Source organism: Rhodanobacter hydrolyticus (genome assembly GCF_044904645.1).
The window spans coordinates 4,063,842-4,291,566 of record NZ_JADIKK010000008.1; the positions used below are offsets into that span (position 1 = coordinate 4,063,842).

The following is a 227,725-nucleotide window of genomic DNA, read 5'->3' on the forward strand; positions in this document are numbered from 1 at the left end:
GGCATGTATTCGGCGATCTGGTGGGCGAGGCGCGAAATAGGCAGGGTCTGCAGCCATATCGTGCCGGGGCCGGTGAGCGCTGCCAGGAAGATGCCGTCGCCGCCGAAGATGGCATTGCGGATGCCGGGCACGGTGGTGATCTGGAAGTTCACCGAGGCCTGGAAGGCGCCGACGTGTCCGGGATGCACGCGCAGCGTTTCGCCGGGGGCCAGGTCCTTCTGGATGAGTTCGCCGGACAGTTCCAGCCAGGCCGTACCGGTACCGCTGATCCGCTGCAGCAGCAGGCCGGAGCCACCGAAGATGCCCGCCCCCAGCGACTGCTGGAAACCAACGCCGATGCTGACCTGCGACGTGGCGCAGAGGAAGCCATGGCGATGCACCATGTATTCGCTGTTCGGCGCCACCGGCACGGGCACGATATGGCCGGGCACCTTGGTGGCGAACGCCACCACGCCAGGGGATTGCACGGCGCGGTAGTCCGTCATGAACAGGCTGCCGCCACCAGCCACGCGCTTGAACATGCCGAGCAGGCCACCGCCGCCGCCCATCTGGGTGTGCGTGGTCATCTGCACCGAGGCGCTCATCCACGATAACTCGCCGCTTTCGGCAAACACGCTTTCGCCGGGATCGAGCTGCACTTCGAGCACCGGCATGGTGGTGCCCTGGATATGTGTCTGCATGGCGGGTTCTCCTGGTGAGGATGGGGTAGGCGGACTTGTCCACGACGAGCAGATGCCGGCGTGCGATCCGCTGAAGATACGCTTTCGAAAAGCAGGTCGTAAGCCCTCCCATCATGCAAAAGGCCGCCTTGCGGCAGCCTTTTGCATCAGCATGTTGACCAACTCGCTCAGCCGCGCGAAGCCCGCTTGCGATCGTTCTCGGTGAGGTGCTTCTTGCGCATGCGGATTTCCTTCGGCGTGACTTCGACCAGTTCGTCGTCGTCGATGAAGTCCAGCGCCTGCTCCAGCGAGAACTTGGTCGCCGGGGTCAGCTGGATCGCATCGTCCTTGCCGGAAGCGCGCATATTGGTCAGCGGCTTGGGCTTGATCGCATTGACGGTGAGGTCGTTGTCCTTGGCGTGGATGCCGACCAGCTGGCCTTCATAGACCGAGTCGCCTTCCGCCGCGAACAGCTTGCCGCGTTCCTGCAGCGGCCCCAGCGAGTAGGCGGGAGTGGTGCCGGCGGCGTTGGCGATCATCACGCCGTTGAGGCGCTTGGCGATCGCGACCGGCGTGTACGGGCCGTAATGGTCGAACACGTGGAACAGCAGGCCGGAGCCCTGGGTGAGGGTCTTGAACTGGTTCTGGAAGCCGATCAGGCCGCGCGCCGGGATCAGGTACTCAAGGCGCACGCGGCCCTTGCCGTCCGACACCATGTTCTTCAGGTCGCCCTTGCGGATGCCCAGGCGCTCCATCACGCCACCCTGGTGCTGCTCTTCGATGTCGACCACCAACTGCTCGATCGGCTCCATCTTCTGGCCGTCGATCTCCTTGATGATCACTTCCGGACGCGACACGGCCAGCTCGTAGCCTTCGCGGCGCATGTTTTCAATCAGCACCGAGAGATGCAGCTCGCCACGGCCCGAGACCAGGAACTTGTCGGCGTCGGAACCGTCTTCCACGCGCAATGCCACGTTGTGGACCTTCTCGCGATCCAGGCGCTCACGCAGCTGGCGGCTGGTGAGGAACTTGCCGCCCGACAGATCCTTGTTGCCGACGAACGGCGAGTTGTTGACCTGGAAGGTCATGCTGATCATCGGCTCGTCGACGCTCAGCGCCGGCAGCGCTTCGGGCACGTCCAGCGAGGTGACGGTGTCGGAAATGGTCAGCTCGGGGATGCCCGAGATGGCAACGATGTCGCCGGCTTCGGCGGAATCCTGCTCGATGCGCTCGAGACCAAGGAAACCCAGCACCTGGCCGATCTTGCCCTGGCGCTTCTTGCCATGGCGATCGATCACGGCGACCGGCATGCCCTTCTTCAGGGTGCCGCGCTGGATGCGGCCGATGCCGATGACGCCGACGAAGTTGTTGTGGTCCAGCTGGCTGATGCGCATCTGGAACGGACCTTCCGGATCGACGTCCGGCTTGGGCGCGTGCTGCATGATCGCTTCGTACAGCGGGGTCATGTCGCCTTCGCGGGCGTTCTCGTCCAGTGAGGCGTAACCGTTCAGCGCCGACGCGTAGACGATCGGGAATTCCATCTGCTCGTCGTTGGCGCCGAGCTTCTCGAACAGATCCCACACCTGTTCGACCACCCACTCCGGACGGGCGCCAGGACGGTCGACCTTGTTGACGACGACGATCGGCCTGAAGCCCATCGCGAACGCCTTCTGCGTCACGAAGCGCGTCTGCGGCATCGGGCCGTCCATCGCATCGACCAGGATCAGCACCGTGTCCACCATCGACAGCACGCGCTCCACCTCGCCGCCGAAGTCGGCGTGTCCGGGGGTGTCGACGATGTTGATGCGGTTCTTGGTGCCGGTCTTCTTGTTTTCCCAGGTGATGGCGGTGTTCTTCGCCAGGATGGTGATACCGCGCTCCTTTTCCTGGTCGTTGCTGTCCATCACGCGTTCGGCCAGCACGGTGCGCTCGTTGAGCGTGCCGGACTGCTTGAGCAGCTGGTCGACGAGAGTGGTCTTGCCATGGTCGACGTGGGCGACGATGGCGATGTTGCGCAGGTTTTCGATGGACATGGGCGGGGCTCGGGCGACGCGGGGTCGTCACGCAGGTTTCGGTAAGGGGAACTGGCGGATTATACGCGCTTGGGCCGCATTCCGCTCGCGCTTCCGACCTGCGCTATTCTTCGCGACCCACGTGCCGCGCGGCGGCACATCGATTCCGAAACCCAGCCGAGGAACGCCATGGCCATCCAAGTCACCCTGCACACCAACCGCGGCCCGATCCGCCTGAACCTGCACGACGACAAGGCGCCGCTGACCGTGGCGAACTTCGTGAACCTGGCAAAGCGCGGCTACTACGACGGCCTGTCGTTCCACCGCGTGATCGCCGACTTCATGGTCCAGGGCGGTTGCCCGGAGGGCAGCGGCCGCGGCGGCCCGGGCTACCGTTTCGAGGATGAGTTCCACCCCTCGCTGCGCCACGACAAGCCGGGAGTGCTGTCCATGGCCAACGCCGGCCCGCGCACCAATGGCAGCCAGTTCTTCATCACCCATGGCCCCACGCCGTGGCTCGACGGCAAGCACAGCGTATTCGGTGAAGTGGTGGATGCGAACGACCAGCAGGTGGTCGATGCGATCCGCCAGAACGACACCATCGAAAAGGTCACGGTGGAAGGCGACGTGGACACGCTGCTCGCTGCCAAGGCCGACCGTGTGCAGGAATGGAACGAGACGCTGGACGCGCGCGGCTGATCCCCACGCGCGGGCCCCCGCCGGGTGCCCGCGTTCTTGCTCCACGCCGGCACGGCGTCTTTGTCCGGCTCCTCATCAAACCTCAACGAAAGGAGATCAGCGGTGTCCCTACTCGACAATTTGAGCAGCTTGCTTGGCGGTGGTCAGGGTGAGGCAGGCGGTGCATCGTCGCTGGTCAACGTGGCCGGCCAGTTGATCCAGCAGGCCGGTGGCGTGCAGGGTCTGGCCAACACCTTGCAGCAGCATGGTCTTGGCGAAGCAGTGCAGTCGTGGATCGGCAACGGCGCGAACCAGCCGGTGTCGGCCGAGCAGCTGGGGCAGGCGCTGCAGAACGGTGGCCTGGGCTCGGTGGTGCAGGACGCGGCCGGCAAGCTGGGCGTGGACCCGGGCCAGTTGATCGGCCAGCTGGCGCAGGTGTTGCCGCATGCGGTGGACCACGTCACTCCCGACGGCCAGGCCCCGGCAGGCGGCGGCTTCGATCTCTCAGCGCTGGGCGGCCTGGCCGAGCGGCTGCTCGCGGCACACGGTGGGTGATCTTTGCGATCGTCCCTGATCGCATGGATCACACGGGCGGCCATCCGTGGCGATGTTGCTTTTGCGATCATCCCTGATTGCGTGGATCACACGGGCGGCCATCCATGGCCGCACTCCTCATAAAAGGATGGAAATGAAAAAGCGCGGCAGGGCAGCCTGCCGCGCTTTTCCTTTGTGGCGTGCTCAGACGCTGACGAAGCGCAGCAGGTAGACCAGGATGCACGCGCCGACGATCGACATGAGGAACCCGGCGGTGTGGAACTTCGAGCCAGGCTCCGGCTTGCTGAACAGCGTGGCAATGAAGCCGCCGATGAGCGAGCCCACGATGCCCACCACGGTGGTCATGATGAACCCGTAGTGCTCGGCACCGGGCACGATCCAGCGTGCGATCACGCCAACGATGAAGCCGACGATGATGGACCATATGATATGGAACATGCGCATTACCCCTCAGGCAGTCTGAATCTTCGAGTGGAAAGGCCGGATGCTGTCCACCGCCGGTTGGTCTGGCGGCGCCGGCATCATGCCAGCAGGATCAGACGAGGGCGATAGGACGAATTCCTGCCGCAAGCGATTGATGCGGCGCCGCATGCTAAAATCGCAGGGTTCGCTGCATCGAAATCCGACGATCCCCTCCCCACGATCCAGAGGAAGCCATGCCCCAGCTTGCCAAGCGTGTCGGCCGCGCCAAACCCAGCGCGATCATGGTCATCGCCACCAAGGCGAAGCAGCTCAAGGCCGCCGGCCGCGACATCATCAGCTTCTCCATCGGCGTGCCGAACTTCCTGCCCGGCGAACACGTGTATGCCGCCGCGCGCGAGGCGCTCAAGCACGACAGCGGCCAGTACGGCAGCAACCGCGGCGCGGATGCGCTGCTGGATGCCTTCCTCAGGCACATCGAAGCCCTGGGTTTCAGCGGATACAGTCATGCCAACCTTTCGGTGGGCATCGGCGCCAAGCAGGTGCTGTACAACCTGGCCGAGGCGATGCTGGACGAGGGCGACGAAATCGCCTTCGCCGCGCCGTACTGGACCACCTACCACGACATCGCCGACATCGTGGGCGCGAAGGTCAACGTGCTGCATTGCGGCCCGGCGCAGAACTACAAGCTCACGCCGTCGCAGCTTGACGCCGCGCTGGCGCGCAAGCCCAAGGTGTTCCTGTTCAACAACCCGTCCAACCCCACGGGCATGGTCTATACGCGCGAGGAAATCGCCGCGCTGGCCGACGTGCTGGCGAAGCATCCCGATACGTGGATCATCACGGACGACATCTACAACACGATGGTGTTCGACGGCATCGGCTACCACAACTTCGTGTTCGCGAAGCCGGAGCTGAAGGACCGCCTGGTCTTTGTCGATTCCGTTTCCAAGACCTATGGCATGCCGGGCTGGCGCGTGGGCCTGATCGCCGGCCCCGAAAGCGTGGCCAAGGCCATCACCACGCTCAATTCCAACCACATCACCAGCGTGCCGGAAGTGATCACCGCCGCCGCCGTGGCCGCGCTCAGCGGTCCGCAGGATATCCCGCACGAGAAGTGCGTCGAGTTCGCCAGGCGGCGCGACATCGTGATGGACGGGCTCAACGCGATCCCGGGCGTCAGCTGCCCGCGACCGCAGGGCGCGTTCTACGCGTTCCCGGATATTTCCGTGGCATTCGGCAAGAGCCATTCCGGCACGAAGATCACCAACGACGTGGAATTCTGCGCCGCGCTGCTGGACGCCAAGGGCGTGGCCTGCGTGCCGGGTTCGGCCTTCGGCGAACCGCGCGCGCTGCGCATTTCCTACACCTGTCCGTTCGAGCAGCTGCAACCCGGCATCGAACGCATCCAGGAGTTCTTCGCCGAACTCGCCTGACCAAACCCTGTGGAAGCGCGCCATTTGCGCGACCAGCCGTGAGCTACCGCGCATGGGGCGCTTCCGCGAAAGATGTACTGCAAGTCCCACCTGAGGAGTCATCGTCCATGAAAGCCCCCGTTCGAGTTGCCGTTACCGGCGCCGCTGGCCAGATCGGCTACGCCTTGCTGTTCCGTATTGCCGCCGGCGACATGCTGGGCCCCGACCAGCCGGTGATCCTGCACCTGCTGGAAATCACCCCGGCGCTGCCCGCATTGCAGGGCGTGGTGATGGAACTCAACGACTGCGCGTTCCCGACCCTGGCCGGCGTCGTCGCCACCGATGACGTCAACGTGGCCTTCAAGGACGTCGACTACGCGCTGCTGGTCGGCGCCCGTCCGCGCGGCCCGGGCATGGAGCGCAAGGACCTGCTGGAAGCCAACGGCGCGATCTTCGCTCCGCAGGGCAAGGCGCTGAACGATCACGCCAAGCGCGACGTGAAGGTGCTGGTGGTGGGCAATCCGGCCAACACCAATGCGCTGATCGCCCAGCAGAACGCCCCGAGCCTGGATCCGAAGTGCTTCACCGCGATGGTGCGCCTGGACCACAACCGCGCCATGAGCCAGCTGGCCGAGAAGACCGGCAAGCACAACACCGACGTCAAGAAGATGACGATCTGGGGCAACCACAGCTCCACCCAGTACCCGGACCTGCACCACGCCACCGTGGACGGCAAGCCGGCGCTGTCGCTGGTCGACCAGGCCTGGTACGAAAGCGACTTCATCCCCACCGTGCAGCAGCGCGGCGCGGCCATCATCAAGGCGCGCGGTGCCTCGTCGGCGGCTTCCGCCGCCTCCGCCGCGATCGACCACATGCGCACCTGGGCGCTGGGCACGGCCGAGGGCGACTGGGTGTCGATGGGCATCCCGTCCGACGGCTCCTACGGCATCGAGCCCGGCGTGATCTTCGGCTACCCGGTAACGGTGAAGGACGGCAAGTACGCCATCGTGCAGGGGCTGGCGATCAACGCGTTCTCGCAGGCGCGCATCGACGCCACCAACAAGGAACTGCGCGAGGAGCGCGCGGGCGTGGAACATCTGTTCGCGAAGAAGTGAGTGACCTACGCACATCGGGACCGCGATGTGCGTGTTTACCAAGCTGCTCCCCTCAAGGGGAGCAGCTTTCTTTTTGCTCATGGGGCTTGGATTGGCGGTGGCAGACGAAGCGCCACGCAGTTTCGATCCCATCCGCATGTTTCTTGGCCCTGAGTTGCATCGTCAGATGCAGCAACCCGAAGTCCTGGCGTCGGATGGCAGAGGGGAGCATTACAGGATGTTCCTGCTACCGAATCTTCAAAAGAGTGAATTGACCACGCCGGATGTCCTGCCGGACGGCTCCGGCGATGTCCATTACCGCGTCAGTCCGTGTAGTCCAGAGCTGTCGTGTGGTGGTGTTGCCTTGGACCAGCACATTCATGTCACCCGAATTCAGGTAGATGCATTCCGCCAGGAACTTGCCGTTATCGGCTTCTGGCATCGGCTGCGTGTCATCCATGACGACGTCGCTGACGGTGCGGAAATACTCGTCGATGGTGTGAGATCCGGGGAGCGTGTCCAGTTCATGCGTAGCAGTATTTGCCCTGGCCGTGGCAAGTCGATGAGCACCTATGAAGAGGTGATGCATGCGTTCGGTCGGCTACGGGGCATTTCTCCGAAGCCGACGTGCATTTATCTATAGCAGACGGTTTTGTCTGTGACGTGCAGCGCGTTGGTCTTTCGTATGCGCGCATTGCTGACGTGAGTTAATAGAGCGTCATTGGACGAGGCTATGGCGTCTGCGTCAATGGTTCGACGATGCCAGCGCCGGGACACCTGCGACCATGGTCGCGATGTCGTAGTGACCTTGCCGGTCTAGGCTTGAGTGAAGCAGGCTTGGGAGGGGACATGAATTACGAGTCGTTCTACCGGCAATCGGTCGAGCAACCGGAATTGTTCTGGGCCGAGCAGGCGCGGCGCATCCACTGGGAGGTTCCGCCGCAGCGGATCCTTGATCATTCCAACCCGCCGTTCCGCCGCTGGTTCGTGGGCGGCACCACCAACCTCTGCTACAACGCGGTGGACCGGCATCTTGCCGAGCGCGCCGACCAACTGGCGCTGGTAGCCGTATCCGGCGAGACAGGCATCACGCACGAGTACAGCTATCGCGAGCTGCATCGCGAGGTGAATGTTTTTGCAGCGACACTGCAAGCGCTGAATGTGCGGCGTGGCGACCGCGTGGTGATCTATCTGCCGAACATCGCCGAGGCGGTATTCGCGATGCTGGCCTGCGCACGCATCGGCGCGATCCATTCGGTGGTATTTGGTGGCTTCGCGGCGCACAACCTCGCATTGCGCATCGACGATGCGCAGCCGAAGCTGCTGGTCTGCGCCGATGCCGGCATGCGCGCGGGCAAGATGATTCCCTACAAGCCGCTGGTGGACGCCGCGCTGAACGAGGCCTCGGCGCCACCGCCCAGCGTGCTGGTGGTAGATCGTGGGCTCGATACACAGATGAACCTGACGCCAGGTCGCGATGTGGATTACGCCGAACTGCGTGTGCGGCACGAGGGTGCAGAGGTGCCGGTGGCATGGCTGGAATCGAACGAGCCGAGCTACCTGCTCTACACCTCGGGCACTACCGGCAAGCCCAAGGGTGTGCAGCGCGATACAGGTGGCTATGCGGTGGCGATGGCGATGTCGATCCGCTGCATTTTCGACATCGCGCCGGGGCAGGTGATGTTCTCGACCTCCGATGTGGGTTGGGCGGTGGGGCATTCCTACAACGTCTACGGCCCGCTGATCGGCGGCGCCACGTCGCTGCTCTATGAAGGCCTGCCTACCCGGCCCGACCCTGGCGTGTGGTGGGGGCTGTGCGAAAAATATGGCGTGCGCAGCATGTTCTCCTCGCCCACCGCGATCCGGGTGCTGAAGAAACAGGATGCGGGCTGGCTGCAATCGCACGATCTGTCGACGCTGAAGTGGCTGTTCCTCGCCGGCGAGCCGCTGGACGAACCCACCTCGCAATGGATCAACGCCGAACTTGGTGTGCCGGTGATCGACAACTACTGGCAGACCGAAACCGGCTGGCCGGCGATCACCCTGATGCCGGGCCTGGACCTAAAGCCCACGAAGCCGGGTTCGCCCGGCCTGCCTGCGCCCGGATACCGCATGAAGGTGGTCGATGAGAACAGCGGCAGGGAAGTACCGGCAGGCAGCAAGGGCGTATTGGTGCTCGAACCGCCGCTGCCACCGGGCTGCCTCAGCACCGTCTGGCGTGACGACGATCGCTATGTGCACAGCTACTTCAGCCATTTCCGCGAGTTGCTGTACAGCTCGCTGGATTGGGCGATCCGTGATGCGGACGGCTACACCTTCATCCTCGGTCGCACCGATGACGTGATCAACGTGGCGGGACACCGGCTGGGTACGCGCGAGATCGAGGAGTCCGTCGCTGGCCACCCCGCCGTGGCCGAGACGGCGGTGATCGGCGTACGCGACGAATTGAAAGGCCAGGTGCCGGTAGTGTTCGCCACGTTGAAGCAGGAGACAGGTGCGAGCGTCGCCGAAGTGGCGCGCGGCATGCAGCAGCGCGTGGTGGACCAGCTCGGCAGCGTGGCGAAGCCGGCGCGGGTGTACGTGGTCAATGCGCTGCCCAAGACGCGCTCAGGCAAACTGTTGCGGCGTTCGCTGCAGGCACTGGCCGAACAGCGCGACCCGGGCGATCTCTCCACGCTGGACGATCCGGCGGCACTGGAGGAAATCCGCAAGGCGCTGGAGCGCGGGCCGGACCAGGGAAGTTGAGGCGGTACCGTTCAGATAATCGTTGGTGTACATGAGGGAATCCCTCTCCCTTCGGGAGAGGGTGCCGACCTGCAGGCGCTGAAGCGCCTGCGCAACGTCGACGCTGGCCCCGCAGGGGAGGGCGTCAAGGATGGCGCGAATCTAGGCGGGTGAGGGGGCGGGCGGAGCACAACGCTTTGCTCTGCCCAAACCCGCACCCCAACTCATCTCCCGTAGGGAGAGGGGCTCAATCAAGAGCCGTCAGGCTGCAGCAGTCTCAGCCGCCGGTGCCGACGAGCGGATCAGGTGGTCGAATGCACCCAGCGCGGCGGTGGAGCCCGTCCCCATCGCGATCACGATCTGCTTGTACGGCACCGTGGTGGCGTCGCCGGCGGCGAACACGCCGGGCAGCGAGGTCTGGCCGCGCGCGTCGATCACGATCTCGCCGCGAGGGCTGAGTTCCAGCGTGTCCTTCAGCCATTCCGTGTTCGGCAGCAGGCCAATCTGCACGAAGATGCCTTCCAGCGAAAGGCTGTGCATGCTGCCGTCGCTGCGGTCCTTGTAGACCAGACCGCTGACTCTCTGACCGTCGCCCAGCACTTCGGTGCTTTGCGCGCTGACGATCACGTCCACGTTCGGCAGGCTGCGCAACTTGCGCTGCAACACCTCGTCGGCGCGCAGCTTGCCGTCGAACTCGACCAGGGTGACGTGGGCCACGATGCCGGCCAGGTCGATGGCTGCCTCCACGCCGGAGTTGCCGCCGCCGATCACCGCCACGCGCTTGCCCTTGAACAGCGGGCCGTCGCAGTGCGGGCAGTAGGCCACGCCCTTGTTGCGGTATTCGTTCTCGCCGGGCACGCCCATCTGCCGCCAGCGCGCGCCGGTGGAGAGCACCACCGATTTCGCCTTCAAGCTGGCGCCGTTTTCCAGAGCGATCTCGATCAGGCCACTGGCCGATTCGTTGGCCGGCACGAGCCTGCTCGCGCGCTGCAGATTCATGATGTCGACGTCGTAGTTGCGGACGTGCTGTTCGAGGGCGGCGCCCAGTTTGGGGCCTTCGGTGTAGTCGACCGAGATGAAGTTCTCGATGGCCATGGTGTCCAGCACCTGGCCGCCGAAACGCTCGGCGGCGATGCCGGTGCGTATGCCCTTGCGCGCGGCATAGATCGCCGCCGCTGCGCCGGCCGGGCCGCCGCCGACCACCAGTACGTCGAAGGCATCCTTGGTCTTGATCGTTTCGGCAGCGCGCGCGGCGGCGCCGGTATCCAGCCTGGCCACGATCTGTTCCAGGCTCATGCGGCCCTGGTCGAACACTTCGCCGTTCAAATACACGGTGGGCACCGACATGATCTGACGACGATCCACTTCGTCCTGGTACAGCGCACCGTCGATGGCGACGTGCTTGATGTTGGGATTCAGCACGCTCATCAGGTTGAGCGCCTGCACGACGTCGGGACAGTTCTGGCAGGAGAGCGAGAAGTAGGTTTCGAAGCGGAACTCGCCTTCCAGATTCTGCACCTGCGCGATGGTTTCCTCGGCGGCCTTGGACGGATGACCACCCACCTGCAGAAGTGCCAGCACCAGCGAGGTGAATTCGTGGCCCAACGGGATGCCGGCGAAGCGCACGCCGATGTCGGTACCCAGGCGATTGATTGCGAACGAGGGCTTGCGCGGCTCGCTGTCGTCGCGACGCAGGGCGATCTTGTCGCTCATCGCGGCGATCTCCGCCAGCAGCTCGTCCAGCTCGCGCGACTTCGCGCCTTCGTCCAGCGCCGCGACCAGTTCGATCGGGTGGGTGAGCCTCTCCAGGTAGCCCTTCAGCTGGGCCTTGATGGCTTCGTCGAGCATGGCGAACACTCCTGCGTGGATGCGGGAAATCGAATCGGAAAGGAACGCTTGTGAAAGCGGCCTGCGTCAGCGGGGAGGGGACGGCAGGCGGGGAGCGATGCCGGGCGCAAGCCGCTGGCACAAGCATCCTGGGGAGGGTGGAACCGGGCGGCCTGCGCCCGGTTCCGGTACGGCGTGTGGCGGTATCGCGATCAGATCTTGCCGACCAGGTCCAACGAGGGGGCCAGGGTCTTTTCGCCTTCCTTCCACTTGGCCGGGCATACCTCGCCCGGGTGGCTGGCGACGTACTGCGCAGCCTTCACCTTGCGCAGCAGTTCCTTGGCGTCGCGGCCGATGCCGCCGGCGGTGATCTCTACGATCTGGATCTTGCCGTCCGGATCGACCACGAAGGTGCCGCGATCAGCCAGGCCGGCTTCCTCGATCAGCACCTCGAAGTTGCGGCTGATCACGTGGGTGGGATCGCCAACCATGGTGTAACCGATCTTCTTCACGGCGTCGGAGGTGTCGTGCCATGCCTTGTGCGAGAAGTGCGTATCGGTCGAGACGCTGTAGATCTCCACGCCCAGCTTCTGGAACTCGGCGTAGTTGTCGGCGAGATCTTCCAGCTCGGTCGGGCAGACAAAGGTGAAGTCGGCAGGGTAGAAGAACACCACGGACCACTTGCCCTTGAGGCTCGCGTCGCTCACTTCGATGAACTTGCCGGCCTTGAGCGCCTGCGCCTTGAACGGCTTCACTTCGGTATTGATCAAAGACATTTCGTGGTCTCCGTTGCGGGTGGTTGAGTGAGTCGATGGGATCCATTCTAGGCTGCTGATACGATTCGTCCAATTGATTGTTGGCATGGACATCATCGTTCGTGACTATGGCTGGCAGGCGGATCGCTGTGCTGCAGCAAGAGCTGCAGGGGAGGCGTGGGCTAAAATGAGCGTTTTGACGGAGGCCATATGACTCAATCAGCCACCGCAGGCGCCCGCTTCCGCGCCGCGCTCGCCGCCGACTCCCCGCTGCAGGTCATGGGCGCCATCACCGCCTATGCCGGCCTGATGGCCAAGCGTGTCGGCTACAAGGCGTTGTACCTCTCCGGTGGCGGCGTGGCCGCCAACTCGCTGGGCATGCCCGACCTCGGCATCTCCACCATGGAAGACGTGCTTACCGACGCGCGCCGCATCGTGGACGCCACCGGATTGCCGTTGCTGGTGGACATCGACACCGGCTGGGGGGGCGCCTTCAACATCGCGCGCACCGTCCGCAACTTCGAGCGCATCGGCGTGGCCGCAGTGCATATGGAGGATCAGGTTGGCCAGAAGCGTTGTGGCCATCGTCCCGGCAAGGAAGTGGTATCGAAGGGCGAGATGGTCGATCGCGTGAAGGCTGCGGTGGATGCGAAGACCGATGCGGGTTTCGTGCTGATGGCACGTACGGACGCCGCGGCAGTGGAGGGCATCGATGCCGCCATCGACCGCGCCTGCGCCTACGTCGAGGCTGGCGCCGACATGATCTTTCCCGAAGCGATGAAGACGCTGGACGATTACCGGAAGTTCAAGGCCGCGGTAAAGGTGCCCATCCTCGCCAACCTTACCGAGTTCGGCTCCACGCCGTTCTTCACCACCGCGGAACTCAAAGATGCCAACGTGGACATCGCGCTGTACTGCTGCGGCGCCTACCGCGCCATGAACAAGGCCGCGCTGAATTTCTACGAGACGGTGCGCCGCGAGGGCACCCAGAAGAACATCATCGACACCTTGCAGACGCGCGAGGAGTTGTACGACTTCCTGGGCTACCACACCTACGAAGACAAGCTCGACGCGCTGTTCGCCCAGAAGGGCTGACGCCAACCATGTAGGAGCGCACCCTGTGCGCGACTGTCTTTTGCCTTGATCGAAGCGTGAGGCAATCGCGCACAGGGTGCGCTTCTACAGAAATTTCGTTTCACCGTTCGAATTTCCCTGCATCACAGGAGACACCCGATGAGCGAGCAAGTCCTTCCCAAGGCCAAGAAGTCCGTGGCGCTGTCCGGCGTGGCCGCCGGCAATACCGCGCTGTGCACGGTGGGCCGCAGCGGCAACGACCTGCACTACCGCGGCTACGACATCCACGACCTGGCCACCAAGGGCTGCTTCGAGGAAGTGGCCTATCTGCTGGTGCACGGCGTGCTGCCGAACTGGACGGAGCTGCAGAACTACAGGGCCAAGCTCAAGCGCCTGCGCGGCCTGCCGGCGCCGGTGAAGGCCGCACTGGAACTGTTGCCCGCCGCCACCCATCCGATGGACGTGATGCGCACCGGCTGCTCGGCACTGGGCACGGTGCTGCCCGAGAAGGACGACCACAACGTCACCGGCGCGCGCGACATCGCCGATCGCCTGATGGCCAGCTTCGGCTCCATGCTGCTGTACTGGTACCACTTCAGCCACAACGGCAAGCGGGTAGAGACCCAGACCGACGACGAGACGATCGCCGCGCACTTCCTGCACGTGCTGCACGGCAAGGCGCCCAGCGAACTGCATGCGAACGCGCTGGACAAGTCGCTGGTGCTTTACGCGGAGCATGAATTCAACGCCAGCACCTTCACCGCCCGCGTGATCGCAGGTACCGGTTCGGACATGTATTCCGCCATCACCGGCGCCATCGGCGCGCTGCGCGGCCCCAAGCACGGCGGCGCCAACGAAGTGGCGATGGAGATCATCGCGCGCTATCGCAACGCCAGCGATGCGGAGGCCGACATCCGCGCCCGCGTCGAGCGCAAGGAAATCGTGATCGGCTTCGGCCATCCGGTGTATACGGTGTCCGATCCACGCAACGTGATCATCAAGGAAATCTCGCGCAAGCTCTGCACCGAAGGCGGCAATCCGACCTTGTTCGACGTGTCCGAGCGCATCGAGAAGGTGATGTGGGAAATCAAGAAGATGTTCCCCAACCTCGACTGGTACTCGGCCAGCGCCTACCACATGATGGGCGTGCCCACGGCGATGTTCACGCCGTTGTTCGTGATCGCACGCACCTCCGGCTGGAGTGCACACGTGATCGAGCAACGCGAGGACGGCAAGATCATCCGCCCCAGCGCCAATTACACCGGCCCGGAAGACCTGGCCTACACGCCAATCGACAAGCGCTGATGCGCCGGTAGACCAACGCAAATAATAAGGAAAGGGGCCGCAAGGCCCCTTTCCTTTGGGAGATGCGAAAGCCGGCCTTTAGCGGGTGTTTCGCAGCCGTGGTGGTTGTAACAGCAACGATACAGTCTTGAATGATTGATCGATTTTCGTGTAACTAATTGATATTTAATTGCAATTAGCCTGTGATGGCCGACTCGAATCGGGGGCGGCCGAGAAAGGTGTATCAGAAATGCATCACCCGGAATCCTTTACGCACCCATTATGCGGGGGCGAGGCGTAAAGCCTTTCTCCAATTGATTGATTGATAGGGCTTTGTTTTCGGACTGCTGGGTGCCTGGCGGCTGGCATGCAGTTTGCCAGTCATGAAAGCTTGCTGAACAAGCAATGCAAAAAAGCAGGGGGTCAATTCGGCATTCCGGGAGAAATCCATATGCGCAAGACACTTCTTTTCACGGCACTGGCGCTTGGCTTGGGACTAGCCCTCCCGGCCATGGCTAACAACAATTCCAACCAGCACAACAACAACTCGTCGAACGAGCACAACAACAGCTCGGTCAATCATTCGGGCAATACCAACACCAACTCGAGCACCAACACCAAGACCGTCACCAAGAACCTGAGCCTGAGCGATGTCCAAAGTTCCGGTTTCGGAACGGCGGCGGCGGACAACGGTGGAATGGCCAGCGCTTCGGTCAGCGATGCATTCAACAAGAGCATCGCGGTTGCCAACACCGATCTTGAAGGAGCCGTGAGCAACGTCAAGGTATTCGGTATCGGCAACAGCGCCGATAACCTCGGCAACGCGAATGGTGCACGTGGCGGCAATGGTGGCAGCGGCAGTGGCGGTCGTGGCGGCAATGCCAACGGCGGATCGGGCGGCGACGGTGGGAATTCCTCCGCGCACAGCGGCTTCGCAGGCGGCTCAGGCTCGAGCAGCGGCGATTCCGCAGCCGGTAGTGGTGCGTTCGGCGCCAACGGCTGGGGCGCTGGCGGCAATGCCACGGCCAATGCCGACAATCACGCCGGGACAGACGGTGCCAAAGGCGGTGCCGGTAGTGCGGATGGCGGCAGCAACAAGGCCGGCGCGGCGACTTCGACCAGCGGCGACAGCTCGTCGATGGGCGGCTCCAGCGGCTACGCCGCGAGTGCTGGCGGCCACGGTGGCGCCGGTGGCGCCGGTGGCATGAGCACGGGCGGCAACGGCAGTGGCGGTGCGGCCGGCAATGGTGGCAATGGCGGTACGGCTGCCGCGGATGCTGGCTCCTTCGACATGGCCAACAGCATGAACAACGCCGCAGAGGGCGCGGCGGGAATCACGACGATCGCCCAGAACAGCGGTGCGGCGTCGTTGATCCAGCAAGGCGTGACTGTCCAGGCCAACCTGAGCGTAGGTCACTGAGCGACGATCACCCGACACGATGGGGCGCGCATCGCTCCATCGTGTCGCTGGTGTTGGCCGATCGCCGTGGGCGATCGGCACTTGCGTCGTTTTCGACGCGCAGAGCGCTTGAGGAGCGGTGTCATGCCTTTGATGAGAGCTTCGCTTGGAGCGTTGCTGCTGGGGCTTGCGGGAACGCCCGCGTGGACGGTGGCTGCGACCGCGCCGAATCACGCCGGCCAGCAACCGCAAACAGCCGCGACGTCGCCTCCCGTCTATGTCGGCGGATTGGGGCAGGCAGTGAGTGCCGAGACGCTGGATCGCTACAGCGGCGGTACCAGCGTTCGCAACAACCAGAACCTCAGCGGCACGGTGTCGAACAACAGCGCGACGAAGGTGAACACCGGATCGAATGTGATCAGCGCCAATTCGTTCAGCGGCGCAACGGGTTTGCCGACGGTCATCCAGAACACTGGCAACAACGTGCTGATCCAGAACGGCGTCATCGTCAACGTGCAGTTCAAGCCATGAAGAGGTGGCTGCCAGTGCTGGCGATCCTGGCTGCCGTGGCGAATCCCGTCAGCCTGCAGGCCGCATCGGCACTGATCAACAACGGTCCGCAACAGGCCGTTGTGCTGCATCTGACCACGCTGAAGGAAGCCAAATTCAGGAACACCATCCGGCAGAAATACGATTTCAGCTGCGGCTCCGCGGCCGTGGCGACCTTGCTGACCTATCAGTACGGCTATCCGGTCAGTGAGCAGACCGCCTTCGAGCAGATGTACGTACATGGCGACCGCGCCAAGATCAACAAGGAAGGGTTCTCGCTGCTGGACATCAAGCGTTTTCTGGCAGCCAACGGTTTCCAGGCCGACGGCTTCCACGCGTCGCTGGAAAAGCTGCAGGAGGAGCACCTCCCGGCAATCGTGCTGATCGAAGAGAAGAAGTACCACCACTTCGTGGTGATCAAGGGGCTGGCCTACGGACGCGTGCTGATCGGCGATCCCGCCTTGGGCACGCGCACGATTCCACGCGATCGCTTCGACCAGCTGTGGAAGAACAAATTGCTGTTCGTCATCTACAACCGGCGCGATTTCGCCCAGTTCAACACGGTCGACGATTGGAAGGCCGCACCGTACGCGCCGCTGACGGCAGGCGTCGATCGACGCCCGCTGTACTACCTCACCATGCCCAAGTTCGGGCCTGGCCAGTATTGAGGTGATCGAAATGAAAAAGCTCTTGCGCGCAATACGCATCACATTGCCGCTGTGCCTGTTCGGTGGCACAGGGATCGTGCATGCGATGACAGGGACGGCGATCGCGGATCCGGATGCCAGGGCGTCGCTTCCGGCCGACGCGAATGCGAGCCAGAGCGTGGCACCTGCCGACCGGCGGGAGGGCGGCTCCGACTTCGGCGCGCCGGTGGACGACGCGGGGCTCGACTCGGTACGCGGTGGTTTCGATCTAGGCAACGACCTGCAGGCGTCACTCGGTATCGAACAGGTCACCTACATCAACGGCAAGCTGGTGACCTCCACCGACATCAATATCCCGGACATCGCCCAGATCACCCAGCAGCAGGCAGTGGCCTTGGCAACCGCGCTCAGCAACCTCAATTTGGTGGTCCAGAACGGGCCGGGCAACAGTGCCGATTCGTCCGCGGCGGTGCGCGACGATGTCGCGACGATGCTGGGCCAGGGTGCATCAGGCAGCTCGCCGGCTTCGACGGGACAGGGTGCTGTTGCAACGGGACAGGGGGCTGTTGCGACCACCTCGGTTCAAGGTGCATCGGGTGCCACCACCCCGGCTCAAGGTGCATCGGGTAACACGAACACTCCGGTTTCGGTGACGCAGGCGTCTTCGGTGCCGCTGGCCAGCATATCGTCAACGAACGCGGGCGCATCGAATGGCGTGGCGACAGTCTCCCTGCCTGGATTGAACGGCGGCCTGGCGACGGTCATCCAGAATTCGTTGAACAACCAGTCCATCCGCACGCTCACCACGCTCAACATTTCGCTGAATACCTTGCAGATCCTGCGCAACATGAATCTGCAGAGCACCCTGCAGTCGGCACAGATGCTGTCGCTCGGGCATTGAGCGCCCGCTCAGATGCCAACTCCTGCGGTGGGCGCCAATCTCCTACATCTCGGTTTCGCAAGGAGCTGACATGGATCGCAAAAGGTCGCGGTGGGTGTGTTCGGCGGGTTGTGCCGGATTCCTTTTCCTCGGCGGCTGGGCTGGGGCGCAAGAGGCGCCGGCACCAGCCGCTCCGGCATCCGGCGACGCATCGGCATCTTCCGCGGCGATACGCAAGCAGTTGCAGGAGCAGGACGAACGCATCAATGCGCTGCGCCAGCAGATCGATGCGCAGTTGGTGCAACTGGGGGCGATGCGCAAGGAGCTCGCGCAGCAGCAGTCCGATTACCGAGCCTTGCGTCATGCAGTAGGCGTGCAGGAGCTGGAGCAGCAGCGTGGCGGCAACCTGGGTGCCTCTGGCACCAGTGCATCGACCGAGCCGATGCCGGCGCCTGATGCCATGCAGTCGGTCGCTGCCGCACAGCAGCCGGTCGGGGTGGCGCCGCCGAAGGACGCCCGTCCGCCGGAAGTCGCGCCGATCTCCAATCAGCCGGGCGTGCTGACTCCCAAGGGCAAGCTTGTCATCGAGCCCTCCTACCAGTTTGGCTATTCCTCCGCCAGCCAGGTCGATCTGGTCGGTTACACCGTCATTCCAGCCATCCTGATCGGTCTCATCGACGTACGTACCGTGCGGACCACCACCCAGACGACCACGCTCACCGCACGCTATGGCATCACCAATCGCCTCGAGCTGGAATTGCGCGTGCCTTACGTGTGGACGGGCAGCAACATCGTCAGTCGTGAGATCTTCACAGGGACGGCGACCAACAACGTGCTGAGTTCGAGTGGCAGCGGTCTGGGCGATATCGAGGCCACCGCGCGCTACCAGTTCAACGACGGCGGCGCGGACAAGCCGTATTTCATCGGGTGGTTTCGCTTCAAGTCGCGCACCGGCACGGATCCGTTCGACGTGACCACAGACTGCGTGACGCGTTGCGTGGAGAACGTCACCGGTACCGGACTTCCGCTGCAACTGCCCACCGGTTCCGGCTTCTATTCCGCACAGCCCGGCATGACCTGGCTGCTGCCCTCCGACCCGGTGGTGTTCTTCGGCAACCTGAGCTACCTGTACAACTTCGAGCGGCACGGCGTGTGGGAAGACCTGGTGCTAGGCAGGCAATACCTGGGCACTGTGAGAGTCGGCAATGTCGGCGACGCGAGCCTTGGCATGGGTTTCGCCCTGAACGACAAGGCCACGCTCAGCATCGGTTACGACCAGAGCATCATCGGTGTCACCAAGGAGATGGGCCAGACGGTGCCCGGCTCGACCAAGGTCTGGCTGGGGCAGTTGCTGATCGGCGGCGCTTATCGACTGAGTCCGACCCGCACGGTCAACTTCACGCTGGCCGCTGGCGTCACCCACGACACGCCCGACGTGCTGGTGACGGTGCGTGTGCCGATGACATTCTGATGTATGACCCGAAGTCACCCGACCCGCCATGACCGTCTGTGCCTAAGGCCGTTGGACGAGGAGGGCGATTGTCGTGCGTCGGACATGGCGGTCTCAGTCGACCGGCGGTCGCCGGTGTCGCCGCCACCATCCGATGGCGCAGAGGCACACGGCCGCCAGCAACCCAAGCGCGTGCGTCAGGCCGTGGTGCGCATCGAAGAGCTCATGCAGCAGATGGTCGTGCGCGATCATGCGGACAGCCGTCCAGGTGATCGTGCCGGCGCCTAGGTAGACGATGACTGGGAAGCGCTCGATCAGCCTGAGGATCAGGGTCGAGCCCCATACCACCAGGGGCACGCTGATCAGCAGGCCCAGCGTGAGCAGAGGCAGGTTGCCGTGCGATGCGCCGGCGATCGCCAGCACATTGTCCACGCCCATTAGCGCGTCGGCGACGATGATGGTACGCAGCGCCGACCAGAAACCGTCAGCGGCGGAAACTTCATGCGCAGCGTCGTTCTGCTTCAGCAATTTCCAGGCGATCGGCAACAGCAGTACGCCGCCCAGCAGCATCAAGCCAGGCAGTCTCAGCAGCCAGATCAGCAAGGCGCTGAGCACGATGCGCACCGCCACGGCACCGACCGTACCCCAGAGCACCGCACGCTTCCGCAGCGTTCCTGGCAGGTTGCGTGCGGCCAGTGCGATCACGATGGCGTTGTCGCCGGCTAGAACCAGGTCGAGCAGGACGATGGCCATCAGGCCGGAGAGGAAGCTGGTGGGTGCCATGTGTCGGTTCCTGCGCGTAGGACAAATGCAGTGACGACGGACACGCGCGGTCCGTCATGACTGCAAAAGTCTCGTTCGCGGCAGAGCCGCTGCAGCGACCGGAGCGGTGCTCCGCTCGTGATGACGACCGCTGCAAGGACACCCGAAGAAACGGTGTCCGGAACTACTCCCTTTTGGGATCAGTACGCATCCATTGTCGATGCCGTCATGCATGGCCGTCAAACCATGACCTTTGGAGCCTGCTCACGATCTCCCCATGGCCTGCGCCGGGAGCTGTTTGCGCGCACGCCAAGGAGGAACGAAGAAGTGGACGCCTGTCCATGACGGAGCGATGACGCCATGCAGGCAAACAGACCCGACCCTTCGGGTGCGTTGCCATGGCTGCCATGCGGCAGCGCGCGGCTTGATCTGTCTATCAGGCGGGTGCTGCGCCACGTACTACCGTCTGACAGCCACGGCGAAGCAACGCTGGCTGCGGGGAGATCGTGGGCAGGCTCTTAAGGAAGAGGCCTTCACCCGCTAAAATGTACGGTGAACACGTCAGTCGGGCGTTTCTCCCCAGGGTTCCTGAATTCCTATGAATACTGTCTACCGTCAATCCCTTCCCGGCACGTCGCTGGATTACTTCGATGCGCGCGCCGCCGTGGAGGCGATCCAGCCGGGCGCCTACGACACCCTGCCGTATACCTCGCGCGTGCTCGCCGAAAACTTGGTGCGCCGTTGCGATCCGACGATCCTCGCCGATTCGCTCAAGCAGATCATCGAGCGCAGGCGCGAGCGCGATTTTCCGTGGTTCCCGGCGCGCGTTGTGTGCCACGACATCCTCGGCCAGACGGCCCTGGTCGACCTGGCCGGCCTGCGCGATGCGATCGCCGATCGCGGCGGCGACCCGGCCAAGGTGAACCCGGTGGTGCCGGTGCAGCTGATCGTCGACCACTCGCTGGCTGTGGAATGCGGCGGCTTCGATCCGGACGCGTTCGCGAAGAACCGCGCGATCGAGGATCGCCGCAACGAGGATCGCTTCCACTTCATCGAGTGGACCAAGAAGGCGTTCGAGAACGTCGACGTGATCCCGCCGGGCAACGGCATCATGCATCAGATCAACCTGGAGAAGATGTCGCCGGTGATCCAGGTGCAGGATGGTGTCGCATATCCGGATACCTGCGTGGGCACCGATAGCCACACGCCGCACGTGGACGCGCTCGGTGTGATTGCCATCGGCGTCGGTGGCCTGGAAGCCGAGAACGTGATGCTCGGCCGCGCGTCGTGGATGCGCCTGCCGGACATCGTCGGTGTCGAACTCAGCGGCAGGCGCCAGCCCGGCATCATCGCCACCGACATCGTGCTGGCGCTCACCGAATTTCTGCGCAAGGAAAAGGTGGTCGGCGCTTACCTGGAATTCCGCGGTGAAGGTGCGGCGAGCCTCACGCTCGGCGATCGCGCAACGATCTCGAACATGGCGCCCGAATACGGCGCAACGGCTGCGATGTTCTTCATCGACGGCCAGACGACCGACTACCTGCGCCTCACGGGCCGCAGCGACGAGCAGGTGAAACTGGTCGAGACCTACGCGAAGGCGGCCGGCCTCTGGGCCGATACGCTGAGCAATGCGCAATACGAGCGCACGCTGACGTTCGACCTGTCGAGCGTCGTGCGCAACATGGCTGGCCCATCGAACCCACACAAGCGGCTGCCGACGTCCGATCTCGCCGCGCGGGGGATCGCCGGCCAGTGGGAAGAGAAGGCGGGTGAGATGCCCGACGGCGCGGTGATCATCGCGGCGATCACCAGCTGCACGAACACCAGCAACCCGCGCAACGTGATCGCGGCTGGCCTGCTCGCGCGCAACGCGAATGCGAAGGGCCTCGTGCGCAAGCCGTGGGTGAAGAGCTCGCTCGCGCCGGGCTCGAAGGCGGTCCGGCTATATCTGGAAGAAGCGAACCTGCTGCCCGAACTCGAGAAGCTCGGCTTCGGCATCGTCGCGTTCGCGTGCACGACCTGCAACGGGATGTCGGGTGCGCTAGACCCGAAGATTCAACAGGAGATCGTCGAGCGCGACCTGTACGCGACAGCCGTGCTGTCCGGCAACCGCAACTTCGATGGCCGCATCCATCCGTATGCGAAGCAGGCGTTTCTCGCATCGCCGCCGCTCGTCGTCGCGTATGCGATCGCCGGCACGATCCGCTTCGACATCGAGAAGGACGTGCTCGGTCACGACCAGGACGGCAAGCCGGTCACGCTGAAGGACATCTGGCCGACCGACGAGGAGATCGATGCGATCGTCGCGGCTAGCGTGAAGCCCGAACAGTTCCGCAGGGTCTACGAACCGATGTTCGCGCGCCCCGCCGGCGCGGGCGAGCGCGCGGCGCCGCTGTACGACTGGCGGGCGCAGAGCACATACATCCGTCGTCCGCCGTACTGGGAGGGTGTGCTGGCCGGTGAGCGCACGCTGAAGGGCATGCGTCCGCTGGCGGTGCTCGGCGACAACATCACGACCGATCACCTGTCGCCGTCGAACGCGATCCTCGCGAACAGCGCGGCCGGCGAATACCTGACGAAGATGGGCTTGCCGGAAGAAGACTTCAACTCGTATGCGACACACCGGGGAGACCACCTGACCGCGCAGCGCGCGACTTTCGCGAACCCGACGCTCATCAACGAGATGGCGGTCGTCGACGGCGCGGTGAAGAAGGGCTCGCTCGCGCGTGTCGAGCCGGAGGGCAAGGTCATGCGGATGTGGGAGGCGATCGAGACGTACATGGATCGCAAGCAGCCGCTGATCGTGATCGCCGGCGCCGACTACGGCCAGGGCTCGTCGCGCGACTGGGCGGCGAAGGGCGTGCGGCTTGCGGGCGTCGAGGCGATCGTCGCCGAAGGGTTCGAGCGGATCCACCGCACCAACCTGATCGGGATGGGCGTGCTGCCGCTCGAGTTCAAGCCGGGCACGAACCGCGCGACGCTGGGCATCGACGGCACCGAGATCTTCGACGTCGTTGGCGAACCGACGCCGGGCGGCGTGCTCAGCCTCGTCGTGCATCGGCGCAACGGTGAGACTTTCGAGGTCCCGGTGCGCTGCCGGCTCGACTCCGACGAGGAAGTCTCGATCTATGAGGCCGGCGGCGTGCTGCAACGCTTCGCGCAAGACTTTCTCGCATCGAACGCGGCGGCATGAGTCGGATTGCGGGGCCGCGTTTGTTCTTCTTGGCCATGCCTCCGCCAGCATGGGTGGATGACACGCTCGTTCGGCTGGCGCGGCTTGGGGTGGACAAACATCTGCGAAGCGCCCTGTTTGCACCGGCGAATTGGCATCAGTCGTTTTCCGAGCGCATTTTTTCGCCGACCGAGGAAGAACGCGCTGCGCTGCTGCAGGTTGGCTCGGCCGTTTCCGCATCCGCGTGCACGCTGCATTTCAACCGCATCGATGGATCGGGCGACATGCCAGGCCGGATCCATTGGACAATGCGCGCGCGTGGCGTGCCGAAAGCGTTTGCCGCCTTGTTGCAGGAGGTTCGTGGCCGCCTTGGCGACGCTGGATTCGATCGCATCGCCACCGGCGTGACGCCGCACATGACCTTGAGCTATTGCGCGCGCGATACGCTGGACAAGATCGTGCTCGAACCGCCCGTCGCGTGGACCATCGACGCGTTGTGCCTCGCCATCGGTGGCGGCGATCCATACCGCTACGACATCATCGGCCGCTGGCCATTGCTGCCTGAAATTGATCCACTCGCCACGCAACCCGGCTTGTTTTGAGGCGGCGGCGAACACTTCCGGAGATTCCCATGTCGCATGCTGCACAAATCCGCATTCCCGCCACCTATATGCGCGGCGGTACCAGCAAGGGCGTGTTCTTCCGCCTTGAGGACTTGCCCGAAGCGGCACGGGCGCCGAGCGCCGCGCGCGATGCGCTTCTGCTGCGGGTGATCGGCAGCCCCGATCCCTACGGCAAGCAGATCGACGGCATGGGCGGCGCCACCTCCAGCACCAGCAAGACGGTGATCGTGTCCAAAAGCAGTCGACCGGACCACGACGTGGATTACCTGTTCGGCCAGGTGGCGATCGATAAGGCCTTCGTCGACTGGAGCGGCAACTGCGGCAACCTGTCGGCGGCGGTCGGCCCGTTCGCCATCGCCGGCGGCCTGGTCGATCCCGCATGTGTGCCGCACGACGGCGTCGCCATCGTGCGCATCTGGCAGGCGAACATCGGCAAGACCATCATCGCGCACGTGCCGATGACCAACGGCGAGGTGCAGGAAACCGGTGATTTCGAGCTGGACGGCGTGACGTTCCCCGCCGCCGAAATGCAGCTGGAATTCATGGACCCGGCCGCCGAGGAGGATGGCGCGGGCGGGGCGATGTTCCCGACCGGCAAGCTGATGGACGACCTGGAGGTGCCGGGCGTCGGCACGCTCAAGGCGACCATGATCAACGCCGGCATTCCCACGATCTTCGTCGAGGCCGCCGCGATCGGCTACACCGGCACGGAACTGCAGGACGCCATCAACGGTGATGCGAAGGCGCTGGCGATGTTCGAGACCATCCGCGCACATGGTGCGCTGCGCATGGGCCTGATCGCATCGCTGGACGAGATCGCCACGCGCCAGCACACGCCCAAGGTGGCTTTCGTCGCCGCGCCGGTCGACTACGTCGCTTCAAGCGGCAAGCCCGTGAAGGCCGGTGACGTCGACCTGCTCGTGCGCGCCATGTCGATGGGCAAGCTCCATCACGCCATGATGGGTACGGCGGCAGTGGCCATCGGCACTGCGGCGGCGATTCCGGGCACGCTGGTGAACCTCGCGGCTGGCGGTGGTGAGCGCCAGGCAGTGCGTTTCGGCCATCCGTCGGGGACGTTGCGGGTAGGTGCCGAGGCGGCGCTCATTGACGGCACATGGACTGTGACCAAGGCGATCATGAGCCGAAGCGCGCGCGTGTTGATGGAAGGCTGGGTGCGCGTGCCCGCGGGTTGAGTCATTGGCAGGGGCTGGCCTCCATTCATCCTGGCGGCACCGGAAGGCAGCTTCGAGAAGGTCTTGCGTCAGGCTGCAGGGTGGAACCTCATTGCGCGGCGGCAGGTTCCCCGTTGCTCTGGAGGTGACACCCATGAGTGTGCATGACATCCGCTCCGCTGTTCGCCCAGATCCTGATCAGCCGATGGTTGATATCGCCAATTACGTGGCTGACTACCGGATCGAGTCGGAGGAGGCCTATGACACCGCGCGCTACATGCTGCTGGATTCGCTGGCCACCGCGATGATGGCGATGAAATTCCCCGATTGCGTCAAGCACCTGGGGCCGCTGGTGCCAGGTGCCACGCTGCCCGGCGGTGCGCGCGTGCCCGGCACCAGCTACGAGCTGGATCCGGCGCAGGCAGCGTTCGCGATCGGCACGCAGATCCGCTGGCTGGATTTCAACGACACCTGGCTGGCTGCCGAATGGGGCCATCCGTCGGACAACCTCGGTGCGATTCTGGCCGCGGCCGACTGGCTGGGTCGCAAGGCGGAGCGCGAAGGCGGTCATGCGCTGACGGTGCGCGACGTGCTGGGTTATGCCATCAAGGCGCACGAGATCCAGGGCTGTTACGCGCTGAAGAACAGCTTCAACCGCGTGGGTCAGGACCACGTGATCCTGGTGCGTCTGGCGTCCACTGCCGTAGCCACGCATATGCTGGGTGGCGACAAGGAACAAATCGTCACCGCCATCTCGCACAGCTGGATCGACAACGGCTCGCTGCGGACCTACCGCCACGCCCCCAACACCGGTCCGCGCAAAAGCTGGGCGGCAGGAGATGCGTGCCGTCGCGCCATGATCCACGCCATCAACGCCGTGTACCGTGGCGTGCTCGGCTACCCGTCGGCACTGAGCGCCAAGACCTGGGGCTATTACGACGTCGCCTTCGGGGGCAAGGCATTCCAGTTCGAGCGCCCGTTCGGCAGCTATGTGATGGAGAACGTGCTGTTCAAGATCAGCTTCCCGGCCGAGTTCCACGCACAGACCGCGGTGGAGTGCGCAATGAAGCTGCATGGCGAGGTCGCCGGCAGGATCGAGCAGATCGAGAAGGTGGTGATCGAGACCCAGGAAGCGGGCATGCGCATCATCGACAAAACCGGCCCGCTGGCAAACTACGCCGACCGTGACCACTGCATCCAGTACATGGTCGCGGTGCCGCTGATCTTCGGTCGCCTTACCGCTGCCGACTACAGCGATGACATCGCTTCCGACCCACGCATCGACATGCTGCGCGAGACGATGGTGGTCAGCGAGAACCTGCAGTTCACCAGGGACTATTTCGACCCGGAGAAGCGCTACATCGGCAATTCCGTGCAAGTGTTCTTCAAGGGCGGTGGCAGTACGGAGAAAATATCCATCGATTGTCCGATCGGCCACCGCACGCGTCGCGCGGAAGGTATCCCCATATTGCTGAAGAAGTTCGAGGCAGCCATGCGCGGCCATCTGCCGGCAAACAAGGTCAAGGTCATTCTTGAGGCCACAGGCAATCCCGCGGAGCTTGAGGGGATGCCGATCCAGCAGTTCCTGGACATGTTCACGCTTTGAATGCGCCGTGGCGGCAAGTCTAGTCGCCATGCTCGTGATGGCCTGGGGAGTCTGGTGTTGCAAATTGTCACGATGGATCGGATATGTTAGTTTTGCGTAAATCCGCGTCATCGGCTGGGTTCGTGCAAGCGCTGCCGCATCCGAAAAGCGGTGCGATTTCAAATACCGAAAAGGGAGAGACTGGATGAAGCACAAGGGCCTTTATTTCATGGTTGCGCTGGCGTTGGGCGGCGTAGGTGCCGTTCATGCGCAGGACAACGCAGCAACCACGGGCAGCAGTGACAGCACCGCGGCTCCGGCGTGGCCGAATGGCTTCGATGACCGCTGGTACATCGCGCCGACCGTCGGTGGCTACTACAACGACAGCGATCGCAACACCAACAGCCGCCAGATCTATTACGGTCTGGGCGTTGGCAAGTTCTTCACGCCTGACCTGTCGATCGACCTGTTCGCCGACCGTACCCAGCGTGACATCGACCGCGGTGCCATGAACGGTGGCGGCCATAGCGGCGTCCATTGGGCGAACAACACGGTGGGCGTGGCAGCGCGCTGGTACTTCACCAACGGCGCTTGGCGTCCGTACCTGTTGGGTGGCGTGATGGGCAGCCATCACAAGAACCCGATGGACAGCGACTGGGCCCCGGCGGCTGAGTTGGGCCTGGGTATCTCCAAGTCGATCACCGACAGCGCGGACATCCGCGTAGAAGGCGGCTACCGCTACGATTGGGACGACCAGAGCCAGCCGAACCACAGCGGTTACGGTGACTGGTTCCTGGGTCTGAGCATCGTGTCGCGCATCGGTGCGGTTCCGGCGGCTCCGGCCCCGGCTGCTGCCCCGCCGCCGCCGCCGCCGCCGGCTCCGGTTGAAGCGCCGGCGCCGCAGAAGGTGGTGATCGACCTGCGTGGTGTGAACTTCAAGTTCGACTTCCCGAAGAAGGGCCATGTGCACGCGTCGGAAATCGACAAGGCGCTGGCCGTGCCGACGTCGGACTCGGTGGCGATCCTGGACCAGGCGGTGGACACGCTGAAGCGCTATCCGGACGTGCACGTGACGGTAGCGGGTTACACGGACAGCAAGGGCAAGCCGGACTACAACCAGTCGCTGTCGGAGCGTCGTGCGCAGATCGTGTACGACTACCTGACCAGCCACGGGATCGACGCGAGCCGTCTGGAAGGCCCGATTGGTCACGGCGAAGACAACCCGATCGGCGACAACGCCACCGATGCGGGCCGTGCGCAGAACCGTCGTGTGGAATTGCAGGTCCAGCAGTAATCGGACTTGTTGCAGTGTCACGAAAAAGCCCGGCGCATGCCGGGCTTTTTCGTGGGCGGCAGGGCAGGCAACCGGGAGCCGGCCATGTCTCTATATATATGTGTGCACGCGAACGGACACGGGGGTATTATTCGTCGACCCTGAACGTTAGTGTACCGAGTAGTGCAAAAGTTGTTGCCACCCGATGCGGTAGGTTTAACGATTTTGCTACACTCGCTCCCGCTTGCAGAGTACGAGCGCCAGGCAATGGTGCATTACAAGCTGTAGAAGGTTCTAATCAGCGCCACGCATTCCCCCGTTTGGCGTGTAGCGGACGCGAAGATCAATTGACGAGGAGAGACCTGATGAAGCACAAGGGCCTTTATTTCATGGTTGCGCTGGCGTTGGGCGGCGTAGGTGCCGTTCATGCGCAGGACAACGCAGCAACCACGGGCAGCAGTGACAGCACCGCGGCTCCGGCGTGGCCGAATGGCTTCGATGACCGCTGGTACATCGCGCCGACCGTCGGTGGCTACTACAACGACAGCGATCGCAACACCAACAGCCGCCAGATCTATTACGGTCTGGGCGTTGGCAAGTTCTTCACGCCTGACCTGTCGATCGACCTGTTCGCCGACCGTACCCAGCGTGACATCGACCGCGGTGCCATGAACGGTGGCGGCCATAGCGGCGTCCATTGGGCGAACAACACGGTGGGCGTGGCAGCGCGCTGGTACTTCACCAACGGCGCTTGGCGTCCGTACCTGTTGGGTGGCGTGATGGGCAGCCATCACAAGAACCCGATGGACAGCGACTGGGCCCCGGCGGCTGAGTTGGGCCTGGGTATCTCCAAGTCGATCACCGACAGCGCGGACATCCGCGTAGAAGGCGGCTACCGCTACGATTGGGACGACCAGAGCCAGCCGAACCACAGCGGTTACGGTGACTGGTTCCTGGGTCTGAGCATCGTGTCGCGCATCGGTGCGGTTCCGGCGGCTCCGGCCCCGGCTGCTGCCCCGCCGCCGCCGCCGCCGCCGGCTCCGGTTGAAGCGCCGGCGCCGCAGAAGGTGGTGATCGACCTGCGTGGTGTGAACTTCAAGTTCGACTTCCCGAAGAAGGGCCATGTGCACGCGTCGGAAATCGACAAGGCGCTGGCCGTGCCGACGTCGGACTCGGTGGCGATCCTGGACCAGGCGGTGGACACGCTGAAGCGCTATCCGGACGTGCACGTGACGGTAGCGGGTTACACGGACAGCAAGGGCAAGCCGGACTACAACCAGTCGCTGTCGGAGCGTCGTGCGCAGATCGTGTACGACTACCTGACCAGCCACGGGATCGACGCGAGCCGTCTGGAAGGCCCGATTGGTCACGGCGAAGACAACCCGATCGGCGACAACGCGACCGACGCGGGCCGTGCGCAGAACCGTCGCGTGGAATTGCAGGTCCAGCAGTAATCGGACTTGTTGCAGTGTCACGAAAAAGCCCGGCGCATGCCGGGCTTTTTTTGTGGGTACTGCGGCCACGGATGACCGTCCGTTTGGTTCTCGTGATCATGGATGATTGCAATGGGGTGTTCCGACGCCATTTGAGCTTGCCGATGACTCGTGTACGACAATCCGAACCGCTAGGCGGCAAACGACACGGTGTTGCCCGCGCACTGAGCAAGCTGGGTGTGTGTTCGCGCAGCCAGGCCGAGGCGGCGGTGCGGGCAGGGCGTGTTGGCGTGGATGGCCGGCCGGTGCACGATCCCGAGCATCCGGTGGATGCGGCTCGCCAGAAAATCAGTCTGGATGGCGTAACCGTGGTGGCGACCCAGCGCGTCTATCTCGCCCTCAACAAGCCGCGCGGCATCGTGGTGAGCGCAGCGGACGAACGCGGTCGCGATACCGTATATGACCTGTTGCGTGACGCCGGTTTGCCATGGTGCGGGCCGGTCGGCCGGCTGGACAGGGCCAGCGAAGGCCTGCTGCTGCTCAGCAATGACAGCGTATGGGCGGCCGGCATCACCGAACCGAGTACGCATCTCGACAAGACCTACCACGTGCAAGTGGTGGGGCGGCCAGACGCCGATGCTCTGGCGGCGATGCTGGCCGGTGTTCGCGATGGTGCGGATTTGCTCAAGGCGCGCAGGGTCGCGTTGCTGCGTGCGGGCGAGAAGAACGCCTGGCTGGAAGTGCTGTTGGACGAAGGCCGCAATCGGCACATCCGCCGCCTGCTGGCGGCGCTGGGCTTCGAGGTGCTGCGGTTGGTGCGCGTTGCCATCGGGCCCCTGCAGCTTGGCGAGCTTGCCAAGGGGCAATGGCGCCACTTGAGTGCCGCCGAAGTGGCGGCACTCAGGACGCGTTGAGCATCAGATCACGCCAAGCTGTTTACCCACCTTGGTGAATGCCGCGATGGCGCGATCCAGGTGTTCGCGCGTATGCGCCGCGCTCATCTGCGTGCGTATGCGGGCCTGCCCTTGGGGCACCACTGGGTAAAAGAAGCCAGTGACGTAGATGCCTTCGTCTAGCAGGGCAGTGGCCATCGCCTGTGCCTTGGGTGCGTCGTAGATCATCACGGGTACGATGGGATGCACGCCAGGCTTGATGTCGAAGCCGGCCTTGGTCATCTGCTCGCGGAAGTAGCGGGTGTTTTCCTGCACCTTGGCGCGCAGATCCCCCGCGGAGGCAAGCATGTCGAATACCTTGATCGCCGCAGCCACCACATGCGGCGGCAGCGAGTTGGAGAACAGGTACGGCCGCGAGCGTTGGCGCAGCATCTCGATCATTTCGGCGCGGCCGGTAGTGAAGCCGCCCAGTGCACCGCCCAGCGCCTTGCCCAGCGTGCCGGTGAAGAGGTCGATCTTGTCCATCACGCCGTTGACTTCGGCCGAGCCACGGCCGGTTTCGCCGAGAAAGCCGGTGCAGTGGCATTCGTCGATGTGTACCAACGCGTTGTACTTCGCGGCCAGCGCGGTGATCTGGTCGAGCTTGGCGATGAAGCCGTCCATCGAGAACGCGCCGTCGGTGGAGATCAGCTTGGTGCGCGCGCCGGCTGCGTCGGCGGCCTGCAACTGCTTCTCCAGGTCGGCCATGTCGCTGTTGGCATAACGGAAGCGCTTGGCCTTGCACAGGCGGATGCCGTCGATGATCGAGGCGTGGTTGAGCGCGTCGGAGATCACCGCGTCTTCCTCGCCCAGCAGCGGCTCGTACAGGCCGCCGTTGGCGTCGAAGCAGGCGGCGTAGAGGATGGTGTCCTCGGTACCGAAGAAGCCGGCGATCTGCTTTTCCAATTGCTTGTGCAGGTCCTGCGTGCCGCAGATGAAGCGCACGCTGGCCATGCCGAAGCCGTGCGTGTCCAATGCATCCTTCGCGGCCTGGATCACGTCGGGATGGTCGGCCAGGCCGAGGTAATTGTTGGCGCAGAAATTCAGCACCTTGCGGCCGCCTTCCAGCTCGATTTCCGCGGACTGCGGCGAGACGATTACGCGCTCGGCCTTGAACAGGCCCTGCTCGCGGATGGATTTCAGTTCGCTGGCGTAGCGCGCTTGGCCGGGGTAGCTCATGGTGGAGTTCCGCTCATAGGGAAAGCGCCTATTGTCGGCCTTTTTGCGAGCGCCATCCATGGCGGCCGTACGCGTGGCCGATGCGGATGTGATGCAGAGACCACATCCGGCGATTTTCCCCGTGACGGAGGCCTCTGGTTTTCAGTGTAGGCCGAAGTCGACACGCGTGGTCTTGCCCGCGTCATCGATGCCCTTGGCATCGACCTTTGGCGCCAGCACGAACACGCGATTGTCGGCGAGCTTGCCGCGCAACGCGGCGCGCACCGCATCGGCCCTGCGTTCGGCAAGGTGGCGCAACGCGTCTTCGTCCACCGGCATGTTGGTTTCCAGCAACTTGCGCATCACGTCCGAGGGCTGCGATTTGGTGAGGCCGATGGCGTCGCGCGGCTTGGGGAACTTGGCGTGCTTGTAGGCCTTCTTCAGGTATTTGTCGTACTGGTCCGGTGTGAGCTTGGCAAGGTCGGCGCCTTCGCCAGCCTCCTGTTGCACCAGGTCGTCCACCATCACCTTGCGCAGGCCGCTTTCGTCGAACTTCGGATCGACACGGCCAGTGACGTCCAGCTTCAGAGCGGTTTTCTGCTGGAGGATCTTCACAATCTGGTCCAGCTTTTCCTGCGCCTTGGCGTCCAGCACGGCCGAGCCGGGGGCGAATTCCACATAGCCCAGATCCTGCTGCTTGCCGCCGCCACCCATGGCCGAGGCGATCAGCCGGAACGGGGAGGTCACCGCACGGCCGATCAGGTTGACGAAGGCATGCCAGATCAGTCCGCCCACGCTGAACTGCGGGTCGTCCAGCGAGCCGGATACCGGCACGTCCACGTCGATGTTGCCGTCGGCATCCTTCAGCAGCGCCACCGCCAGCTTCACCGGCAGGTGGCTGATGCCGGGGCCCTGGATGGCGTCGCCGAAGGTGAGCTGGGTAATGAAGATATGGTTGTCGGCGTTGAGCTTGCCGTTGTCGAGCTGGTAGTGCACGTCCATCGTCAGCCGGCCCTTGGTGATCGGATAGCCGGTGTACTTGCCCGAGTACGGCGACAGGTGGGTGAGCTCCACGCCATCGGCCTTGCCCTTCACGTCGAGGGACGCCGTCGGTGCCAGCGGGTTGATCGTGCCGGTGATGTTTACCGGCGCGTTATCGTCGAGCTGGCCCTGCAGGTCCATGTCGGCGGGCGGGCCGCCCGCAGTGCCGAACGCGCCAACCTTGCCGGCTAGGTCGGTGATGTTGGCCGTGTAGTTCGGCTTGATGAAGTTGTCGGTGTAGTTGAGGTAGCCGCGTGCCAGCGTGATGCCGCCGATCTGGATGTCGGCGGCGGGTGCCGCGGCGGTGCCGGCGGGGGTAGGCGAGGCTGTGGTAGCGGCAACCTGCGGTTTCGCCGCGGGTGCCGCGGGGTTCTGTCGCGTCTGGGTCACCGAGACGGGAGCGGCGGCCGGGTTGGCTACCACGTCCTGCATATTGGTGCGGCCATTCGTATTGATGATGACGCGGGCATAGAAATCGTCCAATGCCAGACCGGCTACCGACACATGCGGCACGTCTTCGCCCATGTGCACCGTCAGGCCGCTGGCGTCCAAGGAGTTCCAGCGCAGGAAGTCGTCGCCGGTGAGCTTGTCCTGCACGCGCACGTTGCCCAGCGTGACGCGGCCGCGCCAGTCCATCAGCGCCTGTGGCTGGTGGTCGCGGTAACGCAAGCGACCATCCGCGCTGAGCGTGGCGCTGGTGAGTGTCACGTTGAGCGGCACCGTGGCCAGCGATTGCAGCGGGGCGATATCGAGCCGCGTGGTGCGTACGCGCAGGTTGGCATCCAGCGGTTGCGGGCGCAGCGTGCCGTCCACGCGCAGGCTGCCGCGGCCGATGCCACCTTCCAGTGCCAGCTTCAACGGCTTGCGCATGTCGCTGGAAAGATCATCGAAGTTGGCGTGTGCCAGCTTGAGCGCGGTGCGGTTGTTCTTGCCGGCAATGTGCGGATCAGTGAGCGCCAGCGTGCCGTCGATGCCGACGTGGGCGATGCTCCAGTGCCAACTCGGCGAGGGTGGCGATGGTTTGCGCGAGCCATGCGTCGGCTCGGACTTCATCAGGTCGGTCAGGTCGATGTTGCCGTTCTGCAGGCGCCGCGCCTCGACCTGCAGGCCGTGCAGGGTTACGTGATCGAGTTGCGCTGTGCTGCTGGCGAGATCGAGCTGCGTGATGCCGGCTTCCAGCGATTGCCATGCGAGCGGCGTGCGCTTGCCCTGCTGCAGGGCGAGGTCGTTGATCGTTGCAGTGGTGGTTTGCAGCGTGAGGTTGAAGACCTTGCCCCAGTTGGCTTGCAACTGGCCGTCCGCATTCAGCGTGCCCTTGGTCAGCTCGGCGTCGAGCATCGACGGGGCCAGCGACAGCAAGGGCGGCAGGCCTATGCCTTTCATGCCCAGCTTGCCGTCGTAGTGGCCATTAGCCACATCGAGTTTGCCGCTTGTGGAGAGGTTGCCGCCGTTGAGCGAGGCGGCAGCAATATCGAGTATTGCAGGTGGCGCGGCGACCGTGGATAGCCCGCGCAATGTGCCGTAGATATTGTTCAGCGCTAGCGAGGCTGGTTTGCGGCCACTGGCGTCGGTGTAGTCGAGGTGACTGACTCCCAATGTCAGCGCGGCGATGCTCACCTCAGTGGTCGGTGCGGCGGGTTTGGTAGGTGGTGTGGGTTTCGCGGCATCGCCCCCGGTCAGCGCATCAAAGTTGCTGTGGCCTTCGGACGTGCGGGTGTAGTGCAAGGCGAGGCCGTACAGTTGCACCACACCGAGGCGATAGCGCGACAGCAGTGGCTCCACGTCATCCAGTGTGGCCTTGGCGAGAGCTAGTTCGAACAGCGGCGCACCTGCCGGCGTGGTCAGTGCGAAGCCGTTCAATTGCAACTGGCCGCCAAGACGAATCTGCGGGCCGGACTTTGCCTGCACGAACTGCAGATCGAGCTTGCCGGACAACTGGCCGCTGGGTATCGCCACCGGCAGCTTCGCCGGCACGTAGCCGAGGTAGCGCGGCAGATCGAGGTGATCCAGCGAGAAATTGATGTCCGACTCGAGGCTGTCCGAGAACGGCTTGGTCTGGCCGGCGACGCGCAGCGGGCTGCCGTCTACGTTCATAGCCAGCAGCGGCTGCACGAATACGTCGGTGTCGCGCGGCAGGTTGGCGATGAAAGGGATGCCGACCTGCAGGTGGTCGATGCGGTGCGTGGCGTTGGACACCGCGTCGGCGAACGTGATGTCACCGTCGGTCACGCTGATGTTGGACAGCGCGAAGCGCGCGGGTTGGCTGTCCGGCTTCGGCGGTCCGCCGGAGAACTTGGCGATCAGGTCGGAGAAGTTGAACTGCTGCGGCGCGGTACGCGCAATGTGCAGCTGCGGATGCTGCAGCGAGAGTTCGTCGAGGATTGGCGCCATGCGGAACAGCGAAGTCCACGAGGCATTGACCACGGCGCGGTCGATGTCCACGAACGGCGAATGACCGTCGCGGTCGCCGATGTGCAGCTTGTCCAGTTCCAGCCGCAGGGTGAACGGATCCAGGTGCACCGCGTCCACGCTGACCGGGCGGTCGAGCAGGGCGGTGAGCCGGGTCTGCAGCTGGCTCTTGATGATCGGCGGCGCGACCAGGAAACCGAGCAGGCCGAACACGACCAGCACGATGGCAATCACCAGCGCGGTCTTGCGCGTGCGCCGCGAGCGATACAGCCGTTCGGCGCGGTCGCGCGCCATCGCCAGAGGGGAAGCTGCTGGGCGAGGATCGTTCATGATCGCGGTATCCCGTTGCGCGTCGACCGTGAAAGTTTACGTGAAAGGAAAATCGGCGGCGTGGCCCACCTCCTTCGCGCTTCGCTGCGGCTTGCATGGTCTGTTGCAGGGAGTGGAAACCCACGCCAAACGCAAAGACATGCACCAATTGACCGCTTCAATCCCCGGGAGTAGAAGTCCGGATAGCCACGACAACGCGGCATTTGCAGGAGCGAAGCCATGAAACGTGCAAATGGTGTATTGCTTGGTCTTGCCGTGTCGATGTTGTTCGGAGCGAGTGTCGCCGCCCACGATGCTTCGCCGGCAAGCCTTCCCCAATCGGCAGCCAGTGGCGCCACCCAGGCGCAGTCCAGCGCGGTCACGAATATTCCCCTGCTGGTGATCGTGACCAACAAGGGGCAGGTTCGCGACATCCAGCATGCGCAGCGCCTGCCCACGCAGGTGAACCGGTTGCTCTGGAGCAGCGTGCAGGACTGGACCAGGTCACCCGCACGCGTCAACGGCAAGCGTGTCACGGCGCAGGTTTACATGGATGTGACCTTGCACGCGGAGCCGCGGGCCGACGGCAGCTCCAGCGTCTATTTCACCTTGGCCTCCGTCGGCCCGGTCATGCGCGGCTACTGGAAAATGCGCGGCGACCGCATCAACGGTCCGTGCGAGAAGGTGACGGGCAACATGACCGCTGGCGTCGGCGGTGCTGGCGCCTGGTGCACGTTCAAGCTCACAGCGGGAATTCCGTCGACGGCGACCGAGGCACCTTCCGCCAAATGACGACCATGAAAAACGGGCCGGCTTCAGGAGCCGGCCCGTTTCGCTTGCGTCAATGCATCAGTTCCAGGAACAAACGACCTTGCCGCAGGTGCCGGCGTCCATCAGGTCGAAGCCCTTCTGGAAATCGTCAATGTGGATCTGGTGGGTCAGCACCTTCTGCAGCGGGAAGCCGGTGAGCACCATCTGGGTCATCTTGTACCAGGTCTCATACATCCTGCGGCCGTAGATGCCCTGCAGGGTGAGGCCCTTGAAGATCACCCTGTCCCAATCGATGCCGGCGCCCTTGGGCAGGATGCCGAGCAGGGCGACTTTGCCGCCGTGGTACATGCAGTCGAGCATGTCGTTGAAGGCGCGCGGGTTGCCGCTCATTTCCAGGCCCACGTCGAAGCCTTCCATGTGCAGATCCTTCATCACGTCCTTCAGCGAGGTGTTAGCCACGTTCACCACACGGGTGGCGCCCATGTCCGCCGCCAGCTTCAGGCGGTAGTCGTTGACGTCGGTGACCACCACGTTGCGCGCGCCCACGTGCTTGGCGATGCCGGCGGCGATGATGCCGATCGGGCCGGCGCCGGTGATCAGCACGTCCTCGCCGATCAGGTCGAATTCCAACGCGCAGTGCGCGGCGTTGCCGTAGGGGTCGAAGAACGCGGCCAGCTCGGACGGGATCTGGTCCGGGATCGGCCACAGGTTTGAGGCCGGCATGGTCATGTATTCGGCGAACGCGCCGTTGCGGTTCACGCCGATGCCGATGGTGTTCGGGCACAAGTGCTGGCGGCCTGCGCGGCAGTTGCGGCAGTGGCCGCACACGATGTGTCCCTCGGCCGAGACACGGTCGCCCACCTTGTAGCCGGTGACGCCGGGACCGATTTCCACGATGCGGCCGACGAACTCGTGACCGATGGTGAGGCCGGGCTTGATGACGCGCTGGCTCCACTCATCCCATTTGTAGATGTGCAGGTCGGTGCCGCAGATCGCGGTTTTTTCCAGCTTGATCAGCACTTCGTTGGGGCCGACCTCGGGCACCGGCACCTCTTCCATCCAGATGCCTTTCTCGGCGTGGCGCTTGACCAGGGCTTTCATCGTCTGCGGCATGGGGGATCCAATGGCTGGCCCGAACGGGCGGGGAAGACCACGATTATAAATCCATGGCCGGCATCGCCGCCCACAGGCCGGTTACTGGTCGACGCGCACGTAGTTGCGATGGAACACCACCGGCCGCTGCAGGAAGCCGGGTTGCCATTGTTCGGTGACTTGCAGCGTGTGGCCGTCGGCGGAACGCGACCAGATTTCGTTGAGATGACTGCCGTCGTTGAATTGCAGGGTGAACTGCAGGCCCTGGCCGGCGTCCAGCCGGTGGGCGATCGCATTGCCGTCAAGCGTGTGCTGATCATGGCCGTTCAGCGGCATGGCCAATTGTTCGCCATTCTCCAGTCGTGTCTGCAGAGCATTGGCATCCTGCTGGACGATCAGCACGGAGTCGTTGGCCAGCGTGGGCGGCAGCTTGAGCAGGTCGGCATCGTCGGACGAGTTGCTCGATGATGCGCTGTCCGTCTTGTTGCCGCCGCGACCGTGGCCACCACCCATGTGGCCGCCGCCCATGCCTCCACGGCCGCCACCATGGCCCCCATGGCTGCTCGGCTGGGATGTGCTGGCGCTGGACGATGCACCGGCCGGCGCCACGGTAGGCGACTGTTCGCGCCGCAATTCGCTGCGCAGCATGGCAGTGACCTGGTCCGGGCCATCGCTGCCCTGGTCGCTGAGGCGCCACAGGCCATTGAAGTCGGGCAACGTGGTGATCTGCTGCGAGATGGCCCAGGTGCTTGCGGCAAGCAGGGCAACGGCGGGGAGTGCGGATGTGAGGGCATTGGGCTTGGGCATGCAGAGGCAAACGCGCGAGTCGATATGCCGATTACCTGCGAGCTGCGGTTCTATCCACAGCGGATGTGGATACGCGCGGGACAAGCATGTGGACAACTCCGGTTCGCGCCGCTGCGACAGACACTTGCCTCGCATTGATGAAGTTTTGCGCAGGTGCGTTCGGCTACGCTTGCGCATCCTTTGCCGCATCGCCACGCATGAGCCTCGACGCACGTCCCCTCGCGGTCTTTCTGATGGGCCCTACGGCCTCTGGCAAGACCGCGCTTGCCTGTGAGCTGGCGGATCGCTTTCCGCTGGGGCTGGTCAGCGTGGATTCGGCGCTGGTGTATCGCGGCCTCGACATCGGTGCGGCCAAGCCGGATGCGGCCACGCTGGCGCGTTATCCGCATGCCCTGATCGACATCCGCGATCCGGCCCAGCCTTATTCGGCGGCGGAATTCTGCGACGACGCGCTGGCGGTCATGCGCGAAATCACGGCACGGGGCAGGGTGCCGCTGTTGGTGGGGGGCACCGGGCTGTATTTCCGAGCCTTGCAGCACGGACTTTCCGAATTGCCCGAAGCCGATCCGGTGATCCGTGCGCGATTGACGGACGAAGCCGCGCGTATCGGTTGGCCGGCCATGCATGCGCGACTGGAGCGGCTCGATCCTGCCGCCGCAGCGCGCATCGGCCCCAACGACGCCCAGCGTCTGCAGCGCGCCCTTGAAGTGATCGAGTTGAGCGGACGGCCGTTGTCCGAATTGCAGCGTGGCGGTCATGGCGAGGTGTTTCCCTGGCGCGTACTCAAGCTGGCACTGTTGCCGACGGATCGTCGGCCGCTGCATGCGCGCATCGCGCGGCGCTTCGATGCCATGCTTGCCGACGGCTTTCTCGACGAGGTGCGCGTTCTGCGCGAACGCGGCGACCTGCATGCCGACCTGCCCGCGATCCGTGCGGTGGGCTACCGGCAGGGCTGGGAATATCTGGCCGGCCAAGGCAATGCCGTCGACTTCCGCGATCGCGCCATCTTCGCCACCCGCCAGTTGGCCAAGCGGCAGATCACCTGGCTGCGTGCCGAGCTGGATGCGCGCGTGTTCGATCCGGAGCTTGCGCCGCCGCTCGTGCAGGCTACCGAAGCGGCGCGCCTGTTTCTCGGGACAGCGCACTGAAGCGGTGACCATTCCGTGCGCCGCGACCCGGAAAACCCCCTTCCTTCAAGCCCTTGAACCCGGTTAACATCGATTCCGTTGAACCGGGGCGCCTTTGGCGTTTTTTCCCCGGTTCGGGTGCCGCTTAGGGGAGAACAAGAAATGTCCAAGGGACAATCGCTGCAGGATCCTTTTCTCAACGCCTTGCGTCGCGAGCGCGTGCCGGTGGCCATTTATCTGGTGAACGGCATCAAGCTGCAGGGCACCGTCGAGTCCTTCGACCAGTTCGTGGTGCTGCTGCGCAACCAGGTCAGCCAGATGGTGTACAAGCATGCCATCTCCACCGTGGTGCCCAGCCGCAATGTGCGCATCGGCACCGGCCATGAAGGCCACGAGGCGCATGTCGATGCCGCTCCTGCGGGCGACGCCACGGATGCTTGATTGACGGCCGGCTGGCCCACATGAAGGTGGGGTCGTCCCGACTCCGCCCAATCGCAAAGGCCACCATCCCACGTGTTTGATCGTCAGAAGAAAGGCGAACGCGCCGTACTCGTGCTGCCGCACGCGCGTGGCGGCGGCGATGCCGAACGCCGCGCGGACGAGTTCGCGGAACTGGCCAGGTCGGCCGGTGCCGAGGTACTGGGCAGTGTCTCCGCGCGTGTCGAGGCGCCCAATCCGCGTTTCTACGTCGGCAGCGGCAAGGCCGACGAAGTGGCCGAGATGGTGCGCGCGCTGGGTGCCGACCTCGTGCTGGTCGACCACCTGCTCAGCCCGGTGCAGGAGCGCAACCTCGAAAAACACCTCAGTGCGCGCGTGGTCGACCGTGCCGGCCTGATCCTCGACATCTTTGCACAGCGTGCGCGCTCGCACGAGGGCAAGCTGGAGGTCGAGCTGGCCCAGCTCAAACACGTCGCCACCCGGCTGGTGCGCGGCTGGACGCATCTGGATGCCCAGCGCGGCGGTGCGATCGGCAACCGCGGCCCCGGCGAGACCCAGCTGGAAACCGACCGTCGCCTGCTCGCCGAACGGGTGAAGCAGCTCACCAAGCGCCTCGAAAAAGTGCAGACCCAACGCGGCCAGCAGCGCCGCGCGCGCCTGCGCAACACGGTGCCGCGGGTGGCGTTGGTGGGCTACACCAACGCCGGCAAGTCCACCCTCTTCAACGCGCTCACCGCTGGCGGGGTGTATGCCGCCGACCAGTTGTTCGCCACGCTCGATCCCACCGTGCGCCGGCTTGAGGAGCTGACCTGTGGCCCGGCAGTGATCGCCGACACCGTAGGCTTTGTCCGCGAATTGCCGCATGACCTGGTCGCCGCGTTCCGCGGCACCTTGGCCGAGGCGCGCGACGCCGATCTGTTGCTGCACGTCAGTGACGCCGCCGACGAGGAGCGCGAAGCGCTGCGTCGCGTGGTCGACCAGGTGCTGGAGGAAATCGGCGCGGGCGAGGTGCCGCAGCTGCGCGTCTTCAACAAGATCGATTTGATGGGAAGGGACGACGGTGCCAGTACCGCCACTCCTCAGGAAGGGGCGGTTTCGGATGCGATGGCCCGCGAAAAGGCCATGGAGCCCCGCATCGATCGCGATGCTTCCGGCAAGCCGCAGGCTGTATGGCTGTCTGCCGCCACCGGCGCAGGCATCGAACTGTTGCGCCAGGCGCTGGGCGAACTGCTCGGCGGCGAACGGGTGCAGTCCGAGTTGCGCCTGCCGCTGACGGCTGGGCGGCTGCACGCGCGGCTCAAGGCCATCGGCGCGATCGCCGGCGAACAGGTGGACGAGCATGGCTGGTGCCTGCGCATCGACGCCCCACGCAGCGTGATCGCGCCGCTCAACGGTGGCAGCACGGCGGAAAACGAGCTGCTGCGCGGCTTGCTGGGTAGCGCGACATCCTGATTTCGCGCGGCTCTGCTAGAATGCCAGCCGTTTGTGCGACCGAAAAAGTCTGGTCGCCACATCGACGGCAATCCCTTTACGCCTCATGCGATTTCCTTTACCCACGATGCGTTCCGGTGCAGCTTGCCGGCCTCCCAAGCGCCCCCCAGGAGACTGACAATGGCTTGGAATGAACCCGGCGGCGGGCAGCGCGACCCTTGGAACCGGCAGCGTCCCAACGATGCCGGCCTTTCGCCGAACCGGTGGCTGAAGAACTTCGGCAAGCATTTCGGCAAGCTGGGTCGCGGCCCCGGCGGCATCCTCATCGCGATCGTCGTGATTGCCGCAGTGTTCCTGCTGATGAGCAGCTACACCATCATCGACGCGCGCCAGGTCGGCGTGGTGCTGCGTTTCGGCGAATACTCGCGAACGCTGCCGCCGGGCTTCCACCTCAAGCTGCCCAGCCCCGTCGAGACAGTGGACAAGGTCGAGGCCACGGGCATCCGTTCGGTCAACGACCGTGTTTCCATGCTCACCCGCGACGAGAACATCATCACCATCGACTTCACCGTGCAGTACCAGGTGGACGATGCGTACAGGTACCTGTTCTCGGTGAGCGACCCGGACGGCAGCGTGAGCGCGGCCGCCGAGGCTGCGGTGCGCTCGGTGGTCGGCGGCAGCGACATGGACCAGGTCCTCTCCGCCGATGGTTCGACCCTGGTGACCGAGGCGCAACAGGCGCTGCAGAAAACGCTGGACGGCTACAACAGCGGCCTGCGCGTCACCGAGGTGAGCTTCCAGAACGTGGCGCCGCCGGCCGAGGTGAAAGATGCCTTTGATGACGTGAACAACGCACGCGAAGACAAGCAGAGCATCGAGAACGCCGCGCTGGCCTACGCCAACAAGGTGGTGCCGGTGGCGCGCGGCGACGCGGCGCGCATCGCCCAGGAGGCCGAAGGCTACAAGGCCGAGCGCATCGCACGCGCGCAGGGCGATACCGCGCGCTTCGACCTGCTGCTCAAGGAATACAAGGCCGCACCTGCAGTGACGCGCAAGCGCCTGTGGCTGGAGACGATGGAAGAGGTGGCAGCCGACAACACCAAGGTGGTCGATGGCTCCGGGGGTCGCAACATCATCAACCTGCCGGCCACCCATCGTGCGCACGCCGCTTCGGACGACGGCAGCAAGGCCGCCGCGGTAGCGGCACCCGCAGCGGCGGCCTCCGCCAGCGATGCCGCCTCGGACAAGGGAGCCCAGCCATGAAGAGCGTCGTTGCGATCCTCGTCGTCGCCCTGCTGGCGTTGCTCGGTTTCAACAGCGTGTTCGTGGTCGACGAAGGGCAGAGCGCGTTGCTGCTGCAGTTCGGCCGCATCGTGCACGCCGACTACCAGCCCGGCCTGCACGTCAAGCTGCCGGTGATCCAGCAGGTGCTGCACTTCGACAAGCGCATCCTGTCGCTGGATGCGCAGCCGGAGCGCTATTTCACTTCCGAGAAGAAAAGCGTCAATGTCGATTTCTACGTGAAGTGGCGCATCGCCGACAATGCGCTCTACTACCGCGCCACCGGTGGCGACCAGTTGCAGGCCACGCAGCGACTCACCCCCGTCGTCAAGGATGCGCTGCGCTTCGAGTTCAACGCGCGCACCTTGCAGGAGCTGATCTCCGGCGGCCGCAAGGACATCACTGAGCGCGTGCGCCAGCAGACCGATGCCTCGGCGCGCAAGAACCTCGGCATTGCCGTGGTCGACGTGCGCATCAAGCGCATCGACCTGCCGGACGAAGTGAGTGAGTCGGTGTACAAGCGGATGAAGGCTGAACGCCTGCAGCTCGCCAACGAGTTGCGCTACACCGGCCAGGAAGCGGCGGAGAAGATCAATGCCGACGCCGATCGCCAGGGCAAGGTGCTGCGCGCCGACGCCGAGCGCGATGCCGCCAAGGTGCGTGGCGAAGGCGATGCCGAGGCAGCCGCGATTTATGCGCAGTCGTACAACCAGGATCCCGAATTCTTCGCGTTCTACCGCAGCCTCGCCGCCTATACGAAGGCGTTCAAGGACGGCAACAGCGTGCTGATCCTGAAGCCCGATTCCGAATTCCTGCATTATTTCGGCAACCCAGACGCGGCCAAGCATTGACGCCATCGCGGCCATCGGCGAGCTATTTCAACTTTGCAAATTGAGTGAGAACACCATGGGCAAGTCAGTCGTAATCCTCGGCGCGCAGTGGGGCGACGAAGGCAAGGGCAAGATCGTCGACCTGTTGACCGAACGGGTAGGCGCGGTGGCACGCTTCCAGGGCGGCCACAACGCTGGCCATACCCTGGTCATCAAGGGCAAGAAGACCGTGCTGCACCTGATCCCGTCGGGCATCCTGCGCGATGACGCGCTGTGCCTGATCGGCAATGGCGTGGTGCTGTCGCCACAGGCGCTCAAGCAAGAGATCGAGGAGCTGGAAGCGCAGGGCGTGGAAGTGCGCTCGCGCCTCAAGATCAGCCCGGCGACCCCGCTGATCATGCCGTACCACATTGCCGTCGATAAGGCGCGCGAAGCCGCCGCAGGCAAGAGCGCCATCGGCACCACCGGCCGCGGCATCGGCCCGGCCTACGAAGACAAGGTGGCACGCCGCAGCGTGCGCGTGGCCGACCTGATGTATCCGCACGAACTGCCGGAGAAGATCAAGGCGGCGGTGGAGTACCACAACTTCATCCTCACCCAGTGGCTGAAGGCCGAGCCGGTCGATTACCAGACCGTGCTGGACGACGCGCTGGCCTATGGCGAATTCATCCGCCCGATGGTCGACGACGTCGCCACCATCCTGCACGACGTGCGCAAGGAAGGCGGCCATATCCTGTACGAAGGTGCGCAGGGCGCGCTGCTCGACATCGACCACGGCACCTATCCCTACGTCACCTCGTCCAACACCACCGTGGGCGGCGCACTCGCCGGCACCGGCGTGGGCGCGGGCGACATCGACTACGTGCTGGGCATTTGCAAGGCCTACGCCACGCGCGTGGGTGGCGGCCCGTTCCCGACCGAACTGCACGACGAGATGGGCGAGCGCCTGCGCAAGGTCGGCAACGAATACGGCGCCAGCACCGGCCGGCCGCGCCGCTGCGGCTGGATCGACCTCGTCGCGCTCAAGCGAGCGGTGAAGATCAACGGCATCAACGGCCTTGCCATCACCAAGCTCGACGTGCTCGATGGCCTGGAAACCATCAAGGTCTGCATTGCTTACGAATACCGCGGCAAGCGTCGCGAACTGGCTCCGCTCGATGCGGATGGCTGGGATGAGTGCAAGCCGGTGTACCTGGAGTTCCCGGGTTGGGAAGAGTCCACCGCCGGTATCCGCGAGTGGGACAAGTTGCCGCCCGCCGCCCGTGCCTACCTGCGTTCGGTGGAGGAACTTTCCGGCTGCAAGCTCTCCATCGTCGCCACCGGCGCCGACCGTGACGACACCATCGTGCTGGACGATCCGTTCGCTTGATCGACGCGTGCAAGGTGTGAAGCAAAAGCCCCGCCTTGCGGGGCTTTTGCTTGGGTACACTCGCTTGGATCGGCTCCACGCGCCCCCATTTTGGTTTGCGTCGATCCCGAGTGGAGACTTGCCATGTCCGTGTATCGCAAGACACCCGATGCCCTGGCGCGCCTGACGCCCGAGCAATATCGCGTCACGCAGGAGAACGCCACCGAGTATCCCGGTACGGGCGAATACCTGCACCACACCGCAGCAGGCATCTATGTGGATGTGGTGTCGGGCGAGCCGTTGTTTGCTTCCACCGACAAGTTTGAATCGCATTGCGGCTGGCCCAGTTTCACCAAACCGCTGGAGCCGGCGAGCGTCCGCGAATTGCACGATACCTCGCACGGTATGGCTCGCACCGAGGTGCGCTCGTCGCAGGGCGACAGCCATCTGGGGCATGTCTTTCCGGATGGCCCTGTCGAGCGTGGCGGTTTGCGTTACTGCATCAATTCCGCCTCGTTGCGTTTCGTCGCGCGCGCCGAGATGGAAGCCGAGGGCTACGGCGCTTGGCTGGACCAGGTGGAGGGCGAATGATGGCCTCCGAACGCGCCGTACTCGCCGGAGGATGCTTCTGGGGCGTGCAGGAACTGCTGCGCAAACAGCCGGGCGTGCTGTCCACCCGCACGGGTTATGCCGGCGGCGACGTGCCCAACGCCACCTACCGTCACCACGGCACGCATGCCGAGGCGGTGGAGATCGTGTTCGATCCCGCGCGTATCGGTTACCGCGAGCTGCTGGAATTTTTCTTCCAGATCCACGATCCGAGCACACCGAACCGGCAGGGCAACGATCGCGGCAGCTCGTATCGGTCGATGATCCTGTATGCCGACGAGACGCAGAAGCGCGTCGCCGAGGACACGATTGCCGACGTGAATGCCTCCGGCCTGTGGCCGGATCGCGTGGTCACCGAGGTCCAGCCGCTTGGCGATTTCTGGATGGCCGAGCCGGAGCATCAGGACTATCTGCAGCATTACCCCACCGGCTACACCTGTCATTTCGTGCGCCCGGGCTGGCGCCTGCCGCGCCGGACGGACGGTATCGGAAGCTGATCGCATCAAGACTGCTGACGCCGGCAGTCGCCCTGATCGACAGCACGATGTGGCGCTGGCTGTTCCGTCCAACGAAGAAGGCCCCGCAGGCGGGGCCTTCTTCGTTTTGTCAGCAGCGGAGGCTCAATGCCCCTGGGCGCCGGCCTGCGCGTTGCCGCTGGCCTGTGCCGAGGCGGAGATGCCGCCGCCGAGCGAACCGTTGGCGCTGGCCTGCCCACTGGCGCCAGTCGTGCCGTTCGCGCCGAAGCCGGAACGGGTGTTGGCGCGGGTATTGCCGCTGACGTTACCCGTGGCCGACGTACTGGCCGTCGTGTTGCCGACGGCGCCGGCAGTCTGCGTGCCCAGCGCGCGGACCGAGGACATGCCGTTGACAGCGGCCTGCCGGGCCGAGCCGATGCCCGACTGGGCGGCACCCTCGGCTTCCGTGCGCGCATTGCCGGCTGCAGTCCGCGCGCGATCCACGGTGCTCATGGCGTCCTGATTGGCCGTCGAAGCAGCCGAACGTGCCTGGTTCGCAGCCGCGCCTGCGTCCTTGCTCGCAGCGGAGCCATCGATGCTCCCGGAGGCGGATGCCCCCAACCCGGCCACGCCGTTCAATGTAGCCTGACCCGCACTCGCGCCAGTGGCGCCGGCGAGTTGGCCGGAGCCGTTGGCGGCCGCCTGGCCGCTCGACCGGTTGGCGGTCTGCGTCACGGCATGCGTGGCGGTCGACGCGGTGTGCTGATGCAGGTGCTCGGCACGCAGCTCAGCCGTGCTCGGATTGATGCCTGGCATGCCGAGGTTGCCTGCGCCTTGCGCGGAGCCGCCGAGCTGGCCGCTTCCCATCGCTCCGTGGAGTTGACCGGTGGCACTGCCGACGAGGCCGCCGCCCAGATGCTGGGCATAGGCGTTGGTCATCGAGGCCAGGGCAAGCGCGCCGGTGCACAGGGCGACGCCGAGGGTCTTCTTGCTGAAGGTCGTGTTGCGCATGGTGGAGCCTCCTGCCAGCGGCGAATCCGCGGCTTCCAGAGACCACTACGAGTGCCGGCGGAGCATCCTTCCATGTCGCGCGGCTGTGGTTGTTTCGTGTTCAGTTTCAGGGCAGGAGCAGGCCGTGGCCGCAACGCGAGCCGCTGTCATGGGTATCGGGAGCGCGGGCTTCGCCGATCAGGTTCAGCAATACCTGGGCCGCCGCGCCGGGCCGAGGAGCATTCAGCGCGTGGGCGGCCTTGCGCGCCACGATGGGTGCCGCGAACGACGTACCGCGCAGCATGCCGCGGCCGCTGCCGACCACGCCCGGCGCGCAGAAGGCTACCTGCTTGCCGCTGGCGGACTCGGGCAGCACGCGACCGTCCGCATCGACGGCGCCGACGCCGATCACGGCGGGGTAGGCCGCCGGAAACAAGGGCGGTGCGGCGGGGCCGTCGTTGCCGGCCGCAGCGACCAGCACGTGGCCGCGCGCGATCATCGCCTGCACCGCGCGCGCGAGCACCGGGTTGTCGGGGCCGACCAGGCTGATATTGATCACCGCCACTTGTTCGCGATCCATCCATGCAAGGGCATCCACCAACCCGGCGGTGGCGCCGCCGACCTCGTCACCGCACCACAGGTCAGCGGCATGCAAGGTGTCCGTGTCGCCGGCGACCAGACGAACGGCGACGGCCGTGCCGTGTCGCGAGGCGGTCGGCGTGCTGCAGCCATGCGTTTCGACGCGCGCGTGTGCCAGCGCGGGATCGGCGGGGTCGATCCCGCCGTCGATCATCCCGATGTCGCGTACCGGCGTGGCAGGCATGGGCGAGGACGAGCTCGTGGCAGGGGCCGTGTCGCTGCCGCCCGCCGGGAGGTAGAGATGCTGGTACGCCAACGTCGCATCCGGCGCAGCCCGTTGCAGGATGCGCATGGCTTTTCGCGTACTGCGGTCACGGCTGTCGTGCAGCACGACAAGGTCCAGCCCGAGCGTCGCATCCGTGGTCGTCTGGCGATCCACGGTGAAGCCCTGCGCCTGCACGGCATCGAGTTGGGGGCCTGACATGCCCATGGCCAGAAACTCGCCGCGCAGGATAGGCGCGCCTTGGGGATCCACGGTGACGCGCTGCGGCTCCCGGCGCAGCAGCGCCTCGACCTGCGTCTTCAGGCCAAGGGTCTGCGACCGCCGCAGCAGGTCATCGGCATTTTGCAGGTCCACGCCGGGCACGGTGCCGGGCAGGGGCGTGGCCGGAAGCGGCAGGTTAGGCAGTCTCTGCTGCACCGGGCCCAGCAGTTGCGCATGCACGGGGGGGCTGCCGCCCAGCGCGAGCACGAGGGCCAGCACCGGAATGGACAACGCGGAAGCACGAGGCAAGTGCATCGCCGGACACCTCGGGAGCGACGGGGCCGGATGCTAGCATGCGTTTTCTTTACGCCCTCGAACCGCCCGGTGCGCGCGAGGGAAGGAATCCGTCCCTCCAGGCGTAGTGGAAGGTGATGCGTGCATTCGAGCGATGCCGTGCGCGAAGGGCTGATTGAACTGCTGCCGCGCCTGCGACGCCTGGCGCGGGCGCTGGCAGGGCAGGCGGCCGATGCCGACGACCTGGTGCAGGTGGTGCTGGAGCGCGCGCTCGCGCGATCCGTGCAATGGCGGCCGGATGCTGCGCTGGACAGGTGGGTGTTCGCGATCGCGCGCAATGCCTGGCGGGACGAGTTGCGTGCGCGTGGCAGAGAGCAGCATCTGTTCGCGCCGGAGGAGGCCGGCGACACGGTAGCCGATGGCAGCGAGGCGCGGCACGCGCAGCAGATGGAACTGGCGCAGGCACTGGCGACGCTGCCGCCGGACCATCGCGAAGTGGTGGCGCTGGTGCTGGTCGAGGGCTTGTCCTACGACGAGGCTGCCGTGTTGCTGGAGGTGCCGGTGGGAACCGTCACCAGCCGCCTGGCTCGCGCCCGTGCCACCTTGCAGGCCCATCTCGGGAACGACGCATGACACCGATAGACGACGAGATCTTGCAGGCTTACGTGGACGGCGCGCTCGATGCGGCGGATACCGCGCGCGTCGATGCGGCGCTGGCGCAGGACGATGCGCTGGCCTGCCGCGTGCGACAGTTGCGTGCCCTGGATGCGCAACTGCGGGCTGCGTTCGATCCGGTGCTGGACGAGCCGATACCCGGGCGCCTGTCTGCCCTGCTGCAGCCAACGGCTGCACGGGCCACGCCGTTCACCGTGCTGGAGGGTGGGCGCGATGCGGGTGCCGTTCGTCGTCGTGCGACCCGCCGTTGGTTGGTGCCGGGCGCCGCGCTGGCGACATCGGTGGCTCTGCTCGCCGCAGGCCTGTGGTGGCAGGCAGACAGCGGTTGGGTGCGCACGCAAGACGGACGGCAGTTTGCGGCAGGCGCGCTGACCCGCGCGCTCGACAACCAACTGGCGAGCGAGCCGGATGCACACGCCTCGGTCGCGATCGGCCTCAGCTTCCGCAGCAAGGACGGACAGGTCTGCCGTAGCTTCACCGTCCGCACGCCACCGGTGCGTGCCGGACTGGCCTGCCACACAACAGCGGGTTGGGAATTGCCCGTGCTGGGGCCGGCGGTTCCGTCCGAAGGCGGTGAACTGCGGCAGGCCGCGAGCGATCTGCCGCCCGCCGTGCAGGCTGCGATCGATGCCCGCCTGAGCGGCGAGGTCTTCGACGCGCAGCAGGAACGGGCGGCGCGCGCAGAGGGGTGGCGCTGAAGCACCGGGCATCGCGGCGAGAGCGCCTAACGCTCCTTCGCGAAATTCGCCGTACGCATGCAGAGATCGAAGGCGACGTTGCGCAGGCCGATGCCGGTGCTGTCTACGGCGTAGGCCGGAGCCACGGCTGCACGTACCCTGCAGTCGCGCACGGCATGCCAGTGCAGCGCGTCGTGATCGATGGGGGGCGTGGCGCAGGCGGCAAGGCAAAGGCAGGCCAAGCCGGCAATCGTCAGCTTCTGCATGATGAATTTTCCGAAGTGGCTGGGGTTTGGACGCGCGGCACGTGTGTGACGAGCCGTGCGCGATGGATCACATGTTGCGGAACAGCACCATGAAGGGCTGGCTCACGGTGAGGGTCTCGGGGCGTTGCTTGAGGCGCACGGTGCCTTTGCCGCTGTCGTCGCGGACGATGGAGGCGATGGCTTTCAGGTTGACGATGGTGGAACGGTGGATCTGTTTGAACACGGCTGGGTCGAGTTGCTCCAGCAGTTCGCGGATCGGCTTGCGCAGCAACGCCTCGCCGTCGGCGGTCATCGCCACGGTGTACTTGTGGTCGGCACGGAAGTAGGCGACATCGTCCACCATGATCAGCCGCGTCTCGCGGCCGGTGCCGGCGGTGATCCAGGTGAGCGGCGGCGCAGCACCGGCTTGCGCGGCGCCTTGCGCCAGCTCACGCAGCAGCAGGACGAGGTCGCCGCGCGCGGCCTGGCCGGCGGTGGCGCGACGCTTCAGCCGTTCTATGGTGGCGGCCAGGCGTTCGACCGTGATGGGCTTGAGCAGGTAATCGATCGCGCCACGCTCGAAGGCATCGATGGCGTACTGGTCGTAGGCGGTGGTGAACACCACCTGCGTGGCGGGGCTGGCTTCGGCGGCTGCGGCAGCCACTTCGAGGCCGCTGAGACCGGGCATGCGGATGTCGAGGAAAGCCACGTCCGGCTGCTGCGCGGCGATGGCGTCCAGTGCGTCAGCGCCGTTCTCGCACTCGGCAATCACATCGAGCTCCGGCCACGCCTCGCCGAGCAGGCGGCTCAATGCTTCGCGCAGCAGCGGTTCGTCCTCGGCGATCACGGCGCGGGTCATGGCCGTGATTCCGTCGGGCTCGCTGCGGCCTGTTGCGCCGGCACGGTGAGCGTGGCGGCGACGCCCTCGGGTACGTTGGCCACCACCGCCAGCGAGGCGCGCGGGCCATACACGAGCTGCAGCCGCTCGCGCACGTTTTTCAGGCCGATGCCGGTGCCGCCGCTCGCTGCGCCGAAGCCCTGGCCGTCGTCGGCCACGGTGATCGCCACGCTGCCGTCGTCGCGGCGCGCGAGGATCCATACGCTGCCGCCACCGGGCTTGGGCTCCAGGCCATGCTTGATCGCGTTCTCCACCAGCGTCTGCAGCATCATCGGCGGCAGGGTGATGCCGCGCAGCGCGTCGGGCACTTCGATCTTCATTTCCAGCCGCGCCCCCATACGGATCTTCAGGATTTCGAGATAGGCGCGGGCGCGTTCCAGCTCTTCGCCCAGCGTGGAAAGCGTTTCCTCCGCGCTGGGCAGCGAGTGGCGCAGGTACTGGATGAGATGGCCGAGCATGCGGTCGGCCTGCGCCGGTTCGGTGCGCGTGAGGTATTGCGCGCTGGTCAGCGTGTTGTAGAGGAAATGCGGTTCCACCTGCGCGTGCAGCAGGCTGAGCCTGGCCTGCGCCAGTTCCTTGTCCGTGGCGGTCTGCGCGGCGGCCTGCTGTTCGCGGCGGCGGCGTTCGGCCACCCGGCGGGCGAGGGCGCGGGAGATCGCTTCGGCATTGACCAGGTTGGCGCCGTCGTCCACGCGGAACCAGTCGGTCCACGCGCCGCTTTCCGGTTCGCACACCAGGGTGACGCTGCCGATGCCGTTGCCCGGCGTCACCGTGGCGAAGATCTGGTTGCGTCGGCTGCCCAGCCAGCTGAAGGGATTGAGCCAGCCGACGATGGCGCGGCCATACGGATTGGGACGACGCACCTTGGCGCGCACCTGCAGGCTGTCGCGGGCGCTTTCGATTTCCTCGGTGTAGGGCAGTTCGCGGATCGTCGCATCCAGCATGTCGAATGCCTCGCCGGCCTCGAACGGCAATTCGATCTGGCGGCGCTGGCGGTTGCCCAGCGTGTCCAGGTTCGCGTGGCCGGCGATCAATCGCACGCGGCGCAGGTGGGAGAATGCGCCGGTCACCACCAGCACCAGCACCACGACGATAATGATCTGCGGCAACGGTTCCGTGCCGCGAAGCGGGCCAGTGTTGACCATCAGGATCACGACGAAGAACAGGGCCAGCAACCAGGCCACGACTAGGCGCGCTATGAAGAAAAGACCCTTGATCACGACGGTGTCCCCAGTGATTGATCGGGAACGAGCATAGCGGCCGATTTCGCGGGTTTTCCCACGCATCCGACCAAGTCGGGTTCGGCGGGTGCGGAACGCGCGAAAGGCGGCGCGAAGCATGGACGGCAGGCATGACTTCCGGCCGTTCCTGGCTGTCGCCGCCAGCGCCACCATGGGCGGCAATTCATTCCCGATGCCCTCCAAGGAGAGGTTCCATGCGCAAGTCCCTGGTTTCCGCGATCGCTATGGCGCTCGCCGTGTCCGCCGGCAGCACGTTGGCGATGCCGGCGCAGCCGGCAGCTGCCGTGTCGTCACAGACTCCCACGCAGTTGCCGCGCAATGTGCGCCCCACGCACTACGCGGTGGCCATCACCCCGCATGCGGAGAAGATGAACTTCGACGGCCAGGTGACCGTGGATGTGCAGGTGCTCAAGTCCAGCACCAGCATCACCCTCAATGCCGAGGGCATGACGTTCTCGTCGGTGACACTGGAGCCGGCGTCGGGCAAGGGCACCGCCGTGACGGCCAAGGTCGCGGTGGACGAAAAGACGCAGACCGCCACCTTCAGCTTCGACAAGCCGGTTGCGCCGGGTAGCTACAAGCTGGCGATGAACTACGTCGGCACCATCGGCACCCAGGCCAACGGCCTGTTCGCCATCGACTACCCCACGGCGTCGGGCAACAAGCGCGCGCTGTTCACGCAGTTCGAGAACTCCGACGCGCGCCGCTTCATCCCGTCGTGGGACGAGCCGAACTACAAGGCCACGTTCGACCTCAGCGTCACCGTGCCGGGCAACGAGATGGCGGTGAGCAACATGCCGGTGGCCTCCAAGGCCGACGCCGGCAACGGCCTGCAGAAGGTGACCTTCCAGACCTCGCCGAAGATGTCCACCTACCTGCTGTTCTTCGGGCTGGGCGAATTCGACCGCGTCACCACCACCTCGGACGGCACCGAGATCGGCGTGGTGATGCAGAAGGGCAAGGGCGCGCAGGCGGCCTTCACGCTGGATTCGGCCAAGGCCGTGCTGCACGACTACAACGACTACTTCGGCATCAAGTACCCGCTGCCCAAGCTGGACAACATCGCAGCGCCAGGCAGCAGCCAGTTCTTCTCGGCGATGGAGAACTGGGGCGCGATCTTCACCTTCGAGTACGCCATGCTGCTCGACCCGTCGTTCTCCACGCAGGGCGACAAGATGGAGGTGTTCAACACCGCCGCGCACGAAATGGCGCACCAGTGGTTCGGCGACCTGGTGACCATGAACTGGTGGGACAACCTGTGGCTCAACGAAGGCTTCGCCTCGTGGATGGCCGAGCGCGAAACCGAGAAGGTGCATCCCGAGTGGAACACCGTGCTCGATACCGTGGGCACACGCGAAGGCGCGATGTCGGTCGACGCGGTGGCCACCACGCATCCCATCGTGCAGAAGATCGACACCGTGGAGCAGGCCAGCCAGGCCTTCGACACCATCACCTATTCCAAGGGCGAGGCGGTGATCCGCATGCTCGAGGCCTATGTGGGCCCGGAGAACTGGCGCCAGGGCGTGCACAATTACCTCAAGGCCCACTCCTACGGCAACACGGTGTCCGACGACCTGTGGCATGCGGTGGACGGCGCGGCTCCCGGCAAGCACATCACCCAGGTGGCGCACGACTTCACCCTGCAGCCGGGCGTGCCGCTGATGAAAGTGGACTCGGCCATGTGCAGCAATGGCGAGACCACCATCAAGCTCACCCAGGGCGAATTCACCAAGGATCGCCCGAACAAGCAGCCGTTGCGCTGGCACGTGCCGGTCATCGCGCAGGTGGTGGGCAACCCCGCCGCCAGCACGCTGGTGGACGGTTCCGCCACGCTGAAGCTGAAGGGCTGCGGTCCGGTGCTGGTGAACGCGGGGCAGAGCGGTTACTACCGCACGCTCTACGCGCCGGCACAGCTCGCCGCGCTGAAGCAGGACTTCACCAAGCTCGCGCCAATCGACCAGCTCGGCCTGATGAGCGACACCTGGGCGGAAAGCATGGCCGGCCTCGAGCCGGTGTCGGACTTCCTCGACATGGCCAAGGCCACGCCGGCCAATGCCGATCCGGAAATCTGGGCGGAAGTAGCCGGCAGCCTCGTGGGGCTGGACCAGTACTACCGCGGCGACCAAGCACGTCAGGATCGCTTCCGCGCCTATGCCGTGGCGCAGCTCAAGCCGGTGTTCGCGCGCGTGGGCTGGGACGCCAAGCCGGACGAGAGCACCTCGACCACGCTGCTGCGCACGCAGCTGATCGGCGCGCTGGCCGCGCTGGGCGACCAGGAAATGCTGAAGGAAGTGCGTCGCCGCTTCGACGCACAGGCCACGGATCCGAAGGCGGTGCCGGCAGCCTTGCGCAAGACCATCTTCGCCATCGTGGCGCAGCATGCCGACGCGGCCACCTGGGACAAGCTGCATGCCCAAGCCAAGGCCGAGAAGTCGCCGATGATCAAGGATCGCCTGTACGGCCTGCTCTCCGTCGCCGAGGACAAGGCGCTGGCGCAGCGTGCGCTCGACCTCGCACTCACCGATGAACCGGGTGCCACCAACAGCGCCGGCATGATCGGCGGTGTGGCCTGGCGGCACCCGGAAATGGCCTACGACTTCGCCATGGCGCATCGCGCGCAGGTGGACAAGCTGGTCGATTCCACCTCCAGCAGCCGCTACTACCCGATGCTGGGCGGCAGCTCGTTCGACCCGTCGATGATCGAGAAGATCAAGGCCTACGAGACCACCATCGATCCGTCCGCGCGTCGCCCGGCGGACAGCGTGATCGCCAACATCCAGTACCGCATGATGATCCGCAAGGATCGCCTGCCGGCGGTGGATGCGTGGCTGGCGAAGAACGGGGGGTGAGCGTTCTCACAAGTGACACGACAAGGCCCCGCATGCGGGGCCTTGTTTTTGGTTGCTGGGGCGATGCGATTCGGTGTTGCTCGAGCGAGCTTTTGGTAATTGCCGACTAACCAGCCTGGTTACCTTCATTTCGCTAGTATCGACCAGTCATCGAATACAGGAACCGCACGTCCGTTTTCGGCCAGAAGCGGACAGTCAACGCCTGAGTTAAGCGGCGCGCGGTACGCGCGTCCGATTGGACGACTTGTTAGGCATACGCGCTACGAACCGACTCTATTTTCGCTGCCACCTCTTTAGGCGAAAGCTCAAGCCCCGACACTAGGACCCTTATGGGGTGCCGAGAAAGTGCGATATTTGCGCGCATATACCTGCCTAGATATTTCTTTGGATCTACGACCTTTATAGCCAAAATGGCTCCGCGCCGACCCCCATAAGAAATCTTAGTATCTTCAATTTCTGGCCATGGTATTTCAATTTCACGAAGCCACCCACCTTTGATACCGAGTCCTTTGGCCGTGATCACTAGCGCAACTTTGGGCCTTTCAATGAAAGACATAAGCCTGCTGAAAAGCATTGCGCCGGCGCACAACAGGGCTACTACTACAGACGCACCTAAGTCGACTGAGATAGAGAATGAGACAAAAATAAGAACCATTGCTGGAACAGCAATCGCCCAAAATTGTTCACTCTTTGCACGGTGCACTATCAGCTCTTCCATCGCACTGACCTAATCCCTTTTTGCCTAACTATCGAGTATACGGACACGCCCGTCCGTTTATACATCCCCGGTGGCGCAACGGGATTCTTGCGCAACTCATTAGTTCTTGCAGCGGCTTATCTTTGCCACGCCCGGCAAACAACTGAACGCAAAGCCGGACAGAGGCGCCCGGCCCTAGAACGGCAGCTTTGGGTCGAAAGCCGCCAATGGCTTTGGCGAGCAGCATCATGTCGTTGCCGCCTCGATGGCGTTCAGCGCCGCCTCGACATTACACCGCGGCGTGCCGATGTTCATGCGCACGAAGCCGCCGCCGCCGGGGCCGAAGTCGGTGCCGGGGTTCAGGCCGAGCTTGCAGCGTTGGATGAAGAAGTCGCGCAGCACATCGTCGTCCATGCCCAGCCCGCGGCAATCCAGCCACAGCAGGTAGCCGGCTTCGGGCGAATGCAAGCGGATTGAAGGGACGCGCGTGCGCAGGCGGTCGGCGACGAGGTCGCGTGTGTCGCCCAGGTAGGGCTTGAGCGCATCAAGCCACGCATCGCCTTCGCGCCACGCGGCTTCCGCCGCGGCGATGGCGAAGGGGCTGGCGTCGCCCAGATGCATGGCGGCAACCGTCTTGCGCAATGCGGTGCGCAGGTCATCGCGCCTGGCTACCAGCATAGATAGCGCCAGCCCCGAGAGGTTGAACGTCTTGCCGGGCGAGAGCAGGGCAATGACGCGGTCGTCCACCTGCGCCAGACTGCCCAGCGGGCAATAGCCGGCACCGGGCAACGCGAGGTCGCCGTGCACCTCGTCGGCAATCACGGTGATGCCGTGGCGGCGTGCGATGCGCAGTACTTCGCCGAGCTCGTCCGGCGACCAGGCACGGCCGCCCGGGTTGTGCGGGTTGCACAGCAGCAGGGCGCGCGCGCCGTCGCGGGCCTGCTGTTCGAGTTGCGCGAGGTCCATCGCGTAGCGGCCGCCGGTTTCGCGCAGCGGGTTGTGCAGTAATCGTCGGCCGGCATCCTCCACGGCACGGAAGAAACCGGGGTAGACCGGCGGTTGCACAATCACCGCATCGCCCGCGTTGGTGCATGCCTGCATGGCGGCGGACAACGCGGCCAGCACGCCGGAAGCCGGCACCAGCCAGTCGCGCTCGACGTGCCAGCGATGGCGGCGCATGCACCAGCCGACCAGTGCCTGCTGCAGGCTTTCGGGGTATTGCGTGTAACCGTAGATCGGGTGTCGGGCGCGTTCCTGCAATGCCTCGACCACGCACGGCGGTGCGGCGAAATCCATGTCGGCCACCCACAACGGGCTGACCTCGTCGCTGCCGAATTTCTGCCGGCGTCCGTCGAACTTCAGCGCATGGCTGCCGCGGCGGTCGATGGGCTGGTCGAAGTCGAAAGTCATGGGCGGCCTGCTGGTGCGTGGCTCGTCACCCCGGCGAAAGCCGAGGTCCAGTGCCTTTGCCTCATGCGGGAAAGGCACTGGATGACTCGCTGCGCTCGCCCCTTTGGGGCCGCCCTACGGGCCTTCTGCGCGCTGCGCGCTTGTCCTGCTTGCGCAGGAATGGCGGTGAGGTAGTCCCTGTGCCAGGGAGGCACGTCACGCGCGCCGCCGCCACAGGGTCACCTCGGACAAGGTGTGCTGGAACTTGCGCCGCGTCTCGCGTATCACGAAGGGTACTTCGCGTGGCTCGCCCAGCCGCTCGAAGTGCTGGCCGAGGATCGCGTCCAGCCCGTCCAGCGTGGTGAAGCTTTCGCCGTCCCTCTTGAAGCCGCCCACCCATTCCGCGCGCGGCGTGTGCTCGGCCAGCCACGTGTAGGGCGAGGCGATCATCAAGATGCCGCCAGGGTTCAGCCGTTCGTGGATGGCTTCGAGGAATTGCGCCGGGTTGTACAGGCGGTCGATCAGGTTGGCGGCGAGCACGAAGTCGTAGCCGCTGAATTGCGGCTTGAGGTTGCAGGCGTCGCCCTGGAAGAACTCCACCTTGGCCGCGGTGTCCGCCAGGCCCAGTTCGGCGAGGTTGCGCGACTTGTATTCGACCAGCTCGCCTTCGTCCTGCAGCAGGTAGCGCAGGCTGTCGCCGCCTGCCAGCGCTACGCCCTGGCCGATGAAGCGCGCGGAGAAATCCACGCCGGTCACGTGGCCGAAGTGGCGCGCTAGCTCGAAGCTGGCGCGGCCCGAGGCGCAGCCGAGATCGAGTGCCTTGCGCTTCGGCGAGCCGTCGAGCATACCCATCGCCAGGTCGACCAGTGCCTTGGAGAAATTCGGCACGCCGAAGTAGCTGTCGCCGTAATGGAACTCGGCGTATTCGCTGAGCAGTTTGTCGGTTTCGTAGTGCGAGGCGGGGGCGGGTTTCATGTTTTTGGACACCACGTAACGGAAGCCTGCGTGCTGGAAGAAATGGCGGCGGAAGGCGTAGCGCGAAGCGGCCTCGGCCTCGTTGCCGGTGGCGATCCACGAGCCGCCCTTCATCAGGTTGTGACGTCCGTCGAAGGTGGGGGTGGTGAAGTCGTCGTAGATCGGGTGCACCGCGAAACCTTCGAACGGATAGATCGGCGTTTCCGTCCATTGCCAGGCATTCCCGGCCACGTCGAAGAACTCGCCCTGCGCGAAGCGGTTCACCGCGCAGGACGAGGCCCAGTGTGCGAGGTTGAGGTTCGCGCCCGGCGTTTCCCCATGCGGTGCGCCGCGACGGCTTTCGGCGTACAGGCGGTACCACTCGTCTTCGGTGGGCAGGCGCACCGGCTGGCCGCTATGTGCGGATTTCCAGCGGCAGAACGCCCTGGCTTCGTGGTAGTTCGTTTCCACCGGCCAGTCCCATGGCATGGCCACTTCCTCGGTCATCAGGCGCAGCTTCCAGCCGTCCGCCGAGCTGCGCCAGAACGTGGGATGGTTGGCCTTGGCGAATTCGCGCCAGCCGTTGCCTTCCTCGTCCCACCAGCCGGCCTGGGCATAGCCGCCGTCTTCCACGAAGGCGCGGAATTCACCGTTGCTCACGAGGAAGCGGCTGGCCTCGAAGGCCGCCACCTCGGCTTCGTGCCGACCGTATTCGTTGTCCCAGCCGTAGGTCGCGCTATCGATGGAACGGCCCAGCACGACACTGCCTGCCGGTACTTTCACCAGCGTGTTTTCCGGCGCTGCGCCGCTCTCCGTGCATGGCCGCCATGCGGGATGCGGCTTCACGTAGGCGAGCTTGTGCTGGCGGACCAGCACCGACGAGGTTTCCAGGTGGATGCGTTCGTGCTCGATGCCCATCACGATGGTCCACCATGGATGGTCCCAGCCGATGGGCATGGTCAGCGGCGCTTCGTCGATCAGGCGCAGCACCAGCGCGCGCACCTTGTCGCGGTAGGCCTTCACCTCGGGCACGCCGGGCCAGTCGTAGTGGGTGTCGTCGAGGTCGTCCCAGCTCATCTCGTCCACGCCCACCGCGAACACGGACTCGAGGTGCGGGTCGATGCGCTGCTCGATCATGCGTGCAAGCAGCAGCTTGTTGACGAAGAAGGTGGCGGTGTGGCCGTAGTAGAAGATCAGCGGGTGGCGCAGGGTGATCGAAGGTTCGTACCAGGCTGCGTCGACGGCGAGCGTCTCGAACAGCGACTCGTAGCGGTCGAAGGTGCTGGTGAAGTAGTCGCGCAGCACCTGGCGCATGCGCACGGGATTGGCTTCATGCAGGTTCGGCGTGCGCGGCAGCGGCGCGGTCGCGGCGGAGCGCTGGCTGGGTTCGGCGAGCGTGGAAGCGTTCATGGCGATGACCTCTCGATCCCGGGGAATGGATGGGCGTCAGGCACAGCGGAGTTCGCATTCTGGCACGTGGCAACCGGTGTGATCCGGTCTTGCACCAGGCGGACCCATCCCGGCTACATGCGGGGAGCCGTCGGCGATTCAATGCCGCACCAATAAAAAGCCGCGCACGGGGCGGGGCCGGATACCGTAGGAGCGCATCCTGTGCGCGATCGGGTTCTTCGCGAAGAGCGTTTCGCGCACAGGGTGCGCTCCTACGCGTTGTCGCCAGGCGCTTGCGCCTCGACTTCTTTCTTGTAGGCATCCACCGGGATGCAGGCGCACATGATGTTCTTGTCGCCGTAGACGTTGGCGACGCGGGTCACCGGCGACCAGCACTTCTGCAGTCTCAGCGAGGGCAGCGGGAAGGCGGCCAGCTCGCGCGGGTAGGTGTGGTCCACTCGCTGGCGCTCACCGCGAACGCGGTGAGCGGGGCGTAGCGCAGCGGGTTATCGTCGCGGTCCAGCTTGCCTTCCTCCACCGCGCGGACCTCGTCGCAGATCCGGATCGGTGCAATGCCACCTGGGTGGCATCGCGCAGGCCTGCTGTGCTCATCAGCGTGATGTACATCCACACGATCGGAGGGATCGATGCGCTGCCGAAGAGCGTCTGCCTTGTGCTACTTTCCGGCCAGCATGATGCGGAGGCGAGGCGTCCTTGGCATGGGACGCCGAGCGAACAGCAAGAGTCCATGACAGGGGAAAGCCATGCGGATGCTGTTTGGAATGGTGACGCTGATGGCGGCGATGCTGCTGAGCGCAAGTCATGCCCTTGCAGCGGATACCCAGCCGTTGGCGGTGACGACGCAGCTGCCCACGGATGTGCGTCCGACCCATTACGATCTCGCCATTACGCCTCACGCGCGAGCCATGCGTTTCGACGGCAAAGCGGTGATCGCGCTCGATGTACTGCGTCCCACCGCACACATCACGCTCAATGCGCTGGACCTGGATCTGACCCGAGCGGTGCTGAGCGGCGGCCCTGATCGCGCACACTTCGATCCACCGCGCATCATGCAGGACAAAAAAGCGCAGACGGCTACGTTTGCCTTTCCCGCCAGCCTGCCGGTGGGCCATTACCAGCTGAGCATCGACTATGCCGGCGTCGTCAACACGCAGGCGTTCGGCTTGTTCGCGGTGAATTACCAGGGCAAGCAGGGCCCGCAGCGCGTGTTGTACACCCAGTTCGAGAATGCTGATGCGCGGCGTTTCTTTCCATGCTGGGACGAGCCGGCCTACAAGGCCACGATTGCATTGACCGCGATCGTGCCGAAGGGCGAAATGGCAGTCAGCAATATGCCAGTTGCTGCGCAGGACGATGTCGGCAGCGATCTGCAGCGGGTGCGTTTTGCCGTCACACCGCCGATGTCTACGTATCTGCTGTTCTTCGCCCTGGGCGATTTCGAGCGCATCAGCACCCGGGTGGACGGCACGGATATCGGCCTGGTGGCCCCGCGCAGCGCGGTGGCGCAGGGCCAATTCGCGCTCGCATCCGCACGTGCCATCCTGCCCGAATACAACGCCTATTTCGGTGTGCGCTATCCCTTGCCGAAGCTGGATATCGTGCTTGCGCCAGGCAGCAGTAGCAGTACTGCGGCGATGGAAAACTGGGGCGCAATCCTCTCGTTCGAAGACTACATGCTGCTCGATCCGGCCATTTCCAGCGAGATGAACAAGAGCACGGTATTCAACACGCTGGCGCACGAGATGGCGCATATGTGGTTCGGCGACCTGGTCACCATGCGCTGGTGGGACAATTTGTGGCTGAACGAAGGCTTCGCCAACTGGATGGCCCTGCGCGCCACCAGCAAGCTGCATCCGGAGTGGGAGCAGGACGTCTACAACGTGTGGTTCAGCGAAGGTGTCATGGGCATCGATGCGCAAAAGACCACGCATCCGATCATTGAACCGGTCACTTCGCCCGAGCAAGGCCAGCAGGCCTTCGATTCGATCACCTATGCCAAGGGCGAGGCGCTGATCGGGATGCTGGAGCGCTACATCGGCGAAGATGCCTGGCGCCGCGGCCTGCAGCGGTATATCGCGCGGCATGCCTACGGCAATACCGTATCCGAAGACCTGTGGCAGGCCATGGCGGGCGAGACGACCGAGCCGGTCGCCGCTATCGCGCATGATTTCACTACCCAGCCGGGTGTGCCGCTGCTGCGTGTGGCCGATGCGACATGCCAGGACGGCCAGACCACGGTGCAGTTGAGCCAGGGCGAGTTCTCGGTGGACCAGCCGGACAAAGCACCGTTGCACTGGCGGGTGCCGGTGATCGCCCAGGTGATCGGGCAGCCGCGGGTTCGGCAACTGGTGGTGGGCGGTGCGACGCTGAAACTGCCGGGCTGTGGCGCATTGCTGGTGAACGCGGGACAGAGCGGTTACTACCATTCCCTGTACTCGCCGCCACTGCTGGCGGCGATCAATGCGAATTTCCAGAAGCTTTCGCGCACGGATCAGATGGGCGAGTTCGACAACGCCTGGGCTTTGTCGATGGCCGGCATACAACCGGTATCCGAGCCGTTCGAGCTGGTGAAGGCGGCGTCGCCTGCCAGCAACCCCATGTTCTGGTGGGATGTCGCCCGGCACCTGTCCGAATTCGATGCGAATTTTCGTACCGATCCGGCCGCGCGTGAGCGCTATCGCCGGTTTGCCACGGCACGGCTGGAGGCGGTGTTTGAGCACGTGGGCTGGCTGCCCAAGCCGGGCGAGCGGGCGTCGTACAAGGTGCTGCGTACGCAGCTGATCGCCGCCCTGGCTACCTTGGGCGATGCGCGGATCACCGCCGAAGCACGGCAGCGCTTTCTCAACCTGCCGAAAGCATCCTCCGGCGATTTGCGCCAGAACGTGCTCTACGTGGTTGCGCGCCAGGCCGATGCGGATACGTGGAATCGGCTTCTGGCCATGGCCAGAAATGAGGGAGCACTGCTGGTACGGCAGAAGCTCTATGAGATGCTCGCCCTGCCCGAAGACGAGGGACTGGCGACACGCGCGCTTAATCTGGCACTGACCCCGGAGATCGGCACCAACGGCAGCGCGATGTTCACCAGCGTGAGCTTTCTGCATCCGGAGCTGGCTTTCGATTTTGCGGTGGCGCATCGCGTGCAGGTGGATGCGATGGTCGGACCCAATGACCGTGCAGAGTTTTACCCTGATCTGGCCTGGGGATCGAACGATCCGAAGATCATCGACCGCATCCAGGCGTTCGCCGCGGCGCACATCGCGCCCGATGCGCGCAGCAGTGCCGATACAGTGATAAACATCATTCGCCACGGTGCCGAAGTACGGAAACGGCAGACGCCGCAGATCGATGCCTGGTTGAAGCAGAACGGATGGTGAGGCTGACGCAGCGAACGGCTGCGACGGTCTTCAAGTTTGCATCATCGTGTGTTCCCCGCGCCTGAGCCGTCGTTCCCGCTTTCGCGGGAACGACGGCCTATACCGACGCCGCGCAACAAGAATGCAGTTCCCCAAAAGCAAAACCCCGCCGGGAGCGGGGTCTTGCTTTACTTTGCGCCGCGATGTGCAGACTTACGCCTCGATCTCTTCCTTGTACGCATCCACCGGGATGCAGGCGCACATGATGTTCTTGTCGCCGTAGACGTTGTCGACGCGGGCCACCGGCGACCAGTACTTCTGCAATTTCAGCGAAGGCAGCGGGAAGGCGGCCAGCTCGCGCGGATAGGCGTGCGTCCACTCGCTGGCGCTCACCGCGAACGCGGTGTGCGGGGCGTGGCGCAGCGGGTTGTCGTCGCGGTCCAGCTTGCCTTCCTCCACGGCGCGGATCTCGTCGCGGATCTGGATCATCGCGTCGATGAAGCGGTCCAGCTCGTGCTGCGATTCGCTCTCGGTCGGCTCCACCATCAGCGTGCCGGCCACCGGGAAACTCAGCGTGGGCGCGTGGAAGCCGAAATCGATCAGGCGCTTCGCCACGTCTTCCGCGCTGATGCCGGTGGCGTCCTTGATCGGGCGCAGGTCGAGGATGCACTCGTGCGCCACCAGGCCGTTGCGGCCGGTGTACAGGGTGGGGTAGTGCGCGGCGAGGCGCTTGGCGATGTAGTTGGCGTTGAGCAGCGCCACCTGGGTGGCCTTGCGCAGGCCCGCCGTGCCCATCAGCGTGATGTACATCCACGAGATCGGCAGGATCGAGGCGCTGCCGAAGGTGGCGGCGCTGACCGCCGGGCCGTTGCCGGTGCCCTGCGTGCGCGCGCCGTCGTTGCCCAGCGCGCCCGGCAGGAACGGTGCGAGGTGCGAGCGCACCGCACACGGGCCCACGCCCGGGCCGCCGCCGCCGTGCGGGATGCAGAAGGTCTTGTGCAGGTTGAGATGGCTGACGTCCGAGCCCCACTTGCCGGGCTTGGCCACGCCCACCAGCGCGTTCATGTTGGCGCCGTCGGTGTACACCTGGCCGCCGTGCTGGTGGACGATGTCGCAGATCGCCACCACGTCTTCCTCGAACACGCCGTGGGTGGACGGGTAGGTGAGCATGATCGCTGCGAGGTTGGCCGAATGCTTCTCGGCCTGCACGCGGATGTCTTCCAGGTCGACGTTGCCGTTGGCGTCGCACTTGGTCACCACCACGCGCATGCCGCACATCTGCGCGGAGGCCGGGTTGGTGCCGTGAGCGGATTCGGGGATCAGGCAGATGTCGCGATGGCCTTCGCCGCGCGACTGGTGGTACGCGCGGATCGCCAGCAGTCCTGCGTATTCGCCTTGAGCGCCCGAGTTCGGCTGCAGGCTCACCGCGTCGTAGCCGGTGATCTCCACCAGCTGCGCTTCCAGCCCGGCGATCAGTTCTTCGTAGCCCTGCGTCTGCGCGGCGGGCGCGAACGGATGGATGTTGCCGAATTCCGGCCACGTCACCGGGATCATCTCGGCGGTGGCGTTGAGCTTCATCGTGCACGAGCCCAACGGGATCATCGTGCGGTCCATGGCCAGGTCCTTGTCGGCCAGCGCACGCAGATAGCGCAGCAGTTCGTGCTCGCTGTGGTGGGTGTTGAACACCGGGTGCGTGAGGAAGGCCGAGGTGCGCCGCAGCGCCTGCGGGATCAGCGAAGGCGCACTGGTGTCCAGCGCGTCGATGCTGGGCAGCGTGGCGTCGTCGCCGCCGAAGATGCGCCACAGCAGCTCGATGTCGGTGCGGGTGGTGGTCTCGTCCAGCGAGATGCACAGGTACTCGCCCCAGGCCTTGCGCAGGTTGGCGCCCAGCGCCACCGCGCGCGCTGCGATGGCGTCGGTGCGCTCGCCGGTCTTCAGGCTGATCGTGTCGAACGCGGTCTCGTGGTGGCTGGCGGTGAAGCCGAGCTGCTGCAGGCCGGCCCTGAGGATGGCGGCGAGGCGCGCCACGCGCGTGGCGATGCGGGTGAGTCCTTCCGGGCCGTGGTAGACGGCGTACATCGAGGCCATCACGGCGAGCAGCACCTGCGCGGTGCAGATGTTGCTGGTGGCCTTCTCGCGACGGATGTGCTGCTCGCGCGTCTGCAGGGTGAGGCGGTAGGCCTTGTTGCCTTCGGCGTCGATGGAGACGCCGATCAGGCGACCCGGCATCGAACGCTTGTATGCATCGCGGCAGGCCATGAAGGCGGCGTGCGGGCCGCCGAAGCCGAACGGCACGCCGAAGCGCTGCGAGTTGCCGATCACGATGTCCGCGCCCATCTCGCCCGGCGGCTTGAGCAGGGTCAGTGCCAGCAGATCGCTTGCGAAGATGGCCAGTGCGCCCTTGGCATGGACCTTCGCTACATCTTCGCTCCAGTCCATCAACCAGCCGCTGCTGGCCGGGTATTGGATCAGCGCGGCGAAATAGTCGTCCGCGGCGATCGCGGCGTCCCATTCCTCGGCGGAGTTGACCAGTTTGACCGTCAAGCCCAGCGGCTCCGCGCGCGTCTGCATCACCGAGATGGTCTGCGGATGTGCATCGCCGGACACCACGATCACGTTGCCCTTGGCCTTGGCCGAGCGCTTGGCCAGCGTCATCGCCTCGGCCGCCGCGGTGGCTTCGTCCAGCAGCGAGGCGTTGGCGATCTCCATGCCGGTGAGGTCGGCGCACATGGTCTGGAAGTTGATCAGCGCTTCCATGCGGCCCTGCGAGATCTCCGCCTGGTACGGCGTATAGGCCGTGTACCACGCCGGGTTCTCCAGGATGTTGCGCAGGATGACGTTGGGCGTGTGCGTGCCGTAATAGCCCTGGCCGATGAAGCTCCTGAACACCTTGTTCTTGTCCGCGATGGCACGGATCTTCGCCAGCGCCTCCACCTCGCTCATCGCGACGGGCAACGCCAGAGGCGCGGCGGACTTGATCTTCGCGGGCACGATCGCGTCGGTCATAGCCTCCAGCGAGTCATGGCCGACGGTGCGCAGCATGTGCGCGATCTCGGCGTCGTTGGGGCCGATGTGGCGCGCGATGAAGGCGTCGTGGTTTTCCAGCTCGCGCAGGGAGGGAGTGTTCTGGCTCATGAAGGGCGTCCGAAGTCTGCGTGCATGCCGCACGCGGGCGCCCCTCTGTCCTTTTGCCTGAGAGTTTGGAGGCGTGAACCTCGTGCCCCTTCGGCGGCGGATCGAACCGCTCTCTCCAGAGTGCTGTTGCGCAGGATGGTATGGGGCCTGAGCGATTACGGGCGTTGCGCCTTCGGCAGCGGTGCGCTCTCGTGGAGCGGCCGCTTCTCCCACCATGCGTTTCGCCGGCAATTATACAGGGGAGGGCCAAGCGTAGCGCTATGCTCCGGGTTCCCCATTTCCCGGAGCCGCCATGATCCGCATTGGCGAAATCGACCATGTCGTGCTGCGCGCCATCGACGTCGAGGCGATGCGGCATTTCTATTGCGATGTCCTGGGTTGCCGCGAAGAGCGCCGGCAGGACGAGATCGGCCTGCTGCAGCTGCGCGCCGGTGCGTCGTTGATCGACCTGGTCGGGGTGGAGGGCAAGCTGGGTCGCCATGGCGGCGCGGCGCCGGGCAGGGAGGGCCACAACATGGATCACCTTTGCCTGCGCGTTGAGAAGTACGACGAAGCGGCGATCCTCGCGCATCTCGAGGCACATGGCGTGCGTATCGGCGAGCTGGGTATGCGCTACGGCGCGCGTGGCGAAGGGCCTTCGATCTATTGCTACGACCCGCAGGGGAACATGATCGAGCTCAAGGGGCCGGCATCGGATATCTAGCCGGCCGTGGCACCCAGTGCCGCAGCCAGGTCGCCGCAATCGACGAAATGCCAGTCGGCCAGATCAGGCCATGGGTTCAGCGGCAAGTTCACCAGCACGGCCTGTGCGCCGGCAGCGCGGGCACAAGCCAGGTCGTAGGCATAGTCGCCAACCATGGTCAGCAGGGCAGGATCGATTGCCCAATGTTCGGCCAGGCGGTGCAGCCCGGCGGGGTCGGGCTTCGGTGGTGCGTCTTCGCGGCCCAGCACGTCGGCCGGGTCGAAGCAGTCGGCCAGGCCAATCGCCTCCAGCGAAAGCAGGGCCAGTTCGCGCAGGTTGCGGGTGAGGATGCCGAGCCGGCAGCCGCGCGCCGCGAGCGAGCGGACCAGTGCGATCGCGCCCATGGCAGGGCGCGAAGCCACCGCAAGCCCGCGCTCGTGCTCAAGCAGCCACACGCGCTTCGCATCGGCTTCGTGCGCAGGCAGTGCGGCGATGTGAGCAAGGATGTCTTCGTGGTCGCGAACGCCCAGAGCCTGGCGGATCGCGGCGAAGTCGTGCACGGCGACGGTCAGCGTGCCATCGAGATCGAAAACCCAATGACGCCGGGAGGCAAGGACATGCGGCGAGGACGTCATCGGCAGCTCACCCATTGCGGCGCGTGCGAATCGCAAAAACGACGAAGCCCGCATCGCTGCGGGCTTCGTCTACAATTGGTGCCCAGGAGAGGACTCGAACCTCCACGGTTTTACCCGCTAGTACCTGAAACTAGTGCGTCTACCAATTCCGCCACCTGGGCAGGTGTCGCGCGTGCCTTTCGGGCTGCGTGAGCCGCGTAGATTAGGCATCTGCCCAGCTCCTGTCAACACTTTGTTGACGCTTTCCATTTTTCGGTTGTGCCGCTCGTGGCGCAGCCATCCATACAAGGTAATTTCGTGACCAAGAAGAACAACAAGAACATGCAAGACAAGCGCGCGAGCGCGAAACCGCCGGCCGGCAAGCGCAAGGGCGCCACGCGCGACCCGCAGGCCGAGCGCGAGGCGCAGCGCTACGAGCGCCCCATCCCCAGCCGCGAGGCCATCCTCGCCCTGCTGGAGGAGCGCGGCGAACTGCTCACCGAGGCGCGCATCGCCGAGGTGCTGGCGCTGCACGAATCCGACGACCTGTTCGCGCTGCACAAGCGCCTCGGCGCGATGGTGCGCGATGGCCAGTTGCTGCTGGGGCGCCGCGGCGGCTATGCGCCGGCGAAGAAGCTCGACCTGATTCCCGGCGTGGTGCTGGCCAATGCCGAGGGTTACGGCTTTCTGCGCCCCGACGAGGGTGGCGATGATCTTTACCTCTCGCCGCAGCAGATGCGCGGCGTGCTGCATGGCGATCGCGTGCTGGCCAGCGTGGTCGGCGTGGATCGGCGCGGACGTCGCCAGGGCGCGATTGCCGAAGTGCTGCAGCGGCGCTCGCCGCGGCTGGTGGGCCGCGTGGTGGTGGAGAACGGCGTGACCCTGGTGGCGCCGGACGACCGCCGCCTGCACCAGGACGTGATGATCCCGCCCGGCGAGACGCAGGGCGCGCGCGCCGGCCAGATCGTGGTGGCCGAAATCACCGATCCGCCCACGCCGCATCGCGGCCCGTTGGGCGTGATTCGCACCGTGCTGGGCGAACGCCTGCAACCTTCGCTGCTGATCGAGATGGCCATCGCCAGCCACGACCTGCCGCATGAGTGGCCGGCCGAGGTATTGCGCGATGCAGCCGAGGTGGAGCCCGAGGTCACCGCCGCCGAGCGCGAAGGCCGTGTCGACCTGCGCAAGCTGCCGCTGGTGACCATCGACGGTGCGGATGCGCGCGACTTCGACGATGCCGTATACGCCGAACCCAAGCGTGGCGGCGGCTGGCGGCTGGTCGTCGCCATCGCCGACGTGTCGCACTACGTGCCGGTGGGTACTGCGCTGGATCGCGAGGCGTACGAGCGCAGCACCTCCACCTATTTCCCCGGCTTCGTGGTGCCCATGCTGCCGGAGACGCTGTCCAACGGCATCTGCTCGCTCAATCCCAAGGTGGAGCGGCTGTGCATGGTCTGCGACATGGTCGTCGACGCCGACGGCGAAGTAGCGAAGTCGAAGTTCTATCCGGCGGTGATGCGTTCGCACGCGCGGCTCACCTACGACCAGGTGTGGCAGGCCGTGGGTCTGCGCGAGCCCGGCGCCCTCGACGCGGTGTCCGACGTGCTGCCGCAGCTGGAAAACCTGCATGTGCTGTACAAGGCGATGGCCGCCCAACGCAAGCAGCGCGGCGCCATCGACTTCGAGACTCCGGAAGTGAAGTTCCGCCTCGACCAGCGCGGCGAGGTGGAGTCGGCCGGCGCCACCGAGCGCAACGACGCGCACAAGCTGATCGAGGAATGCATGATCGCCGCCAATGTGCAGGCGGCGCTTTTCCTGGAAAAGAAGAAGATTCCCGCACTGTTCCGTGCCCACGAGCCGCCGCCGGCGGAGAAGTACGAAGACCTGCAGCAGTTCCTGCGCGAGTTCAAGCTGCGCATGCCGCCCGTGGAAGAGGTGACGCCGGCCGATTTCGCCGATGTGCTGCGCCTGGTGGCCGAGCGCCCCGAGCGCGAGCTGATCCAGAGCGTGCTGCTGCGCGCGCAGAGCATGGCGGCCTACCAGCCCGACAACCGCGGCCACTTCGGCCTGGCGCTTTCGGCCTACGCGCATTTCACCTCGCCGATCCGCCGTTACCCGGACCTGCTGGTGCATCGTGCGATCCGCTACGCGCTCACCGGCGGCAAACCGGCCAGCTACGAATACACGCCCGCGCAGATGGCCACGATGGCGGTGCATTGCTCGCAGCGCGAGCGCCGTGCCGAGGAAGCCGAGCGCGACGTGGACGAACGCTACAAATGCGCATGGATGGCCAAGCACGTGGGCGAGGAGTTCGCGGGCGTGGTCACCGGCGTTACCTCGTTCGGCCTGTTCGTGGAACTGGACGAATCCAAGGTGTCCGGCCTCGTCCACATCAGTCAGCTCAGCAACGACTATTACCACTTCGACCCGCAGCGCCACATGCTGAAGGGCGAACGCAGCGGCGCGCAGTACCGGCTGGGTGATCACGTGCGGGTGCAGGTGCTGCGCGCCAGCCTGGAAGACCGCAAGATCGACTTCCGGCTGGCCGCACCGCGCGCTTCCGTCACGCCGCCCACGCGCGTGGCTCGGGCCTACGATTATGCTGCGTCGGGCGAGCGCTATTCGCTGCCCGGCAGCAAGGCGCCGGGCATGGTCGGCAAGGCGGCGAAGGCGATTGGCCGCATGTTCGGCCGGCGCGAGCAACCGGTGTCCCCCACCGTGCCGCCGCCGCGCGATAATCCGCCGCCCGCTGCCGCGCGTTCGCGCAAGCCGGCAGGGCAGGTTGCCGCGGCGAAGGCCGACGGCAAGCCGCACAAGAGCACACAGAAAGCGCCGCGTGCCACGAAGAAATCGGCCGCGCGGCCACCGAAACCGAAAGGCAGGAAATGAACGAACACTGGATCGTCGGCATCAACCCGGTCGATGGCGCACTGAACAACGATGCCGCGCGCGTGTGCGAGCTGCTGGTCGAAAACGGCCAGCGCAACCCGCGCGTGCACGAACTGGCCGAACGCGCCAAGGCACTGAAGATCCCGGTGCATCATCGCCCGCGCGAGCAGCTCGACAAGCTTGCCGGCGAAGCGCGCCATCAGGGCGTGGCGGCGTTGTACGAAGCGCCCGCGATGGCGACGGAAGGCGACCTGCCGGAATTGCTGGAGCAGGCGGGTGGCTCGGCGCTGGTGCTGGTGCTGGACGGCGTCACCGATCCGCATAATCTCGGCGCCTGTCTGCGCAGTGCGGCGGCGGCCAATGTCACCGCCGTGATCGTGCCGAAGGATCGCGCCGTGGGCCTCACGCCGGTGGTGCGTCGCGCCTCGGCGGGCGGCGCGGATCGCGTGCCGTTGATCGCGGTGACCAACCTCGCGCGCACGCTGCGCGTCCTCAAGGATGCCGGCGTGTGGATCACTGGACTGGCTGGCGATACTGACCAGTCGATCTACGGCATCGACCTCAAGGGGCCGGTGGCGCTGGTGATGGGCAGCGAAGGCGAAGGCCTGCGCCGGCTCACGCGCGAGACCTGCGATTTCACGGCGAAGATCCCGATGCCGGGCGCGATGGAAAGCCTCAACGTTTCCGTGGCTACCGGTGTCGTATTGTTCGAAGCCCTGCGGCAACGGAGCGCATCGCGATGACCTTCCACTGGTACGACTGGACCGGCTACCTCGGCGTGCTGCTGGTGCTGCTGGCGTACTTCCTGCTGCAGGCCCGCAAGCTGCATGGCAACAAGCTGGGCTACCAGCTCATGAATATCTTCGGTGCGTTCGGCGTGCTGCTGTCGCTGACGTTCGGCAGCTTCAACTGGTCGGCGTTCCTGCTCGAGGTGGCATGGATCGCCATTGGCATCTACGGCATTGCGCGTGGGGTGAAGCTGAGGCGCCTCGAGCGCTGAAATGCGTCGCACGCATTGCTTGTCATGCCGACGCAGGCCGGCATCCAGCAGCGATCAGCTTGTACGAGCCGCACAATCCCTGGATGCCGGCCCGCACCGGCATGACGATTCCGGTAGTCGGCTGTGGAACCTGCCTCAGTCCCCGCGATCGCCCAGCTTCGGCATTTCCGGGTTCGCCGTGAGGTCGCGCTTGTTGCGCTGGGCGGTGAGCGGCTCGCCGGTGACCTGGTACCACACGTTCTCGGCGATATTGGTGGCGTGGTCGCCGATGCGCTCGATGTTCTTGGCCATGAACAGCAGATGCGTGCACGGCGTGATGTTGCGCGGATCTTCCATCATGTACGTGAGCAACTGGCGGAAGTAGCCGGTATAGGCGTCGTCCAGCTCCACGTCGTCCTTCCACACCTGATAGGCACGCTCGGCGTCGCGGTCGCGGTGGGCGCGCAGCACTTCGCGCACTTCGGCGGCAGCCAGTTCAGCGAGGTGGGCCAGGCCGCTGGTGGGGTTGATCGGGGCGGCCATCGACAGCGGGATGGAGCGCTTGGCCACGTTCGCGGCGTAGTCGCCGATGCGCTCGATGTCGGCGGCGATGCGCAGCGCGGCGAACACGTTGCGCAGGTCGCCCGCCATCGGTGCGCGCAGCGCCAGCAGGCGCACCACGTCGTGGCTGATTTCCTGTTCGAGCTGGTCGATGGCGTCGTCGTTGCCCACCACGTGCTGGGCGGCGCGTTCGTCGCGGCGTTCCACCACGTCGATCGCTGCTTCCAGCTGGCTCACCGCCAGCTCGCCCATGCGCACCAGCTCGCCGGTGAGGCGCGCCAGCTCGTCGTCGTAGCTCTTGATGATGTGTTCTTTGCCAGTGCTCATGGTGTACCTCGTGGTTGTTCCCTTCTCCCTCCGGGAGAAGGTGCCCGAAGGGCGGATGAGGTTCGGGCGGAGTGCTGTGCCAAGGGTTCCCGAACCCTCTCCCGGAGGGAGAGGGCTTCGATGGATCAGCCGAACCGCCCGGTGATGTAATCCTCGGTCTGCTTCTTCGAGGGCTTGGTAAAGATCTTCTCGGTGACATCGAACTCGATGAGGTCGCCCATGTACATGAAGGCGGTGCGGTCGGAGACGCGTGCAGCCTGCTGCATATTGTGGGTGACGATGACGATGGTGTAGTCGCGCTTGAGTTCCTCCACCAGCTGCTCGATGCGGCCGGTGGCGATGGGGTCGAGTGCCGAAGTGGGTTCGTCCAGCAGCAGTACCTCGGGCTTCAGCGCGATGCCGCGCGCGATGCACAGGCGTTGCTGCTGGCCGCCGGAGAGGCCGAGCGCGCTCTTGCCGAGCTTGTCCTTCACCTCGTCCCACAGTGCGGCGCGGCGCAACGCCTGCTCCACGCGTTCGGCCATCTCGGCCTTGCCGAGTTTTTCGTGGTGGCGGATGCCGTAGGCCACGTTCTCGAAGATGGTCATCGGGAACGGCACCGGCTTCTGGAACACCATGCCGACCTTGCTGCGCAGGCGGTTCATCGAATACTTCGGGTCGAGGATGTTCTCGCCGTCCAGCAGCACTTCGCCCTTGGCTTCCAGCTTCGGGTAGATCGCGTAGATGCGGTTGAAGATGCGCAGCAGGGTGGACTTGCCGCAGCCGGAAGGACCGATGATCGCGGTGACCTGCTTTTCCGGGATATCCATGGCGACGCCCTTCAGCGCATGGGCACCGTTGTAGTAGAAGTGCAGGTCGCGCACCGCGATCTTGGTACGCGTGGCGGAAGCCGCGGCGGTGTTCGCCGTGGCGTTCGCGGCACTCGCGGCGAGGTCAGTCATAACGCACCTTGTGGCGGGAGAACAGCATTCGGGTCAGCAGGCTGAGCGCAAGCACGAACAGCGTGATCAGCAGGGCGCCGGCCCAGGCGATGGCATGCAGGTCGGGGCTGGGGTCGTTGGTGTACTGGTAGATCGCCACCGGCAGGCTTTCCATCTTGTCCAGCGGATGCACGGTCATGAAGTTGTTGCCGAAGGCGGTGAACAGCAGCGGTGCGGTTTCGCCCGCCAGGCGCGCCAGCGCCAGCAGAACGCCGGTGACGATGCCGGAAGTGGCTGCGCGCATCAGCACCTGTATGGTCATCTTCCACTGCGGGATGCCCAGCGACAGCGTGGCCTCGCGCAGTGTGCCCGGCACCAGCTGCAGCATTTCGTCGGTGGTGCGCACGATCACCGGCAGGCCGATCAGCGCCAGCGCCACCGAACCGGCGAGGCCGGAGAACGACACCGAACCATGCGTGAGGCTGGACATCGGCAGCACCACGATCACGTAAACGAACAGGCCCAGCACGATGGACGGTGCCGACAGCAGGATGTCGTTGAGGAAGCGGATGGTGGCGCCGAGCCGGGTGCGGTTGGCGTATTCGGCGAGGAAGGTGCCGGCGAGCACGCCGATCGGCGCGCAGATCAGCAGCGCCATGACATCCATGATCAGGCTGCCCACGATGGCGTTGGACAGGCCGCCCTGGTCGGCGTAGGCGGTGATCCGGGTGAACAGGTGCGGAGTGATCGCGCCGAGGCCGCTCTTCAGTGTGGTCCACAGGATCCACGCCAGGAACAGCAGGCCCAGCAGGGTGGCGCAAGCGCTCAACACCAGCGCCACCACGTTGACGATGCGACGGCGCAGGTAGACGGAGGCGGCCATCAGTTGCCCTCCTTGCGCGACAGCCGGCGCAGCATCAGGCGCGCGATCAGCAGCACGATGAAGGTCACCACGAACAGCAGGAAGCCCAGCGCGACCAGCGCCGAGCGGTGCGTGCCCACCGCCTCGTTGAACTCGTTGGCGATGGAGGAGGAGATCGAGGTGCCGGGCATCAGCAGCGAGCCGCTGAGGTCGTAGGCGTTGCCGAGCACGAAGGTCACCGCCATCGTTTCGCCCAGCGCGCGGCCGAGGCCGAGGAAGACGCCGCCGATCACCGCCGAGCGCGTGTAGGGCAGCACGATGTCCCACACCACTTCCCAGGTGGTCGAGCCCAGCGCGTAGGAGGATTCTTTGAGGCGCACCGGTACCGTCTGGAACACCTCGCGCATCACCGAGCAGATGAAGGGCAGGATCATCACCGCCAGCACGATGCCCGCGGTGAGCAGGCCCAAGCCCAGCGGCGGGCCTTGGAACAGCTTGCCGACCAGCGGCAGCTTGCCCAGCGTGTCGGAAAGCGCCGGCTCGATGTTCGCCATGAACGGCACGAACACGAACAGGCCCCACATGCCGTAGATGATCGACGGGATGCTGGCCAGCAGTTCGATGGCAGTGGCTACCGGGCCGCGCAACCAGTTGGGAGCGATCTCGGTAAGGAACAGGGCGATGCCGAAGCTCACCGGCACCGCCAGCACCAGCGCGATCAACGAGGTGACCAGGGTGCCGTAGATCGGCGCCAGTGCGCCGTAGTCGTCGGTGACCGGATTCCAGGTGTCGCTGGTGAGGAAATGGAAGCCGCCCTTGAACAACACCTCGCGCCCGCCCCACAGCGTGGACAGCGCGGCGCCGAGCAGGGTCGCCAGTACCAGCAGCGCACAGCACTTCAGCAGCGTGCGGAACCATGCGTCGTGGCGCGCGTCGCGGCGGCTGCGTTGGTCGACGTCGGTGGCTGGGATCGATGACATGCGATGTTCGCGATGAGGTTTCTCCTTCTCCCTTGGGGAGAAGGTGGCCCGAAGGGCCGGATGAGGGTTCGGGCATGGCGATACGTATCGCCATGCCCGAATCTTCTTCCCAACCCCTCCCCCGGAGGAGGAGGGGTTTCGAGGCTTGCGCTTACTGCTTGATCTCGGTCTTCCAGTAGTTCTCGATCTGGCCGACCAGGTTGGTGGGCAGCGGCACGTAGTCCAGCGAGCGGGCGGCGTCCTGGCCGTTCTCGTAGGACCACTTGAAGAAGTCGAGGATGACCTTGCCGTTGGCGGCGTTCTTCGGCTGCTTGTACACGATCACCCACGAGGTGGCGGTGATCGGCCACGCACCGGCGCCCGGGGCGTTGGTCATCAGCAGGTTGAAGTTCTTCGCGCTCGCCCAGTCGGCGGTGGCGGCGGCGGCCTGGAAGCTGGCCGTGTTCGGCTGCACCACCTTGCCGGCGGCATTCTTCATCACCGCGTAACCGATGTTGTTCTTCAGCGCGTAGGCATATTCCACGTAGCCAATGGAATTCGGGATCTGGCGGATGTACGCCGACACGCCCTCGTTGCCCTTGCCGCCGATGCCGGTCGGCCAGTTCACCGCCGTGCCTTCGCCCACCTTGGCCTTCCAGGTGGCGTCGACCTTGGAGAGGTAGTCGCTGAAGTTGAAGGTGGTGCCCGAGCCGTCCGAGCGATGCACCACGGTGATCTTCGCGTCGGGCAGCTTCACGCCCGGGTTCAGCGCGGCGATGGCCGGGTCGTTCCACTTGGCGACGGTGCCGAGGAAGATGCCCGCGAGCGTCTTGCCGTCCAGCACCAGCTTGCCCGGGGCGACGCCGGTGACGTTGAACGCCGGCACGATGCCGCCGATCACGTCGGGGAACTGGGCCAGGCCGAACTGGCCGAGTGTGGTTTCGTCCAGCGGCATGTCGCTGGCGCCGAAATCCACCGTGCCGGCCTTGATCTGGGCGATGCCGCCGCCCGAGCCGATGGACTGGTAGTTGACGCGGTTGCCGGTCTTCTCCGCGTAGGCGGCCGACCACTTGGAGATCACCGGATAGACGAAGCTGGAGCCCGCGCCGGTGATGTCGGTGGCTTGCGCGGACAGGCTGCCCAGCGCACAGGCGGCGGCAAAGGCGATGGCGCCGAGGCGGAACATGGAACGGGAAGAGGTGAACACGTGGTGGCTCCTTGGTGTGCACGGGGCGTGCGCCCGGTTGCCCGCCATTGCAGCGTCGGCGTGTTGCAATGAAATGAGATGAATGTTTCAGGCAGATGACAATCCGGCAGGCGAGGGCCTCCGGAGGCAGGGCAGGCTCTCAGCCCGCGTCCAAGTCGACCCGGTTGCGTTCCAGCGTTTCCAGTTGCCGCCAGCGATTGACGATGTCACAGAACAGCATGGCGGTGATCTCGGCATCGTAGATCGCCGAATGCGCCTCGCGGGTGTCGAAGTTGCGGCCCGAGGCCTGCACCGCCTTGCCCAGTACGGTCTGCCCGTAGGCCAGGCCACCCAGCGTAGCCGTGTCGAAGCAGCTGAAAGGGTGGAAGGGGTTGCGCTTGTTGCCGGTGCGGCGCACCGCGGCGTTGACGAAACCCAGATCGAACGCGGCATTGTGGCCGACCAGGATCGCGCGCTGGCAGCCGTTGTCGCGTACCGCGACGCGAACCGCCTTGAAGATGTGTTCCAGCGCCAGTTGTTCGTCCAGCGCGCCGCGCAGCGGGTTGCCTGGGTCGATGCCGGTGATTTCCAGCGCGCGCGGGTCGAGATTGGCACCGGGGAAGGGATGCACATGAGCTTGCACGGTGGGCAGCGGATGTACGAAACCCTGCGCATCCATGCCCACGGCGACCGCGGCGATTTCCAGCAGGGCATCGCGCTCGGCGTCGAAACCGCCGGTCTCCACGTCCACGATCACCGGAAGAAAGCCGCGAAAACGTTCGGCCATGCGGCTGGCCATGTTGTTGAGTAACCCCATTGATGAAGCATATCAGCCGTTGCGCACCGGCCGCGAATGCGGTGGGGCACTCAGGGGAGGTGCGCTGTCTTCGATCTGTAACAAAACATCCACATGGCAGTAAAACGGCCAACGCATTCTTTACGTCGACCCCGCTTGGTTGCCAGGGGCTTGAGTGGCGCAACCGTGGCGGTTCAATTCGACCAAGTGGAGAAATTACATGCGTTCCAAGATCCTCGCAGTGGCGATTGCCGCTGGTCTGGGCGTAACCAGCGTCTCGGCGATGGCCCAGACATCCGGCAATCAGAAAGTGACGCTGACCGCCAGCGAACTTGCGCAGATGAAGGCCGAGATCGCGGCGCTGCAGCAGAAGGTCGACGATCTGCAGTCGCAGTCGTCTGCCCAACAACAGCAGCAGCAGCAGACAGCGCAGACCGTACAGGCCACCCAGCAGCAGGTGCAGGCGACGCAGGCCCAGGTGCAGCAGGCCGAGCAGACCGTGGCGACCAAGCTCGGTGACACGCTGGGCGGCTCCGGCGGCGTGAAGTGGACCTTCGGCGGCTTCCTGGCGGCTGAAACGGCGTATCGCTCGCGCGACACCGCCGATGACGTCGCCACCAAGTTCACCGCCGTTCCGTTCATGGGCGGCACGAGCACCGCGCCGATCAACACCAGCACCGGTGCGACCACCAGCTATCCGGTGACCAACGCTAAGAACAGCCAGTTCCTTTACAGCGCGCGCCAGAGCCGCATTTCGATCATGGCGCAGGGCGACATCAACGACTCCACCCATGTGACCGGCTACTACGAGACGGACTTCCTCGGCGGCGCGCAGACGGCAAACATGAATGAGAGCAACTCGTTCAACCTGCGCATGCGCCAGCTGTGGACCAACGTGGATTGGGACGACTACGGCCTGCACCTGCTGGGCGGCCAGGCCTGGTCGCTGCTGACCCTCGACAGCAAGGGCATCACCCCGCTCAAGGAAGTGCTGCCGCCGACCATCGACGCCCAGTACCAGGCGGGCTTTACCTGGGCTCGCCAGGCACAGCTGCGCCTCGTGAAGGATTGGGACAAGACCTGGTGGCTGGGTATCTCGGTGGAAAATCCGCAGACGGCGGGCATCGGCTCCGTGGCCGGTCCGGGCTCCAAGGGATATGCGACGTCGACCGCGACGGTTGGCGCCGGCAGCCTGTATGACAGCCTCAACTCGGTTTCGCTCAACAAGTTCCCGGACGTCATCGTGAAGTTCGCGGCTGATCCGGGCTGGGGCCACTACGAAGTGTTCGGCATCACGCGTGAATTCACCACCCGCGTCACGCCGACGACCGCCAACGGCGGCCCGGCGGCGACCAGCAACCAGACGGCGCATGGCGGCGGCTTTGGTGTGGGCATGGTGCTGCCGCTGGTTCCGAAGGTGCTGGACTTCCAGTTCTCGGGCATGACCGGCAAGGGCATTGGCCGCTACGGCACCACCGGCTTGAACGACATCACCTACGACCCGAGCGGCGCTCCGCATCCGCTGAAGGAAAACATGCTGCTCGCGACGCTGACCTGGCACGCCACCGACGCGCTCGATGTGTATGCCGCCGGCGGCCGCGAACAGCAGGACAGCTATCTGACCGCCGGTGCAAACGGCAAGGCCTTCGGCTACGGCAGCGAGCTCCTGGGCTACAACAACAGCGAATGCATGACCTACGGCGCGCCCAGCGATTGCACGGGCCAGACCCGTCAGGTCGCCGAGCAGACGCTCGGCTTCTGGTGGAAGTTCTACCAGGGCAAGTTCGGCAAGGTGCAGTTCGGCACCCAGGTCTCGCATGTCACGCGCAAGCTGTTCAGCGACATCAATGGCAACGCGCCGTCCGCTCCGGACAACATGGTGTTCACCAGCCTGCGTTACTACCCGTTCTGATCAGCGGGCGACGGAGAAGCGTCAAGGTTATCGTAAGGAGTTCTACCCTGGGACGGAAAACGGCGGGCATGATGCCCGCCGTTTGCTTTTGTGCTTTCTATTGATGCTTCTGCCTTTTGTGCTATCGCAATTGACAAGGCGGTTTCGTCCACCTGCCGGTGGCCGAGTTACTTTTCTCTTGCATGGCCAAGAGAAAAGCAACCCAAAGAGAAGGCCACCCCGAGGCGACGCTCTCCGGGCATCCTGCCCTCCGCCTTAGGGCCGACTTCGCCGTTCGCCATCGTTCCTGCGACCGCGTGGGCCAGCAAAGAGAAGTAACTCGGGCGCCGGCAGGCGACCGAAACCGCTTTGTTCCTTGCAGCAGGCGTTCAATACCGCCCACCGAAACCGAAAGAAAGCTCGACGCTTCCTACGGCTTCGCCGGCGGCTTCTCCAGCATCGCCACCTTCCATCCACCACCCAGTGCGCGCACCAGCGCCACGCTGGCCTGCAACCTGCGCGTGCGCACCTGTTCCGCGGCGCGTTTGGCGTTGAGGTAGGCGGTCTGCGCGGTGACCACGTCCAGATAGTTGATGATGCCCTCGGTATAGCGGTTGGTGGCGATTTGCTGGGCGGCCTGCGCCGCGCTGGCGGCGGCATCCTGGTCGTGTGCTTCGTGGGTGAGTCGGGTGAACAGCGAGAGGCTGTCCTCCACCTGTTCGAAGGCGTCGAGTACGGTGAGCCTGTATTGCGCGGAGGCTTCATCGAACTCGGCGTGTGCCTGACGCGCGCGCGCGCGACGCAGGCCGCCGTCGAACAGGGGCAAGGAGACGAAGGGGCCCAATGCCCAGATGCGGTTGCCGAAGGAGAACAGGTTGCCTTCGCCGGTGTCCTGCCAGCCGTACATGCCCGAGATGCCGATGTCGGGGAAGAACGCCGCGCGCGCCACGCCGATGCCGGCATTGGCGGCGAAGGTGCGCCGTTCCGCCGCGGCGATGTCGGGCCGCCGCTGCAGCAAGGTGGATGGCACCGAGGCGGGGATGGTCGGCGGCTGTATTTCTTCCTGCGAGGCGGGCAGCGTGAAGTCAGGAGCGGGCACGCCGATCAGGGTGGCGATGGCGTGTTCGGTCAGCGCGCGCTGCGCCGCCACCTCGTCGATCTGGGCGTGGGCATCGGACAGCTGGTTCTGCGCGCGCGCCACCGACAGGCCGGAGGCGATGCCGCCCTGCATGCGGTTGCGAGTGAGGGTCAGGCCTTGCTGATAGGCCTGCAGCGAGCTGTCCAGGATTTTCGCCTGGAGGTCGTAACCGCGCAGTTGGATGTATTCGTTCGCCAGCCGGGCTTGCAGGCTGAGCTTGGCCGACGCCAGGTCCGCTTGCGCAGCTTGTGCCTGCGCGTGGCCGGCGGCGACTTCGTTGCGGATACGGCCCCACAGGTCGAATTCGTAGCCGGCGCCGAATTGCGCGGTATCGTCGTCGTATTCGTTGGGCTGGTTGGAACCGCGCAACGGGCGGTTGTTCGATTGACGGTCGTCGCTGGTGCTGCCGCCGACACCGAGGTGCGGGAACAGTCCCGCACGCGCTTCGCTCTCGAATGCGCTGGCGCGTTCGTAGCGAGCCAGCGCGATCGCGAGCGACGGACTGTTCGCATCGAGCAACTGCTCGAGCCGGTCGAGCTCCGGGTCGTTGAACACCGTCCACCAGTCGCCGCGCGGGCTCATATCCGCGGGTGCTGCACGTGTCCACAGGCCGGTGCCTTCCTTGTACGCGGCGGGCACCGGTACCGCCGGTGTCTTGTAGACAGGGGCCAGCGAGCAGCCGGCCAGCAGGCCGGCGAACACCAGTGCCAGCGCCGCCGGTCGAACGCGGCGCATGGCCTTGGAACTTGTCCGTACACTCCCGTCCGCACTGAGCGTGGCGCCAATGCGCGACGCGGGGAGTGGCCATGGATGGCGAGGTTCCGAGGAGCGAGGAAGTCGAATTGCTGTCGACCGCGGCATCTCCGGTGTTTCGACCGCACGAAGCTTCGCTTCGCTGCGCTCGACACGAACGGTTTTGGAGTCCTCATTCGTCGCCATGCGACGACTCCTTGCCGGAAGCCACGCGCACGGTGTCGCCGGCGGCCAGCGAATCGGGCGGATTGTCGATGATGCGGTCGTCCGGCTGCAGGCCGCGGTCGATTTCCAGCGCGCCGCCCAGATCCATCGCGATGTGCACGTCGCGCATCACCACTTTGTTGCCGGGACCGAGCACGGCGATCTGCGGGCCCTGGGCGCGGAAGATCAGCACGGTGGAAGGCACGCTGGTGACGGCCTGGCTGGTGGCCAGCGGCAGCTGCACGTCGGCGTAGTCGCCGGGCAGCAGCTTGCCGTTGTCGTTGGCCACTTCGAATTGCGCCAGCAGCGAGCCGGAAGCCTGGCTCACCGCGTCGGAGGAGCCGATCAGGGTGCCCTGGTAACTCTTGCCCGGATGATCCGGCACGGTCAGCGAGACGGTCATGCCCGGACGGATCGACGATGCATAGCGCTGCGGCACCGCAACGTACAGGCGCATCTTGTCGGTGTCCGCCACGGTGAACAGCGGCAGTGCGGACTGGCTGTCGGCAGTCACCAGATCGCCGATGTCGGTGTTGCGCGCGGTCACCGTGCCGGCGAACGGTGCGGTGACGTTGCGGAACGCTTCGAGTGCGGCGAGGCGATCCAGGTCGGCCTTGGCGGAGAGCACGTTGGCGCCGGCCACGGCCGCCTCGCTGGCCTTCTCGTCGGCTTCCTGCTTGGACACCGAATTGGAGGAAAGCAGGTGCTGCCAGCGCTGGCTGGTCACCTTGGCGAGTTGCGCATTGGCTTGCGCACGCACCAGCACGGCCTTGGCCTGTTCGTATTGCTGGTCGAGCTCGGGTGTGTCGATCACGGCCAGCGTTTCGCCGGCTTCGACGTGGCTGCCGATGTCCTTGTTCCAGCTCTTCACGTAGCCGGAGACCTGCGCATGGATCGGCGCGCTGATCCATGCGTCGATGTGGCCGGGCAAGGTCATCGTGTGCGCACCCATCGAGCCGAGCGGTGCGGCCAGCGCCACGGTGGGGATGGCCTCGGCATCCACCTGCTTCACCAACTGGTGGTAATCGTGCGCGCGAAGCGCCAGGCCGATCGCCGCGGTGACCGCGGCGACCACCAGCAGGCCGATCACCGCCGGGCGCAGGCGCAGCGTGCGCGGATGCGCCGGTGGGGCGTGTTCATGCGACATGGGAGGCTTCTCCGAGCTGCGGAATGGCGGAGGGCGCGTGCTGTTCGCGCCCATGGACGATGCTGAAGACCACCGGGACGAACACCAGCGTGGCGCAGGTGGCGAACATCAGGCCGCCGACCACGGCGATGCCCAGCGGCGAGTTCTGCTCATGGCTCAACGACATCGGCAGCATGCCGATGATCATCGCCAGCGCGGTCATCAGCACCGGACGGAAGCGCGTGAAACCGGCTTCCAGCGCGGCCTTTGTCGCGTCGCCGTGCTCGGCCAGCCGCTCGCGGCAGAAGCTCACCACGAGAATGGAGTTGGCGGTGGCGACACCCATGCACATGATGGCGCCGGTAAGCGCGGGCACCGACAGCGTGGTGTGGGTGGTGAACAGGATCCACACGATGCCGGCCAGCGCGGCGGGCAGGGCGGTGATGATGACGAACGGATCGAGCCAGGACTGAAAGTTGACCACGATCAGCAGGTAAATCATCACTACCGCACCGAGCAGGCCGAACAGCAGACCGTTGAAGGCCGTGTTCATCGTGTGCACCTGGCCGCGCAGCGTGACCAGCGTGCCCTTCGGGCGGCTGCTGGCGAACTGGTCCAGCACCTTCTGCACGTCGCCGGAGACGCCGCCGAGGTCGCGGCCCTGCACCGAGGCATAGATGTCGAAGGTGGGCAGGATGTTGTAGTGCGAGACCACCGCCGCGCTGGGGCCGCGGGTGAAAGTGGCGACATTGCTCAGCACCTGGCTGTCCTTGCCGGCCGAGGCGGTCACCGGCAGGCGCAGCAGGTCGGCCATCGAATCCATCTTGTACTGCGGCGTGGAGGCGACCACCGCGTAGGACACGCCGTTGTGCGGATCGAGCCAGAACACCGGCGCCACCTGGCTGGAGCCGGCCAGCGAGGCGACCATGCTGTTGGTGACGTCACGCTCGGTGATGCCCAGCGTGTCGGCGCGGGTACGGTTTACCTTCACGTTGATCTGCGGATAGCTGGTGCTCTGCTGCAAGCGCACGTCGGCGATGCCGGGGATGTCGCGTAGCCTGCGCATGATCTTCGTCGCATAGGCCTCGTTCTCGGCGCTGTTGCGGCCGGTCACCGTGACGTCCAGCGGGGCCGGCGCGCCGAAGTTGAGGATCTGGCTGGTCATGTCCGCGGGCAGGAAGGAAAACGTCGTGCCAGGGAACTCCCGCGGCAGCAGCTTGCGCAGCTCCGCCACGTAGCCGTCGGTGGGCGCATGGCCTTCGCCGAGCACGATCTGGATGTCGCCGTCCTGCGGGCCGATCGAGCCGGTGTTGCTGTAGATCAGGTTGGTGTTGGACAGCGGCAGGCCGATGTTGTCGATCATCGTCTTCAGCTGGTCTGGCGGGATGACTCTGCGGATCGCGGCCTCGATGTGGTCGAACTCCGCCGCGGTCTCCTCGATGCGCGTGCCCATCGGCGCACGCACATGCAAGGCGATGGCGCCGGAGTCCACCGAAGGGAAGAAATCGCGGCCGAGGAAGGGCACCAGCGCGAACGAGGCAAGCACGAAGGCCAGGAAGCCGCCCACGAACACCCAGCGCAGCTTCAACGCCGTGGCCAGCAGTGCGTAGTAGCTATCGCGTACGCGGGTAAAGCCGTGCTCGAACTTCTGCTGGAACGCCACCAGACCGCGCACCAGCGCACCGTGGCCACGCCGGTGGTGCTGGTCGCCCTCGTGATGGTTGATGTACGGGTCTTCCGGGTGGTCGCCGACGCCGTGCTCGGTGTGGTACGTCTTCAGCAGGTACATCGCCAGCGTCGGCACCAGGGTGCGCGACAACACGAACGACGACGCCATCGCGTAGATCACCGCCAGCGCCATCGGCCGGAACAAGAAGCCGGCAATCCCGTTCAGCATGAACATCGGCACGAACACGATGCAGATGCACAGCAGCGAGACGAAGGCGGGTGTGACGATCTGCTTCGCACCGTCCATGATCGCGGTGCGCACATCCTTGCCCTGTTCAAGGTGCCAGTTGATGTTCTCGATGGTCACCGTGGCGTCGTCCACCAGGATGCCCACCGCCAGTGCGAGGCCGCCCAGCGTCATCACGTTGAGGGTCTGCCCGGTGGCCGACAGCAGGGCGATGGCCGACAGCACTGCCAGCGGGATCGACACCGCGATGATGACGGTGGAGCGCCAGCTGCCGAGGAACACCAGGATCATCACCGAAGTCAGCAGCGCGGCGATGATGCCCTCGCGGGCCACCGAAGCGACCGCGTCCTTCACGAACACCGACTGGTCGGCGAGCTGGGAGATCTTCAGCGACTTCGGCATCGTCTCCTTGATCAGCGGCATCAGCTTCTTGACGCCCGCCACCACCGCCAGCGTCGAGGCGCTGCCGGTCTTCAGGATCGGCATCAGTACCGCGCGACCGCCATCCACGCGCACGATGTTGTTCTGCGGCGGCGAGCCGTCGCGTACGTGCGCCACGTCGCCGATGGTGATGGTGGCGCCGTTAACGGTGCGGATCGGCAAGCTGTTGAGCATGTCGATCGCGGTGGGGCTGTTGTTGAGCTGCACGTGGTATTCGTAGGTACCGATCTTCGCGGTGCCGACCGGGATGATCTGGTTCTGCGCCGCCAATGCGTTCGCCACGTCCTGTGCCGACAGGCCCTTGGCCGCCAATGCCTGCGGGTCGAGGTCGATCGTCACCTGGCGCTGCTTGCCGCCATAGGGCGTGGGGATCGCTACGCCGTTCACCGACACCAGGGTCGGGCGCACTTCGTTCTGTGCGATGTCGCGGATCTTCGCCTCGGACAGCCCCTTGCCCGAGAACGCCATCTGCAGCACCGGCACGGTGGAGGCGTTGTAGTTGATGATGGTGGGCGGCGTGATGCCCGGAGGCATCTGCTTCACCACCGTCTGCGAGATCGAAGTGACCTGTGCGGTGGCGGTGCGGATGTCGGTGCCCGGCTGGAAGAAGATCTTCACGATCCCGGCGCCGGGCAGCGATTGCGACTCGATGTGCTGGATGTTGTTGACCGCGGTGGTGAGCTGGCGTTCGTAGTAGTAGATGACGCGGCCGGACATCTGGTCGGGCGGCAGGCCGTTGTACGACCACACCACGCCGATCACGGGGATGCCGATGTTCGGGAAGATGTCCGTCGGCGTGCGAAGCGCCGCCAGCGGGCCGATGATCAGGATCACGATAGCGAGCACGATGAACGTGAGCGGGCGCGCGAGTGCGGTGCGGACGAGGCCTAGCATGTCGTGTTCCGGAGGGGGCGGACGGCAGCCCGGACGTTCCGGGCTGCATGACATGCTGGCAGCGCATCCTTATGCGAACCTTTTGGCTTACGTGACGGGACAGGTTCGTTCATCGCCGGGATGGTTGAGCGCCGCTTTTTCGGGTGGCAGATGCGTGCGGGCTAACACAAGATTGTCATGAATGAGTGCGGCCACAATTTCGATCCGGAGCGGACGCCACGTTCTCGGATTCCGTGCATGCCGCATGAGGGAGAACCATGTCATTCGACTGGAAATCCGTGGGACGGATGTCAGCCGGGCTCATGGCAGTCGTTCTGGCCACTTGCGGGACAGGTCTGGCCATGTGGCAATCCCACCAGGATCGAGTGAAGCAAAAACTAGGACAGAGCACGCTGCTGCCAATGACGGCAGGATTGGGGTCGGGGCTAGCGATCGGTCCCGTGGACCCGGACCTTCATTGCGTCACCTTGCCGGCAGGCATAAGACTTCTTCCCGGGCACGTAAGCATGGAGACGATGGACAGTCGCTACCATGGGCCCGATTGGTCCGTCGTCAGCGAACACATAAAGCCGGGTGACGACATTTATGCGTACGACAACATCGTGCATGCGCCTCCCGGCATGGCGTTCCCCGGCAACGGCGGTGGCTTTGTGGTTCTGCGCGGGTGGTGCCTGGTCGGGCGGATCATCACCTGGGTGGAATAGCTGATGCCCGCTTCGACGCGCCAGGTCTTTACGGGTGCGTGCTGCCCAACAGGAATTCCACCCGCACCCGCAGCCCCTTTCCGAACGGCGAATCGAGCAGGTCGATGCGGGCATCGTGCAGTTGGGCGGCGCGGCGCACGATGTTGAGGCCGACGCCGTAGCCGCCTGCGGTGTCGTGGGTTTCGCGCCGGAAGCGTTCGAATACCGTTTCGCGGTGTTCGGCAGGGATGCCGGGGCCATCGTCGCTGATGTCGATGGTGGCGACGTCAATGGCATGGCTGAGCGCGACTTCGACCTGGCCGCCCTGCGATACATAGCGCATGGCGTTTTCAATCAGGTTGCGCAGCATCGCGGTCAGCGCCACCTCGTGCCCGGGCACGCGCAGCGGCGTGCCGTCGTGCAGCAGGCTGAGGGTGATGTCCTTGTCGGCGATCAGTGGCGCGAGTTCCTCGATCACCGAGGTGACGATGGCGGTCAGGTCCTGGGGCGAGCGTTCCGTGGCTGCCGCGCCGGCTTCGAGCTGGGCCATCGAGAGGATCTGCTCGATGCGCCGCGCAAGACGGGAGGCGCCTTGCCGCGCGTGTTGCAGGGCGGCGCGGGCGTCGTCCGGACTGCTGGCGATGGCCGCGCTGTCCAGTTGCAGCATGGTGGCGGCCAAGGGCGTGCGCAGCTCGTGCGCCATGTCGGCGGTCATGCGGCGTTCGCGTTCGATGGCATCCTCCAGCCGTTCGAGCTGCTGGTTCAGCGTGGCGATCAGCGGGCGGATTTCTTCGGGCGCCAGCTCGATCGCCACCGGCTGGCGGCTGCCGGGCGTGCGTTGCGCCAGTTGTCCGGTGAGTTCGTCCAGCGGCCGCAGACCGCGTCGTACCGCCCACAGCGCCAGCAAGGCGAGCAGGGGCAGGCCGATCAGCAGCGGCAGGCCGTGTTCCAGCATCAGTCCGCGGTCGATGTTCAGGCGGTTGTCGTAGCGTTCGCCGATGCGGATCAACAGGCCTGCGCGGTTCTGCAGGATGAAGGTACGCCAGAGATAGCCGTCCAGCGTGATCTTGCCGAAGCCGGCTTGCTCGGCGCGGGGCGGTGGCAGGCTGGCGAAGTTGGCGGTGCTCACCATCGGCCGGCCGCGGCCGTCGTAGACCTGGAAGCCCACGTCGGGTTCATAGTTGCGGCGGTGCACGGCGACGATGAGGGCGCGGCCAATGTCGGCGTCCTTGGCGATGGCGGCGTGGTTCGCGCCGGCGTCGCTGTTCTCGATCAGCACGCCCAGCGTGCGTCCGGCTTCCGCGAGCCGGCCGTCGAGCAGCTCGTTCATCTCGCGCCGCTCGCGCTGGTAGCTGATGATGCCCAGCGGGATGAGCACCGCCACCATCACCGCGATGATCAACCAGGTGAGACGGTGGCGCAGGCTGAGCGGTTTCATGCGGAGGCGTTCACTTCGGCTCCCGCGGCAGCATGTAGCCGATGCCGCGCACGGTGCGGATGGTGTCCGCACTGAGTTTGCGCCGCAGCCAGTGCACTTGCACCTCCAGCGCGTTGCCCTCCACCGGATTGTCGATGCCGTACACCGAGTTTTCCAGCGTCTCGCGGTGCACGATGCGGCCTGCGCGTTCCATCAGTGCGCGCAGCAGGGCGAACTCGCGACGCGTCAGCGTGACCGCGGCCCCGCGGAACGCCACGTCGCCGGTGGCGAGGTTCATCCGCAGGTCGCCGGCTTCGATGATGTTGTCGGCGAGCCCGCGGGTGCGGCGGATCAGCGAGCGTATGCGTGCCGACAGTTCCTCCAGGTGGAACGGCTTGACCAGGTAGTCGTCGGCGCCAAGGTCGAGGCCCCGCACGCGGGCTTCGAGGCCGTCGCGCGCGGTCATCACCAGGATCGGCGTGCGGATGCCCTTGCGGCGCGCTTCGGCCAGCACGTCGAAGCCGTCGCGATCCGGCAGGCCGAGGTCGAGCAGCACCAGGTCGGCGCTCTGGTCGTCCAGCCCCAGCATCGCCTCGCGGCCATTGCGCAGCCAGGTCACCGCGCAGGATTGCTGCACGAGGGCATGGCGGATGGCCTCGCCGAGTTCGGCGTCGTCCTCGACCAGCATGATGTGCATGGGCTTGTCCGTGATGGTTGCGGTGGCATTGTTGCCGCATCTTGGACGCCTAGGCTTACACCAACCTTAAGAGCTTTCAGAGTCTTCAGCCTGCCGGCGTCTTGTCCTTGTAGCGGCACAGGTCGCGGATCACGCAATTGGGACAATCCGGCCTGCGCGCCTTGCACACGTAGCGGCCATGCAGGATCAGCCAGTGGTGGGCGTCCTGCTTGAACTCGGCGGGCACCACCTTTTCTAGCTTGTCCTCCACCGCGCGCACGTCCTTGCCGGGCGCGAGGCCGGTGCGGTTGGCGACGCGGAAGATGTGCGTGTCCACCGCGATGGTGGGTTCGCCGAAGGCGGTGTTGAGCACCACGTTGGCGGTCTTGCGGCCCACACCGGGCAGCGCCTCCAGCGCCTCGCGCGTGCGCGGTACTTCGCCGCCGTGCTGCTCGACAAGGATGCCGCACAGCGCGATCACGTTTTTCGCCTTGGCGTTGAACAGGCCGATGGTGCTGATGTACTTCTTCAGCTTTTCCTCTCCGAGCTCGAGGATGGCCTGCGGCGTGTTCGCCACGGGATAGAGCTTTTTCGTAGCCTTGTTCACCCCGACATCGGTTGCCTGCGCAGACAGCACCACGGCCACCAGCAGCTCGAACGGCGTGCTGTAGTCCAGCTCGGTGGTGGGATGCGGGTCCAACTCGCGCAGGCGGGCGAACAGCTCGACCACGTCGGCGCGTTTCATGGGCATGGCGAGCCGCCCCGCGCCGACGTCGTCATGCCAGCGGAAGCTGGCATCCAGTGCCTTGGGTGCTCGCGAGAGGCGCTGGATTCCGGCCTGCGCCGGGGTGACGGCGTGGAGGATGGTCGTTTCATGGCGTCTTGCCCTGTTTGGCGCGTGCCCGTGCCAACGCGGCCAGCACTGGGTTGGTGGATGCGGCGGTGTCCACGGCGGCCTTGCGCGCGGCCAGTTCCGCCTCGCGCTCGGCGGCTTCGCGCGCCAGCCGCGCTTCGCGTTGCCGGAAATGTCCGCGCGCCGCGTCGGCATGCGCCTGGTCGATCTGCGCCAGCGGCATGGGTTCCAGCACGATGCAGTCCACCGGGCAGGCCGGCACGCACAATTCGCAGCCAGTGCAGTCGTCGGTGAGCACGGTGTGCATCAGCTTGGCCGCGCCCACGATGGCGTCCACCGGGCAGGCCTGGATGCACTTGGTGCAGCCGATGCACTCGTCCTCGATCACCCGCGCCAGCATGCGCGGCTTCTCGATGCCGTTGGCGGGGTTCAACGGCAGGGCGGGGCGGTTCAGCAAAGTGGCCAGCTTCGCGATGCCGGCTGCGCCGCCGGGCGGGCACTGATTGATCTGCGCCTCTCCGCGTGCGATGGCCTCGGCGTAGGGGCGGCAGCCGCGATAGCCGCATTGTTCGCATTGCGTCTGCGGCAGGAGCGCGTCGATGCGGTCGGCGAGGGACGGCAGTTCAGTCATGGCGTCCATGCGCTGCGGCCTTGTCCGACGACACGCTCAATTCGGCATAAGTGTCCGGGATCGCTTTCCAGTGGTAGCCGCACGACTTGCAACGTTCCCGCCACTTGAGCGCCGGCCATATCGGCAGGCCGAGGAAGCACCCGAAAAAGAAGGCCCAGCCACGGTAGTTGGGGTTTCCTTCGATGTCGGTGCTCTGGCAGCGGGGGCAGCAATCGTCGCAGTCGAGGCGATAGTCGCCGCGCCGCCAGTGATCGAGAACACCGCGGGCCTGCACCAGGCACGCGTCGGGCACCATGACCAGGAAGCCGCCGAATGCGATCACCTGGTACCACTTGAGCCGGGACAGGCCATTCTCGAAAACGAAGGCGATGCATCCTTCCTCGCGCAGCAGGCCGGCGACGATCTCCGCCTCGGCATGGTCGTAGGATCGATGGACGCACCGCATGCGTGCTGAGGTCAGCGCACCGTGGCGCCGGGCTTCGCGCCCTGATCGGCGTCGAGCAGAAACAGGTCGCTGCCGCCGTCGCCGGCGGAGAGGATCATGCCTTCGGAGAGGCCGAAGCGCATCTTGCGCGGCGCGAGGTTGGCGATGAACACCACGTTGCGGCCGACCAGTTTTTCTGGCTCGCCGTAGGCGGCGCGGATGCCGGAGAAGATCTGCCGCTTGCCCAGCGCACCGGCATCCAGTTCGAAGCGCAGCAGCTTGTCCGAGCCTTCCACGAATTCGCAGGCCAGCACGGTGCCGACGCGCAGGTCGAGCTTGGCGAAGTCGTCGATGGCGACCGTGACCGGTGCATTCGTGGCGGGTGTTTCGGTTGGTGCGGCGGGCTTGGCGGTGTCGTTCATGGGCTTTTTCTTGGGTGGTTCGGCGGCAGGCGCCGGTGCGCCCAGCGATTCCCTGGAGGCTTCGACCATCGCCTCGACCAACTTGGGGTCGAGGCGCGCGAGCAGCGGTTCGAAGGCATGGATGGCATGGCCGTGCAGCGCGCTGCGCGCATCGGCGAAGGTGGCGATGGGCGCAGCGAGGAATTGCTCGGCGGCGGCCACGGTGGCGGGCACGATGGGCTTGAGCACGCCGGCGAGCAGGCGAAAGGCGGCCAGCGCGAACGAGCACACCTGGTGCAATTCGGCACGGCGCGCGTCGTCCTTGGCCAACGCCCATGGCGCCTTCGCGGCGATGTGGCCGTTGACCAGGTCGGCCATCAGCACGAAGCGGCGGGTGAGTTCGGCGAATTCGCAGCCCTCGTACAGGGCGTCGATGCCCTCGTAGTGCGCAAGCAGGTCCTGCCACAGCGCGGAGTGCGCCGCATCGAACGCATCGGCGAGCCTGCCGTCGAAGAACTTGTGCACGAAGCCCGCGGTGCGGCTGGCGATGTTCACCCACTTGCCGACCAGGTGCGAGTTGACGCGTTCCTCGAAGGCCTTGAGGTCGAGGTCCACGTCCACCGGCGTGTCGTTGAGCAGGCTGGCGAAGTAGTAGCGCAGGTACTCGGGGTTGAGCCCGGCATCGAGGTAGGTGCGTGCCTGGATGAAGGTGCCGCGCGACTTCGACATCTTCGCGCCGTTCACCGTGAGGTAGCCGTTCACGTGCAGCGCAGTGGGCACCCGCATCTGCGCGCCGTGCAGCATCGCCGGCCAGAACAGGCCGTGGAAGTTGATGATGTCCTTGCCGATGAAGTGGTGCATCTCCGCGGTGCTGTCCGGTCCGAGGTACTCGTCGAACTTCATGCCGGAGCGGTCGCACAGCGCCTTGAAGCTGGCGAGATAGCCCACCGGGGCGTCCAGCCACACGTAGAAGAACTTGCCCGGTGCGTCGGGAATGGGAAAGCCGAAGTAGGGTGCGTCACGCGAGATGTCCCAATCCTTCAGGCCGCCGTCCAGCCACTCGCGCAGCTTGGCGGCCACACCTGCGTTCGCCACCGGACGGCCGCCGGAGTACTTGCCGGCGAACCAGTCGCGCAGCAGGCTCTCGAACTTGCCCAGCTCGAAGAAGTAGTGCTCCGAGTCCTTCAGTATCGGCGTGGCGCCCGACATCACCGAATACGGGTTGATGAGGTCGGTGGGCGCGTAGGTGGCGCCGCAGTTCTCGCAGTTGTCGCCGTACTGGTCGGGCGTGCCGCACTTCGGGCAGGTGCCCTTGATGTAGCGGTCGGGCAGGAACATCTGCTTTTCGGGATCGAACAGCTGCTGGATGTTGCGTCGGGCGATGTAGCCGCCGTCGCGCAGTCGCGTGTAGATCAGCGAAGCCAGCTCGCGGTTCTCGTCCGAATGCGTGGAATGGTAATGGTCGAAGGCCACCCCGAAGGCGGCGAAATCGGCCTCGTGGCCGACACGGATGCCGGCGATGAAGGCTTCGGGCGTCATGCCGGCCTTCTCCGCGGCCAGCATGATCGGCGTGCCGTGCGCGTCGTCGGCGCAGACGTACGACACCTCGTTGCCCATCATGCGCTGCGCCCGTACCCAGATGTCGGCCTGGATGTAACCCAGCAGGTGGCCCATATGCAGAGGGCCGTTGGCGTAGGGCAGGGCGTTGGTGACGAGCAGGCGTCGTGACATGGTGGGCAGAGCCGTCTGGGAAGCCCCGCATTATGACATGACGGATGTTTTTCCCGGCCGTGGGAGGCTTGTGTGCACCAAGCCGTTCCCCACCCTCCCGTGCGGGGAGGGTGAGGTATGCCCGAGGATGCTCAGTGGCTGGTCACGCTCAGCGTGATGGGGCCTGCCAACTCGGTGTAGCCGCCGTTGTAGCAGTACCAGACGTTGTACGTGCCCGGCGACAGGCTGGAGGTATCGAACGTTACGGTACCGCTGCCGTTGGGCGCGTACTGCCAGCTGGCGGAGCTGCCGTGGCCGGGACTGCTGCCCGTGGCGTAGATGCCGATCCAGTTCTCGCTGTTGAGCTGGCTGGCCGGCGTGGCGTAGTCGAAGTGCACGTAGGTGCCCGCGCTCACGCTCGGCATGGTGCTGGCGAGGCTGGGCGTGGTCACGGCGGTGGTGGTCACGAAGGCATCGTTGATCGGTTGTGCGTACTGGTCGTTGTTGGTGAGCGGTGCGATGCCCAACGCGTTCTCGACGGTCCGGCCGACACTGAAATGGTTGTAGCTGGCATTGCTGGCGTAGCCGGCCTGCACCGCGCCCGGCGAGCCAAACAGAATGGTGGCGATGTGATTGCCGCTGGTGGACTCCGATTCGTCCCAGGTGAGGATCAGCAACGAGCGCTGTTGCGTCCACGCCGGCGAATTGAAGATGGGCTGCAGGGTCTGCTGCAGCCAGCCGTTCTGCACCTGCAGACTTTGCGCCGATCCGTTGCCGGAGGATTCGCCATCGTAATAGTCGTCTGCGGCGATCCAGGAGAAGTTCGGCGTGCTGGCAGCCGACTGCAGGTCGGTGGTGAGCTGGGTGGTGTCGAACAGATGCGCCGCGCAACGCGTGGGGTTCGAGGAAATGTCGGTGAAGTTGATGAACGGCGCGTCGTCAGGCTCGTAGTAGCTGTCGTTGTTGTTGCTGGTGTTGCACGGCGTGCCCATGCCCTGTTCATAGGCCTTCCAGGTCTTGCCGATCCCTTCGAGCCGGTCGCCGATGTGCTGCGCCGTCACCTTGATGTTCGGATAGTAGATGGCACCCTTCACAAAAGTGTCGCCGCCGGCGATCGCCAGGTAGTTCTCGTCGCTGGGGTGGTACACGCCGCTGTAGTTGTCGAGCAGCGTGCCCTGGCGGGCAAGGCTGTTGATGAAGGGCGCGTCGGTGGTGTCGCCGATCACTTGGTCGTAGTCGGTGTTTTCCATCATTACCACGAAGACGTGATCGAAGGCCGGTACCTGCGAGGCCGGTGCCTGCAAGGTGGGCGCCGTGACCGGCGTGGACAGCGTCAGCGAGAGATTGTCGGCGTAGCCGATGTTGTAGGACGCCGAGGTGTCGTTGAACTGCAGCAGCACCGAAATCGTGCGCGTGCCGGCCGGTACGTTGCCGGTGGCGGACTCGGCCAGGAAACCGGTCTTGTCGCCGCGTGCGGACGCGTTCGCGCCGGCAAGCTGCGCGGGCGTGCCCAGCGGATTGCCGTGAGCATCGAGAAAGGTCGCCGTAACCACAGCCTGCCCGTTGTAGCTGGTGTAGCCGCCGAGCCAGCCCGAAAGCGCATAGGTGATGCCGCCGCCGTCGATGGCGCTGGCGGCGCTGGACACGTCCACGTTCTGGCGCAGTGCGGAATCGCCGTAGGGGCCGTCGGCGATGAAGGCATTGCCGCCCGAAGCGTTGCCCGGCGTGCTGAAGCTGCCGATCGAGTAGCACACGGTCGACGGGCTGCCTTGCGTCACCGTCCAGCCCGGCACGGTATTCACTGCCGACCAGTCGGCGGTGCAGGTGCCCGATTCGCCGTTGCCGTTCACCAGCAGGTTGCTGCTGGCGCCGGCTAAGGCGGATGTGGCGAACAGGCCGCTGAGGCAGGCCGCTGCCAGCAGCACACCTGCGTTCGACTTGCGTTGATGTCGCATAGCCCCTCCCTTTGTGGTGTGAGAAGGGCTGGACAGTGCGAGGGAGTGGTTGCGGATGCGCGACGGCTGGATGACAGCGTGCGGCTCATGCGGCGCAATGCGATGCGTTGCGCAGACGGAGTGTCGACTGCTGCGTAAAACGCGATTTTCCGGGATGCTCTCCGCGATCCGGAGAAAGCGTGCGTTTATTGGGTGCGTTCCGCGCGCGGTTGCGCCCCGCCAGGACGGCGCCGAACCCTTGGCGGGAATCCCGCCAAGGGCAATCGCATCAACGCCTCGGGTTATTACGGCGCATTCACGAAGGCCTTCCAGGCCGAATACAGGTTGCCTGCGTTCACCGAGCCGAGACCATTGGCGAAGCTCCAGCCCGGCTGCGCCGCATAGGCCGCGGTGGTCGGGTTGTACTTCGTCGCGCTGGTCGAAGTCAGCCCGATCTTGGTGGATCCGTAGAACCCTTCGAAGTTCGCTATCGTGCCGTAGAAATAGCAGTCCGGCGTGGTCTCCGCGAACGCTTCGACCTCGATGCACTGCGTCGAATTGCCGCCGCCGGTGATGTTGTGGAACACGCATTTGGCGGTGCCCTTGGTGCCGTTGTCGGCATCGCATTGCGCAAGCGTGGACGGCACGGCTCCCGTCGCATCTCCGTATTCGCTCCTGGCCAGCGCGTACAGCGTGGGTGCAGCGTTGCCCTGATCGGTCGACAGACCAGCCTTGGACATGCCCTGGTCGATCAGTGCCTGGATGCCTGCGAACATCGGCGACGACAATGATGTCCCGCCCTCCAGCACCACCGGGGTCGTGAAGTTCTGCGCGCACGGGTAGTCGCCGGTGCAAAGGATGACCCACGAATAGCCGCCATAGGAGCCGGCGAACAGCGAGACGTCGGGCAGGTCACGCGACTGGTCCTTGGCGGCCCCATGCACCTGCCGCTGCCAGGCCGGCTTGCGGTCGACCGACGAGGGACCGCCGCTGCCGCTTTCGGAGGTTGCGTACAAGCCCTCCGGGTCGTAGATCAGCGCGTTCTTGCAGAACTGCAGCGCCGTCAGTCCCACCAGTTGCTGGGCCGCCGTGGTGTTGCCGCAGGACTGGTTCCAGGTGATCTCCGGCACGTAGGACAAGGCCGAGCCATACACCGTGTTGAGCGTGCTGCTGAAGTACTTCTTGGTCGTGCCGTCGAGCACGTCGGCGGTATCCGAGCCGCCGACACCAGTCACGTTGGGCGAGGTGGCAAACGAGTTGGCGTCCACGCCAACGCCATTGATGATGGAGCCGTTGAAGCTCGGGTTGGATCCGGAATCGCCGGTGGAAACAAATACCGAGATCCCTTCCGCGTCGGCCTGGGCCCACATCAGGTCGATCGCCGTCTTGCTGGCGGTATCCGTATAGCCTTCCCCGTATCCATAGCTGGCACTGATGATGTCCGGCCGAGAAGTGGCATTGATCAGGTTGTTCGCCGCCGTATACACGCCGCCGAAGAAATTGGTGCTGCCGGCGTCGTTGCAGGTCGCCACCCAGATGTTGGCACCGGGTGCCATCGCCGTGGACCACTCCGAGTCCAGCACGGTCTCGATGCTTTCCTCGTCGCCTGTGGCATTACCCGGGTCAGTGCAGTTGCCCGTGGATGGCGTCAACTGCGGCTGGAACTGCATGAACGTGCCGCCATAACTGCCGAGGTTGAACTGGCTGACGAAGTTGGGCCAGTCCGAAACATCCATGTCGCTGTCCTCGACCACGGCAATATTGATGCCTTTGCCGGTCAGGCCTTTGTTGTAGAGCGCGGTGGTGTTGTACATCGTGTTCAAGTCATACGGCACGAAACCGCGCGCACCGTTGGTGAACGCCAACGCCATCGGGTTGACCTGGGAGTTCGTGCTGGACGCAGACGCTTGTTTCAGCGTGAAGTTCCGCTTGCCGGCGTTGAACTGCCCTACTTGCGGGGCCACGTGCAACGGTTGCGGACGGAAATCGTTCAAGCCCGCGACACCGACGATCACGTTCTGCAGCGCTGAAGGAATGCTGATGTCACTCGCGTTGGCGATGTGGCTGACCTTGTTGACGGTATAGCGGTTCATTTGCGTATGGAATGCCTGGCGCACCTGGCCAGCCGTGCCGCTGAAATCGATCTGCGACTTGTTCGGATACACACCGTTGACTGTAAAGCCCTGTGAAATGAGCCAGGACTTCACGCTATTGATGTCCGCGTCGGTGATGCCGAAGTTCTCGCCGAATTCGGCGGGCGTCACCCATTGATGGAACTTGGGCGATGAAGGATCGTGCTGCGCAGCAATCAACGACTGCAGTGCCGATTTGCGCAACGCGCTGCGCTGCAGGATGAGCTGCATATGGTTCATGGGCAGCGAGTCAGCCACTGCGGCAGTCGGCGTCAGGGCGCTGATCAGGGCCAGGTGGGTATTGCCCAGCGTGGACACGACGCGATTGTCGACAGTCTGGGTGACACGCGGCGCCTCGGCCGTGTTCAGGCCGGCCAGTGCGGTTGAAGCTTGCGCCACGGCGATCGCCGGCAACGAGGCGAGGGCGACGGCAATGGATACACTCAGCATCACGCGTTCAGTTTTCACGTCTTTTCTCCAAAGAAATGCCAGATGAAAAAAACGAGTCCCCTGTCCCCTGTGATGAAACGGATCATTTGACTGGATGGATTTGTCGAGATCTGCCTCCCTTGCGTCGAACGTGTGCCAGCGGAAGAGCCATCGGATCGCCGTACGGACCCGACGCAGCCACATACGGCGGTCGCGCTGACTGAAAATTAACAACACCCCGTGCCCGGCCGAACGGCCGACAGCATTTCGGAGCATGCGCTCGAACCAGCGACGCAGTCCAGTGCATCGGCCCTTCGTTTACATTCGTGCCTGTCCTGGACGGTGACGAGTGACGATGGATACAAGAAAAGACATGATCGATACCGTGGTATTCGACCTCGGCGGCGTGCTGATCGACTGGAACCCGCGTTACCTCTATCGCCGGTTGTTCGACGACGAAACGGCGATGGAACGTTTCCTCGCCGAAGTCTGCACCAGCGCATGGAACGAGCGGCAGGACGCGGGGCGCTCCTGGCACGAGGCGGTGGACGGCTTGAGTGCGCAGTTTCCGCAGCACGCTGGCCTCATCGCGGCTTATCGCGATGGGTGGGAAGAAATGCTGGGTGATGCCATCCAGGGCAGCGTGGATTTGCTTGCGGAGCTGAAGGAGCGCGGTGTGCGTCTGTATGCGCTGACCAATTGGTCGCATGAAACCTTTCCGCGCGCGAAGAAGATCGAGAGGTTCGGTTTCCTGCACTGGTTCGAAGGTATCGTCGTTTCCGGGGAGGAGCAGCTGATCAAGCCGGATCCGCGCATCTATCAGCGGCTGTTCGAACGCTATTCGATCGACCCTGCACGCGCGCTCTACATCGACGATGCGCGCCGCAACGTCGATGCGGCGTCAGCGCTGGGCATGCATGCGTGGTGGTTCCGCGACTCCGATGGCCTGCGTGGGTGGCTGGCTTCGCACGGGCTGCTACCGGCGTAGGCATCCTGCATAGCGGCACCACGCGCGGAAACAATGCCGCGGGCGAACGGGAAACGCAGGTCAGCGGGTCAGGGCGGCCTTTGCCGTTGGCATTGATCGATCCTCGCGCCGGATCGCATGTGACTACTGCCCCGCGTCTGGACGGCTATCGGGTAGCGTCGTGACGCGGGTTGCACGCCCGTCGTGGCATTGTCATGAAACCGGCGTAGGTGCCGGAATGCTGGCGCTGTTTTGTTGACGCACTGCCTCGATGTGTTGCGGCAAGGCGAGTGATTCATCGTCGCCACGGCCTGCCTGGACATGCTGCAAACCCCTATTCCCAATGTCATTACGCTTCTTTACACGGTGTTGCATACGCGACAGCCGACTCTGGTCAACAAATTGCTAGAGGCTGTCTCGCGTGAGCTCCCTCCGGGGGCGTCTGCGTTACTCGCCGCATGGATGAGGCTTGGTGTGATGAAAGCCGCCAGATCCGACGGCTTGATCGGCAGTCCAACTTCGCACGAGAACCCTCCATGACGATCAATTCGATTTCAAACAACAATCCCTGGCTGACCCAGCTCAGCCAGTCCGCCAGCACCAACGCGGCCAGCGGCAGCGCCAGCACGACGGGTTACGCGCCGCCGCCGGGCGGCCTGTTCAGCTCGATCTTCCAGGCGCTGTCCACACTGGGTGTAGGCAGCAGCACGAGCGCTTCGAGCAGCGGCGCCGGCACGACGACGGGTAGCAGCACGGCCGCTACTTCCTCGACCTCGACGCAAAGCCCCCAGCAAGCCATGTCGGCCTTCATGCAAGCCCTGATGGGCGCGTTGCAGGCGCAAAGCGGCCAGGCCGCCGGCACGGCTTCCACTACTACCGACGGCACCGCTGCCGCGGGGGCCGCGGCGGGGTCATCGTCTACTGCAGCGGCCAGCCCGGCGGCTGCCGGCACCGATGGTGCCGACCAGAGCGGCTGGCATCGCGGCGGTCACCACCACCATGGCGGCGGCCAGATGCAGAGCGACCTGCAAAGCCTGATCAGTCAGCTCGATTCGAGCAGCGGCAGCTCTTCCACATCGACTGCGTCCGCCGCGTCCACCGCATCGTCGTCGTCCACCTCAGGGACCTCCAGCAGCGTGCTCGGTTCGCTGGAGCAAAGCTTCCAGAATCTGGTCGGCTCGCTGGGCGGCGCGGCCAGTGGCGCCACGCTGGGCAATTTCCTGCAGACGCTTTCCAGCGACCTGGGCGGGACGTCCGCTTCCGGCGCGATGGTCAGCACCCAGGCCTGACCCCTAGAGGTACAAGTCCTCATGCCTGCACCGCGCTTGTGCGCTGCATCGGGCTTGGGCGGCAGGATGACTGGATCGGCATGAAAAACGCGGGCCATGGGCCCGCGTTCCGTCGTTGCCGCAGACCAGCTGTGCGCAACGATTTATTGTTCTCGCTTCCACACCTGGCTGCGCCCGAGCAGGGAAAAGCCGATGTAGCCGTGCACGTCGAGTTTCTGGCCGCCGTCCTTCAGCGTGAGCTTCACCTTGTAGATCCTGCCGTTCTTGGGATCGAGGATACGGCCGCCGTCCCACACGTCGTAGTCGCGGGTCACGCCCCACATCACGGTCATGCCGATGATGGGCTGGTCCTTGCGCGCGCCGTCGCATTGGGTGCACTTCGGCGGGTTGCCGTCGCGCGCGATGTCCTCGGGCGTGGCGTTCATCACCTGCAGCACCTTGGCCTGCAGCTCGCCATTGGACTCGGTGATCTGCAGGATCGAGGTCGGTTTGCCGGTGACGTCGTCCACCTGCTGCCAGGTGCCCACCGGCGTGCTCACGTCGGCGGCGGAAACGGCTCCCGTGGCCAGCAGCAGGCCGCAGGCGAGGGTGAGGCGGACAGCATGTTTCATGGTGGCATTCCCCGTGCGTGACAGTATGGTTCGAGCCTGCCGGTGCCGGCCGGAGTCGTCAAGTTGCATCGCGCCAAGCTTTGCCGCATCAGACGAGGCCGTTGTCATGGCTGGCATAATGCATGGCTCCCCACCCCATCCAGACATGACATGACGCAGGCGAACGAAACCCTGGTGCGCCGATTGCTCGGCGAACTGACCGACCCTCACACCGGTGCTTCGCTGGCCGAGGTCGTTCGCGCAGTGGGCGTGGACGGGACGCGGGTGTCGGTGGACCTGCAGCTCGGCTACCCTGCGGGGAGTGCGGCCGAGGCCTTGGCCGCAAGGGCGAAGCAGGCACTGGAAGCCGATCCCGCCATCGAATCGGCTGCCGTGTCCGTCACCAGCCGTATCCAGTCGCACAAGGTGCAGGGCACGCTGGCGCCGCTGCCCAACGTGAAAAACGTCATCGTGGTGGCTTCGGGCAAGGGCGGCGTAGGCAAGTCCACGGTGTCGGCCAACCTCGCGCTGGCGCTCAAGGCCGAAGGCGCCAAGGTGGGCGTGCTCGACGCCGACATCTACGGTCCCAGCCAGCCACGCATGCTCGGCATCAGCGGTCGGCCGGAATCGCCCGACGGCAAGAGCATCACGCCGATGCAGGCGCACGGTTTGCAGGCCATGTCCATCGGTTTTCTCGTGGACGAGGAGACGCCGATGATCTGGCGCGGCCCGATGGTGACCCAGGCGATGATGCAACTGCTTACCGACTCGCGCTGGGAGATGCTGGATTACCTCATCGTCGACCTGCCGCCCGGCACGGGCGACATCCAGCTCACGCTGTCGCAGAAGGTGCCGGTGGCCGGCGCGGTGATCGTCACCACGCCGCAGGACATCGCCCTGCTGGACGCACGGAAGGCGCTCAAGATGTTCGAGAAGGTGGAAGTGCCGGTGCTCGGCATCGTGGAAAACATGGCCACCCATGTCTGCTCGAACTGCGGCCATGAGGAACACATTTTCGGCGAAGGCGGCGGCGTGCGCATGGCCGAGCAGTATCACGTGCCGTATCTCGGCTCGCTGCCGCTGGACATCCGCATCCGCGAACAGGCCGATGGCGGCACGCCCACCGTGGTGGCGATGCCCGATTCCGATCTCGCGGCGCGCTACCGCGAGATCGCCCGCAACGCTGCCGGGCGGTTGTCGCGCCAGCCGCGCAACAAGTCGCTGGGGCTGGGCAAGATCGTGGTGCAGGGTTCCCCCGCCGCATGAGCATTCCGCGGCGCGTGCTCTGCCTGTGCGGCAGCCTGCGCCGCGTTTCCTCCAACCGCGCCACGCTGGAGGCCGCACGCCAACTGGCACCCGCGTCGCTGGAGCTGGCGATTTACGATGGCCTTGCCACGCTGCCGTTGTTCAACCCCGACGACGAACGCGATCCCTTGCCCGCTTCCGTGCTGGCGTTGCGTGAGGCGGTCGGTCGCGCCGACGTGTTGCTGATCGCCTGTCCCGAATACGCCCATGGCGTGCCCGGCGCGTTCAAGAACCTGCTGGACTGGCTGGTGGGCAGTCTGGAATTCCCCGGCAAGCCCGCGCTGCTGCTCAATACCTCGGCGCGCGGCTCGCACCACGCGCAGGAGGCACTGGCCGAGATCCTGTGCACCATGTCCGCCGAACTGCTGACGACGCAGCCCATGCCGGTGGCCTTGCCGGGGGCCGGCTGCACGGCGGAACAGGTGCTGGACAGCGCGGAGCGCCGTGCGGAACTACATAAGGTATTGGACTGCCTGGACTCGGAATTGGGCTGATTTGCCTTGCATGGCGTGCATGACTTTGCTCGTCATCCCGGCGCAGACCGGGATCCAGTAGCGAACACGCTTGCCCAGGCCAGACAGTCACCCGATCCCAGCCTTCGCCAGGATGACGAACGTGGGGCCCTTCGTTTCGTGTGAGCCCTCAGTTTTTCAGATACGGCGCGTGTGGCCGCACCGTCTATCGCATAGGCGGGAGTGGCTCCCAAGCCCTCGACACAGCCTGCTTGTAGTTCCGGCGTATCAAGCCAGGCCATTTCGCTTGGTTCCTTCTCTTGACTCCGGGCATCCTGCCTTCCGCCCTTCGGAACAGCGAAGAGAAGGAACTCGGGCGCCGGCAGGTGATCGAAACCGCTTTGTTCCTTGCGACAACGCAAGCCCCCGCTCCCCAAATCGAAAGCAGCAAAGGCCATGAACCGGCCCCGCGCTGGCGCACCGCCTCCCCGACCATGTATTTTTGCAGTTTTACGCTTGGCCTACCCGGGCCCCACGCCGACCGCGGAGTACACGTGAGCATCAAGTCCGACAAGTGGATCCGCCGCATGGCCGCAGGCCACGGCATGATCGAGCCGTTCGAGCCGGGCCAGGTGAAGCTTGGTGCGGATGGCAACCGCGCGGTCTCGTGGGGCACCTCCAGCTACGGCTACGACGTGCGCTGCGCGCGCGAGTTCAAGGTGTTCACCAACATCAACTCCACCATCGTCGACCCCAAGGCGTTCGATCCGAACAGCTTCGTGGACGTGGTGTCGGACGTGTGCATCATTCCCCCCAATTCCTTCGCGCTGGCGCGCACGGTCGAATACTTCCGCATCCCGCGCGACGTGCTGGTGGTGTGCCTGGGCAAAAGCACCTACGCGCGCTGCGGCATCATCGTCAACGTGACGCCGCTGGAGCCGGAGTGGGAAGGGCACGTCACGCTGGAGTTCTCCAACACCACGCCGTTGCCCGCAAAGATCTACGCCAACGAGGGCGTGGCGCAGATGCTGTTCTTCGAATCCGACGAATCCTGCGAAACCAGCTACCGCGACCGCGGCGGCAAATACCAGGGCCAGCAGGGCGTGACCCTGCCGCGTACCTGAACAGCCATACCGTCCCCGCGCGCCGGCGTTGCCGCGCGCATTAAAATTGCCAAGTCACACGATCGCTTTTCGCAGGAGAACCCGATGATCCGTTTTTCCACCATCCTGACCCGCGCTGCCGCCGCGCTGGTCTTCGGCAGCGTGCTCGTGCTCGCCGGCTGCCACACGAACAGCATCAAGACGCAACAGGCGCAGACGGCCCAGTGGAAGGGCAAGTTCGACACAACGATCGAGGCCTACAAGGAAGGGCAGTTCGTGATCGACGGCGCGGTACTTTCCGCGGTCGATGCCGGCAGTCACTTCGCCTATCTCAAGGACACGGGCAAGATGCCCAAGACCATCCTGCTGGTGCCCAGCGACGATTCCAAGGTGCGCAAGGTGCACCTGCAGTACATGGCGCGCATGTCGATCGACTACGGTTTCACCGTGTACTACGACAAGGACGGCCAGCTCACTGAAATCAACGCGATCAACACCACCGCGCGCGAGCTTGAGGACCACCACGCGCCGGCGACGATCAGCAACGGCCAGGAGTGCAAGACCGCTGCCGGTTGCGATTCCGTCGACCAGGCGGCACAGCAGCAGGGGCAGGGGCAAGGGCAGCACTGATCGGCCCAGCGATTGGCAGAAGAGCCCGCGGAGCGATCCGCGGGCTTTTTCGTGAGGTGGCATCCGGCCTATTTCAACTCTTCGATGTGCCTCTGCATGTCGTCCTTGCGCATGGGGTCTGTTTCGGCAGGCAGCATTCCCTCGAGGATCGCAAGCTGAGCGGCATCGAGCGCCTTCTTGGCCGACGTCCTGACGTCCGGCACAACGCCCACGCCTTCCCAGTCGCCGTGCGTCACCGGATTGATCGGACGTCCCGACGGCACGAACATCATGAAGTGTGCGTCGAGGCGATGCGGTGCACCGGCATGCGCGGCACCGGCCGTGGTTTCGCCGACAAGCCTGGCGCGGCCGGCATTTTTCAGCGCATAAGCGAAGTCTTCGCAGCCCGAGATGGTGTCGTTGCTGGTGAGCAGATAGAGCGGGCGCGCCTGGCCGTAGCGTCTGCCGGGCACGCTCGCCGTCGTCCAGCGTTCCTCCGTGCGGTTCTCGTCGCGGAAATAAATGTCGTTGAGATGGGTCGGCTTGTCGAACAGATAGCTGGCCAGCAGCATCACGGTGTCCGGGTCGCCACCCCGGCATTCGCGCAGGTCGACGATCAGGGCATCGGTATCGCCGAGCAGGGTCATCGCGGCGGCGATGCGACTGGCTGCCTGTTGCGGCCGGCCGAACGCATGCAGTTCGAGCAGGCCGATGTTGAAGTGCAGCCGGCCGACATTGGCGAAGCCGTAGTTGACCTGCTTCTGGTGCAACGCCTCTTCGGCCTGCTCCTGCGGCGACAGGCCGCCGTCCGGGCTCTCGGCAATGGCTTCCTGGAAGTAACGGACTTCCAGGTGCTTGTCGTGGGTCTGGCCCTGCAAGGCATCGGTGAGGACGTCGGCAAATTTCTCTGCGCTTCCGATGCCGTCGAAATCCCCGCGTGACAAGCGTGCGCGCAGGTCTTTTCCGATCATGGCGGCCTTGTCCGGAAAGACATAGCCGCGGTCGAGATTGGCGATCACGTTGTTTATGACCTCGGCGCGCGTCGCCTTGTCGATGACCATGTCCTTCTGCGGCGGCTCGTGCGGAGGGCCTGCATCCGGCCACGCCAGCGCGGCGATGCTGCCCAGCGCGGATATCCCGACGATGGCCGCAGCGGTGGCGATCTTGGCTTTTTTGTTCATCCCACTTTCCTCCCGGTATGTGCGTCGACGACCGACAGGGCCAAGCCTGCGACCACAATGTGGGGGAATCGTGTGCGCCGGCTTCGGCGCGGCCCGCGTCTTACAAGTCGACGCGATAGCCGAGTCCATAGATCGAATGGATGATCTCGACGCCCGGTAGCGCCGTGGCGAGCTTGCGCCGAAGGTTTTTGATGTGCGTGTCGATGGCGCGGTCGCTGACGTCGAGGTTGTCGCGCCGGGCGATGTCCAGCAGTTGCGCACGCGAGAACGCCGTGCCGGGCCGTTTCGCCATCGCTGCGAACATGTTGTATTCGCTTGGCGTCAGGTCGAGCGTCTGTGGTCCGATGCGTGCAGCGTGCGCCGCTTCGTCGATCTCCACGAGCGGGCGTCGTGCCTCAGGGCCGTGCGAACGGCGCAGGATCGTCTTGATGCGCGCGACGAGTTCCCTGGGGCTGAACGGCTTGCAGACGTAGTCGTCGGCTCCCGCTTCCAGGCCGAGCAGGCGGTCGATCTCCTCCACTCGCGCGGTTAGCATGAGGATAGGCACGTCGGAAAACGCACGCACGGCGCGGCACACGGCGAGGCCGTCGAGCCCGGGAAGCATCAGGTCGAGCACGATCAGGTCGGGAGGAGTGCGGCGGATGCCGGCGAGGGCGGCGATGCCGTCGGCGATCACCTCGGCCTTGAACCCGGCGGCGACCACGTAGTCGGCGACTATCGCCGCGAGGTCGCCTTCATCTTCCACGATGAGAATCGTCGGGCTCATGCGCCGTGCAATTTCAGGATGATGGTTGCGCGCAACCCGCCGAGCGGCGACGGGGCGAATTCGAGGCGGCCGCCGTGCGCGGCGAGAATCTGCCTGCCCAGTGCCAGGCCCAACCCACTGCCACCGGAGGCCCGGCTGCGCGAAGCGTCCATCCGGAAGAACCGCTCGCCGAGACGGTCGAGCGACGAGCCGGGTATGCCTGGAGCGGAGTCGTCGATGGTCATGCGCACTTCGTCGGCGGACGCGGTGCCGGCCAGTACGACGTGGCCGCCGGCCGCGGTGTAGCGCGCGCTGTTCTCGAACAGATTGGCGGCGACCTGACGCAGGCGATCGGCATCGCAGATCACGAGGGAGTGGGCAGGTGCTTCGCCGATTTCGGCACCCAGTCCGGCGGCGTGGAATCGATCAGCGAAATCATCGAATACCTCGCGCATGAGCAGCCATGCGTCGTGCGGTGCCATGTCGTAGGCGGTTTGCCCGATGTCGGCGCGGGCCAGTTCGTACAGGTCGTCGACAAGCTTGCCCAGCGAACGCACCTGGCGCTCCATCAGGGCGAGGCTCTCCGGCGTGACGGCGCGGACGCGATCCTGCAGGCTTTCCACTTGCGCGCGAAGTACGGCCAGCGGCGTGCGCAGTTCGTGCGACGTCTCCGCGATCCATTGCCTGCGCGCGCGTTCCGCATCTTCGAGCCGGGTGGCCAGGTGGTTGAAGGCGCTGGCGAGCTCGCCGAGTTCGTCGTTGCGGCGCAAGTCGATGCGGGTGTCGAATCGCGCCTGTTCGAGCTGGCGCGCACCCGCGGCAAGCCGCGCAATCGGCCGACGCAGATGCGCCGCGAACAGCGCTGCGATCATCGCACTCAGTAGCAAGCCGGCCATGCCAACGAACAGCAGGTGGTTTTGCTGGTCGATCAAAAACGCCACGGCCAGTGCATCATCGGGATTCTGCGGCTGCGCCACCACGAGCGAACCGATCCGCTCGCCATCGACGATCAACGGGTGCGCGATCCGGTCTGGCGAGACCAGGGCGACCGTCATGGGATTGGCCAGCACGCCAGCCAGGTAGTTTCCCTGCCGGTCCACCAGGCCGAGGCGGTGGACGACGCCTGCCGCATCGGATTTCGCCTGGAATAGGGCTGCGGTTTCCAGCGAATGCGCATATGCGTCGGACAGCCACGCCTTGCGTTGCGCAGCATCGGCCGGCAGGAACGACCAGTCCTGATGCACCTGGTATCGGGCTTGCAGCGAGGTGCCCAGGCTGTCGAGGAAGCGCGTATCCGTATCGGGCAGGCCGCCGGAGAAATTGTCCAGCAGCTTCCAGCGCGCCAGTTCGATGCCAAGCGCACCGAGCGAAAGCATGGTCAGCCAGACGGTGAAGAACAGACGGTGGCCGATGGACAACTTCAAGGGTGCGAAGTCACTGGCGGCCAGGAGGCACGTCAGCTGGCTTAGTGCGATCCAGGGCATCGCGCAATGCGTTTAACCGGTTCGTCAGGGCCTCGCGATCGTACGGTTCGCGTTTGCCGTGGCCCCATGCCGGTCCGGGCCATGCCGCATCGTCTTGCGTGCGGGCCAATACGTGCAGATGCAACTGGCGCACGATGTTGCCCAATGCGCCGAGGTTGAGCTTGTCGCAGGGTGCCACCGCGCGCAGCGCAGTGGCGCACCAGTTCGCCTCGCGCCAAAGCAGCTGCTGTTCCGCATCGGTGAGATCGGCGACTTCCACCTTGTCCGCGCGGCGCGGTACCAGCACCAGCCATGCGAAGCGCGCATCGTCCATCAGGCGCAGCTCGCATAGCGGCAGCATGGCAACGTGGCGGGTGTCGGCTTCCAGCCGTGGATCGAGCGCAAATGCCGCCTCGCTCATGCGCCGGCCAGCTGCTGGTCGAAGAAGGCCAGTGTGCGTTGCCACGCCAATGTTGCGCTGGGCTCGTGGTAGTGCGGATCGCCGTCGCGGTTGAACGCATGGCCTGCGCCGGGATAGACGAAGGTATCCATCTGCGGCAGTTGCTCGCGGTGCTGCGCCACCGCTTCGGGCGGGATCGACGCATCGTTCTCGCCGAAGTGGAACATCACCGGTGCCTTCGGCGTTTCCACCAGGAAAGGCACGTTGCGTGCACCGTAATAACTCACTGCAGGCAATCCCAGCCGCAACGCGGCGAGCAGGGCGATCGTGCCGCCCCAGCAGTAGCCGGCCACGCCGACCTTGCCGGAGGAGGCGATGGATTCGGCGGCGCTGGCGACGTCCTCCAGCGGGCGGTCCAGCCCCAGCTCGTAAACCAGGGCCTTGCCGCGTGCCATGCCCACCTCGTCGTAGTCCAGTTCCAGCCAGGACTCCAGATGGTCGAAAAAAGCCGGCGCGATGGCGGTGTAACCGGCGGCGGCGAAGCGATCGGCCACGCTGCGGATGTGGGCCGTGACGCCGAAGATCTCCTGTACCACCACGATGCCGCCCTTCGGCTTGCCCTCGGGCTGGGCAAGGTAGCCGCCGATGCACTGCGTGCGCGAGGTGGGGATGTGGATGTGCTGACCCATGGCGGTCGTCTCCCGAGCGGCGGTTGCCGGGATTCTAACCGGCGCGCGTGCCGGTGGTGGGTGAAGGTGCGCTGCCCTGGCCTCCAGGCCGGTCATTCCGGCCTTGGCCGGGACGACCGGCCTGTATCCGGTGCCTTGGCCCAGGCTGCATGGCCGTATAATTCGCCGTTTCCCCATTCCCCACGGTTGTCGCCGCCATGTCGCAGGCCACGCAGAAAATCGGTTTCGTCAGCCTTGGTTGCCCCAAGGCGCTGGTGGATTCCGAGCGCATCCTCACCCAGCTCAAGGTCGAGGGCTACGAGATCGTGCCCAGCTACGACGAGGCCGACGCCGTGGTGGTGAACACCTGCGGCTTCATCGACGCCGCGGTGCAGGAGTCGCTGGACTCCATCGGCACGGCTCTGCACGAGAACGGCAAGGTGATCGTCACCGGCTGCCTCGGCAAGCGCGCCGAGCTGATCCGCGAAGCCTACCCGGACGTGCTCTCGATCAGCGGCCCGCAGGACTACGCCAGCGTGATGCATGCGGTGCACGAGGCGCTGCCGCCGGTGCGCAACAAGTTCCTCGACATCGTGCCGGACACCGGCGTCAAGCTGACCCCCAAGCACTACGCGTACCTGAAGATTTCCGAAGGCTGCAACCACCGCTGCAGCTTCTGCATCATCCCCTCGATGCGCGGCGATCTCGTCTCGCGTCCGGTGGACCAGGTGCTGCTGGAGGCCGAGAAGCTGGTGAAGGGCGGCGTGAAGGAGCTGCTGGTGATCTCGCAGGACACCAGCGCCTACGGCGTCGACCTCAAGTACGCCGAGCGCGAATGGCGCGGCAAGGCGTACCGCACGCGCATGACCGAGCTGTGCGAAGGCCTGGCTGAACTCGGCGTGTGGACCCGCCTGCACTACGTCTACCCGTACCCGCATGTGGACGAGGTGATGCCGCTGATGGCCGAGGGCAAGATCCTCCCGTACCTCGATATTCCGTTCCAGCACGCCAGCCCGCGCATCCTCAAGCTGATGAAGCGCCCGGGCAACATCGACAAGACGCTGGAGCGCATCCGCAACTGGCGCAAGCAGGTGCCCGACCTCACCATCCGCAGCACCTTCATCGTCGGCTTCCCCGGCGAGACCGACGCCGAGTTCGAGGAATTGCTCGACTTCCTGCGCGAAGCCGAACTCGATCGCGTGGGCGCCTTCGCCTACTCGCCGGTGGACGGCGCCAAAGCCAACGAACTGCCGGGCGCCGTCTCCGAGGAGCTGAAGGAAGACCGCCTCGAACAGTTCATGGCCGTGCAGGCGGAGATCTCCGCCGCCAAGCTGCAGCGCAAGATAGGCCGGACCATCAAGGTGCTGGTGGACGAAGCGAACGCCGAGGGCGCTGTTGCCCGCTCGGCCGCCGACGCGCCGGAGATCGACGGCAGCGTGCTGATCTCCGACGGACAGGGCCTCAAGCCCGGCCAGTTCGTCGACGTGGTGGTCGACGGCGCCAGCGAGCACGATCTCACCGCGCGCCTGGCGCATCCGACCCTCAAGATCGTGTAATCACCCATGCGCTACATCGCGCCCGTTCGTGACGCGGTCGATCCGCAGGTGTTCGGGCGGATGCCGCTGGCGGCGTGGCGCGAGTACAGCGGATTGATCGGGGGCCGCGACTGGCCTTCGATCGAGGCGCTCAACGGCTGCCGTCCTGCGGGCATGCACGAACGCTTCGCGGCGCAGAACCGCGAGCTGCTGGCTGACGATCAGCACTATGAACAGCGCATCGCCGAGCGCGGCGAGATCGCCACACGCGAAAACAACTGGCACGACCTGTTCAACGCCCTGGTCTGGCTGCGTCACCCGGCGCTCAAGCGCGCGCTCAACGCGCGGCAGATGGCCGAAATCGTCCACATGGGCACGAAGCAGCGTTCGCGTGCCCAATACGCGCTTACCCACTTCGATGAAGCCGGTGTGGTGATCGCGCTTCGCGATCCGGCGTTGCTCGCGCTATGGGACGCCCACGACTGGCACGGCCTGTTCTGGCGCGAGCGCGCCGCATGGCTGGACGGCCGCATCCAGGTGGAACTGTTCGGCCATGCGTTGCTTGAACACGCGTTGACGCCGAGGCAGTTGCTGGTGGGGAAGGCACTGGTGGTCGTTGGCCCGGACCTGTCGACCGTCGCGGCTCTCGAGGCCTGTGCACAAGCGATTCGTGCGGGCAAGGTACTGTGCGATCCGCTGGAGCTGAGGCCCTTGCCGCTGGCTGGGGTGCCCGGTTGGCATCCGGACAATACGCAGGAAACATTTTGCCATGAGGCTGCGTGTTTCCAACCTGCAAGGGCAGGGCGGCGCTACCCTGCAGCGCTTGAGCTCCGGGACGAAGCGGCTTGCGCCGCCACTTGCGGGCGTGACGGATGAGAAGACGGACCTGAGCCTGCCCGGTTCGATGCGGCACCCCAGGAGAATCGTATGGATGGGATCTGCCAGATCACGCCATTTCTGCATGTGCCGGACATGAGTGAAGCCCTTTCCTTCTTCCATGACATTCTCATGTTCGAGGTCAAGTACCGCCATGGCGACTATGCCTACCTTGAGCTTGAAGGTTGTGGGCTGCGCCTGCTTGAAGAGCCGACGCGCAAACTCACCCCTGACGGAAAGGCCAGGGTCGCCATTTGCATCGATGTCGCGGATGTTGATGCGTTGCATGCGAAGCTCGGTCCCGCGCTCGCCACACTGCCGCCTGATCGTTTAGAGCCGTTGAAGGACATGCCGTATCGCCAACGGGAGTTTCAGGTGCGCATGCCGGACGGCGACTGGCTCAACTTCACGGCGCCCATGGCGTGAATCTCCAGCAAAGCCCGGGCCGACCTGGTTGATTTGCACGTCTGAAGCGGCCCGGGCAATTCCGTTGGAGTGCGTGGACGCCAAGCGTACGATGGCCCGGTGTTGTCGCACTGCAGGCTTTCCAAATGTCACAAGCCCGATCTCCCGTTTCGAGGAAAAGCCGCATCCAGGGCGCCCTGATGGGTGCCTTCATCGGTGATGCGTTGGCTCTCGGCCCGCACTGGTACTACGACCTCGACGCGCTCAGGCGCGACTACGGCGATTGGGTCGGCGACTACACGGCGCCGAAGCCGGGGCGCTATCACGAGGGCCTGCCGGCGGGCGCTTCCTCGCAGGCTGGGTTCATCCTGGCGTTGACGCTGCGCTCGCTGGTGAGCTGCGGGGGTTACGACGAGGCGGATTTTTGCGACCGGATGGATCGCGAGCTGTTTCCGTTGCTGGACGGCACGCCGATGGCGGGGCCGGGTGGCTACACCAGCCAGTCGATCCGCGAGGCGTGGCGCAAACGCCGCGCCGGCCTGCCCTGGGGGCAGGTGGCAGGGCTGGCGGACAATACCGAGGCGGCGGAGCGGGTCCTGACGATCGCACTGCGTTATGCGGGTGAGCCGGCGCAACTGGCGCAGCATGTCAGCAGCAACGTGGCGCTTACCCAGCGCGATCCCACGGTGGGTGCGATGACGCTGGCGTTTGCCGTGGTGCTGGGACAGCTGGCGAACGGCGTGGCGCTGGACGCGGACTTGTCCGGTCGGCTGATGAGCATGGTGAAGTCCGGCGAGCTGCCGTTCCACACCGTGACCAGCGGTGAGCTGGACGTACCGAAAGATGCGGAGGCGCCATTGCAGGCTGGGCAGTTTGCTTCGCCTGATGCCCTGCTCACGGTGTCGTCCATCGCGAAGGCGGCGCACGATCCCGCTGTCGCGATCGAGCCAGCGTCGAAGGTGGGTCTGGTCTACGGCCTGCCATGCGCGGTGTACCACCAATTTCCCGCGGCCTATTACCTGGCAGCACGTTTCCAGGGCGACGTGGAGCAGGGCGTGCTCAACGCGGTGAACGCGGGCGGGCAGAACCAGGCCCGCGCCATGCTCACCGGTGCGCTGTGCGGCGCGATCGGCGGGATCGAGGCGATACCAGGGCGTTTCATCGCGGGGCTGGAAAAAGGCGCGGAATACCTGGCGCTGGCGGAGGCTCTGGCGCTTCAGTCGGATTGACCTGGCGCCGGGAGGCTGCTGATGAAACGTACGTGGACCATCATCGGCGTGCGCGATGTCGCCCGCAGTCTCGCGTGGTACCAGCGCCTGTTCGGCCGGCCCGCGACGGCGCCCGAGCACGACTACTTCGGACAGCTCGTCGACGCGGACGGCACGGTGCTGCTCTGCCTGCACGCGTGGGGCGTGCACGACCATCCATCCCTGGCCAGCCCCGACCTCGCCACGCCCGGCAATGGACTGCTGCTGTTCTTCCGCGTGGATGATTTCGATGCTGCGCTGGAACGGGCGGGCACCTTGGTATCCAGGCTTCAAGAGGAGCCGGCCCAGAATTCGGCCACCGGAACCATGGAGTTCTCGATTCGCGATACGGACGGGTATTACGTCACGATCAGCGCGCTTTCATGATCCGGCGGTGCACCACGTGGGATATGCCGCCAATGGTATATGGCGCATCTCGACGATCACGAGAAATGTGAGCGTCAAAATAAAAAAGAGGCGCACCGCGCCTCCCACTGTCAATTTATACCGTCCGTGGGGACTTGCGGCAAGACTCGAGGCGAAAACTAGAATCGCGGCCCTGTCGATAGGGCAGGATTGCGAGAGGCGATCAGGACGATGTGTAATGACGAATGGGTCCCCGTTTCCCCCGCGAATTGCCATCTGCTGACTGGTCCGTTCTACCACGGTACAAAAGTCAGTTTGTCGGTCGGCGATCTGTTGACGGCGGGTTTCAGGTCCAACTACGACGACAGCGTCGTGATGAACCACATCTATTTCACCGCGGTGCCCAAGGGCGCCGGTCTTGCTGCGGAAATGGCCAGGGGCGAAGGCAGGCCGCGAGTTTATGTCGTGGTGCCGACAGGAGGGTTCGAAGATGACCCGAACGTCACGAACAAGAAATTCCCGGGCAACCCGACACGGTCATACCGAAGCGGGCATCCCTTGAAGATCATTGGCGAGCTTGAGAGCTGGGAACCCCACGACCCGGAATTCATCCGCCAGTTGAGGAGCCGTGTCGAAACAGGCATGGGCGAAATCCTCAATTGAGGGGGCGAAGGAAATCAACTGCCATGAAGGCGATTGGTTCCGCGGCGCATGCCGTCACTTCGCACACGCTTCGTAGTCGACCTCGACCACCAGGAACCGCGTGTGCCCGCCGGGCAGTTCCGCCTCGAACTCGTCGTCCAGCCGCTTCTTCAGCGCCGCGCGGGCCAGCGGCGAATCGATGCTGATCCAGCCCAGCTTCGCGTCGGTCTCGTCGGGGCCGACGATGCGGTAGCGGACTTCCTCGCCGTTGGCGAGGTTCTCCAGCGCGATGACGGCGCCGAAGAACACCGCCTCGCGATCCGCGGGTGCGCCTTCGGCCACCTTGAGTGCGGGGATGCGCTTGCTGAGATAGCGCACGCGGCGGTCGATCTCGCCGAGTTGCTTCTTGCGGTAGGTGTACTCGGCGTTTTCCGAGCGGTCGCCTTCGGCGGCGGCGGCGGCCAGGGCCTTCACCACCTCGGGGCGCAGCGTATGCCAGAGATGGTCGAGCTCGGTCTTGAGCTTCTCGAAACCGGCGCGGGTGATGATGGCCGTGGAGCCGGGCGAGGGTGGGCGCCAACGACTCATGCGCTGGCCTCCCCGTGACCGCGCAGCAGTTGCCACGCGGCGCCAAGCAGCCAGCCCAGCATCAACAGGATCAGCGCCTTCTGGCTGAGGCCGCGAGGCAGTGCGCGCCAGAATGCCTGGACCCAAAGCAGTACGAAACAGAGCGCTGCATAGGGGAAGGCGGGGCGGAACCAGCGCCGCCAGCGTGCGTCGCCGCGCAGCCGCCAGCTTTGCAGCAGCATGGCGGTGGCGGTGCACAGGAAGGCGGTCTGCGCCGCCACACCATGCACGTAGCCGTGCAGCGTGGGCGGATGGTTCCACGTGTCGGTGGTTACGATGGCGGTGAGTGCCAGCGCCGCACCGCCCATGACGAACAGCAGCAAGGGTGCGGCGCTGCGCGCAGCGGGAGCGAGTTCGGAATAGGCGCCCACGCCAAGCAGCGCCAAGGCCAGCGCCATCGCGTAGTAGCCGGCCCGCACCATGCCGCCCCAAGGGCCGATCAGGTAGAAACTGTTGGGTACGCGCATCCAGTCGAGATCGGGGCGCAGGCATTGCGCGGCGATGCCGGTGGCGAGGAAGGCCAGCATGCCGGCGAGTGCGATGGCGGCAGCGGGCTTGCCGGTGCTCATGCGGTGCCCGCCAGTTGCCGTTGCAAGGTGGCGATGTCGTTGCGCAGCGGATGTTCGGGCCACGCGCTCGCCAGCTTTTGCAGCAGCACCATGGCTTCGGTGCGGCGTTCGGCCTGGGCACCCAGCAAGCGTGCGGCCAGCAGGCCGTAATGCGGCGCGCGTTCGTCGCGCGACCAGTGCGCGAGGTAGCCGCGGCCCAGGTGAATGGCGAGGCGTTCCATGCCAAGGCGCGCGGCGAGGTCGGCCAATTCGCCGCAGGTGCGCGGGTCGTCGGGGATGAAGGCGGAATCGGCGGTGCAGCATTCCTGCAGCACGCCCAGGGCGCGACGTGCCTCGTTTTGCGCGACCAACGCGGCGATCCAGATCTGGCCATGTACCAGCAGGTCGTCGCGCAGGCCCTGGCGACGCAGCAGCTCGCGGTAGAGCTGGTGTACCGGCGCGGGTGCGGTGCGCTTGCGCAGGCGTTCGGCCAACTGGTGCAGCGCTGCGGTGGGATCGCTCTCGGCCAGCGTGCGTGCGGCGTCCACCAGTTGGCTGTCCTCGTCCTGGCCGATGGCCTTGGCGAGTTTCGGTGCCTCCGGTTCCAGCCCGAAGCGTTCGTGGCGCTGGTGGATCAACACGCCCATCAGGTGGAAGGCCAGCACGATCAGGTAGGTATAGGCGAAGCCGAACAGCGGTAGCGCCAGGAAGTGCGGCAACAGGTTGGAGGTAAGCGTAGCCACTGCGATAAGCGCGCCCAGCAAGAGGTTGATCGCCACCGGTATGAAATAGGCGCCCTCGAAGCCAAGCGCAATGCGCCACCAGGTCGCCGGGTTCAGCGCATGCAGCACATTGCCCTCGAAGGCCAGCGACATGTCGATGGCCGGCAATGCCAGCACCAGCACGGGAACCAGCAGCCACAGCGTGGCCGGGGCGAGCAAGCCGCAGGCGACGAACAGCGCGCCTGCCACCAGATGGATCAAGGTGAGTGCCCAGCCGGCCGTGCCGGCTTCGTCCACGCCGACATCGGGCGGGTTGGCATAGCCGTTCGCGGTGTACTGCATGCAATCGGCGGCATAGCGCCAGGTGGCGGCCCACACCAGCAGGTTGGCCAGCATGCCGATGGCGGGCAGGTAGCTGGCGTAGTGCGCAATAGCCAGTGCCGTGCAGGTGGCTAGGCCGGCGCCGCGCAACGGGTAGCTGAAGCTTGCGGCAAGGCGTTCACCGAACGGGGTATTGGCGGGCACTACTTCGATGCGCGGCATCGCGGGAGCCTCAGTGCTTGCCGTCGGTGCGGACGCCCACGAGTCCGCTCCTGCCACGACGCGAGTCGGAATCGGTGCGGGTGTGTTCGTTGCCGTCGGGCGAAGGGTCGATCATGAGCAACTCCGTTGTTCCGCGTCTAAGCGGAATTGTAGCCACGGCTTGCGGGGCGCCGGTTCATTGAGTATGCCGATCCCGCCGGCTATGGTGTCGGACTTTCATCGGATGGTTTTTGTCATGCGGTCTGCTCGTCTTGTTCGATCCCTGCGCCTGGCTCCGTTGGCGTCTTCGATGGCATTGCTGGCGGCATGCGCCAACCCGGGATCGGTCAAGCCAACGGCGACGGTGACGGCGTTGTACGCCCAGCTGGATCAGGCTACGCAGGGTTATGAGACGGCATTGCAGCAGGTGCGCGCCGGCAACGACGCCGCGGGGCAGCAGACGCTGAACCAGGCAATCGACACAGTGAAGAACGCTTCGGTCCACTGCGGAAGTACCCCCGGATGCGATCCGCAGCGCTTCTTCTCGGCCTACGACCGCATGCTGCGCCTGAAGGATGGCAGTTTCATCGGCGACGAGAACGCCGACGGCGATCCGCAGACCGGCATGGCGCTGGATCAGCACGGCCCGGCCGCGCTGCCGGAGGCGCAGCGCAGCGTGATCCTGCTGCACGGCCAGAAGCTCTCAGAGCTGATCGCGATGAACGGCGCGGTGAAAGCCGCGTTGCAGATGTGGCTGACGCAGTGGCGGCCGAACCTGATCGATGCCTGGATCAGCTACCAGTACATGCGCAGCGAGATGTGGCCGGCGTACCAGAAGGCCGACCTGCCCGAGGCGTTGCTGTTCGGCATCATGGCCAAGGAATCGGGTGGCAAGGTGCATGCGGTGTCGCGCTCAGGCGCGGCGGGCCCGCTGCAATTCATGTATGCCACCGGCATGCGTTTCGGCCTCACCACCGACGACGGCTTCGATCTGCGCTTCGATCCCGCCGCTTCGGCGCGCGCGAATGCCGAGTACATGGACGAGCAACTGAAGGTGTTCAACGACAACCTCGAGTTGACCATCGCGGCCTACAACACTGGCGAAGGGCGCATGAGCCGGCTGGTGGGCGACGACACCAAGGTGAGTTTCTACGACCCGCGCATCTACAACCAGCTGTCGCAGGAGACCCGCGACTACGTGCCTTCGGTGCTGGCGGCGGCGTGGCTGTTCCTGCACCCGGACAGCTACAACCTGCGTTTTCCGAAGATCGATGGCGAACCCGGCAGCATCACATTGAAGCGACCGGCTTCGCTGAGCGAACTCACCGTGTGCCTGGGTTCGGCCGGCGGCATGGAGGAAGGCTGGTTCCGCACACTGCGTAATCTCAACCCGCGGCTCGACCCGCAGCAGGAGCAGCCGGCTGGCGTGGTCCTGCAGGTGCCGAAGCTGCTGGAACAGCCGTATGCCGCGCGCTGCGTGGACGGCCCGTGGCCCATCCTGGCAGGCGACCTGCATGCCGCTGCCGCACCGGTGGTGGCCGATCCTCTCGCGCCAGCGCGTGCCGCGGGGGCGGTCCGGACGCGTAGCTACAAGGTGCGCCGCGGCGACACCCTGGTGGGCATCGTGCGCCAGCTGCGCTGCTCCAGCGTGCAGGAAGTCGCCGAAATGAACCACCTGCGCCACCAGCACATCACGGTGGGTCAGGTGTTGACCATGCCGGAGTGTCGCTGAGAGATTTGACTCCTCGTGCAGGCGATCAGGCGGAAGCGCTGGCACTCATCCAGCTTTTGACCGGATCGACCGTCGGGCGATGCAGGCGCTTCAGTTCGGTCAGCAACTGCAGCACCTGGCGGTGCTGTGGCAGCAGGCGGTCCTGCGGCGAGTGTTTGGTTTCGTGATAGGCCACGGCCAGCCACAGAGCGACGCCGCGCAGGGCCACTTCGGGATTGTCCGAGCGCGCCCGTTCATAGCCGGCGGCGGTGCCCTGGCCCCATGGCAGGTAGCGCGCTTCCGGTGCCGTGCCGTAGAGATGCGGGAACTCGCTGCGCGCGGCCTGGCCGATCTCGCGCAGGGTCAGCACGCTCAGCTGGGTGCGGCTGCGCTGGGGCAGGGCGCGCACGCAGCGTTCTATTTCGCGCAACTGGCGGGTGAGTTGGTGTGCGCGGAAGAACGCAATGGCTGGGCTCAGCAGTCGCATGGAATTTCCGTCCCCTCACGCCGCATGGTCGCGGCCGACGACGGGAGGATAACGATCCGGTGCTGCCGAGTGCGCCCAGTGCGTCACAAAACGACGCGCTGCGTCAGCCTTGGGGCGCGGAGCCCAGTCGTTGCCCCACGCGTACCGCCTGTTGCGGCGCCAGCGCGTCCAGCTCGGCCATGCCTTCGGGCAGCAGCAGGATCACGGTGGAGCCCATGTTGAAGCGGGCCATCTCGGCGAAGCGTTCCAGCGTGATGTTCTGTCCGGCGAACGACTTGCGTCGGATCGAAGGCGCATAGGGCGGTATCACCAGTCCGTCCCACACCGTGGCCACCGACGAAACGAGGATGGCACCCACCATCACCACCGTGAACGGACCGCGCGTGCTGTCGAAGTGGCAGACCAGCCGTTCGTTGCGTGCGAACAGCCGCGGAATGGCCTCCACTGCGAACGGCGCCACGCTGAAGATGCGCCCCGGCACGTGCACGGTTTCGCGCAGCGTGCCGGTCAGCGGCATGTGCACGCGGTGGTAGTCGCGCGGCGACAGGTACACGGTGACGAAGCGGCCATTGCGGTACGGCGCGGCAGCGGCTTCGTCGCCCAGCAGTTCGGCGGCGCTGTAGTCCTGCCCCTTGGCCTGGAAGATGCGCCCGTCCACGATCTGGCCGGCCTGGCTGATGCGTCCGTCGGCGGGCGAGAGCAGGGCGGCAGGATCTGCATCCGCTTGCCGCGCGCCAGGCTTCAGCTTGCGGGTGAAGAAGGCATTGAAGTGCTGGTAGGCCAGCGGATCGGGCTGCGCCGCCTCGGTCATGTCCACCTCATAGTTGCGCACGATGGTGGAGATCAGCCAGTTCTTCCACGGCGCGAAGGTCCAGCGCGTACCCCAGTAGACCAGGCGCGACAGGAAGCGGTGCGGAAGGGCGTATTGGAGGAATACCTTGAAAGTCATCCGACCAGTATACGGGTGGCGGCGCCTCCCTTTGTGGGTTCTCCCTTCCGCCGGGAAAGGGTTTCGGGCGCGGGGCCGTATAATTGCCGACCCTTTGCATTGCGCACGCCAGGACCAGGCCAGTGACCGCCGAACTTGCAACCATCATCGACTTCATCCGCTACGGCGCCAGCCGCTTCTCGGCCGCCGGGCTGACCTTCGGCCACAGCCACGACAACCCCATCGACGAAGCCACCCACCTGGTGCTGGCCAGTTTGCACCTGCCGCCGGACATTCCGCCGGCCTATGGCGCGGGCCGCCTCACCGCCGAGGAGCGCGCCAATGTGCTGGCCTTGATCGAACGTCGTGTCAACGAGCGCCTGCCGGTGGCCTACCTTGTGGGCGAGACCTGGTTCGCCGGGCTGAAGTTCAAGAGCGACCGTCGTGCCCTGGTGCCGCGCTCGCCCATTGCCGAACTGATCGAGTCGGGCTTTGCGCCCTGGCTGGACGAACGCCACGTGGAGCGCGCGCTCGACCTGTGCACCGGCTCCGGCTGCATAGGCATCGCGATGGCCGAGTACAACCCGGAATGGCAGGTGGACATCGTCGATGTCAGCGACGACGCGTTGTCGCTGGCACGCGAAAACATCGTGTTCCAGCACGTCGAGTCGCGCGTCGAGGCGGTGAAGTCCGACCTGTTCGAAGGCGTGCGCGGGCGCAGGTACGACCTGATCGTCTCCAATCCGCCCTATGTCACCGAAGACGAATACGCCGCGCTGCCCGGCGAGTATGCGCACGAGCCCAAGCTCGGCCTTACCTCGGGCGAGGATGGCCTGGACATCTGCCTGCGCATCCTCGACGAGGCTGCCGACCTGTTGACCGACGACGGCTTGCTGATCGTCGAAGTGGGCGAAAGCGAGCATGCGCTGGCCGCGTTGCTGCCCGAGGTGCCCTTCGTGTGGATCGAGTTCAAGGTGGGGCAGATGGGCGTGTTTGCGCTGGAACGCCGCGACCTGGTCGAACACAGGGCGGCGATCCATGCTGCTGCCGTCGCGCGGCGCTGATTCGGTGCTGCTGGAAACGGCCCGCCTGCGGCTCGACAGTTTGCGCGGCGAGGATGCACAGGCGCTGTTCGCCTATCGCGCCGACCCGTCGGTGAGCCGTTACCAGGGCTGGCGTCCGACTTCCCCCGATGAGACGGTGCGTTTCATCGAGCGCGAGCAAGCGGTGGCGTTCGATACGCCGGACAGCTGGTTCCAGTTCGCCCTGCGCCTGCGCGACAGCGGTGAACTCGTCGGCGACCTGGGCCTGCATTTCGTAAATGCGGATACGGTTGAATTCGGCGTCACCTTGTCGCCGGCCCAGCAGGGGCGCGGGTTGGCCGCCGAGGCGGTACGCGCCGTGCTGGCACTGGTGTTCGACTCCCTGAAGCGTCACCGCGTCTACGCTTCGGTCGACCCGCGCAACCTCGCTTGCGTGAAGTTGCTGGAGCGCCTGGGCATGCGCAAGGAGGCGCATTTCCGCGAGAGCTGGCGCGAGGGCGATATCTGGGTGGATGACGTCATCTATGCGATGTTGGCGGGAGAGTGGAGTGCTCGCATGTGAGGTTTTTGCTGCTGTTGGAGAGGTTTCCTCGCGTTCTTGCTGGTAATGGAGCGGTTTGGCCCCGCCGCGCGGCCTGACCGTCCCCGCCTCACCGCCTCCGAGGGAGGGGCGTGGCGAAGCAGCGTGTTCCCGGCGCGCAGAAGCCACGGTCAGAGCAGGACAAAACCATGCAGGGCAGTGCCAAGCGCTCGCGCTTTTGCTTGTCATCCCGGCGCTGGTCGGACAAGAACGCAGTGCGCAGAACGTCCGCAGGCGCCCCGCAGGACGAGCGTGGCGGGTCATTCAGCCGCGACCACGATTATCCAAGCCACGTTGGCACTGGGTGACCAGTCTCGCTAACACAGTTAAGCTGTAAAGCTTGCTTCCACCCGAATGGACGTCCAAACCCCGTGTCCAGCAATTCCTTCGGCAAGCTCTTCACCGTCACCACTTTCGGCGAAAGCCACGGCCCGGCCATCGGTTGCGTGATCGACGGCTGCCCGCCCGGCCTGGCGATCAGCGAAGAAGAATTTCGCCAGGACCTTGATCGCCGTGCCACCGGCAAGAGCCGCCATACCTCGCAGCGACGCGAAGCGGACGACGTGGAGATCCTCTCCGGCATGTACGAGGGCAAGACCACCGGCACGCCCATCGCGCTGCTGATCCGCAACACCGACCAGCGCAGCAAGGATTACGGCGACATCGCCTCGACCTTCCGGCCGGGGCACGCCGACTACACTTACTGGCAGAAATACGGTATCCGCGATCCGCGCGGCGGCGGGCGCTCTTCGGCGCGGGAAACCACGATGCGCGTGGCCGCGGCGGTGGTCGCGAAGAAATGGCTGGCCGAGCGCCACGGCGTTCGAGTGCGCGGCTATCTTGCCCAGCTGGGCAGCCTTGCACCGTCGGACTTCGATTGGAATGCGGTCGAGCAAAATCCCTTCTTCTGGCCTTGCGCCGAGCAGGTGCCTGAGCTCGAAAAGGCCATGGACGCGCTGCGCAAGTCGGGCGACTCGGTCGGTGCGCGCGTCAGCGTGGTGGCCGAAGGTGTGCCGCCGGGCTGGGGCGAGCCGATCTACGGCAAGCTGGATGGCGACCTGGCGAGCGCACTGATGTCGATCAATGCCGTGAAGGGCGTGGAGATCGGCGACGGTTTCGCCGCGGTTTCCCAGCATGGCAGCGAGCACCGCGACGAAATGCGTTTGGACGGCTTTACGTCCAATCACGCGGGTGGCATCCTTGGCGGCATCAGCACGGGACAGGCCGTGGTGGCCTCGATCGCGCTGAAGCCCACCTCCAGCATCCTGATCCCCGGCCGCAGCGTGAACCTGGCCGGCGAACCGGTGGACGTGGTCACCAAGGGTCGACACGATCCCTGCGTCGGCATCCGCGCCACACCCATCGCCGAGGCAATGATGGCGCTGGTGCTGATGGACCACGCCTTGCGCCACCGCGCGCAATGCGGCGACGTGGGCATCGTTGCGCCGCGCATCCCCTGAGGCGCCGGTACGCTGGAGTGAGCATGGCAGGCAACAAACCGGTCGTCTGGGTGTCGCGCCCCACCTTCGAGAGCGAGATCGCGCGACTGTGGCCGCATTTCGAAGTGCACGAGGAGTCGCAGGAGGTGAAGTTCACCTCCGCCGAACTGGCGACCAGGCTGGCTGCTTGCGACGCCGCCATCGTGGGCCTGAAGGAGCGCATCGGAGCGGCCGAGCTGGCCGGAGCGAAACGGTTGCGCATCGTCGCCAACCTCGGCGTGGGCTACGACAACCTCGACGTGGCCGCGCTCACTGCGGCCGGCGTCGCCGCCAGCAACACCGCCGACGTGCTCAACGAGAGCGTGGCCGACTATGCCTGGGCGTTGCTGCTGGGTGCCGCGCGACGGATCGGCGCCGCCGAACGCTGGCTGCGCGCCGGGCAGTGGCGGGCCACCGAATTCAGGGGCTGGCTGGGCACCGACGTGCGCGGTCGCACGCTGGGCATTCTCGGCATGGGCCGCATTGGACAGGCCATCGCACGGCGTGCGCAGGGCTTCGGCATGCCGGTGCTCTATCACAACCGTTCGCGCCTGCCCGAAGCCATCGAGCGCGAATGTCGCGCCCGCCTTGTGGACAAGGCCACGCTGCTGCGCGATTCCGATTTCCTGGTGCTGGTGCTGCCGCTGACGCCGCAGACACGCCATGCCATCGGTGCCGCAGAACTGGCGCAGATGAAGCCGACCGCGGTGCTGGTGAACGTGGCGCGCGGCGGCATCGTGGACGACGCTGCGTTGGCGGCCGCCCTGCGCGAGGGTCGGCTCGCTGCCGCCGGCCTGGATGTTTTCGAGGGCGAACCGCATGTGCACCCAGACCTGCGCACCCTCGACAACGCGCTGCTCAGCCCGCATATCGCCAGCGCCACGACCGATACGCGCCGCGCCATGACCGCGGTGGCGGTGGACAATGTGCTGGCGTCTTTCGGTCACGGTCCGCACGCGGGCCATCCGCCGAATCTCCTGAATCCCGAAGCGCTGGCTACGGCCGGCGCGACTTCCCATCCCACCCGAAACTAACCTGACGAGCAGCACCCGATGAGCAAGAAGAGCAGTTACAAGGTTGCGATGATCGGCGCCACCGGCGCCGTGGGCGAGACGCTTCTCGCCATCCTCGCCGAGCGCAACTTCCCGGTCAGCGAGCTGGTGCCGCTGGCCAGCGAGCGTTCGGCCGGAGGCAAGGTGGAGTTCGCAGGCAAACAGGTGACGGTGAAGAACCTTGCCGACTACGACTTCGACGGCGTGGACATCGCCTTCTTCTCGGCCGGCGGTTCGGTGAGCAAGGCGCATGCGCCGCGCGCCGCGGCGGCCGGCGCGGTGGTGATCGACAACACCTCCGAGTTCCGCTACCAGGACGACATCCCGCTGGTGGTGAGCGAGGTGAACCCCCACACCATCGCCCAGTACACCACCCGCGGCATCATCGCCAATCCGAACTGCTCGACCATGGGCATGCTGGTAGCGCTGGCGCCGATCCATCGCGCGGTGGGCATCGAACGCATCAACGTGGCCACTTACCAGTCGGTCTCCGGCGCGGGCCGTTCGGGCATGGAGGAACTGGGCAAGCAGACCGCGGCCTTGCTCAATTTCCAGGACGTGGAGTCGAAGAAGTTCTCCAAGCAGATCGCCTTCAACGTGATCCCGCACATCGACGACTTCCAGCCCAACGGCTACACCAAGGAAGAAATGAAGATGGTGTGGGAGACGCGCAAGATCCTGGAGGACGACTCCATTGCGGTGAACCCGACGGCGGTGCGCGTGCCGGTGTTCTACGGGCATTCCGAGGCGGTGCACATCGAGACCCGCGACAAGATCACGGCCGAACAGGCACGCGAACTGATGGAGCAGGCCGAGGGCGTGGTGGTGATGGACGAGCGCAAGGCCGGCGGCTATCCCACCCCGGTGGGCGACGTCGCCGGCAAGGACCCGGTCTATGTGGGCCGCATCCGCGAGGACATCTCGCACGAGCGGGGCCTCGACCTGTGGATCGTCTCCGACAACATCCGCAAGGGTGCGGCGTTGAACGCCGTGCAGATCGCCGAACTGCTGATAGAAGACTATCTGTGAGGCGTGGGGCATGCAGTTGGGTGCTGGCCGGTCTGCTGATAGTGGCTGGGCCGGTCTGCGCACAGACCCATGGGTCTGCGCGTCAGGTGGCGACCGCGGTGGCCAGGCAGCAAGCCGAGGTGCAGCGCTTGCAGAAGGACGTGGCCAAACAGGAATCCGGCAGCCAGGCGGCAGCGGAAAAGCTCAGGCGGCAGGATGCGGAAATCGCCGAATTGCGGCGCCAGTTGCAGGCGGTCCAGCAGGCAAGAGAGGCGGTCGGCAAGGGGCATTGAGCGTCCCCGGGCCGGTCGGGCGTCTTCTCCATTGCTGGAATGCGCGATAGCAATGCGTCGCAAGTCTGCGATCCGCCTATTGTTGATCCGCTTGCATCTAACTAAAGTGCAGCATCGTCCGGCCGAAGCGCCGCCATTGTGGCGGCCTCCCCGGACACTGCGGCTTGTTCGGGGGAGCACCTGATGAATCGTTCGTTGAAACTGCCCTTGCTGGTGGCTCTGGCTCTTGGCAGCGGCCAGGCGTTGGCCATGGACCTGGGGCAGATCCAGGTCAAATCGGCGCTGGGCCAGCCCTTGCTGGCGGAAATCCCGGTACAGCAGGCCTCGCCGGCCGAGCTGCAGCAGCTCAATGTGCATCTGGCATCGGGTGACGCTTCCACCGGGATTCCCCTGCATTTCGCCGTGGTCGACGGCGGCGACGGCCACAAGGTGATCCGCATCACCAGCGAAACGGCTGTCAACGATCCGTTCCTCGACCTGCTGGTCGAGGTCCATGGCGGCAATGGCAAGAGCGTGCGCGAGTTCACCATCCTGCTCGATCCGCCGGGCAGCAGTCCCGCGCCGCAGCCTGCGCGCGTTGCACACGCGGCGAAGCCGGCTGCAGCACCGCGTCAGGCGAGCAGCGCTGCCGGTACGCCATCGTCGGGGCAGGCGGCCAATGGGCGCTGGACGGTCGAGCGCGGCCAGACCCTGTCCACGGTGGCCCACCAGACGGCGCCGGCTGGCGTCGACGTCAACCAGATGTTGCTGGCGCTCAAGCAGACCAACCCCGATGCGTTCTATCGCGACAACATCAATGCGCTGAAGGCAGGCGCGGTGCTGCGCATTCCCAGCAAGGCCGAGGCCGAGGCGATCGCGATAGCCACCGCTGCCGAGGAAGTGCGTCGCCAGAACGGCGACTGGCGCAGCGGTACGGTGGGCAGCGCGCCGACCAACGTGGCCGATGCGGGTACGCGTGCCGGCACCTCCAGTTCGCCCACGGCGACCGGCACAACGGGCGACCACCTGGCGCTGGTGCCGGCCAAGCAGGGCAGCAAATCGGCCACCGACAACAGCGACGCCCTGCGCCAGGATCTGCAGCGCAGCAAGGAGAGCCTTGCCACCCTGCAACAACAGGGCGATGACCTGAAGTCGCGCTTGAAGGACCTCAGCGACATCAACAGCAAGAACCAGCGTCTGCTCGCGCTCAAGGACAACGAAATCGCCGAGCTGCAACAGAAGCTGGCCGCGGCGCGCAAGGCGGCTGGTGCGCCGGCCGAGCCGGCGAACGCGGCGCCGGCGGCAACCGCGCCGGCCGCCACCGCATCGAAGACCGCGACCACTCCGGCCAGCATCGCCCCGCTGCCGGCAACACCGGCCGGCAGCGCGACAGCGGCCATGCAGGCGGCAGCGCCTGCCGCCGCCGCAACGGCACCCGCGGCGAGCAAGCCCGAACAGGCAGCCGCCCCAGCCAAGGCCGAACCTGTCAAGGCAACGCCGGCCAAGCCGGCCGCCAGCAAACCGGCGCCGTCCGACGACGAGCCCTGGTACTCGCAGCTCTGGGCAGAGGTGGCAGGTGGCGTCGTCGTCCTTCTGCTGGTGCTGTGGGCCTTGCTCGGTCGCCGCAAGGCGAAGCCTGCGTCCTCGTTGCCGAAGCTGGCGCCGTCGCTGGCCGATCGCTTTGGCTCGGAGCCGTTGCATGACGCCGACGACGTCGACCAGAACCTGCTGCTCGATCAGCTGGCCGAGCATCCCGACGACATCGGCCTGCACCTGGAGCTGGTCAGCCTGTACTACGGTCGCCGCGACATCGACCATTTCGAGGCGGCAGCTGAAGCCATGCATGCCCACGTTTCCGACCCGCAGCAGGAGGAGTGGCAGCAGGTAGTGCGCATGGGCGAGGACCTGGTGCCTGGCCATCCACTGTTCGCGCACCATGATGGCGCGTCGACGGAAGAACATGAGGCCCACCACGGTTTCGACATCGACCGTTATGCCGCCGAGCCCGTCGCGGCGCCCGCGCCGGCCGGCCCGCCGCCGATGCCGACCAGCCCGGTCAAGGTGAGCGAGTACAACTTCAACTTCGACCTCACGCCTCCGCACGAATCGGCGGCCAAGCACGTCGACGACACCAAACCCGCCGACGAGGCCAAACCGGTCGAGCAACATGCCGCCGCGGACGAAGATGCGACGGTGGTGAGGTCGAGCTGGCAGTTCGACGAGCCGGAGGCCGAACTGCAGCCCGCCGGCCATGATATCGAGTCGCGCGATTTCAGCGACGATCCGGCGGACACCAAGCTGGACCTGGCACGTGCCTACCTCGACATGGGTGATCCCGAAGGCGCCCGCGCCATGCTCGAGGAAGTACTGCACGAGGGCAGCCAGATGCAACGCGACGTGGCCAAGCGCCTGCTCGACGACCTGCACTGATAGTTTCATTGCATTGGTAAAGCACGAACGGGCCGGCTATGCCGGCCCGTTTGATTTTCGCGATCAGGGGCGATCGCAGGGAAGATGCCTGTTACGCTCTCCGCTTTGAATCGACAGCACGATCCATGCGCATCGCCCTGGGCATCGAATACGACGGCACCGACTTCCTTGGCTGGCAACGCCTCACCCATGGCAGCACGGTGCAGGGCGCGTTGGAACAGGCTTTGTCGAAGGTCGCCGCGCAGCCGGTCGAGGTGACCTGCGCAGGGCGAACCGATGCGGGTGTGCACGGCCGCTGCCAGGTGGTGCATTTTGACGCGCCGGTGGAACGCGAGATGCGCGGCTGGTTGCTCGGCGCCACTTCCAACCTGCCGCACAGCGTGGCTGTGCTGTGGGCGCAGCCGGTGGCGGAGGATTTCCATGCGCGCTTTTCCGCCCGCAGCCGGCGTTACCGCTATACCGTCCTGAACCGGCAGGTGCGTGCGGCGCTGGACGCGCGTTATGTCACCTGGGAACGCCTGCCGCTGGATGCCGCTCGCATGCATGCCGCCGCACAGGCGCTGGTGGGCGAACACGATTTCTCCGCGTTCCGCGCAACCTCATGCCAGGCCGCCCATCCGCGCCGTTGTGTGCTGGCGGCAGGCGTGCGGCGCGAGGGCGAGCAGGTGATCGTGGAGATCGAGGCGAATGCCTTCCTGCACCACATGGTGCGCAACATCGTCGGATCGCTGCTGCCGGTGGGGCGTGGCGAGCAGCCGGTCGAATGGGTTGCCGAGCTGCTGGCTGGCCGCAATCGCGAAGTAGCCGGGCCTACCGCGCCATCATCGGGCCTGACCTTCCTCGGTCCGCGTTACGAAGCGCACTGGGGCCTGCCTGCGGAGGTATCGCAATGACCCGCATCAAGTGTTGCGGCATGACCCGCACCAAGGACGCCTTGCTCGCTGCCCGGCTGGGCGCGGATGCGATCGGCCTGGTGTTCACCGCGCGCAGCAAGCGGCGGGTGGCGCTGGAACAGGCGCGGGCGATCCGCCAGGCCCTCCCGCCGTTCGTGGATGCCGTGGCCTTGTTCATGGACGACGAGGCTGCCCTGGTCGAGGAAGTCATCGCGACGGTGCAGCCCGATCTGCTGCAGTTCCACGGCGGCGAGGCCGACGACTGGTGCGCGCAGTTCAGGCGCCCGTACCTCAAGGCCATCGCAATGGGTGAGGGCGCTGCGGCGTTGCCGCGCCTGCACGACTACCCTCGCGCCGCCGCGCTGCTGCTGGACGGCCATGTCGCGGGCGAAGCCGGCGGCAGCGGCAAGGCATTCGACTGGTCGCTGCTGCCGCGTGGCCTTGCGCAGCCGGTGATCCTTGCCGGTGGCTTGCATGCGGGCAACGTCGGCGCGGCGATACGTGCGGCGCGGCCGTGGGCGGTGGACGTGGCCAGCGGCGTGGAGTCGGCGCCGGGCATCAAGGATGCCGGCAAGTTGCATGATTTCATCGCGGCGGTGCGCGCCGCGGACGAAGGGGAAGGCTAGCCATGAGCGAAGGTTCCAGCACGGTGCCGACACCGACCGCGATGGAGGAGTGCCGGGTCGACGCCGATCATCCGTTCGATCCGCGCATCCTGGTCGACCGCGACCGTCCGCTGGTGATCCGCGGCCTGGTGCGCGATTGGCCGCTCGTGAAGCTCGGACTGCAGTCGGACACCGCCTTTGCGCAGCGGCTGGCCGAGCTGGACAACGGCACCGACGTCAGCACCCTGATGGTGGCGCCGGAGGCCGACGGCATCGTCGGCTACTCGGCGGACCTGGGCGAGATGAACTACCAGCACTTCAAGGTGCCGGTGACCATGGGCCTGCAGCGACTGGCCAGCTACAGCCGGCGGGAGAACGCGCCGGCGCTGGTGATCCAGAGCGCGCGCGTGCGCGAATGCCTGCCGGGCTTGCTGGAAGACCACCAACTGCCGTTCCTCGATCCCTCGGTGGAGCCGCGCCTGTGGGTGGGCAACAAGGCCACCACACCCACCCATTTCGACTCGATGCGCAACATCGCCTGCGTGCTGTGCGGCGCGCGGCGTTTCACCCTGTTCCCGCCCGAGCAACTGCCCAACCTCTACATCGGTCCGCTGGATTTCGCGCCCACCGGCGCAGCGATCAGCCTGGCGCGACTGGACCGGCCCGATGACCCGCGCTATCCGCGCCTGAAGCAGGCGCTGGCCGCCGCGCAGGTGGCCGAACTCCACCCCGGCGACGCGATCTACATGCCGCCGCTGTGGTGGCACAACGTGGAATCGCTGCAGCAGCTCAACGCGTTGATGAACTACTGGTGGAGTCCGGTGGACGTGCCCGGCTACAACTCCGGCTACGCGCGCGCGGCGCTGTTTCATTGCCTGCTGGCCTTCCGCGAACTGCCTGCGGCGGAACGGGAGCAGTGGCGCAGGCTGCTGGACTATTACGTGTTCGGCGGCGAGGAAACCGTGGCGCACATCCCAGAGCATCGCCGTGGCGTGCTGGGGCCGCAGACGCCGGAGGTCGTGGAGAAGCTGAAGGAGGGGGCGCGGCAGAATCTCTGACCGCGCCGTTTCACGCCTCAGCCAATTCGTGGCGCAGCCAGTCCGCCAGCGCCGCGAACCGTGCATCGTCGGTGCGCCGGGTTGAAACCAGCGCCCAGCGCGCGGAGGTTTCGCGAAACCCCCACGGTGCAAGCAGCCGCCCGCTGGCGAGGTCGTCGGCCACCAGTGGCTGCGGCGCGATGGCCACGCCCAGCCCCGCTGCCGCGGCTTCCAGCAGGAAGTAGAGATGGGGCAGGGCCTGGGCCTGCTGCAATGATTCGGGCGGCAGGTCCATGGCGCGCGCCCATTCCGGCCACGCCTGCGGGCGCGAGGCGGTATGCAGCAGCGGTTCGTCGCACAGCGCGCTGGCGGGCAGCTCGCGCAGACGGTCGGCGCCGGGATAGCGCGGGCTGAGCACGGGTCCGATACGTTCCGGCGCCAGCTCATGCACCTGCCAACCGCTGGGCCACGGCGGCGCGGCCAGCAACAGGGCAGCATCCACGTTGGCCAGATGGTCGACCACAGGTTCTTCCTGCACAGCCAGATGCAGCGTCAGTGCAGGGAGATCGTGGCGCAGGCGCTCCAGTCGCGGAATCACCCAGCGCGCGAGCACGCTGCCGGAACAGCCGAGAACGCAGGCCGCGGCAGCGCGCTTATTCCGCAACTGCAGCCAGCCCTCGCGCAGTTGCCCGAACGCGGTGCTGCACTGTTCGCGCAGCTGCTGGCCTATCGCGGTGAGCGCGACGCCACGCCCTTGCCGGGCGAATAACGGCTGGCCCAGAGCTTCTTCCAGCGCGCGGACCTGCCGGCTGACGGCCCCATGAGTGACGTGCAATTCCTGTGCGGCAAGGCTCATGCTGCCCAGCCGCGCGGCGGCCTCGAAAGCACGCAGGGCATTCAGCGAAGGCAGGTCGCGATCCGACATGCTGTGAGTCTAGCTCAAGTATCGAGGCGATCTTTTCGCTTTTTCATGGGATGCCAAGGCGTTAAGGTGTGAGCCTGTCGCCGCGCTTCCTTTTGGAGTTCCCATGCCCGAGATCCGGGATTTCCACGCCTTCCCCGACGCCCAGGGCCGCTTCGGCCAGTTCGGCGGCAGCTATGTCGCCGAAACCCTGATGGCGCCGCTGGCTGAACTGACCGAGGCCTACCTGCGCCTGCGCAAAGATCCGGCCTTCGTCGCCGAGCTTGATCGCGACCTCACGCATTACGTGGGCCGGCCCAGCCCGGTGTATTTCGCCGAGCGGTTGACCAGGCACGTGGGCGGTGCGCGCATTCTGCTCAAGCGCGAGGACCTGAATCACACTGGCGCGCACAAGATCAACAACACCGTGGGCCAGGCGCTGGTAGCGCGGCACATGGGCAAGACCCGCATCATCGCCGAGACCGGCGCAGGCCAGCATGGCGTGGCCAGCGCCACGGTGGCAGCGCGGCTGGGGCTGGAATGCGTGGTCTACATGGGCGCCACCGACATCGAGCGGCAGAAGATCAACGTCTACCGCATGAAGCTGCTGGGCGCCGAAGTGGTGCCGGTGACTTCCGGCTCGAAGACGCTGAAGGACGCGCTGAACGAGGCGATGCGCGACTGGGTCACCAACGTGGCCGACACCTTCTACATCATCGGCACCGTGGCCGGGCCGCACCCGTATCCGCTCATGGTGCGCGACTTCAACGCCATCGTCGGCCGCGAGGCGCGTGCGCAGCTGCTGGAGCAGTACGGCCGCCTGCCGGATGTACTCACTGCCTGCGTGGGTGGCGGCTCGAATGCGATCGGCCTGTTCCATGCCTTCCTCAACGATCGCGACGTCCGCATCGTCGGCGCCGAGGCAGCGGGCGAGGGCATCGCCACCGGTCATCATGCGGCGTCCCTGGCCGCCGGCCGGCCCGGCGTGCTGCACGGCAACCGCACCTATGTGCTGTGCGACGACGACGGCCAGATCACCGAGACGCATTCGGTGTCGGCGGGCCTGGACTACCCAGGCGTCGGCCCCGAGCACGCCTTCCTCAAGGACGCCGGTCGTGCCGAATATGTCGGCGTCACCGACGACGAGGCTCTGGAGGCCTTCCACCTGCTGGCGCGCACCGAGGGCATCCTTGCCGCGCTGGAATCCAGCCACGCGGTCGCCCAGGCGATCAAGCTGGCGCGCGAATACCCGAAGGACGGCATCGTGCTGTGCAACCTCTCCGGCCGCGGTGACAAGGACGTGCACACCATCGCGGCGCGTGAAGGAGTGCAGGTATGAATCGCATCGACCGCCGTTTTGCGGCGCTGAAGTCCGCCGGCCGCACCGGCCTGATTCCCTTCGTTACCGCCGGCGATCCGTCGCCTGGACATGCGGTGGCGCTGATGCACGCACTGGTCGAGTCCGGTGCCGACGTGATCGAGCTTGGTGTGCCGTTCTCCGATCCGATGGCCGATGGCCCGGTGATCCAGCACGCCAGCGAGCGTGCCATCGCCAAGGGAGTGGGCCTGGGCGACGTGCTGGGCTGGGTCACCGAATTCCGCCGGCGCGATGCCGATACGCCGGTGGTGTTGATGGGCTATCTGAACCCCATCGAGATCCACGGCTATGCGCGCTTCGCGGCGGAAGCCGTGCAGGCCGGCGTCGACGGCGTGCTGCTGGTGGACTGCCCGCTGGAAGAGTCCGAAGTGCTGGCGCCGCTGCGCGCGGCCGGTCTCGCGCAGATCCTGCTCGCCGCGCCCACCACGGCGCCGGACCGCTTGTCGAAACTGTGCGCGGCGGCCGAGGGCTTTCTCTACTACGTATCGTTCGCCGGCATCACCGGCGCCGCGCGATTGAGCACCACGGATATCGCGGCGCGCGTGGCGGACGTGCGTGCGCACGCGAAGGCGCCGGTGGCCGTCGGCTTCGGTGTGCGCGATGCGGAAAGCGCGAAAGCCATTGCCGCTTTCGCCGATGCGGTGGTGATCGGCAGCGCGCTGGTGGAGCGGTTGGCGGGCGCGGCTTCGGTGGATGAGATTGCCGAGCGCGTGCGTGCGTTCCTGCAACCCATTCGGGATGCGCTCGACGCGCATTGAGTTGCGTTCTTCAGCGACTTTTCTGCGCACGATGGACGATCTCGAGAGTCACTTCGGGCTCCGCTGAAGGAGCGCACCACACGCCGGCGTCCGGTGCTTCCAGCGATCTCGGCTAGAATGCGCGCTTCACTAGAGGCATCGCTATGAACTGGCTGCAGAAAATCATGAACCCGCGTGCGCACACGCAAGGCTCCGGTGCAGGCAAGGGCAAGGTGCCCGAGGGCGTGTGGGAGAAGTGCGCAGGCTGTGGCTCAGTGCTGTACAAGCCGGAGCTGGAGCGCAACCTGATGGTCTGCCCCAAGTGCGGGCACCATCACGCCATCCGTGCCCGTACGCGCCTGCTCGCATTGTTCGACGAAGGCTCCACGCAGGAACTGTGGCCGAGCATGGAGGCCACGGACCCACTCAAGTTCCGCGATTCCAAGAAATACCGCGAGCGCATCGTCGCCTCGCAGAAGAGCAGCGGCGAGAAGGACGCGCTGGTCGCGATGAACGGCCGCCTGAAGGGCCGTCCGCTGGTCGCTACCGCATTCGAGTTCGGTTTCGTCGGCGGCTCGATGGGATCGGTGGGCGGTGAGAAATTCGCCCGCGCGGGCGAGCGGGCGCTGGCCGAGAAAAGTGCGCTGGTGTGCTTCGCCGCCAGCGGCGGCATGCGCATGCAGGAAGGCCTGTATTCGCTGATGCAGATGGCCAAGTCCTCCGCCGTGCTGGCCAAGCTGCGCGATGCCGGCGTGCCCTACATCAGCGTGCTGACCAATCCGTCCACCGGCGGTGTCTCCGCCAGCCTGGGCATGCTGGGCGACATCAACATCGGCGAACCGAAGGCGCTGATCGGCTTCGCCGGCCCGCGCGTGATCGAGCAGACCGTGCGCGAAACTCTGCCCGAAGGTTTCCAGCGTTCCGAGTTCCTGCTGGAGCACGGCGCCATCGACATGATCGTCGACCGCCGCGAGATGCGCGACAAGCTCGCCGATCTGCTCAACCTGCTGGAGAAGGCGCCGCGCGCGGCGTAACGACGGCTTCGCATCCGATGACGCCGCCTGCGGGCGGCGTCGTTCGTTTCGCGGGGAAGGGCGTTTGACCTCGGTCGTGATGATGATGAGACGGTGGGCTCGCGTCCATTCGCTTGCGCTGTTCGCGCTCATGTTTTTGGCCACGACTGAAAAGGCCAGCGCGGCTGCGCGCGAGTCACTGACGCTGCAAACGCCGACTGGAAGCGTGCTGGTCGAGTGTTTCGCCGATAAGGCGGATTTCGCGCGCCCGACGGTCCTTGTGCTGAGTGGCAGCAAGGGGTTCTGGTCGCCGGCTTATGAGGAGATCGGGCGAGCGCTTCGCAGCGAGGGTTTGCGAGCTTGCCTGGTGCACTTTCTTTCCCCGAAGGATGTGAGCGCCATCGGTCGTGCGGGTAGCTCCGATGCCCGCGAGCGCTACTACGCCAAACACCAGTCCGGATGGATCGCAACGATCCGTAGCGTAGCGACTTACTACCATGCGCAGTCTGGGCATGCTGGAAAGGTCGGACTGCTCGGGATATCGCTTGGCGCGGAGATAGCCTTGGCGGTCTCGGCCAACAGTACGGACATCGACGCGCTTGTGATTGTCGATGGCGGATTCCCGGAGGGTTACGCACACCCTGTGCATGCCTTGCCACCGCTCCGTCTGATATGGGGCGACGGGGATAAGACCTTTCCCTTGGCGGTGGGAGCAGGACTCAAGCGAATGGCGAGGCGTCTCGGCGACGAGGCCGACTTCGATATCTACAAGGGCGGACCTGCCTTTTTTCTCGATGCGGCAACACCACAGGCCTGCGCGGCTCATTTGAACGCAGCCCGCTTTTTCGCATCGAGGCTGTAGCGAGGCCAGGTTTCCCCGGCGGCGCGGTGTTTTCCACAGTCAATGTGGATGCCTGCCGAACAAAGCTGTGGACAAGCCGTGTTCACGGCTTTGGCAACAGATACTTGGCACGCATTGACGAATTTCTGCGCAAGCCTTTGCGCGTTTTCCACAACAAATGTGGAAGCACATGGGCATAGCCTGTGGATAGGTGGTGCAAGTGCTTGAGCGCACAGTGGCGCGCGACGCGATGCGCAGATTTTGCTCAGACAAGCATGGTCGTGGCGTGCACCAGCCACAACGACAGTGTGCCAAGCGCACCGCCGATGCCGATCGCAGCGAGCACGTCGCTGGGGTAGTGCAGGCCGAGGATGACACGCGATGCGGCGACCAGCGTGGTGAAGGTCAGCAGCAGCGGTGCCAGCAGCGGGTACCAGGCCAGCGCCACCATGGTGAAGCCCACCGCCTGCAAGGTATGGCCGGAAGGGAAGCTGAATTCGTCCAGCGGCGGCACGTGTGCGATCACGCCGGGGCAGGCGCGGAAAGGGCGCGGCCGGCGCGTGTACCGTTTCAACAGGCGATACAGCTGCAGGGCAGCAATGCCGGTGGCGGCCATGTGCGCGGCCGCGAACAATCCGCGCCGTCCCTCCAAGACGGCCAGGGCCAGCATCAGCGCGTACCAGAACATGCCGTCGCCGAGCCGGCTGACGGTGCCGAAGAACACGCCCACTGCGCGGCGCGTGCCCCAGCGGTTCGCCGCCACGCAGACGCGACGGTCGAAGGCAACGGTTCTAGGCATGGACGATGACGGCATGGTGCTCATGGCGCTGCTCCTCAGCCAGTTCTCGCAACAAGGACTCGAATTCGCGGATGACCTGATCCGGCGACAGGCGCGCCATGCTTTCGTGCGCGCGGCGACCCATGTGGCGGATCAGCCCAGGGTTGCCGGCCAATGTGGCGGTGGCAGTGACGAATGCGTCCGCATCGGCGGGCGCGATGCAGTAACCGTTGTAGCCGTCGCACAGGTGCTCGCGTGCCGCGCCTTCGCGATAGGCGATCACCGGCACTCCGCAGGCCAGCGCTTCAAGGATCACGTTGCCAAAGGTTTCGCTGAGGCTTGGGAAAGGGAACAAGTCTGTGCTGGCGATGTGCCGCGCCAGTGCTTCGCCACGTTGGGTGCCGGCGAAGACGAAATCCGGGTTTGCCGCCTGCAATGCAGCGCGCGCGGGGCCGTCGCCCACCCACACGAAGCGCATGGCGGGCAGTTGTTGTTGCGCAGTACGGAAGGCCCGCACAGCCAGCTCGAGGTTCTTCTCCGCTGCGATGCGGCCCACATACAGCATCACCGGTGTGCCGGCGTCGACGCTCCATTGCGCGCGCAGCGACGGATCGCGCTGGCCGGGATGAAACAGTTGCGTATCCACAGCGCGGCGCAGCAGGCGTGCATTGTCCACGCCGAGCGAGGCGAGCTCCTGTGCCAGCGCTTCGGTGGGCACGAGGGTGGCGGCGGCGCGGCGGTGGAAGCGGCGCAGGTGGCCGCGCACCAGCGGCGTGAGCCAACGCAGGCCGTAGTGGCTGGCATAGCTGTCGAAGCGCGTGTGGAATCCGGAGGCGACCGGGATGCGCAGGGCGTTCGCCACGCGCAGCGCCGAACTGCCCAACGGGCCTTCGGTGGCGATGTAGATGGCGTCCGGGCGTTCCTGCGACCAACGCTCGCGCAGGGTCCGTCCTGCGGGCAGGCCGAAGCGCAGGCCAGGGTAGCGGGGCAGGGCCGCGCCACGGGCGAACACGGTTTCGAAATGGGCATCGGCGGCACTCGGGCACGCCTGACGCGGACGCACCACTTCGACTGTGTGCCCGCGTGCCACCAGACCGGTGGCGAGACCGTACACGGTGAGCGCGACGCCATTGATCTCCGGTAGCCAGGTTTCGCTGACGATGCCGATGCGCATGACGTTGCTCTCGCGTGACCTGCGTACAGCTTCGCGCCGCGGCTTTGCGCAAGGGTGGCGAATACATGACGGGCGGATGACGGTCGCGGTTTTCAGCGGCCGAAGTACACCGCTATCCCGAGTCCGGCTTCCCACTCGGGCGCAGCGCCATCGAGGCGATGGCGCATGCTGGCATCCAATTGCACGCGTGGCGTAAGCATCCATGCCAGGCCGGCGCCGGCGCGGCTGCCTTGGCCAACGCCGGACACGTCCATCACGCCGAATTCGACGTAGCCGCTGAATCTCGGCGTGAAGGCGTAACCATCGCTGACGGCGAGTTGGCGGCTGTCGTGGCCGCCGCTGCGCACGTTTTCCAGGTACAGCGCGAGGCCATTGCGTTCGTCCAATTGCCAGTTGAACTCGGTGCCCAGCAGGTACTGGCGGCGCGGGTTGCGAAAGTCGCTCGCGCCATCAGTGAATTCGATGCTGCCCAGCAGCCCCCAGCTGAAGTTGCCGCGTGCGGGCGGGGCGAATTTCAGCGCCAGGGTGCTGTCGCCGCGTCCGTAGTCGACCGCATCGCCTTGGCTGAGTCGGTTGTAGGAGCTGCCGAATTGCAGTTCCAGCGATTGACCGATACCCAGCCGCAGCAGGCTGTCGGCGGTGTATTGAGCGCTGTCACCGCTGCTGGCGCGGGCGAGACTCCAGTCCGGCAGACCTTGTTCCAGCGTGATGTCGCCGGCGCCCAGCACGACCGGAGTGAAGCCGAGACCGGGACGGTCGTAACCGGGGTTGTCCAGTGCTGACGCAGTCGAGACAAATCCCGCCAGCAACAATGACGGCACGCCGAGCCAGCTGCGGTATCGGCTAAAATCCATGGTTTCTACGCGCCCCCCAGTACATTCCATGACCGTCCGCACCCGTTTTGCCCCCAGCCCCACCGGTTTCCTGCACATCGGCGGCGCACGCACCGCCCTGTATTGCTGGCTGGAGGCGCGGCGCCGCGGCGGCGAGTTCCTCTTGCGCATCGAGGATACCGATCGCGAGCGCTCCACCGACGAAGCGGTGCAGGCAATTCTCGATGCTATGGCATGGCTGCATCTTTCCGCCGACGAGGCTCCGGTTTACCAGACCCAGCGCCTGGCCCGCTACAAGGAAGTGGCCGCGCGCCTGCTGTCCGAGGGCAAGGCGTACTACGCCTACGAGAGCAAGGAAGAGATCGAGGCGATGCGCGAGGCGGCGATGGCGAAGGGCGAGAAGCCCCGCTACAACGGCCATTACCGCGACCGAAACGAGCCGTACCGCGAGGACCCGAACCGCGTGATCCGTTTCAGGAACCCGCTGGAAGGTTCGGTGGTGTTCGAGGACAAGGTGAAGGGCCGCGTGGAGTGGGCCAATGCCGAGCTGGACGATCTCGTCATCTTCCGCTCCGACGGCTGGCCCACCTACAACTTCGCCGTGGTGGTGGACGACATCGACATGGGGATCACCGAAGTGATCCGCGGCGACGACCACGTCAACAACACGCCGCGCCAGATCAACATCTACCACGCGTTGGGCGCGCCGGTGCCGGAATTCGCGCACCTGCCGATGATCCTCGACAAGGAGGGCAAGAAGCTCTCCAAGCGCACCAACTCGGTGAGCGTGATGGAGTACCGCGAGGAGGGCTACCTGCCGCATGCCATCCTCAATTACCTGGTACGCCTCGGCTGGTCGCATGGCGACCAGGAAATCTTCTCGCGCGAGGAGATGACCAGGCTGTTCGATGTCGCCGACGTCAACAAGGCTGCCTCGCGCTTCGATACCGAGAAGCTCAACTGGCTCAACCAGCACTACCTCAAGACCGACGATCCGGCGGCGCTTGCGCCCGAATTCGCCTGGCACCTGGCGCGTGCCGGCATCGATGCCGTGCACGGTCCGCAGCCTGCCGACGTGATCGTGGCCTTGCGCGACCGCGTACATACGCTGAAGGAAATGGCCGAGCGCGCGAAGATCTGGTACGGCCCCGTCACCGATTGGGACGACAAGGCTGTCGCCAAGCACCTGAAGAACGACGGCGCGGTCGCCGTGCTGGAAACGGCGAAGACGCTGCTGGCCGGGGTGGAGTGGCGGCCCGAGCCCATCCATCAGGTCATCGAGCAGATGGCTGCGAGGCTGGAGCTCGGCATGGGCAAGATTGCCCAGCCGCTGCGCGTGGCGATCACCGGCACGCAGGTATCGCCGTCCATCGACCATACCCTCTATCTTTGCGGCCGCGACGAGGCGCTGCGGCGCATCGACCATGCGCTGACGCTGGCGCGCGGCTGAAACAGACGGCCTGGGCAGGCATCCCATGGACGAACTGCTTGCCCGTGCAACGCATGGCGTCGACCCGAATTCTCCGGGTGCGTTCTGGCAGGTTTTCCTGAACCTGTGGGCGATGGTGCCGTGGACTGCGCTGTTCTGGTGGAACCTCGCATTCGTGGCGGTGGGGGCGCTGTTGGGCTGGTGGCGCGGGCGCCTGTGGGAAGGTGTCGCCTGGGCCTGGTTTCTGGGGCCGATCGGCTGGCTGGTGATCTGCTACCGCCCACGCGCCAAGCCCCGGGTCGAACCGCCTCCGCTGAGACGCTGACACGTCACATTGCGCGCAGCGTCGGGCATGTATGATCCCCCGCAAGGAGAATCCACTTGGCCCATGAAGCCGCCGGCAAGCCGCACGCCCATCATTCGCATCCGCACGACGCGAAGGGTTTCGTGCGTGAGGTCGCGCATGTCAGCGAGGAACGTGGCCTGCGGCTTACCCCGCTGCGCATGGAAGTGCTGGAGCTGGTCGCCGCCGCCGAGAAACCGGTGAAGGCTTACGACCTGCTCGACCAGCTGCGCGAACGCCACGGCAATGCGGCGCCGCCCACGGTGTACCGTGCGCTGGATTTCCTGCTGGAACAGGGCTTCATCCACAAGCTGTCGTCGATCAATGCCTTCGTTTCCTGCCATCATCCGGCCGAGGCGCACCAGGTGCCGTTCCTGATCTGCGACGTCTGCTCTGGCGCCGAGGAAGTTTGCGACCAGCGCGTGGCCGAGCTGATCGAGGCGCAGGCCAAGGTGCTTGGTTTCCGCGCCCAGGCACAGACGCTGGAAGTGCATGGCGTCTGCAAGCGTTGCCGCAAAACCTGAAGCCGTCCCGGTCGCCAGCGGACGCGGTCGCTTGTGTGGTGTCGATGTTATAAAGTAACATTTCGGATATGGACAGGATCGAAAGCTCCGCCAATAACGACGGCTTGCTGCTGCACTCGGGTGACGCGGGTGCCGTCGTCGTGGGCGGGGCATCGAAGTCCTCGCGCTGGTGGCAGCTTGCCGACCGCGTGGGCGCCGCGGCTTCATTCCTGTGCGCGATCCACTGCGCGCTGTTGCCATTCGTGCTTACCGTATTGCCGCTGCTCGGGCTGGGCTTCCTGGCGGGGCATCGTTTCGAACGCGACTTCGTGATGTTTGCCGCCTCGTTGGCGCTGTTTGCCCTGATCGGCGGTTATCGCCGGCACCATCAGCCGCTGTCGCTGTTGCTCGCCGTGCCAGGGTTGCTGCTGCTGCTGCTCGGCGTCGTCTGGGTGTCGGAAGAGCGGCACATCATCGTGCACAGCGTGATGGTGACCTGCGGTGGGCTGCTGGTGGCCTCGGCGCACTTCATGAATCTCTATATCGACCGCCGGCATGTGCATGCAGTAGCGCATGTGCACGGCGCGCAATGCGTGCATTGAGTTCCGGCTGACCGCCAAGCGTGGCATGCGCGGCCTGCAGTATCCCGACGGTTTCGGCTACACCGTTTCCGGCCGAGCGGTATTGGAAATCCGCGCGGTGATTGTGTAACGCGGCCGGCGTTTCCTAGCATTTGCGAATGAGCAACGTGCATCCCTGCAAACACGATCACTCGAGTCCTCACGCTGTCGATGCGCGTGATCACCGGCATGACCATTCGGCGCATGCCGACCCGCGTGGCCGCAAACTCCTGCTCGCCTTCGCGCTGACCACCATCACGATGCTGGCGGAGGTGATCGGTGGCCTGTGGTCGGGCTCGCTGGCGCTGCTTACCGACGGTGGCCACATGATGGTGGACGCGCTGGCGCTGCTGATGGCCTACGTCGGCGCGCGTCTTGCGCTGCGGCCAGCCGATGCCCGGCGCAGCTACGGCTACGGGCGCATGGAGGTTCTGGTCGGCTTCGTCAACGCCATCAGCCAGTTCGTGCTGGTCGGCTGGGTGGCGTGGGAAGCGACCCAGCGGCTGCTGCACCCGGGCGAGATCCTGTCGGGCATGATGCTGGCAGTGGCCATCATCGGTTTGCTGGTGAACGTGCTGGTGCTGCGCAGCCTGCACGGACACTCGCACGACGACGTGAACCTGGCCAGCGCCAGCCTGCATGTGCTGGGCGACCTGCTCGGTTCGGTAGCGGCGGTGCTGGCGGCGTTGGTGGTCCGTTGGCTGGGTTGGCTCTGGGCCGATCCGGTGCTGTCGTTGCTGGTGGCCGTGCTGATCCTCGGCAGCGCCTGGCAGTTGCTGCGCCGTTCCGCGCACATCCTGCTAGAGGGCGTGCCGGACGGCATGGACTGGACCGAGCTGGAAGCTGCGTTGAACGGTGTCGATCCGGCGATCAGCGGCGTCCATCACCTGCATGTGTGGCAACTGGCTTCCGGTTCGCGCATGGCCACTCTGCATGCCGAATTGCATGACCCGGCCGATGCCGCGCAGGCGCTGCGCGCAATCAACCGGTTGCTGCAGGAACGCTTCGGCATCCAGCACGTTACCGTGCAGATCGACCCCGAGGACTGCCTGGACCCGCCCCGGGGTTGTGCCGGCCATGGCCACGGTTAAGCCTGGCGCGGGCGGCTATGGTGCCGTCGCCGGCACTGCTATCATGGCAGGCCATCATGTTATTCCTGAGGAGATTCCCATGGGCAAGGGTGATCGCAAGACCCGTCGTGGCAAGACCTACCGTGGCAGCTACGGCAATACCCGCGTGCACGGCGCCCAGCCGGCGGTGGTTGGCGCCAAGCCGACCGTGACCAAGCCGGCTGCCGCAAAGAAGGCTGCGCCGAAGAAGAAGTCGGCCTGAGCCGCTTTCGCCGCGCATCACGAAGAACCCCGCCTTGTGCGGGGTTTTTTGTGGGTGCGTTCCCGGCCCGGAGTCGTTGGCGCAAGTGAGTGGTGACGCTTCGCTGAACAAGGGGCAGGCCCAACGACTTGCGCCGGGCATCTTTGCTACTTACAATGGCCATCCAATGTACTAACGCATTAATACATTATGAAACGTCGATCGCTGGATCCCGAGATGCCCGTCGAGTCGGCCGAACTCAGCCTGTGCCAGGCGCTGCTGTCGCTGAAGGACGCGGATGAGATGAATGCCTTCCTCCGCGACTTGTGCACGCCGGCCGAACTCGAAGTGCTGGTGGACCGCTGGCGCGTGGTGCCCTTCCTGCTGGACGGGGTGGCGTACCGCGAGATCCACGAGCGCACCGCGGTGAGCATCACCACCATCGGCCGGGTGGCGCGCTTCCTCAACCAGGGCAATGGCGGTTATCTCGCTGCCGCGGCGCGGGCGACGCGTCGCCGTGCCACAACGAAGAAGGAACGCGCATGAAACCCCGCGACCGTTTGCGCATCGCGATGCAGAAATCGGGCCGGCTCACCGAGCCGGCGCTGGAGCTGCTCAAGCGTTGTGGCCTCACGTTCCGGCAGAGTCGCGACAAGCTGTTCTGCTTCGGCGAAGGCGAGCCGGTGGATTTGCTGCTGGTGCGCGACGACGACATCCCCGGCCTGATCGCGCAGGGCGTGTGCGAACTGGGCATTGTGGGGCGCAACGTGCTCGACGAGTTCCGCCTCACGGCCGGCCGCGAGAGCGAGCCACTGGCCGAGTTGCGCCCGCTGGGTTTCGGCCGCTGCCGGCTTTCCATCGCCGTGCCGCAGGAGTTCGATTACAGCGGGCCCGCGCAACTGGCCGCCCGGCGTATCGCCACTTCGTACCCGGGGCTGCTGGGCGCATGGTTGCGCGAGCATGGGGTTGAAGCCGGCGTGGTGACCCTGGCCGGCTCAGTGGAAATCGCGCCGAAGCTCGGCACCGCGGACGCGATCTGCGACCTGGTGCAAAGTGGCGGCACGCTGGTGGCTAACCAGTTGCGCGAGGTCGATGTGTTGCTGGAAAGCGAGGCCGTGCTGGCTGGCCCGCAGAACATGCCCGCCGACGAGCGCGGCGATCTGATCGAGCTGCTTCTGAAGCGGTTGGATGGTGTGATCCAGGTGCGTGAATCCCGCCTGCTGCTGCTGCAAACCCCGCGCGCCGCGCTGGATGCGGTGACCCGGTTGCTGCCCGGTGGCCCGCAGCCGACCTTGCTGCCGGTGGCCGGCCAGCCTGACCAGCTGATGCTGCAGGCGCTGTGCGCGGGCGAGGTGAGCTGGCGCCAGCTGGAGGAGATCAAGAAGGCCGGTGCGCGCGAGATGTTCGTCCTTCCCGTCGAGAAAATGCTTGCATGAAAGGCCGGCTGCCATGAACTGGATCGATTGGGATTTGCTCGACGAACCGGGCCGCTGTGCCGCATTGGCGCGGCCTGCGCAATCGCGCGCGGCGGAGCTGCGCGAAGACACGGGCCGCATCATCGCCGATGTCCGTGCCCGTGGCGACGAAGCCCTGCGCGAACTGAGCGCGAAATACGACCGTTGCGCCCTGACGGAACTCGAAGTCGACGAGGCCGAGTTCGCCGATGCTGAGGCGTCGCTGGTACCCACCTTGAAAGCGGCGATCCGCGAAGCCGCCGGACGCATCGAGGTCTTCCACCGTGCAGCTGCACCGCAAGCGGTGGGCGTGGACACTGCGCCCGGGGTGCGCGTGGAGCGCATGCTGCGCCCCATCCAGCGCGTAGGCCTGTATGTGCCGGCAGGCAGTGCGCCGCTGCCTTCCACGGCCTTGATGCTGGGCGTGCCCGCGCGCATTGCCGGTTGCCGCGAAGTGGTGCTGTGCTCGCCCGCGCGCGCCGACGGCCGCTGCGATGCCGCGGTGCTGTATGCCGCGCGCCTCACCGGTGTGCACAAGGTGTTCAAGCTGGGTGGCGCGCAGGCGATCGCCGCGATGGCCTATGGCACGGTTTCCGTACCGAAGTGCGACAAGCTGTTTGGTCCTGGCAACGCATGGGTGACCGAGGCCAAGCTGCAGGTGTCGGCCGAGCCGGAAGGCGCAGCGATCGATATGCCGGCCGGTCCGTCCGAGGTGCTGGTGATCGCCGACGCGGAAGCCAATCCGGTTTTCGTAGCCGCCGATCTGCTGTCGCAGGCCGAACACGGCCCGGACTCGCAGGTGATCCTGGTCAGCGAGTCCGCCTCGCTGCTGGATCGCGTCGAGAGGGAAGTCGCGCGGCAATGCGCCGACTTGCCCCGCGCGGAGATCGCCCGGCAGGCGCTTGGGCAGAGCCGCCTGATTTCGGTGTCGTCGCTCGCGCAGGCGATCGAGGTGAGCAACCGTTACGCGCCCGAGCACCTGATCCTGCAGGTGGCCGCGCCGCGCGCGCTGCTGGCCGGTATCGAAAGCGCCGGATCGGTCTTCCTCGGCGCATGGACGCCCGAATCGGTGGGCGACTACTGCAGCGGCAGCAATCACGTGCTGCCCACCTATGGCCATGCGCGCAGCTACAGCGGCGTGTCGGTGGCCAGCTACCAGAAGCAGATCACCGTACAGGAGCTTTCGGCCGACGGGCTGCGCACCATCGGTCCATGCACCGCCGTGCTGGCGGCTGCCGAGCAACTTGAAGCGCACCGCCGTGCGGTGACTTTGCGATTGACCGAACTGGAGACGACGAAATGAGCGTGCTCGATCTTGCGCGGGCGGAAATCCGCGCCCTGCAGCCGTATTCCTCGGCGCGCATGGAGGCCAGCGGCGGGCGGCTGCTGCTGAACGCGAACGAATCGGCGTGGGCGCCGACCGGCGATGTGGGCACCGGCTGCAACCGCTATCCGCAACCGCAGCCGTCGGCTCTGGTGGATGTGCTGGCGCGTCTGTACGACGTGCGCCGCGAACAGCTGCTGGTGGGCCGTGGCAGCGACGAAGCCATCGACCTGCTGGTGCGGGCATTCTGCCGTGCGGGGCGCGATGCGATCCTGATCCAGCCGCCGACCTTCGGCATGTACGCAGTGAGCGCGCGCATCCAGGATGCCGCCGTGGTCGAGGTGCCGCTGCGCGGCGACTTCACGCTGGATGTGGATGCCGTGCTGGCTGCGGTCACCGATGCAGTGAAGCTGGTGTTCGTCTGCACGCCGAACAATCCTGCCGGCAGCGTGGTGTCGCGCGACGACATCGAGCGCCTGGTGCGGGCGCTGGACGGACGCGCGCTATTGGTGGTGGACGAAGCTTATGTGGAGTTCGCGGACGAAGGCAGCGTGGCCGACCTGCTGGACCGCCACGACAACCTTGCCGTGTTGCGCACGCTCTCCAAGGCCTGGGCGCTGGCCGGTGCGCGTATCGGTTGCTTGCTTGCGCATCCGGATGTGATCGCGTTGCTGCGCCGGATCATGCCGCCGTATCCGTTGCCGCTGCCCAGTGTGGACGCAGCCCTGCTCGCGCTGTCCGGGTGGGGCCAGGCGAACGCCCGCGCGCACATCGACGTGGTGCGCAGCGAGCGTGCGCGCATGCGCGCGGCGTTGGCCCGGCTGCCGGGTGTGCGTGACGTGCTGCCTTCGCAGGCGAACTTCCTCACCGTGCGTTTCGACGATGCCGAGGCCGCGTATCGACGCCTGTTCGACGCCGGCATCGTGGTGCGCGACGTACGCCGCTATCCTGGCCTGGGCGATGCGTTGCGTATCACCATCGGCGCACCGGCGGACAATGCACAGGTGCTGGCCGTGCTGGCCAGCTCGGCGACGGTGCGGGGCGCGGCATGAGCGGACGCAAGATCCTGTTCGTCGACCGTGACGGCTGCCTGATCGAGGAGCCACAGGACGAGCAGATCGACAGCTACGAAAAGTTGGCGCTGTTGCCGGGCGTGATCGCCGCGCTGCAGCGCTTCGCCGCTGCGGGCTACGAGCTGGTGATGGTGACCAACCAGGATGGCCTCGGCACGGCGAATTTTCCGGAGGCGGACTTCCAGGGGCCGCAGGAGTTGCTGCTGCGCATCCTGTCCTCGCAGGGCATACGCTTCCGCGAGGTGCTGATCGACCGCAGTTTCCCGCACGAGGGCCTGGACACGCGCAAGCCCGGCACCGGCCTGATGCGTGGCTGGCTGGCCGACGACAGCTGGAGCCGTGCGGCTTCGGTAATGGTGGGCGATCGCGAAACCGACCTGAAGTTTGCCGCGAACATCGGCGTGCGCGGTTTGCGTGTTGGGCCGCAAGGCACGACGTGGAGCGAGGTGGCACACCTCGTGCTGGATGCGCCGCGCATCGCCGAGGCGGTACGCAATACCAAGGAAACCCGGATCCGCGTGCGCGTCGACTTGGACAAGTTGGCCGAGCCGAAGGTGCATACCGGCCTGGGCTTCTTCGACCACATGCTGGAGCAGATCGGCAAGCACGGCGGTTTCGCGCTGGAGCTTTCCTGCGACGGCGACATCCACATCGACGAGCACCACACTGTCGAGGATTGCGCGCTGGCTCTGGGGCAGGCGCTCAAGCAAGCGCTGGGCGACAAGCGCGGCATCGGTCGCTACGGGTTCTGCCTGCCGATGGACGAGAGCGCGGCGGAGGCGCGGCTGGATCTTTCCGGTCGTCCGTACTTCGTGTTCGAGGGCAATTTTCCGCGCGAACGCGTGGGCGAAGTGGCGGTGGAGATGGTGCCGCACTTCTTCCGTTCGTTGTGCGAAACGCTGGGTGCGAACCTGCATCTCGCGGTGCGCGGCGACAACGCGCACCACATGGTCGAAGCCTGCTTCAAGGTGGTGGCGCGCACGCTGCGCCAGGCGATCCGCCGCGAAGGCGACGAATTGCCCAGCACCAAGGGGGCGCTGTAATGACCGTGGTGCTGGTCGATGCCGGCGGCACCAATATCGGATCGGTGCGTTACGCACTGCAACGCCTCGGCGTGGATGCGGCGCTGACCTCCGATGCCGCGGCGATACGCGCCGCCGACAAAGTGATCCTGCCCGGCGTGGGTGCGGCGGGGCCGGGCATGGCGCGGCTGCGCGAGCTGGGCCTGGTCGAGCTGATGCGCTCGCTGACCCAGCCGGTGCTCGGCGTGTGTCTCGGCATGCAACTGCTCTGCGCGCATTCGGAAGAGGGTGATACCGAGTGCCTCGGCCTGATCCCGGCCACGGTGTGCCGCTTCGCGGAGCGGCCCGGCTTGCGCGTTCCGCACATGGGCTGGAACGGCCTGACCGTGCAAAACGCGCATCCACTCCTGCAGGACCTGTCCGACGGCGAGCAGGCGTATTTCGTGCACAGCTATGCGGTGCCGATGAACGAGTGGACCCTGGCTTCGGCGAATTACGGTGAACCGTTCTCCGCCGTGGTCGCGCGCGGCAACTTCCACGGCATGCAATTCCACCCCGAGCGCTCCGCCGCCGTCGGCGCCAGGCTCCTCAAGAATTTCCTCGCCTTATGACGGGTGTCGTATGACTTTTGCCGTGATTCCCGCCATCGACCTGCGCGGCGGCCGTGTGGTGCGCCTGAAGCAGGGCGACTACGCGCAGCAGACGACCTATTCGGACGATCCGCGCGCCGTGGCTCAGCGCTACGCCGAGGCCGGTGCGCGCTGGCTGCACCTGGTCGACCTGGACGGCGCACGTTCGGGCAGCCTCGACAACCTCGCGGTGATCGAGGCCATCGCCCGCGACGGTATGCAGGTGCAGGCTGGAGGAGGCGTGCGCGAGGAGGCCGATCTGCAGCGCCTGTTCGATGCTGGCGTGGCGCGCGTCGTGGTGGGCAGCGTGGCGATCCGTGATCCCGAGCGCGTGGCTGGTTGGCTGGGAAAGCTCGGCGCCGAGCGGCTCACATTGGCGCTGGATACCCGCAACGCCGAAGGCCGCTGGACCTTGCCCAGCGCGGGTTGGATCAAGGCGGAAACGCGCACGCTGGACGAGCTTGCGCCGTGGTATGCCGCGCATGGCGCCCGCCATCTGCTGTGCACCGACATCGAGCGCGACGGCATGCTGGCCGGCTTCAACCTCGGCTTGTATCGCCACCTTGCCGGCATCGTGCCGCAACTGGCGGTGCAGGCCTCGGGCGGTGTGCGTTCGCTGGATGACATCGTCGCGGCGCGCGAAGCCGGCGCGCGCGGCGTGATCCTCGGGCGTGCCCTGCTGGAAGGTCGCTTCACCGTGGCAGAGGCTTTGGCATGCTGAGCCGACGCATTATCCCCTGCCTCGACGTACGCGATGGCCAGGTGGTCAAGGGCGTGCGCTTCCGCGACCACGTGGCGATGGGCGGCATCGTGGACCTGGCGCTGCGCTACCGCGACGAAGGCGCCGACGAACTGGTGTTCTACGACATCACCGCCAGCCCGGAAGGGCGCAGTGTGGACCGCGGCTGGGTGGAGAAGGTGGCGCGGGTGATCGACATCCCATTCTGCGTGGCAGGCGGCATCCGCTCCGTGGACGACGCGCGCGCCGTACTGCATGCGGGCGCGGACAAGGTGTCGGTGAACTCCCCGGCGCTGGAACGGCCGGAGCTGGTCGCCGAGCTGGCCGCTGCCTTCGGCGTGCAGTGCGTGGTGGTGGGTGTCGATTCGCTGCGCGACGCCGACGGCGAGTGGCGCGTACGCCAGTACACCGGCGACCCGTCGAAGACGCGCGCCCTGGCGCGTCGCACGTTGGACTGGGTGGCCGAGGCGCAGCGCCTCGGTGCCGGTGAGATCGTGCTCAACTGCATGGGCAGCGATGGCGTGCGCCAGGGCTACGACCTCGAACAGCTCGGCGCGGTGCGTGCGCTGTGCCGCGTGCCGCTGATCGCGTCGGGTGGCGCCGGCACCATCGAACATTTCCGCGATGCTTTCGTCGAAGCCGACGTGGACGGTGCGCTCGCCGCGAGCGTATTCCACTCCGGCGCGATTGCGATTCCCGAGCTCAAGCGCTACCTGCAAGGGCAGGGCGTGGCCGTGCGAGCCTGTTAACTCGTCATTCCGCCTTTCGCCGGAATGACGGAGAAACCATACTTTCCTGTATGCCTTGGCGCATATGACTGCAGGTACCGCCCATGAGCGACATCCAGACTGATCTAGCGCGACTCGACTGGCCCAAGGGCGACGGCCTCTTGCCCGCCGTCGTGCAGCACTGGCTGACCGGCGAGGTGCTGATGCTCGGCTACATGAACGCCGATGCCCTGGCGGAAACGCAGCGCAGCGGCCACGTCACGTTCTGGAGCCGCAGCAAGCAGCGTCTTTGGACAAAGGGCGAAAGCTCCGGTCACGTGCTGGCGCTGAAATCCATCCGCGTCGACTGCGACGCCGACACGCTGCTGCTGCAGGCGGAGCCGCACGGGCCGACTTGCCACAACGGAACATCCAGCTGCTTCGGCGACGACGTACGGCCGCCACTGGGCTTTCTGGCCGAGCTCGATGTGCTGGTCGCGCGGCGCGATGCCGATCGTCCGCAAGGCAGCTACACCACCCGATTGTTCGAAGGCGGCGTCCGCCGCATCGCGCAGAAGGTAGGCGAGGAGGGCGTGGAGACTGCGCTCGCCGCCGTAGCGCAAGGCGAAAAGGAGCTGCTGGGGGAGGCGGCGGATTTGCTGTTCCACCTCGTCGTGCTGTTGCGTGCGCGCGGGCTATCGCTTGCCGATGCGGCAGGCGTGTTGGAGCGGCGTCACGCCGCGCGTTGAGGCGTCGCCCCAGAGCTCCTTCAAGCTCTCCGCATTAACTGTATTGCCTGGACAGCGAGCCACAGAAGCAGCTCAGCTTTCGGATATCGCGTGGCAGTCCGCCTGTCGCCTAGGAGAAACGGCTTCCGCGACCCTCTGCACAACTTGCTTGTAGCTCCGGCGTATCAAACTAGGCGGCTTCTGGTTCCTTCTCCCTTGACCATGGGCATCCCGCCCTCGGCACCTCGCGCCGGCTTCGCGGCTCGTCACCACTCCTGCGATGGTATGGGTCGGCACAGGGAAGGAGTTCGGGCAGCGGCAGCGATCGAAATCATCTTCTTACTTGCGACAATGCAGGGTGAGGTCCCCAGTGAATCGGAGATTGTCAGGAAGCCTCAAGGATTCGCCGCGGTGGAAGCGGGCGCTGGCGGCGCCGGCATAAACGGTACGGAGGCGCCGGGCACAACGCCCTTGCGCCAGGCATCCAGTTCGCCTTCGATGCCGTCCCCTACATAGCTCTGCGGTTCCGAGGGCGTGAGCTTGTCATGCTGCTCCCACTGCGCGATCTCGGTTTTGGCCTGGGCGAAGGCATCCACGAAGTTGTCGGTACGGTTCAGGGCATCAACCAGGAACGCGTGGCCGAAGTAGGTAAGGTCGGACTCGGTCCCGCAGCCGAACGAGCTGCGGTCGGTGCGCGCGGAAGTGAGCACCAGCGTGCCGCTGGTGGACAACGGAGGAATGAAGCCGCCGGAATAGCAGGCATTGACCACCACCACCTTCCACTTGAACGGGTGCTCCTTGAGGATCTCGGCGAGGTCCTGCGCACCGATCTGGTCCAGCGGCAGCGGATCCATGTCCACCAGCAGTTCGTGGTCGTCGCTGCCATGGGTGGTGACGTAGAGCATCAGGATGTCGTCAGGCTGCATCACCTTGGAAAGTCCGGTCAACGCGGCTTCGAGGTTGTTCCAGCCGGCAATGGGATGCGTGGAAAGCGAGGCCGGGTTGTTCTCCAGCACCAGCGCGTGCGCGCTGGCGCCGAAGCGTTGGCGGAACAGCTTGGCGGCATATTCGGCTTCGTTGCGGAACACGTCCTGGCTGCCGTCGCCGGCAAAGGCGACCAGGTAGAGGTTGGGCTTGCCGGGAACGCGCGGACCCAGTTTCGCCAGCTCGTCCTGCAGCATCTTGGGCTGGGAGTACAGCACCTGCTCGGGCGTGGGGGCCTGCTGCGGCCAATTGGCGTCGCCCTCGCTGTCCTCGCCGTCGTCGGCGGACGAACTGGACGAAGCGACACTGCCGGCCGCGGCCACCGTCGTGCCGGCAATGGACGGCGGCGCGGCGTGGCTGGGCAGCCACTGCATCAACAGCAGGCCGGCGGCGAAGGCGAGCAGGGCGGTAAGGACGGTGCGCATGCGGCGGCGGGCTCAGAGGGTGATGGCGTCGAAATCGGCGTAGGCGGGGTGGCGTGGTTCGGTGGGTATTGCCTGCGGTGGACGCAGCAGCCAGCCAGTCTGGAAGCCGGCGGCTCGGGCGGCGTCCAGTTCTTCGACGATGTCGGAGAGGAACAGCAGATGTTGCGGTTGCTCGCCGATGGCCCCGGCGATTTTTTCGTAGGAGTCCTGCTCGCGCTTCGGGCCGGTTTCGGTGTCGAAATAGCCGGCGAACAGCGTGGTGAGGTCGCCACTCTCGCTGTGGCCGAAGAATAGCTTTTGCGCCGGCACCGAGCCGGAGGAATACACGTACAGGTGCAGGCCCTTTGCGCGCCACGCGCGCAACTGCGCCGCCACTTCGGGATAGACATGGGCGCGGTAATCGCCGGCCTCGTAGCCTTCCTGCCAGATCATGCCTTGGAGGGCCTTCAACGCGGTGAACTTGCGATCCTCGTCTATCCAGCGCAGCAGCAAGTCGATCACTTCCTTGCGACTGGCCTCGATGTAGTTGGCTTCCTTCGCCGCTTCGTGCAGCCAGTGCTGCACCTCGGGCCGGTCGGCGTGGGTCTCGACGAAGGCGGGCAGGCGCTTGCGCGCATAGGGAAACAGCACGTCTTTGACGAAGCTGATCGAACTGGTGGTGCCTTCGATGTCGGTGACGATGGCGCGGATTTCGGGCATGGCTGCTGCTTGGGGCGGTGAACGAACAGTTTACCCGGCCTTGCGCGTCAAACCTTTTCCTGGGAGGAAGGCAAGGCTCAGGTTGTGACGGGTTGCATGCGCGGGAAGCCTGCTGCGATGTCGCTGCCGGTGAAGTTGGCCACCCAGCCTTCCTTGTTGGTGAACAGGCGGATCGCCACGAAATAGGGCGCCTCGCTCATGTCGAACCAGTGCCGGGTGCCGTCCGGCACGCCGATCAGGTCGCCCTGCTCGCACAGCACCTCGTAGACCTTGCCGGCTATGTGCAGGGTGAATTGGCCGGCACCAGCCACGAAAAAGCGCACCTCGTCCTCGCTATGGGTGTGTTCGGAGAGGAACTTCTGGCGCAGCGCGGCGCGATCCGGGTGATCGGGCGCGAGGCTGATCACGTCCACCGACTGGTAGCCTTCCTCGCGCATCAGGCGGTCGATGTCGTTGCGGTAAGCAGCGATCACCGTGTCCTGGCCGGCGCCGGGAGCGATGGGCTGGTTGGCAGCCCACTGTTCGAAGCGCACCCCCACCTTGCCCAATTCGTGGGCGATGGCCGCGTGCTCGGCATGGAGGGACAGTGGTGTTGCCGGATGGTTTTCGTCGAAGATGCGCAGACGGCTCATGCGTTGAGTCTCCGTAGGTCGAGTTCGCAGCCCAGCAGGAATTCCAGTGCCTCCAGATGGCGTCGCGCCTCGGCCATGTCGCGGCCCCAGGTGTAGATGCCATGGCCATCGATCAGGTAGGCCGCGAGCGGCTTGCCGGCGTCCAGCCATGCGTCGACGCGCGCCACCAGCTCGGGCATATGCTGGGTGTTGGGAAACACCGGGATTTCCAGCACGCTTTCGTGCGTGGTGTGGCCGGCGATGGCCTTCTGCAATTCCCAGCCCTCCAGCCGAATCAAGCCGTCGCGCGCGAACAGCCGAGACGCCACGCTCTGCGTGCGCGAATGGGTATGCAGCACGGCCTGTGCTCCCGGCCAGCGCCGGTAGATCTGGGTATGCAGCGCGGTTTCCGCGCTGGGGCGGGCGTCGGTGCCGACGGCATGGCCTTGCATGTCCACCAGCATGATGTCGTCGCGGCCCAGCTTGCCCTTGTCGCGGCCGGAGATGGTGATCGCGGCGTGTTCCGCATCGATGCGCATCGAGAAGTTGCTGCTGGTGGCAGGCGTCCATCCGGCGAGCGCCAGTTCGCGAGCTGCATCGGCAATGGCCTCGGCTCGCGCTGCGAAGAGGCCGGGTGGAATCGAGTCGGGCAGCTGTTGGCTCATGCAAATGGACGTCCAAACGAGTGCGAAACTATATCACGCATGAAGGGGTCGCCCTGCGGCAACGTGTCTGCACCGAATGCGATCCATTCGCGCCTCGATTTGGACGGTGGGCGTAGCATTCCGGATGTTTCCACCATCACGCGTGGTGGGGGCGTTGGCCCATGACGGAGGTTTCCGATGTCTCGTGACGAAAACAACGAATCGCGTCGCCGTTTCCTTAAGTTGGCTGCCGGCACCACGGCGGCCGTGATGGCAATAGGCGGTCTGCCGCGCGTGGTCCGCGCTGCCGATCTGCCGCACGTGGACGATTCCGACCCGACCGCCAAGGCGCTGGGTTATGTGGAGGATGCCAGCAAGACCACCGATCCCAAGCACAAGGCCGGCGACGCGTGCGCCAATTGCCAGTTTTACTCCGGTGGTCCGACCGGCTACGGCCCGTGCGCACTGTTTCCGGGCAAGGCAGTCAATGCGAAGGGATGGTGCGTGTCGCATTCGCCGAAGGCGAAGTGACCGAGCGATTCAGTCCGTTGCATCGGTGATTTGCGTGAAAGGCCGGCACGAGTTGCCGGCCTTTCTTTTGCGCGTGTTCGGCGCGGGGATCGATTGCCAACGGCTGCGTCGTGCAGTCGTGGAATGCGAAGGGAAGGGCGGCGGGAAAAGTGCTGCCCGGCGCGTCAGGCTTGAGGAGCTACCCACCTGACGCGCCGGGCGGCGATCCGGGGCCCACTGCCAAGTGATCAACCCTCGGACTGAGGATCATACCCCCGGCCGAGGCGAATGGGCTGTGGATAGTCGAGGCTCTTTCGGAAATATTCCGTTAAGTCATTCAAAGACAAGGATTTGTTTTTGAATTTGAAGTGTTCCCTGGTGCGGCGGCACTTCGAGACTGGGCCAGTCATGATCGGCATTGATGGCCGAAAAAGGAATGGTTTTCGGCACATTTTGCCGAAGTTCCGGTTCAGGCACTGGCCTGGGTGCGGCGCAGTTTGCTGTGCCGGTAGCCGTAGCCGAAGTAGATCGCCAGGCCGATCATCGTCCAGCTGATCATCAGCAGCCAGTTGAACCAGGACATGAAACTCAGCAGAGCCAGGCAGCTCAGCACGCCGGCGGGACAGATCACCCACGCCCACGGCACGCGGAAGCCGCGATGCAGCTGCGGGGCGGTGTAACGCAGGATCAGCACGCCCGCGCACACCGCGACGAACGCGATCAGTGTGCCCATCGAAGTGAGGTCGGCCAGCAGGTCCAGCGGAAACACCGCGGCGAGGATCGCGATGCCGACGCCGGTGATCACCGTGTTGATGTGCGGCGTGCGGTGGCGCGGATGGATGCGCTCGAGCACCGGCGGCAAGAGGCCGTCGCGCGCCATGATCATGAAGATGCGCGGCTGCGCGATGATCATCACCAGGATCACGGATGACAGGCCGATCAGGGCGCCGATCTCCACCACCCAGCGCAGCCATGCCAGCTGCGGGATGTTCTTGATGGCGGTGACCACCGGATCGGGCGTGTCGAGCTGGGTGTAGGAAATCAAGCCGGTCAGCACGGCCGCCATCGCCAGGTAGAGCACCGTGCAGATCACCAGAGAGACCAGCGTGCCGAAGGGCAGGTCGCGCTGCGGGTTCTTGCATTCCTGCGCGGCGGTGGAGGTGGCCTCGAAGCCGATGTAGGCAAAGAACACCATCGCCGCGCCGCGCATGATGCCCGACCAGCCGTACTTGCCTGACGCCACATTGTCGGGGATGAAGGGATGCCAGTTGGCCGGGTTGATGTAGCGGTAGCCGGCCACCACCACGATAATGATGAGGCCCACCTTTAGCGCCACCATCAGCACGTTGAGGCCGGCTGATTCCTTGATGCCGACGTAGCACAGTGCCGTCAGCGCCATCACGATGGCGACTGCGGGCAGATTCATCAGATGGCCGGTTGCCACGAGGTGGCCATCGGTGAAAGCGAGCGGTGCATCGGTCAGCGTTGCGGGCAAATGGATACCGACTTCGCCGAGGAGACTGACGAAATAGCCGGTCCAACTGGCCGCGACGGCGGATGCGGAGATCCCGTACTCCAGCACCATGTTCCAGCCGATGAACCATGCCACCAGTTCGCCCAGCGTGGCGTACGCATAGGAATAGGAACTGCCCGAGATCGGGATCAACGTGGCGAACTCGGCGTAGCACAGCGCGGTGAAGCCGCTGCAGATCGCCGCGAGGATGAAGGAGATCAGCACCGCCGGGCCGGCATGCTCGGCTGCCGCCTGTCCGGTGACCACGAAAATGCCGGTGCCGATGACGGCGCCGATGCCCAATGCGGTGATCCCCCAGGGGCCGAGCGTGCGCCTCAGTCCAATGCCATGCGCGCCATCGGCGCTGGAGAAATCAATCTTGCGGGCGAGCAGTTGCTTGAACATGGGACTTCCAAACAAGGAACCGGCACGACGTGGTCGTGCCGGTAATGTGGCGAATGACTTGTGCCTGCGCGAATCAGTCCGCTTCGGTACCGTGGGCCAGGTGGCTCTTGCGGTAGCCGTACAGGTAGTACACCACCAGGCCGATCGCACCCCACACGAAGAAGGTGATCTTGGCTTCGCTCGACAGATTGAGGAACAGCAGCAGGCAGCCGATCACCGCCAGCGGACAGATCACCCACGGCATCGGCGTGCGGAACGGACGCGGACGATCGGGCTGCGTACGGCGCAGTATCAGTACACCCAAGGCGACCATGATGAAGGCGAACAGCGTGCCCGAGTTGGTGATGTCAGCGAGGATGCCGACCGGGAACAGCGCTCCGAACAGCGAGACGAAGGTGCCGGTGATCAGGGTGATCACGTGCGGCGTGTGGAAGCGCGGGTGGATCTTGGCGAGCGAGTGCGGCAGCAGGCCGTCGCGCGACATGGTGAAGAAGATACGGGTTTGGCCATAGGTCATCGTCAGGATCACCGACGGCAATGCGATGCCGGCGGCAAAGGCGATGAAAGCGGCGACTGTGTTGTGGTTGAGCAGGCGCACCACATGGGCCAGCGCCTCCTTGCTGCACACCAGCGCCTGCGAACCGTCGCAGGCCGCAGCAAACGCTGGAGTGCCCGGCTCAAGCGCCAGACCGTTCGGGCCCAGCATGGGCTGCGCACCTACTGAACCCACGGCACCGTAGCTCACGAGAAGGTAGTAGACGGTGCACACGCCCAGCGAAGCGATCAGGGCGATCGGGATGTTGCGATTAGGGTTCTTAGTTTCCTCGGCAGCGGTGGAGATGGCATCGAAGCCGATGTAGGCGAATACGATGGAGGCCGCCGCGCCCAGTACGCCGATGCCTCCCATCGGGCTGCCCCAGCCGTTCGGCACGAAGGGCGTGAAGTTCTGGTCCTTCACCGCCGGCAGCGCGACGAAGATGAAGGCGGTAAGGGCGGCAATCTTGATCAGCACCAGCACGGTGTTGACCTTGGCGGACTTCGAAGTGCCGACCACCAGCAGGCCGGTGACCGCCAGGCCGATCAGGCAGGCCAGCAGGTTGAAGCTGCCGCCATCCATCGGGCCAGCCTGCAGGAAGTGCGGCAGCCCGTACCCCGCATGCGCGAGAAGGCCGTTGACGTAGCCAGCCCAGCCCACGCATACCGTACTTGCTGCGATGGTGTACTCCAGCACCAATGCCCAGCCCACGATCCACGCGACGCCCTCGCCAAGCACGCCGTAGGTATAGGTGTAGGCCGAGCCGGCCACCGGCACCATCGCGGCGAGTTCCGCGTAGGCCAGCGCGGCGAATGCGCAGACCACCGCGGCGATCACAAACGCGATCATCATGCCGGGACCGGCCTTCTGGCCCGCCTCGGCGGTGAGCACGAAGATGCCGGTGCCGATGATCGCGCCGATGCCCAACATGGTGAGCTGGAAGGCTCCGAGCTGGCGGGTGAGGCTTTTCTTTTCCGCCGTGGCGATGATCTGATCGATCGGCTTGATGCGTTTGAACAGCATGTGTTGCTCCCCGGGAAACTACGGCGTCACGCTCGAACGGAAACGCGACGAAAAGGGGCGCGACGAGCCGACGGACGCCCAACCATAGCCGAGCGGTTGGAGGGGGACAAGACGCGATGCAGCTAGAATGCGCTTTGTTTTCCGCGCCTCTGCCACAAGTCATGCCACTTCATTTTCCGCATATCGCTACCGCGCTGGACGACTATCTCGCGCGGCATCCCGAAGAGGGCGAGACCGTCGCCGACTTCGAGGTGTTCCTCGCCTCCCACAGGGCCGTGTTCGAGCGCGGCCATGCCGTCGGTCATTTCACCGGGTCCGCCTGGCTGACGAGTGCGGACGGCGAGCGCGTGCTGCTCACGCATCACGCCAAACTGCGGCGCTGGCTGCAGCTCGGCGGCCATGCCGATGGAGACAGCGAACTGGCGCGCGTGGCCCTGCGCGAAGCCGAAGAGGAATCCGGTCTGGGCGATTTGACGGTCGAGCGGGAGATCTTCGACATCGACCGCCACCGCATTCCCGCGCGCGTCGGTGAGCCGGAGCATTGGCATTACGACGTGCGGTACGTGGTGCGCGCCACCGGCAGCGAGGAGTTTGCGATCAACGCGGAATCGCTGGCGCTGGCATGGCAGCCGGTACGCGAGATCGTGCGTAATCCGCAGGCCGATGACTCGCTGCGGCGCATGGCGGGCAAGTGGCTGGCGCGCTCACCGTAGATGCTCTTCGTGCGCGAATGCTCTGGCGCTTCGATCGGAGCACAAGGCAATCGCGCACAGGGTGCTCCTACCCGTAGCGTTCTGGCGCGGGATTGAGGTGTCCGCAATCCTGGCAGGTGCGCGCCTCGCGTGAGCGGTAGAAACGTTCGAATACGGGCGGGAAATCGCGCTCGATGCTGTCGAGGACGAAGTACTCCTCATACAGCTTGTGGTTGCAGCGCTCGCAGAACCACAGCAGGCCGTCCTTCTCATGTGGCAGACGCCGCCGCTCGATCACCAGGCCGATGGAGTCGGCCATGCGTTGTGGCGAATGCGGCACGCGCGCCGGCAGGTAGAACATCTCGCCGGCATGGATCGGGATGTCGCGCGCCACGCCGTCGTCCTGCACTTTCAGCACCATCTCGCCTTCGAGCTGATAGAAGAACTCGGGGCCTTCATCATGGTGGTAATCGGTGCGCGCGTTCGGGCCGCCCACGATCATGACGATGAAATCCCCGTCCACGATGCACTTGTTTCCCACCGGCGGCTTGAGCAGATGGCGATGCTCGTCTATCCAGCGTTGCAGGTCGAAGGGGGCAGTAAGGGCCATGGAGGATCGGTCGAGTGAGAGGCCAAGTATCGGCGGAGCACGGGTGACGATAGCGCGATTTAAGGCGCCCAATCCAGGCTATGGGCCAGCGAACGGCCGGTGAGGCGGTAGCCGTCCGGGCTGAGGTGGATGAGATCGTGCCCCATCAGGCTGGGGTTGGCATGCGCCCAGCCATAGCTGCCGCCCGGGCCGCCCATGAGATCCTGCCAATTCCACGCCACGCAACCGAAGCGGCTGCCCACGTCGCGCTGTATCTGCTCGATGCGCTGGTGGATGCGGCCGTAGGTGAGCAGCGGCAGCGTGCCGCCCTTGCCCTGGCGCAGCACGCCGCGATCGGGCGGCCCGACGAGCACGCAGGACGCGGCGGGAAATACCTGCCGCAGGTTGCCCAGCGCCCGGCTCAGCATGGTCGCGTACTTGTCTCCGTCGAAATCAGGGTCGGCGCCTTCGTTCGTGCCGTATTCCAGCACCACGCCGTCGTAACTCACGCCGTGCAATGCCTGAGCAAGCGCTTCCGGATTGGCGTTCGCCCAGCCTTTGGCGGTGGCAGACGGGATGCCGAAGAAATCGAACGCGACGTCCGGTACTTGCGTGCGATCGAGAATGAAGCCCTGCAATACCAGCTTGCCTCGCGATAGGCGCAGCTTGAGGGTGGAGATCGGGGCGTCGGCGCGTAGCGCCACCATGTGGCTGGTGGCCGCTGCGGGCAGGGACACCGTACGTTGCACGCGGTCGTCGATGACGTAATCGATGGATGCTCCGGCGGGGGCGCTGTAGACCAGTTGCACCTGTTGCACGTCGGTTTGCCGCGCCGCGTCGCGCAGATCGAGCCAGAGATAGCTGTCCGGGCCGGCATCGACAGTGCGATTGGCCAATGCCGGCCCGATATCCAGCGTCGTCGGCGAGGTGTAGGCAATCTCGGTCGTCCAGCTTGAGCCGATGCAGTAAGCGCGCAGGCCGGGCAGCACGATGTTGGCGCGGCCCATGGTCGGCGGCAGGAAGCGTGCTTCCACGCTGAGCCCCTTGTCGCGCAAGGCCTGGATCAGGGTGGGTGCGAACGGACCGCCGGCAATATGGCTGTCGCCCCAGAAGGCAATGCGACGCGGACGGGTGGCGCTACCCGGTGCGAATCCGGCAATGGTTCCGGCAGCCAGCAAGGGTTGTGTGCGGATGACCGTGCGGGCCAGCGACCCGAGCTCGGCATCGCTGGGCATCTGTGAGCCCACCAGGGCAGCGCGACCGCCGGGATTGGTCGCGGACGGCTTGGGCTGGGCCGGCGACGTGTTGGGGCACACCAGGTCGTTGACGCCACCCACGGGCGGTGCGCCATCCTGCGCCATCAACGGCCGGCAGAAAGACAAGGCAAGCCAGCCAGCGCACCAGGCACTGATCGTCAATAAGCGCGAAACAGATGCCATGCGCCACGTACTCCGGTTATTCAAGAATCCATGCCTGCCAAGGATCCGGGCAGGCCGTTCTGCTTCAGGTAAATGAGGTGTTTCCTGTGCAGCTTCCTGCTGTAGATGCCGTCGGGCGCATCGCCAAGGATGCGTTGCAGGTCGCGCACCACTTCGCCGCGTTCGCCAAGATGGAAGGTCTGGGAAAGCACGCTCTCGCGAGTGTAGGTGTTAGGGGAGCTGGAATGCGGGCGACCCAGCGCCGCTACGCAGCGCCAGCGGACGAAACCGACCGGTTTGATGACCTCGCCCTGCGGATTCGCCCATCCCTGCGTCGAAATGCGGTTGGCCACTTCGATCTGCTGTGCAGGCGTCGCTTCCGCCGGGGTCGGGGCGAATTCGTCGCCGCCCCAGGTTTTCCAGTCATCCTCCGAAATCCCAAGGCCGCCCGAGCGGTGTCCGTTGTTTTTCCAGTTGGCGTCGGTTTCGCACAGCGCCATCTTGCGCCAGTAGGCGTCGCTGGCGGCTGACTGGGCGGCGAGCACCAGGGTCGGCGAGAGGTCGCCTGCCATGTTGGCACTTGCTTGAGACACGAGGGCGGTGTCCGTTGCCGGCGTGTTGTCTCGCGCCAGATGCCCGGTGCGCATGATCTCCGTGATGAACGCGCGCTGCCCGATGGTGGTCAGGTGCACGCCGTCGGAGACGAAGTAGTCGGGCTGGTTTTCGGAGAGATCACTCCAGCGGACTACCACGACGTTGGGAAATTCCGGTGCGACGTGGTCGATGAGCGCGTTGTTCGCTTCCATCCAGCGCCGCGGCACGTGCGTGTTGACCAGCACCACGCGCTTGCAGTCCGACAGCATGGAGAGGATCTGCCGCAGTTGTTCCTCGGTGACGTACCCGTTCGTTCCCAGGTGCACCAAGGCGACGGCACGCAGCGACTCGGCGTTCTTGAGCGCCTTGAGCTGGCGGATGACGTCGGCGGCCTGCCACCCCATCGTGGCGTGCACGTCCACGCCGGGCAGGGTGACCTTCAGCAGCCTGCTGGAACCCAGCAGCACCGAATCGCCTATGGCAGTGAGATCGCCACCGGTGTACGTCTGGACGGTGGGTTCATCCGGTAGCGTCGGCAGGACCGGCGGAACGATTGGCTCGATGGGAATTTCCACCGACGTGGCGGAAAGAGGGGCGAGCTTGCCTTGCAACGCAATGGGCGTTGCCGGCGCATCCAGTGACAGCGCTTCGCGCACGTCCAGTGCGGGCCTCGCTTCGGCAGGGGCGTGCCGCAGGGTCGCGCCCACGGAGCCGAAGGCCAGAGCCATCGACAACGCGATGGCCAGTCGCCCCGACCAGGCGTGGCGACGCTTGCCGGCGAAGATGCGTTCGAGCGCGCCGCGCCGCACCGGCATCTCCAGCCAACGGTAGGATAGTTCGGCGACGGCGAGCGTGAGCATGATGCGCAAGACAAGCGTCTCGCTGTGGCCCAGCCTGCGCAGGTCGATGTCCGGCCGCGTCAGCATGAAGATGGGCCAATGCCACAGGTAGATGCCGTAGGAACGCTCGCCGAGCCAGCGCATTACCGGGTTGTCCAGGCAGCGGCCGAAGGCCATGCCGGGATGGGTGGCCACGGCGATCAGGGTGATGGCCGCGGTGGCTGCTCCCAGGAAGCCCCAGGGATAGAGCACAGGCGAATTCTCGCCCATCACGGCGAACAGCATGATCATCAGGGCGAGCGCCCAGAGGCCGAGCAGCCAGCCAAGGATGCGTAGTGCGATGCCCGGATGTTCGGCCGGCGAAGGTTGCCAGAGCAGCCCAAACGCCGACCCAAGCAGCAAGGCGAAGCCATGGGTGTCGGTCCCGAAATACAACCGGGACGGATCGCCCTGTCCGGGGTAGCCCATCCGCTGCGCAAGCACCACCATCCAGGTCGCCGAGGCGATGGCAAGCAGGATGGCGACGGTCGCCAGCGCGCGCCGGCCAATGCGCGGCAACACGATGAAGGCCAGCGGTGCCCAGGCGATGTAGAACTGCTCTTCGATCGCCAGCGACCACAAGTGCTGCAGCAGCGGCGGCCGGCCGGTGGCTTCGAAGTACGAGGTCTGGCTGCGCAGCAGTTCCCAGTTGGTGGCGTAGAAAAACGAGGCGAAGGCATCGCTGCGCAGGTGGGGCAACGCGTCGCGCGCGACCCGCGCCGCGACGGCCACGACGACAGCCATCATCAGCCAGGCGGCCGGAAGCAGGCGCTTGGCGCGGCGCCAATAAAAGTTGCGCAGACCGAGCCGTCCCGTATCGTCCACCTCGCGGGCGATCAGACCGGTGATCAGGAAGCCCGAGATGACGAAGAACAAGTCGACTCCCAGGTAGCCGCCGCGGGCCCAGTAGAAGTCGGCATGGAAAAGCACGACGGCCGTGACCGCGATGGCCCGGAGGCCATCGAGTCCGGAAAGGCGTGCAGCGGGGACTGGAACAGCTTGCGTGGAGACAACGGCCACCCCTGGATGGCCTTCCACTTCCTGTGGGTACTCGGCGACTAGCATGGAGCTGTTCTTGGGTTGGAGGATGGTGCGAAAAGGATGGTCGCCCATTGTGCTGGGGCGGCGGCCAAAACGGGCGAATTCGGGGCGGCTTGGGGCGCCCTCCCGGTCAAACCTCCAGCGTGGCGAGGTCGCCCTTTTCCTCCAGCCAGGCCTTGCGGTCGCTGGCGCGCTTCTTGGCGAGCAGCAAGTCCATCAGCTTCGCGGTGCCGTCGTCGCCCTCCACGGTGAGCTGGACGAGGCGACGGGTGTCGGGATGGATGGTGGATTCGCGCAATTGCGGCGGGTTCATCTCGCCCAGGCCCTTGAAGCGGGTAACGCTGACCGTGCCCTTCATCTTCTCGCGCTCGATCTTCTGCAGCATCGCCTGCTTTTCGTTCTCGTCGAGGCAGTAGAACACCTGCTTGCCCACATCGACGCGGAACAGCGGCGGCATCGCCACGAACACGTGGCCCTCGCTGACCAGATGCGGGAAGTGCTTGAGGAACAGCGCGCTGAGCAGGGTGGCGATGTGCAGGCCGTCGGAGTCGGCATCGGCGAGGATGACAACCTTGCCGTAGCGCAGGCCGGCGAGGTCGTCCTTGCCTGGGTCGCAGCCGATCGCGACGGCGAGGTTGTGCACTTCCTCGGAGGCCAGCACCGAGGTCGATTCCACTTCCCAGGTGTTGAGGATCTTGCCGCGCAGCGGCAGGATCGCCTGGAACTCCTTGTCGCGCGCCTGCTTGGCGCTGCCGCCGGCGGAGTCGCCCTCCACCAGGAACAGCTCGGTGCGCGAGAGATCGGTGGAGGTGCAGTCGGCCAGCTTGCCGGGCAGGGCGGGGCCTTGCACGATCTTCTTGCGTACCACCTGCTTGGCGGCCTTGAGCCGCGCGCTGGCACGCTCGATGGCGAGCTGGGCGATGCGTTCACCGCTGTCCACGTTCTGGTTCAGCCACAGGCTGAAGGCGTCGTGCACCACGTTCTCCACCAGCGCGGCGGCATTGCGCGAGGAGAGGCGCTCCTTGGTCTGGCCGGCGAACTGCGGATCGAGCAGCTTGGCGCTGAGCACGAAGGCGAGCCGCTCCCACACGTCTTCCGGCGCCAGCTTCACGCCGCGCGGCAGCAGGTTGCGGATGTCGCAGAACTCGCGGATGGCATTGGTGAGGCCGGAGCGTAGGCCGTTGACGTGGGTGCCGCCCTGCGCGGTAGGGATCAGGTTGACGTAGCTTTCTTGCACCAGCTCGCCTTCCGGCAACCAGGCCAGCGCCACGTCCATGCCTTCGGTGTCGCGCGCGATGTGATGCACGAAGAGATCCGCCGGCAGCGCCTCGCCGCCGTCGAGTTCGCCGCGCAGGTAGTCGCGCAGGCCGTCCTCGTAGAGCCATTCGCTGGTCTCGCCGCTGGCTTCGTCGGTGAGCTTCACCGCGAGGCCGGCGCACAGCACGGCCTTGGCGCGCAGCAGGTGCTTGAGTTTCGACAGCGAGATCTTCGGCGAGTCGAAGTATTTCGGGTCGGGCCAGAAGTGCACGGTGGTGCCGGTCTTCTTCTTCGGCACCGTGCCGATCACCTGCAGCTCGCTCACGCGGTCGCCGTGCTCGAAGGCCATGCGGTATTCGTTGCCGTCACGGCGGATGGTCACTTCCACCCGCTGCGACAGCGCGTTCACCACCGACACGCCCACGCCGTGCAGGCCGCCGGAGAAGTTGTAGTTCTTGCCGCTGAACTTGCCGCCCGCGTGCAGGCGAGTAAGGATCAGTTCCACGCCCGGAATGCCTTCCTCCGGATGGATGTCCACCGGCATGCCACGGCCGTCGTCGGTGACCTCGACCGAGCCGTCCGAGTGCAGCACCACCTCGATCGCTTTCGCGTGGCCGGCCAGCGCCTCGTCCACCGAGTTGTCGATCACCTCCTGCGCCATGTGGTTGGGGCGGGTGGTGTCGGTGTACATGCCCGGGCGGCGCTTGACCGGGTCCAGGCCGGAAAGGACTTCAATGTCGGCGGCGTTGTAGCGACTGCTCATGCGTGGGGAATATGCCGGTGGAAACGCCGCAGCATGGCTGCGGGTGGGTGGAGGGTCAAGCCGTTCGACGTGGCGCGATCAAAGTGGAGCGCAATGCCACTCCAGCCAGGCGAGGTCGGCACCTTCCAGCAGCGGCGCCAGTGCCGCGCGCACGGTGGCATGGTAGTCGTCCAGCCACGCGCGCTCGTCGGGGCCAAGCAGGCTCGGTTCCAGTGCACGGCGGTCGAACGGGCACAACGTGAGCGTCTCGAAGGCGTAGTAGTCACCGAACTCGGTGCGCTCGGCTTCGGCTACCACCGCGAGGTTTTCGTGGCGGATGCCGTGGCGACCCGGCTTGTACAGGCCAGGTTCGATGGACGAGATCATGCCCGGCTCCAGCGCCACCAGCGCGCCGCCGGAAATCGGCGGCCGGATGGACTGCGGACCTTCGTGCACGTTGAGGAAGTAGCCCACGCCGTGCCCGGTGCCATGGCCATAATCGCAGCCGGCCGCCCACAGCGGCGCGCGCGCCAGCGCATCGAGCTGCGGGCCGCTGGCGCCTTTCGGGAAGCGGGCGCGGGACAGCGCGATCATGCCCTTCATCACCAGCGTCGCGTCGCGTCGCTGTTCGGCCGTGGTTTCGCCCAGCGCCAGCACGCGGGTGATGTCGGTGGTGCCGCCGAGGTATTGGCCGCCGGAGTCGATCAGCAGCAGGCCCTTCGCCTGCAGCGTGCTGTGCGACGCCTGCGTGGCGCGGTAGTGCGGCAACGCGCCGTTGGCCTGGTAGCCGGCGATGGTGGCGAAACTTTCGCCGATGAAGTCCGGCTGCGCGGCGCGGGCGGCGTGCACGAGGCGGTGCACGTCCAGTTCGGTGAGCGGCTTGCCTTGCGCGAGCTGGTGCTCGATTTCACGGAACGCGCCGGCCAGTGCGGCACCGTCGCGGCGCATCACCTCGCGCACGTGGTCCAGCTCGGCCGGTGTCTTCAGCGCCTTGAACGCAGTGCTGGGGTTGGCGGCTTCGGTGCGTTGCACGGCGGCAGGAATCGTGTTGCTGATCGCGCAAACCACGCGACCGGCATCGAACAGCAGCGTGTCGGCCTTGCCCAGCTCGGCCAGTGCGCCGGTGATGCCTTCGTAGGACGCGATGGCAATGCCATCGGCGGCGAGCTGCGCCACCAGTGCGTCGTCGAACTTGCCGCGCTCGGCGAACAGCGTGGCCTTGCCTTCGGTGGCCACCAGCAGGTGGGCGAGAAACACCGGGTTGCACTCCACGTCGCTGCCGCGCAGGTTGGTGAGCCAGGCGATGTCGTCGAGACTGGAGAGCAGGTGGTGCGTGGCGCCGTGCTTGCGCATGGCGCTGCGCAGTCGCGCGAGCTTGTCCGCGCGGGCGGTGCAGGCCCAGGCGATGGGATGCTCGACGATGCGTGCATGCGGGAGACCGGGACGATCGTCCCAGATCGTGCCAGGCAGGTCGAGATCGGTGCGCACGCGCACACCGTGTTCGGCCAGCTTGCCTTCCATCGAGCGCAGGCCGGCCAGCGACACGCTGTCGCCGGCCACGGCGAGGGTTTCACCGTGATGCAGGTGCGAAGCCAGCCAGTCGAGGTGTTCGGCCGTGTGCGCCACGCGCAGCTTCATCAAGGCGACACCGGTGCCGGCCAGTTGCTGTTCGGCCTGCGAGAAGTAGCGTGAGTCCGTCCACAGGCCCGCGTGTTCGCGCGTGACGATTAGCGTGCCGGCCGACCCGTCGAAGCCGGACAGCCATGCGCGCGCCTGCCAGCGTTCGGGCAGGTATTCGGACAGGTGCGGGTCGGCGCTGGGGACGATCACGGCGGCGACGCCGTGCTGCTGCATGGCCGCGCGCAACGCGGCGATCCGGGCGGGGATGGGCGTGTTCATGCGCGGCACTTTAGCAGGCGCGACAGCGCGGCCCGCCAAATCTCACAACAGATGAATTCGGTCGCCCGGACATCTCGCAGCGAAGGCCGTCTGCCGCTAGAATATGTATTTCCAGCACGGCTGCATCCCATGACCCCCCTGATTTTCGTCACCGGCGGTGTGGTGTCCTCGCTTGGCAAGGGCATCGCCGCGGCGTCGCTGGCCTCCATTCTGGAAGCGCGTGGCCTCTCGGTCACCATGATGAAGCTCGATCCCTACATCAATGTGGATCCGGGCACCATGAGCCCGTTCCAGCATGGCGAGGTCTATGTCACCGACGACGGCGCCGAGACCGATCTCGACCTCGGCCACTACGAGCGTTTCGTCCATACCCGCCTCACCGGCAAGAACTCCATCACCACCGGCAAGATCTACGAGAGCGTGATCCGCAAGGAGCGCCGCGGCGACTACCTGGGCGCCACCGTGCAGGTGATCCCGCACATCACCGACGAGATCAAGCACTGCATTCACGAGGCCACGCGCGGCTTCGACGTGGCGCTGGTGGAGATCGGCGGCACGGTGGGCGACATCGAGTCGCTGCCGTTCCTCGAGGCGATCCGCCAGCTGCGCTCCGAGCACGGCCCGGAAAAGTGCCTGTTCATGCATCTCACCCTGGTGCCCTTCATCAAGGCCGCCGGCGAGATCAAGACCAAGCCGACCCAGCATTCGGTGAAGGAGCTGCGCTCCATCGGCATCCAGCCGGACATCCTGTTGTGCCGCAGCGAGCAGCCGCTGCCCGAGGGCGAGCGCCGCAAGATCGCGCTGTTCACCAACGTGCCCGAGAACGCCGTGATCAGCGCGGTGGACGTGGACGTGATCTACAAGACCCCGTTGTGGCTGCACCAGCAGGGGCTGGACGAGATCGTGGTGAAGCGGCTGGGCCTCGACGCGAAGCCGGCCGATCTCTCCGGCTGGCAGCGCACGGTGGATGCCGTGGTGCACCCGAAGGACGAGGTCACTGTGGCCATCGTCGGCAAGTACGTGGAGCACAAGGACGCCTACAAGTCGCTGGGCGAGGCGCTGCGCCACGGAGGCATCAAGCAGCAGACGCGCGTGAACCTGCAGTGGATCGATTCCGAGCAGGTCGAGGCCGAGGGTGCCGCCAAGGTGCTGGGCGGCATGGACGCGATCCTGGTGCCGGGCGGCTTCGGCAAGCGCGGCTTCGAGGGCAAGATCATGGCCGCGAAGTACGCGCGCGAGCACGGCGTGCCGTACTTCGGCATCTGCTACGGCATGCACGCGGCGGTGGTGGATTTCGCCCGCCACGTGGCCGGCCTGGCCGATGCCGACTCCAGCGAGAACGACCGCAACACGCCCAATCCGGTGATCGCGCTGATCACCGAATGGACGACGGCTGCCGGCGAAGTCGAGCAGCGCAGCGAGCGCTCGGATCTCGGCGGCACCATGCGCCTCGGCGCCCAGGAATGCCGCCTCAAGGCCGGCACGCTGGCGCGCGAGATGTACGGCCAGGAAGTGGTGCGCGAGCGTCACCGCCACCGCTACGAATTCAACAACCGCTACCGACAGAGTTTCGAGGACCAGGGCCTGGTGATCTCCGGCAAGTCGATGGACGACCTGCTGGTGGAGATCGTCGAACTGTCGCCGCAGAAGCACCCGTGGTTCCTCGGCTGCCAGGCACACCCGGAGTTCACCTCCACGCCGCGCGACGGCCATCCGCTGTTCATCGGCTTCGTGCACGCCGCGCGCGAGTACAAGGCGGTGCGCGACGGGCAGAAGCTGGCGCAGGGAGCCGTGGCATGAAGCTGTGCGGGTTCGAAGTCGGCCTCGACCAGCCACTGTTCCTGATCGCCGGCCCCTGCGTGGTCGAATCCGAGCAGTTGCAGCTGGATACCGCCGGCAAGCTCAAGGAGATCACCGGCAAGCTGGGCATCCATTTCATCTTCAAGTCCAGCTTCGACAAGGCCAACCGTTCTTCCGGCACCAGCTTTCGTGGCCTGGGCATGGAAGAAGGGCTGCGTATCCTCGGCGAGGTGAAGCGCCAGATCGGCGTGCCGGTGCTTACCGACGTGCACGAGTACACCCCGTTCGCCGAGGTGGCTTCGGTGGTGGACGTGTTGCAGACGCCTGCCTTCCTGTGCCGCCAGACCGATTTCATCCAGGCCGTGGCCCGTGCCGGCAAGCCGGTGAACATCAAGAAGGGCCAGTTCCTCGCGCCCTGGGACATGAAGAACGTGGTCGCCAAGGCCAAGGACGTCGGCAACGACGCCATCATGGTGTGCGAGCGCGGCGCCAGCTTCGGCTACAACAATCTGGTTTCCGACATGCGCAGCCTGAGCGCGATGCGCGACACCGGCTGCCCGGTGGTGTTCGACGCCACGCACTCGGTGCAGCTGCCGGGCGGCCAGGGCACGAGCTCCGGCGGCCAGCGCGAGTTCGTGCCGGTGCTGGCGCGTGCCGCGGTGGCGGCTGGCGTGGCCGGTCTGTTCGCCGAAACCCATCCCGATCCTTCCAAGGCGCTCAGTGACGGTCCCAACGCATGGCCGCTGGACAAGATGGAAGCGTTGCTGGAAACCCTGCTGGAACTGGACGCCGTGACCAAGCGTCACGGCTTCCTCGAAAACACTTTGTAAGCCCCGGATCGTCCCCTCTCCAAAACTTTGAAGGATTGCAGCCGCATGAGTACCGACATCACCCGCATTCACGCCCGTGAAATCCTCGACTCGCGCGGCAATCCCACGCTGGAGGCCGAGGTCACCCTGGCGGGCGGCGGTTTCGGTCGCGCCGCAGTGCCCAGCGGCGCCAGCACGGGCACGCGCGAGGCGGTGGAACTGCGTGACGGCGACAAGTCGCGCTACCTCGGCAAGGGCGTGAAGAATGCGGTGGCCAACGTCAACAACTCCATCGCCAGCGAGCTGAAGGGGTTCGACGCAGCCAACCAGGGCGGCCTGGACGCCAAGCTGATCCGGCTCGACGGCACGCCGAACAAGGGCAAGCTGGGCGCCAACGCGCTGCTCGGCGTATCGATGGCCGCCGCGCACGCGGTGGCGGCGCAGCGCAAGCAGGCGTTGTGGCAGTACCTCGCGGAGATCAACGGCACCACCGGCAAGCCCGGTGCGCTGCCGGTGCCGATGATGAACATCATCAACGGCGGCGCGCATGCCGACAACAACGTCGACGTGCAGGAATTCATGGTGCTGCCGGTGGGCGTGTCCAGCTTCGCCGAGGCGCTGCGCGCCGGCGCGGAGATCTTCCACGCGCTGAAGAGCGTGCTGAAGGGCAAGGGCCTGAACACCGCGGTGGGCGACGAAGGCGGCTTCGCGCCGGACCTGCGCTCCAACATCGAGGCGCTGGACACCATCCTCGAGGCAGTGAACAAGGCCGGCTACAAAGTCGGCAGCGAGATCCTGCTCGGCCTCGACGCGGCCAGCTCCGAGTTCTTCAAGGATGGCAAGTACGACCTGGCAGGCGAGGGCAAGATCTACACCTCCGAGCAATGGGTCGACGTGCTGGCCGGCTGGACCCGGCAGTACCCGATCATCACCATCGAGGACGGCATGGCCGAAGGCGACTGGGGCGGCTGGAAGCTGCTCACCGACGCCATCGGCAAGAACATCCAGGTGGTGGGCGACGACCTGTTCGTCACCAATCCGGCCATCTTCAAGGAAGGCATCGACAAGGGCATCGCCAACGCCATCCTGATCAAGGTCAACCAGATCGGCACGCTGTCCGAAACGCTGGAAGCCATCGCCATGGCCGACGCGGCGAAGTACGCGGCGATCGTGTCGCACCGCTCGGGCGAGACGGAAGACACCACCATCGCCGACATCGCCGTGGCCACCACCGCGACCCAGATCAAGACCGGCTCGCTGTGCCGCACCGACCGCGTGGCTAAGTACAACCAGCTGCTGCGCATCGAGGAGGCGCTGGGCGCGTCGGCACGCTATGCCGGCCGCAACGCCTTCCCGAACCTGGCCCATCTGCCGGGCTGACGGAAGCACGTTGCCCCATGCTGCGTTGGGTCGCTCTCGTCCTGGTTCTGCTGCTGATCGGACTGCAGATGAAACTGTGGTCCGCGCAGGGCGGTGTGCATGAGGTGGATGCCCTGCGCGTGGCCATCAAGAAACAGACCGACGAGAACGGCCGCCTGCAGCAGCGCAACCAGGCGCTGGCCGCCGACGTGGCCGACCTGAAGAACGGCAATCAGGCCATCGAGGCGCGTGCGCGCACCGGGCTGGGCCTCATCAAGCCCGGCGAGGTGTTCTATCAGGTGGACAGCCAGCCGGCGGGCGCGAGCAGCAGCTTGCCCTTGCCGCCACCAGCCCGCCCGGCAGGCGCCGCCGCGGGCGGCGTCGTCAAATGAGCGAGGCCCTGTGGTGCGTGGTGCCAGCCGCAGGTCGCGGCATGCGCATGGGTGCGGATTGTCCCAAGCAATACCTGCCGCTGGCCGGCAAGCCGCTGATCGCGCATACGCTGGAGCGGCTGGCGGCGCATCCGCGCATCGCCGGCCTGCTGGTGGTGCTCGGCGCGCGGGACGAACTCTGGCCCGGCATCGAAACACTGCATGGCAAACCGGTGCGCGTCGCCATCGGTGGCGCCGAGCGCAGCGATTCGGTGCTGGCCGGCCTCAACGCGTTGCCTTCCGAAGTGGAGAATGCCGACTTCGTGCTGGTACATGACGCCGCACGCCCCTGCGTGCGTGCGAAGGACATCACGCAACTGATCGAGCGCGCTTCCGAAACCGATGGGGGTCTGCTTGGCGCGCCGTTGCGCGACACGCTCAAGCGTGCCGGTGAAGGCGACTGCAGCCTCGCCACGGAGCCGCGCGACCAGCGTTGGCGTGCATTCACGCCGCAGATGTTCCGCCGCGGCGAACTCGTTGCTGCGTTGGGCGCGGTATCGAACCATGGCCGTGCGGTCAGCGACGAAGCGATGGCGATGGAACTGGCCGGCTTCCGGCCGCTGCTGGTCGAAGGCGCCGAGGACAACATCAAGGTCACCACGGCGGCGGACCTCGCGCTCGCCGAATTCCTGCTGGCGAGGACGGCATGAGCATGCGCATCGGCAACGGCTTCGACGTGCACGCCTTCGGCGAGGGCGACCACGTCACCCTGGGCGGCGTGCGCATCCCTCACGCGCACGGCCTGCTCGCGCACTCCGACGGCGACGTGGTGATCCACGCGCTGTGCGACGCCATCTTCGGCGCGCTGGCGCTGGGCGACATCGGCAAGCACTTCCCCCCCTCGGACGAACGCTGGCGCAATGCCGACAGCCGCCAGTTCCTGCGCCATGCCGCCATGCTGGCGGCACAACATGGCTATGCGCTGGGCAACGCCGATATCACCGTGATCTGTGAATCCCCAAAGATCGGCCCGCACGCGCAGGCCATGCGTGAAAACCTTGCCGCCGATCTCGACTGCCAGCTCGGCCAGGTCAGCATCAAGGCCACCACCACCGAAAAACTCGGTTTCACCGGCCGCGGCGAAGGCATCGCCGCACAAGCCAGCGTATTGCTTGAAAGGCACTGAAGCACGAGTACTTCGATCCTCAGTTTCCAGATATGGCACGGTGTGGCCGTATCGTATGAGGGAGTGAACACCCGGATACCTGTCACGCCATGACGACTCAAGAGCTTCCATTCGCCCACGGCACCGCGCCTCCACTGGCAGCGCGCCTGCGCTGCACCCCTGAAGACTTCGTCGTCGAGGAAATCCTGGGCTACGACGCCGACGGCAACGGCGAGCACGCCTTGCTGTGGGTGGAGAAGCGCGGTGCCAACACCGACTGGCTGGCAAGGGAGCTGGCGAAATTCGCCGGCGTGCCGCCGCTGGCCGTGGGCTACGCCGGCCTGAAGGACCGGCACGCGGTGACGCGCCAGGCCTTCACCGTGCAACTCGCCGGCAAACCCGATCCCGACTGGTCGGCCTTCCCGCACGAGAACGTGAAAGTGCTGGCCGCCACTCGTCACGGCCGCAAGCTCAAGCGCGGTGCCTTGCGCGGCAACCGCTTCGTGCTGGTGCTGCGTGAGGCGCAAGGCGAGCGTGAACGCGCGGAACAGGTGCTGGCCGCGATCGCGGCACGCGGCGTGCCCAACTACTTCGGCGAACAGCGCTTCGGCCGCGAGGGCGGCAACCTGGAGCAGGCGCGCGCGATGTTCGCGGGACGCAGGGTGGATCGCGACAAGCGCGGCTTCCTGCTCTCCGCCGCGCGCTCGCAGATCTTCAACGACGTGTTGGCGGTCCGCGTCGAGCGCGGCACATGGGATGCGCAACTGGATGGTGAAATCTGGTCGCTGGCCGGCTCGCGTTCCTGGTTCGGGCCGGAGCCGTACAACGATGTCCTGGCGCAGCGCCTGGCCAAGGGAGACATCCATCCTTCCGGTCCGTTGTGGGGGCAGGGCGAACCACCCACGGCAGGCGAGGCGGGCGAGTTGGAACGCGAAGTCGCCGCAACGCACGATGATCTTGCGCGAGGCATCGCCGCTGCGCGCATGGATCAGGAACGCAGGCCGCTTCGCCTGTTGCCTAAAGACTTGCGCTGGCGCTGGCTGGCCGACGATGCACTGGAATTGTCTTTCGAGTTGCCGGCGGGCGCGTATGCGACGGTGGTGGCACGCGAAGTTGCAGCGTCTGCGTAGACAGGAGGTCGCGGTGGCGAATGACGCGTTGATTGCGCTGATATCGATGGGGATGTTGGCAGTCGCGTTCCTTGGATGGAGGAGTTCACTATCCGAGCGCGAGAACGCCGAGTTGTTCAAGACGACGGGCGAGCTGAAATCGCCCAGATATCGGGTGGTGCTTTTTCTGGCGCTTGGCCTGCTCAGTAGTGTCATCTCCATGGCAACTTTTCATCATGGGCGTGGCGGTGTGACTTGGCCCATGGCTCTGATTGGCCTTGCCGGATCGGTGTTCGTCTGGATCCGCTCCTTTTTTGGCCTTCGTTTGGAACAAAACGACATCCGCTTTGGTTGGCGATGCGGACAAGTTGTTGCCTATACGGATGTGCTCGAACTTGAGCGCAGATCGGATAGTCGTGAAGCACACCTGGTGTTGGTGCTCAGATCCGGTGTGCGGCGACGAATCGGCAGTTCCTTTCCGTGCGAGTGGCTGCTCATAGACGAATTGCAAAAGCGCACGGGATGCACGGTCACTTACTGGCTGGGCAATCGCACCACCGCCAAGCCGGAATGGCTGGCTTTGCAATCGAACTACGAAAAAGCCAAGCCCGGTACGCGGAAATAAGGCCTCGCGTCAACCTTGGAGTAGCACAACCACCGCCCCGGTGCCGCCTTGCGCCGGCCTTGCCGAAGCGAACGCGATCACGTCGTCCCGCCGCCGCAGCAGGCGATCGGTGAGCGTCTTCAATACCGGGCCGGCGGCTTTCGAGCGCAGACCCTTGCCGTGGATGATGCGCACGCAGCGCAGGCCGTGCCGTTTCGCTTCGGCGAGGAAGACGGCGATGCTGGCCTGCGCCGCGGCGGCGTTCATCTGATGCAGGTCGACTTCGTCCTGCACGCTGTACTGGCCGCGCTTCAACTGGCGCAACAGCTTCGGCGGATAGCCGTCGCGCAGATAGTTGAGTTCCTCGCCTACCTCGAGCGTGGCCGGGTCGAAGGCCATCTCCAGCAATTCGCCCGGCACGGCGGCTTCGTCGGCTTCTAGCATGCGCGGCTGCGGCGAGGGCTTCGGTGCGGACGGCGGTGCGGCTTGCGTGTCGATGTGGCGCACTTCGCCGACCGCCTCGCGGAACAGGCGGGCATCGTCTTCGCTGATCGCAGGCGGCCGGCGTTGCATGCCCCGATGCTAGCAAGCAACGGCTCGGGCGCAATGCATGCCGTCGATCCGTGAAACCGCGGTGTCGCTCCGGTAAACTCGGGCGATTGCGGGGTGCGCTTGCCTCTTGGCGATGCGCTGCGGTCGACTCAACACGGATCAGCATGCGAGTTCTTGTCAGCAACGACGATGGCGTGGATGCGCGGGGCATTCATGTGCTTGCCGCGCGTTTGCGCGAGGTGGGCGAGGTGACGGTGGTGGCGCCCGATCGCGACCGTTCCGGCGCCAGCAATTCGCTGACCCTGGACGCGCCGCTGCGCGTATTGCGCATGGAGGATGGCCGTTACCGCGTCGCGGGCACGCCCACCGACTGCGTGCATCTCGCATTGTCCGGCCTGCTCGACCACGAACCCGACATCGTGGTATCCGGTATCAACAACTCGGCCAATCTTGGCGACGACGTGATCTATTCCGGCACGGTCTCGGCGGCGATGGAAGGGCGCTTCCTCGGCTTGCCGGCCATCGCGGTGTCGCTGGTCAGCGAGGATCATCGCGGCGAGCATTACGACTCCGCGGCGACGGCTGTGCTGTTGCTGATGCGCCGCCTGCTGGTCGATCCGCTGCCGGCCGACACCATCCTCAACGTCAACGTGCCGGATCGGCCCTGGCCGGAAATCCGCGGCTTCGAGGTCACGCGGCTGGGGCGTCGCCATCGTGCGGCGCCATGCATCGCGCAGACCGACCCGCGCGGTCGCCCGATCTGGTGGATCGGCCCGGCGGGCGAAATCGATGACGCCGGCCCTGGCACGGACTTCGACGCCGTCCGTCGCGGCCATGTTTCGGTCACTCCCATCCATGTCGATCTCACCCGCTACCAGGCACTGGAAAAGGTGAGCAGTTGGGTGCAATCGCTGGGCAAAGACCAGGCCGCGCCCGGCCACAAGGCGGCTTGAGCGATGAGCATGCACACGCTGCCACCATCGGTATTGAAAGGCGAGGGCATGACCTCGCAGCGCGCGCGCGACCGGCTCGCCGCGCAGCTCAAGGAAAGCGGAGTCCGCGATGCACGGGTGATCGACGTGATCCGGAACCTGCCGCGCCACCATTTCATCGACCAGGCGCTGCATTCGCGCGCCTACGAGAACACCGCGTTGCCGATCGGCCACGGCCAGACCATTTCCCAGCCCTGGGTCGTGGCGCGGATGACCGAAGCGTTGCTGGAGCACTTCGACGAGCGCAAGGAAAAGCCCGGCCGCGTGCTGGAAATCGGCACGGGCTCCGGCTACCAGGCCGTGGTGTTGGCGGCGCTGGTCGAGCAGGTCTACACGGTGGAGCGCATCGAGGAACTGCTGCGCCAGGCGCGGCGGCGCTTCCGTCAGCTCGGCATCGGCAACATCCGTTCGCGCCACGACGATGGCAAGCTCGGCTGGGCTGACGAGGCGCCGTTCGACGCGGTGATCCTCACCGCGGCAGGCGACAGCATTCCCAGCCGCATTCTGGAGCAGCTCAGTCCCAGCGGCGTGCTGGTGGCGCCCGTAGGGTCGCCCAGCAATCAGGTACTGATTCGCCTGCGCGGCGACGGAGAGGGCGATTTCGTGCAGGAAGAACTCGGGGCGGTCAGCTTCGTGCCATTGCTCGGGGGCATCGGCTGATGCGTTTGTTCGGCAGACTCTACGCCCGCGCGCTGACGTGGGCGCGCCATCCCCACGCCGTTCGTTACCTGTGCGGACTCAGCTTCGTCGAAGCCTTCATCTTCCCGATCATGCCGGAGGTGATGCTGGCGCCGATGATGCTGGGAAAGCGGCACAGGGCGTTCTTCTACGCGAACATCAGCCTGGCCTTCTCGCTGCTCGGTGCGTTGGTCGGTTACACGCTGGGGCATTGGGCGTTCGAGGCGTTGAAGCCGCTGCTTGGCACGCTGCATCTGCTGGCGCCCATCGAGCTGGGTGTGCAGAGCCTGCGCACACAGATGGCCGAGCATCGCTGGGGGCTCTATGGCGTGCTGATGCTGGCAGCCTTGCAGCCGGTGGTACCGATGAAGTTCGTGACCTGGGCAGCGGGTATCGTCGGCGTGCCGGTGCTGCCCTTCCTTGCTTGCGTGGCGCTGGGGCGCGGCAAGCGCGTGTGGTTGCTGGCGTTGTTGATACGGCTGTTCGGCGAGCGCGCCGAGCACCTGCTGCACAAATACATCGAATGGATCGGCTGGGCCGTGCTGGTGTTGCTGGGAGCATTGCTGGCGTGGTGGATCTGGCGGCATTGACGGCGGCGGGTCGCATGAAAGTACAGGGGTGCTTCGCTATGCTGGCGCGCATGAATCGATACCGTTCTTTATTGCCGCTCTTCGTTGTATCGCTGCTGCTGTCGGCCTGCAGTACTGTGGTGGTGGAGCCGGCTCCGGGCCAGCAGCACTACGGCGCGCCCGTTGCGCCTGCACATGCCGTGGCGCGCACGCCGATTCCCGGTGGCAGCTATGTGGTGGTCAAGGGCGACACCATGTATTCGATCGCCTTCCGCAACAGCGTGGACTATCGCGACTTGGCGAAGTGGAACGGCATCGCCGTGCCCTACACGATCTGGCCGGGGCAGAAGCTGCGCCTGTCGCCGCCAAACGGCGGCAGCGCACCGCCCTCGCAGGCGGCGACTGCCGTAGCCAAGGCGAACCCTGCATCCACACCAGCTGCGCCGCCTGCTCCGGCCGCGCCGGTCTTCGAGAATGTGCCGGCGGAAGCGTCGGTATCGAATGCCGCGAGCGCGGTAGCGCCGCCGCATGCGCAGGCACCCACGGCAACGACCGCTGCGTCAATTACCGTGCCTGCCGTACCGGCGAGTACCGTGGTGCCCGTCGCGGGTGGCCCCAAGCCTGTGCCACCGCCGGCTCCGGCCCCGACGCCCGTGGTAGCGACCGGCAATTCCCACGCGGCGGGCGGCGTGACCTGGCGCTGGCCGGCCGACGGACAGATCCTCAAACGCTTCACGCCTGGCGACGCGGTGCCGGGTGTCGAGATCGCCGGCAATGCCGGCGACCCGGTGCGAGCGGCGGCCGATGGCGTGGTGGTGTACAGCGGCAATGGCCTGGTCGGCTATGGCGAGCTGGTCATCATCAAGCACAACGACAGCCTGCTGTCCGCCTATGGGCACAACAGCAAGCGTCTGGTTACGGAAGGCCAGCGCGTCAGCGCCGGCCAGGAGATCGCCCTGATGGGTTCCAGCGGCGCCTCGCGCGTGGAGCTGGGGTTCCAGATCCGCAAGGACGGCAACCCGGTCGATCCGATGAGTTACCTGCCAGCGAAGTGAGTTCTTCCTGAATAGCGCGGCCCCGGACAGCCGCCCGTCTGGTCTTTGCGCTCAGGAATGAGCGCCAAGAATGAACGCGGCGACGACACGCCGTCCTTCGCCGGCCAACAGGTTGTAGGTGCGTGCGGCCGCAGCGTTGTCCATCGCCTCGAGGCCGATACCCTTGCGCAGGAAGCCAGCCATGAAGGCAGCCGGTGGAAATGCCTGGCGCGAACCGGTGCCCAGCAGTACCAGCTCCGGTTGCAGGGCGAGCAGGGTTTCGACGTGCTCGGCCCCCAGGCTGCCGATTTCGTGTACCGGCCAGTGTTCGACCGCTTGGTCGGGTGCCAGCAAGAAGCTGTCAGTGAGCTCGCGGTCGATCAGAGTGATGCCGCTCTCGCCGACGCGGCGTACGAACAGGTACCCATCGGGCCGGTCGAGCGAGAGATCCATCAGCGGGGCAGGGCGATCTTCGGCTCGTCGGCATTGCGACGGAACAGCACGGCGACGTGGCCGATCTGCTGCACGGCTTCGGCGCCGGTGCCGGTCAGCAGGACGTCGAGTTGCGCTTGTCGCTCGTCCTTGTCACCACCGGAGAGCTTCACCTTGACCAGTTCGTGGATCTCCAGCGCCGAGCCCAGTTCCTTGACCACGGCTTCGCTGGCGCCCTTGTTGCCGAGCAGGATGACCGGGTTCAGGCCATGGGAAAGGCTGCGCAGGTAACGGATCTGCGACGGAGAGAGGGCCATGCGGTGGCTTCGATTCGCGGGGATTGGGCGGCAAAGGGTATCATGCGCGACCATACCCCTGTAGCGATGTTGTCCCATGAGCCGCAGCAAGAGCAGCGCCGGCTGGCTGCGTGAACATTTCAATGACGTCTACGTGAAGAAGGCGCAGGCTGAGGGCGTGCGCTCGCGCGCCGTCTACAAACTGGAGGAGCTGATCGACCGCGACCGCCTGCTCAAGCCGGGCATGGCCGTGGTGGATCTGGGCGCTGCGCCGGGCGGATGGTCGCAACTGGTGCGGCAACGGTTGGGCGACAGCGGCAAGGTGTTCGCGCTGGATATCCTGCCGATGCAGAGCATCGCCGGCGTGGATTTCCTGCAGGGCGATTTCCGCGAGGAAACCGTGGTGCAGGCGCTGGAGGCGCGGCTGGAAGGGCAGAAGCTGGATCTTGTGCTGTCCGACATGGCCCCCAATATGAGTGGAGTGGCGTTGGCCGACCAGATCCGGGCAATGGCGCTGGCCGAACTGGCGCTGGATTTTTCCCGGCAGTGGCTTAAGCCGGGAGGTGCGTTCCTGATCAAGCTGTTCCAGGGCGCGGGCTTCGACGATTACCTGCGCAGCTTGCGCGCGGACTTCTCGCGCGTGACGATGCGTAAACCAAAGGCCTCACGCGCGCGTTCGCGCGAGGTGTACGCGCTGGCGACCGGCCGCAAGGCCGCCGCGGCGCATCCGGGCGGGAACGGCGCATGAACGAAACAGCGAAACAAGTGTTGCTCTGGGTGATCATCGCGGTGGTGTTGTTCACCGTATTCCAGAGCTTCAACCCGCACGGTGGCGGGTCGTCCAACATGGCCTACAGCGCCTTTGCACAGAGTGTGGACAACGGCAACGTTTCCAGCGCCGTGATCAGCGCCGACCAGCCGGCCAGCATCAGCGGCAAGCTGAAGGACGGCACCAGCTACCGAACCGTGGCCCCGATGCTGGGTTTCTCCACCAATGCGGTGGTGAAACAGATGCAGGACAAGGGCGTGGAAGTCCGTCAGGATCCTGCCGAGAGCTTTTCGCTGATCGGCTTGTTCGTAAGCTGGTTGCCGATCCTGGTGTTCGCCGGTGTACTCATCTGGTTCATGCGCCAGATGCAGTCCGGCGGCGGCGGGCGCGGTGCGATGAGTTTCGGCCGTTCGCGCGCCAAACTGCAGGGCGAGGACCAGGTCAAGGTCAACTTCAGTGACGTGGCCGGTTGCGACGAGGCCAAGGAGGAGGTGGGCGAACTCGTCGAATTCCTGCGCGACCCGTCCAAGTTCCAGAAACTGGGAGGCAAGATTCCGCGCGGCGTGCTGATGGTTGGCCCGCCCGGCACCGGCAAGACCTTGCTGGCCAAGGCCATCGCGGGCGAGGCCAAGGTGCCGTTCTTCTCGATCTCCGGTTCGGACTTCGTGGAAATGTTCGTGGGCGTGGGCGCCAGCCGCGTGCGCGACATGTTCGAGCAGGCCAAGAAGCATGCGCCCTGCATCATCTTCATCGATGAAATCGACGCGGTCGGCCGCCATCGTGGCGCCGGCCTCGGCGGTGGCCACGACGAGCGCGAACAGACCCTCAACCAGTTGCTGGTCGAGATGGACGGCTTCGAAGGCACCGAAGGCATCATCGTGATCGCGGCTACCAATCGTCCCGACGTGCTCGATCCCGCGCTGCTGCGCCCGGGTCGTTTCGACCGTCAGGTGGTGGTGGGCCTGCCAGACGTGAAGGGGCGCGAGCAGATCCTCAAGGTGCACCTGCGCAAGGTGCCGGTCGCCGCCGACGTCGACGCCATGACCATCGCGCGTGGCACACCGGGTTTCTCCGGGGCCGACCTCGCCAACCTGGTCAACGAGGCGGCGCTGTTCGCCGCACGCGAGAACGCGCGCGAAGTGCGCATGGCTCACCTGGACAAGGCGCGCGACAAGATCCTGATGGGCACCGAGCGCCGCTCGATGGCGATGAGCGAGGACGAAAAGAAACTCACCGCCTACCACGAGGCCGGCCATGCCATCGTCGGCCGCCTGGTGCCGGAGCACGATCCGGTCTACAAGGTCACCATCATCCCGCGCGGCCGTGCGCTGGGCGTCACCATGTATCTGCCGGAAGGCGATCGCTACAGCATGAACCGGGTGGCGATCGAATCGCAGTTGTGTTCGCTGTACGGTGGACGCGTGGCGGAAGAGCTGATCTTTGGCACCGACAAGGTGACTACAGGTGCCTCAAACGACATCGAGCGTGCCACCAAGATGGCGCGCAACATGGCCACCAAATGGGGCCTGTCCGACGAGCTTGGCCCGATCACCTATGGCGAGGACGAGGACGAAGTGTTCCTCGGCCGTTCGGTGACTCAGCACAAGAGCATTTCCAACGAAACCGCCAGCAAGATCGACGGGGTGGTGCGCGGCATCCTGGATCGCGCCTATGCGCGCAGCACCCAGCTGTTGACCGACAACATCGAAAAGCTGCACGCAATGGCAGAGGCGCTGCTGCAGTACGAGACCATCGACGCGCGCCAGATTGACGACATCATGGCCGGACGGCAGCCGGGGCCGCCTGCGGACTGGAACCGCAATGCCGGCGGTGGTTCCACGCCGCCGCCTCCGCCGCCCAAGAGCGGTGACTCCACGGTGGGCAAGGTGGGCGATCCGGCGACACAGAACCGCTCCGGCCTGGACGTCTGAATTGGCCGTCTGGACGTCCAGACGGAAGTGGGTGCCGAATCGACCAAAGGGAGCCGCCACGACGGCTCCCTTTGTCGTTTGTGGAGCGGCCTGGTAATCCTGCCCGGCGAGTTTCGACGCGCAGCCGGAATGGAACAGGGCAGAGCACGGATTGCGAACGTGAAAAAAATTCACGAAAAGTGTTGACCTTCGATGCGTGACCCTGAATAATTCCGCTCCTCGCTTCGGCGGCCAGTGAAACCGGTCGACGAAACGATAAGTTCAGTGCGCGCCCGTAGCTCAGTTGGATAGAGTACCTGGCTACGAACTAGGTGGTCGGGAGTTCGAATCTCTCCGGGCGCGCCATTTTGTACTGCAAGTCGAAGCATCCGCGCTTCGTCATGCGCCGCGGAACAGGCTGTTTGCCGATGCCGCGGGATGGTGGGCATGGTGTCCTGGGCGATGCTTGCGGTTTGATGCTTGGTACGATCAACCGTGGTGTTCCGAGGCTCCGTTGATGAAGGCTGTCGCGGGCTCGTTCGGGGTATAGCTCAGTCTGGTAGAGCGTTGCGTTTGGGACGCAAAAGTCGGGGGTTCGAATCCCTCTGCCCCGACCACTGCCTGTTCTGCAAATGGCGTCCGCGCCTGTAGCTCAACCGGATAGAGCATCGGCCTTCTAAGCCGACGGTTGCAGGTTCGAGTCCTGTCGGGCGCACCACTAAATGATTTCATGGTGGACGTAGCTCAGCTGGTAGAGTCCCGGATTGTGATTCCGGTCGTCGTGGGTTCGAGTCCCATCGTTCACCCCAAAATTCAGGTTTCAGGGCCGTTAGCTCAGTTGGTAGAGCAGTTGACTCTTAATCAATTGGTCGTAAGTTCGAATCTTACACGGCCCACCAACACCGGAACGCCGACCCTCGTGGTCGGCGTTTCGCTTTGCGGATGCGGCTGGCGACATGCGTTGCGTGCTTGTGCTGCGGCTTGGCGCGCCCGTACAATGAACCGCTTTAGCGCAGGGTAATCATCGACTTAGGTACTGGCTGGGCGGGTGGGGTTCTGCCATGAAAGCCGGGCACGACAAGCGAAAGTGGCGGAACTGGTAGACGCACCAGATTTAGGTTCTGGCGGGTAACCCCCGTGCGGGTTCGAGTCCCGCCTTTCGCACCAACAGTGATGGTTCTCGGCGCAGCTTACGGTTGCCGCCATGGCGCCCGGTCGGGTGTCACAACAATCAGGTTTCAGGAGACGACATGCAGGTTTCGGTTGAAAGCATCGGCACGCTCGAGCGCAAGCTCACTGTGAAGTTTCCCGCCGAGCGCTACGAGACGCAGGTGGGTGCGCGCATCGCGGAGCTGGGTCGCACGGTGCGACTGAAGGGTTTCCGCCCGGGCAAGGTGCCGGTGGCCGTCATCAAGCAGCGCTTCGGAGAACAGGTGCGTGGCGAAGTGTTGTCCGACCTGATCGGCAGCACGCTGCGCGAGGCGGTGACGCAGGAGAAGCTGCAGCCGATCGCCAACCCCGCCATCGACACCACCGGCAAGCCGGAAAACGGCGAAATTGCCTACACCGCCACCTTCGAGGTGATGCCGGAGTTTCCGTCGATCGACGTCTCCGCGCTGGAGATCAAGCGTCCGCAGGCCGCGGTGAGCGACGCCGACATCGAGAAGATGCTGGAAACGCTGCGCCAGCAGCGCCGCAGCTTCGAACTGGTCGAGCGTGCTTCGGTCGAGGGCGATTTCGTGATGTTCGAGTACGCCGCGCAGGTTGGCGACTACCGCTTCCCGGCGGAAGGCCTGGAGCGTGCTGGCAGCGTGCTGGGCTCGGGTAATCTGTTCAAGGCGCTGGACTCGGCGCTGACGGGTCACAAGGCCGATGACAGCTACGAGGCCGACATCGAATTTCCGGCGGATTTCCGCAACGAGAACTTGGCCGGCAAGACTGCCAAGGTCAGCTTCAAGGTCGTCAAGGTGCAGGAGCCGAAGCTGCCGGAGATCGACGCCGAGTTCGCCAAGTTGTTTGGCATCGCCGATGGCGACCTGGAACACTTCCGCAAGGAAGTGCGGGCGAACCTCGAGCGCGAGCTGAAGGCGGCGCTGATGGGCCGCCTGAAGTCCGAGGTGGCCGAAAAGCTGTCCGACAAGCATGGTTCGCTGGACGTGCCGAACATGCTGGTGCAGTCCGAGGCCCGTGCGATGGCCGCGGGCAGCGTGCCGCGTGGCCAGCAGCCGCCGCCGCAGTTGGTCGAAGCAGCCCTGCCGATGGCGCGCAAACGCGTGATCGCGGGCCTGCTGATGGGCGAGATCGCCCGCAAGCAGGAGCTGAAGATCGATCGCACGCGTGTGGCGGAGCAGCTCGCCGCGATCGCCTCGACCTACGAAGAGCCGGAAAAGGTCATTGAACTCTACAACGGCGACCCCCAGTTGATGTCTGGGTTGCAGAACCGCGTGATGGAAGACCAGGTGGCCGAGTGGGTGGCGGAGCATGCCAACACCACCGTGCAAGACCTGAGCTTCGACGAAGTGATGCGCCCCGCGGGCGCCTGATACAGGCATCCGTCCATCGGGTCTGGCGCACGCCGGGCCCGATGGCATACTCCCTTCAGGCACATCAATCAGAGAGCGCACAGACCATGGAACCGATCCAGAACCTCAACTTGGTGCCGATGGTCGTCGAGCAGACCGCCCGCGGCGAGCGTTCCTACGACATCTATTCGCGCCTGCTGAAGGAGCGCGTGATCTTCCTGGTCGGCGAAGTGAACGACCAGGTGGCGAACCTGCTGGTCGCGCAGATGCTGTTCCTCGAATCGGAAAATCCGGACAAGGACATCCACCTGTACATCAACAGCCCGGGCGGTGCGGTCACGGCGGGTCTGGCGATCTACGACACCATGCAGTACATCAAGCCCGACGTCAGCACCATGTGCATTGGCCAGGCATGCAGCGCGGCTTCCTTGCTGCTCATGGCCGGCGCCAAGGGCAAGCGTTTCTCGCTGCCGAATTCGCGCGTGATGATCCATCAGCCCTCGGGGGGCGCCCGTGGCCAGGCCACCGACATCGAGATCCAGGCGCAGGAAATCCTCTATCTGCGTCGGCGCCTCAATGACATCTATGTGCAGCACACCGGCCAGCCGCTGGAGAAGATCGAGCGGGACATGGAGCGCGACCGCTTCATGAGCGCCGAGGCGGCCCGCGAATACGGCCTGATCGATGCGGTGCTCGACCGCCGTGCCGTCGATTCGGTCAAATCGGCCTGATATTGACCTTGCGATCATCCTGATCGCAAGGTCAAGTGGGTGGCCGTCCATGGCCCCACTCATCGCGGTATCGACCAAGGGGCTTCGCGTCCGCCAGCCGGTGCGGAGCCCTGTGCTATTCTCGGGCCGTAATTGAATTAACCACGGTTTTACCAGCGGGATCGAATATGAGCGACGACCGACAGGGGCGTTCCGGTGACAGCGGCAAGATTCTCTACTGCTCTTTCTGCGGAAAGAGCCAGCATGAGGTGCGCAAGCTGATCGCGGGTCCGTCCGTGTTCATCTGCGACGAGTGCGTTGAGCTTTGCAACGACATCATCCGCGAAGAGCTGGAAGAAAAGGCGGCCTCCGGTCGCACTCAGCTGCCCAAGCCGAAGGAAATCCGCGAGTCGCTGGATCAGTACGTGGTGGGCCAGGCTCGCGCCAAGAAGGCGCTGGCGGTGGCGGTATACAACCACTACAAGCGGATGGAGTCGCGCCAGAAGGGCGACGACGTCGAGCTGGGCAAGTCCAACATCCTGCTGATCGGCCCCACCGGCTCAGGCAAGACGCTGCTTGCCGAGACGCTGGCGCGCCTGCTCAACGTGCCGTTCACCATCGCCGACGCCACCACGCTGACCGAAGCCGGCTACGTGGGCGAGGACGTCGAGAACATCATCCAGAAGCTGCTGCAGAAGTGCGACTACGACGTCGAGAAGGCGCAGTCGGGCATCGTCTACATCGACGAGATCGACAAGATTTCGCGCAAGAGCGAGAACCCGTCAATCACCCGCGACGTTTCCGGCGAAGGCGTGCAGCAGGCACTGCTCAAGCTGATCGAGGGCACGCTGGCCTCGGTGCCACCGCAGGGTGGACGCAAGCATCCGCAGCAGGAATTCCTGCAGGTGGACACCAAGAACATCCTGTTCATCTGCGGCGGCGCGTTCGCCGGCTTGGAAAAAGTGATACAGCAGCGTTCCGAAAGCACCGGCATCGGTTTCGGCGCCGAAGTGCGCAGCAAGGAGCGCACGCAGAACCTGGGCAAGGTGCTGGCCGACGTGGAGCCGGCGGACCTGGTGCGCTTCGGCCTGATCCCCGAATTCGTCGGTCGCCTGCCGGTGATCGCCACGCTGGAGGAGCTGGATGAGCCGGCGCTGGTGAAGATCCTGACCGAGCCGAAGAACGCCGTCACCAAGCAATTCAAGAAGCTGTTCGAGATGGAAGAGGTGGAGCTGGAGTTCCGCCCCGAGGCCCTGCAGGCGATCGCCAAGAAGGCGCTCAAGCGCAAGACTGGCGCACGCGGCTTGCGCACCATCCTCGAACAGGTGCTGCTCGACACCATGTATGAGCTGCCGTCGCTGGAGCACGTCAGCAAGGTGGTGGTGGACGACGCGGTGATCGAAGGTCAGGCCGAGCCCTACCTGATCTACCGGGGCAACCTGCAGCAGCGTGCGGCAGGCGAGGGCGGCGACGCCGCCTGATCGTCGCAGGCTATGCAAACACGGCTCCGGCGTCCGCGTCGGAGCCGTTTTGTTTTGAAGAGTGCAGGGACAGGTGGCGGTCCGCTCGAATCTCGTGAAACATGGACGTTCGCCTAGGTAGGCCGCGCTTGAGTAATTCCCGTTTTGCCACCACTTGACGTGTCATGCGGCCCGGCGCAGTGTCGGGCTCGCCCCACCGTATTGCCGTGAGAAAACCCGATGGCCAAGAACGCCCCCAAGCGCGCCATACTCGATGCGCTGCCCGTATTGCCACTGCGCGATGTGGTGGTCTATCCGCATATGGTCATCCCGTTGTTCGTTGGGCGGGACAAGTCGATGCGTGCGCTGGAGCGTGCCATGGAGGGCGAGCGGAAGATCCTGCTGGTGGCGCAGAAGAGCCCGGATATCGACGACCCGGCGGTGGACGATTTGCATCAGATCGGCACCTTGGCCGGCGTGTTGCAGCTGCTCAAACTGCCCGATGGCACGGTGAAGGTGCTGGTCGAGGGCCAGTCGCGCGTTTCCATCGAAGACTGCCGCGAGGACGGCGGCATGCTGGTGGCCGGTTCGCGCGTTATCGAGCCGGTCTATGGCAGCAAGGACCGCGAACTGGACGTGGTGTCGCGCACCCTGGTGTCGCTGTTCGAGCAACTGGTGAAGCAGAGCCGCAAGCTTCCGCCGGAAGTCCTGGCCAGCCTGTCCGGCATCGAGGACCCCTCGCGTGTGGCCGACTCGATCGCGGCGCACTTGTCCGTGCGCATGGCTGACAAGCAGAAGGTGCTGGAAACGGCCGACGTGGGGGAGCGGCTGGAATTGCTTATCGGCCTCGTCGACGGCGAAATGGACCTGCAGCAGGTGGAAAAGCGCATTCGCGGTCGCGTGAAGTCGCAAATGGAGAAGAGTCAGCGCGAGTACTACCTCAACGAGCAGATGAAGGCGATCCAGAAGGAGCTGGGTGAGGGCGAAGAGGGCCCGAACGAGATCGAGGAACTGCAGAAGAAAATCGAGAACGCCGGCATGCCCAAGCCGGTGCTGGCCAAGGCGCGGCAGGAATTCGGCAAGCTGCGCCAGATGTCGCCGATGTCGGCCGAGGCCACGGTGGTGCGCAACTACCTGGATTGGCTGATCGGCGTGCCGTGGAAGAAGCGCAGCAAGGTGCGCAAGGATCTGGCGCTGGCGCAGGAAGTGCTGGACGCTGACCACTTCGGCCTGGAGAAGGTCAAGGAGCGCATCCTCGAATACCTCGCCGTGCAGCATCGCGTATCGACGATGAAGGGGCCGATCCTGTGCCTGGTCGGACCGCCCGGCGTGGGCAAAACCTCGCTCGGTCAATCCATCGCCAAGGCTACCAACCGCAAATTCGTCCGGATGTCGCTGGGCGGAGTGCGGGACGAGGCGGAGATCCGCGGCCATCGGCGCACCTACATCGGATCGATGCCGGGTCGCATCGTGCAGAACCTCAACAAGACCGGCAGCAAGAACCCGCTGTTCGTGCTGGATGAGATCGACAAGATGTCGATGGACTTCCGCGGCGACCCGTCCTCGGCATTGCTGGAAGTACTCGATCCCGAACAGAACCATGCCTTCAATGATCACTATCTGGAGGTCGACCTCGACCTTTCCGAAGTGATGTGGGTCGCCACCGCGAATTCGTTGAACATTCCCGGGCCTCTGCTCGATCGCATGGAAGTGATCCGTATTCCGGGTTACACCGAGGACGAGAAGCTCAACATCGCGCAGAAGTATTTGCTTCCGAAGCAGCTCAAGGCGAATGGCCTGAGGCCGGAGGAATTGAGCGTCGCCGAGGAGGCCGTGCGCGACATCGTGCGCTACTACACGCGCGAGTCCGGCGTGCGCAATCTCGAGCGCGAGATATCCAAGATCTGCCGCAAGGTGGTGAAGGAGCTCACGTTAGGCGAAGTGCGCAAGGCCAAGGGCAAGACGAAGCCGGTGGCGGCGGCCAAGGCAGCCAAGGGCAAGACAAAGGCCGCGGGGGCCGTGGTCGTGGATTCGTCCAACCTCGACCACTACCTCGGCGTGCGCCGCTTCGACTTCGGCCGCAAGGAGCTGCAGAACGAGGTTGGCCTGGTCACCGGCCTGGCCTGGACCCAGGTGGGCGGCGAGTTGCTTAGCATCGAGGCGTCGGTGGTGCCGGGCAAGGGGCATCTGGTGCATACCGGTCAGCTTGGAGACGTGATGAAGGAATCCATCCAGGCCGCGTTGTCGGTGGTGCGCGCGCGCGTGGATCGATTGGGCATCGACGCCGATTTCCACCAGAAATTCGATATCCACGTGCACGTGCCCGAGGGCGCCACGCCGAAGGATGGCCCCAGTGCCGGCATCGGCATGTGCACCGCGTTGGTGTCCGCGCTGACCAAGGTGCCGGTGCGCTCGGAAGTGGCGATGACCGGCGAGATCACCCTGCGCGGCCGCGTACTGCCCATCGGTGGCCTAAAGGAGAAGCTGCTGGCGGCGCATCGCGGAGGCATCACCACGGTGATCATCCCGGAGGACAACAAGAAGGACTTGGCCGACATGCCGGCCAATGTCACCTCGTCGTTGGAAATCCACCCGGTGCGCTGGATCGACGAAGTGCTGGACATCGCATTGGAGCGCGCGCTGCAGCCGAACGAAGCGAAACCGGAATCGCACACGGCACACGAGGAAAAGCCGGAAGCCGAGGAGGCTGAGTCGCATATCCGCCCGCATTGAAATCACACGCAGGCAAGGCGCCGCCGGGTCGTCAATCGACCTGCGGCGCCTTGTTCATTCACGCCTCCGGAGAATCCGCAAGTGCCGCAGGTGTTTTGCGGGATGCAAAAGTTTCAGCGACCTCCATGTATCGCCCGGAAACCTTGCTGCAGCTTGTATTGCGGTGCTTGGCGAGGCGCTGGTATAAAGGCGGGACCGTGATCCCGGCGCCTGCTGCATGCGTCCGCGATGCGGGGTTGCGTCACGACGCCCAGCGGCTACCAACCATCCATGGCGGTTGCGCGCGCCCATGCCACGGGGCGAGCCTGCCGCAAAACGCACTAGGGAGTTTTCAATGAATAAAACCGATCTGATCAATGCCATCGCCGACAAGGCCGAACTGACCAAGGCCGATGCCGGTCGTGCGTTCGACGCGTTTGTCGAAGTCGTGCAGAAGTCGCTGAAGAAGGGCGAGGACGTGTCGGTGGTGGGTTTTGGCACCTTCACCGTGCGCAAGCGCGCCGCCCGCACCGGTCGCAACCCGCGCACCAACGAGACGATCAAGATCAAGGCTTCGAAGGTTCCCGCCTTCAAGGCTGGCAAGACGCTCAAGGACGCCCTAAACTGAGCGGCTGATGCTCGGTTTCGGGTGCTTAGCTCAGCGGTAGAGCGCCGCCCTTACAAGGCGATGGTCGTAGGTTCGATCCCTACAGCACCCACCAGAAATCTGTGGAGCGGTAGTTCAGTCGGTTAGAATGCTGGCCTGTCACGCCGGAGGTCGCGGGTTCGAGTCCCGTCCGCTCCGCCACGGTTTGCAAGGGCGCCCCAGCGGCGCCCTTGTTGTTTGACGACGTCGCTGGGGAAGCCGTCGTGTTGAATGGTTCAGGCAACGCGCGCCGAGTGCGCCGCACAACACTCGCAGGAAGGTAGGCAATGCTGCAGGCAATTCGCAACAAGATGCACGGATGGCCCGCCGCTGTCCTTCTCGGCCTGGCCACCTTCGCGATGTCGTTCTTCGGCATCGAGGGCTACATCATGTCCCGCGCCGACACCTACGTGGCGAAGGTCGGCAAGCACGAGATCAGCCAGCAGGATTTCCAGGGCCGCATGAACGAGCTGCGCCAGCAGATGAGCGCAGAGCAGGGCGACAGGTTCGACGCGGACGCGTTCGAAAAGCCGGACATGAAGCTGAAGGTGCTGGACGGCATGATCGACCAGCAACTGCTGTTGAAGGCGAACGAGGACTGGGGCGTGCGCGTGCCGGACCAGGCCGTGCGTGACTACATCGCCGGCATTCCCGCGTTCCAGGTCAATGGCCAGTTCGACCCCAATATGTACCGTACCGTGCTGGCCGAACAGCGCAAAACGCCCGACATGTTCCAGGACGACGTGCGTGCTTCGCTGGCCACGCAGGCCTTGCCGAACGCAGTCAACGCCAGCACCATCGTCACCGACGAGGAAATCAACCATTACCTCGACCTGCGCATGCAGCGCCGTGACATCAGCTACGCCGTGCTGCCCAAGCCGCAGCCTGCCGACGCCAGCGTCACCGATGCGCAGATCGCGGACTACTACAAGGCGCACCTCGCGGATTACATGAATCCCGAGCAGGTATCGCTGCAGTACATCGAGGTGAAGGGTTCCGAGCTCAAGCCGGATGCGCCGCCCAGCGACGCCGACCTGATGAAGCGGTACGAGAACGAGAAGCAGCGCTTCGTGTTGCCCGAACAGCGCGAGGTGTCGCACATCCTCGTCAACGTGCCCGCCAACGCCACGCCCGACCAACAGAAGGCCGCGCTGGCCAAGGCCGAGAAGATCGCCACCGGTCTCACCCCGGACAATTTCGCCAAGGTCGCTGTGCAGGACTCGGACGACCTCGGTTCGAAACGCCAGGGTGGTGATCTGGGCTGGCTGCAGAAGGGCGTGACCAACGCCGTTTTCGACAGCGCGATGTTCGCGCTGAAGAAGGGCGAGATCTCCAAGCCGGTGCTGACGCCAGACGGTTACGACATCCTCTGGCTGCGCGACATCCGCAGCGGCGATGCCAAGTCGTTCGCCGAAGTCCGCGACCAACTGCTGGCCGAGGCGACCAGCGGCGACAAGGACCGCAAATACAACGAAGTGGCCGGAAAATTGTCGGACAACACCTATCAGAACCCGTCCTCGCTGGAACCGGCCGCGCAAGCGCTTGGCCTGCCGATCAAGACCACGGCGCTGTTCTCGCGCCAGGGCGGCCAGGGCGTTGCAGCCGATCCCAAAGTCATCAAGGCGGCGTTCGGCAACGACGTGTTGGCACAGGGCAACAACTCCAACCTGATCGAGCTGGGCAATGACGACGCGGTGGTGGTCCGCGTGGCGCAGCACGTGGCTGCTGCAGCCAGACCGCTGGCCGAAGTGCACGACGCGATCAGCAAGACCATCCTCGACCAGCGCATCACTGCCGCCGCGAAGCAACAGGCTGACGCGCTGCTGGCGCGCCTGCGCAAGGGCGAGACGCTGGCGGCAGTGGCCGCTTCCGACAACGCCAACGTGAAGAGCGTGGCCGACGTGGTGCGCATCCAGCCCGACGTGCCCGCGACACTGCGTGATCAGGCCTTCCTGCTGCCACACCCGGCGGACGGCAAGCCGCAGTACGCCGCGGTGGACATGCAGGACGGCAGCTATGCACTGCTGGCGGTGGACAAGGTGCAGGGGGCGGATCTTTCCAAGATGCCATCCGACCAGCGCAACGCGCTGCGCCAGCAGATGACTCAGGCCTACGGTGCCGTGGCAACCGAAGAGTTGATCAAGGCGCTGCGCGCTGGCACCGAGATCAAGATCGCCAAGGACCGGATGTAAGCCGAGGCGCCCCTGTATCATGCAAAGAAGGCGGCCAATGGCCGCCTTCTTTGCATGCGTCGCCACAGCGTGGTGTTGATCATGGTTATTGCGGCGAGCTGACCATGAGTACCTCGCCGGGACGAATGGCCTGCCCTTGCAGATGGTTCCATTGCTGCAAATCACCCACGCTTACCGAATAGTGGTGCGCGAGCTGCCACAGGGTTTCGCCTTGCGCGACCCGGTGCGTGACGGGGTGCGTGGCCGGTCTCGAACCCGTCGCATTGGGCGACGACGCGGGGCCGCTCTCGGCGGCGGCGAAGCTGTTCGCGAAGCCGCCATCGGTCGAATCACCGGCGTTCATGGCCTGGGCAAGCAGCGCATCGTGGAACTGCTGCGCGTGGTTTGCCGGCATCATCAAGTAGGAGGCCACGCTGGCATCCGCGATGTCGTTGCGGAAGGCGGCATTGAGGTCCTTCAATGTGTCCAACGGCATGCCGGCCTTGTCGGCAGCACGCGCCAGCGGCATCGAATGCGGCAGTTGCACCTTGACGAGGTGCTGGCTGGGCGCCAGTACGGGCAGGCTGACATTGAAGCGCCCGGGTTGGCGCACCACGCAGGCCATGGCCAGCAACTTGGTGAGGTGCTCACGGGTGATGTTGTGCACCGGCCAGCGCGGTATCGCTGGTGCCGCCGGCGGAAGACCGTGGCCCTGCACCAGCTGGCGCGCCTTGTACTCGCCGGCGTTGTAGGCGTAGTCGGCGACGCGCCAGTCGCGGAATTCGTCGTAATAGCGGCTCAGCAGCTTCATCACCGCGTCTGCGGTGGATTGCACATCCAGGCGCCCGTCGTAGCGTCCGTTCACACGCAGACCCATCGCGGCTGCGGTGGCCGGCATGATCTGCCACATGCCGGCGGGGCGACCGTTATGGCCGGGAATCGGCCGATAGCCGCTCTCGATCCACGGCAGGAAGGCGAACTCGCCGGCCACACCGTGTTCCGACGCCACCTGCTGCACGTAGATCAGCTTGGGCAACGCGTCCTGTACTTGCTGCTCGAAGCGCTGCGGGTTGCTCGTGTAGCGCTTCGCCCAGGACAGCACTGCGGGGTCTTCATCGCAATCGGCCATCTGGAAGCTGTTGCGCAACCGATTCCAGACGTTGTCGTCGTCTGACGGCGCTTGCGTGGCCGTCGCAGCGGACGTCGCCGCAGCAGCAGGAGCGGGCGCGGTTACCGGTTGGACGGCGGGTGTCGTCGTCGAGGGGCGCGGTGCCGGCGCGGTGGCGCATGCGGTGAGCAGGGCCGAGATTATCAGCGGCAATAGCCGTTTGGGATGAAGGTGTACGTTCATGCGCGGAACACATCCTTGGCTGCGCGGACGGAGGCGAAGCGTGCAATGCGATCCTCGGCTCGGCCGACCTGCCGTTCGCACCAGGCAATCACGGCTGGTTCGTCGATGCGCAGGAACGGGTTGGTCGCCAACTCGCTGGCCATGGTCACGGGCAGGCTGGGGTGCTGCCGGGCGCGAAGCGCGGCCACCTCCTGCCGGCGTGCCGACAGCGCGGCATTGCCGGGTTCGATTTCGTGGGCGAAGCGGCCATTGGCCGCCGTGTATTCGTGCCCGCAACAGAGCAGGGTGGCGGCCGGCAACGCGGCAAGACGATCCAGCGACGCCAGCATCTGCGCAGGCGTACCTTCGAACAGCCGGCCGCAGCCCATGCTGAAAAGGGTGTCGCCGGCCAGCAGCACGCCTTCGCCGTAGTAGGCCACGTGACTCAGCGTATGGCCCGGAACGGCGATTACCTTGTAGTTGGCTCGCGGCTCCGAAAGGGCGATGCTCTCGCCGTCGCGCACGCGCACGGTGGCTGCCTCGATGTGCGCATCCTCGGGCGCGTACACGGAGGCGCCATGTCGTTGGCGCAGCGCGGCCGCACCGCCGATGTGATCAGCATGGTGGTGCGTCAACAGTATCGCGCGCAGCCGCAGCCCCCGTGAGGCCAGTGCCTGCTCCACCGGTGCGTCATCGCCGGGATCGACGACGATGGCGTTGCCTGCGTCGTCGTGCAGCAGCCAGATGTAGTTGTCGGCCAGTGCCGGTAACGGTACGAGGTGCACGGCATGCTCCGCTGCGTTGGTCGAACGTGCAGACGCAGCCGTCCCGGCGTGCGTGAAGCTTCCGACTATAAACAGCCTGTTGCGGCAACTCGTTAGCTTGTCGTTAAGGGGCGTGGGCAGTTAAGCGATATGCATCGGGTCCGCGGGAACGCGACACGAGCGGCGCCTCCAAACGTTACACTGCCGACTGGATTCCAGCGACGACCGTGCGTCGGATCGAATGCATGCCGCTTCAACACGACGACGATATCCAGGCCAGTGCGCCCCTGCGGCGGTTGCGCAGCGGGCAGTGGCGCAGCATGGCGCCGCTGTTGCGGCGCGAGACGGGGCGGCGTGCGCTGCGCATTGGCGTGGCCGACGACGATGCCGTGCCCCCGCTGCCGGACATGGCATGGACACGCCTGTGGCTCGCACGCGACGGCTATCGTGGCGACTTGCGCAGCCACGCCGACGATCCGTTGCCTTTCATCGATGAAGCCTTTGATCTTGTCTGGTTGCAGCATGCGCTGGAACCCGCGCCGCAAACCGCCGCGCTGCTGGCTGAGGCCTGTCGCGTACTCGCACCTGGCGGCATCTTGCTGGTGACAGCCGTGCATCCGCTGGGCGGCTGGGCACCGTGGTTCCGCTGGCACGCGCGCGGACAGCGGCAATCGCTGCAATGGCCGTGGCGCCTGCGCCAGTATCTGCAACGCGACGGATTGGAAGTCGAGAGCCTGCGCCGCCTGGGCGCGTACCGGCCCGGCACCCAGGCGGTCGGCGACGACAGCCGCTGGGGTGGTGCATACCTGATGCTGGCGCGCAAGCAGCGGCGCATCGCCACCCCTCTGAAGCTGCGGCCGTTGCCCGCGCATGCGCCGGTGAATGCGCGCCTGTCGCCAGGTACGCGGCGACATTCCGTCTCTTGATTGTGGAAAACCGTGTGACTGAAGAAGTACAAGCCTTTACCGATGGCGCCTGCCTCGGCAACCCGGGCCCGGGCGGCTGGGCGGCGCTGCTGCGTGCCAAGGGGCACGAACGCCTGCTGGCCGGCGGCGAGGCAGACACCACCAACAACCGCATGGAGCTGATGGCTGCCATCGGTGCACTGGAAGCATTGACCCGGCCCTGTGCCGTGTTGCTCACCACCGACTCGCGCTACGTGATGCAGGGTATCGAGCAGTGGCTGCCGAAATGGCGCGCGAACGGCTGGCGCACGTCGGACAAGAAGCCGGTGAAGAACCAGGATTTGTGGGAGCGCCTCTCCGCCGCCACCGGCAATCACCGTGTGCGCTGGCAGTGGGTGAAGGGCCACAACGGCCATGTCGAGAACGAGCGCGTGGATCAGGCAGCGCGCGAGCAGGCCGAACAACGCAGGAGCCACGCATGAGGCAGGTGGTGCTGGATACGGAAACCACCGGCCTCGAGGTGCGCCAGGGGCACCGGCTGGTCGAGATCGCCTGCGTGGAAATGCTGGGCCGTCGCCTCACCGGCCGGCACTGGCAAACCTACCTCAATCCGCAACGCGCGATGGACGAAGGCGCCAGCCAGGTCACCGGCATCCGCGATGACTTCCTCGTGGACAAGCCGCTCTTTGCCGACAAGGTGGACGATTTCCTCGCCTTCATCGACGGCGCCGAACTCATCATCCACAACGCCAGCTTCGACGTGGGCTTCCTCAATGCCGAGCTGGCGCGACTGGGCGACAGTTTCGGCAGCATCGGCGATCGTTGCAGCGTGCTCGACACGCTGGCCATGGCGCGCGAACGCTATCCTGGCCAGCGCAACAGCCTGGATGCCTTGTGCAAACGCCTCGGTGTGGACAACTCGCGGCGCGACCTGCACGGCGGCCTGATCGACGCACAGTTGCTGGCCGACGTCTATCTTGCGATGACGTCGGGCCAGGTCGCCATGGATCTTGCTTTCGAGCAGCCGCAGGAATCGTCGACCGCCGCGATGGTTGCGGCACCCCTGGTTCTTCGCGGGCGTCCGCGCGTGTTGCGCGCGAGCGCCGAAGAGGTCGCCATGCATGAGCATCGGCTCGATGCACTGGACAAGAGCGCAGGCGGCGCCAGCGTTTGGCGCAAATTGGAAGCCCCCGCAGCCCTTGCGGAAGCCGGCTCAGCTTGAGCGCACAAGGATCGCGGTGATGTTGTCCTTGCCGCCGCGATCCAGTGCATTCAGCAGCAGCTGATCCACGCACTCCTGCGCGGCGAGATCGGTGCGCGCCACGGTGCGGGCGATTGACGCTACATCGAGGTCCTCGGTCAATCCGTCGCTGCACAGCAGGAAACCCATGCCGGGTGCGAGGCGGCCGTGCGCCATGCCCACGTGCAATTGCGCCGCGGCGGTTACACCCAAGGCCTGCGTCAGCACGTTGCGGTTCGGGTGTCGCGCGGTGTGCGCCGGGTCCAGCTTGCCCGCTTCGACCAGTGCTTGCACCAGCGAATGATCGTGACTGATCTGGCGCAACTCGCGACCCAAGGTGTAGATGCGGCTGTCGCCCACCCAGGCCGCCTCGTAGCCGTCGTCCACCAGGCGCAAGGCAGCGATGGTGCTTCCCATGGGCAGGCTGTTGCCTTGGTTGAGCAGTTGCGCCATCAGGTATTCGTTGGCGCCATGGATGGCCTCGGCCAGGCCATGTCCACGGCTGACCAACTCGACCACGTTGTCGCGCACCAGCGCCGAGGCTACCTCGCCGTGCAGATGGCCACCCATGCCATCGGCCACCAGGAACAGGCCGAGCGTGGCGTCGGCGTAATAGGTGTCTTCGTTGCGCGTGCGGCGCAAGCCGACGTGGGTGCCGTGTCCGAATTCGATCATGAGAGGTTGGGTAGGGCTGTTGCGGGGAGCATGACGGATGTCGGTAGGCGGTGCAAAGAATCTCTGTAAAAGCAAAAAGCGTACGCGAGTTTGCGAAGGCACGGTGTGGCGCAGCGTAGAACAGGCAGTTGACGGGTGCGCGCCGCATCGGCCCGTCGCGCGCGATGTGAACGCAGGATCACGGAGGCCTTCACGCGGCGCTTTCGCGCAGCCCGTTATCTAAAGAGGGACAGGGTCGAATCCATGGCCGCCTCGTGCGGTCGAAGCGCATCCGTGCGATGCGGCATCCCCTCACGCTCCTGCCAAAGGACGCCCGCTTTTGAAAAACGGCCTGCTATCCATTCCCTTTCTCCGCCGTCTGCGTATACGTCTGCGCCGTCGCCGGCAGCAGCAGGACGAGCCGGAATCGGCGTTGCGTGACGAGCTGTTCAGCGCCGATCGGATGGATCAGCACGGCGCCGAACTGGCCAGTCGTCACCGCACGAGTGCGCAGACGCGGACCGACGCATTGTTGGCGCGCCTGTCCAGCAATCAACGGCTGCTGGCAGAGGCCAGCGACCTGCTCACGCAAACCATGCGCGACGGCCGTCGCATCACCCCCGCGGCAGAGTGGTTGCTGGACAACTATTACCTGGTCGAGGAACAGATCCGCACGGCACAGCGTCACCTTCCCAAGGGTTACAGCCGCGAGCTGCCGGTATTGTTGAACGGGCCATGTGCGGGTTTGCCCCGGGTATATGAAATCGCCCAGGAAACCATTGCGCACGGCGATGGCCACGTGGATGTCGAAAGCCTGCGCCGTTTCGTCACCTCGTACCAGACCGTGGCTCCGCTTACGCTCGGCGAGCTGTGGGCCATCCCGATCATGCTGCGGCTGGCGCTGATAGAGAACCTGCGCCGCGTGGCCGCACGGGTGATGATCGACTGGGGCGATCGTCGCCGCGCCGCGCACTGGGCCAATCGCATGAGCGAGGTGGCGGAGCGCGATCCCAAGAGCGTCGTGCTGGCGGTGGCCGACATGGCACGCTCGAATCCACCGATGGTCAGCTCCTTCGTGGCCGAGCTGGCGCGCCGATTGCAGGGCCAGAGTCCTGCGCTGGTGCTGCCGCTGACCTGGGTGGAACAGCGCCTGACGGAGTCCGGACAAAGCATCGAACACATGGTGCGGATGGAAGCGCAACAGCAGGCGGCCGACCAGGTTTCCATCGGCAACAGCATCGGCAGCCTGCGCACGCTCTCGGCGATGGACTGGCGCGGCTTCGTCGAGAGCACCAGCCTGGTGGAGCGCGCGCTGCGCGAAGACCCGACGGGTGTCTACGCGGACATGGACTTCGCCACGCGCGACCAATACCGCCGCGCGGTGGAGACTCTGGCGCGGCATTGCACGCTGTCCGAGCAGGCGGTAGCCCAGGCCGCAGTGGCGTTGGCGCGTGAAGGTGGCGGTGGCGAACGGGCTGAGGCGCGCGGCCACGTCGGCTTCTACCTGGTGGACGGCGGAGTGGAGGCACTGGAAGCGCGTGTGGAAGCGCGCGCGACACCCGCGCGGTTTTGGCGTCGGCTGGTGTTTCACGGGCGCCGGCCGGTGACGCTCTACCTGGGCTTGATCGTGCTGCTCACCGTGCTGCTGGCGTGGCCGCTGGTACAGAACCTGCCGCTCGACACCGCCCGCCGCTGGCCCTGGCTGTTGCTGGCAATTCCGGTAGTCCTGGTAAGCAGCCAGCTGGCCATCAGCCTGGTGAACTGGCTGGCGACGGTAATCACCGATCCGCGGGTCCTGCCGCGGATGGACTATGACGAAGGCCTGCCGTCCGACAAGCGCACCCTGGTGGCGGTGCCCGCCATGCTGACGGATGCGGACGACGTCGACGAACTTGCCGAAGGCCTGCTGGTGCGCTACCTGGCGAACCGGGACCGCTACCTGCACTTCGCCCTGCTCACTGACTTCGCCGATGCCGCCGCCGAAAGTCAGCCGCAGGACGAAGCACTGCTGAACCTGATGCGCGAACGCATCGAGGCCTTGAACGAAGCCTATGCCGACGCCGAGGCAGATCGCTTCTTCCTGTTTCACCGTCCGCGCCGGTGGAATCCTTCAGAACGCACCTGGGGCGGACGCGAGCGCAAGCGCGGCAAGCTGTCCGACCTCAATGCATGGTTGCGCGGCGGCGCGCGCGACGCCTTCGCCCTGGTGATGGGCCGCGCCGATGTGCTGGCGGACGTGCGCTATGTGATCACGCTGGATGCGGATACCCAGTTGCCGCGCGAGTCCGCGCGCCGCTTCGTGGGTGCGATGGCGCATCCGCTCAACAGCCTGGTATTCGACCCCACATGCGTGCGTGTCGTCGCGGGCCACGCCATCCTGCAGCCGCGCGTGGGCATCAGCCTGTCCAGCGCGATGCGTTCGGCGTATGCGCGGCTGTTCGGCAGCGACGCGGGCATCGACCCATACACGCGCGCGGTATCGGACGTGTACCAGGACCTGTTCGACGAAGGATCCTTCATCGGCAAGGGCATCTACGATCTGGACGCCTTCGAGAAGGTGCTCGGCGACCGCTTCCCGGACAACCACATCCTCAGCCACGACCTGCTGGAAGGCTGCTACGCGCGCAGCGGGTTGATCAGCGACCTGCTGCTGTACGAGGAATATCCGGCGCGCTACATCGACGACGCCAGGCGGCGGCACCGCTGGATCCGCGGCGACTGGCAACTGCTGCCCTGGTTGCTGCCATGGGCGCCGGCGCGCGGCGGCGGCTGGCGGCGCAATCCGCTCACTGCGCTGTCGCGCTGGAAGATCCTGGACAACCTGCGGCGCAGCCTGGTACCGCCCTCGTTGATGGTCTTGCTGTTGTTCGGATGGCTGTCGTGTGCGACGCAACCCTCGTGGACCCTCGCCGTGCTGATGGTGGTGTTGGTGCCGCTGTTGCTGGCCTCGTTGTTGGAACTGTTCCAGAAGCCGCGCGACGCGGTGCTGGACCAGCATCTGCGCGCCGCCATGCGCGAGGTCGGGCAGCATGCGGCGCGCGCCGCACTCGGCCTGGTGTGGCTGCCGCACGAGGCGCTGTACAGCCTCGATGCGGTGCTGCGTACCCTGTGGCGACTCTTCGTCAGCCGCCGGAACCTGCTGCAATGGAAACCTTCGCGGCAGACCGCGCGTGCGGGGCGCGACGACCCCGCGGTGCTGTGGCGCGCGATGTGGATCGCTCCGTTGCTGGGCGTGCTGGTCGGCGCGACCCTGGCGTGGACCCGGCCGGCCGCGCTTGGCGTGGCCGCGCCGTTCCTGCTGCTGTGGCTGGTGGCGCCCGCGATCGCCTGGCGGATCAGCCGGCCGCAGCCGTCGCAACATTTCGACGCCACGCCCACCGATATCCGTTTCCTGCGCCGACTGGCGCGCAAGACCTGGGCGTTCTTCGAGAGCCATGTGGGTCCGCAGGAGAACTGGTTGCCGCCAGACAACCGGCAGGAGCAGCCGGAGCTGATGATCGCCCACCGTACCTCGCCCACCAACATGGGCCTGGCCTTGTTGGCGAATCTGTCGGCGTGGGACCTGGGCTACCTGAGCGTCGAGCGCTTGCTGCAACGTACGGGTGGCACGCTGCGCACGTTGCAGGACCTGCCGCGCCATCGCGGTCATTTCTACAACTGGTACGACACGCTGTCGCTGCAACCGTTGCCGCCCCGCTACGTATCTACCGTGGACAGCGGCAACCTTGCCGGGCACCTGCTTACCCTGCGCATCGGCCTGCTGGAGCTGGCCGATGCGCCGCTGTTCGAGCACCGCCAGCTCGAAGGCCTGGCCGACACCCTCGACCTGCTGGAGCGCGCACTCGTCGCGGAGGACCGCCGCACCGACGCGCTGGCTGCCCTGCGCCGCGAGCTGGAAGCCGCGCTTGGCCAGCCGCTCGGCAACGTGAAAGCCGCCGTCGCCTGCATGGAACGCCTGACCGACCTTGCCGAGGCCGCCGCGGCCGCGCTGGATGTCGAGCCGGAGGGAGACGCCGACTTCTGGTTGCAGGCACTGCGCGTGCAATGCCACGACGGTTGCGATTGCCTCCGCCCCTTCGTCCACTGGGCGGCCGGGGAGGGCGACCTGGGCATGCCTACGCTGCGCCAGCTGGCGCAGATCGACGAGGTGCAGGCCTCGATCCCGTTGCAGGAGGCGCGCAATCGTGCCTCGGACCTGCTCGCGACGATGGAGCGGCTGGCAGCACAGTGCGGTGCGTTGGCGATGATGGACTACGGCTTCCTGCACGACGCGCGGCGCGAGCTGCTGTCGATCGGCTACAACGTGGACGAGCGCCGGCTGGACTCGGGCTTTTACGACCTGCTCGCCTCCGAGGCACGACTCACCAGCTTCGTTGCCATCGCGCAGGGCCAGCTTTCGCAGGAAAGCTGGTTTGCGCTCGGCCGCCTGCTCACCGTCACCGGTGGCGAGCCGGTGCTGCTGTCGTGGTCCGGCTCGATGTTCGAGTACCTGATGCCGATGCTGGTGATGCCCAGCTACGAAAGCACCTTGCTCGACCAGACCTGCCGCGCCGCGGTGGCGCGGCAGATCGAGTACGGCCACCAGCTAGGCCTGCCATGGGGCGTATCGGAATCGGGCTACAACACGATGGACGTCCATTTCAATTACCAGTACCGCGCCTTCGGCGTGCCTGGCTTGGGCCTGAAGCGTGGCCTGGGCGAGGAACTGGTAGTGGCGCCCTATGCCACGGCGCTGGCGCTGATGGTTGCGCCGAAGGCTGCCTGCGCCAACCTGCAGCGGCTGGCGGAAGAGGGCCTGGAGGGCCGTTATGGATTGCACGAAGCCGTTGACTACACGCCCGCGCGGTTGCCGCATGGACAGCGCGCCACGGTGCTCCGTTCCTACATGGCGCACCACCAGGGCATGAGCCTGTTGGCGCTGGACCACTTGCTGTGCAGCCAGCCGATGCAGCGCCGCTTCGTCGCCGATCCGGCCCTGCAGGCCACCCTGTTGCTGCTGCAGGAGCGCGTGCCGCGCAGCGCGGCCGAATACCGTCATGCCACCTCGGCACCCGCGCCCGAAGCGCTGGCGCGGGGAGCGGAGACGAGGTTGCGCGTGTTCACCGATCCGAACCGCCCGCGGCCCGCCGTGCAACTGCTTTCGAATGGCCGCTACCACGTCATGGTGAGCAGCGCCGGCGGCGGCTACAGCCGTCGCCGCGAGCTGGCCGTGACACGCTGGCACGAGGACATCAGCCGCGACGACTGGGGGCAGTTCTGTTATCTGCGCGACGTGGAGAGCGGCGTGTTCTGGTCCGCGGCGCATCAACCCGTGCGGCGCCGCGTCGGGTTCCATGAGGCGATCTTCTCCGACGCACGCGCCGAGTTCCGCGTGCGCGAGCGCGACTTCGACACGCACACCGAGATCGTGGTTTCGCCGGAGGACGACATCGAGCTTCGCCGCATGCGCGTTACCAACTTCGCGCGTACGCGGCGCACCATCGAGATCACCAGCTACGCCGAAGTGGTGCTGGCGCCGCCGATGGCCGATGCGCTGCATCCGGCCTTCAGCAAGCTTTTCGTGCAGACCGAACTGGTGCGTGCACTGCAGGCCATCGTTTGCACGCGCCGGCCGCGCTCGGCCGACGAGCATGTGCCGTGGATGTGCCACTTGCTTGCAGTGCACGGCGCGGACATCGACGAGATCTCCTACGAGACCGACCGCGCACGCTTCATCGGCCGCAACCGCACTCTTGCCGCGCCGCGTGCGCTCGCATCGGGTGAGGCGCATCGCAAGCTCGGCGACAGCGAGGGATCGGTGCTCGATCCCGTGGTGGCGATCCGCTGCCGCATCACGCTGGAGCCGGAACAGTCGGCGCGGGTGGACCTGGTCACCGGCATGGGCGACAGCCGCGATGCCTGCCTGCGCCTGATCGAGAAATACCGCGACCGCCACCTTGCCGATCGCGTGTTCGACCTGGCCTGGACGCACAGCCAGGTACTGCTGCGCCAGCTCAACGCCAGCCTTGCCGACGCGCAGCTGTACGAGCACATGGCCACCTCCATCGTCTACGCCAATCCGTCGCTGCGCGCCGATCCCGGCATCCTGCGCGCCAACCGGCGCGGGCAGTCCGGTTTGTGGGGGCAGGCGGTTTCCGGCGATCTGCCTATCGTGCTGCTGCATATCTCCGATCCTGCACACATCGAGCTGGTGCGGCAGCTCGTGCAGGCCCATGCCTATTGGCGCCTGAAAGGCCTGGCGGTGGACCTGGTGATCTGGAACGAAGACCACGCCGGCTACCACCAGCAGCTGCGCGACCAGATCATGGGACTGATTGCTTCGGGTGTGGAAGCGAATCTGATCGATCGTCCGGGCGGCATCTTCGTGCGTTCCGCGCAGCAGCTGTCCGGCGAGGAGCGGTTGCTGATGCAGGCGTCCGCACGGCTGGTACTGAGCGACAGCCGCGGTGGCCTGGCAGAGCAGGTCGGGCGCCATCACGTGCAGACGCAACCGGCGCCGTTCCGCGCCACCGAAGCAAAGTCCTCGGGTGCCTTGTCCGCGCCGGCGCAAACACCGGCGAGCGAGGAGTTGATGTTGCGCAACTCCTACGGCGGCTTCGCGCCGGACGGCAGCGAATACGTGGTGACGCTGGCGCCGGGCCGCGCCACGCCCGCACCCTGGGCGAACGTGCTGGCCAACGCGCAGTTCGGCACGGTTGTTTCGGAAAGCGGCGGCGCCTACACCTGGAGCGAGAACGCACACGAGTTCCGGCTCACTCCCTGGGGCAACGACCCGGTCACCGACGCAGGCGGCGAGGCGATCTACCTGCGCGACGAGCAGAGCGGAGAGTACTGGTCGCCCACGCCGCTGCCATGCCGCGGACGGGGCACCTACCGCACCCGTCACGGCTTCGGCTACAGCGTGTTCGAGCACGAGCAGGACGGTATCCGCAGCGAGCTGTGGGTGTACGTGGCACTCGATGCGCCGGTGAAGTTCTCGGTGCTGCGCGTGCGAAACACCAGCGGCCGCACGCGCAAGTTCAGCGCCACCGGTTACGTGGAGTGGGTGCTCGGCGACCTCCGCGACAAGACCGCAATGCACGTGATCACCAGTTCCGATCCCGTCACCGGCGCGCTGATGGCGCGCAACGCCTGGAACATGGAGTTCGTCGGCCGCGTCGCCTTCATCGACGTCGACCACCCTGCGCGCAGCATCAGCGGCGACCGGGCGGAATTCCTCGGCCGCAACGGCAGCCTGCGCCGACCGGCGGCCATGGCGAACGCGAGACTTTCCGGCCAGGTCGGCGCCGGCATGGATCCCTGCGGCGCGGTGCAGGTGGCATTCGAGCTGGACCATGACGACGAGTACGAGGTGATCTTCCGCCTTGGTGTCGCCGCCGATGCCAAGGCGGCCAGCGAACTGGTACAGCGCTTCCGCTATCGCGGCACTGCCGCTGCCGCGTTGGAGGCGGTGCGCATGCATTGGCGCTGGACGCTGGGCAAGGTGCAGGTGCGCACGCCCGATCCGGCGGTGGACGTGCTCGCCAACGGCTGGCTGATGTACCAGACCATCGCCTGCCGCTTCCTGGCGCGCAGCGGCTATTACCAGTCGGGCGGCGCGATCGGTTTCCGCGACCAGTTGCAGGATGCGATGGCGATGGTCCACGCCTCGCCCTATGCGGTGCGCCAGCATCTGTTGCTGTGCGCCGAGCATCAGTTCCCCGAGGGCGACGTGCAACACTGGTGGCACCCGCCGCTGGACCGTGGCGTACGCACGCGCTGCTCGGACGATTTCCTCTGGTTGCCACTGGCCACCAGCCGGTATGTGGAAGTTACCGCCGACACCGGCGTGCTGGGCGAACAGGCGAACTACATCGAGGGACGGCTGCTGGGACCGGGCGAAGAGTCCTACTACGACCTGCCCACGCATTCGGAATTGCGGGAGTCGCTCTACGAGCATTGCAAGCGTGCGATCAACCGTGCTGCCGCGCGCGGTACGCACGGCCTGCCGCTGATGGGCAGCGGCGACTGGAACGACGGCATGAACAAGGTGGGCGAAGGCGGCCGCGGCGAAAGCGTATGGCTGGGCTTCTTCCTGTATCACGTGCTGCAGCGCTTCGTGCCGCTGGCGCGCCTGCACGGCGACGAGGCTTTCGCACAGCGATGCGTGGACGAAGCCGCCACACTGCGCGAGAACCTCGATCGCAGCGCATGGGACGGCGGCTGGTATCGCCGCGCCTGGTTCGACGACGGTACGCCGCTGGGCTCGACGGCCAATCTCGAATGCCGCATCGACTCCATCGCGCAGAGCTGGTCGGTATTGTCCGGCGCGGGTGATCCCCTGCGTCAGCGTCAGGCGATGGATGCGCTGGATACGCATCTGGTGCGCCGCGACGCCGGCCTGGTGCAATTGCTTGATCCCCCGTTCGACACTTCCGCGCTCGACCCCGGCTACATCAAGGGCTACGTGCCCGGCGTGCGCGAGAACGGCGGCCAGTACACGCATGCCGCAGTATGGGCGGCGATGGCCTTCGCCGAACTGGGCGACGGCGCGCGCGCCTGGGAGTTGCTCAACCTCATCAACCCCGTCAACCACGGCCAGGGCGATGCCATCGCCACCTACAAGGTGGAACCCTATGTGGTGACCGCCGACGTGTACGGCGCACCACCGCACGTGGGACGAGGGGGCTGGAGTTGGTACACCGGCTCGGCAGGCTGGCTGTACCGCCTGATCGTGGATTCGCTGCTGGGCCTGCGCGTGGAAGGCGAGCGCCTGCGTCTGCTGCCCTTGCTGCCGCAAAGCTGGGACACGTTCGCGCTGGACTATCGCTTCCGCGAAACCGACTACCACATCGTGGTGCGCCGTGTGCGGGACGGCGAAACCGAACGCTGCGTACTCGACGGCCAATTGCAGGACAGCAACGACATCGCGTTGGTGGACGACGGCCGCGACCATCACGCCGAGGTGTTCCGTGGATGAACGCGATGTTCGCTCCTGTGTGCGGCTTGCATACCTGATCTTTACGCCGGCACATCCATGCTTGCCGACCTCCTCGCCGTCCGGCGGACACAAGGCAATTGACATGTCGGCATCAGGCGCCCAGCCAGCATCGCCGGATCTGCATGGAGCCGTGATGGCGCTGACTGCACCGCTTCCCACCCAGCAGGAATCCACATGAGCACAGACATCAGTCCGCTCGCCGGCAAGCCGGCGCCCGCCTCGATCCTGGTGGACGTGCCCAAGCTGCTCGCCGCCTACGCCAGTCTGCGCCCGGATCCGGCAGTGGCGGACCAGCGCGTGGCCTTCGGTACCTCAGGCCATCGCGGCAGCTCGCTGGAGCGCAGCTTCAACGAATGGCATATCTGGGCGATCAGCCAGGCGATCTGCGAATACCGCAAGAAGAAGGGCATCGATGGCCCGCTGTTCATCGGTTGCGACACCCACGCGTTGTCGCGCCCAGCCTTCGAGAGCGCGCTGGAAGTACTGGCAGCGCATGAGGTGGAAGTGCGCGCTTCCGCCGGTGACGAGTTCACGCCCACGCCGGCGGTATCGCACGCCATCCTGGCGCACAACCGCGGGCGCAGCACGGGCCTTGCGGACGGTATCGTGATCACGCCTTCGCACAATCCTCCGGACAATGGCGGTTTCAAGTACAACCCACCCAACGGCGGTCCGGCCGATACCGGCATCACCGACTGGGTCCAGCACCGTGCCAATGAATTGATGGAGGGCGGCCTGAAGCAGGTGCGACGCGTGCCGTTCGCACAGGCGCGCCGCGCCTCCACGACGCAGGAGCACGACTACCTCGGCGCCTACGTGGCCGACCTCGCCAACGTGGTGGACTTCGAAACCATCCGTGCCGCCGGTGTGCACATGGGCGTGGATCCGCTGGGCGGCGCGGGTGTGCACTACTGGGCGCCGATCGCCGATCGTTATGGCATCGACCTCGCCGTGGTCAGCGAAGAAGTGGACCCGCAGTTCGCCTTCATGACGGTGGACTGGGACGGCAAGATCCGCATGGACCCCTCCTCGTCGTACGCGATGCAGCGCCTGATCGGACTGAAGGACCGTTACGACGTGGCCTTCGCCTGCGACACCGACCACGACCGCCACGGCATCGTGACGCGCAGCAGCGGTCTGATGCCGCCCAACCATTACCTGTCGGTGCTGGTGGATTACCTGTTCCGCCATCGTCCCGGCTGGAAGGCCGATGTCGGCGTGGGCAAGACGGTAGTCAGTACCGCGTTGATCGACCGCGTGGCGAAGCGCCTGGATCGTCGCCTGCACGAGGTGCCGGTGGGCTTCAAATGGTTTGCCGAGGGTCTGTTCGACGGCTCACTGGGCTTTGGCGGCGAGGAAAGCGCGGGCGCTTCGTTCCTGCGCTGCGACGGCACCGTGTGGACCACCGACAAGGACGGCCTCGTGCCCGCGCTGCTCTCCGCCGAAATCACCGCGAGCAGCGGGCGCGACCCCGGCGAGCTGTACGCGGAACTCACCCGCGCACTGGGCGAGCCCTGCGCCGACCGGGTCGAAGCGGTCGCCGATGCGGGGCAGAAGAAACGCTTGTCCCAACTGACGCCGAAACAGGTGAAGATCGATACGCTGGCCGGTGAGAAGATCGAGCAGGTGCTCGACCATGCGCCGGGCAACAACGCGCCGATTGGCGGCATCAAGGTGGCTACCGCCAGCGGCTGGTTCGCCGCGCGCCCCTCCGGCACCGAGGAGATCTACAAGATTTACGCCGAGAGCTTCCTCGACGAGGCGCACCTCAAGTCCATCCTGGACGAGGCGCAGCACATCGTGGACGAGGCGTTGAAGGGATAGCGGCGCATATCCGGCGATCCGGCAGCCGTCCGCGGGTCCACTCAGGTCTTGTCCAGCCATCGGGTCAACCGCGCCCGCACCCGTTCGGTGAGGCGCGAGGCACGGTAGGCGTCGGTGGCGGCGCGGATCACTTCGGCCTGCGTAGGGTAGGCATGGATCACGCGCTCAAGCCTGCGCAGGCCCAGGCCGGCCTCCATCGCCAAGGTGAGGCCGTTGATCATGTCGCCCGCGTTGCGGGCCACCACGGTGGCGCCAAGGATGCGGTCGGTGTGGTCCTGCACGTGGATCTTCGCGAAGCCCTCCCGTTCGCTGTCTATCACCGCGCGATCGATTTCGTGCATGGGTACGGTGTAGGTCTTCACGGGAATGCCGCGACGGTTGGCCTCGCGCACGTAGAGGCCGACGTGGGCGATCTCGGGATCGGTGAAGGTGCACCACGGAATCACCAGCCGGCTGAGGCGTTCGCTTCCGCGGAACAGCGCGTTGGACACCGCCAGGCGCGCGGCGGCCGCCGCGGCATGCGCGTATTTGTGTTCCATGCATACGTCGCCGGCGGCATAGATGCGCGGATTGCTGGTGCGCAGGAAGTCGTCCACCCGCACGCCCGAGGCGCGATTGCATTCCACTTCCGCACGCTCCAGGTCCAATCCGTCCACGTTGGCGACATGGCCGATGCCGGTGAGGATCGCGTCCACCTCGACGGTGCTGTGGTAGTTGTCGCTGACCATCTCGACGAACCGCGTTTCCCCCTGGCCGCGCACGGCGGTGATCCGGTTGTTCAGGCGGATGGCGATGCCGTCCCGGGCCAGTGCATCGGAGAGCAACTGCGCGGCGTCGCGTTCCTCGCGCGGCAGGAACAACGGGCGGTCCTGCACCAGGGTGACTTTCGCACCCAGTCGGCAGAACGCCTGCGCCATCTCGCAGCCCAGCGGGCCGCCGCCGATCACCAGCATGCGCGGCGGCAGCGTGGTGAGGTCGAATATGTTTTCGTGGGTGAGGTAGCCCGTTTCGACCAGGCCGGGAATCGCGGGAATGTTCGGACGCGCGCCGGTGGCGATCAGCGCCTTGGCGAAGTGCAGCATCGTGCCGTCGACACGCAGGCAATCGGTGCCGGCAAAGCGCGCCTCGCCAAAAAAAAAGTCGATGCCCGAAGCCACCAATCGCCGCGCACTGTCGTCATCGGCGAGGCGGGCGCGGATGCGCTGCATGCGTTCCATCGCGCGGCCGAAGTCCGGCGGCGCCGTTTCATCGGACACGCGGGCACCATAGCGCGCCGCGTCGCGCAGATCGGCGCACAGGCGTGCGGTACGGATCAGTGCCTTTGAAGGTACGCAGCCGGTGTTGAGGCTGGTCCCGCCGATCTGTGCGCGCTCCAGCAGCGCCACCCGTGCACCTGCCGCGGCGGCGGCCCGCGCAGCGGCTACGCCGGCGGGGCCGGCGCCGATCACCACCAGGTGATAGCGCGATGCAGGTTCCGGATTGCGCCACTGCGTCGGATGCAGGTGCCCGGTGCGACGGAGCTCGACCTCGTCCTGCGGAAGGGAAGGGGCTGCAGTCGTCATCGGCTCGTTTCCGGCGCGACATTCTCCAGCCAACCGCCACGGAAGCCCGCGCGCCGCAGTCCGCGCACCAGCCAGGGATTGCGGCGCATCAGGCGCCAAGGCAAGCCGCTGCGGTGATTCTCTATCATCATCGCCACGATGCCCTGGTCCAGCCCGTAGTGCCCATCCGACACCCAGGGCCGGCCATGGCTGTCGGCCAGTGAGGGATTGAAGCTGGCAGCCAGGCGATCCCCGCTGAGCATCTCCGGGTACTGCGCCAGCATGTGGCGCAGCCCCTGCAGTGCCAGCTGCGGTTCGAATGGCAGCGAGGCCAGTACGGCCGGTGCCGACACGGTGCCGTCGTCCGGGCCGTAAGGAACGCCGCGCGCCGAATAGCCGAACAGGCGATGCGGTTCGCCGCAGGCATCCAGCCGGCCCTCACTGGGGCCGTCGCACGCCGACAGTCCCCAACACGATTCGCCGTAACCCGCGAATCCGTTCGGATTGCGCCGGGCGTATTCGCGCTGCACCAGCGCTGCCCGGCGGCTGTTTTCGAAATAGTCGCAGCGTTTCTCGTGCATGAAGCGGTCGCGGATGCCGCGGAAATCGATCCACGCATGCGAGTAGTGGTGCACGAACAGCGGTCCGGCATAGAGGAAATCGTGGCCGTACAGGTTTTCCCACTGGTAGGTGAGCGTCCACGCGCGGTAACACTCGTCGGTGATGGCATGGGCGGGCGAACCGGCCGCCAGCGCGTACAGCACGATGGCCTCGTTGTAGCCATCCCAGCCGTAGTGCAGGAAGCCGCATTCCGGCTTCCAGCCCTGGCGTATCGTGGACTTGCCGTCCTGGGCCCAGTGCCAGTCCACGCGCAGGTATATCTCGTCCGCCAGCTCGCGCACGTCGCGTTCGGCCGCGGCATCCGTATCGAAGTATTCACGTGCGGTCAGCATGCCGGCAATCAGCATGGCGGTGTCGATCATCGAAAGCTCGCATGTCCAGGTGCGTCCGCCGGTGTGCATGTCGAGGAAGTGGTAGTAGAAACCCTTGTAGCCGGTGGCATCCGGGCGATCGCTCTGCTCGCTGGCGCGAAAGAAGCGCAGCGCCGCCAGGCTGCGCTGGAGCGCTTCGGCGCGCGACATCCAGCCGCGTTCCACCGCAACCGGATAGCACGACAGTGCGAAGCCCGTCACTGCGGTGCTCGACGGCGAGCCTTCGCGCGAGGTGTCCGCCATCAAGCCGTTGTGCGGATTGCCTGCCTGGGTGAAATAGTCGCAGGCTGCGCGCTGCAGGCGGTCGAGCAGAGACTCGTCGTCCAGCGCGTCGAGGGACGGCCGGCCGGCAGCGGCAGAGGCGGGCGTGGCGGAATATTTTTCTGACATGCAGGGCCAGTAGACGTGAACCGCCTTGCAGCATGCCGCAGCCATTGCATGGAGCATGTGTAGAGGACGCCTAGCCATCGCTTTCACGCCACATTTCTGAGCGGGCCGTAGGCTCGGGTTCTTTCTGCATGCGCGGCCTGAGCTTGGCCGTGCGAAGGATCACCGACCGATCATGGCCTCGTCTTCCCGCGTCGCGCATCCCGTCTTGTGGCTTTCCAACGGCCGTCTCGCCAGCTTCGTGAGCGCTGCCGGCACGGGCGGTTGCCAGTGGAACGGGCAGGCGGTCACACGCTGGCGCGGGGATCCCGTTGGCGATCCCTGGGGCAGCTATGTGCTGCTGCGCGACGAGGACAGCGGCGAGGCCTGGTCCACCGCAACGCAACCGCTGGGTGGAGAGGCGCAGGAATTCGCCGTGGAATTCCATGCTTCCCATGCACGTTTTATGCGCTGTCACGGCATGCTCGAAAGCGTGCTGGACGTCGCCGTGCATGGCGATTTGGACGCGGAGCTGCGTCACCTCACCGTGACCAACCACGGTGACCGGTCGCGCGATCTTTCGCTCACGTCGTATGCGGAATGGGTGCTGGGACCGGCCAACGAAGACGCCACGCATCCGGTGTTTTCCAAGATGTTCGTGCAGACGGAATGGGCGGCCGATGCCGGCGCGTTGCTGGTCACCCGTCGTCCGCGCACGCCGGACGAGACGCGCATGTGGGCTGCGCATGCCATGACCCTCGAAGACGGGGCACCGGGCGCCGAGGCACACGAAAGCGACCGCATGCGCTTCCTTGGGCGCGGTCACACGCTGCACGATGCGCTTGCGATGCGCGCGGGCGCGACGCTGTCCAATCGCACCGGCTGCATGCTCGACCCGGTGCTCAGCGTGCGTCGCCGCGTGAAGCTGGCGCCTGGTGAGCACATCAGCCTGTGTTTCTGGACCGCACTGGCCGACAGTCGCGATGGCGTGTTGTCGCTGTTGCGCTCCTTGCAAACCCCGGGTGCCGCCGATCAGGCACTCCGCAGCGCCGAGGCCCGTAGTGCGTCGCGACGTCGCGCGTTGGAGATCGACGAAGAACAGGCCGCGCGCTTCGATGCCCTGGTCGGTCCGATGCTCTATGCAGACATCGCCTGGCGCGCGCCGACGGACGTGCTGGCGCGCGGGCAGGGCGGCGCGCCGGCACTGTGGAGCGCTGGCATTTCCGGCGACCGTCCCATCGTGCTGCTGCGACTGACGACCAAGGCCGCACTTGAACGCGCGCGCGAACTGCTTAAGGCCCAGCGCTACTGGCAGGCCATGCAATTGGGTGTGGATATGGTGTTGCTGGACTGCGCGGACGGTGCTTTGCACGACGTGCTGCAGCCCATGACGAAAGCCCAGACCGAGCAGCTCAAGTCGAAGGATCTCGCGCATGCGCAATGCTTCGCGCTGGACGACAAGACCTTGCAACCGGCATTGCGCGATGGCCTTCGCACCGTCGCGTGCATCGAGCTGGATAGCACCTCACCGTTGCCGGCACCGCTGCGTGGAACGATGAAGGTGGCTGGTGCGCTCTCGCAGCGCGCACATGTTCCGCCGGCACCTGCGCCCTCGTCGACGCAGGCGGCCACGCAGTCGCGCGAATTCGACAATGGTCTGGGCGGCTTCGTGGACGGCGGCCGCAGCTATCAGGTCGAGCTGATCGGCGAACGCTGCACGCCGGTGCCGTGGATCAATGTGCTGGCGAACCCGCAATTCGGCTGCCTGGTCTCGGCCGAAGGCGGCGGCTATGCGTGGTCGCAGAACAGCCAGCAGAACGCCTTGACGCCCTGGCCGAACGATCCCGTCTCCGACACTCCGCACGAAGTGCTCTACCTGCGCGACGAAGATCGCGGCCTGCTGTGGAGCGTCACCGCCGCGCCGATACGCGTGCCTTCGGCGCATTACCGCGTCACGCATGGCAAGGGCTGGAGCCGCTTCGAGCATATTGCGCACGACGTCGAGGTTGAGCTGCTGCAATGCGTACCCACGCACGACACGGTGAAGCTCTCGCGGCTGCGCCTTCGCAACCGCTCGGCGCAGTCACGTCGGCTGTCGGTCACCGGCTATGTGGAATGGGGTTTGAGTGCCAACGGCGTCGCCGGCGCGCCCTTTGTCGTGACCGAACGCGACACCTCCGGCGCCTTGTTTGCGTGCAATGGCTGGCGCGAGGAGTTCGGTACGCGCGTGGCCTTCGTCGACCTGGGCGAAAAGGCGGCCGTCTGCACTGGCGATCGGCTGGAGTTCCTCGGCCTCTATGGCTCGGTGGGGCGGCCGGCCGCATTGCTCGAGCAGGGTGAGCTGTCCGGCCACACGGGGGCGGGATTCGATCCCTGTGGCGCGCTGCAGGCTGTGCTGGAACTGCAGCCGGAGGGAGAGGCCGAACTACTGTTCATCCTTGGCGATGCCGCGTCGCACGAGGACGCGCGCGCACTGGTGCGCCACTATCGGGAGGCGGGCATCGACTACGCACTGGCGGAAGTGCGCGCGCAGTGGGATGCCATGCTCGATGTCGTGCAGGTGCGCACACCCGATCGCGCCATGGATCTCCTGCTCAACGACTGGCTGCCGTACCAGGTGCTGGCCTGTCGCCTGTGGGCGCGCACCGCGTACTACCAGGCCAGCGGCGCGTACGGCTTTCGCGACCAGTTGCAGGACATCATGGCACTGTGCACAAGCCGGCCCGACGTCGCGCGCGAACATCTGCTGCGCGCCGCCGGCCGTCAGTTTCCCGAAGGCGATGTGCAGCACTGGTGGCTGCCGCCCACCGGCAAGGGCATCCGTACCCGCATCAGCGACGACCGCCTATGGTTGCCGTTCGTCGCTGCGCATTACGTGGAAGTCACCGGCGACACGGCCGTGCTCGACGAGTCGCTGCCCTTCCTGAAGGGCGATCCGATCCCGCAAGGTGCATCCGACGCGTTCTATCTGCCCCAAGCTTCCAGCGATTCCGCCAGCGTGTATGAACACGCTGCGCGCGCCATCGATTCAAGCCTGACCACCGGTGCGCACGGCTTGCCGCTGATCGGCACCGGAGACTGGAACGACGGCATGAACAGTGTCGGCGCACAGGGCCGTGGCGAAAGCACCTGGATGGCCTGGTTCCTGATCGCCACCATCGATGCGTTCGTGCCGCTGGCGGAGTCGCGAGGCCAGGACAAGCGCGCCACACACTGGCGCCAGCATGCCGACGCGTTGCGCGGGGCCATGGACGGCGATGCCGGTTGGGACGGCGCCTGGTACCGGCGTGGGTACTATGACGAAGGCACCCCATTGGGTTCGCACCAGAGCGCGGAATGCCGTATCGATACCATCGCGCAATCGTGGAGCGTCCTCGCCGGCGCCAGCGACCGCGCTCATACCGAGACCGCCATGCAGGCCGTGCGTCAACAATTGCTGATGCCTGACGCGGGCATCGCACGGCTGCTTACGCCCCCGTTCGACCATACCGACAAGAACCCCGGCTACATCAAGGGTTATCCGCCAGGTATCCGCGAAAACGGCGGACAGTACACGCACGGCGCCGTCTGGTCGGTATTCGCCCTCGCCAGGCTGGGGCAGGGCAACCATGCCGGCGAACTGTTCGACCTGCTCAATCCCATCCGTCACGCAGACACCGCCGCAGCATTGGAACGCTATCGCGCGGAACCATACGTGGCCTGTGCGGATGTCTATTCGGTCGAGCCCTGGATCGGTTGCGGCGGCTGGACCTGGTACACCGGTTCGGCTGGCTGGCTGTATCGCGCCGGCGTGGAAGCCATCCTCGGCTTCCACCTGCAGGGCAGCCGGCTGCAATTGTCGCCATGCCTGCCGGCTGCGTGGCCGTACCTGGAGATGCGCTACCAACGCCGTGCTTCCGACGGCCTCGTCACCCGCTATGAGATCGGGGTGGACAATCCGCACCGCTGCCAACACGGCATCGCCAGCGCCTCGCTGGACGACAAGGCATTGGCGATTATCGGCGGTGTGCTATGCGTTCCCCTGGTTGATGACGGCGCCATTCATCGCATCCATGCGGTGCTTGGTGCCTGACGCGGTCTCGACGGACGGCCAGAAGTGACTCAAATCAAAAAGGGCTGCATCCTCTGATTTGGTGAAGAGGACGCGACCCAACAACGGCTGTCATATCACGGTGAAACCAGCCTCGATCAGGGCAGGGTGCCGAGGGCGATCAGGGTCGCCGCAAACACCGCCTGCCCTACGTTGGCCATACGCATCGCTTGATCCTCTCGGTGCTGTTGCGGCTAAAGGTTACGCAAAGGCGCGGAAAGCGGACTCCGCGTCGCTCATGCATTAAGAGCAGCGAAGTTGCTTCAGCGGGCTCCGCCAATAATTTCAACAATTTCGACCGCCTGGTTGATGGGACTTCCGGCCCTTGCGCGCACCTGCCGTTGGTCGCGATGATCGGGCGCTTCAACCGGTTGCATTCGATGCTCCGGCAACGCCCACGGGAAGACAAGGCCTGGTTATGGAACTGGAACCTGAGGTACACGCGCACTCGCACAAATCAGGACACAGCCTGGTCGATCTGATGCTGGCCTTGAGCGCGCTGGTGCTCTCCGTCGTTTCGATGATCATCGCCATCGAGAACCATCACGCCATGAAGCAGTTGGTCATGGCCAACTCGTGGCCTTACCTGCGGCACGAATCCAGCAACGTCGGCAGCAGCGGCGACGCGGTGGCGCTACTGGGGCTTACCAATGCCGGTGTCGGCCCGGCCTTGATCGAGAAGTTCACCGTGAGCTATCAAGGAACGCCCATCAAGACCACTACCGACCTGTTGCGCCACTGCTGTGTCAAAGATGCTGGCGATGTCACTGCGATGAAAGCCAACATGATCACCGGCAGCATGAACGGGCGTGCCGTGGCTGCCAGGGAGTCTGCCTATTTTCTGCAGATGAAGAGGCCAGGCGAGGGGCCGATGCTTGACCACTGGAAAGCGCTGGACGATGCCAGGGAGCATGTTTCGGCAGCGGTTTGCTACCGATCGGTGCTCGGCGATCACTGGGTCACCACCAGCGACGACTTCCGGCCCAGACAGGTGGATTCCTGTGATGTGTTGCCCGGGCCGGCCTATCAGGAATAGCGACGGACGCATGGACGGGTTCATCCGGTGACCACTACGAAGTGGCTGAGTTGGGATGCCGGGGCGACCAGGGGCGCCGCATACGCTGAGCTAGCAGTACGCCATTGCTTCATTCTTTTCCCGGTGATGCCTCGCTGTGCCCCGCAGTGCACTGCTCGTCCGTAGCAGCCATTTATGCCAGCGTTAATGATCTTCCCGATCAAATCGCGGACTGACGGTACACCCACGATCCAGCGAGTCTTGGCAGAACCGATGGCGTGTCCGCGGTGCCGGTGTACGGAGGTCAGGTCAGCGAGTTGACGATGGGTGGCACCCATTTGTGGGTCACCACTACGGATGCCGCGGTGACCCCAAGGTGACCCCGACCCCCCAGAAACACAAATCCCAGCGCATGGCTGGGATCGTGTAGGGCTTTGATATTACTGGCGGAGAGGGTGGGATTCGAACCCACGGTACGCTTACACGTACGCCTGATTTCGAGTCAGGTACATTCGACCACTCTGCCACCTCTCCGGAAGCTGTCGCGTGGTCTGCGCGAGCCGGCGATTTTACGTGCTGGCCGGGGCTGTGGCAAGCGCGACGGGTCGGCTTGCCGCGCCTGCCGTGAGGTTTAGCCGGCCTTCTTCTTCGCCAGCCGCAGCCAGGTGTCGACCACGGTGTCCGGGTTGAGCGACACGGACTCGATGCCCTGGTCCATCAGCCATTCGGCCAGGTCGGGATGGTCGCTGGGGCCCTGGCCGCAGATACCGACGTACTTGCCCTTGGCGCGCGCGGTCTGGATCGCCATCGACAGCAGCTTCTTTACCGCCGGGTTCCGCTCATCGAACAGGCTGGCGACGATGGAGGAATCGCGGTCCAGGCCCAGGGTGAGCTGGGTGAGATCGTTGGACCCGATCGAGAAGCCGTCGAAGATCTCCAGGAACTCTTCGGCTAGCAGGGCATTGGAGGGCACCTCGCACATCATGATGACCTTGAGGCCGTGCTCGCCCTGCTTGAGGTGGTTCTTCGCCAGCACCTCGACCACCTTGCGGCCTTCGTCGAGCGTGCGCACGAACGGGATCATCACCCACACATTGTCCAGCCCCATCGTCTCGCGCACGCGCTTGACCGCCTTGCACTCCAGCCCGAAGGCCTCGGCGAAGCTGGGGTCGACGTAGCGGCTGGCGCCGCGGAAGCCGATCATCGGGTTCTCTTCGTGCGGCTCGTAGCGCGAACCGCCGAGCAGGTTGGCGTACTCGTTGGACTTGAAGTCGCTCATGCGCACGATCACCGGCTTCGGGTACACCGAGGCGGCGATGGTGGCGATGCCTTCCGCGAGGCGATCCACGTAGAACTCGACCGGGCCGGTGTAGCCGGCGATGCGTTCGTCGATCTTCGCGCGGGTCTCGGCATCCTGCTTGCCGTATTCCAGCAGCGCCTTCGGATGCACGCCGATGTGGCTGGCGATGATCATCTCCAGGCGGGCCAGGCCGATGCCGGCGTTCGGCAACATGCCGAAATCGAAGGCGCGCTCGGGGTTGGCCACGTTCATCATGATCTTCAGCGGCGCTTCGGGCATCGCGCCGAGATCGGCGGTGACACGTTCGAATTTCAGCTGGCCTGCGTAGATCGTGCCTGTGTCACCTTCGGCGCAGGACACGGTGACGTCGGCGCCATCGGGGATGGTGTCCAGCGCGTTGTGCGTACCCACTACGGCCGGCACGCCCAGCTCGCGCGCGATGATCGCCGCGTGGCAGGTGCGGCCGCCGCGGTTGGTGACGATGGCGCTGGCGCGCTTCATCACCGGCTCCCAGTCGGGGTCGGTCATGTCGGCTACGAGTACGTCGCCGGGCTGCACCTTGTTCATGTCGGCCAGCGAGCGGATCACGCGTGCCTTGCCGGCGCCGATCTTCTGGCCAATGGCGCGGCCCTCGGCCAGCACCTTGCCCTTCTCGCTGAGATGGAAGCGTTCGAGCTGGGTGGCGTGCGCGCGCGACTTCACCGTCTCCGGGCGCGCCTGCACGATGTAGAGCTTGCCGGTGTTGCCGTCCTTCGCCCACTCGATGTCCATCGGACGGCCGTAGTGCTGCTCGATGATCAGCGCCTGCTTCGCCAGCGATTCCACGTCGGTGTCGTTGATGCAGAACTTGCGGCGCAGTTCGGCGGGCGTCTCCTCGGTCTTCACGCGCTCGCCGGGCTGGTTCGAATAGATCATGCGCAACTGCTTGGCGCCGAGATTGCGGCGCAGCACCGCAGGCTTGCCGGCTTTCAGCGTGGGCTTGAACACGTAGAACTCATCAGGGTTCACCGCGCCCTGCACGACCATCTCGCCCAGGCCGTAGCTGCCGGTGACGAACACCACGTCGCGGAAGCCCGACTCGGTGTCCAGCGTGAACAGTACGCCGGAGGCGCCCACGTCCGAGCGCACCATCAGCTGCACGCCGGCGGAGAGGAACACGTTCTCGTGGGCGAAGCCCTGGTGCACGCGGTAGGCGATGGCGCGGTCGTTGTACAGCGAGGCGAAAACTTCCTTCACCTTGTGCAGCACGTCCTCGATGCCGACCACGTTGAGGAAGGTCTCCTGCTGGCCGGCGAAGCTGGCGTCGGGCAGGTCCTCGGCGGTGGCAGAGGAGCGCACGGCTACGGCGATGTTGTCGGCGCCGGCGTCCTTGCACAGCTTGGCATAGGCATCACGGATCGCCTGGTCGAGGTCGGAAGGCAGCGGCGTCTCGGTAACCCACTCGCGGATTTCCTTGCCTGCCGTGGTCAGCGCGTCCACGTCGTCCACGTTGAGGTCGGCGAGGCGCGCGGCGATGCGCTTGGCTACGCCGCTCTTTTCCAGGTACTGCTGGAACGCGTCGGCGGTGGTGGCGAAGCCGCCCGGCACGGACACGCCGAGCTTGGCGAGATTGCCGATCATTTCGCCGAGCGACGCGTTCTTGCCGCCGACCTTGGCAAGGTCGGTCATGCGCAGTTGGTCGAGCCAAAGCACCAGGTGGTTCAAGGCAATCTCCTAGAGGGAAGGGCGATAAAGAGTGGAATGCACGCGCAGCGAAGGCCCGAAGCGGGCTGCAAAGGATTGGTATTGTCCGCTGTCGATGGTGCGTGGCACAAGAAGACCAATGCCAGCCGGCGTCGCGCCAACTGCATACCAGTCAGGCGGCGGTCAAGCGGCGACAGCATCCGGACCTTGCGATATGGTGCGAGACAGACAGATGACACGGCCTTCGGACTTCCCATGCAGCGCACGGTTTTCTTCATATCCGACTCCACCGGCATCACCGCGGAGACGATAGGCAACAGCATCCTCGCGCAGTTCGAGGGCGTGAGCTTCGACAAGCATCGCTTGCCCTTCGTCGACGACGCGGGCAAGGCCGAGGCGGCCGCGCTGCGCATCAAGACGCACTACGCGAAGAGCGGCGAACGACCCATCGTGGTCAACACCCTGGCGGACCGCGCATTGTGCGAAATCGTGGCCTCCAGCGGCGCGTTGATGCTGGACGTGTTCGCGCCCTTCATCGGTCCGCTGGAGGAGGAGCTCGGCGCCAAGCGTTCCGGCGCGGTCAACCGTTCGCACGGTCTGGTGGATTTCGACAAGTACGAGGCGCGCATCAACGCCACCAACTACGCGCTGTCGCACGACGACGGCATGGACGTGGACTACGCGCAGGCCGACCTGATCCTGGTGGGGGTGTCGCGCTCGGGCAAGACGCCGACCTGCCTGTACATGGCCTTGCATTACGGCGTCAGCGCCGCCAACTACCCCTTGACCGACGAGGATCTGGAAAAACTGGAACTGCCTGCACGCCTGCGGCCGTATCGCGATCGCCTGTTCGGCCTCACCATCGAGCCCGAGCGGCTGGCGCAGATCCGCGAACAGCGTCGGGCCGGCAGCCGTTACGCCACGCTCAAACAATGCCGCTGGGAACTGGAGCAGGCCGACCGGCTGATGCGCCAGGCCGGCCTCCCGTTTCTCAACACCACACACGTCTCGATCGAGGAGATCGCGAGCAAGATCTTCGCGAGCTTCGGTATCGAGCGCACCATGTACTGAAGCCGCACGGAGTAGTCAGCGCCCCATGAGTGCCGTACTCGACGATCGCCACAGTCTTCTGCCGGGACGCTTCGAGTTCCTGATGGGGCTGTACGCGGAGAATTACCACCGGCTGACGCGGCTGTTCGCGCCCCAGCAGCTGGCGCCGGGACAGTACGTATCGGACGTGGACGACAGGCTCAACGTGCACCTGTCGGTGCAGGAGCGCCATCCCTACACGCTGGAGCTGGAGCTCACCTACGATTTCGTCGATGCGCACACCGGCCGCCGCGCGCCGTCGGCGCAACTGCGCATGTATACCGACGCCCATGTGGCGGAGGCGCTGCATTGCCATCCGGGACGGCACCTGTGGCAGGTGCTTGGACCGTTCGCGCCGGCGCACACGGTTTTCCAGCATCGCCTGCAGATGAATGGCTTTCTCGCGCGCTGGCTGGAGTATCTGGCGGAGCAGGGGCATTCGGTGGGTACGCTGGAACCGTTCGAGCCACGCGAAAGCGACAGGGTGTAGCGACGCTTCGTAAAAAAAGCAGCCGTGTGCGGCTGTCTTTTGATACTGGCCTTCACGGACGAGTGCACAAATGCACAACAACAAAAAAACCGCCCGAAGGCGGCTTCTTTGTTGTTAGTGGCGGAGCGGACGGGACTCGAACCCGCGACCTCCGGCGTGACAGGCCAGCATTCTAACCGACTGAACTACCGCTCCACTTTGTTTACCAGCGTTGTGAGCCAACCTTGGCGTCCCCACGGGGATTCGAACCCCGGTCGCCACCGTGAAAGGGTGATGTCCTAGGCCTCTAGACGATGGGGACGTGTTTAGGTTGGTGGAGCCAGGCGGGATCGAACCGCCGACCTCCTGCATGCCATGCAGGCGCTCTCCCAGCTGAGCTATGGCCCCGCCGCTGGAAGCCGCAAAGAATAGGCACGGTTCGCATTTCCGTCAAGCTTTTTTTCAACAAATTTTCACGCAAGTGTCGAAGCGCGACGAGGTGCTTCGCGGAGCGCCAAGTGCGACGCATCGAAGACATCGCGATTAAGCTTCGGACCTGGAAGCTGCACAGAGGAAGACATGCACGAGATCGGCTTCATTCGCGACCTCGCCCTGGTGATGCTGGTCGCCGGCGCCACCACGATCCTGTTCCAGCGCCTGCGCCAGCCGGTACTGCTGGGTTACATCCTCGCCGGCGTGCTGATCGGCCCGCATACGCCGGGCATGCTGGTGGCCGACGCGCAAGCCATCGACGACATCTCCAACCTTGGCGTGGTGCTGTTGATGTTCACGCTGGGCCTGGAGTTCAGCGTGCGCAAGTTGCGCGAAGTCGGCATAGGCGTGCTCCTGGTGGCGGTGCTGGAAGTCGGGCTGATGCTGTGGGTGGGTACAGGCATGGGCCGCGCGTTTGGCTGGAAGGGTATCGACGCCCTGTTTCTCGGCGCGATCATTGCGTTGTCCTCCACCATGGTTGCCACGCGCACGCTGAAGGACACCGGCAAGCAGGCGGAGCCGTTCGCGAAGCTGGTGATCGGATTGCTGGTGGCCGAGGATGTGTTGGCCATCGTGATGCTGACCTTGCTCACCGCGTTGGCGGTGGGCGGCAGTGTGCACGCGGGAACCGCGTTCGCAGTGATCGGCCACCTGGGCTTGTTCGTGGTGGTGGGCATGATCCTGGGCCTGCTGCTGTTGCCGCGGCTGGTGGATTACGTGGCCGGCTTCGGTCGCGACGAAACCTTGCTGGTGAGCGTGCTGGGCATCTGTTTCGGTGCGAGCCTGCTGGCGGCGCAGATGGGTTTCAGCGTGGCGCTGGGCGCCTTTATTGCCGGTGCGGTGGTGGCGGAGGCGCGCAGCGTGGGGCGCGTGCTGCATCTGGTCGAGCCGTTGCGCGACATGTTCGCGGCGCTGTTCTTCGTTGCGATCGGACTGAAGATCGACCCGGCCATGCTGTGGCAATACGCGCTGCCGGCGTTGCTGATCGCCTGTGTGGTGGTCGTTGGCAAGACCCTGGCATGCAGCTTCGGCATCCTCGCCCTGGGGCACGACGCGCGCGCAGCGTTGCGATCGGGTCTGGGCATGGCGCAGATCGGCGAGTTTTCGTTCGTGATCGCCACACTGGGCCTGTCGCTGCATGTGACCAGCGACTTCCTGTATCCCATCGCGGTCGCGGTCTCGGTGCTGTGCATGGCGGCCTCGCCCTACCTCAACCGGTCGTCCGATCGTGTCGCCGATGGTCTGGCGCGCATCGTGCCGCGACCGCTGCACGTACTGCTGGACAGCTACAGCGGCTGGCTGGAAAACCTCGGGCCGGTGAACGAGAACGCCGCGTTGGCGGCGATGTTCCGGCGCCTGTTGTGGCACATCGCGATCAACGTGTTGCTGGTGGTCACGTTGTTCGTGATCGGTGCCTACGTGAATGCGCACGGTTGGGACTGGTTCTCGCGGTTCGGCATCCAGCGCGACCTGCGCCACGCGCTGATCTGGGCTTGCGCATTGTTCCTGTCGCTGCCGATGCTGATCGCGGTGTATCGAAAGGCCGAGGCACTCGGCATGCTGCTGGCCGAGTTGGGCATACGCGAGCGCTACACGGGTGCGTACACGCATGCGATCCGCAAGGTATTGGCGCGGATGATCCCCTTGGCCACGCTGTTCGCGCTGGCATTGCTGGTCGGTGCACTGGGGTCGGCGATCCTGCCGCCGCGCGGGGTGGCGCTGTCGCTGCTGGTGGCGCTGGTGGTGCTGGCGGTAGTGCTTTGGCGCACGCTCGTTAAGCTGCACGCACGCTTGCAGGCGGCCTTGAAAGAGACGCTGGACAAGCCGGAGCCGCCAGCGCCCGAACATTCCCCCTGAATTCCGGGGCTGCTGAACCTTTTCCCTGCTTGATTGTCGCAACTGCACCCGATTGCAAGCCCGGCGCGGGAACCCCACAATGGGCGACCATGCCCCTGCAGTAGGGGCCCGGCCGGCGGCACCGGCATATCCAAACACGAGGGAGTTCCGAATGAAGCATTTTCTGCGTCCTACGCTGACGGCGGTGGCGATGACCGCGGCGCTGGGCCTGTCGGCGGGTGCGTTCGCCGCCCAGACAACCGCCAAAGCGGCTAGCAGTGCCCCTGGCACGGTCGACAAGGCCAAAGCCAGCTACGTGGTGGGCTACCAGCTGGCTGGGCAGATTCCGGAGCCGATGCGCGCCGAGCTCGACCCCAATGCCGTGGCGAACGCGGTGAAGGCTGCGCTCTCCGGCCAGAAGCCGACGATGACCAATGCCGAGGCCGAAGAGGTGATGAAGCCCTTCATGGCCAGGGTCAAGGCCAATTACGAGGCCGAGCGGGCACAGGAGGCAGCCAAGAACAAGGCTGCAGGTGATGCCTTCCTCGCCAAGAACCGTACCCAGCCCGGCGTGAAGGTCACCGCCTCGGGCCTGCAGTACCAGGTCATCAGCCAGGGCACCGGCGCCCGCCCGGGCCCGAGCGACACCGTGAAGATCAACTACACCGGCACCCTTATCGACGGTACCGAGTTTGACGCTTCGTCCAAGCACGGCGATGCCCCGGCCGAAATCCCGCTGAGCGGCGTGATCCCGGGCTTCCGCGAAGGCCTGCAGCTGATGCAGGTGGGCGGCCATTACAAGCTGTACATCCCGGCGGGCCTGGCCTATGGCGCCGAGCCGCAGCCGCCGATGCAGCCCAACGAGACGCTGATCTTCGACGTGACGCTGGTCAGCACCAAGCCCACTCCGGCTGCCCCTGCCGGCAATGGCGGTCCCGGCGGTGGCGACAGCGGCCAGTAAGCGCTGTTGCTCAGTCCATGGCGAGAGGGCGCGAAGCGATTCGCGCCCTCTCGCTTTCCCGTTGCTGTAACCATCGCGCGTTAGAATGCGCGCTCGCGTTTTCCGGGAATCGACCGCACGATGAAAGTCACGATCTTCGGTACCGGCTATGTCGGCCTGGTTACTGGTGCCTGCCTTGCCGAGATGGGCAATCACGTGGTGTGCGTCGATATCGACGCGGGCAAGGTCGACCGGCTGGCGCGTGGAGAAATCCCGATCTACGAGCCTGGCCTTGAGCCCATCGTCAAGCGCAACCACGCGGACGGCCAGATTGATTTCACCACCGACGCCGCGGCCGGCATCGCGCACGGCGACATAGTCTTCATTGCGGTGGGCACGCCGCCTGACGAGGACGGCAGCGCCGATCTCAAGTACGTGCTGGGTGTGGCCGGGACCATCGGCCAGCACCTGGAGCGCCATGCCGTGGTGGTGAACAAATCCACTGTGCCGGTGGGCACGGCCGATCGCGTGCGCGAGGCGATTGCGGCGGAACTCGCGGCGCGCGGTGTCGGTGTCGAGTTCGACGTGGTCTCCAACCCCGAATTCCTCAAGGAGGGGGACGCGGTGGAGGATTGCCTGCGTCCGGACCGCATCGTGATCGGCAGCTCCAGCGCGCGTGCGGTGGCCTTGCTGCGCAAGCTCTACGCGCCGTTCAACCGCAACCATGAGCGTATCGTGGTGATGGACGAGCGTTCCGCCGAACTGACCAAGTACGCCGCCAACGCGATGCTCGCGACCAAGATCAGCTTCATGAACGAGATCGCCAATATCGCCGAACGTGTGGGTGCCGACGTGGAGCAGGTGCGCCAGGGTATCGGCGCCGATCCGCGTATCGGCTATCACTTCATCTATCCGGGCGCGGGCTATGGCGGTTCGTGTTTTCCCAAGGATGTACAGGCGCTGGAACGTACCGCGCGCGGCGCGGGTTACGAGGCGCGCCTGCTCGGCGCAGTCGAGGCGGTGAACCGCGACCAGAAGACCAAGCTGTTCGAGCTGATCGCACGCCACTTCAATGGCGATCTGCGCGGCCGGACCATCGCCCTGTGGGGACTGGCCTTCAAGCCGAACACCGACGACATGCGCGAAGCCTCCAGCCGCCGCCTGATGGAAGCGCTGTGGGCGGTCGGTGCCAACGTGCAGGCTTTCGATCCCGAGGCGCGCGGCGAAACCCGGCGCATCTACGGCGAGCGCGCTGATCTGGTGTTGTGCGAGCATGCGTGGGATGCCTTGCAGGGCGCCGATGCCTTGGCCATCGTTACCGAATGGAAGGCCTTCCGCAGCCCGGATTTCGCGCGCATCCGCGCCGTGCTGAAAACGCCGGCGATTTTCGACGGCCGCAACCTTTACGACCCGGCGACGGTGGAGGAGGCGGGCCTCGCGTATTACGGTATCGGCCGCGGTCGCAGCCTGCAGGCGGTGCGCTGATGGACGCCATAGAACAGCGCCTTGCGGATCTGGAGGTGCGGTTGACCTTCATTGACGATACCGTGCAGGCTCTGGCCGCCGCGGATGCCGAACAGGCGATGCGCATCGTCGAACTGGAGCGGCTGCTGCATCTGCTGCGGCAGGAGTTGCAGAGCGTGCGCCTCGGTTCGGCTTCCGATCCGCACAACGAACCGCCGCCGCCGCATTATTGATACATGTCTCCAATGACGACCAACCTTTGATTCCCGTGATCGTGGATGGTCGGAAAATTGAAAAGTGCGGCGAGGAAGGCCGCCCATACGATCTCCGCGATCATGGATGGTCGCAATTGAAAAGCATCGAGCATCACTGGAACCACGAGCATGAGCGAATCCCTGCGCGATCAGCTGCTGAAGAGCGGCCTCGTCAAGCAAATCCGCGAGGAAAAGCGCGGCAACGAGGGCAAAGGCAGGCCGACTGGCAGGCCTCAAGGTCATGGCGGAAAGCCGCAGGGTCATGGCGGAAAGCCGCAAGGCCATGACGGAAAGCCGCCGTCTTCGCGCCGCAACCAGGAAGAGATCGATCTCGCCAAGGCCTACGCGATCCGGGCGCAAACCGAGGCGAACGAACGCAAGCGTGCCCAGCAGGAAGCCGAGGAACAGGCGCGCGCGCGCCGTGAGCGCAAGCAGAAGATCCAGCAATTGCTGGACGGCAAAGTCTTGAACAAGGCCGAGACCGATCAGGTACGCAACTTTGAATACGGCGGCAAGATCCGCCGTATTCACGTCGATGCTGCCCAACTGGTGGCGCTCAACGCCGGCGAGCTGGCCGTGGTGCAGCAGGCGGGACGTTATCTGCTGGTTGCCCGCGAAATCGCCGAGCAGGTGCGGGCGATCGACGAACATCAGCTGGCTTTGTTGATAGATCCGAACGCTGCCCGCGACGACGACGGTGTGCCGGACGATCTGGTTTGGTGAACCGCTGGCGCTCGCAAAACGCCCGGCCATGACCGGGCGTTTTGCGTCTTGATGCGGGCCGTCTTTCAGACGAAGTCGGTGACAGCCACCAGGGCCGGATGATCCCAGCCTTCCTTGGGCGTGAAGCGGGCGCCGTGGCGCTGCGCCAGTTGCTCCAGCTTTGCCCTTACCTTGTCCGCGCCCTCGCTGCGCACGTACTGGATCGGGCCGCCACGGAACGGCGCGAAGCCGGTACCGAAGATCACGCCGGCATCGAGCAGGTCGGCATCGTCCACCACGCCGTCGGCGAGGCAGGCGACGGCCTCGTTCACCATGGCCAGAATCATGCGATCCGTGAGGTCGGGCGCGGGCTGGTAGTCGGGATCGACCTCCGGTTTGATGGGTTTGCCTTCCTGCCACACGTACAAGCCCTGGCCGTCCTTCTTGCCGCGCTTGCCGGCATCGAGCTTTTCCTCCAGGCCAGGCGGCAATTCCAGACCGAGGAAGGGTGACAGCTCCTTGCCCACCGAGGCGCACACGTCCAGACCCACAGTGTCGGCGAGTTCGATCGGTCCCATCGGCATGCCGAATTGCGTGGCTGCCTTGTCCAGTACCGGGCCGGGCACGCCTTCGTTGTACAGGCGCAACGCTTCCAGCAGGTAGGGCACCAGGATGCGGTTGACCAGGAAGCCGGGCGTGCCTTTCACCGCCACCGGCAGCTTGCCGATGGCCTTGCAGAAGGCCAGTGCGCGCCTCTCGATGGCGGGATCCAACGTGTCGTGGCGCACCACTTCCACCAGCGGCATCTGCGCTACCGGGTTGAAGAAGTGCAGACCGAGGAAACGTTGCGGCGCCTTGAGTTTCTTGCGCAGCTCGTCCAGCGGAATGCTTGAAGTGTTGCTGGCGAGGATTTCGTCGTCCTGGAATTGCGGCTCGATGGCAGCGTACAGCGCCTCCTTGGCCTCGGCATTTTCGTAAATCGCCTCGATGGCGAGGTCGGCGTCCTTTACGCCGACGCCTTCCACATCGGCGCGCAGTCGGCGCGTGGCGGCCTCGATCTTCTCCGGCGTCTTCAGCTTCTTTTCGTAGAGCTTGAATGCACGATCCAGCGCAGGCTGGACGAACTTCATCTCGCGATCCTGCAAGGTCACGTCGAAGCCCTTGAGCGCTGCCCACGCTGCGATGTCGCCACCCATCACGCCGGCGCCCACCACATGTACGTGACCGATGCCATGCTCGGCGCCGGTGCCTTGATTCTTCAGCCGCTCCTGCAAGAAGAAGATGCGGATCAGGTTGCGCGCAGTGGGCGTCTGCGCCAGTTTCGCCACCGAGCGGGCTTCAAGCTTCAGCCGTTGCTTGATGTCCCCGCCGCCACGCTGCCACACATCGATCATTGCGAATGGTGCCGGGTAGTGTTCCCTGCGCACCTTGGCTGCTGTCTGCTTCATCACCATCGGAGCGAGTATCTGCCGCGCCGGCCATGAATTGGTGAGCCACGCTTTGGCCCGTCGCGCGAACGGACGTGCCTGCGGACGGCGCAACAATGCGCGCGCTTCGGCCAGCAGCTCGTCGGGCGGTGCCACGCGGTCGATCACTCCCAGCGTCAACGCGCGCCGGGCCGACGAGGCGTTGCCGGTAAGCATCAATGGCAGCGCCTCGGGTGCGCCAATCAGTCGCGGCAGGCGTGCCGTACCGCCCCAGCCGGGATGGATGCCGAGCATCACCTCGGGCAGGGCGATCCTGGTTTTGTCGTCGTCTGCGGCGATGCGCTGCCTGCAGGCCAACGCCAGCTCGGTGCCTCCGCCCATGCAGGCGCCATGGATCGCGGCTACCGTTTGACAGGGCAGTTGGGCCAGGGCATCGAACACGCGCTGGCCGTTCTCGATGCTCTCAAGCACGCTGCCTTGCTTGGCGTACTCCACGAATTCCTTGATGTCCGCCCCCACCGCAAAGCCGGCGACCTTGGCAGAATGCACGATCACGCCTGCCGGCCTTTCGATGGCCAGTCGCTCGACGATCTGGCCCAGCTCGTCCAGCACGGCGCGGCTGATCGCATTGACGCTGCTGCCGGCGCGGTCGAGGCCAAGCATGACGATGCCGTGCTCGTCCAGGCTCGTCTTCCAGTGGTTGAAGCGCAGTCCTTCGAACATGGCCGGAGTGGGGTGGTGGTGGGAACCCGAACCATACCGTTCCGTGTGGTGGAATGCGAGATGCACCCCCGAATGTGAAGCGGTTCGCCATTCGCGGCACCGGCCAATGCGCAGAATGGGCATAAACCGTGGAGAATGCAGGGTGACGCCGGTTGCCGGCGCCGGATTACCCAGGAAACCGCGATGACATCCTTGATGCGCATGCCCATGCCGTCCTCCGGTCATGACGTGTTCGAGCGCATCCTGGCCGCGCCGGCCGGGGTGGTGGCTCTGCGCAGCCGCGATGGCGAGGCCTTGCTGGAGCAGTTCCGCAGTATTGCCAGGCATAGCGGGCAGGCGGTCTACCTCTGGCAGCCCGGGCAGGGACTGTCCAGCCTGCGCGATGCCTATGCGAGGGTTCCCGATGCGCAGCGCCTCGGCCAGGCGCTGCGCTACATGCAGCAGAGCATGCATTTCGGCATCTACCTGTTGCAGGAGGTGGAGTTGCCTTTGGCTGCGACCGATCTCACCTTGCTGCGGCAACTGGCGCGCGCCACCACTGGGCACCTGCGTCGTGTGGTGCTGCTCAATGCGCCGCGGGCTCTCGTCGAACAGTTGGGCGACCAGATCGCATGCGTCGATGGCGAGCCCGAGGCGCCTGCGCGCCTGCGTTTGCGCGATGGCCGCTGGTTGAGTGGGCAGGCATGAGCGAGGGCATCCTTGTTCTCGCCGAACGGCGCGATCTGCGCCGCCGCCTGTTCGACGTGTTCGACCAAGCGGGCTGTCGGCACATCCACAGTGCGCGCGATGCACAGCACGCGGCGATCGTGCTGGAAGGGCGGCAGTCGCTCGACCTGATGGTGGCCGTGCTCGGCGACGACGCGGCGCAGGCCCGCCAGTGCTGCGAGCAACTGCGCACGCTTAAGGCCTGCGAAGACGTCCCTCTGTTGGCGGTGCTCGACGAAGGGGCATCGTTGCAGCCAGCGCAGTTGCCCGGCGATATCGCCGGTTGGCTGCATGCTGCGCAGATAGAGACCGAGTTGTTGATGCGCTGGAAGCAACACCCGCCCACGGTGTCGATGGCGCGTCCTGCGCCAGCTCCCGGCGCGGCGGAGAAGGCACTGGCCTTGCTCGCGCGCATCTTCGCCACCGGCGGCGGTGGCGCCACCCGGGATGCCACTGCGCGGTTGCTGTTCGACGAGATGGCGCTGGATTACTTCGCGGTGTGGCCGCTGCGCAAGGACGGCGGCGAGTTCCCGGTGCCGCTGCTGCAGCTGTGGAACGGAACCGAGCCAGCTTGGCCGGCGGTCGAGTCGCAGGCGCTGCTGCAACACGTGTTGGCCGGCGAGCCGGTGCTTTGCCGCAGTGACGCGCAACAACGGGTGCCAGACGACCCGCTTCTGCCGTTGCTTGGGCTGTCCGGTTTTGTGGGCATTCCATTGCTGGACGAGCGTAGTGTGGTGCTGGGCGCAATGCTGGCCGGCACCCGACGTGGCTTCGGCGACATGGCCATCGTCGAACCGCTGCTGCGCTGCGCGGCGGCACGCTTCGCGCAAGGGCTGGAACTGGGCCTGACCCGCGAGCAGGGGCGGGCCGAGGGCTTGATCGACGCACTTACCGGCTTGCCGAACCGGCTGCTGTTCGCCGATCGGCTGGAATCCATCCTGCGCGAAGCCGTGCGCAATGGTGAATGCTTTGCCGTGCTGTTCGTGGACCTCGACCACTTCAAGGTGATCAACGACACCCATGGCCACGCCGCCGGCGATCAGGTGTTGCAGGAGATCACCCGTCGACTGCGTGGCAGCGTGCGCGCGTCCGACACGGTCGCACGCTATGCCGGCGACGAGTTCACCGTGGTGGTGCGCCACATCGTGAAGAGCGATGACGTGCAGCGCATCGCCGAGAAGATCCTGCAGACGGTGGCCGAGCCGCTGCAACTGGAAAATGGCGTGTATCTGCAGGTCGCTGTGTCGATCGGCGTGAGCTTCTTTCCCGATGACGCATCCGATGCGGAAACCCTGCTGAAGCACGCCGATGAGGCGATGTACGCGGCCAAGCACCAGGGGCGCAACGCCTATCGCATCTACGAAGTGAGCCCGGAGTACGCGCGCGAGCATGGCATGGCGTTGCGCTCGCGCCTGCGTCATGCGTTGGGCAACGGCGAACTGCGGCTGGTCTACCAACCGCAGGTGGACACCGGCAGCGAGGACATCGTGGGCATGGAGGCGCTGCTGCGCTGGGAGCACCCCGACCTCGGGCCGATCAGTCCTGCGGTATTCGTGCCGCTGGCCGAGGAAACCGGGCTGATCGTGCCCATCGGCGAATGGGTGCTGCGTACCGCTTGCCGGCAGGCCCAGGAATGGGAGCAACGTTACGGGCTGCGCCTGCGTCTGGGCGTGAACCTGTCTGCGCTGCAGCTGATGGAGCCCAAGCTGCCCGCCACGGTGTTCCGCGCCTTGCAGGAAACCGGCCTCGATCCCGCGCTGCTGGAGTTGGAAGTCACCGAAAGCATCAGCATCAAGGCCGCGCCGAACCTGGTGGAGAACCTGCAGGCGCTGCACCGCATGGGCTGCGGGATCGCGATCGACGATTTCGGCACTGGCGCCGCTTCGCTGGACTACCTGCGCAAGCTGCCCGCCGATCGCATCAAGGTCGATCAGAGCTTCGTGCGCAACATCGGCGTGGATCCGGACGACGAGGCCATCGTACGCGCCACCATCGAGATGGCGCACCGGCTCAAGCGCACCGTGGTCGCGGAGGGCGTGGAAACCGAAGCGCATCTTGCCTTCCTGCGCGAACAGGCTTGCGACGAACTGCAGGGTTATCTGTTCTGCCGGCCGCTGCCGGTGGTGTCCTTCGAACGCTTGCTGGCCGAGCGCCAGCAGTTAATGGGTTTGCCGACCGCCGTACCGGCTTGAGCCGGCTGCGCGTCGTCCCCATGCTAGCCATGCGTCAGCAAGGAATCGCTAGACTTGGCGGCAACGCTGAACTTGCGTGCTTGATTCCTGTCTGACAGCGCGCTCGATCTGGCATAGGCTTCGCAGCGGGACATGGCATTGACGACGGAAACGGCCCGTACGGGCGAAAACGAAGTGGATCGGGCTCTGGTCGAACGCGTGCAGGGCGGCGACAAGCGTGCTTTCGACCTGCTGGTGCGCAAATACCAGCACAAGGTGGTGGGGCTGGTTTCGCGTTATGTGAAGAGCCATGCCGAATGCGAGGACATCGCCCAGGAGTCCTTCATACGCGCTTGGCGGGCGATCGGCTCGTTCCGTGGCGACAGCGCGTTCTACACCTGGCTCTACAAGATCGCGGTGAATACGGCCAAGAACCATCTGGTGGCGATGGGCCGTCGGCCGCCCACCGACGATATCGATGCCGAGGAGGCCGTGTTCCTGAGCGGTGCCGAACGCATGCACGACAGCGCCACCCCTGAA

General features: G+C 65.5%; 193 protein-coding genes, 13 tRNA genes, 1 pseudogene and 1 riboswitch (2 of these 208 only partly in view). Of the genes and pseudogenes, 128 read left to right on the plus strand and 79 right to left on the minus strand.

Features of this window, described 5'->3' with window-relative positions; translation table 11 throughout:
- Together ISP25_RS20695 and typA are read right to left on the minus strand one after the other, a co-directional pair.
- Nucleotides 1-680: the 5' portion of a TIGR00266 family protein gene (locus tag ISP25_RS20695; protein WP_404616253.1), read on the minus strand. 91 nt of this gene lie to the left of the window's left edge; only the first 680 of its 771 coding nucleotides appear in the window; the start codon lies at nucleotides 678-680; its stop codon lies beyond the left edge, outside the window.
- Between the two features lie 167 nt (nucleotides 681-847).
- Nucleotides 848-2,692: a translational GTPase TypA gene (gene typA, locus ISP25_RS20700; protein ID WP_192160508.1), complete on the minus strand. Its 1,845-nt coding sequence runs from the start codon at nucleotides 2,690-2,692 to the stop codon at nucleotides 848-850.
- A 168-nt stretch (nucleotides 2,693-2,860) separates the two neighbouring features.
- Between typA and ISP25_RS20705 the strand changes: the two genes are divergently transcribed.
- Nucleotides 2,861-3,370: a peptidylprolyl isomerase gene (locus ISP25_RS20705; protein ID WP_192160509.1), complete on the plus strand. Its 510-nt coding sequence runs from the start codon at nucleotides 2,861-2,863 to the stop codon at nucleotides 3,368-3,370.
- Between the two features lie 102 nt (nucleotides 3,371-3,472).
- Nucleotides 3,473-3,904, plus strand: coding sequence for a YidB family protein (locus tag ISP25_RS20710; RefSeq protein ID WP_192160510.1), 432 nt, complete (start codon nucleotides 3,473-3,475; stop codon nucleotides 3,902-3,904).
- 183 nt (nucleotides 3,905-4,087) lie between these two features.
- Here ISP25_RS20710 and ISP25_RS20715 read toward each other — a convergent pair whose 3' ends face one another.
- Nucleotides 4,088-4,342 carry a GlsB/YeaQ/YmgE family stress response membrane protein gene (locus ISP25_RS20715; RefSeq protein WP_192160511.1) on the minus strand — a complete coding sequence of 85 codons (255 nt, stop codon included), beginning with the start codon at nucleotides 4,340-4,342 and terminating at the stop codon, nucleotides 4,088-4,090.
- A gap of 218 nt (nucleotides 4,343-4,560) precedes the next feature.
- Here ISP25_RS20715 and ISP25_RS20720 point away from each other — a divergent pair, with 218 nt between their 5' ends.
- The 4 genes from ISP25_RS20720 (at nucleotide 4,561) to prpE (ending at nucleotide 9,578) form a co-directional block, all read left to right on the plus strand.
- Nucleotides 4,561-5,760 (plus strand): pyridoxal phosphate-dependent aminotransferase, encoded by a 1,200-nt coding sequence (locus ISP25_RS20720; protein ID WP_404616254.1) that lies wholly within the window; start codon nucleotides 4,561-4,563, stop codon nucleotides 5,758-5,760.
- A 107-nt stretch (nucleotides 5,761-5,867) separates the two neighbouring features.
- Nucleotides 5,868-6,854, plus strand: coding sequence for a malate dehydrogenase (locus ISP25_RS20725; protein ID WP_404616255.1), 987 nt, complete (start codon nucleotides 5,868-5,870; stop codon nucleotides 6,852-6,854).
- Nucleotides 6,855-6,885: 31 nt separating this feature from the next.
- The gene (locus tag ISP25_RS20730; RefSeq protein WP_404616256.1) at nucleotides 6,886-7,476 is read left to right on the plus strand and encodes a hypothetical protein; all 591 of its coding nucleotides are present in this window, start codon (nucleotides 6,886-6,888) and stop codon (nucleotides 7,474-7,476) included.
- Nucleotides 7,477-7,682: 206 nt separating this feature from the next.
- On the plus strand, nucleotides 7,683-9,578 hold the full coding sequence (prpE, locus tag ISP25_RS20735; RefSeq protein ID WP_404616257.1) for a propionate--CoA ligase: 1,896 nt from the start codon (nucleotides 7,683-7,685) through the stop codon (nucleotides 9,576-9,578).
- A 240-nt stretch (nucleotides 9,579-9,818) separates the two neighbouring features.
- Here the strand turns inward: prpE and ahpF are convergent, their stop codons facing one another.
- Together ahpF and ahpC are read right to left on the minus strand one after the other, a co-directional pair.
- On the minus strand, nucleotides 9,819-11,405 hold the full coding sequence (ahpF, locus tag ISP25_RS20740; RefSeq protein WP_404616258.1) for an alkyl hydroperoxide reductase subunit F: 1,587 nt from the start codon (nucleotides 11,403-11,405) through the stop codon (nucleotides 9,819-9,821).
- Between the two features lie 191 nt (nucleotides 11,406-11,596).
- Nucleotides 11,597-12,160: an alkyl hydroperoxide reductase subunit C gene (ahpC, locus tag ISP25_RS20745; protein WP_404616259.1), complete on the minus strand. Its 564-nt coding sequence runs from the start codon at nucleotides 12,158-12,160 to the stop codon at nucleotides 11,597-11,599.
- Nucleotides 12,161-12,349: 189 nt separating this feature from the next.
- On the opposite strand from ahpC, the gene prpB reads away from it, so the two are divergent.
- From prpB to ISP25_RS20780, 7 genes are all read left to right on the plus strand, one after another.
- Nucleotides 12,350-13,234: a methylisocitrate lyase gene (prpB, locus tag ISP25_RS20750; RefSeq protein ID WP_404616260.1), complete on the plus strand. Its 885-nt coding sequence runs from the start codon at nucleotides 12,350-12,352 to the stop codon at nucleotides 13,232-13,234.
- A 138-nt stretch (nucleotides 13,235-13,372) separates the two neighbouring features.
- Entirely contained in the window at nucleotides 13,373-14,518 is a 1,146-nt protein-coding gene (gene prpC, locus ISP25_RS20755) for a bifunctional 2-methylcitrate synthase/citrate synthase (RefSeq protein WP_404616261.1), read from the plus strand.
- Nucleotides 14,519-14,948: 430 nt separating this feature from the next.
- Nucleotides 14,949-15,917, plus strand: a complete 969-nt coding sequence (locus tag ISP25_RS20760) for a hypothetical protein (RefSeq protein ID WP_192160529.1) — start codon at nucleotides 14,949-14,951, stop codon at nucleotides 15,915-15,917.
- Nucleotides 15,918-16,040: 123 nt separating this feature from the next.
- On the plus strand, nucleotides 16,041-16,427 hold the full coding sequence (locus tag ISP25_RS20765; protein WP_225578555.1) for a hypothetical protein: 387 nt from the start codon (nucleotides 16,041-16,043) through the stop codon (nucleotides 16,425-16,427).
- Nucleotides 16,424-17,113 (plus strand): C39 family peptidase, encoded by a 690-nt coding sequence (locus ISP25_RS20770; RefSeq protein WP_404616262.1) that lies wholly within the window; start codon nucleotides 16,424-16,426, stop codon nucleotides 17,111-17,113. The genes ISP25_RS20765 and ISP25_RS20770 overlap by 4 nt, the downstream gene beginning before the upstream one ends.
- A gap of 43 nt (nucleotides 17,114-17,156) precedes the next feature.
- The gene (locus ISP25_RS20775; protein WP_404616263.1) at nucleotides 17,157-17,993 is read left to right on the plus strand and encodes a RodZ family helix-turn-helix domain-containing protein; all 837 of its coding nucleotides are present in this window, start codon (nucleotides 17,157-17,159) and stop codon (nucleotides 17,991-17,993) included.
- 70 nt (nucleotides 17,994-18,063) lie between these two features.
- A complete protein-coding gene (locus ISP25_RS20780; protein WP_404616264.1) occupies nucleotides 18,064-19,443 on the plus strand; it encodes an acetate kinase in 1,380 nt (459 codons plus the stop codon).
- 93 nt (nucleotides 19,444-19,536) lie between these two features.
- Here the strand turns inward: ISP25_RS20780 and ISP25_RS20785 are convergent, their stop codons facing one another.
- Nucleotides 19,537-20,205 (minus strand): TerC family protein, encoded by a 669-nt coding sequence (locus tag ISP25_RS20785; protein WP_404616265.1) that lies wholly within the window; start codon nucleotides 20,203-20,205, stop codon nucleotides 19,537-19,539.
- Between the two features lie 577 nt (nucleotides 20,206-20,782).
- Here ISP25_RS20785 and acnD point away from each other — a divergent pair.
- From acnD to ISP25_RS20820, 7 genes are all read left to right on the plus strand, one after another.
- Nucleotides 20,783-23,377 (plus strand): Fe/S-dependent 2-methylisocitrate dehydratase AcnD, encoded by a 2,595-nt coding sequence (acnD, locus tag ISP25_RS20790; protein WP_404616266.1) that lies wholly within the window; start codon nucleotides 20,783-20,785, stop codon nucleotides 23,375-23,377.
- A 263-nt stretch (nucleotides 23,378-23,640) separates the two neighbouring features.
- Nucleotides 23,641-23,958, plus strand: a complete 318-nt coding sequence (locus ISP25_RS20795; protein ID WP_404616267.1) for a 2'-5' RNA ligase family protein — start codon at nucleotides 23,641-23,643, stop codon at nucleotides 23,956-23,958.
- A 29-nt stretch (nucleotides 23,959-23,987) separates the two neighbouring features.
- Nucleotides 23,988-25,172 carry a 2-methylaconitate cis-trans isomerase PrpF gene (gene prpF / locus ISP25_RS20800; protein ID WP_404616268.1) on the plus strand — a complete coding sequence of 395 codons (1,185 nt, stop codon included), beginning with the start codon at nucleotides 23,988-23,990 and terminating at the stop codon, nucleotides 25,170-25,172.
- A 133-nt stretch (nucleotides 25,173-25,305) separates the two neighbouring features.
- Nucleotides 25,306-26,757 carry a bifunctional 2-methylcitrate dehydratase/aconitate hydratase gene (locus tag ISP25_RS20805; RefSeq protein ID WP_404616269.1) on the plus strand — a complete coding sequence of 484 codons (1,452 nt, stop codon included), beginning with the start codon at nucleotides 25,306-25,308 and terminating at the stop codon, nucleotides 26,755-26,757.
- 184 nt (nucleotides 26,758-26,941) lie between these two features.
- Nucleotides 26,942-28,030 carry an OmpA family protein gene (locus ISP25_RS20810; protein ID WP_404616270.1) on the plus strand — a complete coding sequence of 363 codons (1,089 nt, stop codon included), beginning with the start codon at nucleotides 26,942-26,944 and terminating at the stop codon, nucleotides 28,028-28,030.
- A 344-nt stretch (nucleotides 28,031-28,374) separates the two neighbouring features.
- On the plus strand, nucleotides 28,375-29,463 hold the full coding sequence (locus tag ISP25_RS20815) for an OmpA family protein (RefSeq protein ID WP_404616270.1): 1,089 nt from the start codon (nucleotides 28,375-28,377) through the stop codon (nucleotides 29,461-29,463).
- A 143-nt stretch (nucleotides 29,464-29,606) separates the two neighbouring features.
- The gene (locus ISP25_RS20820) at nucleotides 29,607-30,356 is read left to right on the plus strand and encodes a pseudouridine synthase (RefSeq protein WP_404611409.1); all 750 of its coding nucleotides are present in this window, start codon (nucleotides 29,607-29,609) and stop codon (nucleotides 30,354-30,356) included.
- 3 nt (nucleotides 30,357-30,359) lie between these two features.
- Here ISP25_RS20820 and kbl read toward each other — a convergent pair whose 3' ends face one another.
- Complete coding sequence (gene kbl / locus ISP25_RS20825) at nucleotides 30,360-31,553, minus strand: glycine C-acetyltransferase (RefSeq protein WP_404611411.1); 1,194 nt, start codon at nucleotides 31,551-31,553, stop codon at nucleotides 30,360-30,362.
- 141 nt (nucleotides 31,554-31,694) lie between these two features.
- Nucleotides 31,695-35,312 (minus strand): DUF748 domain-containing protein, encoded by a 3,618-nt coding sequence (locus ISP25_RS20830; protein ID WP_404611413.1) that lies wholly within the window; start codon nucleotides 35,310-35,312, stop codon nucleotides 31,695-31,697.
- A gap of 219 nt (nucleotides 35,313-35,531) precedes the next feature.
- On the opposite strand from ISP25_RS20830, the gene ISP25_RS20835 reads away from it, so the two are divergent.
- Nucleotides 35,532-36,083, plus strand: a complete 552-nt coding sequence (locus ISP25_RS20835; RefSeq protein ID WP_404611415.1) for a hypothetical protein — start codon at nucleotides 35,532-35,534, stop codon at nucleotides 36,081-36,083.
- Between the two features lie 57 nt (nucleotides 36,084-36,140).
- On the opposite strand, the gene tdh is transcribed toward ISP25_RS20835, so the two are convergent.
- Both tdh and ISP25_RS20845 read right to left on the minus strand, forming a co-directional pair.
- Nucleotides 36,141-37,175 carry an L-threonine 3-dehydrogenase gene (gene tdh, locus ISP25_RS20840; protein ID WP_192160175.1) on the minus strand — a complete coding sequence of 345 codons (1,035 nt, stop codon included), beginning with the start codon at nucleotides 37,173-37,175 and terminating at the stop codon, nucleotides 36,141-36,143.
- Between the two features lie 81 nt (nucleotides 37,176-37,256).
- Entirely contained in the window at nucleotides 37,257-37,961 is a 705-nt protein-coding gene (locus ISP25_RS20845; RefSeq protein WP_404611417.1) for a hypothetical protein, read from the minus strand.
- Nucleotides 37,962-38,158: 197 nt separating this feature from the next.
- Between ISP25_RS20845 and miaA the strand changes: the two genes are divergently transcribed.
- From miaA to msrA, 8 genes are all read left to right on the plus strand, one after another.
- Nucleotides 38,159-39,109, plus strand: coding sequence for a tRNA (adenosine(37)-N6)-dimethylallyltransferase MiaA (gene miaA / locus ISP25_RS20850; protein WP_404611419.1), 951 nt, complete (start codon nucleotides 38,159-38,161; stop codon nucleotides 39,107-39,109).
- Between the two features lie 141 nt (nucleotides 39,110-39,250).
- Nucleotides 39,251-39,529: an RNA chaperone Hfq gene (gene hfq / locus ISP25_RS20855; protein ID WP_192160185.1), complete on the plus strand. Its 279-nt coding sequence runs from the start codon at nucleotides 39,251-39,253 to the stop codon at nucleotides 39,527-39,529.
- Between the two features lie 72 nt (nucleotides 39,530-39,601).
- On the plus strand, nucleotides 39,602-40,978 hold the full coding sequence (gene hflX / locus ISP25_RS20860) for a ribosome rescue GTPase HflX (RefSeq protein ID WP_404611421.1): 1,377 nt from the start codon (nucleotides 39,602-39,604) through the stop codon (nucleotides 40,976-40,978).
- A 159-nt stretch (nucleotides 40,979-41,137) separates the two neighbouring features.
- Nucleotides 41,138-42,220, plus strand: a complete 1,083-nt coding sequence (hflK, locus tag ISP25_RS20865) for an FtsH protease activity modulator HflK (protein WP_404611423.1) — start codon at nucleotides 41,138-41,140, stop codon at nucleotides 42,218-42,220.
- Nucleotides 42,217-43,089, plus strand: coding sequence for a protease modulator HflC (hflC, locus tag ISP25_RS20870; RefSeq protein ID WP_192160193.1), 873 nt, complete (start codon nucleotides 42,217-42,219; stop codon nucleotides 43,087-43,089). The genes hflK and hflC overlap by 4 nt, the downstream gene beginning before the upstream one ends.
- Before the next feature lie 55 nt (nucleotides 43,090-43,144).
- Nucleotides 43,145-44,437, plus strand: a complete 1,293-nt coding sequence (locus tag ISP25_RS20875) for an adenylosuccinate synthase (RefSeq protein WP_192160195.1) — start codon at nucleotides 43,145-43,147, stop codon at nucleotides 44,435-44,437.
- 123 nt (nucleotides 44,438-44,560) lie between these two features.
- Complete coding sequence (gene msrB, locus ISP25_RS20880; protein WP_404611425.1) at nucleotides 44,561-45,007, plus strand: peptide-methionine (R)-S-oxide reductase MsrB; 447 nt, start codon at nucleotides 44,561-44,563, stop codon at nucleotides 45,005-45,007.
- Nucleotides 45,007-45,522 (plus strand): peptide-methionine (S)-S-oxide reductase MsrA, encoded by a 516-nt coding sequence (gene msrA / locus ISP25_RS20885; protein WP_404611427.1) that lies wholly within the window; start codon nucleotides 45,007-45,009, stop codon nucleotides 45,520-45,522. The genes msrB and msrA overlap by 1 nt, the downstream gene beginning before the upstream one ends.
- A 123-nt stretch (nucleotides 45,523-45,645) precedes the next feature.
- Here msrA and ISP25_RS20890 read toward each other — a convergent pair whose 3' ends face one another.
- Nucleotides 45,646-46,491 (minus strand): hypothetical protein, encoded by an 846-nt coding sequence (locus ISP25_RS20890; RefSeq protein WP_404611429.1) that lies wholly within the window; start codon nucleotides 46,489-46,491, stop codon nucleotides 45,646-45,648.
- A gap of 106 nt (nucleotides 46,492-46,597) precedes the next feature.
- On the minus strand, nucleotides 46,598-47,848 hold the full coding sequence (locus tag ISP25_RS20895; protein ID WP_404611431.1) for a S8 family serine peptidase: 1,251 nt from the start codon (nucleotides 47,846-47,848) through the stop codon (nucleotides 46,598-46,600).
- Between the two features lie 120 nt (nucleotides 47,849-47,968).
- On the opposite strand from ISP25_RS20895, the gene ISP25_RS20900 reads away from it, so the two are divergent.
- Together ISP25_RS20900 and ISP25_RS20905 are read left to right on the plus strand one after the other, a co-directional pair.
- Entirely contained in the window at nucleotides 47,969-48,460 is a 492-nt protein-coding gene (locus tag ISP25_RS20900) for an RNA polymerase sigma factor (protein ID WP_404611433.1), read from the plus strand.
- Nucleotides 48,457-49,200, plus strand: coding sequence for an anti-sigma factor (locus tag ISP25_RS20905; protein ID WP_404611435.1), 744 nt, complete (start codon nucleotides 48,457-48,459; stop codon nucleotides 49,198-49,200). The genes ISP25_RS20900 and ISP25_RS20905 overlap by 4 nt, the downstream gene beginning before the upstream one ends.
- A 26-nt stretch (nucleotides 49,201-49,226) precedes the next feature.
- On the opposite strand, the gene ISP25_RS20910 is transcribed toward ISP25_RS20905, so the two are convergent.
- The 3 genes from ISP25_RS20910 to ISP25_RS20920 all read right to left on the minus strand — a co-directional run bounded on the left by ISP25_RS20910 (nucleotide 49,227) and on the right by ISP25_RS20920 (nucleotide 51,542).
- A complete protein-coding gene (locus ISP25_RS20910) occupies nucleotides 49,227-49,445 on the minus strand; it encodes a hypothetical protein (RefSeq protein WP_404611437.1) in 219 nt (72 codons plus the stop codon).
- 67 nt (nucleotides 49,446-49,512) lie between these two features.
- Complete coding sequence (locus ISP25_RS20915; protein WP_192160212.1) at nucleotides 49,513-50,283, minus strand: LytR/AlgR family response regulator transcription factor; 771 nt, start codon at nucleotides 50,281-50,283, stop codon at nucleotides 49,513-49,515.
- Nucleotides 50,280-51,542, minus strand: a complete 1,263-nt coding sequence (locus ISP25_RS20920; protein WP_343227599.1) for a sensor histidine kinase — start codon at nucleotides 51,540-51,542, stop codon at nucleotides 50,280-50,282. Before ISP25_RS20920 ends, ISP25_RS20915 begins: the two co-directional genes overlap by 4 nt.
- Before the next feature lie 215 nt (nucleotides 51,543-51,757).
- Here ISP25_RS20920 and ISP25_RS20925 point away from each other — a divergent pair, with 215 nt between their 5' ends.
- Nucleotides 51,758-54,412, plus strand: a complete 2,655-nt coding sequence (locus tag ISP25_RS20925) for a M1 family metallopeptidase (RefSeq protein WP_404611439.1) — start codon at nucleotides 51,758-51,760, stop codon at nucleotides 54,410-54,412.
- 247 nt (nucleotides 54,413-54,659) lie between these two features.
- Here ISP25_RS20925 and ISP25_RS20930 read toward each other — a convergent pair whose 3' ends face one another.
- The 4 genes and pseudogenes from ISP25_RS20930 to ISP25_RS20945 form a co-directional block, all read right to left on the minus strand.
- A complete protein-coding gene (locus ISP25_RS20930) occupies nucleotides 54,660-55,130 on the minus strand; it encodes a hypothetical protein (RefSeq protein ID WP_404611441.1) in 471 nt (156 codons plus the stop codon).
- Between the two features lie 225 nt (nucleotides 55,131-55,355).
- Entirely contained in the window at nucleotides 55,356-56,519 is a 1,164-nt protein-coding gene (locus tag ISP25_RS20935) for a MalY/PatB family protein (protein ID WP_404611443.1), read from the minus strand.
- A gap of 195 nt (nucleotides 56,520-56,714) precedes the next feature.
- Nucleotides 56,715-58,862: a 5-histidylcysteine sulfoxide synthase gene (gene ovoA / locus ISP25_RS20940; RefSeq protein WP_404611445.1), complete on the minus strand. Its 2,148-nt coding sequence runs from the start codon at nucleotides 58,860-58,862 to the stop codon at nucleotides 56,715-56,717.
- 251 nt (nucleotides 58,863-59,113) lie between these two features.
- A pseudogene (locus ISP25_RS20945) lies at nucleotides 59,114-59,412 on the minus strand (hypothetical protein); the annotation flags it as partial.
- A 193-nt stretch (nucleotides 59,413-59,605) separates the two neighbouring features.
- Here ISP25_RS20945 and ISP25_RS20950 point away from each other — a divergent pair.
- Entirely contained in the window at nucleotides 59,606-62,236 is a 2,631-nt protein-coding gene (locus tag ISP25_RS20950; RefSeq protein WP_404611447.1) for a M1 family metallopeptidase, read from the plus strand.
- Between the two features lie 192 nt (nucleotides 62,237-62,428).
- Here the strand turns inward: ISP25_RS20950 and gcvP are convergent, their stop codons facing one another.
- On the minus strand, nucleotides 62,429-65,350 hold the full coding sequence (gene gcvP / locus ISP25_RS20955) for an aminomethyl-transferring glycine dehydrogenase (RefSeq protein ID WP_404611449.1): 2,922 nt from the start codon (nucleotides 65,348-65,350) through the stop codon (nucleotides 62,429-62,431).
- Between the two features lie 35 nt (nucleotides 65,351-65,385).
- A riboswitch (glycine riboswitch) is annotated at nucleotides 65,386-65,479 on the minus strand.
- Nucleotides 65,480-65,642: 163 nt separating this feature from the next.
- Between gcvP and ISP25_RS20960 the strand changes: the two genes are divergently transcribed.
- Nucleotides 65,643-66,053 carry a VOC family protein gene (locus ISP25_RS20960; RefSeq protein WP_192160225.1) on the plus strand — a complete coding sequence of 137 codons (411 nt, stop codon included), beginning with the start codon at nucleotides 65,643-65,645 and terminating at the stop codon, nucleotides 66,051-66,053.
- Here the strand turns inward: ISP25_RS20960 and ISP25_RS20965 are convergent.
- Complete coding sequence (locus ISP25_RS20965) at nucleotides 66,050-66,667, minus strand: HAD family hydrolase (protein ID WP_404611451.1); 618 nt, start codon at nucleotides 66,665-66,667, stop codon at nucleotides 66,050-66,052. The genes ISP25_RS20960 and ISP25_RS20965 overlap by 4 nt on opposite strands.
- Nucleotides 66,668-66,743: 76 nt before the next feature.
- Nucleotides 66,744-66,828 (minus strand) — tRNA-Leu (locus tag ISP25_RS20970).
- Nucleotides 66,829-66,988: 160 nt separating this feature from the next.
- Here ISP25_RS20970 and rnr point away from each other — a divergent pair.
- The 3 genes from rnr to ISP25_RS20985 are packed head-to-tail and all read left to right on the plus strand — an operon-like array spanning nucleotide 66,989 to nucleotide 70,535.
- A complete protein-coding gene (gene rnr / locus ISP25_RS20975; protein WP_404612060.1) occupies nucleotides 66,989-69,535 on the plus strand; it encodes a ribonuclease R in 2,547 nt (848 codons plus the stop codon).
- Complete coding sequence (rlmB, locus tag ISP25_RS20980) at nucleotides 69,532-70,278, plus strand: 23S rRNA (guanosine(2251)-2'-O)-methyltransferase RlmB (protein WP_404611453.1); 747 nt, start codon at nucleotides 69,532-69,534, stop codon at nucleotides 70,276-70,278. Before rnr ends, rlmB begins: the two co-directional genes overlap by 4 nt.
- Nucleotides 70,275-70,535, plus strand: coding sequence for a CBU_0592 family membrane protein (locus tag ISP25_RS20985; RefSeq protein ID WP_404611455.1), 261 nt, complete (start codon nucleotides 70,275-70,277; stop codon nucleotides 70,533-70,535). The genes rlmB and ISP25_RS20985 overlap by 4 nt, the downstream gene beginning before the upstream one ends.
- A 135-nt stretch (nucleotides 70,536-70,670) precedes the next feature.
- Here the strand turns inward: ISP25_RS20985 and phoU are convergent, their stop codons facing one another.
- From phoU to rnt, 6 genes are all read right to left on the minus strand, one after another.
- Nucleotides 70,671-71,402 carry a phosphate signaling complex protein PhoU gene (gene phoU / locus ISP25_RS20990; RefSeq protein WP_192160231.1) on the minus strand — a complete coding sequence of 244 codons (732 nt, stop codon included), beginning with the start codon at nucleotides 71,400-71,402 and terminating at the stop codon, nucleotides 70,671-70,673.
- A 125-nt stretch (nucleotides 71,403-71,527) separates the two neighbouring features.
- Nucleotides 71,528-72,343, minus strand: a complete 816-nt coding sequence (gene pstB / locus ISP25_RS20995; protein WP_404611457.1) for a phosphate ABC transporter ATP-binding protein PstB — start codon at nucleotides 72,341-72,343, stop codon at nucleotides 71,528-71,530.
- Nucleotides 72,336-73,205 (minus strand): phosphate ABC transporter permease PstA, encoded by an 870-nt coding sequence (pstA, locus tag ISP25_RS21000; protein ID WP_192160233.1) that lies wholly within the window; start codon nucleotides 73,203-73,205, stop codon nucleotides 72,336-72,338. The genes pstB and pstA overlap by 8 nt, the downstream gene beginning before the upstream one ends.
- Entirely contained in the window at nucleotides 73,205-74,164 is a 960-nt protein-coding gene (pstC, locus tag ISP25_RS21005; protein ID WP_404611459.1) for a phosphate ABC transporter permease subunit PstC, read from the minus strand. Before pstC ends, pstA begins: the two co-directional genes overlap by 1 nt.
- 151 nt (nucleotides 74,165-74,315) lie before the next feature.
- Nucleotides 74,316-75,329, minus strand: coding sequence for a phosphate ABC transporter substrate-binding protein PstS (gene pstS, locus ISP25_RS21010; protein ID WP_404612062.1), 1,014 nt, complete (start codon nucleotides 75,327-75,329; stop codon nucleotides 74,316-74,318).
- A 160-nt stretch (nucleotides 75,330-75,489) separates the two neighbouring features.
- Entirely contained in the window at nucleotides 75,490-76,116 is a 627-nt protein-coding gene (rnt, locus tag ISP25_RS21015; protein WP_404611461.1) for a ribonuclease T, read from the minus strand.
- 229 nt (nucleotides 76,117-76,345) lie between these two features.
- Here rnt and ISP25_RS21020 point away from each other — a divergent pair, with 229 nt between their 5' ends.
- Nucleotides 76,346-78,037, plus strand: coding sequence for a hypothetical protein (locus ISP25_RS21020; protein ID WP_404611463.1), 1,692 nt, complete (start codon nucleotides 76,346-76,348; stop codon nucleotides 78,035-78,037).
- Between the two features lie 409 nt (nucleotides 78,038-78,446).
- Here the strand turns inward: ISP25_RS21020 and ISP25_RS21025 are convergent, their stop codons facing one another.
- The 3 genes from ISP25_RS21025 to ISP25_RS21035 form a co-directional block, all read right to left on the minus strand.
- The gene (locus tag ISP25_RS21025) at nucleotides 78,447-79,889 is read right to left on the minus strand and encodes an efflux transporter outer membrane subunit (RefSeq protein WP_404611465.1); all 1,443 of its coding nucleotides are present in this window, start codon (nucleotides 79,887-79,889) and stop codon (nucleotides 78,447-78,449) included.
- Between the two features lie 190 nt (nucleotides 79,890-80,079).
- Nucleotides 80,080-81,258 carry an efflux RND transporter periplasmic adaptor subunit gene (locus tag ISP25_RS21030; protein WP_404611467.1) on the minus strand — a complete coding sequence of 393 codons (1,179 nt, stop codon included), beginning with the start codon at nucleotides 81,256-81,258 and terminating at the stop codon, nucleotides 80,080-80,082.
- Nucleotides 81,248-84,487, minus strand: coding sequence for an efflux RND transporter permease subunit (locus tag ISP25_RS21035; RefSeq protein WP_404611469.1), 3,240 nt, complete (start codon nucleotides 84,485-84,487; stop codon nucleotides 81,248-81,250). Before ISP25_RS21035 ends, ISP25_RS21030 begins: the two co-directional genes overlap by 11 nt.
- A gap of 257 nt (nucleotides 84,488-84,744) precedes the next feature.
- Between ISP25_RS21035 and ISP25_RS21040 the strand changes: the two genes are divergently transcribed.
- Nucleotides 84,745-85,191: a hypothetical protein gene (locus tag ISP25_RS21040; protein WP_404611471.1), complete on the plus strand. Its 447-nt coding sequence runs from the start codon at nucleotides 84,745-84,747 to the stop codon at nucleotides 85,189-85,191.
- Nucleotides 85,192-85,219: 28 nt separating this feature from the next.
- On the opposite strand, the gene ISP25_RS21045 is transcribed toward ISP25_RS21040, so the two are convergent.
- The 8 genes from ISP25_RS21045 to ISP25_RS21080 all read right to left on the minus strand — a co-directional run bounded on the left by ISP25_RS21045 (nucleotide 85,220) and on the right by ISP25_RS21080 (nucleotide 95,816).
- The gene (locus tag ISP25_RS21045; protein WP_404611473.1) at nucleotides 85,220-86,608 is read right to left on the minus strand and encodes a sensor histidine kinase; all 1,389 of its coding nucleotides are present in this window, start codon (nucleotides 86,606-86,608) and stop codon (nucleotides 85,220-85,222) included.
- Between the two features lie 10 nt (nucleotides 86,609-86,618).
- Nucleotides 86,619-87,284 (minus strand): response regulator, encoded by a 666-nt coding sequence (locus tag ISP25_RS21050; RefSeq protein ID WP_192160244.1) that lies wholly within the window; start codon nucleotides 87,282-87,284, stop codon nucleotides 86,619-86,621.
- An 85-nt stretch (nucleotides 87,285-87,369) separates the two neighbouring features.
- A complete protein-coding gene (nth, locus tag ISP25_RS21055; protein WP_404612064.1) occupies nucleotides 87,370-88,008 on the minus strand; it encodes an endonuclease III in 639 nt (212 codons plus the stop codon).
- 127 nt (nucleotides 88,009-88,135) lie between these two features.
- A complete protein-coding gene (locus ISP25_RS21060) occupies nucleotides 88,136-88,747 on the minus strand; it encodes an RnfABCDGE type electron transport complex subunit B (RefSeq protein ID WP_404611475.1) in 612 nt (203 codons plus the stop codon).
- Nucleotides 88,740-89,192, minus strand: a complete 453-nt coding sequence (locus ISP25_RS21065; RefSeq protein WP_404611477.1) for a putative signal transducing protein — start codon at nucleotides 89,190-89,192, stop codon at nucleotides 88,740-88,742. The genes ISP25_RS21060 and ISP25_RS21065 overlap by 8 nt, the downstream gene beginning before the upstream one ends.
- An 11-nt stretch (nucleotides 89,193-89,203) precedes the next feature.
- Entirely contained in the window at nucleotides 89,204-91,303 is a 2,100-nt protein-coding gene (gene metG, locus ISP25_RS21070) for a methionine--tRNA ligase (RefSeq protein WP_404611478.1), read from the minus strand.
- Nucleotides 91,304-91,434: 131 nt separating this feature from the next.
- Complete coding sequence (locus ISP25_RS21075) at nucleotides 91,435-93,237, minus strand: alkaline phosphatase family protein (RefSeq protein ID WP_404611480.1); 1,803 nt, start codon at nucleotides 93,235-93,237, stop codon at nucleotides 91,435-91,437.
- Between the two features lie 284 nt (nucleotides 93,238-93,521).
- Complete coding sequence (locus tag ISP25_RS21080) at nucleotides 93,522-95,816, minus strand: S53 family peptidase (RefSeq protein ID WP_404611482.1); 2,295 nt, start codon at nucleotides 95,814-95,816, stop codon at nucleotides 93,522-93,524.
- Between the two features lie 316 nt (nucleotides 95,817-96,132).
- Between ISP25_RS21080 and ISP25_RS21085 the strand changes: the two genes are divergently transcribed.
- Complete coding sequence (locus ISP25_RS21085; protein ID WP_404611484.1) at nucleotides 96,133-96,765, plus strand: HAD family hydrolase; 633 nt, start codon at nucleotides 96,133-96,135, stop codon at nucleotides 96,763-96,765.
- A 515-nt stretch (nucleotides 96,766-97,280) separates the two neighbouring features.
- Nucleotides 97,281-98,033, plus strand: a complete 753-nt coding sequence (locus tag ISP25_RS21090) for a hypothetical protein (RefSeq protein WP_404611486.1) — start codon at nucleotides 97,281-97,283, stop codon at nucleotides 98,031-98,033.
- A gap of 143 nt (nucleotides 98,034-98,176) precedes the next feature.
- Here ISP25_RS21090 and ISP25_RS21095 read toward each other — a convergent pair whose 3' ends face one another.
- Complete coding sequence (locus ISP25_RS21095) at nucleotides 98,177-98,644, minus strand: DUF2147 domain-containing protein (RefSeq protein ID WP_404611487.1); 468 nt, start codon at nucleotides 98,642-98,644, stop codon at nucleotides 98,177-98,179.
- A 150-nt stretch (nucleotides 98,645-98,794) separates the two neighbouring features.
- Here ISP25_RS21095 and apbC point away from each other — a divergent pair, with 150 nt between their 5' ends.
- From apbC to ISP25_RS21115, 4 genes are all read left to right on the plus strand, one after another.
- A complete protein-coding gene (gene apbC / locus ISP25_RS21100) occupies nucleotides 98,795-99,889 on the plus strand; it encodes an iron-sulfur cluster carrier protein ApbC (protein ID WP_404611489.1) in 1,095 nt (364 codons plus the stop codon).
- On the plus strand, nucleotides 99,886-100,422 hold the full coding sequence (locus tag ISP25_RS21105; protein WP_192160268.1) for an NADPH-dependent FMN reductase: 537 nt from the start codon (nucleotides 99,886-99,888) through the stop codon (nucleotides 100,420-100,422). The genes apbC and ISP25_RS21105 overlap by 4 nt, the downstream gene beginning before the upstream one ends.
- Before the next feature lie 512 nt (nucleotides 100,423-100,934).
- Entirely contained in the window at nucleotides 100,935-101,504 is a 570-nt protein-coding gene (dcd, locus tag ISP25_RS21110) for a dCTP deaminase (RefSeq protein ID WP_404611491.1), read from the plus strand.
- Nucleotides 101,505-101,588: 84 nt separating this feature from the next.
- Nucleotides 101,589-102,113, plus strand: a complete 525-nt coding sequence (locus ISP25_RS21115) for a hypothetical protein (protein WP_404611493.1) — start codon at nucleotides 101,589-101,591, stop codon at nucleotides 102,111-102,113.
- Between the two features lie 68 nt (nucleotides 102,114-102,181).
- On the opposite strand, the gene ISP25_RS21120 is transcribed toward ISP25_RS21115, so the two are convergent.
- From ISP25_RS21120 to ISP25_RS21140, 5 genes are all read right to left on the minus strand, one after another.
- Entirely contained in the window at nucleotides 102,182-103,273 is a 1,092-nt protein-coding gene (locus ISP25_RS21120) for a S41 family peptidase (RefSeq protein WP_404611495.1), read from the minus strand.
- Between the two features lie 100 nt (nucleotides 103,274-103,373).
- Nucleotides 103,374-104,039 (minus strand): response regulator, encoded by a 666-nt coding sequence (locus ISP25_RS21125; RefSeq protein ID WP_192160273.1) that lies wholly within the window; start codon nucleotides 104,037-104,039, stop codon nucleotides 103,374-103,376.
- Nucleotides 104,036-105,442: an ATP-binding protein gene (locus tag ISP25_RS21130; protein WP_404612066.1), complete on the minus strand. Its 1,407-nt coding sequence runs from the start codon at nucleotides 105,440-105,442 to the stop codon at nucleotides 104,036-104,038. Before ISP25_RS21130 ends, ISP25_RS21125 begins: the two co-directional genes overlap by 4 nt.
- A 10-nt stretch (nucleotides 105,443-105,452) precedes the next feature.
- A complete protein-coding gene (locus tag ISP25_RS21135) occupies nucleotides 105,453-105,902 on the minus strand; it encodes an HIT domain-containing protein (RefSeq protein WP_404611497.1) in 450 nt (149 codons plus the stop codon).
- The gene (locus ISP25_RS21140) at nucleotides 105,899-106,570 is read right to left on the minus strand and encodes a dienelactone hydrolase family protein (RefSeq protein WP_192160276.1); all 672 of its coding nucleotides are present in this window, start codon (nucleotides 106,568-106,570) and stop codon (nucleotides 105,899-105,901) included. The genes ISP25_RS21135 and ISP25_RS21140 overlap by 4 nt, the downstream gene beginning before the upstream one ends.
- A 197-nt stretch (nucleotides 106,571-106,767) precedes the next feature.
- Here ISP25_RS21140 and rimO point away from each other — a divergent pair, with 197 nt between their 5' ends.
- From rimO to arr, 6 genes are all read left to right on the plus strand, one after another.
- A complete protein-coding gene (gene rimO / locus ISP25_RS21145; RefSeq protein WP_404611499.1) occupies nucleotides 106,768-108,105 on the plus strand; it encodes a 30S ribosomal protein S12 methylthiotransferase RimO in 1,338 nt (445 codons plus the stop codon).
- A 6-nt stretch (nucleotides 108,106-108,111) separates the two neighbouring features.
- Nucleotides 108,112-108,960 (plus strand): DUF3025 domain-containing protein, encoded by an 849-nt coding sequence (locus ISP25_RS21150; protein WP_404611501.1) that lies wholly within the window; start codon nucleotides 108,112-108,114, stop codon nucleotides 108,958-108,960.
- Nucleotides 108,961-109,011: 51 nt separating this feature from the next.
- On the plus strand, nucleotides 109,012-109,386 hold the full coding sequence (locus ISP25_RS21155; protein WP_404611503.1) for a bleomycin resistance protein: 375 nt from the start codon (nucleotides 109,012-109,014) through the stop codon (nucleotides 109,384-109,386).
- A gap of 179 nt (nucleotides 109,387-109,565) precedes the next feature.
- Nucleotides 109,566-110,594: an ADP-ribosylglycohydrolase family protein gene (locus tag ISP25_RS21160; RefSeq protein WP_404611505.1), complete on the plus strand. Its 1,029-nt coding sequence runs from the start codon at nucleotides 109,566-109,568 to the stop codon at nucleotides 110,592-110,594.
- A 21-nt stretch (nucleotides 110,595-110,615) separates the two neighbouring features.
- Nucleotides 110,616-110,999, plus strand: coding sequence for a VOC family protein (locus ISP25_RS21165; RefSeq protein ID WP_404611507.1), 384 nt, complete (start codon nucleotides 110,616-110,618; stop codon nucleotides 110,997-110,999).
- A gap of 210 nt (nucleotides 111,000-111,209) precedes the next feature.
- The gene (gene arr, locus ISP25_RS21170; protein ID WP_192157818.1) at nucleotides 111,210-111,641 is read left to right on the plus strand and encodes an NAD(+)--rifampin ADP-ribosyltransferase; all 432 of its coding nucleotides are present in this window, start codon (nucleotides 111,210-111,212) and stop codon (nucleotides 111,639-111,641) included.
- Nucleotides 111,642-111,695: 54 nt separating this feature from the next.
- On the opposite strand, the gene greB is transcribed toward arr, so the two are convergent.
- The 3 genes from greB to ISP25_RS21185 are packed head-to-tail and all read right to left on the minus strand — an operon-like array spanning nucleotide 111,696 to nucleotide 114,060.
- Nucleotides 111,696-112,208 (minus strand): transcription elongation factor GreB, encoded by a 513-nt coding sequence (greB, locus tag ISP25_RS21175; RefSeq protein ID WP_404611509.1) that lies wholly within the window; start codon nucleotides 112,206-112,208, stop codon nucleotides 111,696-111,698.
- Nucleotides 112,205-112,816 carry a DUF998 domain-containing protein gene (locus ISP25_RS21180; protein WP_404611511.1) on the minus strand — a complete coding sequence of 204 codons (612 nt, stop codon included), beginning with the start codon at nucleotides 112,814-112,816 and terminating at the stop codon, nucleotides 112,205-112,207. Before ISP25_RS21180 ends, greB begins: the two co-directional genes overlap by 4 nt.
- Nucleotides 112,813-114,060, minus strand: a complete 1,248-nt coding sequence (locus ISP25_RS21185) for a hypothetical protein (protein ID WP_404611513.1) — start codon at nucleotides 114,058-114,060, stop codon at nucleotides 112,813-112,815. The genes ISP25_RS21180 and ISP25_RS21185 overlap by 4 nt, the downstream gene beginning before the upstream one ends.
- 235 nt (nucleotides 114,061-114,295) lie before the next feature.
- Between ISP25_RS21185 and ISP25_RS21190 the strand changes: the two genes are divergently transcribed.
- Complete coding sequence (locus ISP25_RS21190) at nucleotides 114,296-115,771, plus strand: transglycosylase SLT domain-containing protein (protein WP_404611515.1); 1,476 nt, start codon at nucleotides 114,296-114,298, stop codon at nucleotides 115,769-115,771.
- A gap of 25 nt (nucleotides 115,772-115,796) precedes the next feature.
- On the opposite strand, the gene ISP25_RS21195 is transcribed toward ISP25_RS21190, so the two are convergent.
- Together ISP25_RS21195 and asd are read right to left on the minus strand one after the other, a co-directional pair.
- Nucleotides 115,797-116,237, minus strand: a complete 441-nt coding sequence (locus ISP25_RS21195; RefSeq protein WP_192157811.1) for a hypothetical protein — start codon at nucleotides 116,235-116,237, stop codon at nucleotides 115,797-115,799.
- 103 nt (nucleotides 116,238-116,340) lie between these two features.
- Nucleotides 116,341-117,186, minus strand: coding sequence for an archaetidylserine decarboxylase (gene asd, locus ISP25_RS21200; RefSeq protein WP_404611517.1), 846 nt, complete (start codon nucleotides 117,184-117,186; stop codon nucleotides 116,341-116,343).
- A gap of 122 nt (nucleotides 117,187-117,308) precedes the next feature.
- Between asd and prmB the strand changes: the two genes are divergently transcribed.
- The 10 genes from prmB (at nucleotide 117,309) to ISP25_RS21250 (ending at nucleotide 127,584) form a co-directional block, all read left to right on the plus strand.
- A complete protein-coding gene (gene prmB, locus ISP25_RS21205; RefSeq protein WP_404611519.1) occupies nucleotides 117,309-118,229 on the plus strand; it encodes a 50S ribosomal protein L3 N(5)-glutamine methyltransferase in 921 nt (306 codons plus the stop codon).
- On the plus strand, nucleotides 118,204-118,770 hold the full coding sequence (locus ISP25_RS21210) for a GNAT family N-acetyltransferase (RefSeq protein ID WP_404611521.1): 567 nt from the start codon (nucleotides 118,204-118,206) through the stop codon (nucleotides 118,768-118,770). Before prmB ends, ISP25_RS21210 begins: the two co-directional genes overlap by 26 nt.
- 389 nt (nucleotides 118,771-119,159) lie before the next feature.
- Nucleotides 119,160-120,248 (plus strand): chorismate synthase, encoded by a 1,089-nt coding sequence (gene aroC, locus ISP25_RS21215; protein WP_404611523.1) that lies wholly within the window; start codon nucleotides 119,160-119,162, stop codon nucleotides 120,246-120,248.
- Between the two features lie 23 nt (nucleotides 120,249-120,271).
- Nucleotides 120,272-121,300 (plus strand): 2-hydroxyacid dehydrogenase, encoded by a 1,029-nt coding sequence (locus ISP25_RS21220; RefSeq protein ID WP_404611525.1) that lies wholly within the window; start codon nucleotides 120,272-120,274, stop codon nucleotides 121,298-121,300.
- Between the two features lie 18 nt (nucleotides 121,301-121,318).
- Entirely contained in the window at nucleotides 121,319-122,347 is a 1,029-nt protein-coding gene (locus ISP25_RS21225) for an aspartate-semialdehyde dehydrogenase (RefSeq protein ID WP_404611527.1), read from the plus strand.
- Complete coding sequence (locus ISP25_RS21230; RefSeq protein WP_404611529.1) at nucleotides 122,344-122,619, plus strand: hypothetical protein; 276 nt, start codon at nucleotides 122,344-122,346, stop codon at nucleotides 122,617-122,619. The genes ISP25_RS21225 and ISP25_RS21230 overlap by 4 nt, the downstream gene beginning before the upstream one ends.
- Nucleotides 122,620-122,802: 183 nt before the next feature.
- The gene (locus tag ISP25_RS21235) at nucleotides 122,803-125,028 is read left to right on the plus strand and encodes a FimV/HubP family polar landmark protein (RefSeq protein ID WP_404611531.1); all 2,226 of its coding nucleotides are present in this window, start codon (nucleotides 122,803-122,805) and stop codon (nucleotides 125,026-125,028) included.
- Nucleotides 125,029-125,153: 125 nt separating this feature from the next.
- Nucleotides 125,154-125,921 carry a tRNA pseudouridine(38-40) synthase TruA gene (truA, locus tag ISP25_RS21240; RefSeq protein WP_192157794.1) on the plus strand — a complete coding sequence of 256 codons (768 nt, stop codon included), beginning with the start codon at nucleotides 125,154-125,156 and terminating at the stop codon, nucleotides 125,919-125,921.
- Nucleotides 125,918-126,547: a phosphoribosylanthranilate isomerase gene (locus ISP25_RS21245; RefSeq protein ID WP_404611533.1), complete on the plus strand. Its 630-nt coding sequence runs from the start codon at nucleotides 125,918-125,920 to the stop codon at nucleotides 126,545-126,547. The genes truA and ISP25_RS21245 overlap by 4 nt, the downstream gene beginning before the upstream one ends.
- A gap of 2 nt (nucleotides 126,548-126,549) precedes the next feature.
- Nucleotides 126,550-127,584 (plus strand): cupin-like domain-containing protein, encoded by a 1,035-nt coding sequence (locus tag ISP25_RS21250; protein ID WP_404611535.1) that lies wholly within the window; start codon nucleotides 126,550-126,552, stop codon nucleotides 127,582-127,584.
- A 10-nt stretch (nucleotides 127,585-127,594) separates the two neighbouring features.
- On the opposite strand, the gene ISP25_RS21255 is transcribed toward ISP25_RS21250, so the two are convergent.
- Nucleotides 127,595-128,488, minus strand: a complete 894-nt coding sequence (locus tag ISP25_RS21255) for a LysR family transcriptional regulator (protein ID WP_192157790.1) — start codon at nucleotides 128,486-128,488, stop codon at nucleotides 127,595-127,597.
- Nucleotides 128,489-128,591: 103 nt separating this feature from the next.
- On the opposite strand from ISP25_RS21255, the gene trpB reads away from it, so the two are divergent.
- The 4 genes from trpB to ISP25_RS21275 all read left to right on the plus strand — a co-directional run bounded on the left by trpB (nucleotide 128,592) and on the right by ISP25_RS21275 (nucleotide 132,454).
- Complete coding sequence (gene trpB, locus ISP25_RS21260; protein ID WP_192157788.1) at nucleotides 128,592-129,803, plus strand: tryptophan synthase subunit beta; 1,212 nt, start codon at nucleotides 128,592-128,594, stop codon at nucleotides 129,801-129,803.
- Nucleotides 129,800-130,600 carry a tryptophan synthase subunit alpha gene (gene trpA / locus ISP25_RS21265; protein ID WP_404611538.1) on the plus strand — a complete coding sequence of 267 codons (801 nt, stop codon included), beginning with the start codon at nucleotides 129,800-129,802 and terminating at the stop codon, nucleotides 130,598-130,600. Before trpB ends, trpA begins: the two co-directional genes overlap by 4 nt.
- 143 nt (nucleotides 130,601-130,743) lie before the next feature.
- Nucleotides 130,744-131,613, plus strand: coding sequence for an acetyl-CoA carboxylase, carboxyltransferase subunit beta (gene accD, locus ISP25_RS21270; RefSeq protein WP_192157784.1), 870 nt, complete (start codon nucleotides 130,744-130,746; stop codon nucleotides 131,611-131,613).
- A gap of 64 nt (nucleotides 131,614-131,677) precedes the next feature.
- On the plus strand, nucleotides 131,678-132,454 hold the full coding sequence (locus tag ISP25_RS21275) for a dienelactone hydrolase family protein (protein WP_404611540.1): 777 nt from the start codon (nucleotides 131,678-131,680) through the stop codon (nucleotides 132,452-132,454).
- A gap of 244 nt (nucleotides 132,455-132,698) precedes the next feature.
- Here ISP25_RS21275 and ISP25_RS21280 read toward each other — a convergent pair whose 3' ends face one another.
- The 3 genes from ISP25_RS21280 to ISP25_RS21290 form a co-directional block, all read right to left on the minus strand.
- Nucleotides 132,699-133,256, minus strand: a complete 558-nt coding sequence (locus ISP25_RS21280) for a phosphatase PAP2 family protein (protein WP_404611542.1) — start codon at nucleotides 133,254-133,256, stop codon at nucleotides 132,699-132,701.
- Entirely contained in the window at nucleotides 133,225-134,385 is a 1,161-nt protein-coding gene (locus ISP25_RS21285; protein ID WP_404611544.1) for a glycosyltransferase family 4 protein, read from the minus strand. The genes ISP25_RS21280 and ISP25_RS21285 overlap by 32 nt, the downstream gene beginning before the upstream one ends.
- Before the next feature lie 92 nt (nucleotides 134,386-134,477).
- Nucleotides 134,478-135,239 (minus strand): transporter, encoded by a 762-nt coding sequence (locus tag ISP25_RS21290; protein WP_192157781.1) that lies wholly within the window; start codon nucleotides 135,237-135,239, stop codon nucleotides 134,478-134,480.
- Nucleotides 135,240-135,267: 28 nt separating this feature from the next.
- On the opposite strand from ISP25_RS21290, the gene gltX reads away from it, so the two are divergent.
- From gltX to hisIE, 15 genes are all read left to right on the plus strand, one after another.
- A complete protein-coding gene (gene gltX, locus ISP25_RS21295; RefSeq protein ID WP_404611546.1) occupies nucleotides 135,268-136,668 on the plus strand; it encodes a glutamate--tRNA ligase in 1,401 nt (466 codons plus the stop codon).
- Between the two features lie 25 nt (nucleotides 136,669-136,693).
- Complete coding sequence (locus tag ISP25_RS21300) at nucleotides 136,694-136,972, plus strand: hypothetical protein (RefSeq protein WP_404611548.1); 279 nt, start codon at nucleotides 136,694-136,696, stop codon at nucleotides 136,970-136,972.
- A gap of 56 nt (nucleotides 136,973-137,028) precedes the next feature.
- Nucleotides 137,029-137,514 (plus strand): transcriptional repressor, encoded by a 486-nt coding sequence (locus tag ISP25_RS21305; RefSeq protein ID WP_192157775.1) that lies wholly within the window; start codon nucleotides 137,029-137,031, stop codon nucleotides 137,512-137,514.
- Between the two features lie 68 nt (nucleotides 137,515-137,582).
- Entirely contained in the window at nucleotides 137,583-138,095 is a 513-nt protein-coding gene (locus ISP25_RS21310; protein WP_192157773.1) for a MerC domain-containing protein, read from the plus strand.
- Between the two features lie 137 nt (nucleotides 138,096-138,232).
- Entirely contained in the window at nucleotides 138,233-139,204 is a 972-nt protein-coding gene (locus ISP25_RS21315; RefSeq protein ID WP_404611551.1) for a cation diffusion facilitator family transporter, read from the plus strand.
- A gap of 79 nt (nucleotides 139,205-139,283) precedes the next feature.
- Entirely contained in the window at nucleotides 139,284-139,445 is a 162-nt protein-coding gene (locus tag ISP25_RS21320) for a 30S ribosomal protein THX (protein WP_077483554.1), read from the plus strand.
- Between the two features lie 189 nt (nucleotides 139,446-139,634).
- Nucleotides 139,635-139,970 carry a YerC/YecD family TrpR-related protein gene (locus ISP25_RS21325; protein WP_404611553.1) on the plus strand — a complete coding sequence of 112 codons (336 nt, stop codon included), beginning with the start codon at nucleotides 139,635-139,637 and terminating at the stop codon, nucleotides 139,968-139,970.
- Nucleotides 139,967-140,860, plus strand: coding sequence for an ATP phosphoribosyltransferase (hisG, locus tag ISP25_RS21330; RefSeq protein ID WP_404611555.1), 894 nt, complete (start codon nucleotides 139,967-139,969; stop codon nucleotides 140,858-140,860). Before ISP25_RS21325 ends, hisG begins: the two co-directional genes overlap by 4 nt.
- A 13-nt stretch (nucleotides 140,861-140,873) precedes the next feature.
- Nucleotides 140,874-142,181, plus strand: a complete 1,308-nt coding sequence (gene hisD / locus ISP25_RS21335; protein ID WP_404611557.1) for a histidinol dehydrogenase — start codon at nucleotides 140,874-140,876, stop codon at nucleotides 142,179-142,181.
- A complete protein-coding gene (hisC, locus tag ISP25_RS21340; protein ID WP_404611559.1) occupies nucleotides 142,178-143,254 on the plus strand; it encodes a histidinol-phosphate transaminase in 1,077 nt (358 codons plus the stop codon). Before hisD ends, hisC begins: the two co-directional genes overlap by 4 nt.
- On the plus strand, nucleotides 143,251-144,318 hold the full coding sequence (gene hisB / locus ISP25_RS21345; RefSeq protein ID WP_404611560.1) for a bifunctional histidinol-phosphatase/imidazoleglycerol-phosphate dehydratase HisB: 1,068 nt from the start codon (nucleotides 143,251-143,253) through the stop codon (nucleotides 144,316-144,318). Before hisC ends, hisB begins: the two co-directional genes overlap by 4 nt.
- Nucleotides 144,318-144,908, plus strand: coding sequence for an imidazole glycerol phosphate synthase subunit HisH (gene hisH, locus ISP25_RS21350; RefSeq protein WP_404611562.1), 591 nt, complete (start codon nucleotides 144,318-144,320; stop codon nucleotides 144,906-144,908). The genes hisB and hisH overlap by 1 nt, the downstream gene beginning before the upstream one ends.
- A 10-nt stretch (nucleotides 144,909-144,918) precedes the next feature.
- The gene (gene hisA / locus ISP25_RS21355; RefSeq protein WP_404611564.1) at nucleotides 144,919-145,647 is read left to right on the plus strand and encodes a 1-(5-phosphoribosyl)-5-[(5-phosphoribosylamino)methylideneamino]imidazole-4-carboxamide isomerase; all 729 of its coding nucleotides are present in this window, start codon (nucleotides 144,919-144,921) and stop codon (nucleotides 145,645-145,647) included.
- Nucleotides 145,641-146,414 (plus strand): imidazole glycerol phosphate synthase subunit HisF, encoded by a 774-nt coding sequence (gene hisF, locus ISP25_RS21360; protein ID WP_192157758.1) that lies wholly within the window; start codon nucleotides 145,641-145,643, stop codon nucleotides 146,412-146,414. The genes hisA and hisF overlap by 7 nt, the downstream gene beginning before the upstream one ends.
- An 83-nt stretch (nucleotides 146,415-146,497) precedes the next feature.
- The gene (gene hisIE / locus ISP25_RS21365; protein ID WP_404611566.1) at nucleotides 146,498-147,121 is read left to right on the plus strand and encodes a bifunctional phosphoribosyl-AMP cyclohydrolase/phosphoribosyl-ATP diphosphatase HisIE; all 624 of its coding nucleotides are present in this window, start codon (nucleotides 146,498-146,500) and stop codon (nucleotides 147,119-147,121) included.
- Between the two features lie 374 nt (nucleotides 147,122-147,495).
- Here the strand turns inward: hisIE and ISP25_RS21370 are convergent, their stop codons facing one another.
- From ISP25_RS21370 to ISP25_RS21385, 4 genes are all read right to left on the minus strand, one after another.
- On the minus strand, nucleotides 147,496-148,509 hold the full coding sequence (locus ISP25_RS21370; RefSeq protein WP_192157754.1) for a C13 family peptidase: 1,014 nt from the start codon (nucleotides 148,507-148,509) through the stop codon (nucleotides 147,496-147,498).
- Between the two features lie 12 nt (nucleotides 148,510-148,521).
- Complete coding sequence (gene mtnC / locus ISP25_RS21375) at nucleotides 148,522-149,208, minus strand: acireductone synthase (RefSeq protein WP_404611568.1); 687 nt, start codon at nucleotides 149,206-149,208, stop codon at nucleotides 148,522-148,524.
- A gap of 77 nt (nucleotides 149,209-149,285) precedes the next feature.
- Nucleotides 149,286-149,840 carry a 1,2-dihydroxy-3-keto-5-methylthiopentene dioxygenase gene (locus ISP25_RS21380; protein WP_404611570.1) on the minus strand — a complete coding sequence of 185 codons (555 nt, stop codon included), beginning with the start codon at nucleotides 149,838-149,840 and terminating at the stop codon, nucleotides 149,286-149,288.
- Entirely contained in the window at nucleotides 149,837-150,484 is a 648-nt protein-coding gene (locus ISP25_RS21385; RefSeq protein ID WP_404611572.1) for a methylthioribulose 1-phosphate dehydratase, read from the minus strand. The genes ISP25_RS21380 and ISP25_RS21385 overlap by 4 nt, the downstream gene beginning before the upstream one ends.
- Before the next feature lie 177 nt (nucleotides 150,485-150,661).
- Here ISP25_RS21385 and ISP25_RS21390 point away from each other — a divergent pair, with 177 nt between their 5' ends.
- Nucleotides 150,662-150,994, plus strand: coding sequence for a high-potential iron-sulfur protein (locus ISP25_RS21390; RefSeq protein WP_192157746.1), 333 nt, complete (start codon nucleotides 150,662-150,664; stop codon nucleotides 150,992-150,994).
- Between the two features lie 448 nt (nucleotides 150,995-151,442).
- Here ISP25_RS21390 and ISP25_RS21395 read toward each other — a convergent pair whose 3' ends face one another.
- Together ISP25_RS21395 and ISP25_RS21400 are read right to left on the minus strand one after the other, a co-directional pair.
- Nucleotides 151,443-152,891 (minus strand): amino acid permease, encoded by a 1,449-nt coding sequence (locus ISP25_RS21395; RefSeq protein ID WP_404611574.1) that lies wholly within the window; start codon nucleotides 152,889-152,891, stop codon nucleotides 151,443-151,445.
- A gap of 73 nt (nucleotides 152,892-152,964) precedes the next feature.
- Nucleotides 152,965-154,449: an amino acid permease gene (locus tag ISP25_RS21400; protein ID WP_192157742.1), complete on the minus strand. Its 1,485-nt coding sequence runs from the start codon at nucleotides 154,447-154,449 to the stop codon at nucleotides 152,965-152,967.
- Between the two features lie 161 nt (nucleotides 154,450-154,610).
- On the opposite strand from ISP25_RS21400, the gene ISP25_RS21405 reads away from it, so the two are divergent.
- A complete protein-coding gene (locus ISP25_RS21405) occupies nucleotides 154,611-155,162 on the plus strand; it encodes an NUDIX hydrolase (protein WP_404611576.1) in 552 nt (183 codons plus the stop codon).
- A 67-nt stretch (nucleotides 155,163-155,229) separates the two neighbouring features.
- On the opposite strand, the gene ISP25_RS21410 is transcribed toward ISP25_RS21405, so the two are convergent.
- The 5 genes from ISP25_RS21410 to ISP25_RS21430 all read right to left on the minus strand — a co-directional run bounded on the left by ISP25_RS21410 (nucleotide 155,230) and on the right by ISP25_RS21430 (nucleotide 163,559).
- Entirely contained in the window at nucleotides 155,230-155,751 is a 522-nt protein-coding gene (locus tag ISP25_RS21410) for a 3-hydroxyanthranilate 3,4-dioxygenase (RefSeq protein WP_404611578.1), read from the minus strand.
- 59 nt (nucleotides 155,752-155,810) lie between these two features.
- The gene (locus tag ISP25_RS21415; protein WP_404611580.1) at nucleotides 155,811-157,169 is read right to left on the minus strand and encodes a GDSL-type esterase/lipase family protein; all 1,359 of its coding nucleotides are present in this window, start codon (nucleotides 157,167-157,169) and stop codon (nucleotides 155,811-155,813) included.
- A 20-nt stretch (nucleotides 157,170-157,189) separates the two neighbouring features.
- A complete protein-coding gene (locus ISP25_RS21420; RefSeq protein ID WP_404611582.1) occupies nucleotides 157,190-159,685 on the minus strand; it encodes an acyltransferase family protein in 2,496 nt (831 codons plus the stop codon).
- Nucleotides 159,686-159,791: 106 nt separating this feature from the next.
- Nucleotides 159,792-161,681, minus strand: coding sequence for a DNA topoisomerase IV subunit B (gene parE / locus ISP25_RS21425; RefSeq protein ID WP_404611584.1), 1,890 nt, complete (start codon nucleotides 161,679-161,681; stop codon nucleotides 159,792-159,794).
- Between the two features lie 78 nt (nucleotides 161,682-161,759).
- Nucleotides 161,760-163,559, minus strand: coding sequence for an aminopeptidase P family protein (locus ISP25_RS21430; RefSeq protein ID WP_404611586.1), 1,800 nt, complete (start codon nucleotides 163,557-163,559; stop codon nucleotides 161,760-161,762).
- A 129-nt stretch (nucleotides 163,560-163,688) separates the two neighbouring features.
- Between ISP25_RS21430 and ISP25_RS21435 the strand changes: the two genes are divergently transcribed.
- The 8 genes from ISP25_RS21435 (at nucleotide 163,689) to ISP25_RS21470 (ending at nucleotide 170,797) form a co-directional block, all read left to right on the plus strand.
- A complete protein-coding gene (locus tag ISP25_RS21435; protein ID WP_192157726.1) occupies nucleotides 163,689-165,359 on the plus strand; it encodes a CTP synthase in 1,671 nt (556 codons plus the stop codon).
- A complete protein-coding gene (gene kdsA, locus ISP25_RS21440) occupies nucleotides 165,356-166,189 on the plus strand; it encodes a 3-deoxy-8-phosphooctulonate synthase (protein WP_404611588.1) in 834 nt (277 codons plus the stop codon). Before ISP25_RS21435 ends, kdsA begins: the two co-directional genes overlap by 4 nt.
- 45 nt (nucleotides 166,190-166,234) lie before the next feature.
- Nucleotides 166,235-167,548, plus strand: coding sequence for a phosphopyruvate hydratase (eno, locus tag ISP25_RS21445; RefSeq protein WP_404611590.1), 1,314 nt, complete (start codon nucleotides 166,235-166,237; stop codon nucleotides 167,546-167,548).
- Nucleotides 167,549-167,565: 17 nt separating this feature from the next.
- Nucleotides 167,566-167,919 carry a cell division protein FtsB gene (gene ftsB / locus ISP25_RS21450; RefSeq protein ID WP_192157720.1) on the plus strand — a complete coding sequence of 118 codons (354 nt, stop codon included), beginning with the start codon at nucleotides 167,566-167,568 and terminating at the stop codon, nucleotides 167,917-167,919.
- Nucleotides 167,916-168,608: a 2-C-methyl-D-erythritol 4-phosphate cytidylyltransferase gene (gene ispD / locus ISP25_RS21455; RefSeq protein WP_404611593.1), complete on the plus strand. Its 693-nt coding sequence runs from the start codon at nucleotides 167,916-167,918 to the stop codon at nucleotides 168,606-168,608. Before ftsB ends, ispD begins: the two co-directional genes overlap by 4 nt.
- 2 nt (nucleotides 168,609-168,610) lie before the next feature.
- Nucleotides 168,611-169,084 carry a 2-C-methyl-D-erythritol 2,4-cyclodiphosphate synthase gene (gene ispF, locus ISP25_RS21460; protein ID WP_404612068.1) on the plus strand — a complete coding sequence of 158 codons (474 nt, stop codon included), beginning with the start codon at nucleotides 168,611-168,613 and terminating at the stop codon, nucleotides 169,082-169,084.
- Between the two features lie 89 nt (nucleotides 169,085-169,173).
- The gene (gene truD / locus ISP25_RS21465; RefSeq protein WP_404611595.1) at nucleotides 169,174-170,193 is read left to right on the plus strand and encodes a tRNA pseudouridine(13) synthase TruD; all 1,020 of its coding nucleotides are present in this window, start codon (nucleotides 169,174-169,176) and stop codon (nucleotides 170,191-170,193) included.
- Nucleotides 170,194-170,206: 13 nt separating this feature from the next.
- Entirely contained in the window at nucleotides 170,207-170,797 is a 591-nt protein-coding gene (locus ISP25_RS21470; protein WP_404611597.1) for a hypothetical protein, read from the plus strand.
- Between the two features lie 9 nt (nucleotides 170,798-170,806).
- On the opposite strand, the gene ISP25_RS21475 is transcribed toward ISP25_RS21470, so the two are convergent.
- Nucleotides 170,807-171,349: a Smr/MutS family protein gene (locus ISP25_RS21475; RefSeq protein ID WP_404611599.1), complete on the minus strand. Its 543-nt coding sequence runs from the start codon at nucleotides 171,347-171,349 to the stop codon at nucleotides 170,807-170,809.
- A 143-nt stretch (nucleotides 171,350-171,492) separates the two neighbouring features.
- Between ISP25_RS21475 and surE the strand changes: the two genes are divergently transcribed.
- From surE to ISP25_RS21495, 4 genes are read left to right on the plus strand one after another with little or no spacing between them, the layout of a single operon-like run.
- Complete coding sequence (surE, locus tag ISP25_RS21480) at nucleotides 171,493-172,281, plus strand: 5'/3'-nucleotidase SurE (protein WP_404611600.1); 789 nt, start codon at nucleotides 171,493-171,495, stop codon at nucleotides 172,279-172,281.
- A 3-nt stretch (nucleotides 172,282-172,284) separates the two neighbouring features.
- Nucleotides 172,285-172,980: a protein-L-isoaspartate(D-aspartate) O-methyltransferase gene (locus ISP25_RS21485; RefSeq protein WP_192157707.1), complete on the plus strand. Its 696-nt coding sequence runs from the start codon at nucleotides 172,285-172,287 to the stop codon at nucleotides 172,978-172,980.
- Nucleotides 172,980-173,588 carry a YqaA family protein gene (locus ISP25_RS21490; protein ID WP_192157705.1) on the plus strand — a complete coding sequence of 203 codons (609 nt, stop codon included), beginning with the start codon at nucleotides 172,980-172,982 and terminating at the stop codon, nucleotides 173,586-173,588. The genes ISP25_RS21485 and ISP25_RS21490 overlap by 1 nt, the downstream gene beginning before the upstream one ends.
- A 50-nt stretch (nucleotides 173,589-173,638) precedes the next feature.
- Entirely contained in the window at nucleotides 173,639-174,622 is a 984-nt protein-coding gene (locus tag ISP25_RS21495) for a peptidoglycan DD-metalloendopeptidase family protein (protein WP_404611603.1), read from the plus strand.
- A gap of 51 nt (nucleotides 174,623-174,673) precedes the next feature.
- On the opposite strand, the gene ISP25_RS21500 is transcribed toward ISP25_RS21495, so the two are convergent.
- Both ISP25_RS21500 and ISP25_RS21505 read right to left on the minus strand, forming a co-directional pair.
- Entirely contained in the window at nucleotides 174,674-175,054 is a 381-nt protein-coding gene (locus tag ISP25_RS21500; protein WP_192157703.1) for an Mth938-like domain-containing protein, read from the minus strand.
- Complete coding sequence (locus ISP25_RS21505; RefSeq protein ID WP_404611605.1) at nucleotides 175,054-175,350, minus strand: YhbY family RNA-binding protein; 297 nt, start codon at nucleotides 175,348-175,350, stop codon at nucleotides 175,054-175,056. Before ISP25_RS21505 ends, ISP25_RS21500 begins: the two co-directional genes overlap by 1 nt.
- Nucleotides 175,351-175,426: 76 nt before the next feature.
- Between ISP25_RS21505 and rlmE the strand changes: the two genes are divergently transcribed.
- The 16 genes from rlmE (at nucleotide 175,427) to ISP25_RS21585 (ending at nucleotide 188,250) form a co-directional block, all read left to right on the plus strand.
- On the plus strand, nucleotides 175,427-176,077 hold the full coding sequence (gene rlmE, locus ISP25_RS21510) for a 23S rRNA (uridine(2552)-2'-O)-methyltransferase RlmE (protein WP_192157699.1): 651 nt from the start codon (nucleotides 175,427-175,429) through the stop codon (nucleotides 176,075-176,077).
- Nucleotides 176,074-178,029, plus strand: coding sequence for an ATP-dependent zinc metalloprotease FtsH (gene ftsH, locus ISP25_RS21515; protein ID WP_192157697.1), 1,956 nt, complete (start codon nucleotides 176,074-176,076; stop codon nucleotides 178,027-178,029). The genes rlmE and ftsH overlap by 4 nt, the downstream gene beginning before the upstream one ends.
- A 268-nt stretch (nucleotides 178,030-178,297) precedes the next feature.
- Nucleotides 178,298-178,374 (plus strand) — tRNA-Arg (locus ISP25_RS21520).
- Nucleotides 178,375-178,548: 174 nt separating this feature from the next.
- Nucleotides 178,549-178,625 (plus strand) — tRNA-Pro (locus ISP25_RS21525).
- 24 nt (nucleotides 178,626-178,649) lie between these two features.
- Nucleotides 178,650-178,726: transfer RNA gene (locus tag ISP25_RS21530), tRNA-Arg, on the plus strand.
- A 15-nt stretch (nucleotides 178,727-178,741) separates the two neighbouring features.
- A tRNA-His gene (locus tag ISP25_RS21535) sits at nucleotides 178,742-178,817 on the plus strand.
- Between the two features lie 14 nt (nucleotides 178,818-178,831).
- Nucleotides 178,832-178,907 (plus strand) — tRNA-Lys (locus ISP25_RS21540).
- A 182-nt stretch (nucleotides 178,908-179,089) separates the two neighbouring features.
- Nucleotides 179,090-179,175 (plus strand) — tRNA-Leu (locus tag ISP25_RS21545).
- Between the two features lie 83 nt (nucleotides 179,176-179,258).
- Nucleotides 179,259-180,551, plus strand: coding sequence for a trigger factor (tig, locus tag ISP25_RS21550; RefSeq protein WP_404611608.1), 1,293 nt, complete (start codon nucleotides 179,259-179,261; stop codon nucleotides 180,549-180,551).
- An 86-nt stretch (nucleotides 180,552-180,637) separates the two neighbouring features.
- Entirely contained in the window at nucleotides 180,638-181,261 is a 624-nt protein-coding gene (gene clpP / locus ISP25_RS21555) for an ATP-dependent Clp endopeptidase proteolytic subunit ClpP (RefSeq protein WP_192157693.1), read from the plus strand.
- Nucleotides 181,262-181,428: 167 nt separating this feature from the next.
- Nucleotides 181,429-182,721, plus strand: coding sequence for an ATP-dependent Clp protease ATP-binding subunit ClpX (gene clpX, locus ISP25_RS21560; RefSeq protein ID WP_192157691.1), 1,293 nt, complete (start codon nucleotides 181,429-181,431; stop codon nucleotides 182,719-182,721).
- Between the two features lie 219 nt (nucleotides 182,722-182,940).
- A complete protein-coding gene (lon, locus tag ISP25_RS21565; RefSeq protein ID WP_404611610.1) occupies nucleotides 182,941-185,433 on the plus strand; it encodes an endopeptidase La in 2,493 nt (830 codons plus the stop codon).
- Nucleotides 185,434-185,767: 334 nt separating this feature from the next.
- Entirely contained in the window at nucleotides 185,768-186,040 is a 273-nt protein-coding gene (locus ISP25_RS21570) for an HU family DNA-binding protein (RefSeq protein ID WP_192106112.1), read from the plus strand.
- 19 nt (nucleotides 186,041-186,059) lie between these two features.
- Nucleotides 186,060-186,134 (plus strand) — tRNA-Val (locus ISP25_RS21575).
- A gap of 9 nt (nucleotides 186,135-186,143) precedes the next feature.
- Nucleotides 186,144-186,220 (plus strand) — tRNA-Asp (locus ISP25_RS21580).
- Nucleotides 186,221-186,345: 125 nt separating this feature from the next.
- Nucleotides 186,346-188,250 carry a SurA N-terminal domain-containing protein gene (locus ISP25_RS21585; RefSeq protein ID WP_404611613.1) on the plus strand — a complete coding sequence of 635 codons (1,905 nt, stop codon included), beginning with the start codon at nucleotides 186,346-186,348 and terminating at the stop codon, nucleotides 188,248-188,250.
- 85 nt (nucleotides 188,251-188,335) lie between these two features.
- Here the strand turns inward: ISP25_RS21585 and ISP25_RS21590 are convergent, their stop codons facing one another.
- Nucleotides 188,336-189,580 (minus strand): transglycosylase SLT domain-containing protein, encoded by a 1,245-nt coding sequence (locus tag ISP25_RS21590; RefSeq protein WP_404611615.1) that lies wholly within the window; start codon nucleotides 189,578-189,580, stop codon nucleotides 188,336-188,338.
- Complete coding sequence (gloB, locus tag ISP25_RS21595; RefSeq protein ID WP_404611617.1) at nucleotides 189,577-190,344, minus strand: hydroxyacylglutathione hydrolase; 768 nt, start codon at nucleotides 190,342-190,344, stop codon at nucleotides 189,577-189,579. The genes ISP25_RS21590 and gloB overlap by 4 nt, the downstream gene beginning before the upstream one ends.
- A gap of 224 nt (nucleotides 190,345-190,568) precedes the next feature.
- Between gloB and ISP25_RS21600 the strand changes: the two genes are divergently transcribed.
- Genes ISP25_RS21600 through dnaQ form a run of 3 tightly spaced genes read left to right on the plus strand, consistent with a single transcriptional unit; the run spans nucleotide 190,569 to nucleotide 192,450 of the window.
- Nucleotides 190,569-191,249, plus strand: a complete 681-nt coding sequence (locus ISP25_RS21600; protein ID WP_192157683.1) for a class I SAM-dependent methyltransferase — start codon at nucleotides 190,569-190,571, stop codon at nucleotides 191,247-191,249.
- Between the two features lie 14 nt (nucleotides 191,250-191,263).
- Nucleotides 191,264-191,710, plus strand: a complete 447-nt coding sequence (rnhA, locus tag ISP25_RS21605; RefSeq protein ID WP_192157681.1) for a ribonuclease HI — start codon at nucleotides 191,264-191,266, stop codon at nucleotides 191,708-191,710.
- The gene (gene dnaQ, locus ISP25_RS21610; protein WP_404611620.1) at nucleotides 191,707-192,450 is read left to right on the plus strand and encodes a DNA polymerase III subunit epsilon; all 744 of its coding nucleotides are present in this window, start codon (nucleotides 191,707-191,709) and stop codon (nucleotides 192,448-192,450) included. Before rnhA ends, dnaQ begins: the two co-directional genes overlap by 4 nt.
- Here dnaQ and ISP25_RS21615 read toward each other — a convergent pair.
- The gene (locus tag ISP25_RS21615; RefSeq protein ID WP_192157678.1) at nucleotides 192,442-193,143 is read right to left on the minus strand and encodes a PP2C family protein-serine/threonine phosphatase; all 702 of its coding nucleotides are present in this window, start codon (nucleotides 193,141-193,143) and stop codon (nucleotides 192,442-192,444) included. The two genes, dnaQ and ISP25_RS21615, sit on opposite strands and share 9 nt — an antisense overlap.
- Before the next feature lie 442 nt (nucleotides 193,144-193,585).
- Here ISP25_RS21615 and ISP25_RS21620 point away from each other — a divergent pair, with 442 nt between their 5' ends.
- Entirely contained in the window at nucleotides 193,586-202,081 is an 8,496-nt protein-coding gene (locus tag ISP25_RS21620; protein WP_404612070.1) for a GH36-type glycosyl hydrolase domain-containing protein, read from the plus strand.
- Between the two features lie 195 nt (nucleotides 202,082-202,276).
- Nucleotides 202,277-203,926, plus strand: a complete 1,650-nt coding sequence (pgm, locus tag ISP25_RS21625; RefSeq protein ID WP_404611622.1) for a phosphoglucomutase (alpha-D-glucose-1,6-bisphosphate-dependent) — start codon at nucleotides 202,277-202,279, stop codon at nucleotides 203,924-203,926.
- Nucleotides 203,927-203,967: 41 nt separating this feature from the next.
- Here the strand turns inward: pgm and ISP25_RS21630 are convergent, their stop codons facing one another.
- Nucleotides 203,968-205,488, minus strand: a complete 1,521-nt coding sequence (locus tag ISP25_RS21630; protein ID WP_404611624.1) for a mercuric reductase — start codon at nucleotides 205,486-205,488, stop codon at nucleotides 203,968-203,970.
- A complete protein-coding gene (locus ISP25_RS21635) occupies nucleotides 205,485-206,849 on the minus strand; it encodes a glucoamylase family protein (protein ID WP_404611626.1) in 1,365 nt (454 codons plus the stop codon). The genes ISP25_RS21630 and ISP25_RS21635 overlap by 4 nt, the downstream gene beginning before the upstream one ends.
- Nucleotides 206,850-207,021: 172 nt before the next feature.
- On the opposite strand from ISP25_RS21635, the gene ISP25_RS21640 reads away from it, so the two are divergent.
- Together ISP25_RS21640 and ISP25_RS21645 are read left to right on the plus strand one after the other, a co-directional pair.
- Nucleotides 207,022-210,897, plus strand: a complete 3,876-nt coding sequence (locus tag ISP25_RS21640; protein WP_404611628.1) for a GH36-type glycosyl hydrolase domain-containing protein — start codon at nucleotides 207,022-207,024, stop codon at nucleotides 210,895-210,897.
- 343 nt (nucleotides 210,898-211,240) lie between these two features.
- A complete protein-coding gene (locus ISP25_RS21645) occupies nucleotides 211,241-211,951 on the plus strand; it encodes a hypothetical protein (protein WP_404611630.1) in 711 nt (236 codons plus the stop codon).
- Nucleotides 211,952-212,374: 423 nt separating this feature from the next.
- Here the strand turns inward: ISP25_RS21645 and ISP25_RS21650 are convergent.
- Both ISP25_RS21650 and ppsA read right to left on the minus strand, forming a co-directional pair.
- Nucleotides 212,375-212,464 (minus strand) — tRNA-Ser (locus ISP25_RS21650).
- Between the two features lie 97 nt (nucleotides 212,465-212,561).
- Nucleotides 212,562-214,934: a phosphoenolpyruvate synthase gene (gene ppsA, locus ISP25_RS21655; RefSeq protein WP_404611631.1), complete on the minus strand. Its 2,373-nt coding sequence runs from the start codon at nucleotides 214,932-214,934 to the stop codon at nucleotides 212,562-212,564.
- A 234-nt stretch (nucleotides 214,935-215,168) separates the two neighbouring features.
- On the opposite strand from ppsA, the gene ppsR reads away from it, so the two are divergent.
- Complete coding sequence (gene ppsR / locus ISP25_RS21660) at nucleotides 215,169-215,984, plus strand: posphoenolpyruvate synthetase regulatory kinase/phosphorylase PpsR (RefSeq protein ID WP_192157664.1); 816 nt, start codon at nucleotides 215,169-215,171, stop codon at nucleotides 215,982-215,984.
- A gap of 25 nt (nucleotides 215,985-216,009) precedes the next feature.
- Nucleotides 216,010-216,492: a DUF1249 domain-containing protein gene (locus tag ISP25_RS21665; protein WP_192157662.1), complete on the plus strand. Its 483-nt coding sequence runs from the start codon at nucleotides 216,010-216,012 to the stop codon at nucleotides 216,490-216,492.
- 118 nt (nucleotides 216,493-216,610) lie between these two features.
- Here the strand turns inward: ISP25_RS21665 and ISP25_RS21670 are convergent.
- From ISP25_RS21670 to ISP25_RS21680, 3 genes are all read right to left on the minus strand, one after another.
- Nucleotides 216,611-216,687: transfer RNA gene (locus ISP25_RS21670), tRNA-Asp, on the minus strand.
- A 30-nt stretch (nucleotides 216,688-216,717) separates the two neighbouring features.
- Nucleotides 216,718-216,793 (minus strand) — tRNA-Glu (locus ISP25_RS21675).
- A 10-nt stretch (nucleotides 216,794-216,803) separates the two neighbouring features.
- Nucleotides 216,804-216,879, minus strand: a tRNA-Ala gene (locus ISP25_RS21680).
- Between the two features lie 171 nt (nucleotides 216,880-217,050).
- On the opposite strand from ISP25_RS21680, the gene ISP25_RS21685 reads away from it, so the two are divergent.
- From ISP25_RS21685 to ISP25_RS21705, 5 genes are all read left to right on the plus strand, one after another.
- Complete coding sequence (locus tag ISP25_RS21685; protein ID WP_192157660.1) at nucleotides 217,051-218,820, plus strand: cation:proton antiporter; 1,770 nt, start codon at nucleotides 217,051-217,053, stop codon at nucleotides 218,818-218,820.
- Between the two features lie 151 nt (nucleotides 218,821-218,971).
- On the plus strand, nucleotides 218,972-219,760 hold the full coding sequence (locus ISP25_RS21690) for an FKBP-type peptidyl-prolyl cis-trans isomerase (RefSeq protein WP_192157658.1): 789 nt from the start codon (nucleotides 218,972-218,974) through the stop codon (nucleotides 219,758-219,760).
- A 120-nt stretch (nucleotides 219,761-219,880) separates the two neighbouring features.
- Nucleotides 219,881-221,224, plus strand: coding sequence for a UDP-glucose dehydrogenase family protein (locus ISP25_RS21695; RefSeq protein WP_192157656.1), 1,344 nt, complete (start codon nucleotides 219,881-219,883; stop codon nucleotides 221,222-221,224).
- Nucleotides 221,224-221,436, plus strand: a complete 213-nt coding sequence (locus ISP25_RS21700) for a SlyX family protein (RefSeq protein WP_192157654.1) — start codon at nucleotides 221,224-221,226, stop codon at nucleotides 221,434-221,436. Before ISP25_RS21695 ends, ISP25_RS21700 begins: the two co-directional genes overlap by 1 nt.
- A 150-nt stretch (nucleotides 221,437-221,586) precedes the next feature.
- Nucleotides 221,587-222,180 carry a DUF2058 domain-containing protein gene (locus ISP25_RS21705; RefSeq protein ID WP_404611635.1) on the plus strand — a complete coding sequence of 198 codons (594 nt, stop codon included), beginning with the start codon at nucleotides 221,587-221,589 and terminating at the stop codon, nucleotides 222,178-222,180.
- A 65-nt stretch (nucleotides 222,181-222,245) separates the two neighbouring features.
- Here ISP25_RS21705 and ISP25_RS21710 read toward each other — a convergent pair whose 3' ends face one another.
- A complete protein-coding gene (locus ISP25_RS21710) occupies nucleotides 222,246-224,309 on the minus strand; it encodes a 3-hydroxyacyl-CoA dehydrogenase NAD-binding domain-containing protein (protein WP_404611637.1) in 2,064 nt (687 codons plus the stop codon).
- A 183-nt stretch (nucleotides 224,310-224,492) separates the two neighbouring features.
- Here ISP25_RS21710 and ISP25_RS21715 point away from each other — a divergent pair, with 183 nt between their 5' ends.
- From ISP25_RS21715 to rpoE, 3 genes are all read left to right on the plus strand, one after another.
- A complete protein-coding gene (locus ISP25_RS21715) occupies nucleotides 224,493-224,996 on the plus strand; it encodes a hypothetical protein (RefSeq protein WP_404611639.1) in 504 nt (167 codons plus the stop codon).
- Complete coding sequence (locus ISP25_RS21720) at nucleotides 224,993-227,206, plus strand: putative bifunctional diguanylate cyclase/phosphodiesterase (protein ID WP_404611641.1); 2,214 nt, start codon at nucleotides 224,993-224,995, stop codon at nucleotides 227,204-227,206. The genes ISP25_RS21715 and ISP25_RS21720 overlap by 4 nt, the downstream gene beginning before the upstream one ends.
- A gap of 132 nt (nucleotides 227,207-227,338) precedes the next feature.
- A protein-coding gene (gene rpoE / locus ISP25_RS21725) for an RNA polymerase sigma factor RpoE (protein WP_192157645.1) crosses the window boundary here: on the plus strand, nucleotides 227,339-227,725 show its 5' portion. The gene runs 234 nt beyond the window's last position; the window shows 387 of its 621 coding nt (coding positions 1-387); the start codon lies at nucleotides 227,339-227,341; its stop codon lies beyond the right edge, outside the window.

Excerpts from the sequence above, each read along its gene's own strand:
- ISP25_RS21045 (WP_404611473.1), bottom strand. The coding sequence starts at position 86,608 with ATGAAACCGCTCAGCCTGCGCCACCGTCTCACCTGGTTGATCATCGCG.
- ISP25_RS21190 (WP_404611515.1), top strand. The coding sequence starts at position 114,296 with ATGCGGTCTGCTCGTCTTGTTCGATCCCTGCGCCTGGCTCCGTTGGCG.
- ISP25_RS21125 (WP_192160273.1), bottom strand. The coding sequence starts at position 104,039 with ATGAGCCCGACGATTCTCATCGTGGAAGATGAAGGCGACCTCGCGGCG.
- ISP25_RS21310 (WP_192157773.1), top strand. The coding sequence starts at position 137,583 with ATGGACAGGATCGAAAGCTCCGCCAATAACGACGGCTTGCTGCTGCAC.
- ISP25_RS20705 (WP_192160509.1), top strand. The coding sequence starts at position 2,861 with ATGGCCATCCAAGTCACCCTGCACACCAACCGCGGCCCGATCCGCCTG.
- kdsA (WP_404611588.1), top strand. The coding sequence starts at position 165,356 with ATGAAGCTGTGCGGGTTCGAAGTCGGCCTCGACCAGCCACTGTTCCTG.
- ISP25_RS20960 (WP_192160225.1), top strand. The coding sequence starts at position 65,643 with ATGATCCGCATTGGCGAAATCGACCATGTCGTGCTGCGCGCCATCGAC.
- ISP25_RS21195 (WP_192157811.1), bottom strand. The coding sequence starts at position 116,237 with ATGCGACTGCTGAGCCCAGCCATTGCGTTCTTCCGCGCACACCAACTC.
- ISP25_RS21720 (WP_404611641.1), top strand. The coding sequence starts at position 224,993 with ATGAGCGAGGGCATCCTTGTTCTCGCCGAACGGCGCGATCTGCGCCGC.
- surE (WP_404611600.1), top strand. The coding sequence starts at position 171,493 with ATGCGAGTTCTTGTCAGCAACGACGATGGCGTGGATGCGCGGGGCATT.
- hflC (WP_192160193.1), top strand. The coding sequence starts at position 42,217 with ATGAAGAGCGTCGTTGCGATCCTCGTCGTCGCCCTGCTGGCGTTGCTC.
- rlmE (WP_192157699.1), top strand. The coding sequence starts at position 175,427 with ATGAGCCGCAGCAAGAGCAGCGCCGGCTGGCTGCGTGAACATTTCAAT.
- gcvP (WP_404611449.1), bottom strand. The coding sequence starts at position 65,350 with ATGAGCCAGAACACTCCCTCCCTGCGCGAGCTGGAAAACCACGACGCC.
- nth (WP_404612064.1), bottom strand. The coding sequence starts at position 88,008 with ATGAAACGCGCCGACGTGGTCGAGCTGTTCGCCCGCCTGCGCGAGTTG.
- ISP25_RS20895 (WP_404611431.1), bottom strand. The coding sequence starts at position 47,848 with ATGCACTTGCCTCGTGCTTCCGCGTTGTCCATTCCGGTGCTGGCCCTC.
- hisG (WP_404611555.1), top strand. The coding sequence starts at position 139,967 with ATGAAACCCCGCGACCGTTTGCGCATCGCGATGCAGAAATCGGGCCGG.
- ovoA (WP_404611445.1), bottom strand. The coding sequence starts at position 58,862 with ATGAACGCTTCCACGCTCGCCGAACCCAGCCAGCGCTCCGCCGCGACC.
- ISP25_RS20815 (WP_404616270.1), top strand. The coding sequence starts at position 28,375 with ATGAAGCACAAGGGCCTTTATTTCATGGTTGCGCTGGCGTTGGGCGGC.
- parE (WP_404611584.1), bottom strand. The coding sequence starts at position 161,681 with ATGAGCAGTCGCTACAACGCCGCCGACATTGAAGTCCTTTCCGGCCTG.
- ISP25_RS21490 (WP_192157705.1), top strand. The coding sequence starts at position 172,980 with ATGCGTTTGTTCGGCAGACTCTACGCCCGCGCGCTGACGTGGGCGCGC.
- ISP25_RS21615 (WP_192157678.1), bottom strand. The coding sequence starts at position 193,143 with ATGATCGAATTCGGACACGGCACCCACGTCGGCTTGCGCCGCACGCGC.
- gltX (WP_404611546.1), top strand. The coding sequence starts at position 135,268 with ATGACCGTCCGCACCCGTTTTGCCCCCAGCCCCACCGGTTTCCTGCAC.
- ISP25_RS21090 (WP_404611486.1), top strand. The coding sequence starts at position 97,281 with ATGACGATCAATTCGATTTCAAACAACAATCCCTGGCTGACCCAGCTC.
- ISP25_RS20805 (WP_404616269.1), top strand. The coding sequence starts at position 25,306 with ATGAGTGTGCATGACATCCGCTCCGCTGTTCGCCCAGATCCTGATCAG.
- ftsH (WP_192157697.1), top strand. The coding sequence starts at position 176,074 with ATGAACGAAACAGCGAAACAAGTGTTGCTCTGGGTGATCATCGCGGTG.
- ISP25_RS21155 (WP_404611503.1), top strand. The coding sequence starts at position 109,012 with ATGGATGGGATCTGCCAGATCACGCCATTTCTGCATGTGCCGGACATG.
- ISP25_RS21075 (WP_404611480.1), bottom strand. The coding sequence starts at position 93,237 with ATGCGACATCAACGCAAGTCGAACGCAGGTGTGCTGCTGGCAGCGGCC.
- ISP25_RS20875 (WP_192160195.1), top strand. The coding sequence starts at position 43,145 with ATGGGCAAGTCAGTCGTAATCCTCGGCGCGCAGTGGGGCGACGAAGGC.
- hisB (WP_404611560.1), top strand. The coding sequence starts at position 143,251 with ATGAGCGGACGCAAGATCCTGTTCGTCGACCGTGACGGCTGCCTGATC.
- prpF (WP_404616268.1), top strand. The coding sequence starts at position 23,988 with ATGTCGCATGCTGCACAAATCCGCATTCCCGCCACCTATATGCGCGGC.
- kbl (WP_404611411.1), bottom strand. The coding sequence starts at position 31,553 with ATGAGCTACCCCGGCCAAGCGCGCTACGCCAGCGAACTGAAATCCATC.
- arr (WP_192157818.1), top strand. The coding sequence starts at position 111,210 with ATGTGTAATGACGAATGGGTCCCCGTTTCCCCCGCGAATTGCCATCTG.
- msrA (WP_404611427.1), top strand. The coding sequence starts at position 45,007 with ATGGCCTCCGAACGCGCCGTACTCGCCGGAGGATGCTTCTGGGGCGTG.
- ISP25_RS21695 (WP_192157656.1), top strand. The coding sequence starts at position 219,881 with ATGAAAGTCACGATCTTCGGTACCGGCTATGTCGGCCTGGTTACTGGT.
- ISP25_RS20935 (WP_404611443.1), bottom strand. The coding sequence starts at position 56,519 with ATGACTTTCGACTTCGACCAGCCCATCGACCGCCGCGGCAGCCATGCG.
- ISP25_RS21405 (WP_404611576.1), top strand. The coding sequence starts at position 154,611 with ATGCCACTTCATTTTCCGCATATCGCTACCGCGCTGGACGACTATCTC.
- ISP25_RS21395 (WP_404611574.1), bottom strand. The coding sequence starts at position 152,891 with ATGTTCAAGCAACTGCTCGCCCGCAAGATTGATTTCTCCAGCGCCGAT.
- ISP25_RS21180 (WP_404611511.1), bottom strand. The coding sequence starts at position 112,816 with ATGAGCACCGGCAAGCCCGCTGCCGCCATCGCACTCGCCGGCATGCTG.
- ISP25_RS21315 (WP_404611551.1), top strand. The coding sequence starts at position 138,233 with ATGAGCAACGTGCATCCCTGCAAACACGATCACTCGAGTCCTCACGCT.
- ISP25_RS21085 (WP_404611484.1), top strand. The coding sequence starts at position 96,133 with ATGGATACAAGAAAAGACATGATCGATACCGTGGTATTCGACCTCGGC.
- ISP25_RS21280 (WP_404611542.1), bottom strand. The coding sequence starts at position 133,256 with ATGAGCACCATGCCGTCATCGTCCATGCCTAGAACCGTTGCCTTCGAC.
- ISP25_RS21410 (WP_404611578.1), bottom strand. The coding sequence starts at position 155,751 with ATGGCCCTTACTGCCCCCTTCGACCTGCAACGCTGGATAGACGAGCAT.
- ISP25_RS20965 (WP_404611451.1), bottom strand. The coding sequence starts at position 66,667 with ATGACGTCCTCGCCGCATGTCCTTGCCTCCCGGCGTCATTGGGTTTTC.
- ISP25_RS21420 (WP_404611582.1), bottom strand. The coding sequence starts at position 159,685 with ATGCTAGTCGCCGAGTACCCACAGGAAGTGGAAGGCCATCCAGGGGTG.
- ISP25_RS21390 (WP_192157746.1), top strand. The coding sequence starts at position 150,662 with ATGTCTCGTGACGAAAACAACGAATCGCGTCGCCGTTTCCTTAAGTTG.
- ISP25_RS21150 (WP_404611501.1), top strand. The coding sequence starts at position 108,112 with ATGCGCTACATCGCGCCCGTTCGTGACGCGGTCGATCCGCAGGTGTTC.
- ISP25_RS20785 (WP_404616265.1), bottom strand. The coding sequence starts at position 20,205 with ATGGCACCCACCAGCTTCCTCTCCGGCCTGATGGCCATCGTCCTGCTC.
- ISP25_RS20830 (WP_404611413.1), bottom strand. The coding sequence starts at position 35,312 with ATGAACGATCCTCGCCCAGCAGCTTCCCCTCTGGCGATGGCGCGCGAC.
- hfq (WP_192160185.1), top strand. The coding sequence starts at position 39,251 with ATGTCCAAGGGACAATCGCTGCAGGATCCTTTTCTCAACGCCTTGCGT.
- ISP25_RS21715 (WP_404611639.1), top strand. The coding sequence starts at position 224,493 with ATGACATCCTTGATGCGCATGCCCATGCCGTCCTCCGGTCATGACGTG.
- ISP25_RS21325 (WP_404611553.1), top strand. The coding sequence starts at position 139,635 with ATGAAACGTCGATCGCTGGATCCCGAGATGCCCGTCGAGTCGGCCGAA.
- ISP25_RS21685 (WP_192157660.1), top strand. The coding sequence starts at position 217,051 with ATGCACGAGATCGGCTTCATTCGCGACCTCGCCCTGGTGATGCTGGTC.
- ISP25_RS21400 (WP_192157742.1), bottom strand. The coding sequence starts at position 154,449 with ATGCTGTTCAAACGCATCAAGCCGATCGATCAGATCATCGCCACGGCG.
- pstC (WP_404611459.1), bottom strand. The coding sequence starts at position 74,164 with ATGTCATCGATCCCAGCCACCGACGTCGACCAACGCAGCCGCCGCGAC.
- dnaQ (WP_404611620.1), top strand. The coding sequence starts at position 191,707 with ATGAGGCAGGTGGTGCTGGATACGGAAACCACCGGCCTCGAGGTGCGC.
- acnD (WP_404616266.1), top strand. The coding sequence starts at position 20,783 with ATGAATACTGTCTACCGTCAATCCCTTCCCGGCACGTCGCTGGATTAC.
- ISP25_RS21380 (WP_404611570.1), bottom strand. The coding sequence starts at position 149,840 with ATGAGCCGTCTGCGCATCTTCGACGAAAACCATCCGGCAACACCACTG.
- prpC (WP_404616261.1), top strand. The coding sequence starts at position 13,373 with ATGAGCGAGCAAGTCCTTCCCAAGGCCAAGAAGTCCGTGGCGCTGTCC.
- ISP25_RS21665 (WP_192157662.1), top strand. The coding sequence starts at position 216,010 with ATGAGTGCCGTACTCGACGATCGCCACAGTCTTCTGCCGGGACGCTTC.
- prpB (WP_404616260.1), top strand. The coding sequence starts at position 12,350 with ATGACTCAATCAGCCACCGCAGGCGCCCGCTTCCGCGCCGCGCTCGCC.
- ISP25_RS21430 (WP_404611586.1), bottom strand. The coding sequence starts at position 163,559 with ATGAACACGCCCATCCCCGCCCGGATCGCCGCGTTGCGCGCGGCCATG.
- ISP25_RS21030 (WP_404611467.1), bottom strand. The coding sequence starts at position 81,258 with ATGTCGCATGAACACGCCCCACCGGCGCATCCGCGCACGCTGCGCCTG.
- ISP25_RS20715 (WP_192160511.1), bottom strand. The coding sequence starts at position 4,342 with ATGTTCCATATCATATGGTCCATCATCGTCGGCTTCATCGTTGGCGTG.
- ppsR (WP_192157664.1), top strand. The coding sequence starts at position 215,169 with ATGCAGCGCACGGTTTTCTTCATATCCGACTCCACCGGCATCACCGCG.
- rimO (WP_404611499.1), top strand. The coding sequence starts at position 106,768 with ATGTCGCAGGCCACGCAGAAAATCGGTTTCGTCAGCCTTGGTTGCCCC.
- ISP25_RS20905 (WP_404611435.1), top strand. The coding sequence starts at position 48,457 with ATGACACCGATAGACGACGAGATCTTGCAGGCTTACGTGGACGGCGCG.
- eno (WP_404611590.1), top strand. The coding sequence starts at position 166,235 with ATGAGTACCGACATCACCCGCATTCACGCCCGTGAAATCCTCGACTCG.
- ISP25_RS21225 (WP_404611527.1), top strand. The coding sequence starts at position 121,319 with ATGAGCAAGAAGAGCAGTTACAAGGTTGCGATGATCGGCGCCACCGGC.
- ISP25_RS21245 (WP_404611533.1), top strand. The coding sequence starts at position 125,918 with ATGACCCGCATCAAGTGTTGCGGCATGACCCGCACCAAGGACGCCTTG.
- ISP25_RS20890 (WP_404611429.1), bottom strand. The coding sequence starts at position 46,491 with ATGCGCAACACGACCTTCAGCAAGAAGACCCTCGGCGTCGCCCTGTGC.
- ISP25_RS21025 (WP_404611465.1), bottom strand. The coding sequence starts at position 79,889 with ATGCGCCGCGTTCGACCGGCGGCGCTGGCACTGGTGTTCGCCGGCCTG.
- ISP25_RS20810 (WP_404616270.1), top strand. The coding sequence starts at position 26,942 with ATGAAGCACAAGGGCCTTTATTTCATGGTTGCGCTGGCGTTGGGCGGC.
- ISP25_RS21235 (WP_404611531.1), top strand. The coding sequence starts at position 122,803 with ATGAATCGTTCGTTGAAACTGCCCTTGCTGGTGGCTCTGGCTCTTGGC.
- hisF (WP_192157758.1), top strand. The coding sequence starts at position 145,641 with ATGCTGAGCCGACGCATTATCCCCTGCCTCGACGTACGCGATGGCCAG.
- ISP25_RS21585 (WP_404611613.1), top strand. The coding sequence starts at position 186,346 with ATGCTGCAGGCAATTCGCAACAAGATGCACGGATGGCCCGCCGCTGTC.
- ISP25_RS21415 (WP_404611580.1), bottom strand. The coding sequence starts at position 157,169 with ATGGCATCTGTTTCGCGCTTATTGACGATCAGTGCCTGGTGCGCTGGC.
- ISP25_RS21040 (WP_404611471.1), top strand. The coding sequence starts at position 84,745 with ATGTCATTCGACTGGAAATCCGTGGGACGGATGTCAGCCGGGCTCATG.
- ahpF (WP_404616258.1), bottom strand. The coding sequence starts at position 11,405 with ATGCTCGACGAAGCCATCAAGGCCCAGCTGAAGGGCTACCTGGAGAGG.
- ISP25_RS21690 (WP_192157658.1), top strand. The coding sequence starts at position 218,972 with ATGAAGCATTTTCTGCGTCCTACGCTGACGGCGGTGGCGATGACCGCG.
- ISP25_RS21220 (WP_404611525.1), top strand. The coding sequence starts at position 120,272 with ATGGCAGGCAACAAACCGGTCGTCTGGGTGTCGCGCCCCACCTTCGAG.
- ISP25_RS21065 (WP_404611477.1), bottom strand. The coding sequence starts at position 89,192 with ATGCGGTGCGTCCATCGATCCTACGACCATGCCGAGGCGGAGATCGTC.
- ISP25_RS21165 (WP_404611507.1), top strand. The coding sequence starts at position 110,616 with ATGAAACGTACGTGGACCATCATCGGCGTGCGCGATGTCGCCCGCAGT.
- ISP25_RS21500 (WP_192157703.1), bottom strand. The coding sequence starts at position 175,054 with ATGGATCTCTCGCTCGACCGGCCCGATGGGTACCTGTTCGTACGCCGC.
- prpE (WP_404616257.1), top strand. The coding sequence starts at position 7,683 with ATGAATTACGAGTCGTTCTACCGGCAATCGGTCGAGCAACCGGAATTG.
- hisH (WP_404611562.1), top strand. The coding sequence starts at position 144,318 with ATGACCGTGGTGCTGGTCGATGCCGGCGGCACCAATATCGGATCGGTG.
- ISP25_RS21590 (WP_404611615.1), bottom strand. The coding sequence starts at position 189,580 with ATGAACGTACACCTTCATCCCAAACGGCTATTGCCGCTGATAATCTCG.
- ISP25_RS20845 (WP_404611417.1), bottom strand. The coding sequence starts at position 37,961 with ATGCCCAAGCCCAATGCCCTCACATCCGCACTCCCCGCCGTTGCCCTG.
- ISP25_RS20985 (WP_404611455.1), top strand. The coding sequence starts at position 70,275 with ATGACCTTCCACTGGTACGACTGGACCGGCTACCTCGGCGTGCTGCTG.
- ISP25_RS20910 (WP_404611437.1), bottom strand. The coding sequence starts at position 49,445 with ATGCAGAAGCTGACGATTGCCGGCTTGGCCTGCCTTTGCCTTGCCGCC.
- ISP25_RS21370 (WP_192157754.1), bottom strand. The coding sequence starts at position 148,509 with ATGCGCACCGTCCTTACCGCCCTGCTCGCCTTCGCCGCCGGCCTGCTG.
- ispD (WP_404611593.1), top strand. The coding sequence starts at position 167,916 with ATGAGCGAGGCCCTGTGGTGCGTGGTGCCAGCCGCAGGTCGCGGCATG.
- ISP25_RS20930 (WP_404611441.1), bottom strand. The coding sequence starts at position 55,130 with ATGGAAGAGCTGATAGTGCACCGTGCAAAGAGTGAACAATTTTGGGCG.
- clpX (WP_192157691.1), top strand. The coding sequence starts at position 181,429 with ATGAGCGACGACCGACAGGGGCGTTCCGGTGACAGCGGCAAGATTCTC.
- trpA (WP_404611538.1), top strand. The coding sequence starts at position 129,800 with ATGAATCGCATCGACCGCCGTTTTGCGGCGCTGAAGTCCGCCGGCCGC.
- tig (WP_404611608.1), top strand. The coding sequence starts at position 179,259 with ATGCAGGTTTCGGTTGAAAGCATCGGCACGCTCGAGCGCAAGCTCACT.
- ISP25_RS20765 (WP_225578555.1), top strand. The coding sequence starts at position 16,041 with ATGCCTTTGATGAGAGCTTCGCTTGGAGCGTTGCTGCTGGGGCTTGCG.
- mtnC (WP_404611568.1), bottom strand. The coding sequence starts at position 149,208 with ATGCCCGAAATCCGCGCCATCGTCACCGACATCGAAGGCACCACCAGT.
- hisC (WP_404611559.1), top strand. The coding sequence starts at position 142,178 with ATGAGCGTGCTCGATCTTGCGCGGGCGGAAATCCGCGCCCTGCAGCCG.
- ISP25_RS21285 (WP_404611544.1), bottom strand. The coding sequence starts at position 134,385 with ATGCGCATCGGCATCGTCAGCGAAACCTGGCTACCGGAGATCAATGGC.
- truA (WP_192157794.1), top strand. The coding sequence starts at position 125,154 with ATGCGCATCGCCCTGGGCATCGAATACGACGGCACCGACTTCCTTGGC.
- ISP25_RS21140 (WP_192160276.1), bottom strand. The coding sequence starts at position 106,570 with ATGGGTCAGCACATCCACATCCCCACCTCGCGCACGCAGTGCATCGGC.
- ISP25_RS20725 (WP_404616255.1), top strand. The coding sequence starts at position 5,868 with ATGAAAGCCCCCGTTCGAGTTGCCGTTACCGGCGCCGCTGGCCAGATC.
- ISP25_RS21095 (WP_404611487.1), bottom strand. The coding sequence starts at position 98,644 with ATGAAACATGCTGTCCGCCTCACCCTCGCCTGCGGCCTGCTGCTGGCC.
- truD (WP_404611595.1), top strand. The coding sequence starts at position 169,174 with ATGACGACTCAAGAGCTTCCATTCGCCCACGGCACCGCGCCTCCACTG.
- ISP25_RS20820 (WP_404611409.1), top strand. The coding sequence starts at position 29,607 with ATGACTCGTGTACGACAATCCGAACCGCTAGGCGGCAAACGACACGGT.
- ISP25_RS21710 (WP_404611637.1), bottom strand. The coding sequence starts at position 224,309 with ATGTTCGAAGGACTGCGCTTCAACCACTGGAAGACGAGCCTGGACGAG.
- ISP25_RS21135 (WP_404611497.1), bottom strand. The coding sequence starts at position 105,902 with ATGAGCGAGGCGGCATTTGCGCTCGATCCACGGCTGGAAGCCGACACC.
- ISP25_RS21635 (WP_404611626.1), bottom strand. The coding sequence starts at position 206,849 with ATGTCAGAAAAATATTCCGCCACGCCCGCCTCTGCCGCTGCCGGCCGG.
- pgm (WP_404611622.1), top strand. The coding sequence starts at position 202,277 with ATGAGCACAGACATCAGTCCGCTCGCCGGCAAGCCGGCGCCCGCCTCG.
- ISP25_RS20760 (WP_192160529.1), top strand. The coding sequence starts at position 14,949 with ATGCGCAAGACACTTCTTTTCACGGCACTGGCGCTTGGCTTGGGACTA.
- ISP25_RS21210 (WP_404611521.1), top strand. The coding sequence starts at position 118,204 with ATGCTGCTGCCGTCGCGCGGCGCTGATTCGGTGCTGCTGGAAACGGCC.
- clpP (WP_192157693.1), top strand. The coding sequence starts at position 180,638 with ATGGAACCGATCCAGAACCTCAACTTGGTGCCGATGGTCGTCGAGCAG.
- ISP25_RS21435 (WP_192157726.1), top strand. The coding sequence starts at position 163,689 with ATGACCCCCCTGATTTTCGTCACCGGCGGTGTGGTGTCCTCGCTTGGC.
- ISP25_RS21105 (WP_192160268.1), top strand. The coding sequence starts at position 99,886 with ATGAGCATTCCGCGGCGCGTGCTCTGCCTGTGCGGCAGCCTGCGCCGC.
- ISP25_RS21250 (WP_404611535.1), top strand. The coding sequence starts at position 126,550 with ATGAGCGAAGGTTCCAGCACGGTGCCGACACCGACCGCGATGGAGGAG.
- ISP25_RS20780 (WP_404616264.1), top strand. The coding sequence starts at position 18,064 with ATGGATCGCAAAAGGTCGCGGTGGGTGTGTTCGGCGGGTTGTGCCGGA.
- hisD (WP_404611557.1), top strand. The coding sequence starts at position 140,874 with ATGAACTGGATCGATTGGGATTTGCTCGACGAACCGGGCCGCTGTGCC.
- ISP25_RS21700 (WP_192157654.1), top strand. The coding sequence starts at position 221,224 with ATGGACGCCATAGAACAGCGCCTTGCGGATCTGGAGGTGCGGTTGACC.
- ISP25_RS21035 (WP_404611469.1), bottom strand. The coding sequence starts at position 84,487 with ATGCTAGGCCTCGTCCGCACCGCACTCGCGCGCCCGCTCACGTTCATC.
- tdh (WP_192160175.1), bottom strand. The coding sequence starts at position 37,175 with ATGCCGCAGACGATGAAAGCCCTGGTCAAGCGCCACGCCGAGAAAGGC.
- ISP25_RS20915 (WP_192160212.1), bottom strand. The coding sequence starts at position 50,283 with ATGACCCGCGCCGTGATCGCCGAGGACGAACCGCTGCTGCGCGAAGCA.
- ahpC (WP_404616259.1), bottom strand. The coding sequence starts at position 12,160 with ATGTCTTTGATCAATACCGAAGTGAAGCCGTTCAAGGCGCAGGCGCTC.
- pstB (WP_404611457.1), bottom strand. The coding sequence starts at position 72,343 with ATGACTGACCTCGCCGCGAGTGCCGCGAACGCCACGGCGAACACCGCC.
- ftsB (WP_192157720.1), top strand. The coding sequence starts at position 167,566 with ATGCTGCGTTGGGTCGCTCTCGTCCTGGTTCTGCTGCTGATCGGACTG.
- asd (WP_404611517.1), bottom strand. The coding sequence starts at position 117,186 with ATGACTTTCAAGGTATTCCTCCAATACGCCCTTCCGCACCGCTTCCTG.
- ISP25_RS21050 (WP_192160244.1), bottom strand. The coding sequence starts at position 87,284 with ATGCACATCATGCTGGTCGAGGACGACGCCGAACTCGGCGAGGCCATC.
- ISP25_RS21600 (WP_192157683.1), top strand. The coding sequence starts at position 190,569 with ATGCCGCTTCAACACGACGACGATATCCAGGCCAGTGCGCCCCTGCGG.
- ISP25_RS20835 (WP_404611415.1), top strand. The coding sequence starts at position 35,532 with ATGAAACGTGCAAATGGTGTATTGCTTGGTCTTGCCGTGTCGATGTTG.
- rnr (WP_404612060.1), top strand. The coding sequence starts at position 66,989 with ATGCAAGACAAGCGCGCGAGCGCGAAACCGCCGGCCGGCAAGCGCAAG.
- ISP25_RS21505 (WP_404611605.1), bottom strand. The coding sequence starts at position 175,350 with ATGGCCCTCTCTCCGTCGCAGATCCGTTACCTGCGCAGCCTTTCCCAT.
- pstS (WP_404612062.1), bottom strand. The coding sequence starts at position 75,329 with ATGTTCCGCCTCGGCGCCATCGCCTTTGCCGCCGCCTGTGCGCTGGGC.
- ISP25_RS21185 (WP_404611513.1), bottom strand. The coding sequence starts at position 114,060 with ATGCCGCGCATCGAAGTAGTGCCCGCCAATACCCCGTTCGGTGAACGC.
- lon (WP_404611610.1), top strand. The coding sequence starts at position 182,941 with ATGGCCAAGAACGCCCCCAAGCGCGCCATACTCGATGCGCTGCCCGTA.
- hisA (WP_404611564.1), top strand. The coding sequence starts at position 144,919 with ATGACTTTTGCCGTGATTCCCGCCATCGACCTGCGCGGCGGCCGTGTG.
- ISP25_RS21475 (WP_404611599.1), bottom strand. The coding sequence starts at position 171,349 with ATGCAACGCCGGCCGCCTGCGATCAGCGAAGACGATGCCCGCCTGTTC.
- ISP25_RS21060 (WP_404611475.1), bottom strand. The coding sequence starts at position 88,747 with ATGACTGAACTGCCGTCCCTCGCCGACCGCATCGACGCGCTCCTGCCG.
- ISP25_RS21620 (WP_404612070.1), top strand. The coding sequence starts at position 193,586 with ATGGATCAGCACGGCGCCGAACTGGCCAGTCGTCACCGCACGAGTGCG.
- ISP25_RS20950 (WP_404611447.1), top strand. The coding sequence starts at position 59,606 with ATGCGGATGCTGTTTGGAATGGTGACGCTGATGGCGGCGATGCTGCTG.
- ISP25_RS21485 (WP_192157707.1), top strand. The coding sequence starts at position 172,285 with ATGAGCATGCACACGCTGCCACCATCGGTATTGAAAGGCGAGGGCATG.
- ISP25_RS20770 (WP_404616262.1), top strand. The coding sequence starts at position 16,424 with ATGAAGAGGTGGCTGCCAGTGCTGGCGATCCTGGCTGCCGTGGCGAAT.
- trpB (WP_192157788.1), top strand. The coding sequence starts at position 128,592 with ATGCCCGAGATCCGGGATTTCCACGCCTTCCCCGACGCCCAGGGCCGC.
- hflK (WP_404611423.1), top strand. The coding sequence starts at position 41,138 with ATGGCTTGGAATGAACCCGGCGGCGGGCAGCGCGACCCTTGGAACCGG.
- ISP25_RS20720 (WP_404616254.1), top strand. The coding sequence starts at position 4,561 with ATGCCCCAGCTTGCCAAGCGTGTCGGCCGCGCCAAACCCAGCGCGATC.
- ISP25_RS21385 (WP_404611572.1), bottom strand. The coding sequence starts at position 150,484 with ATGAGCCAACAGCTGCCCGACTCGATTCCACCCGGCCTCTTCGCAGCG.
- ISP25_RS21160 (WP_404611505.1), top strand. The coding sequence starts at position 109,566 with ATGGGTGCCTTCATCGGTGATGCGTTGGCTCTCGGCCCGCACTGGTAC.
- ISP25_RS21705 (WP_404611635.1), top strand. The coding sequence starts at position 221,587 with ATGAGCGAATCCCTGCGCGATCAGCTGCTGAAGAGCGGCCTCGTCAAG.
- ISP25_RS21320 (WP_077483554.1), top strand. The coding sequence starts at position 139,284 with ATGGGCAAGGGTGATCGCAAGACCCGTCGTGGCAAGACCTACCGTGGC.
- accD (WP_192157784.1), top strand. The coding sequence starts at position 130,744 with ATGAACTGGCTGCAGAAAATCATGAACCCGCGTGCGCACACGCAAGGC.
- ISP25_RS20925 (WP_404611439.1), top strand. The coding sequence starts at position 51,758 with ATGCGCAAGTCCCTGGTTTCCGCGATCGCTATGGCGCTCGCCGTGTCC.
- ISP25_RS21255 (WP_192157790.1), bottom strand. The coding sequence starts at position 128,488 with ATGTCGGATCGCGACCTGCCTTCGCTGAATGCCCTGCGTGCTTTCGAG.
- ispF (WP_404612068.1), top strand. The coding sequence starts at position 168,611 with ATGCGCATCGGCAACGGCTTCGACGTGCACGCCTTCGGCGAGGGCGAC.
- ISP25_RS21495 (WP_404611603.1), top strand. The coding sequence starts at position 173,639 with ATGAATCGATACCGTTCTTTATTGCCGCTCTTCGTTGTATCGCTGCTG.
- rlmB (WP_404611453.1), top strand. The coding sequence starts at position 69,532 with ATGAACGAACACTGGATCGTCGGCATCAACCCGGTCGATGGCGCACTG.
- typA (WP_192160508.1), bottom strand. The coding sequence starts at position 2,692 with ATGTCCATCGAAAACCTGCGCAACATCGCCATCGTCGCCCACGTCGAC.
- ISP25_RS21570 (WP_192106112.1), top strand. The coding sequence starts at position 185,768 with ATGAATAAAACCGATCTGATCAATGCCATCGCCGACAAGGCCGAACTG.
- ISP25_RS21300 (WP_404611548.1), top strand. The coding sequence starts at position 136,694 with ATGGACGAACTGCTTGCCCGTGCAACGCATGGCGTCGACCCGAATTCT.
- ISP25_RS21120 (WP_404611495.1), bottom strand. The coding sequence starts at position 103,273 with ATGAACAAAAAAGCCAAGATCGCCACCGCTGCGGCCATCGTCGGGATA.
- ISP25_RS21630 (WP_404611624.1), bottom strand. The coding sequence starts at position 205,488 with ATGACGACTGCAGCCCCTTCCCTTCCGCAGGACGAGGTCGAGCTCCGT.
- ISP25_RS20795 (WP_404616267.1), top strand. The coding sequence starts at position 23,641 with ATGCCAGGCCGGATCCATTGGACAATGCGCGCGCGTGGCGTGCCGAAA.
- ISP25_RS21290 (WP_192157781.1), bottom strand. The coding sequence starts at position 135,239 with ATGGATTTTAGCCGATACCGCAGCTGGCTCGGCGTGCCGTCATTGTTG.
- pstA (WP_192160233.1), bottom strand. The coding sequence starts at position 73,205 with ATGGCCGCCTCCGTCTACCTGCGCCGTCGCATCGTCAACGTGGTGGCG.
- metG (WP_404611478.1), bottom strand. The coding sequence starts at position 91,303 with ATGTCACGACGCCTGCTCGTCACCAACGCCCTGCCCTACGCCAACGGC.
- hisIE (WP_404611566.1), top strand. The coding sequence starts at position 146,498 with ATGAGCGACATCCAGACTGATCTAGCGCGACTCGACTGGCCCAAGGGC.
- rnt (WP_404611461.1), bottom strand. The coding sequence starts at position 76,116 with ATGGCCGAACGTTTTCGCGGCTTTCTTCCGGTGATCGTGGACGTGGAG.
- ISP25_RS21640 (WP_404611628.1), top strand. The coding sequence starts at position 207,022 with ATGGCCTCGTCTTCCCGCGTCGCGCATCCCGTCTTGTGGCTTTCCAAC.
- ISP25_RS21020 (WP_404611463.1), top strand. The coding sequence starts at position 76,346 with ATGCGTTCCAAGATCCTCGCAGTGGCGATTGCCGCTGGTCTGGGCGTA.
- greB (WP_404611509.1), bottom strand. The coding sequence starts at position 112,208 with ATGAGTCGTTGGCGCCCACCCTCGCCCGGCTCCACGGCCATCATCACC.
- miaA (WP_404611419.1), top strand. The coding sequence starts at position 38,159 with ATGAGCCTCGACGCACGTCCCCTCGCGGTCTTTCTGATGGGCCCTACG.
- apbC (WP_404611489.1), top strand. The coding sequence starts at position 98,795 with ATGACGCAGGCGAACGAAACCCTGGTGCGCCGATTGCTCGGCGAACTG.
- ISP25_RS21115 (WP_404611493.1), top strand. The coding sequence starts at position 101,589 with ATGATCCGTTTTTCCACCATCCTGACCCGCGCTGCCGCCGCGCTGGTC.
- msrB (WP_404611425.1), top strand. The coding sequence starts at position 44,561 with ATGTCCGTGTATCGCAAGACACCCGATGCCCTGGCGCGCCTGACGCCC.
- phoU (WP_192160231.1), bottom strand. The coding sequence starts at position 71,402 with ATGAGCACTGGCAAAGAACACATCATCAAGAGCTACGACGACGAGCTG.